166 protein-coding genes, 1 pseudogene and 1 riboswitch are annotated in these 180,243 nt (G+C 68.7%); of the genes and pseudogenes, 91 read left to right on the top strand and 76 right to left on the bottom strand.

Annotated elements, in window-relative coordinates; genetic code table 11:
- Nucleotides 1-30: 30 nt before the first annotated feature.
- From KW843_RS18175 to KW843_RS18200, 6 genes are all read left to right on the top strand, one after another.
- Complete coding sequence (locus KW843_RS18175) at nucleotides 31-375, top strand: zinc ribbon domain-containing protein (RefSeq protein ID WP_057228095.1); 345 nt, start codon at nucleotides 31-33, stop codon at nucleotides 373-375.
- 15 nt (nucleotides 376-390) lie between these two features.
- Nucleotides 391-1,431: an aliphatic amidase gene (locus KW843_RS18180; protein ID WP_218296557.1), complete on the top strand. Its 1,041-nt coding sequence runs from the start codon at nucleotides 391-393 to the stop codon at nucleotides 1,429-1,431.
- Between the two features lie 116 nt (nucleotides 1,432-1,547).
- A complete protein-coding gene (locus tag KW843_RS18185; protein ID WP_218296558.1) occupies nucleotides 1,548-2,291 on the top strand; it encodes a hypothetical protein in 744 nt (247 codons plus the stop codon).
- Nucleotides 2,292-2,414: 123 nt separating this feature from the next.
- Entirely contained in the window at nucleotides 2,415-4,118 is a 1,704-nt protein-coding gene (locus KW843_RS18190) for an IPTL-CTERM sorting domain-containing protein (protein ID WP_218296559.1), read from the top strand.
- A 29-nt stretch (nucleotides 4,119-4,147) separates the two neighbouring features.
- Nucleotides 4,148-4,254, top strand: a riboswitch (S-adenosyl-L-homocysteine riboswitch).
- 51 nt (nucleotides 4,255-4,305) lie between these two features.
- Nucleotides 4,306-7,020: a methionine synthase gene (gene metH / locus KW843_RS18195; RefSeq protein ID WP_218296560.1), complete on the top strand. Its 2,715-nt coding sequence runs from the start codon at nucleotides 4,306-4,308 to the stop codon at nucleotides 7,018-7,020.
- Between the two features lie 357 nt (nucleotides 7,021-7,377).
- Entirely contained in the window at nucleotides 7,378-10,896 is a 3,519-nt protein-coding gene (locus KW843_RS18200; RefSeq protein ID WP_218296561.1) for a putative Ig domain-containing protein, read from the top strand.
- Nucleotides 10,897-10,995: 99 nt separating this feature from the next.
- Here KW843_RS18200 and KW843_RS18205 read toward each other — a convergent pair whose 3' ends face one another.
- Complete coding sequence (locus tag KW843_RS18205; RefSeq protein ID WP_218296562.1) at nucleotides 10,996-11,400, bottom strand: RidA family protein; 405 nt, start codon at nucleotides 11,398-11,400, stop codon at nucleotides 10,996-10,998.
- A gap of 213 nt (nucleotides 11,401-11,613) precedes the next feature.
- Between KW843_RS18205 and KW843_RS18210 the strand changes: the two genes are divergently transcribed.
- The gene (locus tag KW843_RS18210) at nucleotides 11,614-12,549 is read left to right on the top strand and encodes a LysR family transcriptional regulator (RefSeq protein ID WP_218296563.1); all 936 of its coding nucleotides are present in this window, start codon (nucleotides 11,614-11,616) and stop codon (nucleotides 12,547-12,549) included.
- Between the two features lie 112 nt (nucleotides 12,550-12,661).
- On the opposite strand, the gene KW843_RS18215 is transcribed toward KW843_RS18210, so the two are convergent.
- Nucleotides 12,662-13,192, bottom strand: coding sequence for a shikimate kinase (locus KW843_RS18215; RefSeq protein ID WP_218296564.1), 531 nt, complete (start codon nucleotides 13,190-13,192; stop codon nucleotides 12,662-12,664).
- Between the two features lie 56 nt (nucleotides 13,193-13,248).
- On the bottom strand, nucleotides 13,249-14,391 hold the full coding sequence (locus KW843_RS18220) for a serine hydrolase (protein ID WP_218296565.1): 1,143 nt from the start codon (nucleotides 14,389-14,391) through the stop codon (nucleotides 13,249-13,251).
- A 424-nt stretch (nucleotides 14,392-14,815) separates the two neighbouring features.
- Here KW843_RS18220 and KW843_RS18225 point away from each other — a divergent pair, with 424 nt between their 5' ends.
- From KW843_RS18225 to KW843_RS18245, 5 genes are all read left to right on the top strand, one after another.
- Nucleotides 14,816-15,679, top strand: coding sequence for a branched-chain amino acid ABC transporter permease (locus tag KW843_RS18225; protein WP_218296566.1), 864 nt, complete (start codon nucleotides 14,816-14,818; stop codon nucleotides 15,677-15,679).
- Nucleotide 15,680: 1 nt separating this feature from the next.
- Entirely contained in the window at nucleotides 15,681-16,664 is a 984-nt protein-coding gene (locus KW843_RS18230) for a branched-chain amino acid ABC transporter permease (RefSeq protein ID WP_218296567.1), read from the top strand.
- Nucleotides 16,657-17,421 carry an ABC transporter ATP-binding protein gene (locus KW843_RS18235; RefSeq protein ID WP_218296568.1) on the top strand — a complete coding sequence of 255 codons (765 nt, stop codon included), beginning with the start codon at nucleotides 16,657-16,659 and terminating at the stop codon, nucleotides 17,419-17,421. The genes KW843_RS18230 and KW843_RS18235 overlap by 8 nt, the downstream gene beginning before the upstream one ends.
- Complete coding sequence (locus KW843_RS18240; RefSeq protein ID WP_218296569.1) at nucleotides 17,408-18,115, top strand: ABC transporter ATP-binding protein; 708 nt, start codon at nucleotides 17,408-17,410, stop codon at nucleotides 18,113-18,115. Before KW843_RS18235 ends, KW843_RS18240 begins: the two co-directional genes overlap by 14 nt.
- Before the next feature lie 112 nt (nucleotides 18,116-18,227).
- Nucleotides 18,228-19,406: an ABC transporter substrate-binding protein gene (locus KW843_RS18245; RefSeq protein WP_218296570.1), complete on the top strand. Its 1,179-nt coding sequence runs from the start codon at nucleotides 18,228-18,230 to the stop codon at nucleotides 19,404-19,406.
- 190 nt (nucleotides 19,407-19,596) lie between these two features.
- On the opposite strand, the gene KW843_RS18250 is transcribed toward KW843_RS18245, so the two are convergent.
- The 4 genes from KW843_RS18250 to KW843_RS18265 all read right to left on the bottom strand — a co-directional run bounded on the left by KW843_RS18250 (nucleotide 19,597) and on the right by KW843_RS18265 (nucleotide 24,411).
- A complete protein-coding gene (locus KW843_RS18250) occupies nucleotides 19,597-21,294 on the bottom strand; it encodes a long-chain fatty acid--CoA ligase (RefSeq protein ID WP_218296571.1) in 1,698 nt (565 codons plus the stop codon).
- A gap of 41 nt (nucleotides 21,295-21,335) precedes the next feature.
- The gene (locus KW843_RS18255) at nucleotides 21,336-22,562 is read right to left on the bottom strand and encodes an acyl-CoA dehydrogenase family protein (RefSeq protein ID WP_218296572.1); all 1,227 of its coding nucleotides are present in this window, start codon (nucleotides 22,560-22,562) and stop codon (nucleotides 21,336-21,338) included.
- Between the two features lie 40 nt (nucleotides 22,563-22,602).
- Complete coding sequence (locus KW843_RS18260; protein ID WP_218296573.1) at nucleotides 22,603-23,376, bottom strand: SDR family oxidoreductase; 774 nt, start codon at nucleotides 23,374-23,376, stop codon at nucleotides 22,603-22,605.
- Between the two features lie 222 nt (nucleotides 23,377-23,598).
- Complete coding sequence (locus tag KW843_RS18265) at nucleotides 23,599-24,411, bottom strand: IclR family transcriptional regulator (RefSeq protein ID WP_218296574.1); 813 nt, start codon at nucleotides 24,409-24,411, stop codon at nucleotides 23,599-23,601.
- Between the two features lie 127 nt (nucleotides 24,412-24,538).
- On the opposite strand from KW843_RS18265, the gene KW843_RS18270 reads away from it, so the two are divergent.
- Entirely contained in the window at nucleotides 24,539-25,465 is a 927-nt protein-coding gene (locus KW843_RS18270; RefSeq protein WP_218296575.1) for a YihY/virulence factor BrkB family protein, read from the top strand.
- A 40-nt stretch (nucleotides 25,466-25,505) separates the two neighbouring features.
- On the opposite strand, the gene KW843_RS18275 is transcribed toward KW843_RS18270, so the two are convergent.
- Nucleotides 25,506-26,417: a DUF72 domain-containing protein gene (locus KW843_RS18275; protein WP_370628519.1), complete on the bottom strand. Its 912-nt coding sequence runs from the start codon at nucleotides 26,415-26,417 to the stop codon at nucleotides 25,506-25,508.
- A 267-nt stretch (nucleotides 26,418-26,684) separates the two neighbouring features.
- Between KW843_RS18275 and KW843_RS18280 the strand changes: the two genes are divergently transcribed.
- Entirely contained in the window at nucleotides 26,685-27,494 is an 810-nt protein-coding gene (locus tag KW843_RS18280; RefSeq protein ID WP_218296576.1) for a glycine zipper 2TM domain-containing protein, read from the top strand.
- A gap of 65 nt (nucleotides 27,495-27,559) precedes the next feature.
- On the opposite strand, the gene KW843_RS18285 is transcribed toward KW843_RS18280, so the two are convergent.
- From KW843_RS18285 to fdxA, 4 genes are all read right to left on the bottom strand, one after another.
- Nucleotides 27,560-28,747 carry an amidohydrolase family protein gene (locus tag KW843_RS18285; protein WP_218296577.1) on the bottom strand — a complete coding sequence of 396 codons (1,188 nt, stop codon included), beginning with the start codon at nucleotides 28,745-28,747 and terminating at the stop codon, nucleotides 27,560-27,562.
- 64 nt (nucleotides 28,748-28,811) lie between these two features.
- Entirely contained in the window at nucleotides 28,812-29,534 is a 723-nt protein-coding gene (locus KW843_RS18290) for a TetR/AcrR family transcriptional regulator (protein ID WP_218296578.1), read from the bottom strand.
- Between the two features lie 46 nt (nucleotides 29,535-29,580).
- On the bottom strand, nucleotides 29,581-30,357 hold the full coding sequence (locus KW843_RS18295) for a ferredoxin--NADP reductase (protein ID WP_218296579.1): 777 nt from the start codon (nucleotides 30,355-30,357) through the stop codon (nucleotides 29,581-29,583).
- Between the two features lie 66 nt (nucleotides 30,358-30,423).
- Nucleotides 30,424-30,753: a ferredoxin FdxA gene (gene fdxA, locus KW843_RS18300; RefSeq protein WP_218296580.1), complete on the bottom strand. Its 330-nt coding sequence runs from the start codon at nucleotides 30,751-30,753 to the stop codon at nucleotides 30,424-30,426.
- Nucleotides 30,754-30,927: 174 nt separating this feature from the next.
- Here fdxA and KW843_RS18305 point away from each other — a divergent pair, with 174 nt between their 5' ends.
- The 12 genes from KW843_RS18305 to KW843_RS18360 all read left to right on the top strand — a co-directional run bounded on the left by KW843_RS18305 (nucleotide 30,928) and on the right by KW843_RS18360 (nucleotide 46,146).
- The gene (locus KW843_RS18305) at nucleotides 30,928-32,577 is read left to right on the top strand and encodes a 6-hydroxynicotinate reductase (RefSeq protein ID WP_218296581.1); all 1,650 of its coding nucleotides are present in this window, start codon (nucleotides 30,928-30,930) and stop codon (nucleotides 32,575-32,577) included.
- 11 nt (nucleotides 32,578-32,588) lie between these two features.
- Nucleotides 32,589-33,515: a UPF0280 family protein gene (locus KW843_RS18310; RefSeq protein WP_218296582.1), complete on the top strand. Its 927-nt coding sequence runs from the start codon at nucleotides 32,589-32,591 to the stop codon at nucleotides 33,513-33,515.
- Nucleotides 33,516-33,536: 21 nt separating this feature from the next.
- Nucleotides 33,537-34,178 (top strand): amino acid synthesis family protein, encoded by a 642-nt coding sequence (locus KW843_RS18315; RefSeq protein ID WP_218296583.1) that lies wholly within the window; start codon nucleotides 33,537-33,539, stop codon nucleotides 34,176-34,178.
- 48 nt (nucleotides 34,179-34,226) lie between these two features.
- Complete coding sequence (locus KW843_RS18320; RefSeq protein WP_218296584.1) at nucleotides 34,227-34,811, top strand: amino acid synthesis family protein; 585 nt, start codon at nucleotides 34,227-34,229, stop codon at nucleotides 34,809-34,811.
- Between the two features lie 74 nt (nucleotides 34,812-34,885).
- Complete coding sequence (locus KW843_RS18325) at nucleotides 34,886-36,091, top strand: ABC transporter substrate-binding protein (protein ID WP_218296585.1); 1,206 nt, start codon at nucleotides 34,886-34,888, stop codon at nucleotides 36,089-36,091.
- A 169-nt stretch (nucleotides 36,092-36,260) separates the two neighbouring features.
- On the top strand, nucleotides 36,261-38,171 hold the full coding sequence (locus KW843_RS18330) for an ABC transporter permease (protein WP_218296586.1): 1,911 nt from the start codon (nucleotides 36,261-36,263) through the stop codon (nucleotides 38,169-38,171).
- Entirely contained in the window at nucleotides 38,168-38,953 is a 786-nt protein-coding gene (locus tag KW843_RS18335) for an ABC transporter ATP-binding protein (protein WP_218296587.1), read from the top strand. Before KW843_RS18330 ends, KW843_RS18335 begins: the two co-directional genes overlap by 4 nt.
- Complete coding sequence (locus KW843_RS18340) at nucleotides 38,950-39,699, top strand: ABC transporter ATP-binding protein (protein WP_218296588.1); 750 nt, start codon at nucleotides 38,950-38,952, stop codon at nucleotides 39,697-39,699. The genes KW843_RS18335 and KW843_RS18340 overlap by 4 nt, the downstream gene beginning before the upstream one ends.
- A gap of 142 nt (nucleotides 39,700-39,841) precedes the next feature.
- Nucleotides 39,842-41,014 (top strand): ABC transporter substrate-binding protein, encoded by a 1,173-nt coding sequence (locus KW843_RS18345; protein ID WP_218296589.1) that lies wholly within the window; start codon nucleotides 39,842-39,844, stop codon nucleotides 41,012-41,014.
- Nucleotides 41,015-41,036: 22 nt separating this feature from the next.
- Nucleotides 41,037-41,540 (top strand): (2Fe-2S)-binding protein, encoded by a 504-nt coding sequence (locus tag KW843_RS18350; RefSeq protein WP_218296590.1) that lies wholly within the window; start codon nucleotides 41,037-41,039, stop codon nucleotides 41,538-41,540.
- A complete protein-coding gene (locus tag KW843_RS18355) occupies nucleotides 41,537-45,274 on the top strand; it encodes a molybdopterin cofactor-binding domain-containing protein (protein WP_218296591.1) in 3,738 nt (1,245 codons plus the stop codon). Before KW843_RS18350 ends, KW843_RS18355 begins: the two co-directional genes overlap by 4 nt.
- A 161-nt stretch (nucleotides 45,275-45,435) precedes the next feature.
- On the top strand, nucleotides 45,436-46,146 hold the full coding sequence (locus KW843_RS18360) for a hypothetical protein (RefSeq protein ID WP_255594806.1): 711 nt from the start codon (nucleotides 45,436-45,438) through the stop codon (nucleotides 46,144-46,146).
- Between the two features lie 397 nt (nucleotides 46,147-46,543).
- Here KW843_RS18360 and KW843_RS18365 read toward each other — a convergent pair whose 3' ends face one another.
- Nucleotides 46,544-47,083, bottom strand: a complete 540-nt coding sequence (locus KW843_RS18365; protein WP_218296593.1) for an EVE domain-containing protein — start codon at nucleotides 47,081-47,083, stop codon at nucleotides 46,544-46,546.
- 103 nt (nucleotides 47,084-47,186) lie between these two features.
- On the bottom strand, nucleotides 47,187-47,807 hold the full coding sequence (locus KW843_RS18370) for a LysE family translocator (protein ID WP_218296594.1): 621 nt from the start codon (nucleotides 47,805-47,807) through the stop codon (nucleotides 47,187-47,189).
- Between the two features lie 102 nt (nucleotides 47,808-47,909).
- Between KW843_RS18370 and KW843_RS18375 the strand changes: the two genes are divergently transcribed.
- Complete coding sequence (locus KW843_RS18375; RefSeq protein WP_218296595.1) at nucleotides 47,910-48,362, top strand: Lrp/AsnC family transcriptional regulator; 453 nt, start codon at nucleotides 47,910-47,912, stop codon at nucleotides 48,360-48,362.
- 30 nt (nucleotides 48,363-48,392) lie between these two features.
- On the opposite strand, the gene KW843_RS18380 is transcribed toward KW843_RS18375, so the two are convergent.
- From KW843_RS18380 to KW843_RS18390, 3 genes are all read right to left on the bottom strand, one after another.
- Entirely contained in the window at nucleotides 48,393-48,821 is a 429-nt protein-coding gene (locus KW843_RS18380) for a VOC family protein (protein ID WP_218296596.1), read from the bottom strand.
- Between the two features lie 15 nt (nucleotides 48,822-48,836).
- Entirely contained in the window at nucleotides 48,837-49,214 is a 378-nt protein-coding gene (locus KW843_RS18385; RefSeq protein WP_218296597.1) for a VOC family protein, read from the bottom strand.
- An 86-nt stretch (nucleotides 49,215-49,300) separates the two neighbouring features.
- Nucleotides 49,301-50,182, bottom strand: a complete 882-nt coding sequence (locus KW843_RS18390) for a helix-turn-helix domain-containing protein (RefSeq protein WP_218296598.1) — start codon at nucleotides 50,180-50,182, stop codon at nucleotides 49,301-49,303.
- Between the two features lie 103 nt (nucleotides 50,183-50,285).
- Between KW843_RS18390 and pobA the strand changes: the two genes are divergently transcribed.
- Nucleotides 50,286-51,458 (top strand): 4-hydroxybenzoate 3-monooxygenase, encoded by a 1,173-nt coding sequence (gene pobA / locus KW843_RS18395; RefSeq protein ID WP_218296599.1) that lies wholly within the window; start codon nucleotides 50,286-50,288, stop codon nucleotides 51,456-51,458.
- Between the two features lie 891 nt (nucleotides 51,459-52,349).
- On the opposite strand, the gene KW843_RS18400 is transcribed toward pobA, so the two are convergent.
- The 8 genes from KW843_RS18400 to KW843_RS18435 all read right to left on the bottom strand — a co-directional run bounded on the left by KW843_RS18400 (nucleotide 52,350) and on the right by KW843_RS18435 (nucleotide 62,346).
- Entirely contained in the window at nucleotides 52,350-52,769 is a 420-nt protein-coding gene (locus KW843_RS18400) for a hypothetical protein (RefSeq protein WP_218296600.1), read from the bottom strand.
- A gap of 160 nt (nucleotides 52,770-52,929) precedes the next feature.
- Nucleotides 52,930-53,244: a hypothetical protein gene (locus tag KW843_RS18405; protein ID WP_218296601.1), complete on the bottom strand. Its 315-nt coding sequence runs from the start codon at nucleotides 53,242-53,244 to the stop codon at nucleotides 52,930-52,932.
- A 470-nt stretch (nucleotides 53,245-53,714) separates the two neighbouring features.
- Nucleotides 53,715-55,427, bottom strand: coding sequence for a tannase/feruloyl esterase family alpha/beta hydrolase (locus tag KW843_RS18410; RefSeq protein WP_218296602.1), 1,713 nt, complete (start codon nucleotides 55,425-55,427; stop codon nucleotides 53,715-53,717).
- 124 nt (nucleotides 55,428-55,551) lie between these two features.
- On the bottom strand, nucleotides 55,552-57,306 hold the full coding sequence (locus tag KW843_RS18415) for an acyl-CoA dehydrogenase family protein (protein ID WP_218296603.1): 1,755 nt from the start codon (nucleotides 57,304-57,306) through the stop codon (nucleotides 55,552-55,554).
- Between the two features lie 310 nt (nucleotides 57,307-57,616).
- Nucleotides 57,617-58,606 carry a Bug family tripartite tricarboxylate transporter substrate binding protein gene (locus KW843_RS18420; protein ID WP_218296604.1) on the bottom strand — a complete coding sequence of 330 codons (990 nt, stop codon included), beginning with the start codon at nucleotides 58,604-58,606 and terminating at the stop codon, nucleotides 57,617-57,619.
- A gap of 212 nt (nucleotides 58,607-58,818) precedes the next feature.
- Nucleotides 58,819-59,583: an SDR family NAD(P)-dependent oxidoreductase gene (locus KW843_RS18425; protein WP_218296605.1), complete on the bottom strand. Its 765-nt coding sequence runs from the start codon at nucleotides 59,581-59,583 to the stop codon at nucleotides 58,819-58,821.
- Nucleotides 59,584-59,625: 42 nt separating this feature from the next.
- Nucleotides 59,626-61,491 (bottom strand): feruloyl-CoA synthase, encoded by a 1,866-nt coding sequence (locus KW843_RS18430; RefSeq protein WP_218296606.1) that lies wholly within the window; start codon nucleotides 61,489-61,491, stop codon nucleotides 59,626-59,628.
- A gap of 69 nt (nucleotides 61,492-61,560) precedes the next feature.
- The gene (locus KW843_RS18435) at nucleotides 61,561-62,346 is read right to left on the bottom strand and encodes a crotonase/enoyl-CoA hydratase family protein (RefSeq protein ID WP_218296607.1); all 786 of its coding nucleotides are present in this window, start codon (nucleotides 62,344-62,346) and stop codon (nucleotides 61,561-61,563) included.
- Nucleotides 62,347-62,503: 157 nt separating this feature from the next.
- On the opposite strand from KW843_RS18435, the gene KW843_RS18440 reads away from it, so the two are divergent.
- From KW843_RS18440 to KW843_RS18450, 3 genes are read left to right on the top strand one after another with little or no spacing between them, the layout of a single operon-like run.
- Nucleotides 62,504-63,724 carry a thiolase family protein gene (locus KW843_RS18440; protein ID WP_218296608.1) on the top strand — a complete coding sequence of 407 codons (1,221 nt, stop codon included), beginning with the start codon at nucleotides 62,504-62,506 and terminating at the stop codon, nucleotides 63,722-63,724.
- Between the two features lie 2 nt (nucleotides 63,725-63,726).
- Nucleotides 63,727-64,995, top strand: coding sequence for a thiolase family protein (locus KW843_RS18445; RefSeq protein WP_218296609.1), 1,269 nt, complete (start codon nucleotides 63,727-63,729; stop codon nucleotides 64,993-64,995).
- A 36-nt stretch (nucleotides 64,996-65,031) separates the two neighbouring features.
- Nucleotides 65,032-66,606 carry an acyl CoA:acetate/3-ketoacid CoA transferase gene (locus KW843_RS18450; RefSeq protein ID WP_218296610.1) on the top strand — a complete coding sequence of 525 codons (1,575 nt, stop codon included), beginning with the start codon at nucleotides 65,032-65,034 and terminating at the stop codon, nucleotides 66,604-66,606.
- A 24-nt stretch (nucleotides 66,607-66,630) separates the two neighbouring features.
- Here KW843_RS18450 and KW843_RS18455 read toward each other — a convergent pair whose 3' ends face one another.
- Both KW843_RS18455 and KW843_RS18460 read right to left on the bottom strand, forming a co-directional pair.
- Nucleotides 66,631-67,131, bottom strand: coding sequence for a MarR family winged helix-turn-helix transcriptional regulator (locus KW843_RS18455; protein WP_218296611.1), 501 nt, complete (start codon nucleotides 67,129-67,131; stop codon nucleotides 66,631-66,633).
- Between the two features lie 155 nt (nucleotides 67,132-67,286).
- Nucleotides 67,287-68,831: a YifB family Mg chelatase-like AAA ATPase gene (locus KW843_RS18460; RefSeq protein ID WP_218296612.1), complete on the bottom strand. Its 1,545-nt coding sequence runs from the start codon at nucleotides 68,829-68,831 to the stop codon at nucleotides 67,287-67,289.
- A gap of 218 nt (nucleotides 68,832-69,049) precedes the next feature.
- Between KW843_RS18460 and KW843_RS18465 the strand changes: the two genes are divergently transcribed.
- The 11 genes from KW843_RS18465 (at nucleotide 69,050) to KW843_RS18515 (ending at nucleotide 78,965) form a co-directional block, all read left to right on the top strand.
- Nucleotides 69,050-69,781, top strand: a complete 732-nt coding sequence (locus tag KW843_RS18465; protein WP_218296613.1) for a TorF family putative porin — start codon at nucleotides 69,050-69,052, stop codon at nucleotides 69,779-69,781.
- 47 nt (nucleotides 69,782-69,828) lie between these two features.
- Nucleotides 69,829-70,167, top strand: a complete 339-nt coding sequence (gene glnK, locus KW843_RS18470) for a P-II family nitrogen regulator (RefSeq protein ID WP_010466918.1) — start codon at nucleotides 69,829-69,831, stop codon at nucleotides 70,165-70,167.
- Nucleotides 70,168-70,203: 36 nt separating this feature from the next.
- Nucleotides 70,204-71,751 (top strand): ammonium transporter, encoded by a 1,548-nt coding sequence (amt, locus tag KW843_RS18475; protein ID WP_218296614.1) that lies wholly within the window; start codon nucleotides 70,204-70,206, stop codon nucleotides 71,749-71,751.
- A gap of 276 nt (nucleotides 71,752-72,027) precedes the next feature.
- Nucleotides 72,028-73,164, top strand: a complete 1,137-nt coding sequence (glcE, locus tag KW843_RS18480; protein WP_218296615.1) for a glycolate oxidase subunit GlcE — start codon at nucleotides 72,028-72,030, stop codon at nucleotides 73,162-73,164.
- 24 nt (nucleotides 73,165-73,188) lie between these two features.
- Nucleotides 73,189-73,986 (top strand): YoaK family protein, encoded by a 798-nt coding sequence (locus KW843_RS18485; protein WP_218296616.1) that lies wholly within the window; start codon nucleotides 73,189-73,191, stop codon nucleotides 73,984-73,986.
- A gap of 43 nt (nucleotides 73,987-74,029) precedes the next feature.
- Nucleotides 74,030-75,280, top strand: a complete 1,251-nt coding sequence (gene glcF, locus KW843_RS18490) for a glycolate oxidase subunit GlcF (protein ID WP_218296617.1) — start codon at nucleotides 74,030-74,032, stop codon at nucleotides 75,278-75,280.
- 88 nt (nucleotides 75,281-75,368) lie between these two features.
- Nucleotides 75,369-76,280, top strand: a complete 912-nt coding sequence (locus KW843_RS18495; RefSeq protein WP_218296618.1) for a ProQ/FINO family protein — start codon at nucleotides 75,369-75,371, stop codon at nucleotides 76,278-76,280.
- A gap of 16 nt (nucleotides 76,281-76,296) precedes the next feature.
- Nucleotides 76,297-76,962 (top strand): alpha/beta fold hydrolase, encoded by a 666-nt coding sequence (locus KW843_RS18500; RefSeq protein WP_369641107.1) that lies wholly within the window; start codon nucleotides 76,297-76,299, stop codon nucleotides 76,960-76,962.
- A gap of 171 nt (nucleotides 76,963-77,133) precedes the next feature.
- On the top strand, nucleotides 77,134-77,421 hold the full coding sequence (locus KW843_RS18505; protein ID WP_218296619.1) for a DUF2798 domain-containing protein: 288 nt from the start codon (nucleotides 77,134-77,136) through the stop codon (nucleotides 77,419-77,421).
- Between the two features lie 177 nt (nucleotides 77,422-77,598).
- Nucleotides 77,599-78,078 carry a GyrI-like domain-containing protein gene (locus tag KW843_RS18510; RefSeq protein WP_218296620.1) on the top strand — a complete coding sequence of 160 codons (480 nt, stop codon included), beginning with the start codon at nucleotides 77,599-77,601 and terminating at the stop codon, nucleotides 78,076-78,078.
- A 152-nt stretch (nucleotides 78,079-78,230) separates the two neighbouring features.
- Nucleotides 78,231-78,965 carry a YafY family protein gene (locus KW843_RS18515; RefSeq protein ID WP_218296621.1) on the top strand — a complete coding sequence of 245 codons (735 nt, stop codon included), beginning with the start codon at nucleotides 78,231-78,233 and terminating at the stop codon, nucleotides 78,963-78,965.
- 38 nt (nucleotides 78,966-79,003) lie between these two features.
- Here KW843_RS18515 and KW843_RS18520 read toward each other — a convergent pair whose 3' ends face one another.
- Nucleotides 79,004-79,483: a VOC family protein gene (locus tag KW843_RS18520; protein ID WP_218296622.1), complete on the bottom strand. Its 480-nt coding sequence runs from the start codon at nucleotides 79,481-79,483 to the stop codon at nucleotides 79,004-79,006.
- Nucleotides 79,484-79,887: 404 nt separating this feature from the next.
- On the opposite strand from KW843_RS18520, the gene KW843_RS18525 reads away from it, so the two are divergent.
- Nucleotides 79,888-80,589, top strand: a complete 702-nt coding sequence (locus KW843_RS18525; protein WP_370628520.1) for a GNAT family N-acetyltransferase — start codon at nucleotides 79,888-79,890, stop codon at nucleotides 80,587-80,589.
- Nucleotides 80,590-80,597: 8 nt separating this feature from the next.
- Here the strand turns inward: KW843_RS18525 and KW843_RS18530 are convergent, their stop codons facing one another.
- The 3 genes from KW843_RS18530 to lplT form a co-directional block, all read right to left on the bottom strand.
- Nucleotides 80,598-81,086 (bottom strand): glutathione peroxidase, encoded by a 489-nt coding sequence (locus KW843_RS18530; RefSeq protein WP_218296623.1) that lies wholly within the window; start codon nucleotides 81,084-81,086, stop codon nucleotides 80,598-80,600.
- Nucleotides 81,087-81,160: 74 nt separating this feature from the next.
- Entirely contained in the window at nucleotides 81,161-82,057 is an 897-nt protein-coding gene (locus KW843_RS18535) for a DMT family transporter (RefSeq protein WP_218296624.1), read from the bottom strand.
- Between the two features lie 192 nt (nucleotides 82,058-82,249).
- Nucleotides 82,250-83,554 carry a lysophospholipid transporter LplT gene (lplT, locus tag KW843_RS18540; protein WP_218296625.1) on the bottom strand — a complete coding sequence of 435 codons (1,305 nt, stop codon included), beginning with the start codon at nucleotides 83,552-83,554 and terminating at the stop codon, nucleotides 82,250-82,252.
- Between the two features lie 155 nt (nucleotides 83,555-83,709).
- On the opposite strand from lplT, the gene alr reads away from it, so the two are divergent.
- Both alr and KW843_RS18550 read left to right on the top strand, forming a co-directional pair.
- Complete coding sequence (gene alr / locus KW843_RS18545) at nucleotides 83,710-84,825, top strand: alanine racemase (RefSeq protein WP_218296626.1); 1,116 nt, start codon at nucleotides 83,710-83,712, stop codon at nucleotides 84,823-84,825.
- A 133-nt stretch (nucleotides 84,826-84,958) separates the two neighbouring features.
- Complete coding sequence (locus KW843_RS18550) at nucleotides 84,959-85,834, top strand: hypothetical protein (RefSeq protein WP_218296627.1); 876 nt, start codon at nucleotides 84,959-84,961, stop codon at nucleotides 85,832-85,834.
- A 130-nt stretch (nucleotides 85,835-85,964) separates the two neighbouring features.
- Here the strand turns inward: KW843_RS18550 and KW843_RS18555 are convergent, their stop codons facing one another.
- Nucleotides 85,965-86,438 (bottom strand): MarR family winged helix-turn-helix transcriptional regulator, encoded by a 474-nt coding sequence (locus tag KW843_RS18555; RefSeq protein WP_218296628.1) that lies wholly within the window; start codon nucleotides 86,436-86,438, stop codon nucleotides 85,965-85,967.
- Nucleotides 86,439-86,506: 68 nt separating this feature from the next.
- Here KW843_RS18555 and KW843_RS18560 point away from each other — a divergent pair, with 68 nt between their 5' ends.
- A complete protein-coding gene (locus KW843_RS18560) occupies nucleotides 86,507-87,328 on the top strand; it encodes a siderophore-interacting protein (protein ID WP_218296629.1) in 822 nt (273 codons plus the stop codon).
- Here KW843_RS18560 and KW843_RS18565 read toward each other — a convergent pair.
- Nucleotides 87,312-88,199, bottom strand: a complete 888-nt coding sequence (locus tag KW843_RS18565; RefSeq protein ID WP_218296630.1) for a LysR family transcriptional regulator ArgP — start codon at nucleotides 88,197-88,199, stop codon at nucleotides 87,312-87,314. The two genes, KW843_RS18560 and KW843_RS18565, sit on opposite strands and share 17 nt — an antisense overlap.
- Before the next feature lie 77 nt (nucleotides 88,200-88,276).
- Between KW843_RS18565 and KW843_RS18570 the strand changes: the two genes are divergently transcribed.
- Both KW843_RS18570 and KW843_RS18575 read left to right on the top strand, forming a co-directional pair.
- A complete protein-coding gene (locus KW843_RS18570) occupies nucleotides 88,277-88,885 on the top strand; it encodes a LysE/ArgO family amino acid transporter (protein WP_218296631.1) in 609 nt (202 codons plus the stop codon).
- A 75-nt stretch (nucleotides 88,886-88,960) separates the two neighbouring features.
- Nucleotides 88,961-90,541, top strand: a complete 1,581-nt coding sequence (locus KW843_RS18575; RefSeq protein ID WP_218296632.1) for an ABC transporter substrate-binding protein — start codon at nucleotides 88,961-88,963, stop codon at nucleotides 90,539-90,541.
- Nucleotides 90,542-90,619: 78 nt separating this feature from the next.
- Here KW843_RS18575 and KW843_RS18580 read toward each other — a convergent pair whose 3' ends face one another.
- The 3 genes from KW843_RS18580 to hpaI all read right to left on the bottom strand — a co-directional run bounded on the left by KW843_RS18580 (nucleotide 90,620) and on the right by hpaI (nucleotide 93,203).
- Entirely contained in the window at nucleotides 90,620-91,243 is a 624-nt protein-coding gene (locus KW843_RS18580; protein ID WP_218296633.1) for a glutathione S-transferase family protein, read from the bottom strand.
- A 75-nt stretch (nucleotides 91,244-91,318) separates the two neighbouring features.
- Nucleotides 91,319-92,296 carry a 2-dehydropantoate 2-reductase gene (locus KW843_RS18585; RefSeq protein WP_218296634.1) on the bottom strand — a complete coding sequence of 326 codons (978 nt, stop codon included), beginning with the start codon at nucleotides 92,294-92,296 and terminating at the stop codon, nucleotides 91,319-91,321.
- A gap of 76 nt (nucleotides 92,297-92,372) precedes the next feature.
- A complete protein-coding gene (hpaI, locus tag KW843_RS18590; protein WP_218296635.1) occupies nucleotides 92,373-93,203 on the bottom strand; it encodes a 4-hydroxy-2-oxoheptanedioate aldolase in 831 nt (276 codons plus the stop codon).
- A 117-nt stretch (nucleotides 93,204-93,320) separates the two neighbouring features.
- Between hpaI and radA the strand changes: the two genes are divergently transcribed.
- Complete coding sequence (radA, locus tag KW843_RS18595) at nucleotides 93,321-94,700, top strand: DNA repair protein RadA (protein WP_218296636.1); 1,380 nt, start codon at nucleotides 93,321-93,323, stop codon at nucleotides 94,698-94,700.
- On the opposite strand, the gene KW843_RS18600 is transcribed toward radA, so the two are convergent.
- Both KW843_RS18600 and KW843_RS18605 read right to left on the bottom strand, forming a co-directional pair.
- Nucleotides 94,697-95,383 (bottom strand): hypothetical protein, encoded by a 687-nt coding sequence (locus KW843_RS18600; RefSeq protein WP_218296637.1) that lies wholly within the window; start codon nucleotides 95,381-95,383, stop codon nucleotides 94,697-94,699. The two genes, radA and KW843_RS18600, sit on opposite strands and share 4 nt — an antisense overlap.
- A 76-nt stretch (nucleotides 95,384-95,459) precedes the next feature.
- Nucleotides 95,460-97,217: a methyl-accepting chemotaxis protein gene (locus KW843_RS18605; RefSeq protein WP_218296638.1), complete on the bottom strand. Its 1,758-nt coding sequence runs from the start codon at nucleotides 97,215-97,217 to the stop codon at nucleotides 95,460-95,462.
- A gap of 227 nt (nucleotides 97,218-97,444) precedes the next feature.
- Here KW843_RS18605 and KW843_RS18610 point away from each other — a divergent pair, with 227 nt between their 5' ends.
- The 6 genes from KW843_RS18610 (at nucleotide 97,445) to KW843_RS18635 (ending at nucleotide 102,303) form a co-directional block, all read left to right on the top strand.
- Nucleotides 97,445-97,879, top strand: coding sequence for a glycerate kinase (locus tag KW843_RS18610; RefSeq protein WP_218296639.1), 435 nt, complete (start codon nucleotides 97,445-97,447; stop codon nucleotides 97,877-97,879).
- A 39-nt stretch (nucleotides 97,880-97,918) separates the two neighbouring features.
- Complete coding sequence (locus tag KW843_RS18615; RefSeq protein WP_218296640.1) at nucleotides 97,919-98,857, top strand: branched-chain amino acid transaminase; 939 nt, start codon at nucleotides 97,919-97,921, stop codon at nucleotides 98,855-98,857.
- A gap of 5 nt (nucleotides 98,858-98,862) precedes the next feature.
- On the top strand, nucleotides 98,863-99,069 hold the full coding sequence (locus KW843_RS18620) for a zinc-finger domain-containing protein (protein ID WP_218296641.1): 207 nt from the start codon (nucleotides 98,863-98,865) through the stop codon (nucleotides 99,067-99,069).
- Between the two features lie 3 nt (nucleotides 99,070-99,072).
- A complete protein-coding gene (locus KW843_RS18625; protein ID WP_218296642.1) occupies nucleotides 99,073-99,891 on the top strand; it encodes a glycosyltransferase family 2 protein in 819 nt (272 codons plus the stop codon).
- Nucleotides 99,888-101,141, top strand: a complete 1,254-nt coding sequence (locus KW843_RS18630) for an O-antigen ligase (RefSeq protein WP_218296643.1) — start codon at nucleotides 99,888-99,890, stop codon at nucleotides 101,139-101,141. The genes KW843_RS18625 and KW843_RS18630 overlap by 4 nt, the downstream gene beginning before the upstream one ends.
- Before the next feature lie 187 nt (nucleotides 101,142-101,328).
- Entirely contained in the window at nucleotides 101,329-102,303 is a 975-nt protein-coding gene (locus KW843_RS18635; protein ID WP_218296644.1) for a glycosyltransferase, read from the top strand.
- Between the two features lie 274 nt (nucleotides 102,304-102,577).
- Here KW843_RS18635 and KW843_RS18640 read toward each other — a convergent pair whose 3' ends face one another.
- Together KW843_RS18640 and KW843_RS18645 are read right to left on the bottom strand one after the other, a co-directional pair.
- On the bottom strand, nucleotides 102,578-103,738 hold the full coding sequence (locus tag KW843_RS18640; protein ID WP_218296645.1) for a nitronate monooxygenase family protein: 1,161 nt from the start codon (nucleotides 103,736-103,738) through the stop codon (nucleotides 102,578-102,580).
- A 55-nt stretch (nucleotides 103,739-103,793) separates the two neighbouring features.
- Nucleotides 103,794-104,663, bottom strand: coding sequence for a LysR substrate-binding domain-containing protein (locus KW843_RS18645; RefSeq protein WP_218296646.1), 870 nt, complete (start codon nucleotides 104,661-104,663; stop codon nucleotides 103,794-103,796).
- Nucleotides 104,664-104,710: 47 nt separating this feature from the next.
- Here KW843_RS18645 and KW843_RS18650 point away from each other — a divergent pair, with 47 nt between their 5' ends.
- Complete coding sequence (locus KW843_RS18650) at nucleotides 104,711-106,000, top strand: YbfB/YjiJ family MFS transporter (RefSeq protein WP_218296647.1); 1,290 nt, start codon at nucleotides 104,711-104,713, stop codon at nucleotides 105,998-106,000.
- Here the strand turns inward: KW843_RS18650 and KW843_RS18655 are convergent.
- The 3 genes from KW843_RS18655 to KW843_RS18665 all read right to left on the bottom strand — a co-directional run bounded on the left by KW843_RS18655 (nucleotide 105,969) and on the right by KW843_RS18665 (nucleotide 109,528).
- Entirely contained in the window at nucleotides 105,969-107,228 is a 1,260-nt protein-coding gene (locus KW843_RS18655; protein ID WP_218296648.1) for an ATP-binding protein, read from the bottom strand. The two genes, KW843_RS18650 and KW843_RS18655, sit on opposite strands and share 32 nt — an antisense overlap.
- A gap of 45 nt (nucleotides 107,229-107,273) precedes the next feature.
- A complete protein-coding gene (locus tag KW843_RS18660) occupies nucleotides 107,274-107,996 on the bottom strand; it encodes a response regulator (protein WP_218296649.1) in 723 nt (240 codons plus the stop codon).
- A gap of 149 nt (nucleotides 107,997-108,145) precedes the next feature.
- Nucleotides 108,146-109,528 (bottom strand): AmpG family muropeptide MFS transporter, encoded by a 1,383-nt coding sequence (locus KW843_RS18665; RefSeq protein WP_218296650.1) that lies wholly within the window; start codon nucleotides 109,526-109,528, stop codon nucleotides 108,146-108,148.
- A 126-nt stretch (nucleotides 109,529-109,654) separates the two neighbouring features.
- Here KW843_RS18665 and KW843_RS18670 point away from each other — a divergent pair, with 126 nt between their 5' ends.
- Complete coding sequence (locus tag KW843_RS18670; RefSeq protein ID WP_218296651.1) at nucleotides 109,655-110,506, top strand: M48 family metallopeptidase; 852 nt, start codon at nucleotides 109,655-109,657, stop codon at nucleotides 110,504-110,506.
- 128 nt (nucleotides 110,507-110,634) lie between these two features.
- On the opposite strand, the gene KW843_RS18675 is transcribed toward KW843_RS18670, so the two are convergent.
- The 6 genes from KW843_RS18675 to KW843_RS18700 all read right to left on the bottom strand — a co-directional run bounded on the left by KW843_RS18675 (nucleotide 110,635) and on the right by KW843_RS18700 (nucleotide 116,409).
- Nucleotides 110,635-111,720 (bottom strand): GGDEF domain-containing protein, encoded by a 1,086-nt coding sequence (locus KW843_RS18675; RefSeq protein ID WP_218296652.1) that lies wholly within the window; start codon nucleotides 111,718-111,720, stop codon nucleotides 110,635-110,637.
- Nucleotides 111,721-111,843: 123 nt separating this feature from the next.
- Nucleotides 111,844-112,173 (bottom strand): DUF2218 domain-containing protein, encoded by a 330-nt coding sequence (locus tag KW843_RS18680; protein WP_218296653.1) that lies wholly within the window; start codon nucleotides 112,171-112,173, stop codon nucleotides 111,844-111,846.
- The gene (locus KW843_RS18685) at nucleotides 112,170-112,991 is read right to left on the bottom strand and encodes an ABC transporter ATP-binding protein (RefSeq protein ID WP_218296654.1); all 822 of its coding nucleotides are present in this window, start codon (nucleotides 112,989-112,991) and stop codon (nucleotides 112,170-112,172) included. The genes KW843_RS18680 and KW843_RS18685 overlap by 4 nt, the downstream gene beginning before the upstream one ends.
- A gap of 165 nt (nucleotides 112,992-113,156) precedes the next feature.
- Complete coding sequence (locus KW843_RS18690; protein WP_370628521.1) at nucleotides 113,157-114,245, bottom strand: FecCD family ABC transporter permease; 1,089 nt, start codon at nucleotides 114,243-114,245, stop codon at nucleotides 113,157-113,159.
- A gap of 65 nt (nucleotides 114,246-114,310) precedes the next feature.
- Nucleotides 114,311-115,246: an alpha/beta hydrolase gene (locus KW843_RS18695; protein ID WP_218296655.1), complete on the bottom strand. Its 936-nt coding sequence runs from the start codon at nucleotides 115,244-115,246 to the stop codon at nucleotides 114,311-114,313.
- A gap of 8 nt (nucleotides 115,247-115,254) precedes the next feature.
- On the bottom strand, nucleotides 115,255-116,409 hold the full coding sequence (locus KW843_RS18700) for an ABC transporter substrate-binding protein (RefSeq protein ID WP_218296656.1): 1,155 nt from the start codon (nucleotides 116,407-116,409) through the stop codon (nucleotides 115,255-115,257).
- A 229-nt stretch (nucleotides 116,410-116,638) separates the two neighbouring features.
- Here KW843_RS18700 and KW843_RS18705 point away from each other — a divergent pair, with 229 nt between their 5' ends.
- Together KW843_RS18705 and KW843_RS18710 are read left to right on the top strand one after the other, a co-directional pair.
- The gene (locus tag KW843_RS18705; RefSeq protein ID WP_255594807.1) at nucleotides 116,639-117,646 is read left to right on the top strand and encodes an AraC family transcriptional regulator; all 1,008 of its coding nucleotides are present in this window, start codon (nucleotides 116,639-116,641) and stop codon (nucleotides 117,644-117,646) included.
- A 353-nt stretch (nucleotides 117,647-117,999) separates the two neighbouring features.
- Nucleotides 118,000-120,129, top strand: coding sequence for a TonB-dependent siderophore receptor (locus KW843_RS18710; protein WP_255594808.1), 2,130 nt, complete (start codon nucleotides 118,000-118,002; stop codon nucleotides 120,127-120,129).
- Between the two features lie 233 nt (nucleotides 120,130-120,362).
- Here KW843_RS18710 and KW843_RS27020 read toward each other — a convergent pair.
- Nucleotides 120,363-120,461: pseudogene (locus tag KW843_RS27020) on the bottom strand (MBL fold metallo-hydrolase); the annotation flags it as partial.
- Between the two features lie 535 nt (nucleotides 120,462-120,996).
- Between KW843_RS27020 and KW843_RS18720 the strand changes: the two are divergent.
- Nucleotides 120,997-123,690, top strand: coding sequence for an IPTL-CTERM sorting domain-containing protein (locus KW843_RS18720; protein ID WP_218296658.1), 2,694 nt, complete (start codon nucleotides 120,997-120,999; stop codon nucleotides 123,688-123,690).
- 161 nt (nucleotides 123,691-123,851) lie between these two features.
- On the opposite strand, the gene KW843_RS18725 is transcribed toward KW843_RS18720, so the two are convergent.
- Nucleotides 123,852-124,490, bottom strand: coding sequence for an MBL fold metallo-hydrolase (locus KW843_RS18725; protein WP_218296659.1), 639 nt, complete (start codon nucleotides 124,488-124,490; stop codon nucleotides 123,852-123,854).
- A 65-nt stretch (nucleotides 124,491-124,555) separates the two neighbouring features.
- Nucleotides 124,556-125,473 carry a LysR family transcriptional regulator gene (locus KW843_RS18730; RefSeq protein WP_218296660.1) on the bottom strand — a complete coding sequence of 306 codons (918 nt, stop codon included), beginning with the start codon at nucleotides 125,471-125,473 and terminating at the stop codon, nucleotides 124,556-124,558.
- 111 nt (nucleotides 125,474-125,584) lie between these two features.
- On the opposite strand from KW843_RS18730, the gene gstA reads away from it, so the two are divergent.
- The 3 genes from gstA to KW843_RS18745 are packed head-to-tail and all read left to right on the top strand — an operon-like array spanning nucleotide 125,585 to nucleotide 126,831.
- Complete coding sequence (gstA, locus tag KW843_RS18735) at nucleotides 125,585-126,193, top strand: glutathione transferase GstA (protein ID WP_218296661.1); 609 nt, start codon at nucleotides 125,585-125,587, stop codon at nucleotides 126,191-126,193.
- A gap of 36 nt (nucleotides 126,194-126,229) precedes the next feature.
- On the top strand, nucleotides 126,230-126,457 hold the full coding sequence (locus KW843_RS18740) for a 4-oxalocrotonate tautomerase family protein (protein WP_010467040.1): 228 nt from the start codon (nucleotides 126,230-126,232) through the stop codon (nucleotides 126,455-126,457).
- The gene (locus KW843_RS18745) at nucleotides 126,454-126,831 is read left to right on the top strand and encodes a nuclear transport factor 2 family protein (RefSeq protein ID WP_218296662.1); all 378 of its coding nucleotides are present in this window, start codon (nucleotides 126,454-126,456) and stop codon (nucleotides 126,829-126,831) included. Before KW843_RS18740 ends, KW843_RS18745 begins: the two co-directional genes overlap by 4 nt.
- A 144-nt stretch (nucleotides 126,832-126,975) precedes the next feature.
- Here KW843_RS18745 and KW843_RS18750 read toward each other — a convergent pair whose 3' ends face one another.
- Nucleotides 126,976-128,883 carry a GspE/PulE family protein gene (locus KW843_RS18750; protein ID WP_218296663.1) on the bottom strand — a complete coding sequence of 636 codons (1,908 nt, stop codon included), beginning with the start codon at nucleotides 128,881-128,883 and terminating at the stop codon, nucleotides 126,976-126,978.
- Between the two features lie 22 nt (nucleotides 128,884-128,905).
- Complete coding sequence (locus KW843_RS18755) at nucleotides 128,906-129,709, bottom strand: exodeoxyribonuclease III (protein WP_218296731.1); 804 nt, start codon at nucleotides 129,707-129,709, stop codon at nucleotides 128,906-128,908.
- Nucleotides 129,710-129,719: 10 nt separating this feature from the next.
- On the opposite strand from KW843_RS18755, the gene pyrE reads away from it, so the two are divergent.
- Entirely contained in the window at nucleotides 129,720-130,418 is a 699-nt protein-coding gene (gene pyrE, locus KW843_RS18760; RefSeq protein WP_218296664.1) for an orotate phosphoribosyltransferase, read from the top strand.
- 5 nt (nucleotides 130,419-130,423) lie between these two features.
- A complete protein-coding gene (locus tag KW843_RS18765; RefSeq protein ID WP_218296665.1) occupies nucleotides 130,424-131,131 on the top strand; it encodes a DUF4124 domain-containing protein in 708 nt (235 codons plus the stop codon).
- Between the two features lie 91 nt (nucleotides 131,132-131,222).
- Here KW843_RS18765 and gatB read toward each other — a convergent pair whose 3' ends face one another.
- The 3 genes from gatB to gatC are packed head-to-tail and all read right to left on the bottom strand — an operon-like array spanning nucleotide 131,223 to nucleotide 134,542.
- A complete protein-coding gene (gene gatB / locus KW843_RS18770) occupies nucleotides 131,223-132,731 on the bottom strand; it encodes an Asp-tRNA(Asn)/Glu-tRNA(Gln) amidotransferase subunit GatB (protein WP_218296666.1) in 1,509 nt (502 codons plus the stop codon).
- 1 nt (nucleotide 132,732) lies between these two features.
- Entirely contained in the window at nucleotides 132,733-134,235 is a 1,503-nt protein-coding gene (gene gatA / locus KW843_RS18775; protein WP_218296667.1) for an Asp-tRNA(Asn)/Glu-tRNA(Gln) amidotransferase subunit GatA, read from the bottom strand.
- A 7-nt stretch (nucleotides 134,236-134,242) separates the two neighbouring features.
- Nucleotides 134,243-134,542, bottom strand: coding sequence for an Asp-tRNA(Asn)/Glu-tRNA(Gln) amidotransferase subunit GatC (gatC, locus tag KW843_RS18780; RefSeq protein WP_218296668.1), 300 nt, complete (start codon nucleotides 134,540-134,542; stop codon nucleotides 134,243-134,245).
- Between the two features lie 204 nt (nucleotides 134,543-134,746).
- Here gatC and KW843_RS18785 point away from each other — a divergent pair, with 204 nt between their 5' ends.
- The 4 genes from KW843_RS18785 (at nucleotide 134,747) to mrdA (ending at nucleotide 139,508) form a co-directional block, all read left to right on the top strand.
- A complete protein-coding gene (locus KW843_RS18785; RefSeq protein ID WP_008907364.1) occupies nucleotides 134,747-135,790 on the top strand; it encodes a rod shape-determining protein in 1,044 nt (347 codons plus the stop codon).
- A gap of 128 nt (nucleotides 135,791-135,918) precedes the next feature.
- Complete coding sequence (gene mreC / locus KW843_RS18790; RefSeq protein ID WP_218296669.1) at nucleotides 135,919-136,842, top strand: rod shape-determining protein MreC; 924 nt, start codon at nucleotides 135,919-135,921, stop codon at nucleotides 136,840-136,842.
- Nucleotides 136,843-136,924: 82 nt separating this feature from the next.
- The gene (gene mreD, locus KW843_RS18795) at nucleotides 136,925-137,443 is read left to right on the top strand and encodes a rod shape-determining protein MreD (protein ID WP_218296670.1); all 519 of its coding nucleotides are present in this window, start codon (nucleotides 136,925-136,927) and stop codon (nucleotides 137,441-137,443) included.
- Between the two features lie 124 nt (nucleotides 137,444-137,567).
- Entirely contained in the window at nucleotides 137,568-139,508 is a 1,941-nt protein-coding gene (mrdA, locus tag KW843_RS18800) for a penicillin-binding protein 2 (RefSeq protein WP_218296671.1), read from the top strand.
- Nucleotides 139,509-139,655: 147 nt separating this feature from the next.
- On the opposite strand, the gene KW843_RS18805 is transcribed toward mrdA, so the two are convergent.
- The 6 genes from KW843_RS18805 to KW843_RS18830 all read right to left on the bottom strand — a co-directional run bounded on the left by KW843_RS18805 (nucleotide 139,656) and on the right by KW843_RS18830 (nucleotide 145,552).
- On the bottom strand, nucleotides 139,656-140,546 hold the full coding sequence (locus tag KW843_RS18805) for a DMT family transporter (RefSeq protein WP_218296672.1): 891 nt from the start codon (nucleotides 140,544-140,546) through the stop codon (nucleotides 139,656-139,658).
- Nucleotides 140,547-140,761: 215 nt separating this feature from the next.
- The gene (locus tag KW843_RS18810) at nucleotides 140,762-142,057 is read right to left on the bottom strand and encodes a DcaP family trimeric outer membrane transporter (RefSeq protein ID WP_218296673.1); all 1,296 of its coding nucleotides are present in this window, start codon (nucleotides 142,055-142,057) and stop codon (nucleotides 140,762-140,764) included.
- 46 nt (nucleotides 142,058-142,103) lie between these two features.
- Complete coding sequence (locus tag KW843_RS18815) at nucleotides 142,104-142,850, bottom strand: amino acid ABC transporter ATP-binding protein (RefSeq protein ID WP_218296674.1); 747 nt, start codon at nucleotides 142,848-142,850, stop codon at nucleotides 142,104-142,106.
- Nucleotides 142,847-143,629, bottom strand: a complete 783-nt coding sequence (locus tag KW843_RS18820) for an amino acid ABC transporter permease (protein WP_218296675.1) — start codon at nucleotides 143,627-143,629, stop codon at nucleotides 142,847-142,849. Before KW843_RS18820 ends, KW843_RS18815 begins: the two co-directional genes overlap by 4 nt.
- A 34-nt stretch (nucleotides 143,630-143,663) precedes the next feature.
- Nucleotides 143,664-144,428, bottom strand: a complete 765-nt coding sequence (locus tag KW843_RS18825; protein WP_218296676.1) for an ABC transporter substrate-binding protein — start codon at nucleotides 144,426-144,428, stop codon at nucleotides 143,664-143,666.
- Nucleotides 144,429-144,793: 365 nt separating this feature from the next.
- Nucleotides 144,794-145,552 carry a TSUP family transporter gene (locus KW843_RS18830; protein ID WP_218296677.1) on the bottom strand — a complete coding sequence of 253 codons (759 nt, stop codon included), beginning with the start codon at nucleotides 145,550-145,552 and terminating at the stop codon, nucleotides 144,794-144,796.
- A 365-nt stretch (nucleotides 145,553-145,917) separates the two neighbouring features.
- On the opposite strand from KW843_RS18830, the gene KW843_RS18835 reads away from it, so the two are divergent.
- Nucleotides 145,918-147,273 carry an ammonium transporter gene (locus tag KW843_RS18835; RefSeq protein WP_218296678.1) on the top strand — a complete coding sequence of 452 codons (1,356 nt, stop codon included), beginning with the start codon at nucleotides 145,918-145,920 and terminating at the stop codon, nucleotides 147,271-147,273.
- A gap of 173 nt (nucleotides 147,274-147,446) precedes the next feature.
- Nucleotides 147,447-147,779 carry a hypothetical protein gene (locus KW843_RS18840; RefSeq protein ID WP_218296679.1) on the top strand — a complete coding sequence of 111 codons (333 nt, stop codon included), beginning with the start codon at nucleotides 147,447-147,449 and terminating at the stop codon, nucleotides 147,777-147,779.
- 42 nt (nucleotides 147,780-147,821) lie between these two features.
- Here the strand turns inward: KW843_RS18840 and KW843_RS18845 are convergent, their stop codons facing one another.
- On the bottom strand, nucleotides 147,822-148,172 hold the full coding sequence (locus tag KW843_RS18845; protein WP_218296680.1) for an antibiotic biosynthesis monooxygenase: 351 nt from the start codon (nucleotides 148,170-148,172) through the stop codon (nucleotides 147,822-147,824).
- Between the two features lie 20 nt (nucleotides 148,173-148,192).
- Nucleotides 148,193-149,872 carry a GMC family oxidoreductase gene (locus KW843_RS18850; RefSeq protein ID WP_218296681.1) on the bottom strand — a complete coding sequence of 560 codons (1,680 nt, stop codon included), beginning with the start codon at nucleotides 149,870-149,872 and terminating at the stop codon, nucleotides 148,193-148,195.
- Between the two features lie 275 nt (nucleotides 149,873-150,147).
- Between KW843_RS18850 and KW843_RS18855 the strand changes: the two genes are divergently transcribed.
- The 4 genes from KW843_RS18855 to KW843_RS18870 all read left to right on the top strand — a co-directional run bounded on the left by KW843_RS18855 (nucleotide 150,148) and on the right by KW843_RS18870 (nucleotide 154,037).
- Nucleotides 150,148-151,275 (top strand): ABC transporter permease, encoded by a 1,128-nt coding sequence (locus KW843_RS18855; RefSeq protein WP_218296682.1) that lies wholly within the window; start codon nucleotides 150,148-150,150, stop codon nucleotides 151,273-151,275.
- A gap of 219 nt (nucleotides 151,276-151,494) precedes the next feature.
- Nucleotides 151,495-152,355 carry an ABC transporter ATP-binding protein gene (locus KW843_RS18860; protein WP_218296683.1) on the top strand — a complete coding sequence of 287 codons (861 nt, stop codon included), beginning with the start codon at nucleotides 151,495-151,497 and terminating at the stop codon, nucleotides 152,353-152,355.
- A complete protein-coding gene (locus KW843_RS18865) occupies nucleotides 152,355-153,320 on the top strand; it encodes an MlaD family protein (protein ID WP_218296684.1) in 966 nt (321 codons plus the stop codon). Before KW843_RS18860 ends, KW843_RS18865 begins: the two co-directional genes overlap by 1 nt.
- Before the next feature lie 9 nt (nucleotides 153,321-153,329).
- Nucleotides 153,330-154,037, top strand: a complete 708-nt coding sequence (locus KW843_RS18870) for an ABC-type transport auxiliary lipoprotein family protein (protein WP_218296685.1) — start codon at nucleotides 153,330-153,332, stop codon at nucleotides 154,035-154,037.
- Between the two features lie 122 nt (nucleotides 154,038-154,159).
- Here KW843_RS18870 and KW843_RS18875 read toward each other — a convergent pair whose 3' ends face one another.
- Genes KW843_RS18875 through KW843_RS18885 form a run of 3 tightly spaced genes read right to left on the bottom strand, consistent with a single transcriptional unit; the run spans nucleotide 154,160 to nucleotide 158,918 of the window.
- On the bottom strand, nucleotides 154,160-155,536 hold the full coding sequence (locus KW843_RS18875; protein WP_218296686.1) for an NAD(P)/FAD-dependent oxidoreductase: 1,377 nt from the start codon (nucleotides 155,534-155,536) through the stop codon (nucleotides 154,160-154,162).
- A 32-nt stretch (nucleotides 155,537-155,568) separates the two neighbouring features.
- Nucleotides 155,569-157,008 (bottom strand): DUF1501 domain-containing protein, encoded by a 1,440-nt coding sequence (locus KW843_RS18880; protein WP_218296687.1) that lies wholly within the window; start codon nucleotides 157,006-157,008, stop codon nucleotides 155,569-155,571.
- A gap of 35 nt (nucleotides 157,009-157,043) precedes the next feature.
- Nucleotides 157,044-158,918, bottom strand: coding sequence for a DUF1800 family protein (locus KW843_RS18885; RefSeq protein WP_218296688.1), 1,875 nt, complete (start codon nucleotides 158,916-158,918; stop codon nucleotides 157,044-157,046).
- 360 nt (nucleotides 158,919-159,278) lie between these two features.
- On the opposite strand from KW843_RS18885, the gene KW843_RS18890 reads away from it, so the two are divergent.
- The 3 genes from KW843_RS18890 (at nucleotide 159,279) to KW843_RS18900 (ending at nucleotide 160,847) form a co-directional block, all read left to right on the top strand.
- Nucleotides 159,279-159,497, top strand: a complete 219-nt coding sequence (locus KW843_RS18890; protein WP_218296689.1) for a CsbD family protein — start codon at nucleotides 159,279-159,281, stop codon at nucleotides 159,495-159,497.
- Nucleotides 159,498-159,566: 69 nt separating this feature from the next.
- Nucleotides 159,567-160,148, top strand: coding sequence for a hypothetical protein (locus KW843_RS18895; RefSeq protein WP_218296690.1), 582 nt, complete (start codon nucleotides 159,567-159,569; stop codon nucleotides 160,146-160,148).
- 171 nt (nucleotides 160,149-160,319) lie between these two features.
- Entirely contained in the window at nucleotides 160,320-160,847 is a 528-nt protein-coding gene (locus KW843_RS18900) for a hemerythrin domain-containing protein (RefSeq protein ID WP_218296691.1), read from the top strand.
- 140 nt (nucleotides 160,848-160,987) lie between these two features.
- On the opposite strand, the gene KW843_RS18905 is transcribed toward KW843_RS18900, so the two are convergent.
- Nucleotides 160,988-161,311 carry a hypothetical protein gene (locus KW843_RS18905; RefSeq protein WP_255590917.1) on the bottom strand — a complete coding sequence of 108 codons (324 nt, stop codon included), beginning with the start codon at nucleotides 161,309-161,311 and terminating at the stop codon, nucleotides 160,988-160,990.
- Nucleotides 161,308-162,750, bottom strand: a complete 1,443-nt coding sequence (gene creD / locus KW843_RS18910; RefSeq protein WP_218296692.1) for a cell envelope integrity protein CreD — start codon at nucleotides 162,748-162,750, stop codon at nucleotides 161,308-161,310. The genes KW843_RS18905 and creD overlap by 4 nt, the downstream gene beginning before the upstream one ends.
- A gap of 172 nt (nucleotides 162,751-162,922) precedes the next feature.
- Here creD and KW843_RS18915 point away from each other — a divergent pair, with 172 nt between their 5' ends.
- Entirely contained in the window at nucleotides 162,923-163,303 is a 381-nt protein-coding gene (locus KW843_RS18915; protein WP_218296693.1) for a phosphopantetheine adenylyltransferase, read from the top strand.
- Here KW843_RS18915 and creC read toward each other — a convergent pair.
- From creC to KW843_RS18935, 4 genes are all read right to left on the bottom strand, one after another.
- Nucleotides 163,300-164,760: a two-component system sensor histidine kinase CreC gene (gene creC / locus KW843_RS18920; RefSeq protein WP_218296694.1), complete on the bottom strand. Its 1,461-nt coding sequence runs from the start codon at nucleotides 164,758-164,760 to the stop codon at nucleotides 163,300-163,302. The genes KW843_RS18915 and creC overlap by 4 nt on opposite strands.
- A gap of 73 nt (nucleotides 164,761-164,833) precedes the next feature.
- Nucleotides 164,834-165,523, bottom strand: a complete 690-nt coding sequence (gene creB / locus KW843_RS18925) for a two-component system response regulator CreB (protein WP_218296695.1) — start codon at nucleotides 165,521-165,523, stop codon at nucleotides 164,834-164,836.
- Nucleotides 165,524-165,622: 99 nt separating this feature from the next.
- The gene (locus KW843_RS18930; protein WP_218296696.1) at nucleotides 165,623-166,258 is read right to left on the bottom strand and encodes a MarC family protein; all 636 of its coding nucleotides are present in this window, start codon (nucleotides 166,256-166,258) and stop codon (nucleotides 165,623-165,625) included.
- Nucleotides 166,259-166,405: 147 nt separating this feature from the next.
- Nucleotides 166,406-167,161: an SDR family oxidoreductase gene (locus KW843_RS18935; RefSeq protein ID WP_218296697.1), complete on the bottom strand. Its 756-nt coding sequence runs from the start codon at nucleotides 167,159-167,161 to the stop codon at nucleotides 166,406-166,408.
- Between the two features lie 171 nt (nucleotides 167,162-167,332).
- On the opposite strand from KW843_RS18935, the gene KW843_RS18940 reads away from it, so the two are divergent.
- From KW843_RS18940 to KW843_RS18950, 3 genes are all read left to right on the top strand, one after another.
- On the top strand, nucleotides 167,333-168,022 hold the full coding sequence (locus KW843_RS18940) for a dienelactone hydrolase family protein (protein ID WP_218296698.1): 690 nt from the start codon (nucleotides 167,333-167,335) through the stop codon (nucleotides 168,020-168,022).
- 11 nt (nucleotides 168,023-168,033) lie between these two features.
- Nucleotides 168,034-168,963, top strand: coding sequence for an amidohydrolase family protein (locus tag KW843_RS18945; RefSeq protein WP_255594809.1), 930 nt, complete (start codon nucleotides 168,034-168,036; stop codon nucleotides 168,961-168,963).
- Nucleotides 168,964-169,029: 66 nt separating this feature from the next.
- Nucleotides 169,030-169,683 carry a glutathione S-transferase family protein gene (locus tag KW843_RS18950; protein ID WP_218296699.1) on the top strand — a complete coding sequence of 218 codons (654 nt, stop codon included), beginning with the start codon at nucleotides 169,030-169,032 and terminating at the stop codon, nucleotides 169,681-169,683.
- A gap of 23 nt (nucleotides 169,684-169,706) precedes the next feature.
- Here the strand turns inward: KW843_RS18950 and KW843_RS18955 are convergent, their stop codons facing one another.
- On the bottom strand, nucleotides 169,707-170,840 hold the full coding sequence (locus tag KW843_RS18955) for a magnesium transporter CorA family protein (RefSeq protein ID WP_218296700.1): 1,134 nt from the start codon (nucleotides 170,838-170,840) through the stop codon (nucleotides 169,707-169,709).
- A gap of 60 nt (nucleotides 170,841-170,900) precedes the next feature.
- Nucleotides 170,901-171,908 (bottom strand): porphobilinogen synthase, encoded by a 1,008-nt coding sequence (gene hemB / locus KW843_RS18960; RefSeq protein ID WP_218296701.1) that lies wholly within the window; start codon nucleotides 171,906-171,908, stop codon nucleotides 170,901-170,903.
- A gap of 332 nt (nucleotides 171,909-172,240) precedes the next feature.
- Between hemB and KW843_RS18965 the strand changes: the two genes are divergently transcribed.
- The 9 genes from KW843_RS18965 to KW843_RS19005 all read left to right on the top strand — a co-directional run.
- Nucleotides 172,241-172,669, top strand: coding sequence for a CopD family protein (locus KW843_RS18965; RefSeq protein WP_218296702.1), 429 nt, complete (start codon nucleotides 172,241-172,243; stop codon nucleotides 172,667-172,669).
- Nucleotides 172,670-172,823: 154 nt separating this feature from the next.
- Nucleotides 172,824-173,921: a VanZ family protein gene (locus KW843_RS18970; protein WP_218296703.1), complete on the top strand. Its 1,098-nt coding sequence runs from the start codon at nucleotides 172,824-172,826 to the stop codon at nucleotides 173,919-173,921.
- Nucleotides 173,922-173,930: 9 nt separating this feature from the next.
- A complete protein-coding gene (locus KW843_RS18975) occupies nucleotides 173,931-174,290 on the top strand; it encodes a ferredoxin (protein ID WP_218296704.1) in 360 nt (119 codons plus the stop codon).
- An 87-nt stretch (nucleotides 174,291-174,377) separates the two neighbouring features.
- A complete protein-coding gene (locus KW843_RS18980) occupies nucleotides 174,378-175,031 on the top strand; it encodes an alpha/beta fold hydrolase (protein WP_218296705.1) in 654 nt (217 codons plus the stop codon).
- A gap of 106 nt (nucleotides 175,032-175,137) precedes the next feature.
- Nucleotides 175,138-176,307 carry a D-alanyl-D-alanine carboxypeptidase family protein gene (locus KW843_RS18985; RefSeq protein ID WP_218296706.1) on the top strand — a complete coding sequence of 390 codons (1,170 nt, stop codon included), beginning with the start codon at nucleotides 175,138-175,140 and terminating at the stop codon, nucleotides 176,305-176,307.
- Between the two features lie 288 nt (nucleotides 176,308-176,595).
- Nucleotides 176,596-176,973: a 30S ribosomal protein S12 gene (gene rpsL, locus KW843_RS18990; RefSeq protein WP_007851137.1), complete on the top strand. Its 378-nt coding sequence runs from the start codon at nucleotides 176,596-176,598 to the stop codon at nucleotides 176,971-176,973.
- A gap of 171 nt (nucleotides 176,974-177,144) precedes the next feature.
- Entirely contained in the window at nucleotides 177,145-177,618 is a 474-nt protein-coding gene (gene rpsG / locus KW843_RS18995) for a 30S ribosomal protein S7 (RefSeq protein ID WP_005798541.1), read from the top strand.
- A 151-nt stretch (nucleotides 177,619-177,769) separates the two neighbouring features.
- Nucleotides 177,770-179,872, top strand: a complete 2,103-nt coding sequence (gene fusA / locus KW843_RS19000) for an elongation factor G (protein WP_218296707.1) — start codon at nucleotides 177,770-177,772, stop codon at nucleotides 179,870-179,872.
- A 220-nt stretch (nucleotides 179,873-180,092) separates the two neighbouring features.
- Nucleotides 180,093-180,243, top strand: a 151-nt coding sequence (locus KW843_RS19005; RefSeq protein WP_255577894.1) for a GTP-binding protein, incomplete at its 3' end; no start/stop codon positions are given.

The raw sequence follows: 180,243 nt of genomic DNA on the forward strand, positions 1-180,243 counted from the left end.
ACGGGGCGCCTTCGCCAGAAAGAACCCGCCATGCCCACCTACGACTACGCCTGTGCCCAGTGTGGCGGTTTTGATGCCTTCCGCCTGCTGGCCGACCGCAACGAACCCGCCGCCTGCCCGGACTGCGGCGCCGCATCGCCGCGCGTGTTTGCCACCGCACCGCGCCTGGCGCTCATGAGCGCGTCGGCGCGCAGCGCCATCGCCACCAACGAGCGCGCGCGGCACGAGCCGCAGCGCTCGGGCGACTACGCCCGCCTCAAGCACCCTGCAGGCTGTGGTTGCTGTTCGTCATCGCAAAGCCGCAAGGCCACGGTGACGGCGCCCAGCGGCGCCAAGGCGTTTCCCAGCAAACGGCCCTGGATGATTTCTCATTGATAGGGGTGCTTCACCATGATTCACGGCGATATCTCCAGCAGCAAGGACACCGTCGGCGTGGCGGTGGTCAACTACAAGATGCCACGCCTGCACAGCAAGGCCGAGGTGCTGGACAACGCGCGCAAGATCGCGGACATGCTGGTGGGCATGAAGACCGGCCTGCCCGGCATGGACCTGGTGATCTTTCCGGAGTACAGCACCCACGGCATCATGTACGACGCCCAGGAGATGATGGACACGGCGGCCACCATCCCCGGCGAGGAGACCGAGATCTTCGCCGCCGCCTGCCGCAAGGCCAAGGTGTGGGGCGTTTTCTCGCTCACCGGCGAGCGCCATGAGAAGCATCCGCACAAGGTGCCGTACAACACCTTGATCCTGATGAACGACCAGGGCGAGATCGTGCAGAAGTACCGCAAGATCATGCCCTGGACCCCCATCGAAGGCTGGTACCCGGGGGACACCACGTACGTGAGCGAAGGCCCCAAGGGCCTGAAGATCAGCCTCATCATCTGCGACGACGGCAACTACCCCGAGATCTGGCGCGACTGCGCCATGAAGGGCGCTGAGCTCATCGTGCGGTGCCAGGGCTACATGTACCCCGCCAAGGAGCAACAGATTCTGATGAGCAAGGCCATGGCCTTTGCCAACAACACCTACGTGGCCGTGGCCAATGCCGCCGGGTTCGACGGCGTGTACAGCTACTTTGGCCACAGCGCGCTGATTGGCTTTGATGGCCGAACGCTCGGTGAATGCGGCGAGGAGGAATACGGGGTGCAGTACGCAGCGTTGTCAAAAAGCCTGATCCGCGACTTCCGCAGGAACGGGCAGTCCGAAAACCACCTCTTCAAGCTGCTGCACCGGGGCTACACCGGCATGATCAACTCCCGCGACGGGGACCAGGGCGTGGCCGCCTGCCCGTATGACTTCTACACCCGCTGGGTGAATGACCCCGAAGGCACCCGCAAGGCCGTGGAAGCCATCACCCGGCCCATGGTGGGCACCGAGGAATGCCCGATGAAGGGCATCCCCAACCCTGACAGCGCAGGCCGCAGCTGACGCCAAAGGGGGGTGTGGCGCGGGTTCGCCCGTTCGATGCACTGCAGCGGCCTGAGATCTTCAAACAGTGTCAACCGCCTGTGCGAGGCCCGCACTGCGCCCGATAATCGGCCCCCATGCGTGGGCCGTTCTTTTCTATCCTGTGGATGTCGTCCTGTGCGCTGCTGTGCGCCGTGCTCGCGGGCTGCGCGGGCAACGCGCCCACGCAGCGCGGCGAGGTCAAGGGCGCATCCGCCGCGCCCGGTGAGCTGGCCCAGTCCGACATGAACCGCCTGGCCACGCTGGCCATGCAGGAGAACCTGGAGGGCTTGTTCCGCCTCATGGACAAGCTCTACCGCCGCAACCCCGCCGAATGGCGCAAGACCAGCACCACCAGCCGCGAGCACGCCGCCGAGCAGGTGCGCACGGCCATCCTGCAGCGCCAGCCCTGGGCGCCACTGCAGGGGCGCCGTGACATCGCCGCGATGGGCTTTGCGCTGGCGCCGGAGTTTGCGGGAGACCGCGTGGCGGCGTTCATCCATGCGACGGCCGACATGATCATCACGGCCCATGGCGGCAAGACCGAGTTCTTCTTGCTCGACGGTGTGGATGCCCAGCACCTCTACAACGCCGCGCGCAATGTGGAAAGCGCCGTGTGGCTGCTGGCCCAGCGCCGCAATGCCCAGGGCCAGCCGCTGCTGCTGGCCGACGAAATCGGGCCCCAGGGCCGCAACCTGAGCTTCGAGCGCGAGTTCGGCAAGGTCATCGCGCGGCTCGACCTGCTGGCCGCCCTGACCACCGAAAAGTACCGCCGCGCTGCCATCAGCTACGTGCAGGGTATCGTGGGCGGGACTTTCCTGCAGTTTCTGCCGGTGCGTTAAGGGCGATTCGACCGCGTCCAGCGCGGGACGCGCCGTCAGCGCGCGCCGACGCGCATGAACGTTCCAGATGGAAACGTGGCGTTACACTTTGGCCACCCTTCCACTCCAAATCGGGACTTCACCATGCGCCAACGTGCATTGCTGTGGCTCACTGCGTTCTTGTTGGCCATGGTGGCCGCGACCGCAGCGCATGCCCAAGACGCGGACCTTTCCATCACAAAGACCGATGGAGTGACCACGGCCACGCCGGGCGGATCGGTGACCTACACCATCACCGCCAGCAATGCAGGGCCGGACCCCGCCGTCGGTGCCACGGTGGCGGACACTTTTCCGGCCGTGCTCACCGGCACCTGGACCTGCGTGGGCGCGGGCGGCGGCACCTGCACGGCGGCGGGCAGCGGCAACATCAACGATGGCGTCAATCTGCCCGCGGGCGGCTCGGTGACTTACACGGTGAGCGCCGTGATCAATGCGTCTGCGACGGGCACGCTGACCAACACCGCGACGGTGACGTCTGCCGTGAACGACCCCAACCCAGCCAACAACAGCGCCACCGACTCCGACACGCTCACGCCACAGGCGGATCTGTCCATCACCAAGACCGATGGCGTGACCACGGCCGTTCCGGGCGGATCGGTGACGTACACCATCACCGCCAGCAACGCGGGGCCGTCCAATGCGTCGGGGGCCGCGGTGCTCGATACCTTCCCTGCCGCGCTCACCGGCACCTGGACCTGCGTCGGCGCGGGCGGAGGCACCTGCACGGCGGCGGGCAGCGGCAACATCAACGACATCGTCAACCTGCCCGCGGGGGGATCGGTCACCTACACGGTGAGCGCCACGATCAGCGGTTCGGCGACCGGAACGCTGGTCAACACGGCGACGGTGACAGCGCCGGGCGGGGTGACCGATCCCAACCCCGCCAACAACAGCGCCACCGACACCGACACCCTCGCGTCGCAAGCCGACCTGGCCATCACCAAGACGGATGGTGTGACCACGGCCGTTCCGGGCGGCTCGGTCACCTACACCATCACCGCCAGCAACGCCGGCCCATCGAACGCCGCAGGCGCGGGCGTGGTGGACACCTTCCCCGCCGCCCTCACGGGCACCTGGACCTGCGTCGGCGCGGGCGGAGGCACCTGCACGGCGGCGGGCAGCGGCAATATCAGCGACACCGTCAACCTGCCCGCGGGCGGCTCGGTGACCTACACCGTCAGCGCGACGGTGAGTGCGGCGGCCACGGGAACGCTGGTCAACACGGCGACGGTGACGGCGCCGGGCGGGGTGACCGACCCCAACCCGGCCAACAACAGCGCCACCGACACCGACACCGTCACGCCGCAGGCGGATCTGGCCATCACCAAGACGGACGGCGTGACCACGGCCACCCCGGGCGGCTCGGTGACCTACACCATCACCGCGAGCAATGCCGGGCCCTCCGGCGTCGCTGGGGCAACGGTGGCGGACACCCTGCCCGCGGTGCTGACCGGCACCTGGACCTGCGTGGGCGCGGGCGGCGGCACCTGCACCGCCTCGGGCAGTGGCAGCATCAACGACACCGTCAACCTGCCCGCGGGCGGATCGGTGACCTACACCGTCAGCGCCACGGTGGGCGCGTCGGCGACGGGGACACTGGTCAACACCGCGACCGTCGCGGCCCCAGGTGGCGTGACCGACCCCAACCCCGGCAACAACAGCGCCACCGACACCGACACCATCGCGGCGGCCCCGAGCGCGATTCCGTCCCTGTCGGAATGGGCGCTGTGGCTGCTCGCCGGCCTGGTGCTGCTGGCCGCGCTGGGCCAGCGCCGCCAGATGCGCTGACCGCGGGCGGGCCAACTACAATCGGCCCCTGGTCCAAGGAGCGTTGCAGCGGCTTGCCGTGCCCTGGTGGGGCATGGCGGCTCGTCAGGCTTGGGCCGCGCATCCCTCAGTACATTGACAACGACGCTCACCTGAACCCCCTTGTGCCGCGCAGGTGAGCCTTATGTCAGATTTGTCCGTCCCCCCCATGAAGTTGTCCGGCCTGGAGCCTGTCTCCATTGGCGAGGGCACGCTGTTCGTCAACATCGGCGAGCGCACCAACGTCACCGGCTCCAAGGCGTTCGCGCGCATGATTTTGAACGGCCAGTACGAAGAGGCCCTGGCCGTGGCGCGCCAGCAGGTGGAGAACGGCGCCCAGGTCATCGACATCAACATGGACGAGGCCATGCTCGACAGCAAGGCCGCCATGGTGCGCTTTCTGCAGCTCATCGCGTCCGAGCCCGACATCGCGCGCGTGCCCATCATGGTGGACAGCTCCAAGTGGGAGGTGATCGAAGCCGGCCTGCGTTGCGTGCAGGGCAAGGGCATCGTCAACTCCATCTCCATGAAGGAGGGCGTGGACAAGTTCAAGCACGAGGCGCGCCTGGTGCGCCGCTACGGCGCCGCTGCGGTGGTCATGGCGTTTGACGAAAAAGGCCAGGCCGACACCTACGAACGCAAGATCGAAATCTGCGAACGCGCCTACCGCATCCTGGTCGATGAAGTGGGCTTCCCGCCCGAAGACATCATCTTCGACCCCAACATCTTCGCCGTGGCCACCGGCATCGAAGAGCACAACAACTACGCCGTCGATTTCATCGAGGCCGTGCGCTGGATCAAGCAGAACCTGCCGGGCGCCAAGGTCTCGGGCGGCGTGTCGAACGTGTCGTTCAGCTTCCGGGGCAACGACCCCGTGCGCGAGGCCATCCACACCGTGTTCCTGTACCACGCCATCAAGGCGGGCATGGACATGGGCATCGTCAATGCCGGCATGGTGGGTGTGTACGACGACCTGGAGCCCGTGCTGCGCGAGCGCGTGGAAGACGTGGTGCTCAACCGCCGCCCCGACGCCGGCGAGCGCCTGGTCGAGATCGCCGAAACCGCCAAGAGCGGCGCCAAGGACGAGAGCAAGAAACTCGAATGGCGCGGCACGCCCGAGCACCCCAAGACCGTGGGCGAGCGCCTGTCGCACGCGCTGGTGCACGGCATCACCGACTTCATCACCGAGGACACCGAAGAGGCCTACCGCGAGATCCTGGCCAGGGGCGGCCGTCCGCTGCACGTGATCGAGGGCCCGCTCATGGACGGCATGAACGTGGTGGGCGATTTGTTCGGCGCCGGCAAGATGTTCCTGCCCCAGGTGGTGAAAAGCGCGCGCGTGATGAAGTCCGCCGTGGCCCACCTGATCCCCTACATCGAGGAAGAAAAGCGCCAGGACGAACTGGCCGGGCGCGACGTGCGCAGCAAGGGCAAGATCGTCATCGCCACCGTCAAGGGCGACGTGCACGACATCGGCAAGAACATCGTCACCGTCGTGCTCCAGTGCAACAACTTCGAGGTGGTGAACATGGGCGTGATGGTGCCCTGCCACGAGATCCTGGCGCGCGCCAAGGTCGAGGGCGCCGACATCGTGGGCCTGTCGGGCCTGATCACCCCCAGCCTGGAAGAAATGCAGTACGTCGCGGGCGAGATGCAGAAGGACGAGCACTTCCGCATCAAGAAGATCCCGCTGCTCATCGGCGGCGCCACCACCAGCCGCGTGCACACCGCCGTGAAGATCGCGCCGCACTACGAAGGCCCCGTGGTCTACGTTCCCGATGCCTCGCGCAGCGTCAGCGTGGCGCAGAGCCTGCTGGGCGACGGCGTGCAGAACTACGTGGACGAGCTGAATGCCGACTACGACAAGGTGCGCATCCAGCACGCCAACAAGAAGGCCACGCCCCTGTGGCCCCTGGCCAAGATCCGCGCGAACAAGACACCCGTGGACTGGTCCGCCTACCAGTCCGCCGTGCCACGTGCGCTGGGCCGCCGCGTGTTCAAGAACTTCGACCTGGCCGAGCTGGCCAGGTACATCGACTGGGGCCCGTTCTTCCAGACCTGGGACCTGGCCGGCCCGTACCCCGCCATCCTCACCGATGAGGTGGTGGGCGTGGAGGCCACGCGCGTGTTTGCCGATGGCCAGGCCATGCTGAAAAAGATCATCGAAGGCCGGTGGCTCACGGCCAGCGGCGTGATGGCGCTGCTGCCCGCCAACAGCGTGAACGACGACGACATCGAGTTCTACACCGACGACACCCGCACCGAGGTCGCCATGACCTGGTACGGCCTGCGCCAGCAAGCGGAAAAGCACACCATCGACGGCGTGACCCGCCCCAGCCGCTGCCTGGCCGACTTCGTGGCGCCCAAGGAAAGCGGCATTGCCGACTACGCCGGCATGTTCGCCGTGACGGCGGGCCTGGGGATCGAGAAGAAGGAAAAGGCCTTCATCGATGCGCTGGACGACTACTCCGCCATCCTGTTCAAGAGCCTGGCCGACCGCCTGGCCGAAGCCTTTGCCGAAGCCCTGCACCACCGCGTGCGCACCGACCTGTGGGGCTATGCCGCCGGCGAGGCGCTGAGCAACGACGACATGATCGCCGAGAAGTACCGCGGCATCCGCCCCGCGCCCGGCTACCCCGCCTGCCCCGACCACAGCGCCAAGAGCGAGCTGTTCCGTGTGCTGCAGTGCGAAGACATCGGCATGACCCTCACCGAAAGCCTGGCCATGATGCCGGCGGCCAGCGTGAGCGGCTTCTACATCGGTCATCCGGATGCCGTGTACTTCAACGTCGGCAAGATCGGTGAAGACCAGTTGCACGACATGGCGCAGCGCCGCAGGATGGATGAGAAGGTGCTGGAGCGGTTGCTGGCGCCGAATCTGTGATGCTATTGATTTTATAGCTTCTGGCGCTTGATGGATAAGCGCCAGGGGCTGATTTGATTGAATGGACAGAAAGGCGCCGCACGCGGGGCCTTTCTGTTGGTGGCTTTGCCGGAAAGCGCTTCGCAAGCCATGGGCCTGCCTCCAGACCGGCGCGCCTGCGCCATGCCTGGCGCGTGTTTTCGGCAGTGGGAACCCTACTTCAGGAGGGATGCTATTTGCCAGGGCGCAGCATGTAATCAGCCACGATTGGGACAAGCTCGGTGCGGCGCTGCCGCTGCACTTTTCACAGGACAGTGGCTCCCGCCGTGGGCCGCGCAGGGCCCGCCCAAGCACAAGACAAAGAACTGTGTAGGGGCGATGCCAATGCTGCGTTTCCATGGATTTCCGGAGGGGCTCCATCATGCGGCCCTGCGCCTGCTGGCTTGCGCGGCGCTGCTGGCGGGTTTGCTGCAGCCTGGCATGGCCAGCGCCGCGCACACCTCGCTCATCTGCCCGGCCAAGGGTGGTGGGGTCACGCAAGGCGGCACGGTCACCATCGACGTGACCGACTGCACGCCAGGTATTGGCTGGGCGGGCACCGGTCCGGTGGACGGGCCGGCGTTGCCGGTGCATGGCAGTGCCAACCTGCGCATCACCGGACCGAACTGGGTCCTGGACTACAGCCACAATGGCAACAGCGCCACCAGCGACTACTTCGAGTTCACCGACGCATCGGGCAACGCCACTGCGCAAAGCGTCGTGGGCGTGACGGTCACCATCCATCCCTCGTCGTCTCCCATTGCGGTCGCACCCGCAACATTGCCCGCCCTGACGGCGGGCACGCCGTTTTCGCAGGCCCTCAGCGCCAGCGGCGGCACGGCGCCATACACCTACACGCTGCAAGGCGGCGCGCTGCCCCCGGGCCTCGGCCTGGCCGGTTCGGGCGCCATCACCGGCACGCCCACCCGGCGCGGGGGCTACACCTTCAGCGTGCGCTCCACCGACCATGGCGGCCTGTTCGTGGACAAGGGCTACACCGGCACGGTGGGCAACCCGAGCCTGGCGCTGGCCACCCCCACGGGCACGGCGGTGCAGGGCCAGCCCTTCTCGCAAGCACTGGCCACCACGGGCGGTGTGCCGCCCTACAGCTATCTGCTGGAGACGGGCAGCTTCCCGGCGGGCATCAGCATCTCCGGCGCGGGCGTGGTCAGCGGCACCACGGCGGCGTCCCTGGGCAGCTACCCGGTGACCTTGCGGGTCACGGACGCCAGCACGGGGCCTGGGAGCTATTTCGAGCTGGAGAACTACACGCTGGTGGTCAGCCAGCAGCCCGTGCTGTCCATCAACGACGTGGCGGCCAGCGAAGGCAATGCGGGCATGGCCCATTTCAGTTTCACGGTCAGCCTCAGCGCGCCCGCCGGGCCGGGCGGCGTCACCTTCGACATCGCCACGGCCAATGGCACGGCCACCGCGGGGGCCGACTACGTGGCGCACAGCCTCGCGGGCCAGGCCATACCCGCAGGCAGCAGCACCTACCCCTTCGTGGTGCAGGTGCCGGGCAATGCGCTCTTCCAGCCGGACAGGACGTTTGGGGTGAATGTGACCAATCTGGTGAATGCCGTGGCGGGCGACGCGCAGGGCCAGGGCACCATCGTCAACGACGACGCGGCCCCCAGCCTGTCGATCAACGATGTGACCGTGGTGGAGGGCCACGGCGGTACCACCGGCGCCGTCTTCACCGTGTCCCTGAGCGCGCCGAGTGGCTTCACCACCAGCGTCAACTACGCCACGGCCAACGGCACGGCCACGCAGCCCGGCGACTACACCGCCACCAGCGGCACGCTGACTTTCACGCCAGGGCAAACCTTGCTCACCGTCACGGTGCCCGTGGTCGGCGACACCACGCCCGAGGCCCACGAGACCTTCTTCGTCCACCTGAGCGGCGCCGTCAACGCCACCATCGCCGACAACCAGGGCCTGGGCACCATCACCAACGACGATGTGCCTGTGGCCGTCGGCCCCGGCACCCTGCCGGTCGGCACGGTGGCGGCGGCCTACAGCCAGACCCTGGCGGGGAGCGGTGGCGCAGGCCCTTATGCATTCGCGGTGACGGCGGGCGCGCTGCCCACGGGGCTGGCCTTGTCCACCGGCGGGCTGCTCGGCGGCATGCCCACGGCGGGCGGTGCGTTCAATTTCACGGTCACCGCCACCGACAGCAGCGCCTTTCCGGGGCCGTATGCGGGCTCGCAGGCCTATACCCTGGCCATTGCCAGCCCCACGGTGTCGCTGGCCCCCGCCACCGTGCCGGGCGGCACGCGCACCGTGGCCTACAGCACCCCGCTCGCGGCATCGGGCGGCACGGCGCCGTACACCCATGCCGTCACGGCCGGGGCGTTGCCGGGCGGGCTGCTGCTCAGCGCGGGTGGCGTGCTGTCGGGCACGCCCACGGCCACGGGGTCCTTCAACTTCAGCGTGACCGCCACCGACAGCAGCACCGGCACCGGCCCCTACACCGCCACGCGCGCCTACACGCTGGTGGTGGCCGATGCGGCGCCGGTGGCCAGCCACTCGGCGCACACGGTGGCCTATGGCTCCAGCGGCAACGCCGTGCCGCTGAGCCTCTCCGGCGGGGCGGCCACGTCGCTGGCCCTCACCACGCCGGCCGCGCACGGCACGGCGATGGTCAGTGGCACCACCCTCCAGTACACGCCCACGCCGGGCTATGCGGGCAGTGACAGTCTTGCCTATACCGCCACCAACACCTCCGGCACATCGTCGCCCGCCACCGTCACGCTGACCGTGAGCCCGCCCACCCTGGTGGTCAGCCCCAACAGTGCGCAGACCGCCACGGTGGGCAGCGCCTACACCCGCACCTTCACCTGGAGCGGCGGCGCCGCCCCCTACACGGGCCTGCAGGTGCAGAACCTGCCCGCAGGCCTGTCGGTCACGGCCACCACGGCCGACAGCGCCACGGTGTCGGGCACGCCCTCGGTGGCCGGTGCGTTCAACCTCCACCTCACCGCCACCGACAGCAGCACCGGCGCCGGCCCGTTCAACGGCGCGCAGGCTGTGGCGCTCACGGTGGGAGCCCCCACCGTCACCCTGGCGCCCGCCACGCTGCCCGCTGCCGGCGCGTACAGCGCCTACAGCCAGGCCCTCGCGGCGGCCGGTGGGCTGGCCCCGCACAGCTATGCCGTGAGCACCGGCGCCTTGCCCCCGGGCCTGGCGCTGAGCACGGCCGGCGTGCTGGCCGGTACCGTGGGCGCACCGGGCACCTACCATTTCACCGTCACGGCCACCGACGCCAGCGGGGCGGCCTATGCAGGCAGCCAGGCCTACACGCTGCAGGTGGCGCTGGCGCAGACCTACAGCGGCCCGTCCCCCACGGGCTCGGGCACCATCACGGCCAGCTTTGGCGGCGGCGGTGCGGGGTGCGTGTTCGCCAGCGCGCAGTTCATCCCGCCGTCGGGCCACGCGTCCAGCCCGCCCGCCCACAGCGCCCCGGCGGGGGTGCAGTTTCCGCACGGGCTGTTTGACTTCGCCACCACGGGCTGCACGCCGGGCAGCACGCTGCAGTTCACCATGACCTACCCCGGCGCGCTGCCGGCCCACACCCAGTACTGGAAGTACGGCCCCACGCCGGCCAGCCCGCCCAACGCGGCGCCACGCTGGTACACCCTGCCCGCCGGGGTGGCGGGCGCGGTGGCGACCTTCTCCATCACCGACGGCGCCCTGGGGGATGATGACCTGGCCGCCAACGGCGCCATCGTGGACGCGGGTGGCGCGGGCTTCGGGCTGGCCGCCACGGCCGTGCCGCTGGGCGACGGGCTGATCTGGTGGCTGGCCCTGGGTCTGCTGGCCGTGGCCGCAGGCCAGCGCCGCCGGGGCGCGGGGTGATGTGCGGTTGATATGAAAATCATAGCTGCCAGCGCTTTTGGGATAAGCGCTGGGGCCCCATTTCATTCAAAGATTGCAGCCATCCGCTCCCTGCAAGATTCAGCCGCCCTGGCCTTGCGGCAGCCGGGCAATCACCTTGATCTCGAACTGAAACCCATACAGCCAGGTCACACCAATGCCCGTCAGCGTGGGGTGGGGCGCCTCGCCCCAGAACTCGGGCACGATGCTCCACACCGCTTCAAAGTTCGCCTCGGGGTTGACGACAAACATCGTTACGTCCACCACGTCGTCAAAGGTGCAGCCCGCCGCCTGCAGCACCGCGTCCAGGTTGGTGAACGCCCGCCGCACCTGCGCCTTCAGGTCGGGCTCGGGCGAGCCATCCTCGCGGCTGCCCACCTGGCCCGACACGAACAGAAAACCGTTGGACCGCACCGCCGGCGAATAGCGGTTGCGCTCGTACAGCGCCTGGCGACCGGCCGGAAACACCACATCACGTTGGGCCATGAAAAACTCCTTCGGTGGGGCCGGCAAGTCGCCCCGTGTTGACGATGAAGGCACTGTAGAAGCGCGGGGCCGGCCGATAAACAGGCAAGCCTGTCCATCACTGTTCTTAGAATCCAAACAATCGCGGGCCGCACCAGGCCCATTGCAGCGCGGCACGGGCTCGGCCCGCGCACCCCACGGGCCCCCCTGAGGCGGCCGCACCGGAGCATCCCCATGGACCGTTTTGACGCAATGCAGGCCTTCGCGCGGGTGGTGGAAACCGGCAGCTTCACCAAGGCGGCGGCAACCCTGCACATGAGCAAGACCACGGTGACCCAGCTGGTGCAGCAACTGGAGGCACGCCTGCGGGTCCGGCTGTTCAACCGCACCACGCGCAAGGTCCATGTCACCGCCGATGGCGCCGCCTACTACGAGCGCGTGGTGCGCCTGCTGGCCGACCTGGACGACGCCGAGACCAGCCTCTCCACCGCCGCCGCCGCGCCCCGGGGCCGCCTGCGGGTGGATGTGCCCAGCCCCCTGGCCCGGCTCGTCCTCGTCCCCGCGCTGCCCGCGTTCCACGCACGGTATCCCGACATCCAGCTCGACATGGGCGTGAGCGACCGCCGCGTGGACATGCTGGGCGAGAACGTGGACTGCGTGGTGCGCGGCGGCACCCTCACCGACCAGTCCCTCATCGCCCGCCAGGTGGGAGAGCTCGCACTGCGCGTGTTTGCCGCTCCCAGCTACCTGCGGCACGCGGGCGTGCCCGCGCACCCGGGGGAGCTGGAGGACTCGCACCACCGCATCGTGGGTTTCCTGTGGGCGCGCACCGGCAAGCCGGTTCCCTATGCCATGCGCCGCGGCGGCGAGAGCATCCACGTGCAGGGCCGCTACGTGTGCGCGATGGACGACGGCAATGCCTACCTGGCCGCAGGGCTGGCCGGCATGGGGGTGCTGTGGCTGCCCAGCTACATGGCGCGGCCGCACGCGGCCAGCGGCGAACTGGTGCCATTGTTTGAAGGCTGGACGATGGACCCCATGCCCCTGTACGTGGCCTACCCGCCCAACCGCCATGTGAGCGCCAAGGTCCGGGTGTTCATTGACTGGGTGGTGGAGCTGATGGTGCTGCATGCACCGGTGGCGGTGCGGCGTGCCGATGAAAGCTATTGAAAATATAGCATTCAGGGTTCATGGATAAGTGCCCGGGGCCCATTCAGCTTCAGGATGGCCGGTCAACCCAAACCGCTGAAGCCCGCCGCGCAGCCATCAACCGCCAGGAAACCTACCCCTGCGCGCCCGCCGCCATCTCCAGCTGCATCATGATCATGTTGACCAGCGTGTGCACCGTGGGGCGGCCGGTCTCGATCACGAAGTGGGCCGTTTCGCGGTACAGGCCGTCGCGGTGCGCGTACAGCTCGCGCAGCTTGTCCATGGGGTTGCCCACCTGCAGCAGTGGCCGGGTCTTGTCGTGCTTGACGCGGCGGTAGATCTCTTCGGGCGAGGCGCGCAGATACAGCACGTTGCCGAAGCGGCGCAGCACCTCCCGGTTGGCCGGGCGCAGCACGGCGCCGCCACCGGTGGAGAGCACCATGCCGCCAGGCTCCTGCGCCACCTCGGCCAGGACCTGGGACTCGACATCGCGAAAGCGCGCTTCGCCTTCCGCTTCGAAAAAGCTGCGGATGGTGGTGCCGAGGGTCTGCTCCAGCCGGTGGTCCAGGTCGACGAATGGAACACCCGCCCGGTGGGCGAGTTGCCGGCCGATGGTGGATTTGCCCGAGCCGGGCATACCGACCAGTGCACAGCGAATCTGCATAAATTTCCTGTTGTTATGGCTGCCCAACTGGACGCAGAGTGTAAGGCGGCGGGCGCTCAGAGCGCGGCGTACACCAGGGCCGGATACAGCTCGCTCAGGTAGCGCAGTTGTCCCGGGGCCTGTGTGAGCAGGATGGCGAACAGGTCCTGCGCCGGGTCCACGAGGAAGAAGGTGCCGCCCAGCCCGCTCCAGCTGTAGTGCCCCGCCGAGCCGGGGCGCGTCGCCAGCCCGGTGGCCGTGCGCACCGCCACGCCCAGCCCGAATCCGTAGCCGGGGGGCAGCACGTCGCCGGCCGTGGGGATGCCGCCCAGGTGGTCCGCCGTCATGAAATCCACCGTGGCGCGGCTGGCCAGCCGCACGGGGCCGTTCGTGCCTTCCAGGGTGCCCCGGCCCAGCAGGAGCTGCAGGAAACGCGCGTAGTCCGCGGCGGTGGACACCAGCCCGCCCCCGGCGGATTCAAACGCGGGCGGGGCGGCCACGTCGATCAGCGCGACCTCGGTACCCGTCTGGGGGTCGCGCGCGAAGGGCTCGGCCAGCCGGTGCAGGTTCCGGGGAGGGACGCTAAAGCCCGTGTCGTGCATGCCCAGGGGCCCGAACACGCGGCGCTGCAGGATGGTGCCCAGGGGCGCGCCTTCCACCACCTCGAGCACGGCGCCCAGCACATCCGTGGCGCGGCTGTACTCCCAGCGGCTGCCGGGCGCATGCACCAGCGGCAGGGGGCCCAGCGCGGCCGCGAGACCGGCATTGGTGTGGCGGCGCGAACCAATGCGGGCAGCGCGGTACAGGTCGGGCACCGGGCCCGCCTCCCACGCGTAGCTGAGGCCGGCGGTGTGGCGCAGCAGGTCGTGCACGGTGGCCGCGCGCGGCGCGGGTGCCCGCTGGCCGGTGGCAGGGTCGTACACCTGCTGCCCGGTAAACGCGGGCAGGTAGTGCGACACGGGGTGTGCCAGCAGCAGGCGGCCTTCCTCCATGAGCATCAGTGCCACCAGCGAGGCAATCGGCTTGGTCATGGAGTAGATGCGAAAAAGCGTGTCGTGCGCCATGGCGGGGGCGCCCGCCCCGGGGCGCTGTGCGCCCACCGCCTGGTGCAGCACGGTGCGGCCCTGGTGGTGCACCAGCGCCACCGCGCCGGGCAGCACGCCCTGGTCCACATGGGCTTGAAGTACGTGGCACAGGCGTGCCAGGGGGGCTGGGTGCATGGGTTCCTCGAGACGGTGGTGGCAATGGGGCCCGCGCACGTTCCGCGTGTCGGAACGTCGCCGGTGGTGGACGGATTGTTTCAGTCTGTTGCGGCATCCCGCGGCGGCAAGTCGCGCAGATGACTGGCGCACCCGCCAATCGCTGGGTGATTACCCTGAAATGTTCTGCACAGCGGAATACGAGGTTGGGCATCCGGGGCTTCGTTATTAAGCTGGCCCGGCCTCGACCGCAAGGGGATCGCGCCGCTTCGGCGCATCGCGTGCGGCATGCGGGGCGGCTGGGCCGATGGCCGCAGCCTGTCTGCAAACCTACCAGGAGCACGACGATGGAGACACGCCCCCGCGGGGACGCCCCGAGCCCACGCCCCGAGACCATGCCGCCCGCGCAGCACGGCCGCGCACCGCTCGCAGGGAGGGGCGGTTGATGGACCTGTTCCTGCAGCAAGTGCTCAACGGCCTCACGCTGGGCGGCATCTACAGCCTGGTGGCCCTGGGCCTCACGCTGGTGTACGGCATCCTGCACGTGCCCAATTTCGCCCATGGCGCGTTCTACATGGCCGGGGCGTTCGTGTCGTGGCACCTCATGGCGGCCTGGGGCTTCAACTACTGGGTGGCGATGGCGGGCTCGGCCCTTGCCGTGGCGCTGATCGGCGTGGTGTCGGAGCGGCTGGTGTTCCACCCGCTGCGCAATGCCTCGGGCCTGCATCCGATGATCGCGGCCATCGGGGTGCTGCTGTTCCTGGAGGCCGGCGCGCAGGCCCTGTGGGGCGCGGACTTCCACCGCATGCAGACGCCGTACACCGGCATCATCGACCTGGGCGGAGTCACGGCGCCGGTGCAGCGCCTGCTGATCATCGCGGCGGCCTTCGTGCTCATGGTGGTGCTGCACCTGTTCCTCAAGAAGACGGTGACGGGCTCGACCATCATCGCCATGGCGCAGAACCGCGATGGCGCGTCGCTGGTGGGCATCGACGCGAACCGCGTGGCCATGCTCACCTTCGCCATCTCGGGCGCGCTGGCCGCGGTGGCCGCCACGCTGTATGCGCCCATCAACCTTGTGTACCCGGCCATGGGGCACCTCGTGATCACCAAGGCCTTCGTGATCATCATCCTGGGGGGCATGGGCAGCGTGCCCGGCGCCATCATCGGGGGGCTCATCATCGGTTTTGCCGAGAGCTTCGGGGCGTTCTACATCTCCACCGACTACAAGGACATCATCGCCTTCGTGCTGCTCGTGGCCATCCTGTCGGTGCGTCCGCAGGGCCTGTTCACCAAGGGGGTGCGCTGACATGGCATTCCTGGAAGGCAAATGGGGCTGGGCCCTGCTGCTGGCCGCCGGGCTGGCGTTTCCCCTGTTCGTGGGCAATGACTACCACCTCACGGTGATGGGCACCGCCTACATCTTTGCGATCGCCACCATCGGCCTGAACCTCATCACGGGCTACACGGGGCAGTTCAACTTGGCGCACAGCGGCTTCATGGCGGTGGGCGCCTACACGGTGGGCATCCTCACGGTGGACCACCAGGTGCCGTTCTGGGTGGCGTTCGCGCTCTCGGGCGTGGTCACCACCGTGCTGGGCTTCTTCATCGGCGTCCTGTCGCTGCGGCTCAAGGGGCACTACTTCTCGATCTTCACGCTGTGCGTGGGCTACATCATGTTCCTCGTGATCGAGAAATGGGAAGGGCTCACCCATGGCACGGTGGGCATCATCGGCATCCCCGCCCCGTCGCCCATCGGGGGGCTGCGGTTCGACACGCCGCTGGCGCTGTACTACCTGGCCTTCTTCTGGCTGGTGGTGGGCATGTGGGCCATGCGCCGTATCGTCAATTCGCTGCTCGGGCGCACCTTCATGGCCATCCGCAACAGCGACGAGCTGGCCGAGTCGCTGGGCATCAGCCTCATGCGCAACAAGGTGCTGGCGTTCATGCTGTCGGTGTTCTACGCGGGTATCGCGGGGGGGCTGTATGCGGGCTATGTGCGCTTCATCGGGCCCGGCGTGGCGGGGGTGGAGCACACCTTCGACATGACCATGTACATGCTCATCGGGGGGCTGGGGACGCTGCTGGGCCCGTTGCTGGGCGCGCTCGCCATGCCCTGGCTCACGCAGTACCTGCAGTTCCTGCAGGAGTACCGCTTCCTTGTCTTCGGTCCCATCCTCGTGCTGCTGGTGATCTTCGTGCCGCACGGCATCGTGGGCACCTACCTGGGCTGGAAGGCACGCCGCGCCACCCGGCCGTCCGCCACACCGCCCGCAGGAGGCGACCGTGCTTAAGATCGAACACCTCACCAAGCGCTTCGGCGGCCTGGCCGCCGTCAACAACGTCAGCACCACCATCGAGGCCGGCAGGATCAACGCGATCATCGGCCCCAACGGTGCCGGCAAGACGACGTTCTTCAACCTCATCAGCGGAATGCACCGGCCCAGCTCGGGCACCATCACGCTGGAGGGGCGCGACGTGACCTCGCTGCGCACCGACGAGGTGGCGCGCCTGGGCGTGGCGCGCACCTTCCAGACCACGGCGCTCTTTGACATGGCCTCGGTGCTGGACAACCTCATCGTGGGCCACCGCCTGCGCACGCGCTCGGGCCTGCTCGACGTGCTGTGCAATTCCAGCCGCCTGCGCGAGGAAGAGCGCATCTGCCGCGAGAAGGCGCGCGAGGCGCTCGATTTCGTGGGCCTCGCGCACCTGGAAAACCGCATGGCGGGCGACATCTCGCAGGAGGAGCGCAAGCGCGTGGCCTTCGCGCTGGCGCTGTCCACCGGGCCGCGCCTGGTGCTGCTGGACGAGCCCGCCGGCGGCGTGAACCCCGACGAGACCGAAGGCCTGGCCCAGCTCATCCGCAAGATGGTGGCCCATGGCCTCACCGTGTGCCTGATCGAACACAAGATGAACATGATCATGAGCCTGGCCGACAAGATCATGGTGCTGAACTACGGCGAGAAGATCGCCGAGGGCACCCCCGCCGAGATCCGCGCCAACCCGGCCGTCATCGACGCCTACCTGGGGAGCGAGCATGCTGCAGCTTGACAACCTCTCGCTCAAATACGGCAGCTTCCAGGCGCTCAATGGCGTGAGCCTGCATGCCCGGCAGGGCGAGCTGGTGGTGCTGCTGGGCGCCAACGGCGCGGGCAAGAGCTCGATCTTCCTGACCATCAGCGGCATCCACAAGGCCGCCGGGGGCAGCATCCGCTATGGCGACAGGGAGCTGGCGGGCATGAAGCCCTCTCAGATCGTGCAGCACGGCGTGGTGCAGTGCCCCGAGGGGCGCAAGCTGTTCCCCGGCATGTCGGTGCTCAAGAACCTGATGCTGGGCGCCTACGTGCACCGGGGCGACACGGCGGGCAGCAGGAAGGTGCTGGACGAGGTGTTCGCGCTGTTTCCCATCCTGGCCGAGAAGAAGGACGACCCCGCGGGCTCGCTCAGCGGCGGCCAGCAGCAGATGGTGGCCATCGGCCGCGCCATGATGGGCCGGCCCAAGGTGCTGCTGCTCGACGAGCCCTCGCTGGGCCTGGCGCCGCTGGTCATCAAGCAGACCTTCGAGGTCATCCAGCGCATCAACCAGGCCGGCACCACGGTGCTGCTGGCCGAGCAGAACGCGTTCGCGGCGCTCAAGATCGCGCACCGCGCCTACGTCATCGAGAGCGGCCGCATCGTGATGGAGGGCGACCGCGACAGCCTCATGAACAACGAGGCCGTGCGCCGGGCCTACATCGGCGCATAGGAGATGAGGAGCAGCCCCCCGCGGCGCCGCGCGCGTGCGACGGTAGTGCCACCTGTTTGACGACCCTGACTCGCAAGAGCCGCTTTTTCAGAAACCCCAAGGAGACATCAGCATGATCACGAAACGCAAGACCATCCTTCGACTCGGTGCCAGCGCCTTCGCGGTGGCCGCACTGCTGGGTGCCACCGGCACCGCCTTCGCCCAGCAGGTCGTGAAGATCGGCTACTCGGGCCCCTTGAGCGGCGGCGCCGCGCTGTACGGCAAGAACGTGCTCAGCGGCATGGAGATGGCGGTGCAGGAGATCAACGCTAAGGGCCTGGAGGTGGCCGGCCAGAAGGTCAGGCTCGAGATCGTCGCGCTGGACGACAAGTACAACCCCAGTGAAACCGCCATCAATACCCAGCGCCTGGTGCAGGAGCACAAGGCTCCCGCGGTGCTGGTGCCGCATTCGGGCGGCAGCTTCGCGGTGATGGCCACCAACGAGGCGCAGAAGGTCCTGCTGCTCTCGTACACCAGCGTGCCGCAGATCACCGAGCGCAATAACAAGCTCACGCTGCGCATCCCGCCCGAGTTCACGTCCTACGTGAAGCCCTTCGTGAACCACGCCATGGGCAAGTACGGCAAGAACGTGGCCATCGCCAATGCCGACCACGACTACGCCAAGGCCTGGACAGCCGCCTTCAAGCCCGCGTGGGAAGCCGCGGGCGGCAAGGTGGTGGCCGAGAACCCCATGTCCTACAACCGCGCGACGGACTTCTACAGCGGCGTGAGCCGGGTGCTCGCCTCCAAGCCCGACGTGCTCTTCATCGGCGGCGCGTCCGAGCCCACGGGCCTGGTGATCAAGCAGGCGCGCGAGCTGGGCTTCAAGGGGGGCTTCGTGATCATCGACCAGGCCAAGATGGACGAGATCGGCAAGATCACCGGCGGCTACGGCCCCCTGGAGGGATCGATCGGCGTGCTGCCCGTGGTGGAGGACAGCTCGCCGGTGACCAAGGCCTTCGTGGAACGCTTTCGCAAGACCCACCCCGGCCGCGACCCGAGTTCCGAGGTCTCGCTCAACTACACCACCGTGCACGCCACCGCGCTGGCGATGAAGCTCGCGGGCAGCACCACCGACGCCGCCGCGATCCGCGCGCAGCTGGACAAGGCCTTCAAGTCATTGCCCACCGAAAACAACCCGCACGAGATGGACGGCGTGAACGAGCGCGGCGGCTCCACGGCCAACACCCGCGTGGCCATCGTGGAAGGCGGCAAGGTCAAGGAGATCCGGCTGGACGCTCTGGCCAAGTAGGTCGGCGCGGGCCCTGGCCCGCCACACCACGCCACGCAGGGCCTGCCACGGAGAAGGGGCAGGCCTTTTTTTGCAAGGGATCCTGCCGTGCACCGCGCGCTGCCCCGGCGCGGGTTGACTCCTGGATTTGCAGTGCTTTTGGCTGCTAGCGCTTGACTGGCAAGCGCAAGGTGCTATAAAAAGTGAAGCATCAGGCGCGCGGACCCGCCCCGGGAGGTGCGCTGCGCTCCTGTTCCTGCAGCTCGCGCCACTGGACCTTGCCCGTGCCCGACTTGGGCAGGCTGTCCACGAACTGCACGCGGCGCGGGCTCTTGTAGGCGGCCATGTGGTCGTGGCTCCAGTCGATGATGTCCTGCGCGCTCACCTGGCCCTTGAAGGCGTCGCGCAGCACGACCACCGCCTTCACGGTCTCGCCCCGGCGTTCGTCGTGCGCGGCGATCACGCACACCTCCTGGATGGCGGGGTGGGCGTACATCATGGCCTCGACCTCGGCGGGCCAGACCTTGAAGCCCGATGCGTTGATCATGCGCTTCAAGCGGTCCACCATGAAGAAGTAGCCGTCCTCGTCCACCTGCGCCAGGTCGCCGGTGCGCAGGAAGCGCTTGCCCTCCAGGGTGATGAAGCTGTCGGCCGTGGCCTGCGGGTTGTTCCAGTAGCCCACCATGACCTGCGGTCCGTGCACCACGATCTCGCCGGTCTCGCCCGGCGGCAGTTCGGCGAACGTCGCGGGGTCGACCACGCGCGCATCCACGTCGAACACCGGGATGCCCAGGCATTGCGGCTTGGGCCGGTGCGGCGGGTTGATGTGCGTGGCCGCCATGGTTTCGGACATGCCGTAGCCCTCCACGTAGTCCAGCCCCGTCAGCTCCTTGAGGCGCTGCGCCACCGCCTTGGGCATGGCCGCGCCACCGCCCCGGATGGCCTGCAGGCTGGAGATGTCGTAGTCGCCGATGCGCGGGTTGGCCAGGAAGTCCACCACCATGGTGGAGATGGCCTGCCAGATGCTGATGCGGTAGCGCTGCATGAGCCGGGCCGTGGCGTCGCGGTCCCAGCGCGGCAGCACCACCACGGTGGCGCCCACGAACAGCGGCCCGTTCATGCTGCCCGACATTCCCGTGACGTGAAAGAGCGGCAGCACGGCCAGATAGGTCGCATCCTGCGTGCGCGAGAACCACTGCGCGCCGCCCACCAGCGTGCTCATGGCGCTGCGGTGCGTGTGCATGCAACCCTTGGGGTGGCCGGTGGTGCCCGAGGTGTAGGGCATCACGCAAAGGTCATCGGGTCCGGCGGTCAGCGGGCCGGGCGCGAGCCGCTGCGCCAGCATGTCGCTCCAGAGCGTCACGCCCGGGGCGGCGATGGCCTCGCGCGCCGCGCTGACGAACGCGGGCACGGGCAGGTCGGTGGGCATCTGCAGGTAGTCGCTGTAGGCCGCGACGATCAGGTGCTTCAGGCCGGCGCCACCCTGCGCCCCGCCCACCAGCGGCTGCGCCTGCGCATGCAGGTCCTGCGGCAGGAAGGCCACGGTGGCCCCGCTGTCGTGCACATAGTGGCGCAGCTCGTCGGTGAGGTTCATGGGGTTCACCGGCACCACCACGGCATTGGCGCGCAGGATGCCGTAGAACGCCAGGATCCACTGCGGGCTGTTCTGCATGTACAGCAGCACCCGGTCGCCGGCCTTCACGCCGCACCGCTGCTGCAGGAAACCCGCGATGTGCTCGGCCTCCTGCTGGAACTGCCGGAACGTCACCAGCGTGTCGTAGAACACCAGGAAGGGCTTGTCCGGGTAGCGCGCCGCCGAAACCTCGGCGTTGTGGAACAGGTTGGTCTGCGGCAGCGTGAGGTGGCGGGACAGCCCCGGGGGCCAGTGGGCAAGGTGGCGGTCGGACATGCGGGGCGGGCTCCTGAAGGCGTGGTTCGGCGGCGGGGCGGTCAGCCGCGTTTCAGATGGCGTGCCAGCTCGTCCTTGGCGATGGCATTGCGGTGCACTTCGTCGGGGCCGTCGGCAAACCGCAAGGTACGTGCCTGGGCATAGGCGGCCGCGAGCGGGAAATCATCGCTCACCCCGCCGCCGCCATGCACCTGCATGGCCCAGTCGATCACCTGGCAGGCCATGCTGGGCGCGGCCACCTTGATCATCGCGATCTCCTTGCGGGCGACCTTGTTGCCCACGGTGTCCATCATCTGCGCGGCATTGAGCACCAGGAAGCGCGCCTGGTCGATCAGGATGCGCGCGTTGGCGATGCGCTCGCGCGTGACGCCCTGGTCGGCCACCTTGCGGCCAAACGCCGTGCGGCCCAGGGCGCGCTGGCACATCAGCTCCAGCGCGCGCTCGGCCACGCCGATGAGGCGCATGCAGTGGTGGATGCGCCCGGGGCCCAGGCGGCCCTGGGCGATCTCGAAGCCACGGCCCTCGCCCAGCAGGATGTTGGCCACGGGCACGCGCACGTTCACGAAGCTCACCTCGCCATGGCCGTGCGGCGCATGGTCGTAGCCGAACACGGGCAGCGCGCGTTCCATGGTCACGCCGGGCGTGTCCATGGGCACGAGGATCATCGACTGCTGCTGGTGCCGGCTGGCATGATCGGGGTCGGTCTTGCCCATGAAGATCAGGATCTCGCAGCGCGGATCGGGCGCGCCCGAGGTCCACCACTTGCGGCCGTTGATGACGTAGTGGTCGCCGTCGCGCACGATGCGGGCTTCGATGTTGGTGGCGTCCGAGGAGGCCACGTCGGGCTCGGTCATGGCGAAGGCCGAGCGGATCCGGCCGTCGAGCAGCGGCAGCAGCCAGCGCTGCTGCTGCTCGGGCGTGGCATAGCGCGCCAGCGTTTCCATGTTGCCGGTGTCGGGCGCCGAGCAGTTGAAGGCCTCGGGCGCGATGTGCGAGCGGCCCATGATTTCGCACAGGGGCGCGTATTCCAGGTTGGTCAGGCCCGCGCCCAGGTTGGATTCGGGCAGGAACAGGTTCCAGAGGTTGGCGGCCCGGGCCTTGGCCTTGAGGTCCTCCATCACCTGGGTGGGCTGCCAGGCGTTGCCGGCCTTGCGGTTTGCGGCCACCTCGTGGTGGTACACCGGTTCGGCGGGGTAGATGTGTTCTTCCATGAACGCCGTCAGGCGCTGCTGCAGGTCGACGACCTTGGGGGAGTAGGTGAAATCCATGAAGGGGTGCTTTCCGCAAAGGGCAGGGAATGGCGCGGTGTCAGATCAGGCTGGCGCCGCCGTCCACCACGATCGCGTGGCCTGTGATGTGGCGCGAGGCCTCGGAGGCGAGGAACACCACGGCGCCCTTGAGGTCCTCTTCGCCGCCGATGCGGCGCAGCGGGGTGCGCTCGATCATGGCCGGGCCCAGCTTGTCGATGAGGCCGCTGGCCATCTTGCTCGGGAAGAATCCGGGGCAGATGGCGTTGACGCGGATGCCGTAGTGCCCCCATTCGGAGGCCAGCGTGCGCGCGAAGTGGATCGCCGCGGCCTTGGAGGTGTTGTAGGCAATGGTGTTCATGCCCGGCGGCGTGCCCTTGATGCCGGCCACCGAGGCCGTCACGATGATGTTGCCCTTGCCGCGCGGAATCATGCAGCGCTTGCCCACCTCGCGCGAGAGGAAGAAGGGCGCGTTCACATTGAGGTCCATCACCTTGTGCCAGGCGGCGTCGGGGTGGTCCTCGGCCTTGGCGCCCCAGGTGGCACCCGCGTTGTTGACGAGGATGTCGATGGTGCCAAAGCGCTCCACCACCTGGTCCACCAGGCCGGGGATGTCCCCGGTCTTCTGCAGGTCGTTGACCACGGTCAACACCTCGCAGCCCAGGCCTTCCAGGTGCTTTTTCGCTTCGGCCAGCTCATCGGCCTTGCGGGCTGTGATGGCGAGCCTGGCGCCCATCTCGCCCAGGGCCTCGGCCATCTGCAGGCCCAGGCCGCGCGAGCCGCCGGTGACCAGGGCGACCTGGCCGGTGAGATCGAAGAGTTGCTTGACGCTCATGAGAAGGGCTTTCGTTGGAAGTGCGTGGAGCGCGCGGGCTCGAAGGCGACAGGGCGCCCGGGCATCGCGCTGCCGTGGGATGGGGAAAGGTGCGGGGCACCGCGCTCGCGGCGCGGAACCCGCAACTGCACTTCATGCTAGTCGGGGCCGCACCCGATGTAAAACGCGAGCTGTCACCTGCGAAACTCGGTGCGTGCCCGCGAAGGCCCGCCAGCGCGGTCTTCAGCGGTAGACCGCGGTCTCGATGCGGGCCACGATCTCTATCAGCCGCGGCCTCACCGCATCGAGCAGAAAATCCTGCGGGACATTGAACGCGGGCCCGCCGCAGTTGATCACCATGGGCGGCAGCCCGCCCCCCGGCTGAAACCCGCGGGCGATCGCATTGACGTTCTTCTGCCAGTCACCGAACGACGTTGCCACGGACAGGCCGCGGTAGTCCTGCAGCGCCTGGTCGATGCCCAGCTGCACCTGCGGCCACGCGGTTTCGTCGCGGCCCTGGATCTGGGCCAGCACCGCGCTGCGCTCCTTGGCCGGCACGGCGGCGAGCCAGGCGCGCCCCATGGCGGACGTGGCCAGCGAGATGCGCGAGCCCACGTCCAGGCTGAGCGTGTGCAGGGCCGCGCTGCGGCAGTTCTCGACATAGATCATCGACAGGCGGTCCCGGGTGCCCATCGACACCTCGGCGCCCGCGAAGTCGGCCAGTTCCTGCATCAGCGGGCGCGCGACCTGGCGCACGTCCAGGCGCACCAGCATCGAACTGCCCAACGACAGCGTGGCGGTGCCCAGGCGGTACTTGCCGCAGGCCTCCACGTGGATGAGGTAGCCCAGCCGGGTGAGGGTGGCGGTCAGGCGCGACACGGTGGATTTGGGCAGGCGGCAGCGTTGCGCGATCTCCTGGTTGCCCAGGAGCTTGTCGCCTGCGCGAAAGCAGGCCAGCACCTCCAGGCCCCGGGCCAGCGCCGTCACGAAGTGCCGGTCCTGGGGAGGCCGCGCCAGGGGCGCGCGGGGAGTGTGGGCAGGGCGGGGCGGCGGCATGGGCGCATTATGGCGATGCGGTTCCAGGGGACTGCCTGGCGCCGGGCGGCCGCTGTGGGAGCGCACCTACCTGCACAGCGGTGATCCGCGCATGGACGCAACGGCCTTGCGGCCTTAGGCTGTGGCGATGAACGTGCGCCCGACAGTCCAACGCCTCCTCCTGCCTTTTCAAGCCCTTTGGCGGCTGCTGCAGCCCTTCTGGCGCGCGGCCCAGATGTGGCTGGATGCCGACGGGCTGCGCATGAGCGCGGCCATGTCGTTCTACGGCATGCTCAGCCTCGCGCCCCTGCTGCTGCTGCTGGTGGGCGTGCTGGGCTGGTGGATGGACCGCAGCTATCTGGAGAGCAATCTGATCGCGCAGGTGCAGGCGGTGATGGGCCAGCAGGTGGCCGACGTGGTGCGGCAGGCGCTGGCCAGCGCGCAGGCTCCCAGCGAAGGGCGGCTGGCCTCCCTGGTGGGTTTTGTGGTGCTGGTGTCGGGGGCCACCGGGGTGTTCGTGGAACTGCAGTCGGCGCTGGAGCATCTCTGGCGCGGCGGCGGGCCGGTGCCGCAGCGGGCGGCCTGGTGGCGCATGGCCTCGCTGCGCCTGAGGGGGCTGGCCTATGTGCTGGCGCTGGGGTTCCTGCTGCTGGTGTCGCTGGCCCTGTCCACGCTGATCCACCTGCTGGCGGGCTGGGCCGGGGCGCACCTGTCGTTCGCGCCGCTCGCGCCCGTCATGCAGGTCGTCAACGAAGCCGTCGCCTTCGGCTTTGCCGTGGCGTTGTTCGTGGGCCTGATGCGCATCGGCGCGGGGGCCAAGCCGCCCGCACGCTGCATCATGGCCGGGGCCGTGGTGGGCGCCACGCTGTTCACGGTGGGCAAGCAGCTGCTGGCCTGGTACCTGTCCACCGCAGCCGTGGTGTCGGCCTATGGCGCGGCCGGGTCGCTGGTGGTGCTGCTGATGTGGATCTACTTCTCGTCCGCCGTCCTCTTGTTTTCCGCGAGCTGCGCCCGGGCGTTCCAGGAGCTGGGCGCCTTGCCCGCGCAGCGGGGGCGCCTGCACGTGCCGCAGTAAGGCCTGAGGCCGGCGGTGCCGAGGGTGCCTTCCCGCGCGCTCAGGCGGAAATGTGCAGCTGGGCGTCCAGGCCCAGCGTGCGGGCGAGCGTCAGCGCGTTCCCGGGCGCATGGGTCTTCATGGTGTTGTCGAAGAAGCAGAACACATTGCGCGCGGCCATGGCGGCGGGGCCGGCGTCTTCTGCGCAGAGCAGCCGCACGTCGGGCGGCACGCCGCCGGCGGCCCACGCGCGGATGCGCCCGGCCCAGGCCGCCAGCTGCGCATCGCTGTAGCCGCTCGCGTACAGCTCCTGGGCGCCGTGCAGGCGCAGGTACATGAAGTCCGCCGTCACATCGCCCACCTCGGGCCAGCGGCCCGCCGTGTCCGCCACCACGAGCGCCACGCCGTGGCGGCGCAGCAGCGCCACCGTCGCCGGCTGGCAGAAGCTCGCGTGGCGTACCTCGAGGGCGTGGCGCATCCGCATCGGGGCCACGGGGCCCAGCCATTCCCTGCCCCGCATGCGGTCCTCGCGTTCATGGGCAAGGCGGGCTGCGGCCTCGGTGTCGTGCGGCAGGTGGCCCAGGAAGGCATCGAGCAGTGCTTCTTCGAAGGCTAGGCTTGGCGGCAGCTGCCACAGGATGGGCCCGAGCTTGCAGCCCAGGGCCAGCGGCCCCGACGCCATGAAGTTCGCGATGGCCGCGCGGGCGTCGCGCAGCCGCAGGACGTGGGTGATGTACCGCGGGGCCTTCACCGTGAAGACGAAGCCCTCGGGGGTGTCGGCGGCCCAGCGCCCATAGCTGGACGGGCGCTGCAGCGCATAGAAGGAGCCGTTGAGCTCGATGCTGGGGAACTGCCGCGACGCGAATTCCAGCTCTCGCGCCTGGGTGAGGCCCGGGGGGTAGAAGCTGCCGCGCCAGGGCGGATAGCGCCAGCCGGATATCCCGATGCGGATCTGTGCCGCAGCCATCGCCATCGTGAGCCTCCTTTCTTTCCGCATCCGCGCGGCGCACGGGCCGACGGCCAGCATAGGCGGCCGTTTGCGCGGGCACAACCCGGGTGCTTGCCACCCTTTGGCGCCGGGAGTTCGCAGGGGCCACGTGCCGCCCTGCCGCTGCAGCGCAGAGAAGAATGTGTAAACAGGTTCTTACGTCCTTTACAGAGGCTACGCCCGGATTCCCGGTACTGCCGGGTACGCTGGCGGCCACCGTCCAGAACCTTCTGGACCTTTCGGAGAACAGCCATGAGCCTCATCGTTTCACCTTCCAATACCACCCGCTCCCTGGCCGCCGCGCCCGTGGGGGCCTTCGGCGCGGCGCCCTCCCTCAAGTGGCTGTGGGCGGCCATCGGGGTGCTCGGCGTGAGCGTGGTCGCGCTGGGTACGACCCTGGTGGTGCAGAACGCGGGGCCGTCCGCGGCCGACGCGCCGCCGCTGGCCGCTGCCGCGCAGCCCGCCAACGGTGCGCCAGGGGCTGCCACGCCCCCGCAGTCCTACCAGGCACCACCGCCCGTGGGCAACAGGAACGTTGCCATCCACAGCGCGGCCAACCAGCCGCCGGCCTTGGCGCAGGGGTATGCCGAGCCGTCCCGGCAGCCGCAACAGCAGCTGCAACAACAACAACCGCTGCGCACCGCCGCGCAGGCACCTGTGTGCGCCACCTGTGGCCGTGTCGAGTCCGTCCAGGCCGTGCAGCAGGCGGCACCCGCCACCGGCGTGGGGGCGGTCGCGGGCGGGGTGCTGGGGGCGGTGGTGGGCAACCAGGTGGGCAAGGGCTCGGGCCGCACGGCGGCCACCGTGCTGGGTGCCGTGGGCGGTGGCTATGTCGGCCACAAGGTCGAAGAGCGCACACGCACGCAGACGGTCTACCAGATCGCCGTGCGCATGGAAGATGGCTCCGTGCGGCGTTTCACGCGCGCGCAGCCCCCAGCCGTGGGCACGCCCGTGGTGCTGCAGGGCAAGGGCTTCCGCGTGGACGACGGTGCCGCCACGCGGGCGGCAGAGCCCTATCCACGCCCGCAGCCCGGCGCCGTGCGCGTGGCGGACACATATTGATCCACCTCGTTCCCAATGAAAAAAAAGCCCGCTGCCAGCGGGCTTTTTCATGGGCCGGGGGTGGGCTACAGCACCAAGGGGATCTCGGTGGCCGGCGGCGTGTTGCGGCTGCGGCCGCAGCGCACCAGGCCGTCGATCATCACCATGCCGATGCCGGGGATGTCGCCGAGCTGCACGCTTTCGAGCAGCGTGGCGCCCGCCGTGTGCTGGGCGCGGTCCATGAACACGAAGTCCGCCGCGCGGCCCGGCTCGATCAGCCCGCAGTTCAGGTTGCGGATGCGCGCCGTGTTGCCCGTGGCAAAGCAGAACACCAGCTCGGCGGGAATGTCGGCGAAGCTGGAGATCAGGGCGATCATGCGCAGCATGCCCAGTGGCTGCACGCCCGAGCCCGCGGGCCCGTCGGTGCCCAGGATCACACGGTGCGGGCACTTGAGCTCGATGGCCGCGCGCGCGGCCTGGATGGCGATCTTCTCGTTGCCGTTGTGCACCAGCTCGATGGCGCGCGAGGACTTCTCGCACAGCTCGCACACGTGCTTCCAGGGCAGCGAGGTGTGGCCGCCGTTGATGTGGCCGATCACATCCGCATCGGCCTCCAGCACCACGTCCTTGTCGATCAGGCCCGAGCCCGGAATGGAGGGTCCTCCCGTGTGGATGGTGCTCTGGATGCCGTGCTTGCGTGCCCAGGCCACCATCTGCTGGGCTTCGTAGCCGGCCTTGACGGAGCCCAGGCCCACCTCGCCCAGCAGCGTCACGCCCGCGTCGGCCAAGTCCTTGAAGTCCTGCTCGGTCATGCCCTTCTCGATGACGGGGGCGCCCGCGATCACCTTCACGCCGCCGGGGCGGAAATTGTCGAACGAGCGCTGCGCGGTGATGGCCAGTGCCTTGAGCCCCACGATGTCCTTGGGGCGGCCCGGCAGGTGCACTTCGCCGGCCGAGACCATGGTCGTCACGCCGCCGTTCATGGTGGAGTCGATCCAGCCGATCTGGTTCTGGCGCGGCGTCCAGTCGCCAAAGACGGGGTGCACGTGGCTGTCGATCAGGCCGGGGGCGACGCAGGTCTTGCGCGCGTCGATCACGGTCTGCGCGTGTTCGGTGTCGCAATCCTTTTCGCGGCCCACGGCCACGATGAGTCCGTCGTTGACGACGATGGTGTCGGCATCGAGGATGGGGCGGTCCAGGTCGCCCGACAACAAAAGACCGATGTTCTTGATGACGACCTTGCCCGACTTGCCGCCGGCTGCTGCTTCTGCCATGGGATGCTCCTCGTGGGGATGTTGGGCGCGGCCCGGGCGGGCCGCGCGGGAAATGGCTGCCTGCCTAGGCGCGCCGGGCCGCCTGGCCCTGGGGCAGGCTGGGGCCGGGTGCGACGGTGCGCAGCACGCTGTCGATGACAAAGGACTCCCAGTGCGCAAGGGCCTCGGGCGCCTCGAGGTTCTCGCCCAGGAAGGCCGACAGCGTGTGCCGGTTGGACATGTAGAAATAGCCGGTGGCCGCGATCAGCAGGTAGACGTCGCGCGCCGAGACATCCTGGCGGAAGGCCCCCTGGGCCTGGCCGCTTTCCAGCACGCGGCGGATCACCTCGATGGCCGGCGACGAATATTCGCGGGCGCGCATCGACTTGGAGATGTGCTTGCCCTTGTGCAGGTTCTCTGTGTTGAGCAGGGTGACGAACTCGGGGTGCTTGCGGTAGTAGCCCACCACGAAACGGATCACCGCCTGCAAGGCCTCGCCGGGGTTGTCCACGTCGAGGTTCAGCTTGGATTCCGCGTCGTTCATGCGCCGGTAGATCTCTTCGAGCACCTCGATGAACAGGCCTTCCTTGCTGCCGAAGTAGTAGTAGATCATCCGGTCGAACGACTTGGCGGCCTTGGAGATCTTCTCCACGCTGCCACCTTCGTAGCCATAGCGCGCAAACACCTTGGTCGCTGCTTTCAGGATGTTGTCGCGCGTGGTCTGCGCCGCCAGTTCGCGCACCCCCGTCTTTCGGGCGGAAGGGGAGCGGGTGGACGCCGTCCGGGTCTTGGTGGGTGTGGCAGACATGGATGATCCAGGTGAGAAGGGCCGGCCCCGCGGGGCCGGCCGGGGGTCACTGCTCCGCGAAGGCGCGTTCGATCACGAAGTCGCCGGGCTTCGTGGTGTTGCCTTCCTTGAAGCCGCGCTCTTCCATCATGTGCTTGAGGTCGCGCAGCATTTCGGGGCTGCCGCAGATCATCACGCGGTCTTCCGCAGGGTTCAGCGCCGGCAGGCCCAGGTCGCGCGCCAGCTGGCCGTTCTCGATCACGGTGGTCACGCGGCCCTGGTGCTTGAATGGCTCGCGGGTGACGGTGGGGTAGTACTTGAGCTGCTTGCTCACGATCTCGCCCAGGAACTCGTGCTGCGGCAGTTCCTGCGTGATGTAGTCGTGATAGGCCAGCTCCTTCACCTCGCGCACGCCGTGCACCAGGATGACTTCCTCGAACTTCTCGTACGTTTCGGGGTCCCGGATCAGGCTCAGGAATGGCGCCACGCCCGTGCCCGTGGAGAACATGTACAGCCGCTTGGCGGGCAGCAGGTAGTCGATCAGCAGGGTGCCGGTGGGCTTCTTGCCCACCACGATGTGGTCGCCCACCTTGATGTGCTGCAGGCGCGAGGTCAGCGGGCCGTCGGGCACCTTGATGGACAGGAACTCCAGGTGTTCCTCGTAGTTGGGGCTCACGATGCTGTAGGCGCGCAGCAGGGGTTTGCCGTTTTCCCCGCGCAGGCCGATCATCGTGAAATGGCCGTTGGAAAAGCGCAGGGCGGTGTCGCGCGTGGTGGTGAAGGAGAAAAGTCGGTCTGTCCAGTGGTGGACCGTCAGGACGCGTTCTTCGAGAAAGGCGCTCATGGTGCTTGGGTCGGGAAAGTTGAAAAAAACAGGGGAAAACTGGCTGAAGTCCGCTCCCGGAGCGCGTCAGAACGCGATATCCAGGCCGGAAAGCTTGTGGCTCACAACCCTCCATTGTTCCGCATCTGGAAGTGGAGGCTTTCTTTTGGTGATTGTGGGCAGGCCCGGGGCCAGGTTTTTGTTGAATTCCAGGAAGGCAGCGAACTCCGCCGGCAGGTCCGTGTCCGCGTAGATGGCATTGGCCGGGCATTCGGGAATGCACACCGCGCAATCGATGCACTCGTCGGGATCGATCACCAGGAATTGCGGCCCTTCCTTGAAGCAGTCGACCGGGCATACGTCGACGCAATCGGTGTACTTGCACCGAATGCATGCGTCAGTGACAACGTGCGTCATATTGGGGCTCCTCATGCACCTTTTCGGGGGGTGCGAAAACACCATTGCGGACCATGGATGATTACGCTACATTCGCGATAAATGTAGTGATCACAACATTTAAGTTAAGTGAATGCTACACAAAATGCACTGAGCGTACAAGCATTTGAAAAGATGCAATGAATGGGCCGCACGATGACTGAACACACCAAGACCGATGGGCTTCCGGGCATGGATGCGCCGGATCTGCCGCAAGTGCTCGAGCGCGCCCGGCCCCGCAATGAGCGCATGAACGCGGCCAAGGTCGAGTGCAATGCGTGCCCGGTGCTGTGCCAGATTTCCGAGGGCCGCGCGGGGGCGTGCGACCGCTACGCCAACCACGCCGGGGTGCTGGTGCGGCTGGACCCGGTGGTGGTGCTGCGCAAGACCCTGGAGGCCGGCGAGGCCACGCTGGTGCCGTTCGCGGCGCGGGCCCAGGCCGCGCAGCAGAGCGGTGCGGATGCCGCCGCAAGCGATGCGGGGAGCGGGCCTTCCACACCGCCCGCGCCCTGGTCGGGCGACCTGCTGCTGAGCGAAGAGGTCTTCGTGACGGGCGTGGGTTCGTCCACCACCTATCCTGACTACAAGCCCGCGCCGTTCATCGTGGGCTCCCAGGTGCAGGGTGTAGACATGGTGACAGTGGTCACCGAAGGCATCTTCAGCTACTGCAGCTTCAAGGTGAAGATCGACACCGACCGCTTCCTCGGCTCCGAGCAGGCCAATGTGCGCTGCAAGGGCGAGGTGGTGGGCCACGTGACCACGGCGGAATACGGCTCGCAGATGCTGTCGCTCGGCGGCGTGCACCACCTGACCGGCGGCACCAAGAAGGAAGGCCGCGTCACCGCCGAGATGATGCAGCTGCTGGGCAACAAGCAGGCCGTGGAGTTCACCATCGACGGCGGCTCGCAGCTCGTGATCCAGGCCGGGCGCGCGCCCATCGTCAACGGCGTGGCCGAGCAGCGCATGCGCGTGGGCTGCGGCTCGGCCGCCATCGGCATCTTCGCGCGCCAGTTTTTCGGCCATGCGGATGAGGTGGTGGTGGTGGACGACCACATCACCGGCGTGTTGACCGAGCACCAGGCTGGGCGCTGCCTGGACATGAAGTCCTCTGGCATCCAGATGCGCGGGCGAAAGTCCACGCCGGGGCGCTATTTCCAGGTGGCGAATCCGGGAACGGGCTGGGGCGGCACCGACATCGCCGACCCGCTGGCCATCATCGAAGGCTGGGACCCCGAGGTGGCATGGCCCGGCCTGCGCCTGCTCATGACATCCACCACGGGCGAGCATGCCTGCTGGTATGTGCTGGACGGGCAGCTGAACCCGGTGGAGGCGCAGATGCCTTCCGAAGTGCGCCGCATCGTGGACCGCATCGGCGAGAACTGCGAGCCCTCGCTGGCTTCGGTGCTTTTCCTCGGCGGCGCGGGCGGCAGCCTGCGTGCCGGCGTCACCGAGAACCCCGTGCTGCTCACCCGCTCCATCAAGAATGCGCTGGTCAATGTGACCTGCGGCGGCGCGCCGGCCTATGTGTGGCCCGGTGGCGGCATCACGGTGATGGCCGACGTGCTGCGCATGCCCGACAACAGCTTTGGCACCGTGCCCACGCCCGCCATCGTGGCGCCCATCGAATTCAGCATGCGCCGCACCGACTACGAAGCACTGGGCGGCCATGCGGGGCAGATCCGCAGCCTGCGCGAGGTGCTGGAGCACGGCGCGTGGCACAACGACGGCGCGCCCCAGGCGCTGGCATGGCAGACGCTGCCGTCCGCCAACCCCTGGCCGCTGGGGCGCCCGCCCCTGCTGGGCTGAGCGGCACCGCCATGCAAGCCTGCCGCAATCCCCTGTCCGACGGCCGCTGGCATTTCCAGCACGGGCCCATGGATCTCGTCATCCAGGCGGAGGGCGCAGCCGATGCCGTGGCCCGGGCCCATGAGCGTGCCTGGGCGCGTTTCGAGGGTCTGCTGCAGGAACTGGTGGACGAGCTGCCAGCCCTGCGCGCGCCGGTGGAGGGGGGCGCCTGTCCTCTGCGCGGCGTGGTCGCGCGCCGCATGTGGACGGCCTGCAGGCCGTACCGCGCAGGCTTCATCACCGCGATGGCTGCGGTCGCGGGGTCGGTGGCGCAGGAGATCCTCGGGTGCTATGCCCAGGACGGCATTGGGCGGGCCTGGGTCAACAATGGCGGAGACATCGCGCTGCACCTGGCCCCCGGGCAGTCGGCCACCGTGGGGGTGTATTCCGACATCGCCGCGCTGGACGCCGCGCAATGGCGCCACGGGCTGGTCCTGGACGGAAAGATTCGCATCGACAGCGCCATGCCCGTGCGCGGTGTGGCCACCAGCGGCTGGCGCGGGCGCAGCCACTCGCTGGGCATTGCCGACAGCGTCACGGTGCTGGCCCGCACCGCGGCCGAGGCCGACGCCGCGGCCACGATCGTGGCCAATGCCGTCAATGTGGATGACGAACGCATCCTGCGCATGCCGGCATGGCGGGTCCGCGATGACAGCGATCTGGGTGCCATTCCTGTCACAGTGGATGTTCCGCCATTGCCTGCCGGGCTCGTGCATCGCGCGCTGGGGCAGGGGCTGCAAAAGGCGCAAGAATTGCAGGCACAGGGCCTGCTGTGGTTCGCCCTGCTCGCCTGCCAGGGCCAGTTCGTGGCCACCGCGGCGGCGCAGCCAGCGGCGGATGGCATGGCGCTGCCGGTGGAAATGGCGCCGCAGGCAGAAGTTGGTTCGGTATTTGCTTAACGAATTGCACAGGTTTCCAAAATGATCCAGATACGACGTGTTTTCACCCATCTCGAGGAAGTCCGGCATGAATTCGGGCCCGTGGCCGATGTGCCGCTGCTGCGCGGCGCCATCGGCGCGGTGCTGACAAACCCCTATTCCGGCCGGTATGAGCCGGACATCCTCCCGATGATGGACGCCCTGCAGGATGTGGGGCTGGACATGGCCCAGCGGCTGCTCAAGGCCATGGCCGTGCCCGCCGAGCGCATCGCGACCTACGGCAAGGGCGCCATCGTCGGGGCCGCCGGCGAGCTGGAGCATGGCGCGCTGTGGCACGTGCCCGGCGGCTATGCCATGCGCGAGCTGCTGGGCTGGAAGGGCGACCGCAACGCCTATGCCAAGGGCCAGGCGGAAAAGAAGACCGGGCAGCCCGCCAATGCCCTGTCCATCGTGCCTTCCACCAAGAAGGTCGGCGGCCCCGGCGCGGCGCTGGATGTTCCGCTCACCCACATCAACGCCAGCTACGTGCGCAGCCACTTCGATGCCATCGAGGTGCGCGTTCCCGGAGCGCCCGCGTCCGATGAAATCGTCTTCATCCTCGCCATGACCACGGGCGCGCGCATCCATGCCCGCGTCGGCGGGCTCAAGGCCGCCGACATCAGCCAATGGGACGGCCTGCGCTGAAGGCGTCAGGCCCGCTGCCGCGCCCACAAGAAAACCAAGGAGCAACACATGCCAGCCAAGATCCGGAAAATCATTGTCCAGACGGATGAAGTCCGCGTGGAGATGGGGCGCGACGTGCAGCCCCCCGTGCGCAAGGCCCTCGCCATGGCCGTGATCGACAACCCCTTTGCGGGCCGCTATGTCGAGAACCTCGACGAGCTGGTGGCCATCGGCGAGGAGCTGGGGGCCCTGCTGGGCGCCCGCTGCGTCGCCGCGCTGGGCATCGAGCCGGGCCAGGCGCAGAGCTATGGCAAGGCCGCCATCGTGGGCGAGGCGGGAGAACTGGAGCATGCCGCCGCCATCCTGCACCCCAAGCTGGGCGCCCCGCTGCGCGTGGCGGTGGAAAAAGGCGCCGCGCTGGTGCCGTCGAGCAAGAAGATCGGTGGCCTGGGCACGGCCATCGACGTGCCCCTGGGCCACAAGGACGCGGCCTACGTGCGCAGCCATTTCGACGCCATGGAGGCCCGCGTGGCCGACGCGCCGCGGGCCAACGAAATCGTCGTCGCCGTCGTCGTGACGGACGGCGGCCGGCCGCTGCCCCGCGTGGGCGGCCTCAAGGCGTCCGAAATCCAGGGTACGGACGGGCTGCGCTGAGCGCGGTCCCCGGCACTACCATCACCCACCACCATCCCCCCTGTCTCCCCAACCCACCTTTCAGGAGTTTCCCCATGACGATGCGACGAAACCTCATGCGTGCCACGGCTGCGGCCGCGCTGGCCATCACGCTGGCCCCTGTGCACGCCCAGGATGTCATCAAGATTGGCGAGATCAACAGCTACAAGGCGCAGCCCGCCTTCCTGGAGCCCTACAAGAAAGGCATGGAGCTGGCCGTTGACGAGATCAATGCCGCGGGCGGCGTGCTGGGCAAGAAGGTCCAGCTGGTCATCCGCGATGACAACGGCAACCCCGGCGACGCGGTCCGGGCCGCCGAGGAGCTGGTGTCCCGCGAGAAGGTCGATGTGCTCACGGGGTCCTTCCTGTCGCACGTGGGGCTGGCGCTGACGGACTTCGCCAAGCAAAAGAAATTCTTCTTTCTGGCCGGCGAGCCGCTGACCGACAAGATCGTGTGGCAGAACGGCAACCGCTACACCTACCGCCTGCGCCCCTCCACGTACATGCAGGTGTCGATGATGGTGCCCGAGGCCGTCGCCCTGAAGAAGAAGCGCTGGGCGCTGGTCTACCCCAACTATGAATACGGCCAGTCGGCCGTGGCCACCTTCAAGCAGCTGCTCAAGGCGGCCCAGCCGGACGTGGAATTCGTCGTCGAGCAGGCGCCGCCGCTGGGCAAGGTCGACTCGGGCAGCGTGGTGCAGGCCCTGGCCGATGCCAAGCCCGATGCGATCTTCAACGTGCTTTTCGGTGCCGACCTCTCCAAGTTCGTGCGCGAAGGCAACACGCGGGGCCTGTTCAAGGACCGTGAGGTGGTCAGCCTGCTGACGGGCGAACCGGAGTACATGGACCCGCTCAAGGACGAGGCGCCCAACGGCTGGATCGTCACGGGATATCCCTGGTACGGCATCCAGACGCCCGAGCACAAGGCCTTCCAGACGGCCTACCAGGGCAAGTTCAACGACTACCCGCGCCTGGGCTCCATCGTGGGCTACAGCGCCATCAAGTCGCTGGCCGAGGGCATGAAGAAAGCCGGCTCCACCGACACCGAAAAGCTCGTGGTCGCGTTCAAGGGCCTGCAGGTGCCCACACCCTTCGGCCCCATCGTCTACCGGGCCGAAGACAACCAGTCCACCATGGGCGGCTACGTGGGCCGCACCAAGAACGAGGGCGGCAAGGGCGTGATGGTGAACTACCGCTACGTGGACGGCAGCAAGGTGCAGCCCAGCAACGACGAAGTCAAGAAGATGCGCCCCGCGGATTGAGTCGCAACCCTCCCTGAGACGCTTCGCGTCTTCCCCCTTCTGCCGTGCTGTGCGCGGGAAGGGGGCGCCGTCCCCGCTGCGGGGCGGCCCTTGCTCGGCTGCCCTGGCCTGGGGTGCGCCAGTTTCATAGGCTGTGGGCGGCGCGTAGGTAGCGCCGTGGAGACCTGAGATGGGTTTTTCGAGTTTTATCGTTCAACTGCTCAACGGATTGGCGGGGGCTTCCTCGCTGTTCCTGGTGGGCGCCGGGCTCTCGCTGATCTTCGGCGTCACGCGCATCGTGAATTTCGCGCATGGCTCGTTCTTCATGGTGGGCATCTACGTCGCCTACTCGCTGGTGGCCAAGCTGGGCACGGGCCTGGGTTTCTGGCCCGCGCTGCTGCTGTCGGCCGTGGTGGTCGGCGCGCTCGGCGCACTGGTCGAGGTGGTGCTGCTGCGCCGCATCTACAAGGCGCCCGAACTGTTCCAGCTGCTGGCCACCTTCGCGCTCGTGCTGGTGATCAAGGATGCCGCGCTCTGGATCTGGGGCCCCGAGGAGCTGCTCGGCCCGCGCGCGCCGGGCCTGTCGGGCTCGGTGGACATCCTGGGGCGGCAATTCCCCTCGTACGACCTGTTCCTGATCGTGGTGGGGCCGGTGGTGCTGGGCCTTTTGTGGCTGCTGCTCACCCGCACCCGCTGGGGCACGCTGGTGCGCGCCGCCACGCAGGACCGCGAGATGGTCAGCGCGCTGGGCGTGAACCAGGCCTGGCTGTTCACGGCGGTGTTCGCGCTCGGCGCCCTGCTGGCGGGCCTGGGTGGCGCGCTGCAGCTGCCGCGCGAACCCGCCACGCTGGAGATGGACCTGAACACCATCGGCGCCGCGTTCGTGGTGGTGGTGGTGGGCGGCATGGGGTCCATCCCGGGCGCCTATGTGGCGGCCCTGCTGATCGCGGAGATCAAGGCCGTGTGCATCTGGCTGGGCGTGGTGGAGATCCTCGGCTACAGCGTCTCCTTCTCCAAGCTCACCCTGGTGGTGGAGTTCCTCGTGATGGCGGTGGTGCTGGTGGTGCGCCCCTGGGGACTGATGGGCCGTCCGCAGGGCGTGAGCCGCAACACGGGCCTGCCGGAGACACCGCTGCGCGCGCCCGACCGCTGGTTCAAGCTCGGCGGCGTGGCCCTGGTGGCCGTGCTGGTGCTGCTGCCGCTGCTCACGGCCGGCTCGCCGTACCTCACCGTGCTGTTCATCGACCTCTTGATCGCCGCGCTGTTCGCGGCCAGCCTGCACTTCATCATGGGCCCGGCGGGCATGCACTCGTTCGGCCATGCGGCCTACTTTGGCCTGGGTGCCTACGCGGCGGCGCTGCTGGTGCGCTCTGCGGGCATTCCCATGGAGCTGGCCCTGGTGCTGGCACCGCTCGCGGCCGCGGCGGGCGCGCTCATCTACGGCTGGTTCTGCGTGCGGCTGTCGGGTGTGTACCTGGCCATGCTCACGCTGGCCTTCGCGCAGATCACCTGGGCCATCTGCTACCAGTGGGACGGCTTCACCGGCGGCAGCAACGGCCTCACCGGCGTGTGGCCGGCGGCCTGGCTGTCGGACAAGCGCAACTACTACTACCTCACACTGGCACTGGTCGTGGGGGGCGTGCTGCTGCTGCGCCGCATCCTGTTCTCGCCGTTCGGCTATGCGCTGCGCGCAGGCCGTGATTCGGTGCTGCGCGCCGATGCCATCGGCATCGACGTCAAGCGCATGCAGTGGACGGCCTTCGTGATCGCCGGGCTGTTCGCGGGCCTGGGCGGCGCGCTGTTCGCGTTTTCCAAGGGCAGCATCTCGCCCGAGACGCTGCACGTGGGCCGGTCGGTCGATGGCCTGGTGATGGTGCTGCTGGGCGGCATCCAGACACTGGCGGGCCCCGTGGTGGGCGCCGTCACGTTCACCTGGCTGCACGACACTGTGGCGCGCAACACCGATTACTGGCGCGCCATGCTGGGCGCCATCATCCTGATCCTGGTGCTGCTGTTCCCCCAGGGCATTGCGGGGGCCATCAAGCAGCTCTTCGACAACCGGCGCGAAGCCGATATCAACAAGCAGGAGGGCAAGGCATGAGCTTGCTCAAAGTCACGGGCCTGGGCAAGTCCTTTGGCGGCGTCAAGGCCGTCGATGGCATCCATTTCGAGCTGGCCGCCGGCGAACTGCTGGCACTCATCGGCCCCAACGGCGCCGGCAAGTCCACCACCTTCAACATGGTCAACGGCCAGCTGGCGGCGGACGCGGGCTCGATCCAGCTCCACGGCCAGGAGCTCGTGGGCCGCAAGCCGCGCGACATCTGGCGCATGGGCGTGGGCCGCACCTTCCAGATCGCAGAAACCTTCGCCTCCCTCACCGTGGTGGAGAACGTGCAGATGGCGCTGATCTCCCACGACAGCCGCCTTTTCGCGATGTGGCGCAAGGCGGCCGACCACAAGCGAGAAGAAGCCCTGGCGCTGCTGGACCAGGTGGGCATGAAGTCCCAGGCCGACCGCCCCTGCAGCGTGCTGGCCTATGGCGATGTGAAGCGCGTAGAGCTGGCCATCGCCATGGCCAACGCGCCCAAGCTGCTGCTCATGGACGAGCCCACGGCCGGCATGGCGCCCAAGGAGCGCAACGAACTCATGGCGCTCACCAAGCAGCTCGTGATCGACCGCGGCATGGCCGTGCTGTTCACCGAGCACAGCATGGACGTGGTGTTCGCGTACGCCGACCGCATGATCGTGCTGGCGCGCGGGCGGCTCATCGCCGAGGGCAAGCCCCTGGAGCTGCGCGACCACCCCAAGGTGCAGGAGGTGTACTTCGGCACCGGCAAGACCTTCGAGAAGAAAACGGCAGCCGCTGCTGCGGAGGCCGCATGAGCATGACGACCAACGAAACCAAAGAAGTGCTGCTGCAGGCCCAGGGGCTGCAGGCCTGGTACGGCGCCGCGCAGATCCTGTACGACGTGGATCTGGACGTCCGCCGGGGCGAGGTCGTGGCCCTGATGGGCCGCAACGGCGCGGGCAAGTCCACCACGCTCAAGACGCTGATGGGCATGCTCGCCAAGCGCAAGGGCCAGATCCGGTTCATGGGCCAGGACATCTCCAGGAGCGACCCGCACGATGCGGCGCGCCTGGGCCTGGGCTTCGTGCCCGAGGACCGCCGCGTGTTCACCGACCTCACGGTGATGGAAAACCTGGAGGTGGGGCGCCAGCCCGCCCGCAGCTGGCCCGATGGCACGGCAGCCCCGGTGTGGACACCCGAGCGTCTCTTCAAACTGTTCCCCAACCTGGGCGAAATGCCCCAGCGCCCGGGCGGGCGCATGAGCGGCGGCGAACAGCAGATGCTGACCGTGGCCCGCACGCTCATGGGCAACCCCTACCTGGTGCTGCTGGACGAACCCTCCGAAGGCGTGGCGCCCGTGATCGTGGAGCAGATGGCGCACATGATCCTGGAGCTCAAGGAACAGGGCGTGAGCATCCTGCTGTCCGAGCAGAACATGCACTTTGCCGAACTGGTGTCCGACCGCGCCTATGTGCTGGAGAAGGGGCAGATCCGCTACCAGGCCACGATGGCGGAGCTGGCGGCGAACGAAGAGGTTCGCCGCGCCTACCTCAGCGTATAGCGCCATGGCCGCTGCCCGCCCGCCCATGGCGCGGCCAGGGCCGGGGGTGGCGGCTATGACGGATTCACAACACCTCGCGGAAATGGTTGCACAGCCGCTTCGCTTGCAGGGAAACTTGCGCCTTTGATGTAAGGAGCGTTTCATGAAGTTTCGTGGGATGGAGGATGGGAGCATCGACCGCCGGGTGGTGCTGACGGCCCTGGCCGCCGCCGCTCTGGGAGCCGCTGGCCCGGCAGCGGCCGAGACCGGGGTGACGGACACCCGCATCAAGGTGGGGCAGTCGGCCGTTTTCACGGGGCCGGCCAAGGATTTCGGGGTGGACTACAAGGCCGGCATCGTGCTGGCGTTCGACAAGGCCAACAAGACCGGCGGGGTGCACGGGCGTGCGCTGGAACTCGTCTCGCACGACGACGCCTATGAGCCCAAGAAGACCGCCGAGAACACCACGCGCCTCATCGAGGAGGACAAGGTGTTCGCGCTGATCGGCTACGTGGCCACGGGCAACCTGATCGCGGCCATGCCCATCGCCGAGAAGGCGGGCGTGCCCATGTTCGCGCCGCTGGTGGGCACGACCTCGTTCCGCACCAACCACAACCGCCACCTGTTCCACGTGCGCGCCAGCTACGAGACCGAGCTGCGCAAGATCGTGGGCCACCTGGCCACCCTGGGCATCAACAACATTGCCGTCATCTACCAGAACAGCGCGTTCGGCAAGTCCAACCTCGAGACCTGCCTGCAGATCGCGCAGGGCCTGAAGGTGAAGGTGGTGGAATCCGTGCCCATGGAGATCGCCGCCACCGACGCCAAGCCCCAGGTTGCCACGCTCACCAAGGCCCAGCCCGGTGCCGTGGTGATGATCATGGCCGGCAAGATGGTGGAAGTGTTCCTGCGCGACTACCGTGCCAGCGGCAGCGCGGCGCCGCTGTACACCATTTCCGTCGGCATCACCGACGCGCCGGGATCTGCGCAGCGCCTGAACGGCGGCATCGAAGGGCTGGTGACCGCCAGCATCGTGCCGTCGCCCCAGTCCAGCCGCATGCCCATCGTGGCGGACTACCGCAAGGACCGCGCCGACGCCGGCGAGAAGATCGACAGCTACACCATGCTGGAAGGCTACATCGCCGCGCGCGTGTTCGTCGAAGGCCTCAGGCGCGCGGGCCGCAACCTCACGCGCGATGGCTTCATCAAGGCCATGGAGGACATGGGGACGACCAAGCTCGGCGACTTCCCGCTGCAATACGGCCCGGGTAACCACAATGGCTCCAACTTCGTGGACCTGGAGATGTACACGCGCTCGGGCACCTTGAAGCGCTGAAGGCCAGGAGTCCGTTCGCCCCATGCACGCCACCCCCAGCGCCACGGCCACCGTCAACGGCCAGCCCTGCGCACTGCCCGCCACCGGCGCGGACGGCGCCACGCTGCTGCACGTGCTGCGCAACGACCTGCAGCTCAACGGCCCCAAGTACGGCTGTGGCCTGGGGCAGTGCGGCGCGTGCACGGTGCTGGTGGACGGCGTGGCCGCGCGGGCCTGTGTGATCCCCGCGCGGGGCGCGGCGGGGCGCGACGTGACCACGCTGGAGGGGCTGCCGGCGCGCTGCGGCCAGGCCGCGGGGCTGCACCCGGTGCAGCAGGCCTTCATCGACGAGCAGGCCGCGCAATGCGGCTATTGCCTGAGCGGCATGGTGATGATGGCCGTGGCCCTGCTGGAGCGCAACGCCGACCCCGACGAGGCCGCCATCCGCCGCGAACTGGCCAGCAACCTGTGCCGCTGCGGCACCCATGTGGAGATCATCCGCGCCGTGTTGCGCGCGGCCGTGCTGATGCGGGAGGCCAGGGCATGAGCACCACGCCCGCCGGCGCCTTGCCATTGCGCGCCCACGCACCCCTGACCCGCGCTGACTTCCATGCCGCGCAGGGTGTGCTGCTGGTGGTGCGCAACCCGCCGCCCGGGCCGCCGCCCGTCAAAGGCCAGCCCGCGCTGGTGGCGGGCAATCCGGCCGAGGGGGTCGAAATCCTGATTGCCGTGTGGGACGACGGCAGCGTGACCGCGCTCAACGGTCACGTCGACCTGGGCACGGGCATCCGCACGGCGCTGGCGCAGATCGTGGCCGAGGAACTCGATGTGCCGCTGGCCCGGGTGCACATGGTGCTGGGCGACACCGCGCGCGCGCCCAACCAGGGTGCGACCATCGCCAGCGCTTCGATCCAGATCCACGCCAGGCCGCTGCGCATCGCTGCGGCGCAGGCGCGCCACTGGCTGGTGGCGCGCGCCGCCGCGCGCCTGGGCGTGGCGGCCGACACCCTGCGGGTGCAGGCCGGGGTGGTGCAGGCGGCCGCCGAACCGGCGCGCCAGGTGGCCTATGGCGAACTGCTCGCTGGCGCGCACACCACCCTGGAGCTCGCCGAGGCCACGCCCACCAAGCCCGCGGCCGACTACACCGTGGTCGGGCAGCCGGTGCCGCGCGTGGACATCCCCGCCAAGGTCAGCGGCGAGCTGGTCTTCGTGCACGACATGCGCGTGCCCGGCATGCTGCATGGGCGCGTGGTGCGCCCGCCGTATGCGGGCGCCGACCATGGCGACTTCATCGGCAACACGCTGGAATCGGTGGACCAGTCGTCCATCGCCCACATCCCGGGCATCCGCGCGGTGGTGGTGATCCGCGACTTCGTGGGCATCGTCGCCGAGCGCGAGGAGCAGGCCGAGCAAGCCCTGCGCGAGCTGAAGGTGCAGTGGAAGCACTGGCCCGGTTTCCCGCGCCAGGACAGCGCTGAAGCGGTGGAGCAGGCCATTCGCGCCAACCCCGCCACCCAGCGCCGCCTGGTGGACGAGGGCGATGTGGATGCCGCGCTGGCCGCTGCCGACCAGCCCATGCCGCGCACCTATGTGTGGCCCTACCAGCTGCACGGCTCCATCGGCCCCTCGTGCGCGGTGGCCGAGTGGCGCCAGGACGAAACCTCGGGCCGTGCCCGCATGGCCGTCTGGGCCGGCACGCAGAACCCCCATGTGCTGCGCGCCGACCTGGCCCGGCTGATGGGCCTGGCCGACGTGGACATCGACCTGGTGCGCATGGAGGCTGCGGGTTGCTACGGCCGCAACGGGGCCGACGACGTGGCGGCCGATGCTGCGCTGCTCTCGCGCGCCGTGGGGGCGCCCGTGCGCGTGCAGCTCACGCGCGAGCAGGAGCACCTGTGGGAGCCCAAGGGCACGGCCCAGCTCATGCAGGTGCGTGGCGGGCTCAACGCCGATGGCTCGGTGGCGGCCTACGACTTCGAGACCTCCTACCCCTCCAACGGCGCGCCCACGCTGGCCCTGCTGCTCACGCGCACCATCGAGCCCGTGGCCCAGGCCTACGAGATGGGCGACCGCACCGCGCGCCCGCCCTACGGTTACGAGAACCTGCGCGTGGCCGTGAACGACATGGCGCCCATCGTGCGGGCCTCGTGGCTGCGCGGCGTCTCGGCGCTGCCCAACTCGTTCGCGCACGAGTCGTATGTGGACGAGCTGGCCACGGCGGCGGGCGTGGACCCGGTCGAATTCCGCCTGCAGCTGCTGAACGATCCGCGCGCGGCCGAGCTCGTGCAGGCCACGGCGGAAAAGGCGGGCTGGGTGCGCCGCACCGGCCCCTTGCAGCGCGGGCTGGACGGCGACTGGGTGCAGGGCCAGGGCTTTGCCTACGCGCGCTACATCCACAGCAAGTGGCCGGGCTTTGGCGCCGCCTGGGCGGCCTGGGTGGCCGACGTGGACGTGAACCGGAAGACCGGCGAGGTGCATGTGCGCCGCGTGGTCGTGGGGCACGATGCGGGCCTCATGGTCAACCCGGCCGGCGTGGAGCACCAGGTGCACGGCAACGTGGTGCAGACCACCAGCCGCGCGCTCAAGGAGCAGGTGCGCTTCGACCCCGTCACGCAGGCGGTGGACACGCGCGAATGGGGCAGCTACCCGATCCTGAGCTTCCGCGAGGTGCCGGTCATCGAGGTCATGCACATGCCCCGGCAGGACGAGGCGCCGCTGGGTGCGGGCGAGTCGTCCTCCGTACCCGGCACGGCGGCCATCGCCAACGCGATCTTCGACGCCACGGGTGTGCGCTTTCGCGCGCCGCCCTTCACGCCCGAGGTGGTGCGCGCCGGGCTCAATCCGCTGCCGGGCAACGCCGGTGCGGGAGATGCGGGCACGGCAGGCACCGCCACCACGCAGCCTGCCGACGTGCTGCCCACCCTGGAACTGCCAGCGCCTACCGTGCCCGCCACCGCCACGTGGCCGCGCCAGCGCAGCCCCTGGGCGCGTGCACTGGCCCTGGCCGCGGGTGGCCTGGCCATGGGCGCCGCGCTGCTGGGCTGGCGCCCGTCCATCGCGCCCGTGGTGCAGACGGCGGGCGGTGCGGCGGTGTACAACGCCGCCACCATCGAGCGCGGCCGCCTGCTGGCCGCCGCGGGCGACTGCGTGGTCTGCCATACCGCGCCCGGCGGCACGCCCAACACGGGCGGGCGCGGCATGGAAACGCCGTTCGGCACCGTCTACACCACCAACCTCACGCCCGACGCCGAGACCGGCATCGGCCGGTGGTCGTTCAGCGCCTTCCAGCGCGCCATGCGCGAGGGCATCTCGCGCGACGGCCGCCACCTGTACCCGGCGTTCCCGTACACCTCGTTCGCGAAGATGAGCGACGACGACCTCACGGCGGTCTACGCCTACCTCATGGCGCAGCCCGCCGTGCGCGCCGAGGTGCCCGCCACCCGACTTGCATTCCCCTTCAGCGTGCGCCCGCTCATGGCTGGATGGAACGCGCTGTTCCACGACGCCACGCCCTGGAAGCCCGACCCCGCGCGCCCGCCCGAGTGGAACCGGGGCGCCTACCTGGTACAGGGCGTGGGCCACTGCGGCGCCTGCCACACGCCGCGCAATGCGCTGGGCGCGGAGCAGGGCGGGGCGGCCTTCCTGTCGGGCGCGCTCATTGACGGGTGGGAGGCCCCCGCGCTCACCGGCTTGTCCAAGGCACCCGTGCCCTGGAGCGCCGAGTCGCTCTACGGCTACCTGCGCCACGGCCACAGCGCGCAGCACGGCAGCGCCTCCGGCCCCATGGCGCCCGTGGTGCGCGAGCTGGCGCACCTGCCCGACGGCGACATCCGCGCCATGGCCACCTACCTCGCCTCGTTCACGGCCGCCACCGAGCCTGCCGCCGACGCGGCGCGGGCCCGCGCCACGGCGGCCGTGGCCCAGGCCGCCGCGCTCGCGCCCCAGCCCGGCTCCGCGCAGCGCCTGTTCAACGGCGCTTGCGCCGCCTGCCACCACGACGGCGACGGGCCGAAGCTGCTGGGCGTGAACATTCCGCTGGCCCTCAACAGCAACCTGCACAGCGACCGGCCCGACAACCTGCTGCAGGTCATCGTGCACGGCATCCGCGAACCCGCCGCGCGCGACATCGGCTTCATGCCCGGCTTTGGCCACGCGCTCAGCGACGCGCAGATCACCGAGCTGGCAGGCTACATGCGCCAGCGCTACGCCCCCGGGCGCCCGGCGTGGCGTGATGTGCCCGAGGCGCTGGCCCGTGTGCGGGCGGGGCCTGCGCATCCTTAGACTGACGATCTCGCAGAACCGCTCTGGGCGAGCGTCAACACGTTTTGAAGCTTTTTGGTGCTGAGGCGCTAGTGGAATATGCGCAAGCAGCTATCAAAAATAGAGCGACCGCAGGTGCAATGTTCGGCCCGACAATCGGGCTGCACCACCGCCCAGACACCATGACACCTGTCGCTCCCCTGCCATCGCACAGCGTCATACTCACCCCGCACCGGCGCGCGCAGCGCATAGGCGGGGCCGCAACGCTGGCCCTGTGTTGTCTGGCCCTCACGGCCTGCGGGCCGGATGTGCAGGGGTCGCCCAAGCCGCCCCCGGCGTTTGGCCCCGTGCAGAGCAGCTGGTTCGGCTGCCCGTCGCTGCAAGGGGTGTACGCCTGGCCGCCGGTGGAGCCCGGTGGTGTGCGGGGCAGCCTGCCGTTTTTCACCGGTTCGCCGGAGATGCAGGTCTGGGTACAGCAGCAGCGCGGCGAAACCACGCTGCGCACGCGCACCGTCAACCGCGCGCGCAATGTGCGTACCTCGCTCACCCGGCAGTGGAGTCTGGTCACCTACGGCGGCGCGCAGGCCCGCTGCAGCTCCGGCATGCTCGACCTTGTCCCGCAGACCGTGCCGCCGGACAAGGAGCCTGGGGCCTCGGGCGTGCTGCAGGGTTTCAGGCTGGCGCTGCTCAAGGATGGCGGGCTGGCCGTGGGCAAGCGCACCGTCAGCACGGGCAACAAGGGCTCGTACTTCTCGTGGGGCGGGCAGTCCTACGGCAGCTACGACGCGCCCGATGTGGAGACCTGGACCTGGCTCAAGCTGGCCCGCACCGCTGCGGGGGACAGCGAGCCGCCGGTCATAGACGCCTACGTGCCCGGGGCCACCTCCCCTTAGGCTTTTTGATTGCAGAGCGGCGCGCGAAAAAGGCCGCGAACTTCCCCGTTTATCGCGCCACCGCCTGCGCTGCCGCCTCGGCACAGTGACATCGGGGCTTGGTCCATGGTGGGGCAGGCCCGGGCGCCCGCATTGTTGTGGCAGGCGCCCACGTCATCGGCCTGCCCAAGCAGCGGCCGTCCACTGTCGTTCAAGGAGAAGACCATGCCCGCTAGTGAACTGGAAATCCACGAGATCGTGCTGCGATTGCTGCGTGAAGGCTATGCCGCCCTGACCGTCGCCCAACGCAGGGTGGTAGACACGCTGATGGCGGTGTGCTGACGCGCCACGCGGCCATTCAAAGTCAATTTTGAATCTTTTAGGGCCCTAGCGCTGGCCCCGATTGCACTGGTGGCTACTAAAAATGTAGCAATTGCAATTCGGCTCGCATGGCCCGCGCAATGAGGCGCATGTCATGGTCGCTGACGGAGAGCAGCCCAAAGCGGAACTTGCTGCCCCAGCGCTGGCGGTCGTCCACAAATTCAAAATCGTCCAGCAGCGGCGCAATCGCCGCCTCACGTGCAGGCACATAGGCCACGTCCCGCCGCGACGGCACAAACCCGCCGCCCATGTCAAACGCATACGGCGCGCCCGGCAGCACGAGGCCGATGGAGACAAACGCCTGCAGCCGGTCCTTGCCCCCCATGGTGACCGTGGGCGCGTAGTAGGCCACGCGGTCTCCCGGCTGGATGCGCCTGAGCGGCGCGGCCTTGCCATGGCACACCTGCATGTAGCCGGCGCCCGGCTCGGCGCAGCCCCGGCGGGCGTGCTGGGCACTGGCCACGGCGATCCAGTTGCGGCGCGCTGGGGCGCCAGAGGTTGCCGCCGACACGGACGTTTCCATGCGCACGGGCTCGGCATCCGGCCAAAGGGTGTGTTGCAGCACGGCGTCGGTCATGAGAAAAGCTCCTGGTCAAAGAAGCCACCGATGGTGCGGGCGGGCTGCTGACACCGCAGTGTCAGTACCCTTGCAGCATCTCCTGCGTTGGGTACACGAGCCGTCAGACCAGCTGCACCCACTGCCACAGCGCGAACCCGCCCAGCAGCAGCGCCGATGCCTGGTTGATGCGCTGGCGCCAGGCCGGCGTGAAGCGCCGCCGCTGGTACGCGATCGCGCCGGTCAGCAGCAGCCACCACGCCGCGGAGCCCGCCAGCACGCCCGCCACCATCCACAGCGGTGACGGCATGGCCTGCCGGCCACCGCCCAGCGACCCAAACACCGCGATGAACGACACGATGGTGGCCGGGTTGGCCAGCGTGAGCGCAAAGGTGCCCGCCGCCAGGCCCAGCAGGCCGCGCGCATCGCGCGCCGGGGCGGCGGTGTGGGCTACCGGCGCATGCCAGGTGCGCCAGGCCAGCACCAGCAGCAGCGCGCCGCCGCCCAGCGCGAGCGGTGTCTTGGCGCTGGCCAGCAGGTCGATCAGCCAGCGCACGCTGAAGGCGCCGATGGCGCCGTACACCGCGTCCGCGGCAGCGGCGCCCAGGCCGGTGGCCAGCCCGGCCGCCAGGCCCCGCTCCAGGGTGCGCTGCATCGTCAGCAGGCCGATGGGCCCCACGGGGGCCGCGATGAGGACGCCAATGAGGGCGGCTTGAAGAAAGAGGGTGAGTGGTGCGAAGTCCATGCACCGATGCTAGGGGGGCGCCTTGCGAAGGAGAATGCTGAAAATTTGGTATTTTTCAATTCTGGTTTCCTATTTTTCTGCATTTACTCAAAAAGGCGCTCCATGGAAGTCGATGACAAGGCCTGGCGGCTCATCACCGCGCTGCAGGCCGACGGGCGTGCATCCCTCAAGGACCTGGCGCACACGGTCGGGCTGTCGGTGCCCGCCACGCTGGAGCGCCTGCGGCGCCTGCAGGAGGCCGGGGTGGTGCGTGGCGTGCATGCCGACATTGACCCCGCCCAGGTCGGCTACGGCGTGCGGGCGGTGGTGGGCATCAACGTGCCGCAGCCCGGCAAGAAGGCGCTGATCGACAAGCTGCGCCAATCCGCGCGGGTGCTGGAATGCCACCATGTCAGCGGCAACGATTCGTATGTGCTGCAGGTGGTGGCGCGCGACCTGCCGGATCTGGAGCGTTTCCTGGGCGACATCAATGGCTATGGAGAAACACGCACTTCCATCGTGTTCTCCACGCCGATACCGCTGCGCGGCCTGGCCCGCCCCGAGGTGGGTTGTTGATCCAGTGGCGGGGCCCGGGGCGTCAGGCCATCAGAACGTCACCTTGACCGACGGCGCGCTGCGCTGCGCCTCGCCGTGGAACACCGCCTCGATGTTGTTGCCGTCCGGGTCCAGCACAAAGGCGGCGTAGTAGCCGGGGTGGTACGGCCGCTCGCCCGGGGCGCCATTGTCCGTGCCGCCATGGGCAAGGGCGGCCTGGTGGAATGCCTCCACCATGGCGCGGTCCCGGGCCTGGAAGGCCAGGTGGTGCCGGCCCGTGAGATGGCCCTGGGCGGCGGCGCTGTCGGCGGTGGAGACAAACAGCTCATCCGCCCAGAAGTACCCTTCGCCCGTGCCGCCCATCGGCACCTGGAGCGCCTTGAACACGGCGGTGTAGAAGGCCTGGCTGGCCGGCAGGTCGCGCACGACCAGCTGGATGTGGTCGATGAGGCGGCCCCTGTGCAGTTCCTGTGTTTCCATGCGGTTGTCCTTTCTTCAAGACAGTGCGTGAAGACCCACGCGGTTGCCATCCAGGTCATGGATGTGCGCGAAGAACCCCATGCCCGGCGGCAGTGCCTGGCGCGGCAGGGCCACGCGGCCGCCCTGGGCCACCGCGCGCTCCAGCGCGGCGTCGAGCGAGGGTGATGCATCGAGGTACACCAGTGTGCCACCGCCAGAAACCTGCGGTGCCGTGGGGCCCATCATCAGCGCGCCCCCCGCGCCATCGGCCGCGGGGTCGTAGGCAAACACGGCGCCTTCGCTCGGGCCCATGTTCTCGCGGCGCATGGGCTGGCCCAGCACGGCTTCATAAAAGGCCTGGGCGCGGTCCAGCTGGGTGGTGGGGATCTCGAACCAGGCGACGGCGTTTTTCATGGGGGCTCCTTGTGTGTGAAAGAAAGAAGCCCTGATGGTGATCGGGGGCTGCTGACAGCGGCGTGTCAGCAGCCTGTCACGCGGCATCACATCGCCGGGGTGGGCGCCGACGCAGCCACCTGCGCACGAAACGCGCGGGGTGACAGGCCCGCATCGCGCGTGAAGGCACGCGTGAAGTACGCCGGGTCCGCATAGCCCAACGTGTAGGCGATGGTGGCCACGCCCAGATGGGTGTAGGCCAGGTTGCGCCGCGCCTCGCGCATCAGGCGCGCCTCAATGAGGCGCTGGGCCGATACCCCGGTGGTGGCGCGGGCCACCCGGCTCAGGTGCGTGGGCGATACGGCCAGCGCGCGCGCATAGTCCGCCACCTGCCAGTGCTCCAGAAAATGCGCCTCGATCAGCGCCTCCAGCCGCTGCACCAGGCTGGACTCTGGCGCCGCGGTGTCGCCCGGGCTGTGCTCTTCCATGGCGCGGGCCACCCAGCCCAGCAGCGTGGCGCTCAGGCCCCGCAGCACCAGCGCACGCGCCTTGGCGCGGCCCGAGAACTCCTGCCAGATCTGGCCCATGGCCTGGTGCAGTTCAGGCGGCGCAGGCGCCACGGCGGGCCGCGCCAGGTCGCGCCGCACATCGCCCACGCGCACAAAAATCTCGTCCATCAGTTCATCGGCCAGCGTGGCCACCCAGCCCTGCGTGTGCTGCGTGAAGCGAAACGCATGCACGTGCCCCTGCGGCACGTTGATGAGCGCACCCGCAAACAGCGCAATCCGCTCGCCATCCAGGTGCGCCACGCCCCCGCCCGAGGTGATCAGCAGCACCTGGTGCAGCCGCGTGTGCCGGTGCGGCGCCAGCTCCCAGTCGTGCAGCACCGAGCGCTCGGCAATTGTCTCGCAGTGCAATACATCGGGCAGGTGTTGCGACTCGCCGAACAGGCTGTACGAGTGGATGGTTCCGATGTTCGAAAAGTGCATGTTCTGGCTCCATCCGTCCATTCAACGCGGCGACTGTGCCACGTATCTTTGGGTGGTCCGTTTGACCCATGTCATGAACGCACCAACCACTACAGGAGACACCATGAAAACCCAGGTCTGCATCATCGGCGGAGGCCCCTCGGGCCTCATGCTCTCCCAGCTCTTGCACCTCAAGGGCATAGCCACCATCGTGCTGGAGCGCCAAAGCCGCGAATACGTGCTGGGCCGCATCCGCGCCGGCGTGCTGGAGCACGGCTTCGCCGCACTCATGCGCGAGGCCCAGTGCGGCGAGCGCATGGACAAGGAGGGCGAGATCCACGACGGCTTCATCATCGCCCACGACGGCAAGATGGAACGGGTCGATTTGCACAAGTACAGCGGTGGTAGCTCGGTGGTGGTGTACGGCCAGACCGAGCTGACGCGCGACCTGTATGAAGCGCGCGACCGCATGAAGGGCGTCGTCATCCACAACGCTGAAGACGTGCAGCCCCACGACCTCAAAAGCGCCAACCCGTATGTGACTTACCGCCAAGGCGACGAGGTGGTGCGCATCGACTGCGACTTCGTCATCGGCGCCGACGGCTTCCACGGCGTGAGCCGCAAGTCCATCCCGCGCGACGTGCTCAAGGAGTATGAAAAGGTCTACCCCTTCGGCTGGCTGGGCGTGCTCTCGCGCACCAAGCCCGTCTCGCCCGAGCTGATCTACGCCAAGCACGAACGCGGCTTTGCGCTGTGCTCGCTGCGCTCGCAAGTGCTGAGCCGCTACTACATCCAGGTGCCGCTAACCGACAACGTGGAAGACTGGTCCGACGAAGCCTTCTGGGCCGAGCTGAAGCGCCGCCTGCCCGCCGAGGTGGCCGCCAAGCTCATCACCGGCCCCTCCATCGAAAAGTCCATCGCCCCCCTGCGCTCCTTTGTGGCCGAGCCCATGCGCTACGGCAACCTGTTCCTGGCGGGCGACGCCGCCCACATCGTGCCCCCCACCGGCGCACGGGGCCTGAACAGCGCGGCATCCGACATCTACTACCTGTACCACGCCATGGTCGCCCACTACCAAAACGGCGACAGCACCGGCCTCGACAAATACTCCGAAAAGGCCCTGGCCCGCGTGTGGAAGGCCCAGCGCTTCTCGTGGTGGATGACGACCATGCTGCACACCTTCCCCGAGTCGCTGGCCTACGACCAGAAGCTGCAGGACACGGACCTGGCGTATCTGTTCTCGTCCGAGAAGGCGCTGGGGTCGCTGGCGGAGAACTATGTGGGGTTGCCGTTCTGAGCATCCGGCATTCGCACTGTCACCCAATCAAAGGCTTGCATGGGGTTCCCTCATGCAGGCCTTTTTGTGTGTGCCCGCATCGGCGTTGATTGCAACCGGCGATCCGTCGGCTCACTCTCCGCGCGCACCACGGCCCGCGCATCGCGGCCACACACAGCCCCAATGACAAAGCCGCTTTCCAGGCAGTTGCCCTGCACGGCGATCTTCATCTGCTACGCAAAATTTAGGCAGAACTGATGCTTACGCCCGCACAGCAGGCTCGATAGCATCGCACCAAGTTTTCAGATCATTTGCCCAGTGCTGTCGATGTGAGATTCGACGATGGCTTGAACACGATGAAGCTGCTGACGCAGCGTTTTAAGTCAGTGCACTTCACGGTAGTGACTGCCAATCAATAGCCAGGAAAATCTCAAAGATGGATTGGGTCCCGATAGTCTTCATTGTGTTCAAGGTGGCCGTGTTCGGCACCGGCATGTTCTTCGCCATCAAGTGGCATTACGACCAAGGGAAGAAGGCGAGGAACGAAGCCAGCAAATCGCCAATTCCGACTGAACGCAGGCCGGGCGCGTCGGAGCAATAGCTAATTGCTGTCGATGGTCATAGCTGCGTCAACCCAACTCCGTGCGCCTACTCCACCCTGGATCCAGCCCTGCCAATGTCGTTGCTTGGCGTGACTTCGGCACGGTCAACCGGCTGGCAATCGAGGTTGCGAATTGAGCCAGTGCGAAAGTACGGTAACAGACGGGCGACCGCTTCAGGCCGGTTGCGGACGTACGCTCCACTTTCGTGAATGAGTACTATCGGCCAGTAGCTGCCGTTGGCGGTTTGAGAAAGCGGTCGCTCAATGTTCGCGCTCACCGGCGGCAGCAGGCCCGGAGTTCGCATAACGGGTCAAGCGTCTTCGCTCCAAAATGATCTGTCACGAGCAAGGGCTGCAAACAACCAAACAACGCTCCCGGTGTCGGCAAAAAGTATCAGCAAGCTGGTGGCAGCTACCGACAGCTTTCCCCAGGCGACTAAAACTGCAATCGCTGCAAGGATTGAACCAACCAGGGGAATCCCAGAAGCATGCTTGTAGCCTTTCATTGATTTGCCATGGAGCTTGGCGTACAGCGCAGGTCGTAAAAACGAAAGGTGAAGATTGATTGCCATTGCCATCGATGCCAGGGCAATGAGCACCCAAGCTGTTGCAGGCTCTCGAGTGTCATTGGGGGCAATCAAAGCAGAGCACGCCGATCCAATAGAAAGCGCCAACGGTGAGGCCATCAATGCAGCGACGGCTAAATTTTTGACGACAAGCGTGACACGCATAGAGTTAGTTTTTCGACCAATCACAGTTGAACGACCAATATAGCCTGCGCAATGTGCAGGCCCGTAGATGAAGGGCCGGACTCATCGACTGGCGGCTTGCCGCTGCTATGCGATGGACTGTTCAGGGCCCGAAGGTGACGCCTGCGCAAACCCCAAACGATCATCTTTCTTCCACCTGCTGCGCTTCGTAGTACGAGCCACCTTCAACCGCTCCAGTTGCAAGAGAAACGGTAAAGGGGTGCCACGTGTCGTCGAACATCCATGCTTCGCCTCTCAACTCACCGTCATGAAGGGATAGATCGCGGAAGCCATCCCAAGAGATGCGGCGCGAGCGCCAAACGACGCCTCCGCCCCTTTGTCGAAGTTCGAAGTCTGTGGGACTGCAAAGCAGCAGATATCCAGTGCTAGGTACTTCAAGGACAGACTCAATGTCACCCCCAAACTCTTCAAGCAGCTCCCCGGTCACCGTGTTCACCCTGTAGCCTTGGCCGCCAGCTAGCACGTTTACTTCAAGTCCCCTTCCATCCGCGAAAACGGCTGAAAACTTCGTGAGACCTGGCTGAAAATTTCCAACCCAGCAGCGGCTTTCGTCCGCGCAAAACTCTACGACCAGACCCTCGCGATGCTTACCTTGTCCGGTCGCACTGAATTGGCGCGGGAAATTGCCCACTCCAGGTAGTCCGGGGAGAATTCTGGGAGCGCTCAAAAATTCCATATGACGCCTATGTCCGGTTCTGGCCGATAGTACCCATTCGTGACCGAGATGCGAACGGCAGCAACCGCTGCAAAGCTGCCAATGAATCTGCGCAAATCGCTTCTCACTAGTGTGTAGCCCGGGCCCAAAAGTCTGGAACTTCCGGGGCTGCACGCAGCAGCGCTTCTAGTCACCCCTTCGCCCGATGAAAAAGCCCGGCACAAGCCGGGCATCGCACTTTCAATCCCCCATCACCTGCAGCTGAAACTGCCCGCACTCTCCACATCCCCCGTGCCGTTGTAGCGCGCCACCTTGGGGTACACGCACAGCGGCCGGGTGCGGTTGGCGGACCAGCTGGCAGGCAGCTCGGCATTCACCACATTGGCCCCCGCGCCGCGTGCCTTGGCGGTCACGCTGTCGGGGGCCTTGCCCTGTTCCACCCAGGCGACCAGCGGGGCCAGCATGTCGAACTGGTCGGTGGCGGGGCCGCCGGAGCAGTGGTTCATGCCGGGCACCAGGAACAGGCGGGCAAACGCATCGGCCTTGCCGCTGTGGTTGGCCTGCAGGCGGTCCATCCAGTTGGCGGTGTCCATGGGCGAGAACACGCCGTCGGCCACGCCGTGGAAAACGATCATCTTGGCGCCCCGGTTCTTCAGGGTGCTCAGGTCGGCTTCGTTGGGCGGGGTCATGTAGGACCAGGGGGACTCGGTGTACGTGGTGTTGGTGGCGAACATCTTGGGGTAGTCCGTCTCCATGCTGAAGTTCAGCGCGTACTGCATGCCGGGGATGGCGGTGAACGCGGCCACGGTGGACGGGGGCGAGGTGAAGATGAAGGCCATGGCCCCTGCGTCGCGCGTGGCGGGCGAGCCGAAGTGCCAGGACGCGAAGTTGGCGCCCGCGATGCCGGGGTCGAACCAGGTGCCCGTGTACAGCGCCTCGCCCTTGCTGTTCCTGGGGCCCGCAAAGATGCTGGCCAGCACGCTCTTTTGTTCGCTAGTGATGCACGAACCGTCGCGCGCGCCGGTGCAGGTGGGCACGTCGGTCTGCAGGTTGAAGGCGGCCTGGCAGGCTGCCACGTCGTTGACCTGGCCGTCAGCCACGCCGTCCAGCGCGTCGCACTTGGCGACGATCTTGCTGCCGATGAGCTTGAACTCGGCGGGGCTCACGGCCGTGTTCAGGTCGGGCAGGCCGGTGGTGGCGTCCTTGGTGGATACCTTGGCGTACTGCTGGGCCTTCCACAGCTGGGTGGTGGCGGCCTTGGGAAGGTGAAAGCCGGGGTTGCCCGCCAGGATGCCGTCGTACTGGTCGGCATAGCGCGATGCGCCCACCATGGCGTGGCGGCCGCCGTTGGAGCAGCCGGCCAGGTACGAGCGGTCGGGCGCCTTGCCGTAGGCAATCTTGATGAGGTTCTTGGCCATGGGGGTGAGGGTGCCCACGGCCTGGTAGCCGTAGTCCAGCCGGGCCTGCGGGTCCACGCCGAAGAAGGGGGTGGGCGCGCCATGGCCTGCGTCGGAGCTGAGCACCGCAAAGCCCTGCACCAGGCCGGGGGCCACCGGCGCGGCGCCGCTCACCGAGCCCAGCGCGGTGACCACGCTGCCGTCCAGTCCGCCGTTGGCCTGGTGCAGAAAGCGGCCGTTCCACGCCACGGGCAGGCGCATCTCGAAACCGATGGCGTAGCTGGCGCCATCCACGGGGCCGGTGCGCTCCTTCATCTTGCCCTTGACGAGGCAGTGCGCGGGCGCCTGGGTGGTCACGCCCTGCAGGGCCAGGGGCCCCTCGGGCACCTGCTCGGCGGAGGTGATGCGCGTGTCGGGCAGGGCCAGACTGGTGGCGAGCGTGGCGCACGACTGCAGGGGGGCCGGTGTGGCGGCGGAGAGCTGGGGCAGGGCGGCATCGGACGAGCCGCCGCAGCCCATGAGCAGGGCCGTGGTCAGGGCCGACAAAGCGATGGGATGGGCGCGCATTCTGGTCCTTCTTTTTTTCAAGCTCATGGTGTTGTCTCCTGTTTTTCTGAGGCGCAAGGAAACCCGCAGCGTGGCCTCAACACGCTGTGGGCGGGAGATCGGCGGAAGGCGGATTGCTACTGAATCAGGAGCTGCTGGCGCATATGGGTTGAGCGCCTGTGGCCTCCTGGGGCCTGGATTCCAAGGCGTGCGCGATGCGCTGGCGCAGGATGCCGGTGCGCAGGTCGAATTCGGGCAGCACCCACAGGGCGAAGGCCTGGGCGGGGGCGGTCCAGCGGTCCGTGGCGCTGGTGGGTTCGCTCCCGCGTTCGCGGGGGCTGGCGGCGCCGATCTGGCCCCAGGCCCATTCCAGCAGCACCAGCGCCACGGCGCGCAGGTAGTCGTCGGCCACCCAGTAGGGCAGCTCGGGGTCGGACTGGGCGGCCGCCGCCAGGGCCTGCGTGATCTCGACCAGCGCATGGCGGCGCACGCTGGCGGCAGTGCTGGGGGCCGCGCCGGGCAGGCTGCCCAGCAGGGCGCCCAGGCCCTGGCCGCCATCGGCCAGCACCTTGCGCACCAGCAGGTCGATGGCCTGGATCTCGTTGGTGCCCTCGTAGATCATGGCCACGCGCGCGTCGCGCACGATCTGCTCGATGCCCCATTCACGCACATAGCCGTGGCCGCCAAACACCTGCAGGCAGGCGCTGGCGCCGTGAAAGCCCTGGTCGGTGAGCGCGGCCTTGAGCACGGGCGTGACCAGCGCGCACCAGCGCTGGGCGGCGGCGCGCGCGGCAGCGTCGGTGCTGTGCTTGGCCACGTTGAGCTGCAGGGCCGTGTGGTAGGCCAGCACGCGGCCGCCGTCGATCCAGGCGCGCTGCGTGTGCAGGATGCGGCGGATGGCGGGGTGGTCCTGGATGAGGCTGGTGTCCTTGGCGCCGGGGCCGCGCATCTGGCGGCGCTCGGCCGCGTAGGCACTCGCCTTTTGCCATGCGGCCTCTAGCAGGCCGATGCCCTGCAGGCCCACGTGCAGGCGCGCCGCGTTCATCATCACGAACATGGCGTTGAGGCCCTTGTTCGGCTCGCCCACCAGCCAGCCGGTGGCGTCGTCAAAGCGCATCACGCAGGTGGGGCTGCCGTGCAGGCCCATCTTTTCTTCGATGCGCTCGCACACCACGGCGTTGCGGCTTCCATCTTGAAGAATCTTGGGCACCAGGAACAGCGACAGGCCCTTGGGCCCCGCAGGCGCATCGGGCAGGCGCGCCAGCACCAGGTGCACGATGTTGTCGGTCAGGTCGTGCTCGCCGCCGGAGATAAAGATCTTGCTGCCGTTCACCCGCGCGCTGCCATCGGGCTGCGGCACCCCACGTGTGCGCACCAGGCCCAGGTCGCTGCCCGCGTGGGCTTCGGTCAGGCACATGGTGGCCAGCCATTCGCCGGTGGCGACTTTCTCCAGGTATTGCGCCTTGAGTTCGTCGCTGGCGTGGTGTTTGATGCATTCGTACGCGCCGTGCAGCAGGCCGGGGGCCATGGTCCAGCCGTGGTTGGCGCCGGCCAGCCATTCGAACAGCACACATTCGAGCACCGCAGGCAGGCCCTGGCCGCCGTCCTCGGGCGCGCATGACAGCGACGGCCAGCCCGCCTGCCAGAAGGCCTGGTAGGCGTCGCGGAAGCCTGCGGGCGTGCGCACCTGGCCTGCGTCGAAGCGGCAGCCTTCTTCGTCGCCGCCGCGCTGCAGCGGGGCGATGGCGCTGTCCACAAACTTGGCGGCTTCGTCGAGCACCTGCGCGGCCAGCTCGCCATCGGTGTCCGCAAACGGGGGCAGCGCCTGCCAGCGGCTGGGCGCCTGCAGCACATGGGTCAGCAGATGCTGGATGTCGGCAAGGGCCTGGCGTGCTTGCATGGTTTGCTCTTGTTCTGATAGCTATTGGCGCTTGATGGACGCGCGGTAGCGGCTGTTTTTGCTTGAAATCCTGGTCAACCAGCGGCTGACCGTTCACCCTGATCCGGTCGAACGGACTGCGCGGGTGGCATGCCCAGGCTTCGACAGGCTCAGCCTGAACGGGTGGGGAATGGCTGCGCGCCCTCCCGCCGCGTTGCGCACTGCCCGTGATACCGGCGTGGCCCCGGCCAGCGCCACCGTGGAACTGGCTTCGCCAGGCCACGGGTGGCGTCCTCCTCAGGGGGAAGCGGCGAAGCCGCTCAGGGGGAGCTCAGGAATCCGCGGTGAAGCCGATCTTCTTGATCAGCGGACCCCAGGTGTCGTACTCGGCCTTCTGCCAGCGCGCCTGCTCCTCGGGCGTGGAGCCGTGGGGCATCAGGCCCACGATGGCCAGGCTGTCGATGACCGACTTTTCCTTCAGCGCCGCGTTGATGGCGGCGTTGGCGGCGGCAATCACGGGCTTGGGCGTGGCGGCGGGGGCGTAGAAGCCAAACCATTCCTCGGTCGTCAGCTCGGGGAAGCCCTGCTCGGCAAACGTGGGCACATCAGGAACGTACTGCGAGCGCTTGGGGCCCGAGGTGGCCAGGATGCGCAGCTTGCCCGCCTTGTAGTTGGCGATGAAGTCGCCGTGCGGCGTGACCATGGCCGCCACCTGGCCGCCCACCACGTCCGTCACGCCGGGGATGGAGCCACGGTAGGGCACGTGGCGCAGGTCCACGCCGCTGTTGATGCCCAGCAGCGCGCCCAGGAAGTGGGGCGTGGAGCCCGCGCCAGGCGAGCCGTAGCTCGCGTCCTTGGGGTTGGCCTTGGCCCAGGCCAGGAAGTCCTTCACCGTCTTGACGCTGGCGGGCACCATGGGGCCCACGGCCAGGCCGTGGTGCATGATGGCCGCGATCGACACGGGCGCGAAATCCTTGTCGGTGTAGTTCATCTTGCTGTAGATGTGGGGGTAGTTGGCCAGGGCCGACACCTGCGCCACCGCCAGCACCGAGCCATCGGCCGGGGCCGACTTCAGGGTCTCCAGCGCAATGCGCCCGCCCGCGCCAGGCTTGTTTTCCACCACGCCGGCGTTCTTGCTGAACGCCGAGCCACCCCATTTTTCGGCCACGCGCCGCGCCACGGTGTCGCCCGAGCTGCCGGCCGGAAAGCCAAAATACACCTTGACCTGGTCCACCTGCGCATGGGCGGCGAAGGGGTGCAGGGCGCCCAAGGCGGCGCTGGCGCCAAGGGCCTGAACGAATTGACGGCGTGTGGTGGTCATGGTTTGTCTCCTGGTGTGTATCTGACGGACATCTCAAAAATCAACCGGGGTGTTCGCACACCCTCTCGTTATCAGCTGTGCGGCGCCTCCCGGGGCGCAAGAAACTGGCGCTGCCCAAGCCAGCGCCACCGTGGAACTGGCTTTGCCAGGCCACCGGTGGCGTCCCCCTCCCGCAGGAGAGGGGGAGGGCGCGAAGCGACTCGAGGGGTGCATTACCGTGGCGCCATGCGCAGGGCACCATCGAGGCGGATCACCTCGCCGTTCAGGTGCCCGTTGGTCACGATGTGGCACGCCAGCTCGGCAAATTCCTCGGGCTTGCCCAGGCGTGGGGGGAAGGGGATGCTCGCGGCCAGCGATTGCTGCACGGCCTCGGGCAACTCCTTCATCAGCGGCGTGGCGAACAGGCCGGGCGCCACGGTGCACACGCGGATGCCGTGCTGCGCCAGGTCACGCGCCATGGGCAGCGTCATGCCCACCAGGCCGCCCTTGGAGGCGCTGTAGGCCTGCTGGCCCACCTGGCCGTCGAAGGCAGCGGCCGAGGCGGTGAACATCATCACGCCGCGCTCGCCATTGGGCAGGGCGTCGAGCTTGGCGCAGGCGGCAGCGAACAGGCGGCTTACGTTGTAGCTGCCGATCAGGTTGATGGTGACCACCCGCGTGAAGTCCTCCAGCGGCGCGGCGCTGCCATCGCGCTGCACGATGCGCTTGGCGCTGCCGATGCCGGCCACGTTCATCAGGATGCGCGCGGGGCCGTGGGCCGCGGCGGCCTTCTCCAGCGCGGCGGTGACGCTGGCGGGGTCGGTGATGTCGCAGGCGCAGGCCACCCCACCGATATCGGCAGCCACTTGTTCGGCCAGCTCGGCATTGCGGTCGAGCACGGCGACCTTGGCGCCCAGGCGGGCGAGTTCGCGGGCGGTGGCTTCACCGAGGCCCGATGCGCCGCCGGTCACGATGGCGGCTTGTCCTTGGATGTCCATGCTGTGTGTCCTTGAGAAAAATGTGGGGTGTGTCTTTGGCGTTCAGCGGCGCGGCACCAGCGTGCCGGGCAGCGTGCCGCCGTGCAGTGCGTCCACCACGTCCGCGCGGTGTTGCAGCACGGCGCGCTGGTTGATGGAGCCCTTGTCGGTGACCTCGCCCTTGTCGAGCGAGGGCGGCTCGGCCATCAGGTGCGCACGGGCCACGCGGGTGGCGCTGCCGGTGGACTCGGCCGCAAGCCTGTCCAGCACCTGCTGGAAGTGCTGCTGCACCGGGGCGCTGTGCAGCACCTCGTGCAGGCTGGCGCTCTCTGGCAGGTCGCTGAGCGTGCGGATGGTGGGGGTGGGCACGAGCAGCGCGCCGATCTCTTTCAGGTTGATGCCGGTGATGACCGCGTCCTGCACGTAGGGAGCGCAGGCCGCGATGATCTTCGCGCGCATGGGGCCCACGCTCACGAAGGTGCCGGTGGAAAGCTTGAAGTCCTCGGCAATGCGGCCGTCGAACTTCAGGCCCTTGTTCGGGTCGGTCTCGTCGATCCATTTCACGGCATCGCCCGAGCAGTAGAAGCCTTCTTCGTCGAAGGCATCGCGCGTGGCCTCGGCATTGCGCCAGTAGCCGGGCGTGATGTTGGGGCCGCGGTAGCGCACCTCGACCTTGCCGTCCACCGGCACGAGCTTGAGTTCGAGCCCCGGCGTGGGCACGCCGATGTCGCCGGCCTGCACGTCGGGGCTGTTCACCGCCACGCAGAAGGGGCAGCCCTCGGTCATGCCCAGGCCCGTGTTCATCACGATGCGCTCGCCCACCTCGCGCTCGGCGCTGTCGAACAGCGAGTCCCAGATGGGCTGTGACAGCGCGGCGGCGGCAAAGAAGAACATCTTCACGCGGCTGAGCAGGTTCTTGCGCAGCAGGTCGTCCGTCTTCATGGTCTGCGCGATCACCTCGAAACCCGTGGGCACGTTGAAGTACACCGTGGGCGCGATCTCGCGCAGGTTGCGGATGGTCTCGGCCATGCCCTTGGGCGTGGGCTTGCCTTCGTCCAGGTACAGCGTGCCGCCGTTGTAGATGACGATGCCGAAGTTGTGGTTGCCGCCGAAGGTGTGGTTCCACGGCAGCCAGTCCACCAGCACCAGGGGCTCCTCGGCCAGCACCGGCATCGACTGGTTCATCTGCTGCAGGTTGGCGGCCCACATGCCGTGCGTCACGATCACGGCCTTGGGCAGCTTGGTGGAGCCCGAGGTGAACATGAACTTGGCGATGCTGTCGGCGGTGATGGCGCCGTGCGCCGCATCCACGGCGGGCGTGGCAGGGGTGGCCAGCAGGTCGCGGAAGGCCACGGTGCTGCGGCCCGGCATGCTGCCGGTGCCCAGCACTACCTTCACGTCGTCGGCCACGGTGGCCTCGATGGCGCGCGCAAAGCGCGCGGCGTCGCTGGCGAACACCAGGCCGGGGGTCAGCGTGTCCAGCACATGGCGCAGCTTGTCGAAGTCCTGGCTGATGGTGGAGTACGCGGTGGAGACGGTGCACTGCGGCACGCCGGCCACCAGGCAGCCCAGCGACAGCAGCGCGTGGTCCAGGTCGTTTTCGCTCAGGATGGCCACGGGGCGCTCGGCGCCCAGGTGCATGTCGAGCAAGGCCTGGGCAATGCTGCGCGCGGCCTGCCAGGCCTGGCCGTAGGTGACGTGGCGCCACTCGCCCAGGCTGCCGTCGGCGTTCTTCACGCGCTGGGCCATCCAGGTGCGGTCGGGCACGGTCTGGGCCCAGTGCGCGAGCCGGTCGGTCAGGCGCAGCGGGTAGGCCTGCAGGTCTTGAGTGGCCCGCACGTAGACCACGCCGTTGTCTGCCTGGCGCGTGCTGACCTCGGTCACGCCAAAGCGCAGCGGACGGTAGCGGGGGGATGGGTTGCTCGTCATGGGTGCGTGTCGGTGGGCTTGCGCGGGCGCGTGCTGTCTGTGCTATCTGTCCTGTCCGGGGCGCTGCGGTCAGCCCTTCTGGACCTTGGCGGCCTTGCCGTCGAGGAAGGCGCGCACACGCGCCTTGGCCTCGGGGGCGCTCTGCGCGATGGCGGCCATCATGGCTTCGGTCATCAGGCCCTGGTCCGACGGCTGCTCGGCGATGCGCGGCAGCGCGTGCATCAGCGCGTAGTTGGTCAGCGGCGCGTTCTGCCCGATGCGCTGGGCCAGCTCGAAGGCCTTGTCGAACGCCGTGCCGGTGGGCACGAGGTACTGCGCAAAGCCCACGCGCTCGCCGTCCACCGCGTTGTAGACGCGGCCGGTCATCATCATGTCGGTCATGCGCGCCGTGCCGATCAGGCGCGGAATGCGCACCGCGCCGCCGCCGCCCACGAAGATGCCGCGCGAGCCCTCGGGCAGCGCGTAGAAGGTGGACTCGTCGGCCACGCGGATGTGGCAGGCGCTGGCCAGCTCCAGGCCCCCGCCCACCACCGCGCCGTGCAGCGCGGCCACCACGGGCACGGGGCCGAACTGCACGCGGTCCAGCGCCGCATGCCACATGCGCGAGTGGTGCAGGCCCTGGCCCGCATCGCGCTCCTTGAGTTCGGACAGGTCCAGGCCCGAGCAGAAGTGCTCGCCTTCGCCATCGATCACAGCCGCGCCCACGGTGGCGGGCAGGTTGTCCATCACGTCCCGCAGCGCCAGGATCAGGCCGTCGTTCAGGGCATTGCGCTTGGCGGGGCGGGCGAGGCGGATGACCGCGATGTCCTCGCGTTCGCCGCGGATTTCGAGGGAGATGTCGGAGTGCTTGGTCATGGTCATCGAGGTGAGTTGGAGAAATTATGGTTATCAAAAATAACTAAAACAAGGCCATGGAGGCGGTCTTTGCTAGGTGCTTTCCCTAGCTTTTCTGGGTGTTCATATGATTATGATAAATAACTAAAATGGCACCGATTCACAGCAAGGAACCGTCATGAACGCCTTCATCCCCTACGGCATTTACTGGTCGTCCCCGTTCGCCAAGTGGCAGGGCTCGCTGGCCAACCTCAACGCGCTGCCGCTGGCGGCCACGGTGGGCAAGCAGGCGCTGGCCGCGCGCGGGTACGACCTGGCGGCGGTGGACCTGGCGATCCTCGGCATCACCAACCCGCAGAAGGGCAGCTTCTACGGCCTGCCCTGGGTCACCGGCCTCATGGGCATCGACCGCGTGGCGGGCCCCACGGTGCAGCAGGCCTGCGCCACCAGTGTGCGCGCGCTGCAGATGGCCGCGCAAGAGGTGGCCTGCGGCACGGCCACCAGTGCGCTGCTGGTGATGGCTGACCGCCAGTCCAACGGGCCGGTGGTGTACTACCCCGATTCGAGCGGCACCGGCGGCTATGGCATCACCGAGCACTGGGTGCCCGACAACATGGGCCACGACCCCTACGCCAAGAACCCCATGCTGCAGACGGGCGAAAACGTGGCGGCGCGCTACGGCATCACCACCGAAGAGCAGCACGCGCTCAAGCTGCACCGCTACACGCAGTACCAGGCGGCGCTGGCCGACGACCGCGCCTTCCAGAAGCGCTACATGGCCGATGTGCCGGTCACCGACTCGAAATTCCGCAAGCAGACCGGCACGCTCAGCGCCGACGAAGGCATCTTCCCGACCACGGCCGAGGGCCTGGCCAAACTGAAGCCGGTGAAGGAAGGCGGCACCGTGACCTTTGGCGGCCAGACGCACCCGGCTGACGGCAATGCGGGTGCCATCGTCACCACGCGCGAACGTGCGCGCGCTGTGGCCACCGACCCTGGCATCGAGGTCGAGATCCTGGGCTTCGGCATGGCGCGCGTGGAGGCCGGCTTCATGCCCATGGCGCCGTCGCCGGCGGCGTTCAACGCCTTGAAGCAAGCGGGCCTGTCGATTGCCGACGTGCACGCGATCAAGACGCACAACCCGTTTGCGGTGAACGACATCGCGCTGGCGCGCGACACCGGCTTTGCGTGGGAGCGCATGAACAACTACGGCAGCTCCATCATCTGGGGCCACCCACAGGCGCCCACCGGCCTGCGCGCCATCATCGAACTCATCGAAGAGCTGGTGCTGCGCGGCGGCGGCGCGGGCCTGTTCACCGGCTGCGCCGCGGGCGACACCGGCTACGCCACCGTGCTGCGCGTGACCGACAGCAGAACCAGCACCACCCCCAAGGCCTGACCATGACGACCACTGCGACGACAACCAGCAACGAACATTCCTTTTCCGCCCCGCTGAACGCCTGGCTGGTCGACGGCGTGCGCACGCCCATGGTCGACTACTGCGGCCCGCTCGGCCATGTGTCGCCCACCGACATGGGCATCAAGGTCGCCCGCGCCGTGCTCGACAAAAGCGGCGTGCCCGCTGCCGACGTGAACTCGGTCATCACCGGCTCGATGGCGCAGGCCGACTTCGACGCCTTCGTGCTGCCGCGCCACATCGGCCTGTATGCGGGCGTTCCGCAGAGCGTGCCGGCCATCCTGGTGCAGCGCATCTGCGGCACGGGCTTCGAGCTGTTCCGCCAGGCCGCGGACCAGATCGCGCTGGGCTATGCCGACGTGGCGCTGGTGGTGGGCACCGAGTCCATGACGCGGAACCCGATCGCCGCGTACACGCACCGCACGGGCTTCAAGCTCGGTGCGCCGGTGGAGTTCAAGGACTTCCTGATGGAGGCGCTGATCGACACCGCTGGCCCGGTGACGATGATCGAGACCGCCGAGAACCTGGCCAAGAAGTACGGCATCACCCGCGAAGACGTGGACGCATACGCGGCACGCTCGTTCGAGCGGGCGCTGCAAGCCCAGGCCGACGGCTTTCTGGCCGGCGAGATCGTGCCGGTGACGAGCGAAAAGTTCGAGCTGGCAGGCTACGCCACGCGCGGCATCACGCTGCCGCGCAAGGTGGCGCAGCTCGACCGCGACACGCACCCGCGCCCCTCGCCCATCGAGGCCCTGGCGGGGCTGCGCACGGTGTACCCCGGCGGCGTGCAGACAGCGGGCAACAGCTCCGCCCTGGTGGATGCGGCCGTGGGCGCCGTGGTGGCCAGCGATGCCTATGTGCAGCGGCGCGGCCTCAAGCCCCTGGCGCGCCTGCGCGGCGCGGCTGCCGTGGGTGTGGCGCCCGAATTCATGGGCATCGGGCCGGCACCCGCCATCCGCGCGCTGCTGGCGCGCACGGGGCTCACGCTGGAGGACATCGGCCTGTTTGAAATCAACGAAGCACAGGGCGCGCAGACCATCGCCGTGGAGCGCGAACTGGGCCTGGACCGCGACAAGCTCAACGTGAACGGCGGCGCAATTGCGCTGGGCCACCCCTTGGCCGCCACGGGCGTGCGCCTGACGGTGACGCTGGCGCGCGAGCTGCGCCGGCGCGGCCTGCGCTACGGCATCTCGAGTGCCTGCGTGGGCGGCGGGCAGGGCATGGCGCTGCTGATCGAGAACCCTGACGCCTGAACCAGTCATCCCTTTTTTCGCAAGAGCACACAGACCATGAAAATCATCACCGCCGCTGAAGCCGGGGCCCTGATCCCCGACAACGCCACCATCTTCCTGGGCGGCCTGGCCGTCTCCAGCCTGCCCGAGGAAGTGCTCAAGGGCGTGGAAAAGAATTTCCTCGACACCGGCCACCCGAAGAACGTGACCACCTGGGCCTGCGGCGCCATCGGCAACAGCAAGGATGCGGGCATGGTCCACTTTGCCCACCCCGGCATGATCAAGCGCACCGTGGCGGGCCACTTCGGCCAGACGGGTGCCGAGATGATGAAGATGGTGTTTGACGGCGAAGTGGAGGCCTACAACTTCCCGCAGGGCAGCCTGTCGCACCTCACGCGCCACATTGCCAGCCGCAGCCCCGGGCTGCTGACCAAGGTGGGCCTGGGCACGTTCGTGGACCCCCGCATCGAAGGCGGCAAGCTCAACAGCAAGTCCACCGAAGACCTGGTCAAGCTCGTCGAATTCAACGGCGAGGAATGGCTGTTCTACCCCGCGCCCAAGGTCGATGTGGCCATCATCCGCGGCACCTTGGCCGATGAGAACGGCAACATCACCCTGGACAAGGAAGGCGTGCTGCTCGAGCAGATCAACATCGCCCACGCGGCCAAGGCCAGCGGCGGCATCGTGATCGCGCAGGTGGAGCGCATCGTGAAGGCCGGCAGCCTGCACCCCAAGTCGGTCAAGGTGCCCGGCGTGTCGGTGGACTACGTGGTGGTCAGCCAGCCCGAGAACCACATGCAGACCATCACCACGCAGTTCAACCCCGCGCTGTGTGGCGATGTGCGCGTGCCGCTCAACTCGCTGGCGCCGATGCCGCTGGACGAGCGCAAGGTGATCGCGCGCCGCACGGCGCTGGAGCTCACGCCGGGCGCCATCACCAACCTGGGTATCGGCATCCCGGCCGGCGTGCCGTCGGTGGCGGCGGAAGAGGGCGTGTCCGACCAGTTCACGCTGAGCGTGGAAAGCGGCATCACCGGCGGCATCCCGGCGCAGCTGGGCGACTTCGGCACGGCCTACAACGCCGACGCGATCATCGAGCAGTCGCTGCAGTTCGACTTCTATGACGGCGGCGGGCTGGACGCGAGCTTCCTGGGCTTGGCGCAGGCCGACAACCACGGCAACGTGAACGTGAGCAAGTTCAACGGCCGGCCCGTGGGCTGCGGCGGCTTCGTGAACATCACGCGGTCCACCAAGCACCTGGTGTTCTGCGGCACCTTCACCGCGGGCGGGCTGGAGGTGCAGGTGGCCGACGGCCAGCTCACCATCGTCAAGGAAGGCCGCTCGCGCAAGTTCATCGAGAAGGTCGAGCAGATCACCTTCAACGGGCTGGACGCCGCGCAGCGCGAGCAGAACGTGCTGTTCGTCACGGAGCGCGCCGTGTTCCGCCTGACCACCGAGGGCCTGGAGCTGACCGAGATCGCGCCAGGCATCGACCTGGAACGCGACGTGCTGGCGCACATGGGGTTCAAGCCCCTGATGCGCGATGTGAAGATGATGGACCCGGGCCTGTTCCGTGCCCAGTGGGGCGGGCTGGCGCAGGCAATGGCCGCCAAGGCCGGGTCTGCCGACTGATACGCAGCAACCCTGCGCGGGCTCTCAGGAGGCGGGGTCCGGCGAATAGACCTTCTGCAGCAACCGGATCAGCGTCTTGCGCTCGGCGGCGGTCAGGCCCGCCGTGGCGTCCACTTCCAGCTGGGCGGCGGTCTCCTCGGCCTGCGCGGTCAGCTCCACCCCTGCGGGCGTGAGGTGCACGCCCATGGCGCGCCCGTCGCTGGGGTGCGGGCGGCGCTCGATCAGCCCGCGCCGCTCCAGCGCGGCGATCAGCCCCACCAGGTTGGGCGGCAGCACATTGAGCGTGGCGCACAGCTGGCGCGAGGTGATGCCCGGGTTGTGGGCCACCAGCGACAGCACGGAAAACTCCACCACCTTCAGGCGGTACACCGCCATGCGCTCCATGAACACCTCGATGACCGCCAGCGACGCACGGCGCGCGTTGTAGCCCACCAGCGTGCGCAGGAAGCTGGTGTCCACGGCCTCCGGCGTGGAGAGCGCGGTGGCGGGGGGCGGTGGGTTTTTGAAGGGGCGGGCGCTGGACATGGGGCGATGGGTGCCGGAGCAAGGTCGGGTTTGGCGACGCATCGGGCAAGACCACTTTCTGACTCCCTTTCGCCGCTGCCGCTTATTTTATATACATCTTTTGCTATTAAAAATATAGCTATATCGCGAAATCGAAAAACGCGGCTCCACCCGCCTCAAGCGGGGCTGCGCAGCACGCGGCGGTATTGCACGGCCTCGGCCACATGGATGACCTCGGTGGTGGGCGAGCCCGCCAGGTCGGCGATGGTGCGCGCCACCTTCAGCGCACGGTGCGTGCTGCGGGCCGACCATCCCAGCCGCGCGGCGGCGGTGTTCAGGAACCTGGCGGCCGCATCGTCCAGCCGCAGGTGCGTGTCGATCTCCTGGCCCTGCAACGCCTGGTTGGCCTTGCCCTGCCGCGCCAGCGCCAGGGCGCGGGCATGTTCCACCCGCCCGCGGATGGCGGCGGTGGGCTCGCCCGCGGGGGCCTGCACCAGTTGCTCGGCGGGGAGGGCGGGCACCTCCACATGCAGGTCGATGCGGTCCAGCAGCGGGCCGCTGAGCTTGCCCTGGTAGCGGTTGATCTGGTCGGGCGTGCAGCGGCACGCGCGTTGCGTGGACCCGAGAAAGCCGCACGGGCAGGGGTTCATCGCAGCGATCATCTGAAAGCGCGCGGGGAAGTCCGCGCGCTGCGCGGCCCGCGAGATGGTGATGTGGCCCGTCTCCAGCGGCTCGCGCAGCGCCTCGAGGGCGGCACGGGGAAATTCCGGCAGCTCGTCGAGGAAGAGGACGCCGTGGTGGGCCAGCGAGATTTCGCCCGGCCGGGGCGGCGATCCACCTCCGACAAGGGCCACCGCGCTGGCCGTATGGTGGGGCGTGCCCGTGGGCCGTTGCCCCCACAGTTCGGGGCGGAACCGCCCGGCCAGGCTGGCGATCGCTGCGCTCTCCAGCGCCTCGTCCACCGTCATGGCCGGCAGCAGCCCGGCAAAGCGCAGGGCCAGCATGGACTTGCCCGAGCCCGGCGGGCCGGCCATCAGGACACTGTGGGCTCCGGCGGCCGCGATCTCCAGCGCGCGCTTGGCCGTGGCCTGGCCTTTCACGTCGGCCATGTCCAGGGAGGCGGCTGCGGCCGCCATCGGCGTGGCTTGCAGGCGGGTCCAGCCATCGTTGTCCACGGAGGCATCGCCCGCCGCGGCGCTGCCCGGTGGCAGGAAGGCGCGCACCACGTCCAGCAGGTGCCGGGCGCGCACCACCTGCGCGGCGGGCACGAGGGCGGCCTCTTCGGCGCTGCCGGGCGGCAGCACCAGCACGGCGCTGATCTGCTGCGTCTGCAGCGCGAGGCTCGTGGCCAGCGCGCCGCGCACCGGCCGCAGTTCGCCCGACAGCGACAGCTCGCCCGCGAATTCGTGCCCCGGCAGGCGGGCGCCGTCCAGCTGCCCGCTGGCCGCCAGGATGCCCAGCGCGATCGGCAGGTCGAACCGGCCGGAATCCTTGGGCAGGTCGGCGGGGGCGAGGTTGACGGTGATCCGCTTGTTGTGGGGGAACTCCAGCCCCGCGTTCTGCAGTGCCGACCGCACGCGCTCGCGCGCTTCCTTCACTTCCACTTCGGCAAGGCCCACCAGGGTGAAGCTGGGCAGGCCGTTGGCCAGGTGCACTTCGACAGTGACGGACGGCGCCTGCAGCCCCAGAAGGGCGCGGCTTTGCACCAAAGCAAGACTCATGAAGCGATTCCTCCCCAGATGGGTGCGTTTTATGGCGTTCCCGCGCGGGCCCTTGGCGCCATGCACCAATAGCGTGCGTATGGCCGTGGCACGGTGCTGATGCCCACTGTACCGGGGATCGTTGTAACGCGAAGCAACGGCGCGCGCGGATGTATTGCGCCGCGTGGCACGGTCCGTGCTTAAAGCGCTCGTCCCTACTTTGTCCAACCGGAGGAAACATGACCCGCGCCATCATCAAGACCCTGGGCGTTGCCCTTGCAGCATCCCTTCCCCTGCTGGCCAGCGCCCAGCTCACCGGCAACGTCAGCCTGACCACCAACTACAAGTTCCGTGGCCAGGACCAGGACGCCTCCAAGGCCAAGGCCCTCAAGCCCGCGCTGCAAGGCGGTTTTGACTATGCCTTCGGCGAGTCTGGCTGGTACGTGGGCAACTGGAATTCCAGCGTGGACTGGCTGGCCAACAACTCGCTCGAAGCCGACCTGTACGGCGGCTACAAGTTCAAGGCCGGCGGCGCCGATCTGGACCTGGGCGCGCTGACCTACATCTACCCCGGCAATGCCAACGGCAACACCACCGAGCTGTATGGCGCGGCCACCATGGGCCCCTTCACCGCCAAGTATTCGCACACCATCTCCAAGGACTACTTCGGCTGGGCCGGCGCCAAGTCCGGCTCCGGCCTGAAGGGCCGCAACACCGGCTACCTGAACCTGGCGTTCGCCCAGGAAGTGGCTCCCAGCGTCACCCTGAAGGCCTCGGTGGGCTTCACCCGCTTCGCCAGCGACATCAAGGACCTGGGCGTGCCCAACTACATGGACTACAGCGTGGGCGGCGCGTATGACTTCGGCAGCGGCCTGTCGCTGGGCGCCGCCGTGGTGGGCGCCAACAAGAAGGCCTTCTTCGGCCACGTCAACAAGTCGCGCGTGATCGTCACGCTCACCAAAACCCTGTAAGCAAGTCTCGATGGGCGCCGGGTGCGCCCATCGTCGGAGGAACCAAAATGAAAATGGTGACAGCCATCATCAAGCCCTTCAAGCTCGACGAGGTGCGTGAAGCACTCTCGGACATCGGCGTGCAAGGCATCACGGTGACCGAGGTCAAGGGCTTCGGCCGCCAGAAGGGCCACACCGAGCTGTACCGCGGCGCGGAGTACGTGGTCGACTTCCTGCCCAAGGTCAAGATCGAGGCCGCCGTGGCGGATGACCTCGTGGACCGCGTGATCGAGTCCATCGAAAGCGCCGCGCGCACCGGCAAGATCGGCGACGGCAAGATCTTCGTGACCCACCTGGAGCAGGTGGTGCGCATCCGCACTGGCGAAACCGGCAAGGAAGCCCTGTAAGGGCCCGGCCGCATCACACCCAAGAAGAGAAACGCCATGAAAAAACTGCTTGCTTCCTTCATTCTGGGGCTGGGCCTGCTGACCATGGGCAACCTGTCCCTGGCCCAGGCGCCCGCCGCCTCCGAGCCGGCCGCCGCCGCGCCCGCTGCGGCGGCCGCTCCCGCCGCTGAAGCCCCTGCGGCTGCCCCTGCTCCCGCGGCCGCCGCTGCAGCCGCTGCACCGGCCGCCGCCGCCGAAGCCCCCGCTCTGGTCCCCAACAAGGGCGACACCGCCTGGATGATGACCTCCACCATCCTCGTGATCCTGATGGTCCTGCCCGGCCTGGCGCTGTTCTACGGCGGCCTGGTGCGCAGCAAGAACATGCTGTCCGTGCTGATGCAGGTGATGGTCACGTTCTCGTTGATCGTGGTGCTGTGGTTCATCTACGGCTACAGCCTGGCCTTCACCGAGGGCGGCGCCTTCATCGGCGGCTTCGACCGGCTGTTCATGAAGGGCATCTGGGACAACGCCGCCGGCACGTTCGCCAACGCCGCCACCTTCAGCAAGGGTGTCGTGATTCCGGAAGTGGTGTTCGCCGCCTTCCAGGCCACGTTCGCCGGCATCACCTGCGCCCTGATCGTCGGTGCGTTCGCAGAGCGCATCAAGTTCAGCGCCGTCATGATGTTCATGGTGCTGTGGTTCACCTTCAGCTACCTGCCGATCGCCCACATGGTGTGGTTCTGGATGGGCCCTGACGCATACGCCTCCAAGGAAGTGGCCGACGCCATGACCGGCAAGGCCGGCCAGATCTGGCAGTGGGGCGCGCTGGACTTCGCCGGCGGTACCGTGGTGCACATCAACGCCGCCGTGGCGGGCCTGGTGGGCGCGTTCATGGTGGGCAAGCGCATCGGTTACGGCAAGGAAGCCATGGCGCCCCACAGCCTGACGCTGACCATGGTCGGTGCCTCGCTGCTGTGGGTGGGCTGGTTCGGCTTCAACGCCGGCTCCGCCCTGGAAGCCAACGGCTTTGCCGCCCTGGCCTTCATCAACACGCTGGTGGCCACCGCCGCCGCCGTGCTGGCATGGTCCATCGGTGAAGCGCTGATGCGCGGCAAGGCGTCGATGCTGGGTGCCGCGTCGGGTGCCGTGGCCGGCCTCGTGGCCATCACGCCCGCTGCCGGCAACGTCGGCATCGGCGGTGCGCTGGTGATCGGCCTCGTGGGCGGCTTCGCCTGCCTGTGGGGTGTGAACGGCCTCAAGAAGCTGCTGGGCGCGGACGACTCGCTCGACGTGTTCGGCGTGCACGGCATCGGCGGCATCGTGGGTGCCCTGCTGACCGGCGTGTTCAATGCGCCTGGCCTGGGTGGCCCCGGCTACGTGGCCGACTGGGTGACCGCCACCATGGTGACCTCCGCCGACTACTCCATCGCCGCCCAGGTGTGGACCCAGACCAAGGCCGTGCTGCTGACCATCGTGTGGTCGGGCGTGGTCTCCTTCGTGGCCTACAAGATCGTCGACCTGACGGTGGGCCTGCGTGTCTCGGAAGAAGACGAACGCGAAGGCCTGGACATCACCTCGCACGGCGAAACAGCGTACAACCGCTGAAGCAGGCCGGTGCGCCCGACGCGCCGCGGTGTCTGGTGGCACCGTGGCGTCGCAACAAGAACAAGCGAGTCGCTCCTTTGGTTGTTGAACCCGCCGGCAACGGCGGGTTTTTTTCGTACCGGGCGGGGGACTCGCTTGTCTGCATTCTGTTCTGGCATGCACGCCCAGAGCACACGTCCGCAGACATCCCTCCCGGCGGTCCCGAGCCATTTGCACGCGCGCTGTTCAAAAAATTCACGCGCTCTCCGCGTGGCGCCGGACATCGCTGGAGCTACGATGCAAGGCATGGACCTCGCCCTTGCCCAGATCGCCGACCGTGTGCGCACCGCCGCCGCCGACCAGACCCCCTTGCGCATCCGGGGCGGGGGCACCAAGGACTTCCATGGCCTGGCGCTGCATGGCGAGGTGCTCGACACCCGCGTGCTGCGCGGCATCGTGAGCTACGAGCCCAGCGAACTGGTCGTCACCGTGCGCGCGGGCACCCCGCTGGCCGAGCTGGAGGCCACGCTGGCCGAACAGGGCCAGTGCCTGCCCTTCGAGCCCCCGCACTTCGCCAAGACCCCCCCGGATGCCGCCACCGTGGGCGGCATGGTGGCGGCCGGCCTGTCGGGGCCGGCCCGCGCCAGCGTGGGCGCGGTGCGCGACTATGTGCTGGGGGTCACGCTGCTCAACGGCCGGGCCGAGCTGCTGAGCTTTGGTGGGCAGGTGATGAAGAATGTGGCGGGCTATGACGTGTCGCGCCTCATGGCCGGCGCCTGGGGCACGCTGGGCCTGCTCACCGAGCTCAGCCTCAAGGTGCTGCCGGTGGCCCCGGCCGAGGCCACGCTGCGCTTCGAATGCAACCAGGCCGATGCCTTGCGCAAGCTGCACGCCTGGGGCGGCCAGCCCCTGCCGCTCAACGCGAGCTGCTGGGTGCAGGACACGGGCACGGGCACCCTCTACGTGCGCCTGCGCGGGGCCGTGGCCGCCGTCGAGGCCGCGTGCAAGACCATGGGTGGCGTGCGCATGGACGACAGCGCCGCCGTGGCTGCCGATTGGGCCGCCTGCCGCGAACAGACCCTGCCCTGGTTCAGCGACCGCGCCCAGCGCCCCGGCCACGCGCTGTGGCGCCTGTCCCTGCCGCCCACGGCCCCCGTGCTCCAACTGCCTGCGGCGGCCCAGCCGCTCATCGAATGGCACGGCGCCCTGCGCTGGGTGCAGGCGCCGGAAGCGGCGGGCGATGCCCTGCGCGAGGCCGCACGCGCGGTGGGCGGAAGTGCTTCTGTTTTCATAGCTTCCAGCGCAGGTGCATCAAGCGGTAGCGGCCAGTTTGGCTTGAAATCCAGTGCGCTGGAGCAGATACACGCGCGCCTCAAGCACAGCTTCGACCCCGCGGGCATCTTCAACCCCGGGCGCATGGCCCGCGCCTGGTAAGCCACGCGCCAGCCTGCGGCACCCATGCGACGCCTGCGCCATCTCACCGGACACCACCGCACGGTGGCGAGCAACCGCGTGCTGGGCCTGCTGCTGGCCTTCAATGCGGGCGCGGTCAATGCCGGGGGGTTCCTGGTGGTGCACCTGTACACCTCGCACATGACCGGCTTTGTCTCGATGCTGGCCGACAACCTCGTGCTGGGCAACATGGCCCTGGTGCTGGGCGCGGTGGGGGCGTTGCTGGCCTTCGTCAGCGGCGCGGCCACCACGGCCGTCATGGTCAACTGGGCGCGCCAGCGCAAGCTGCACAGCAGCTATGCGCTGCCGCTGCTGGTGGTGGCGGTGCTCATGCTGGTGTTCGGCCTGGTGGGCGCCATCACGCTCAACTGGCGCACGCCGTTCGCCGTGCCCACCACGGTGCTGCTGCTGTCGTTCATCATGGGCCTGCAGAACGCCACGGTGACCAAGATGTCCTCGTCCCAGATCCGCACCACGCACATGACCGGCGTGGTGACCGACCTGGGCATCGAGCTGGGCAAGATGCTCTACTGGAACCGCACCGGCACCGCGCCGGAATCCCAGGTGCGCGCCAACCAGGCCCGGCTGCGGCTGTTCGCGGGGCTCGTGGCGATGTTCCTCGTGGGAGGCGTTGCCGGGGCCGCGGGCTTCAAGCACGTGGGCTTCGTGTTCGTGGTGCCGCTGGCGCTGGTGCTGCTGGGGCTGTCGCTGCCCCCCTTGTGGGCCGACCGCGCGCGCCTGCGCCACCCCTTGCGCAAGGCGCTGCCCCTGGAGCCGCCGCTCACTCCGCCGCCCGCGCTCTGAGCGTTCCGGCCCTGTTTTACCTTCCCCTGTCCAGGCATGCTCCATGCAAACCCAACTCGCCCCTGAATACCGCGCCCGCGCCGATGGCCTGGAGGCCGAGGCCATCCTGCGCAAATGCGTGCACTGCGGCTTCTGCACCGCCACCTGCCCCACCTATCAGCTGCTGGGCGACGAGCTCGACGGCCCGCGCGGCCGCATCTACCTCATCAAGCAGGTGCTCGAGGGCGCCGAGCCCACGCGCAAGACCCAGATGCACCTGGACCGGTGCCTGACCTGCCGCAACTGCGAAAGCACCTGCCCGAGCGGCGTGCAATATGGTCATCTGGTCGATATCGGCCGCAAGATCGTCGATGAGAAAGTCGCCCGCCCGGTGGGCGAGAAGGCCTTGCGCTGGGCGCTGAAGGAGGGCCTGCCTTCGCCCCTGTTCGCCCCCGCCATGAAGGCAGGGCAACTGGTGCGCGGCCTGCTGCCCGCATCCCTCAAGGCCAAGGTGCCTGCGCCCCAAAATGCCGGCGCATGGCCCGTGCGCGAACACGCGCGCAAGGTGCTTTTGCTGGCGGGCTGCGTGCAGCCGGCCATGATGCCCAACATCAACACCGCCACCGCCCGCGTGCTCGACGCCGTGGGCATCCAGACCGTGGTCGCGCCCAAGGCGGGCTGCTGCGGTGCCGTCAAGTTCCACCTCAACGACCAGGACGGCGGCAAGGCAGAGATGCGCGCCAACATCGACGCCTGGTGGCCGCTGGTGGAGCAGGGCGGGGTGGAAGCCATCGTCATGAACGCCTCGGGCTGCGGCGTCACCGTCAAGGAATACGGCCACATCCTCAAGGACGACGCGCAATACGCCGCCAGGGCCGAACGCATCAGCGCGCTCACGCGCGACCTGTCGGAGCTGCTGCCGGCCCTGCTGCCCGAGCTGGCCGACAAGCTGGCGGGCCGCGCCCAGCCCGCCGCCGACGTGCTGTACGCCTACCATCCGCCGTGCACGCTGCAGCACGGCCAGAAGCTGCGCGGCGGGGTGGAAACGCAGCTTGCGCGCCTGGGGTTCCGGCTGCGCGCGGCGCGCAACGAGGCCCACCTGTGCTGCGGCTCGGCGGGCACGTATTCGGTGCTCAACCCGGACCTGGCGTACCAGCTGCGCGACCGCAAGCTCGGCGTGCTCGGCGAGGCGTTCGGCGACCAGCCCCCGGACGTGATCCTGTCGGCCAACATCGGCTGCATCACCCATTTGCAAAGCGGCACCGGCACGCCGGTGCGCCACTGGATCGAGGTGCTGGACGAAGCCCTGGCCTGACAAGGGGATGCCGCCGCTGGCGGGCTTTTCTCCAACGCTGGCATGATTGAGGGTTTTGTTGCCCTCTCCCTCACCCATTCGCACCGCCATGACCGACTCCGTGCCCGCACAAGAACAACCGAACGCAGCCCCTGCCACACCGCTGGCGGCGCCTGTTTCGGCCGCACCGGCCGAGGTGGCTGCCGCCGCTCCCGGGGCGTCCGCCGCCGCCGACGCTGCCGGGGCACCCCAGCAGCGCGCGGGCGGATCACGCCGTGGCGGCCGCAACCGCCGCAAGCCCGAAGGGCGCCCGGCGCCAGAGGGCGGCGCCGAGGCCTCTGCCCCCGCACCTGCGGGCGCGCGCGCGCCGCAGCGTGTGCACCCCGCGCTGGAGCAACTGGCGGGGCTCTACCCGCACCTGTTCGGCGCGGTGTTCCGCCCGCTCAAGCGCGGCATCTTCCAGGACCTGCTGGCCGCGCACCCCGAGGTGTTCGAGCGCGAGGCGCTCAAGGTGGCGCTGGGCATCCACACCCGCTCCACGCGCTACCTGCAAAGCGTGGCGGCGGGCGACCGGCGCCATGACCTCTCGGGCCAGCCCGTGGAGGACATGGCCCCCGAGCATGTGCACCATGCGCTGCTGGAGGTCTACCGCCGCAAGAAGGCCCGTGCCACCGAGGACCTGCTGCCCAAGCTGCGCAACCGCATGATGGCCGCGTTCGAGGCCTCGGGGCTCACGCGCGAGGCCTACACCGAGCTGGTGCAGGGCCGCGACGAAGCCGCCAACGCCATCCTCGAAGAGGCCTTTGCCGAATGGTTGGCGCGCAACGCCAAGGACGAGGCTTTGCTGCGCGCGTTCGAGGCCAGCGGCCAGACACTGGAGGCCTTTGCCGACATGTACGGCCTGGTGCCCCGCACCGTGGGCCAGCAGCTCGAGCGCGCTCGCCGCCTCGCCGCCGCGCGGGTGCAGGCCGCGGCGGCCGCGGCCGTGGCCGCCATCGCACCGGCCCCGCAAGACGCCTGACGCGAGAGGCTCGCCCGTGCCGGCGGCACCTTCCAGGCTGATCTTCCTGCCCGGCGTGGGGGGCGACCCCGCGTTCTGGCAACCGGTCTCGTCGGCCATGCCGCTGCCCGCCGCGCGCGTGCTGCTGGGCTGGCCCTGGCGCGATGCAGGAGCCGGCGCGGGGCTGGCGCCGGACGCGGCCGGTGGCATGCAGGATCTGGTCGATGCGGTCACGCCGCACATGGACCGGCCCTGCGCGCTGGTCGCGCAGTCCCTGGGCGGCGTGGTGGCCCTGCTCGCCGCCCTCGAGCGGCCCGACCACCTGACCCACCTGGTGCTCGTGGCCACGTCGGGCGGCGTGCCCATGGACGACCTGCATCCCCACGACTGGCGGCCCGATTTCCTGCGCGCCAACCCCGCGTTTCCGCCGTGGATGGCCCAGGCGCGGTGGGACCTGTCGGCCCGGCTGGCGTCGGTGCGCGCGCCCGCCCTTTTGCTGTGGGGCGACAAGGACCCCATCAGCCCCGTGGCCGTGGGGCGGCGCCTGTGCGGCCTGCTGCCCGGCGCGCGCATGCACGTGCTGCCAGGCGGTGCCCACGACCTGGCCCGCACGCACGCCGGGGCCGTGGCCGGGCACATCCACCGCCATCTGCGGGGCGGCGCCTCAGGGGATGCCGGACAGGGCGCTTCGCAGAACGCCTAGAATCCCGCTGCGGCCCGGTTCACGGGTTGCCGTAAGCGTTTACGTCAATCAACGTGCCAACCAACGCCGGCCTTGCCGGGGTGGTGGCCCCTTTCCTGTCCCGGCGCGGCCCGCGCCGCGTGGGCGGGCGGGGGCGGCACCTTGTCTGACCGGCTGCTTTCTGGAACTGCAATGAACGACTCTTCGTCGCCCACCCCGCCTTCCCCCAGGACCTCCTGGGGCCTGCGCAAGCTGCCCGCGCGGTCCGCGGCCTGGGTCATGCCCCTGCTGCTGTCGCTGCTCATGACCTTCATCGTGTCGCTGATCAGCACCGTGCGCGTGGTGGGCTTCTCGCTGGATCTTCCCCGCCTGTGGATGAGCTCCTGGGCACTGTCCTGGCTCGTCGCCTTCCCCACGCTGCTGCTGGTGCTGCCCGTGGTGCGCCGGGTGACGGCCGCCATCGTGGAGCCGCAGGGCTGAGGCCCCCCGGGGCAGGCTGCTGACACGGTGTGTCAGCAGCCTGCCGCCCGGCCCCCAGCGCGTTGCGCACGCTACTGACATCAGGCTGTCAGCAGCGGGTCCGCACCATCGGTCCTCGCAGCTGCACACCACCGATCGATCCATCGATCCCCTTCACAGACAAGAGAGGACCTGCCCATGACCACACCCACCACCGTCCAGATTCCCGCCTTCAGCGTGGCCGGCATTGCCGTCCGCACGCGCAACAGCGACGAGATGAACCCCGCCATCGCGCGCCTCGGGGGCCTGTGGGACCGCTTCTTCAGCCAGAGCTGGGAGCGCAAGTTGCCTGGCCGCGACAGCGATGGCCGCATCTTCGGCGTCTACAGCGGCTACGAATCCAACGAACACGGCGCCTTCGACGTGACCGCCGGCGTGGCCACGGCCGACCCGGAACTGGCCCAGGCGGTGCCCGGAGCCGCCCGCGTGGACATCCAGGCGGGCGACTACCTCGTCTTCACCGGCCACGGCGACATGCCCCAGATGGTGATCGACACCTGGGTCCGCATCTGGCGCTACTTCGCCGAGAACCCGCAGGTGCAGCGCCGTTTCGGCACCGATTTCGAGGCCTACGAGGGCCCGGACAGCGTGGCCATCCACGTCGGCGTGAAGCCGTAGCGCCACCGGCCTGCCGATGGCGGCGCACCCCGCCCAACCGCCACGCGCAGCGCCTTGGCGTTGGTGCATGATGCTATATGTTCAATAGCTTCCCGCGCTGATGGCATGAGCGGTGCAAGCCAGGAATACCCACAAGATGTCCCCTTTCATCCATGCGCCGCGCTGACCGCCTTTTCCAGATCGTCCAGCTCATCCGGGGGCGGCGCCTGTCCACGGCGGCGTTCCTGGCCGAGCGGCTCGAGGTGTCTCCGCGCACCATCTACCGCGACGTGGCGGACCTGCAGCACCAGGGCGTGCCCATTGAGGGCGAGGCCGGCGTGGGCTACCGGCTGGGCGCTGGCTTCGAGCTGCCGCCGCTGATGTTCAGCCAGGGCGAGGCCAACGCGCTGGTGGCGGCCGCGCGGCTGGCGCAGGCCTGGCTGGACGCGGGGCTCGCGCGCGAGGTGGAGGGGGCCCTGGGCAAGATCCTGTCGGTGCTGCCGCCGGCCGCGCGCGCGGCGGCCGAGGCGCAGGCGCTGTATGCGCCGTCCGTGGGGCTGGACCCCCGGGCGCAGGCCACCCTGCAGGCCCTGCGCGAGGCGGTGCACAGCCGCCACGTGGTGCAGATCGACTACGCCGACGTGCACGGCCGCCCCAGCCTGCGCCGCCTGCGGCCGCTGGGGTGCTTCTACTGGGGCAAGGTCTGGACGCTGTCGGCCTGGTGCGAGCTGCGCAACGATTTCCGGGGCTTTCGCATCGACCGCATCGTGGACCTCGTGGTGCTGGAGGAGCAGTTTCGCCAGGAGCCCGGCAAGACGCTGGCCGACATGCTGCGCAAGGTGGAGGCGGAGATGGCCTCGCGGCCGCCCGAATGGCCGCCCGCGCCGACGCCCGGGCTGACGGCCTGAAGGCCTTTGGGCCCTGGGCCGCGCCGGCCCGCCAGGCATCAGCCGCGCCGGGCCGCCTCGATCGTGGCGATGTCGATTTTTTTCATCCCCATCATGGCTTCGAACGCGCGCGCGGCCGCCGCCTTGTCGGGACCGGTGACCGCGGCCGTCAGGGCCCGGGGCGTGATCTGCCACGACAGGCCCCAGCGGTCCTTGCACCAGCCGCAGGCGCTTTCCTGGCCGCCATTTCCGACAATCGCATTCCACAGACGATCGGTTTCGGCCTGGTCGTCGGTCGCCACCTGGAACGAGAAAGCCTCGCTGTGCCGGAAGGCGGGGCCTCCGTTCAGGCCCAGGCAGGGGATGCCCATCACCGTGAACTCGACCGTCAGGACGTCGCCCTGCCGGCCCGAGGGAAAGTCCCCGGGCGCCCGGTGGACCGCGCCCACGGCGCTGTCCGGAAACGTCTCGGCATAGAACTTCGCGGCATCCAGCGCGGTGCCGTCGTACCACAGACATACCGTGTTCTTGCTGACCATCTTGGTGCTCCTTGGGGGCGGGACAGCGCAGTAGCCTCTCACATCTGGCGGCAGGCTGCAATGCGCGCGAGGGGCCTTGGGTGGCGGGGCATTGGTGGTGCGGCGGCTTCTTGATGCTATTAAAAAATAGCTATTTGCGCAGATTCGATAAGCGCTGATGGGACTTTGAGCTACAGATGCCCGGCCTGGAAGACGGCCCTCGCATGGGGCGCCAGGGCCGCGGGCCTGGGGTGCGGCGGTCCTGGCACCATAGTGCAACGAATTGCTACGCACCGGGATTTGCATGCGGTTTCGGGACGCTCGATCAAGGATTCCGGCATCCCCAGGGCAATCCGGGCCGGCGCCGTCGCCGTCGCGCAAGATCCGCTGCCGCGCCTGGGGCGCATGGCGGCCGCGAACCCGTCGTGCCCACCGGCGCCACGGCCTCCCTGGCGGCCGACCAGGCCGGCAATGCGCGGTACCTGGGCGCCGCCCGCGTGGCACCCGGGCACGCCGTGGTGCATGAAGGAGGCTGCGGGGCGCTGGCGCCCGCGCGACTGGGGCCGGTGGGGGAGCCGCGGGTCCTGGTGGCCGGGCGGGCGCGGGCGCGTTCCGATGACAATGCCCGCATGCAGCCCCGCTCCCATGCCCCCGGCGTCCAGCCCGTGATCCGGCCGGCGACCGATGCCGACAGCCACGCCGGCCTGGCCCGCGTGTGGCGCAGGGCCTGGCGTTCCGCCAACCCCTCGGTGAGGCCCGTGGCTCCGCCCGGCCACTGGGAGGCGCGGGTGCGCGCGGAATTCGGTCCGCCATGTGCGGTGCTGGTGCGTGCGGTGGGGCCGGAGGTCACGGCGTTCCTGGTGCTGGACGTGGGCGGCGCGCATCTGCACCAGCTGTTCGTGGACCCCGCATGCCAGGGCCGGGGCGTGGGGGCCGAAATGCTGCAGCAGGTGATCCGCCTGTGCCCGGGCGGCTGGACCCTGCACGTGGCCACGGGCAACCACGGCGCGCGCCGCTTCTATGCGCGCCATGGCCTGGTGGAGGGGCCGGTCGATACCCATCCGGCCACGGGCCGCGAGCGGGTGCTGTGCCGCTGGGCGCCTGCGGCGGCAGCGGCAGCAGGCTGAGCGCGGCCTCAGGCCGCGAGGGCCGCCTCGATGTCGCCCGCCAGCTTCTTGGGCGCGTCCTGCGGCGCATAGCGGCGGATCACGCGGCCGTCCTTGCCAACCAGGAACTTGGTGAAATTCCATTTGATCGCCTTGCTGCCCAGCAGGCCGGGCGCTTCGGCGGCGAGCCACTGGTACAGGGGCGACGCATTGGCACCGTTCACATCGATCTTGGCCATCATCGGAAAGCTCACGCCGTAGTTGAGCTGGCAGAAGCTCGCGATCTCGTCGTTGCTGCCCGGGTCCTGGCTGCCGAACTGGTTGCAGGGAAAGCCCAGCACCACCAGGCCCTGGCCGCCGTACTGCTTGTGCAGCTCTTCCAGGCCCCCGAACTGGGGCGTGAAGCCGCAGGCGCTGGCGGTGTTCACGATGAGCAGCACTTTGTCCTTGTATTGCGACAAGGGCACGGTCTGGCCGTTCATCTGCTGGGCTTCAAAGTCGTAGATGCTGTCGGGCATGGCGCATGCTCCTGAAGGTGGAAGACTGTGCATGGTAGGGGTTGCGCCCCTTTTCTGCTTTTCGCCCTGGCGGTTCAGGGGGTGCTGGGGCCTGCCCTGCGGAACTGCAGCGCGGCGAGCAGGGACGCCAGCAGGATCATCGCCCCGCCCAGCACGGTGCGCGTGTTCAAGGCCGAGGCGCCCAGCAGCGCGGAAGACACGCTGGCGAACATCACCTCCGACAGCATCACCAGCGCCGTGGTGCCGGCCGCCAGGCGCGCGGCGCCGAACTGCAGCGCCCAGTTGCCCAGCATCAGCACGCCGGCCAGCAGCAGGCCGGTGACGACCCAGGTGCTGTTGGGGGCGGGGAAGGGATCGACCACGCCCACCTGCAGCCCGAGGCCAGCCACGGCCAGCGCCATGAGCATGCAGCCGCCGAACATGGTGGCCATGCGCGCCGGCCCCGGCACGGCGTGCAGGCGGCGCAGCGTGACATTGGTGAGCGCGAACATGAAGCCGCCCAACAGGGCCAGACCGTCGGCCAGGCTCAGGTTCTGCAGCAGGCGCGCCGCGGGCGCGCCCTCGGGCAGCAGCACCAGCACCACGCCGGCGAAGGCCAGGGCCAGGCGCAGCAGCGCGGCGGGCGTGGGGCGTTCGCCCAGGACCCGCCAGGCCAGCAGCACGGCCCAGGCAGGCATGAGATAGAACAGCAGGATCACGCGCACCACGTCGCCGATGGTCACGGCCCAGTTGAAGGCCACGTTGTTCAGCCCCGAGGCCAGCGCCAGCAGCCACAACTGCGGATGTTCGCGCACCTGCCGCAGGATGCCCGGGCGCCAGGCCATGAGCGCGAGCAGCACCACGGCGTACATGCAGGCCGTGGCCCACAGCGGATGCAGCCCCGCCTGGTGCATGTGCTGGAACGGCCACCACGCCAGGCCCCAGACGAAAGCGTTGAACAGCAGGGCGGCAAAGGGCAGGGGAGATTGCATCGAGAATAAAAATAGGCTCTAGCGCTTGATGGATAAGCGTCAATAGCTATCGATTATGTAGCAATTTGCGCAAGTGAGGCGGCGCCAAAAACTGGCACGCTTCCCCGCCAGTGCACCCGTGGAACTGGCTCTGCCAGGCCACTGGGTGCGTCCCCCTCCGGGGGAAGCGGCGCAGCCGCTCAGGGGGGCAACTCAATGATGCGTATCGTGCCGCGCAATGTGCAGCAGGTGGTTCACTTCGTCGCGGTGGTTGATGCAGTTGCGCTGGTGCCAGCGGCGGATGATCCACATGATGGCCGCCACCACGAGGCCGAAGGTGATGATCGCACCAAACACCGACAGGCCCAGCTTGAGCGACAGGCTGTAGAACGCGCCCAGGCCCAGGATGCAGGCCTGCTCGTTGAAGTTCTGCACGGCGATCGAGCGGCCCGCGCCCATGAGGTTGTGGCCCCGGTGCTGCAGCAGCGCGTTCATGGGCACCACCAGGTAGCCGCCCAGCCCGCCCAGCAGGATGAGGAAGGGGATCGCGAGCCAGATGTTGCTGATGAACACCATCAGGATCAGCAGCAGCCCCATGGCGATGCCCAGCGGGATCACCCGGGTGGCCATGTCCAGGCGCATGCGCATCGAGGCCACCACCGCGCCCACGGCGGTGCCGATGGCCACCACCCCGGTGAGTGCCGAGGCCTGCGTGGTGTTGTAGCCCAGCGCCACGGCGGCCCAGGCCAGCACGATGAACTTGAGGTTGCCGCCCGCGCCCCAGAACAGGGTGGTGGTGGCCAGCGAGATCTGGCCGAGCTTGTCGCGCCACAGGCGGCCGTTGCAGGCCCAGAAGTCCGGCAGCAGGGCCAGCGCGTTGGAGAACACGCTGCGCGCGGGGTCGGCGCGCAGGGGGCGCATTTCCACGCCGGTGTGCGGGATGCGGGTGTTGAACCAGGCCGCCAGCGCATACACCGCGATCAGCGCGGCGATGGCGGACTCGGCGGGGGTGTCCACACCCGTGTCGATCATCGGCAGGTCGAAGCCCAGCAGCATGCCCGACAGGTGCTGCCCCACGAGCTGCCCGCCGAACAGCACGCCCAGGATGATGGACGCGATGGTGAGTCCCTCGATCCAGCCGTTGGCCTTCACCAGCTGCGAGGCGGGAAGGAGTTCCGTGAGGATGCCGTATTTGGCGGGCGAGTAGGCCGCGGCGCCCAGACCCACCACCGCATAGGCGATGAGCGGGTGCGAACCGAACAGCATCATCAGGCAGCCCACCACCTTGATGGCGTTGCTGACGAACATGACCTTGCCCTTGGGCAGGGCGTCGGCAAAGGCGCCGACGAAGGGCGCCAGCACCACATAGAACAGCGCGAACATGGGCACCAAGGCGGCGCGCTGCCACTCGGGAGCGCCTTCTGTGCGCAAAAGCTCCACGGCGGCCACGAAAAGTGCATTGTCGGCCAGCGAGCTGAAAAACTGCGCCGACATGATGGTGTAGAAACCGCGCTTCATCGAATGGCTGGTGGCTGCATCAGTTCGGCTGATGCCCTGTTAAATGTGGGGACCCTGGCAAGTGACGGACGGTTATATCACGCGGATAAACGGCCACGGTGCCAGAATCCTGCGCGTATTCCCCGGTAAATCCCTTGCCCCACCTGGTCCTTTCCATGCCCCGTCCCATCGCCGCCACCATCCACACCGCAGCCCTGCACCACAACCTGGAGCGTGTCCGACAGGCAGCGCCCGATGCCAAGGTCTGGGCCGTGGTCAAGGCCAATGCCTACGGGCACGGCATCGAACGCGCGTACGAAGGCCTGCGCGGCGCCGACGGCTTCGCGCTGCTGGACCTGGCCGAGGCCGAACGCGTGCGGCATCTGGGCTGGCGCGGGCCCATCCTGCTGCTCGAAGGCGTGTTCGAGCCGCGCGACCTGGAGCTGTGCTCGCGCCTGGGCCTGTGGCACGCAGTGCATTGCGACGAGCAGATCGACATGCTGGCGGCCCACAAGACGCAGGTGCCGCACCGCGTGTTCCTCAAGATGAACTCGGGCATGAACCGGCTGGGCTTCGCGCCGCAGCGCTTTCGCGCGGCCTGGGCGCGGCTCAACGCGCTGCCGCAGGTGGACGAGATCTCGTTCATGACCCACTTCAGCGATGCGGACGGCCCCCGGGGGGTGGCGCACCAGCTGGCCGTGTTCAACACCGCCGCCCAGGACCTGCCGGGCGAGCGCACGCTGAGCAACAGTGCCGCCACCCTGCGCCACGCGGCGGACGCGCGCGTGCGCGCCGACTGGGTGCGCGCCGGCATCGCGCTGTATGGCAGCGCGCCCGACTACCCCGAGCATGACGCCAGCCACTGGGGCATGCGCCCCACGATGACCCTCGCCACCCGCCTCATCGCCACGCAGCAGCTGCAGGCGGGCGACACCGTGGGCTATGGCTCGCGCTTCACGGCCGAGGGGCCGCTCTTGATCGGCGTGGCGGCCTGCGGCTATGCCGACGGCTACCCGCGCCACTGCGATACCGGCACCCCCGTGCTGGTCAACGGCGTGCGCACGCGGCTGGTGGGGCGGGTGAGCATGGACATGGTGACGGTGGACCTCACGCCGCTGCAGCAGGCGGGCGTGGCCGCGGGGTTCGGCTCCGAGGTCACGCTGTGGGGCCAGGCTGGCAACGGCACGGTGCTGCGCGTGGACGAGGTGGCCGCCGCCGCGGGCACCGTCAGCTGGGAGCTGCTGACGGCACTGGCCCAGCGCGTGCCCGTGTCGGTGGATGGCATCGGCTGATCCGAACCGTCGACAAGTTCACGCACGGCGGGGCGCGGGGCCGCACGGCCGGGCCAAAGTGGTGTGAAATGGCGCGGCGCCGGCACGCAACGCCGCCGGCCGCGCCCCTCTTTCCACCGCAGGTGTTTCCTCCATGGCCACTTCCCGCAGCGACCGCCACAGCAACAGCAAGAAGAAAACCTCCACCTGGCGCGCCGTGCGCATGCCGCACCACAGCCGGGTGGCACGCACCCTGCAGCAGCGCTACAGCCTGCGCTGGCATGGCCTGCTGATCGGCAGCTTCACGCTGCTGCTGATGTGGTGCACCTCCCACGTGCAGATGCTGGTGGGCGTGGAGTCGCTGGCGCTGCGGTATTTCGTCACCCTCTCGGTCGGCTACCTGGGGTACCTGCTGGTGCTGCGGGCCTGGGCGGCGCGGCTGGTGCGGCAGGACCGCGACACGGGTGGCGATGGCAGCGGCCTGGATGTGCCCGACGTGTCCTGGCCCGGCAACGGGCCGTCGGGCGGTGGCGGTGGCCAGGTGCCGCTGCCGCGCACGGGCGGCGGTGATTTTGGCGGTGGCGGCGCGTCGGGCGATTTTGGTGGCGCATGGACGCAGGGCCTGTCCAGCGGGGGCTCCAGCAGCGATTCCAGCGCGCTGGGCGACCTGGCCAGTGGCGCCGCCGACGCCCTGGGCAGCGCCGACGAAGGCGCCGTGGTGGTCGTGCCCGTGGTGGCGATCTTCCTCATCGGCGCGGCGATCATTTTTGGCGCGGGCTCGCTGGCCATGCTGTTCTTTGGCTGGGATGTGCTGCTGACCGTGGCGGTGGAGATCGCCTTCTCGGTGGCCACTGCGCGGGCCGCCGTGGGCGTGGAGCGCGAGGGCTGGCTCACGGCCGCCGTGCGCCTGACCTGGAAGCCCTTGCTGGGCGCGTTGGTCTGCGCCGTGGTGCTGGGTGCCACCATCGACCATTTCCTGCCCGGCGTGCAGTCGTTGCCCCAGGCCGTGCGCGTGATCCAGGGGCAGTGATGCAAAAGGCAGAATGCTACTAAATTGGTAGCTTGAAATATAGACTTATCAAGCGGTAGGGGCCGGTTCTTTTCATGTCCTGGCGCCTCCCGGCCTGGGTCAGGCTGGCCCCGCGTTCCCTCTCCCGGCCTCAGCGGCGGCAGTCCCGGCCGCCCTGGCAGCCGGTCTCGATGGCGTCCAGGTTGCTGCGCACCTGCGCCAGCAGGGCGAGCAGCTGGGCCTGCGTGGCGTCGTCGCACCCTTTGAGCAGGGACGCCGCCAGCCCCCGGCGGGCGTCGCGCAGCGCCTGGTGCAGGGCCGCACCCTGGGCGCTCAGGCGCAGGCAGCGGCTGCGTTTGTCCTCGGCATTCGGTGCGCTCTCCAGCCAGCCCTTGTCCTGCAGCATCCCCACCATGCGGGCCACCTGTGCCTTGTCGGCGCCGCTGTGGGCCACCAGTTCGCGCTGCGTGGTGCCGGGGTGGCGGCCCACGAACATCAGCGCCCGCACTTCGTTGTGCGTCAGGTCGGGGTGGATGGCGGCCATGGCGCGCACCATGTGGGCCCGGTAGGCATGCAGCAGGTCGTGCATGGCTTCAAAGACATCGGCGGGCGCGTGGGTGGTCATGGGGGTTTGTGGTTGACAAAATCAACCAATGCGCAGATCATTGGTTGATCAAATCAACATTTTAAGTCATGAACGCACCCCTGCCTACCGCCACACCCCGCGCCGACGCTGCGCACCTTGCCATCGAACGCGTCCGCCACCCCTTGCAAGCCCGCCACCTCCAGGTGGTGCGGCGCACCGCCGTCAGCCCCGGTTTCGTGCGGCTCACCCTGGCCGGGCCCGAGCTGGCCGGGTTTGTGAGCGCGGGGTTTGACGACCACCTCAAGCTCATCCTGCCCCAGCCAGGCCAGGAGCGCCCGTCGCTGCCGTCGATGCAGGACGGCCGCCCCGTCTTCCCCGACCCACGCCCCGTGCTGCGCGACTACACCCCCGCGCGCCATGACGCCGCTGCGGGCGAGCTGGACATCGAGGTGGCCCTGCACGACGCAGGCCCCGCCACCGACTGGGCCGCGAGCGCCGCCGTGGGCCAGTGGGTGGGCATTGCCGGGCCGCGCGGCAGCATGGTGGTGCCGACCGGTTTTGACTGGCATTGGCTGCTGGGCGACGAAACCGCCTTGCCCGCCATCGCCCGCCGCCTGGCCGAGCTGCCCGCGCACACCCAGGCCACCGTGCGCATCCAGGTGAGCAATCCTGCCGACCAGCGGGTCCTGGCCAGCGCGGCGCGGCTCGATCTGCAATGGGTAGACGCGCTGCCTGCGGCGGTGGAAGACCTGGCGCTGCCCACCGGCGCGGGGTTTGTGTGGGCCGCCGGCGAACACGGCGACATGGCCGCCGTGCGCCGTGCCGTGCTGGCCAAGCCGGGCGTGGACGCCAGGCGCATGCGCATCTCCGCCTACTGGAAGCGCGGCGCTGCAGACCACCACGAAGACCTGGTCAGCGCAGCAGCGTAAGCGCCGCCGCCTGCTGCACCGCTTCGGTCATGCGGTGCAGCGCCTGCACGTTCAGGCGCCAGTACTGCCAGTACAACGGAACATCGACGGGCTTGCCCGGAATCAGCTCGACCAGCGTGCCGGCCTTCAGGTCGTGCTGCACCATCGGGTCCGGCGTCATGCCCCAGCCCAGGCCGGCCCGCGTGGCCATGACAAACGCGTTCGCCTCGGGCAGCCAGTGCACGGGCGGCGCGAGTTTGCGGCGCGTGATGCGCCCCACGAAGCGCGCCTGCAGCGCATCCTTGCGGTTGAACACCAGCATGGGCGTCTGTGCCAGGGTGGCTGCGTTCACCCCCTGGGCAAAGTGGCGCTGCAGGAAGGCGGGGCTGGCCAGCGCGCGGTAGCGCAGGGTGCCCAGCGGCAGCACCTTGCAGCCCTGCACGGGTTGGGGGTCGGCCGTCACGGCGGCCATCACGCGGCCTTCGCGCAGCAGGTTGGCCGAATGGTCCTGGTCTTCGACATGGATGTCGAAGGTGATGCTTTGGCCCTCCGCGGCCTGCGCCATGGCATGGGGAAACCAGGTGGCGAGCGAGTCGGCATTGACGCCGAGGGCCAGGCGCGTGGACGCGTGCTGCCCGCCGCCGAGCGTGGCGAGCGCGTCGGCCTCGCTCAGGGCCACTTCGCGGGCGTGCCGGTACAGGGCCTGGCCGGCCTCGGTGGGCGCGCAGGGCGTGGCGCGGCGCACCAGCACCTGGCCCACGCGTTCTTCCAGCAGCTTCACGCGCTGCGACACCGCCGAGCGGGTGACGTGCAGCACAGCGGCGGCGCGCTCGAAGCTGCCCTCGTCGATCACGGTGGCAAAGGCGTTGAGCTGGGCGGAGTCAAGGCGCATGGATGGTTAGCCATTCTGACGGATCGTTAAAAAGTATAGCTGGCGTGACCATGGCACGCGGCCCACAATCCGCGCCCATGAGCACCACTGCCTTTCTTCACGGATTCACGTCGACGGCCATCCTGATCATGGCCATCGGCGCGCAAAATGCCTTCGTGCTGCGCCAGGGCCTGCGGCGCGAGCATGTGCTGCCGGTGGTGCTGGTGTGCGCCCTGTCCGACGCGGCGCTGCTGCAGGCGGGGGTGTGGGGCATGGGCGGCGTGCTCCTGGCCCGGCCGGAGTGGGCGCAGTTCATGCGCTGGGCGGGGGCGATTTTTCTGGCCGCGTACGCGGTGCAGGCCGCCAGCCGGGCCTTCAAGCCGGCCCATCTGCTGGTGTCGGCCAACGGGCCGGGTGCGAGCCTGCGCGCCACGCTGCTCACCGTGGTGGCGCTGACCTGGCTGAACCCGCATGTGTACCTGGACACCGTGGTGCTGCTGGGCACCATGGCCAGCCCCTACCCGGTGTGGGGCCGCGCCACGTTTGCGGCCGGGGGCTCGCTGGCCAGCGCCCTGTGGTTCCTGAGCCTGGGCTTCGGTTCGCGCTGGCTGGCGCCCGTGTTCGCGTCGCCCGGGGCCTGGCGGGTGCTGGACGGGGTGACGGCGGCCACCATGATGGTTCTGGCGGTGGCGATGGGTCTAAGCTAAGAAAGATAAGTTCGTTGGGTAAAACGCGGGCTTGCTCCATAGTCGGTCTATTGACTGATCTGGAGTGTTTTCCCCATGCGTTTCAAGACCCTTTTGCTCGCGGCCGCCCTGGCCACCGCCCTGCCGATGGCGGCACAGGCCAAGACCTTCCGCTGGTCCCGGTCGGTGGACATTTCCACCTGGGACATCCACGCCCAGAACGTGGGCGTGAACAACACCATGCACGGCGCGGTGTACGACACGCTGGTCGAATACAACAGCAAGACCTTCAAGCCCGAGCCTTCGCTGGCCACCGAGTGGAAGCTCATCAAGCCCACCCAGTTGCGCCTGACCTTGCGCAAGGGCGTGAAGTTCAGCGACGGCAGCGAGTTCACGGCCGACGACGCCAAGTTCTCGCTGGAGCGCGCCAAGGCCAAGAGCTCCAACTTCGCGGTGTACACCCAGGGCATCGACCGCGTGGAAAAGGTCGATGCGTACACCATCGACATCCACTCCGACCTGCCCAACCCGGTGCTGGTGAACCAGCTCACCGAGCTGCGCATTCTGAGCAAGGCCTGGGCCGAAAAGAACAAGTCGGTCGAGCCCAAGGACATCAAGACCAAGGACGAGACGTACGCCCACCGCAATGCGCTGGGCACCGGCCCCTACCAGCTCAAGCAGTGGACGCCCGACCAGCGCGTGGTGCTGGAGCCCAACCCGCACTGGTGGGGCAAGGGCAAGTACCCCACCAACCTGACCGAGATCGTCTACACCCCCATCAAGGCCGACGCCACGCGCACGGCCGCGCTGCTGTCGGGCGAGATTGATTTCGTGATCGACCCCAGCCTGCAGGACCTGGCGCGCATCAAGCAGACGCCCACCCTGCAGGTGCTCGAAGGGCCGGAGTACCGCACCATCTTCCTGGGGCTGGACCAGTTCCGCGACGAGCTGCCCGGCTCGGACGTGAAGGGCAAGAACCCGCTCAAGGACCTGCGCGTGCGCAAGGCGCTGTACCAGGCGATCGACATCCAGTCCATCCAGCGCGTGGTGCTGCGTGGCCTGGCCCAGCCCACGGGCACGCTGATCGCCAACCAGGTGAACGGCTGGACCAAGAAGGCCGACGTGCGCTGGCCCTACGACCCCAAGGCCGCGCAGAAGCTGCTGGCCGACGCGGGCTACCCCAACGGCTTCGAGGTGGACTTTGCCTGCAGCGCGGGCCGCTACATCAACGACGAGCAGTTGTGCCAGGCCATCACGTCACATTGGGCCAAGGTGGGGGTGAAAGCCAAGCTGCGTTCGCTGCCGTTTGCCACGTATTTCCCGATGATCCAGCGCAACGAGGCCAGCATCTATCTGCTGGGCTGGGGCGTACCCACGTTCGATGCGTTCTACAGCCTGCAGTCGCTGGTGCGCTCGCCTGGCGCGGGGGGCGATGGCAACTTCAACCTGGGCCGCTTCTCCGACCCGCAGCTCGATGCCCTGGTGGAGCGCGTGAAGAAGGAGACCGATGCCACCACGCGCAACAACCTGATCGAGCAGGCGCTGATCAAGGAGCATGAACTGGTCTCGCACATCCCGCTGTACAACCAGGTGATCCCGTGGGCGGCGACGAAGAAGGTGGACATCATCCACCGTGCCGACAACCGGATCGACTGGCGCTACCTCAAGGTGAATTGATCACCTGCGCCCCGCAAAAAAAGCCCCGGTGCTGCCAGAGCCCGGGGCTTTTTTTCCTGCCGCTGCTCGCCGCGGGCTTCAGGCCAGGGCGCGTTGCACGGCGGGGCGTTGGAGCATGCGCTGGGTGTGGGCGTGCACCTTGGGAAAGAGCGCAATGTCCACGCCATCGCTGGCCAGCCAGCTGGCGATGGTGAAGAGATAACCATCGGCCACGGTGTACTGCGCGCCCATCACCCAGGGGCCGTGTTCCGCAGAGGGCAGGTAGTGGGTTTCAATCAGGTTGAAGCAGTCGGTCATGTTCTGCGGCACCTTGCGCTGCATGGCGGCAATCGCTTCGGGCTCGTCGGCCCAGCGGCTGGCGCGGGGGCGGTGCGCATGGGCGATGTGCACCGTGGACGCGAGGTAGCTGTGGAATTCCTGCAGGCGCGCAAAGCCGTGGGCATCGGTGGGGGCCAGGCGCGCCTCGGGGAAACTCTGCGCCACATACGCCAGCAGGGCGGGTGTTTCGGTCAGGGTACCGTGTGGCGTGGCCAGCGCGGGCACGCGGCCCTTGGGGTTCACGGCAAGGTATTCGGGCGTGCGCTGCTGGCCCGCGGCGAAGTCCACGCGCACCAGCTGGTGCTGGGCGCCAGCCTCTTCCAGAGCGATGCGCACGGCCTGCGCGCAGGTGCCGGGGGTGTAGTAGAGCGTGAGGGTGGTCATGGTTGATGTGCTATAAAATAAATAGCTATTGGCGCTTGATAGGTAAGCGCTGACGGCCAATTTTCTTGAAATATTTCAGTACAGGCCTCGTGTGCGTGCCATCAGGCGGGTCAGGCCCAGCAGCGCATCGGTGTGGGGCGTGGGTGTGTGGGTGATCTGCCCCAGTTCGCGCACCGCGCCCACCAGGGCGTCGATCTCCATGGGCTTGCCGGCCTCCACGTCCTGCAGCATCGAGGTCTTGAACGCGCCCAGCTTGCGCGTGACGGCATGGCGGTCCTCGGGCTGCTGGTCGATGGGCAGGCCCAGTTTCTCGCCAATGGCCTTGGCCTCCAGCATCACGGCGCTGACAAAACCGCGCACCAGGTCGTCGTCCAGGATGCGGTCGGTGGTGGCGCCGGTCAGCGCGCTGATCGGGTTCATGGTGAGGTTGCCCCAGAGCTTGAACCAGATGTCCTTCTGGATGCAGCCGGTCACCTCCACATCGATGCCACCGCGCTGCAGCGTGTCGGCCAGCGCCTGCAGCCGCTCGCTGCGGCGGCCGTCGGGCTCGCCCACGATGAGGCGGTTGCCAAAGTGCTGGCGCACAAAACCGGGCGATTCCAGCGAGCAGCTGGTGTGCACCACGCTGCCCACCACGCTGCGCGCCGGGATGGCTTTGGCAATCACGCCGCCCGCATCCACCGACTGCAGGGCATGGCCCTGCGCCGCGCCGCCAAAACCGTCGAGGAACCACCACGGCACGCCGTTCATGGCCGTGAGCACGGTGGTTTCGGGCCCGATCAGCGGGGCCATGGCGCGCGCCACCTCGGGCAGGCCCGGCGCCTTGACTGCGACCACCACCAGGTCCTGCACGCCCAGTGCCGCCGGGTCGTCGTGCGCGGTGACGGCCACCTGCGCCAGCGTGCCGTCGGCGCGCCGCATGCGCAGCCCCTCGGCCTGCAGGGCGCGCAGCGTGTCGCCGCGCGCCACCATGCTGACCGGGTGGCCCGCCTGCGCGAGGGCCACGCCCAGCCAGCCGCCGATGGCGCCCGCGCCGTAGATACATGCTTTCATGGTTGTAGAGCCTTTGTCTTCCAGGGTTGTTGTTTGTGGTGATGAGGGATTCGGGGCGCGCGACTGCTGCGGGGCCTCAGTAGCCCGCCGGGCGCTGGGGGGTGCCCACTGCATCGGTGCGAAAGCGGGCCAGCAGATCCTGCGCGGCGCTGGCCAGCAGCATGGTGTCCACGCCCACGGCCACGAACAGGGCGCCCGCCGCCAGCCACTGGCGCGCCTGCGACTCGGTGGTGGCCAGAATGCCCGGCGCCTTGCCCGCGCGCAGGATGCGGGTGATGCCATCGTGGATGGCGGCCTGTACGTCAGGATGTGCCGGGTTGCCGGGGTGCCCCATGGAAGCCGACAGGTCGGCCGGGCCGATGAACACGCCGTCCACGCCGGGCGTGGCGGCGATCGCATCCAGGTTGGCCATGGCTTCCACCGTCTCGGCCTGCACCAGCAGGCACACCTGCTGGTTGGCCTCGTGCACATACCGGGGGTAGGCCTGCCAGCGCGACGAACGGGCCAGCGCGCTGCCCATGCCGCGCACCCCCTCGGGCGCATAGCGCGTGGCGCGCACCAGCTGCCGTGCCTGCTCGGCGGTGTCCACCATGGGCACCAGCAGGGTTTGCGCGCCGATGTCCAAGTACTGCTTGATGAGCGCGGTGTCGCCCACGGGAACCCGCGCAATGGGGTGGGGCGCCCGCGCGCCGGGGGCGAGGGCGCTGCCGGCGCTGGCGATGGCCTGCAGCTGGTGCAGGATGGAGCGCACGTCGTTGGGCGCATGTTCGCCATCGACCAGCAGCCAGTCGTAGCCAGTGCCGGCGATGATTTCCGCGCTGTAGGCGTCGGCCAGCGCAAGCCACAGGCCGATCTGCGACTGGCCCTGGGCCATGGCCTGTTTGAAGGGGTTGACGGGTGTCTGCAATGTGAGCTTCCTGCGGCGGGGTGCCAAGCCCTCCATCGTACGGGCTGTTGCCAGCACGTGGGGGCATGGCCGCTATAGTCGGCTGCCCCACCCCGGGGGCTTTCCCTCTACATCGCCATGGCCAAAGAAAAAACCACGTTCACCTGCACCGAATGCGGCGGCACCAGCCCGCGCTGGCTGGGCAAATGCCCGGCCTGCGGTGCCTGGAACACGCTGATCGAGCAGGTGGCGGACGCGGGGCCGGGCAAGAACCGCTACAGCGGGTCGCAGTTTGCAGGCCTGGCCCAGGCGCAGGCGGTGATGCCCTTGTCGGCCATCGAGGCCAGCGATGTGGAGCGCACACCGAGCGGCATCGACGAGCTGGACCGGGTGCTGGGCGGCGGCATTGTCGAAGGCGGCGTGGTGCTCATCGGCGGCGACCCGGGCATCGGCAAGTCCACCCTGCTGCTGCAGGCGCTTGATGCCCTGCAGCGCGCCGGGCTGCCCACGCTGTATGTGACGGGCGAGGAAAGCGGCGCCCAGGTGGCGCTGCGCTCGCGCCGCCTGGGGCTGGACCACAGCCAGGTGAACGTGCTGGCCGAGATCCAGCTCGAGAAGATTCTGGCGACCATCGAGTCCATGCAGCCCGCGGTGGCCGTGATCGATTCCATCCAGACGGTGTATTCCGACCAGCTCACGTCCGCGCCCGGCTCCGTGGCCCAGGTGCGCGAATGTGCGGCGCACCTCACACGTTGCGCCAAGTCTTCGGGCGTGGCCATCGTGCTGGTGGGGCATGTGACGAAGGAAGGCGCCCTGGCCGGGCCGCGCGTGCTGGAGCACATGGTGGACACGGTGCTGTACTTCGAGGGTGACACGCACAGCCAGTTTCGCCTGGTGCGCGCCATCAAGAACCGCTTTGGCGCGGTCAACGAGATCGGCGTGTTCGCCATGACGGAAAAAGGCCTCAAGGGCGTGAGCAACCCGAGCGCCATCTTTTTGAGCCAGCACAGCGAACCCGTGCCGGGCAGCTGCGTGATGGTCACGCTCGAAGGCACGCGCCCGCTGCTGGTGGAGATCCAAGCGCTGGTGGACAGCGGTGGTCCCAGCCCCCGGCGCCTGTCCGTGGGCCTGGACAAGGACCGCCTGGCCATGCTGCTGGCCGTGCTGCACCGCCACGCGGGCGTGGCCTGCATGGACCAGGACGTGTTCGTGAACGCGGTGGGCGGCGTGCGCATCAGCGAGCCGGCGGCCGACCTGGCGGTGATGCTGGCCATCACCTCCAGCCTGCGCGGCAAGGCGCTGCCGCGCGGCTTCCTGGCCTTTGGCGAAGTGGGCCTGGCGGGCGAGGTGCGGCCCGCGCCGCGCGGCCAGGAGCGCCTCAAGGAGGCTGCCAAGCTGGGCTTCAGCGTGGCCGTGGTGCCCAAGGCCAACGCGCCCAAGAAGCCCATCGAGGGCCTGACCATCCACGCCGTGGAGCGCGTGGAGGAGGCGATGAACGTGGTGCGGGAGATGGGCTAGGAGGGCCTGCAGACGGCGGTGACGCGCTGGTACAGCACGCTGCCGCTGTACAGGCCCAGCACCTCCTCGCGCGTGCATTGCATGGTCAGCACATGCTGGCCCTGGGCGGAAATGGCCGCCGCCGATTCAGACCGCGCCGTGGCCTGGGTGCCATCGGCATTGACGCGGATGTCCAGCTTGCCCAGCCGGCTTGCGGAGCGCAGACCGCTGGCCTGCATGGCCTGCGCGGACTGCTGCTGCAGCGCACAGATCTCCGCGCGCCCGCCGGAGTACACGCTCGCGGGGCTGCTGCTGTGGTCGGTGAGCTTGAAGCTCAGGTCGGGCGCGGCCAGCGCGCACTGAGCACGGTAGTCCGACCGGTCGCCGAGCTCCACGGCTCGCCGCAGCACACCCTCCACCACGGCCGGGGTCAGCCTGGTGATGTTCTCGGCCTTGGGGCTGCTGGCGGCGGGCGCGGCCGGTGGCGCGGAGGGCGCGCTGGCCTTGACCTTGGCCACGGGTGCCGTGGCGGGGGACGGCCGTGGGCTGGGCGGCGCGGCCGGGCGTGGCGCCTGGGCGCAGGCCCGGTCGGAGAAAGTGGTGTGCCCCTTGTCGTCCGTGCACTTGAACAGGTTCTGGCCGCTGGCCGTGGAGGCGGCCAGCATGGCGGCGAGGGCCGCCAGCAAAAGGGGAGGGTTGCGCATGGAAAGCGGTGGGGGCTGGATGCAGAAGTGCGCAATTAGAGCAGCCGATGGTGGCGGCCCGTGCCGCACCAGCACGTCAGAAAGACTCCCAGTCGTCATCCGACGCCTTCTGGCCCGCCGGGGCCGCGGGTGCGGGAGGCGGTGCTGGGCGCGCCGCGGGGGCCTGCAGCGGCCTGGCAAGGGGCGGGGCGGCCTTGGCGGGGGCGGCTTTGAGCGCGCTGCCCGCCGCCCGCGGCCTGGGCGCCGGGGCCGGCGCGCGGGCAGGGCTGGGCGTGGTGCTGGCGGGCTGGTGGCCCACGTTGAAGACGGACACGACCTCGGCCAGGCGCTGCGCCTGGTCGCGCAGCGAGGCCGCGGCGGCCGCCGATTCCTCCACCAGGGCGGCGTTCTGCTGCGTCATCTGGTCCAGGTTGCTCACGGCCTGGTTGACCTGGCCGATGCCGTCGCGCTGTTCGCTGGAGGATGCGGTGATCTCGCCGATGAGGTCGGACACCCGGCGCACGCTGGCCACGATCTCGTCCATCGACTGGCCCGCCTGCGCGACCTGGCCCGAGCCGGTCTCCACGGTGTCGACCGAGGCGCTGATCAGCTCCTTGATCTCCTTGGCCGCGGAGGCGGAGCGCTGGGCCAGGCCCCGCACCTCGCTGGCCACCACGGCGAAGCCCCGGCCCTGTTCGCCCGCGCGGGCGGCTTCCACGGCGGCGTTGAGGGCGAGGATGTTGGTCTGGAAGGCGATGCCGTCGATCACGCCGATGATGTCGGCGATCTTGCGCGAGCTGCTGGTGATGTGCTGCATGCTCTCGACCACCTGCGCCACGACCTCGCCGCCCCGCGTGGCCGCCTGCGCGGCCGTGGTGGCCAGCTGGTTGGCCTGGCGCGCGGTGTCCGCCGACTGGGTGACGGTGGCGGTCAGCTCTTCCATGCTGGCGGCGGTCTCTTCCAGGTTGGCGGCCGTCTGCTCGGTGCGCGACGACAGGTCCTGGTTGCCCGTGGCGATCTCCACCGAGGCATTGGACATGGAGTCCACGCCGCTGCGCACCTCGGAAACCAGGCCGCGCAGGCGGGCCGCCATCTGCGATACCGAGCGCAGCAGGTGGCCGAACTCATCCTGGCGATCGTCCTGCGCGGACACGGTGAGGTTGCCGCTGGCGATGGCATCGGACAGATCCACCGCCCGGTTCAGCGGGCGCGTGATGGAGCGCACCAGCAGGAACGACAGCACCAGGCCCAGCGCGAACACGGCCCCCTGGGTGATCCAGGCCAGCAGGTTGGCGCGGCTGCGGGCGGCCTGGGCCTCCTGCCGGGCCGCGTCGCGCTGGCTCTGCTGCAGCTGCACGAAGGTCTCGAGGCTGTCCACATAGCGGCCTATGGACGGCAGGTACTTGGATTCGATGAACGACTTGAAGGCGGCCCCGTCGCCACCCTGCTTGATTTCGCGCGCCTGCTTGTTGAGGGCCAGCACATGGGTGCGCTCGGCGGCCACGCGCTCGAGGGCGGCCTTGTCCGCCGGGCTGGTCGCCAGTTCCACCACCTTGGCCTGGATGGCCGAGATGCCGGCCACGCCGGCCTTCACGCGGCCGTCGAACAGGGCCGTCAGGTCCGCATCGGGCGTGGAATTGCTGGCCAGCACCCGCTCGCCGGTGGTTTCGGTGGCGCCCTTCCATTGCGCGGCGAGCGTGATGCGATTCTCGAACGATGCCATCGACTCCATGGACCGGTCCATCACCTGGGCCACCTGGTGCTGCGCCCAGACCGACACCAGCAGCATGGCACCCAGCAGCCCCACGATAGAACCCCACAGCTTGGGCGACAGGCGCACGTTATCCAATTTCATTGACCATCTCCAGAAAGGACGAGTCCGCATTTTTCGTGCTTCCGCCACGGCCGTAAACACTTGCGGGGGCCCGGCCCGCCTTCGCGTGCGATGTTCTTTCATTAATGTAGTGCTTACACAACGAAACAATTTCTCGGCCAGCGTCTGGAGGTGCCTTGCCGGCCGCTTGGCGCCCCGGCCTCGGGATCTTTGCCGGCGGCCCGGGCGCTCATATGACAATACCGCCCATGAATTTGCGCAAAATCCTGGTGCCCCTGGGCGTGGTGGGGCTGGTTGTTTTTGGTTTCATGGCCTACGGATGGCCCGGTGTGGCCGCCGTCATGGGCGGGCTGGTCATGTGGGCGCTGCTGCATTTCACGCGGCTCATGAATGTGATGAAGAAGGCCGCCAACCGCCCCATCGGGTATGTGGGCAGCGCGGTCATGCTCAACGCCCGCCTCGGCGAGGGGGTCAACCTGATGCATGTGGTGGCCATGACGCAGTCCCTGGGCGAGCAGCTGTCGCCGGCGCAGGCCGAGCCGGAGGTGTACCGCTGGACGGATGGCACCCAGTCGCACGTGACGTGCGAGTTCCGCCACGGCAAATTGGCGAAGTGGACGCTGTGGCGGCCCGAAGGCGACGGTTCCGCCGCCCCGGCGGGCCAGCCCCCGGCCGCCCCGTAAAATCCCCGGTTTGCGACCCACAGCAACAAAAGGACACCCATGAGCCCCGTAGTTCCCTCGATGGCCGACCGTGACGGCAAGATCTGGATGGACGGCCAGATGGTCGATTGGCGCGACGCCAAGATCCATGTGCTGACCCACACCCTGCACTACGGCTGCGGCGCCTTTGAAGGCGTGCGCGCCTACAACACCGCCAACGGCACGGCCATCTTCCGCCTGGAAGAGCACACCGACCGCCTGTTCAACAGCGCCAAGATCCTGCGCATGAAGATTCCCTTCAGCAAGGAAGAAGTGAACGAGGCCCAGAAGGCCGTGGTGCGCGAGAACAAGCTTGAATCCTGCTACCTGCGCCCGCTGACCTGGATCGGCTCGCAGAAGCTGGGCGTCTCCCCCAAGGGCAACCAGATCCACCTGATGGTGGCCGCCTGGGCCTGGGGCGCCTACCTGGGCGAAGAGGGCATGAAGCGCGGCATTCGCGTGAAGACCAGCAGCTACACGCGCCACCACGTCAACATCACCATGACGCAGGCCAAGGCGGTGAGCAACTACACCAACTCCATCCTGGCCAACATGGAAGCGCTGGACGATGGCTACGACGAGGCGCTGCTGCTCGACAGCTCCGGCTTCGTGTCCGAGGGCGCGGGCGAGAACATCTTCGTGATCAAGAACGGCGTGATCTACACGCCCGACCTGTCGGCCGGCGCCCTGAACGGCATCACCCGCAACACCGTGTTCCACATCGCCAAGGACCTGGGCCTGGAGATCGTGCAAAAACGCATCACGCGCGACGAGGTCTACATCGCCGACGAAGCCTTCTTCACCGGTACGGCCGCCGAGGTGACGCCCATCCGCGAACTCGACCGCATCGAGATCGGCGCGGGGTCGCGGGGCCCGATCACCGAAAAAATCCAGAGTGCCTTCTTCGACATCGTCAACGGCCGCAATTCCAACTACGCCCACTGGCTCACCAAGGTCTGATGAACATGTCGCAAGCAACCGTTGAACTCCTGGCCAAGGACCTGAACGCACAGGGCGGGGTTTTCTGCCCCAACCCCAAGGCCGACATGAAAATCTGGAACAGCCACCCCAAGGTGTACCTGGACGTGGCCCGCACGGGCGAGGCCAAGTGCCCCTACTGCGGAACGGTGTACCGCCTCAGGGCGGGCGAGCGCGTGCACGCCGGTCATTGATTGATGCCAGTTGCAGCCGGCGGCGCATCGCCGCCGCCCACGTTGACCGTGGCGGTGCTGACCCACAACGAGGCGCACCGCATTGAAGCCTGCCTGAAGAGCGCCGCCTTTGCAGACCAGCTGCTGGTGGTGGACAGTGGAAGCACGGACGACACCGTGGCTATCGCGCGGGGCCTGGGCGCCGAAGTCCATGTCCACCCGGACTGGCAGGGCTTTGCCGTGCAGCGCAACCGCCTGCTCGCCCATGCGCGCGGCGACTACATCTTCTTCCTCGATGCTGACGAAGTGATGACACCGGCCTTCGCGCGGGAGCTGCAGGCCATCGTGCGCTCGGGCGAGCAGGCCGTGTGGAAGATCCGCTGGCGCATGGTGGCGTTCGGGCAGGAGCTCACGCACTTTCGCTCGCAGTCCCAGATCGAGCGGCTGTTCGTGCGCGGCATGGTCCGGGAGTACACGGGCGTGGTGCACGAGCAGGCGCAGCTGCATGCGCTGCCCGGTGGCGGCGAGGTGCCGCGCCGCCTGATCAAGGCGCGCCTGCTGCACTACTCGCGCACCACGGTGCGCGGCAGCCTGGAGAAGCTCACGCAGTACGTGATGCTCGGCGCCGCGAAGCGCGCCGAGAACGGGCAGCGGGGGGGGGTGCTGCGGGGGCTGGCCTCGGGCACTTCCATGTTCGTGCGCCTGTACGTGTTCCGCCTGGGCTTCCTGTGCGGGGGCGCGGGCTTCCTGTACTGCTTCTTCGTGGCGCTGGAGGGGTTCTTCCGCTATGCGGCGCTGCGGTACGACCGTGACCGCCTCACGGGCCGGGTGATCCGCGGATGAAGGCCTACCGCTGGTTCGGGCGCTGCGCCAGCCTCGGCGCGTTCATGGTTCCGGGCCTGGCCCTGTGGCTGCCCTCGGGCTATTCCTATGGGGCGGTCGTGCTGCTGCTGGCCGCGCTCGCCAGCGCGCCGGTGTGGTGGAACCGGCCCGCGCCGCGCGCGGCCTGGTGGCTGACGGCGGCGTTTTCCTGCATGGCGGCGCTGTGGCTGCTGGACGTGGGGGCCACCTGGGGCTGGGGCAGCATGGACCGCCCCGTCAAGTACCTGCTGGCGCTGCCCTGCATCTTCTACCTGATGACCTTCGAGCCGCGTGCATCGTGGCTGTGGATGGGGGTGGCGGTGGGCGCGGTGGGCAGCGGCCTGGTGGCCATCTACCAGATCTGCGTGCAGGCGCTGCCCCGCGCCAATGGCTTCACCAATGCCATCCAGTACGGCAACCTGAGCATGCTGCTGGCCGTGATGAGCGGCCTGTTGCTGGTGGTGCAGTGGAAGCGCTGGGTGCTGTGGCAGCGGGTGCTGCTGGCGGCGGCCATCGTGCTGGGCGCGGCGGGGTCGGTGCTGTCGCAGTCGCGGGGCGGTTGGCTGGCGCTGGTGCTGCTGCTGCCGGTCAGTGCGTGGCTGCTGGTGCGCACCACGGGGCAGCGCCGGATGTACTGGGGCCTGTGCGCGCTGGCGCTGGCGGCGGCCGCGTTGTCGCAGGTGCCCGCGGTGGAGCAGCGGGTGGACGAGGCGCGCCAGGAAGTGCAGACCTACAAGGACCACGGCGATGGCCGCAGCTCGGTCGGGCAGCGGCTGGCGCACTGGGGCCTGGCGTGGGAGATGGGCTGGGACCGGCCTTTGACCGGCTGGGGCCGCGCGGGCTATGCCGAGGAGAAGGCGCGGCGCGTGGCGGCTGGGCTGGCACACCCGGTGGTGCTCGAATTCGGCCACGCGCACAACGAAATCCTGGATCTTTTCGCCAAGCGGGGGCTGCCCGGCGTGCTGCTGTTGCTGGCGTTCTATGGCATTCCGCTGGCGATGTTCTGGCCCACGGCCCGGCGCATCCGCGATGGGGCGGGAAAGATGGACAAGGAATCGCTTTCCCTGTGCCTGGTGGGAGTGATGGTGCCCCTGTCGTACATCGGCTTCGGCCTCACCCAGGTCTTCCTGGCCCACAACAGCGGCAACATGTTCTATCTTTTCATGTGCCCGCTGCTGCTGGCCGCCCTGCACGAGCGGCGTGCCCGCATCGGCTGCGGCCGGCCGTTCTAGATGCGACACCCCCCTGAGCGGCTTCGCCGCATCCCCCCGCTCTCGCATTGCTGTGCAATGCGGGCAGGGGGACGCAGCCCTCGCTGCGGGGCGGCCCTTGCTCGGCTGCCCGGGACTGGGCCGTGCCGGTTTCAACCGTTGCGGGCCTCGCACAGAGCCATAGACAACTGAGACAGAGGCATTCTTCATGCACATCCTGCTGGTCAACAACTCCCCCATCCCCGTCTACGGCTACGGGGGAACCGAGCGCGTGATCTGGGACCTGGGCAAGACACTCGTCCAGCAGGGCCACCGCGTGAGCTACCTGGTGCCCGAGGGTTCGACCTGCGACTTCGGCGACGTGCTGCCCATCCGCCCGGACGAGCCGTGGGAGGGGCAGATCCCGAAGGGCGTGGACATCACGCACTTCCAGTTCAACCCCCGTACCGAGCTGGCCAAGCCGTACCTGGTGACCGAGCACGGCAACGCGCGCAAGCCCAAGCCGCTGCCGCTCAACACGGTGTTCCTGTCGCGCGACCACGCCGCGCGGTATGGCTCCACCGAGTTCGTCTACAACGGCCTGGACTGGAGCGGCTACGGCCCGGTGGACTTCCAATCGCCGCGCCCGCGCTACCACTTCCTGGGCAAGGCGGCGTGGGGCGTGAAGAACGTGCGCGGCGCCATCAAGGTGGCACTGCGCGCGGGTGTGGAGCTGGATGTGCTGGGCGGCACGCGCATCAATTTCAAGCGCGGCTTTCGCTGGACACTGTCGCGCAAGATCCATTTCCACGGCATGGTGGGCGGCACGCAGAAGACGGGCTTGCTCAACGCATCGCGCGGGCTGATCTTTCCGGTGCGCTGGCACGAACCCTTCGGGCTGGCGGTGATCGAGAGCCTGTACTTCGGCTGCCCGGTGTTTTCCACGCCCTATGGCGCGCTGCCCGAGCTGGTGCCGCTGCACTGCGGCGTGCTGTCGGCCGAGGCGAACGTGCTGGCCGAGGCGGTGCGTGGCAACCGTTTCGATGCGCGCGCCTGCCACCAGCACGTGGTCGACCATTTCAGCGCCGAGCGCATGGCGCGCAATTACCTGCGGATGTACGAACGTGTGCTCGCAGGCGAGAAGATCAATGCCCAGCCGCCGGTGATCCAGGGGCCTGCGCGCGAACTGCCCTGGAGGCAGTGAAGCCCCCATGAGGCGCTGCGCGCCATCCCCCGAGGGGGACGCACCCGGTGGCTCGGCAAAGCCGGTTCCACGGGTGCACTGGCGGGGCCGCGCGCTTTGCAGAGACCGGGATTGGCCGTCCGCACTGCCTCCATCACTCCCACCCGTTCGGGCTGAGCCTGTCGAAGCCAGGGCGTACACGGTGTTGCAACGCCCGGTCACTCTCCAGGGAATCCTGGTTGAATTGCCGCTAGCGCTTGTCCAGTAAGCGCTAGCAGCTATCGAATAAATAGCGTCACTGCGCTTGCAGCAACGCTGCCTGCGCGGCCAGCGCCGTCCGCCATTCCGCTTCCAGCGCGGCCACCAGCGCGGCGGCGGGCATGGGGCGCACCGCGGCGACGCCCTGGCCGGCCCAGAGGGACAGGTGGTCTGCGCGGCCGGCTTCGGCGCTGGCCCGGCGCAGGGCGCCGGTGAGGGCGTTCTGCACCGGGTAGGCCGGCACCTCCGTCTCGTGCGCATGCAGGCGCTGCAGCATGGGGTTGACGATGCCGCGCGCGGGGCGGCCCGAGAACACGCGGGTGGTGCGCGTGTCGGTGGCGATGGCCTGGGCCATGGCGTCGCGGTAGGCGCGGCCGATGCCCGATTCGTCGCAGGCGAGGAAGGCCGTGCCCATCTGTACCGCCTCGGCCCCCAGCGCCTGCGCGGCGGCGATGCCGCGTCCATCCATGATGCCGCCCGCCGCGATCACGGCCACGCCGCGTGGGCGCAGCGCATCCACGCACTGTGGCACCAGCGCGAGCGCGCCCACCATCGCGGCGGCAAAGTCGGCCTGCGATGGCACGCCCGCGCGCACGGTGGCGTCCGCAGGGGCAAGCCCTTCGGCCTGCGGCCGGCCCGTGGGCAAAAAGGTGCCGCGGTGGCCCCCGGCCTCCATGCCCGACGCGCAGACCGCATCGGCCCCCACGTCGGCCCAGGCCAGGGCCTCGGCCACCGTGGTGGCGGTGCCGATCACGTAGCAGCCCGCGTGGTGCAGGCGCTCGACCTGCGCGGCAGTGAGGATGCCGAAGGTGAAGCTCGCCACGGCGGGCCGGGCCTCGACCAGGGCCTCGAACTGCGCAGGGAAGTCCTCGCACCAGCGCGCGGGCACGGCGGCCTGCAGGCCGAACTCGGCGTACAGCGGGGCCACGCGGGCCAGCGCCTGCTCGACGGTGGCGGCATCGGGCGCGGGTGTGTCCTGCACGAACAGGTTGAGCCCGAAGGGCCGGTCGGTGCGGCGGCGCACCTCGGCGGCGGCCTCGGCCATGGCCGCCGGTGAGCGCATGCCGCAGCCCAGCGTGCCCAGCCCGCCCGCGGCGGACACTGCGGCCGCCAGGGCCGGCGTGTCGGCACCGGTCATGGGCCCCTGCACGATGGGCAGGCGAAGGGAGAGGGCGGTGCGCAGGCTGCGGTCGGGCATGGTGACGTTCCGTGAAAGAAAGAAGGAAATAAAGGGGGAAACGAGCTGAAGGCGGTCAGTCGACCAGCACCTGCTGCAGCGCATCGAGCGCGGCCGAGCGGTAGCCCTGGCGCCAGGTCAGCAAGGTGGTGATGGTGGTGATCGGCTGCTGGCTCAGCAGGGCCGCGTTCGGCGAGATGCTGAGCACCGAGCGCGGCACGATGCCCGCGCAGCCGCCGCCCGCCACACTGGCCAGGATGGCGTGGTACGAGCCCAGTTCCAGCAGCTGCATGGGCTCGCGCCGTGGCGCGAACCAGTCCTGCGCGATGCGGCGGTAGGTGCAGCCGGGTTCGAACACCGCCAGCGTGCCGGGCTGCACCTGATCGGGCCCGGCGGCATGCGGGTGGCCGGCGGGCAGGACCAGCAGCAGCTCTTCGGTGAACACCGGCCGGGTTTCCAGGGCCGGGTCGGCGGGCTGGCCCGGCGGCCAGGCCACCAGCACCGCATCGAGCGCATGCGCGCGCAGCCGCTCCACGAGCACGCGGGTCGCGGCGGTCGTGAGCTCCAGCGCCACGCCGGGCCACTGGCGGTGCAGGCGCGCGAGTGGCGCGGGCAGGCGGCTCGCCGCGGTGCTTTCCATCGACCCCAGGCGCAGGCGGCCGGCGGGCGGCCCCGGGTGCAGCGCCTGGCGGGCTTCCTCGGCCAGCGCGAGCAGCCGGTCGGCATAGCCCAGCAGTACCTCGCCCTCGGGCGTGAGCGCCATGCGCTTGCCCTCGCGCAGGAACAGCGGGGTGCCCAGGTCGGACTCCAGCTGGCGCACCCGCGTGGTCACGTTGGACTGCACGCGCTGCAAACGCTCGGCCGCGCGCGTGACGCTGCCCTCCGCCGCCACGGTGCGGAAGATGTCGAGAGCGGCGAGGTCGAGCGGGGGTGGCCCTTTGTCCATCATGAAAAAGTATGAATTACAAAAATTCAATCTCTTGCTAAGATGATATGCAACAGCATTCCCCGTGGCAACCCCATGTCCCCACCGTGAACCCGGCGTCTCTTTCCCCTTCCACCTCCCGGCACGCTGACGGCGCCACGGCCCTGCAGGTCGCCCTGGCCGGCATGGCCGCGCTGGCGGCGGCCATGGGCATCGGCCGTTTTGCCTTCACCCCGCTCTTGCCCATGATGCTGCACGACGGCGTGGTGGACATCGCCACGGGCAGCTGGCTGGCCACGGCCAACTACGCCGGCTACCTCGCGGGGGCGCTGCTCTACATGGCCTTGCCCTGGCTGGGCCGGCGCCTGGGCGGCGTGCCCGGCAACGCGGCGCTCGTGCGCGGCGGGCTCGTGGCCACGGTGCTGCTCACGGGGCTGCTGGCCGTGCCGTGGCCGGCCTTTTGGCCCCTGCTGCGCCTGCTCGCGGGCGTGGCCAGCGCGCTGGTGTTCCTGGGCACGGCCAACTGGTGCATGGGGCGGCTGGCGCACCTGGGGCGCCCGGCCCTGGGGGGGCTGATTTTCTGCGGGCCGGGGTTGGGCATCGTCATCACCGGCCTGCCCACCAGCGCCATGGTGGCTGCGGGCTGGAGCGCCGCGGCGGGCTGGGCGGCCTTCAGCGCACTGGCGGCCGTGCTGTGCGCGGGGGCGTGGGCGGTGTTCCAGGGGGTGGACGCACCGGCCGCGGGGGCGGCGGGGGCCGCAGGCGGCGCCTCTGCGCCCGCGCGCCCCGTGGCCGAGCGGACCCTCCTGGCCGTGGCCTACGGCCTCGCGGGCCTGGGGTACATCGTCACGGCCACCTTCCTGCCCGTCATCGCACGCGCGGCGCTGCCCGCCGGATCGGTCTGGCCCGACCTGTTCTGGCCGCTCTTCGGCGCGGGCGTGGCGCTGGGCGCGCTGCTCTCCACGCGGATCGCACCCACCCGCGACCGGCGCATGCTGCTGGCCTGGGCCTACCTGCTGCAGGCGGCGGCCATCGGGCTGGGCCTGCTCTGGCCGGGGCGCGCGGGGTTCGCGCTGGGCAGCCTGTTGCTGGGGCTGCCGTTCACCGCCATCACGTTTTTTGCCTTGCAGGAGGCGCGCCACCAGTGGCCCCAGGCGGGCGCGGGCTTCACCGGCCTGATGACCGCGCTCTATGGCATCGGCCAGATCGTGGGGCCGCCCATGGCGGCGGCGCTGCTGGCACGCGCGGGTTCGCAGGCGCAGGGTTTTGACTGGGCGCTGGGCGTGGCGGGGTCGGTGCTGGTGCTGGGGGCCGTGCTCTACGGCGTCATGGCATGGCGCTGGCGCCAGCCGTGCTGACCGGCAGGCGCAGCACGAAGCAGGCGCCACCGCCCTCGCGGTCCTCGCAGTGCACGGTGCCGTTGTGGCGCCCTGCGATGGAGCGCACCAAGGCCAGCCCCAGGCCCACGCCCCCCGCGCGCTCGCTGGCGCCCGGCAGGCGGTAGAAGGGCTCGAAGATGCGTTCGCGCTGGCTGGCTGGCACGCCTGGTCCCCGGTCGCACACGCGCACCTCGGCGTGGCCCTGGCGGCGGTGCACCACCACCGTGATCTCGCCCGTGCTGTAGCGCCGGGCGTTTTCCAGCAGGTTGCGGATGGCGCGGCGCAGCAGCTTGGAGACGCCGCGCACGTCCACGGAGTCGGCGCTGGAGCTCACATCCAGGTCGGCATCCACGCGCGCGCATTCCTCGGCGGCCAGGCCGATGAGGTCCACCAGCTCCACGGTGCCCACGTCGGCCTCGCGCGCATCGAGGCGGCTGGCCAGCAGGATCTCGTCCACCAGCTGGTCCAGCTCGGCGATGTTGCGCAGGATTTCCTCGCGGAACGCGGGCGAGGGCTGCTGCCCGCCCATCAGCTCCATGCCCATGCGGATGCGGGTGAGCGGCGAGCGCAGTTCGTGCGAGGCGTTGGCCAGCAGGGACTTGTGCGACTTGACCAGCGTTTCCACGCGCGCGGCGGCGGCGTTGAACTGGCGCGCGAGGTCGGCCACCTCGTCCTGTCCCTGCTCGGGCACGCGCACCGACAGGTCGCCCTCGCCGAACTTCTGCACGCTGCGCTGCAGCGCCTCCAGCCGCAGGGTCAGGCGCCGGATGATGGGGTACACGCCCACGGCCACCGCCAGGCTCACGATGCCCAGCAGCCACAGGAAGCCGAACGGCGGCCGGGTCCAGAAAGCCGCGTCGCCCTGGTTGGGGCCGCCGGGCCGGCCGCCGCGTTCGCCGCGCGGCTGGCGGGGCGCCATCTGCAGCACGAACGGCTGGCCGGTGCCCGACTCGATATGGAACTCGGCCCCTTCGCCGGGTTCGCTGGGCTGGCGCGTGGCCAGGCCGCGCAGCACCAGGTTGCCGGCGGGGTCGCGCAGCACCATCTCGCGCGACGGCGGCACAAAAGGCTGCGCGTTCTGCGCCTTCTGCTCTTCGGCCATGCGCCAGGCCCAGCCCACGGTCAGCGTCAGCACCGCGATGCCGCCGACCACGGCCAGCCAGATGCGCAGATACAGGCGGCGGGAGAAGGGGGTGGAGAGGGACATTCAGCAAAGCGGGGTGCGCGCCGTGGCAGGGCCGCGCTCCACCGGTCAGTCTTGTTGTTTCGCGAATACATAGCCCACGCCGCGCACCGTGAGGATGCGGCGCGGGTTCTTGGCGTCGGCCTCGATGGCGGCACGGATGCGGCCCATGTGCACGTCGATGGAGCGGTCGAACGCCTCCAGCTCGCGGCCGCGCACGGCCTCCATGATCTGGTCGCGCGTGAGCACGCGGCCCGCGCGCTCGGCCAGGGCCACCAGCAAATCGAACTGGTAGGAGGTGAGGTCGGCCAGCTCGCCGGACACGGTCACGGTGCGCGCGTCGCGGTCGATCTCCAGCGTGCCGAACCGCAGCACCTGCGTGGCCGCCGAGGCACCGCCGCCATCGGTGCGGCGCCGCAGGATGGCGCGGATGCGCGCCAGCAGCTCGCGCGGCTCGAAAGGCTTGGGCAGGTAGTCGTCGGCGCCCAGCTCCAGGCCGATGATCCGGTCCATGGGGTCGCCCTTGGCGGTGAGCATGAGCACCGGCACCTGCGCCGCGCTGCCCTGCAGCGAGCGGATGCGGCGGCACACCTCCAGCCCGTCCATGTCGGGCAGCATGAGGTCCAGGATCACGAGGTCGGGCAACGGCCCGGCGTCCGGCCCCTGCAGCTGCGCCAGGCCGCTCTTGCCGTCCGCGCGGTGCGTGACCTGCAGGCCCGACTGGCCCAGGTACTCGCCCACCATCTGCGCGAGGCGGGCGTCGTCTTCGATCATCAGCAGTTGGGAGCTCATGGGGGCAGTGTAGTGGGAGGCCTGGACAGAGCCCCCATGCTCGCGCGCGGGCGTCTCCCCGTGTTGAAGCCTCCGTAAAGTTGCGGTAAACCGCCGGGGGTGAAAAGCAGGCGGCTGCTATAAATTAGATAGCTATTCGCGAATTGCCATCAAGCGCCAGAGGCTGTTTTCACCCGGGATGCCAGCCACACCAGCACCAGCACCGGCAACCCCAGCATCGCGGTGGCCGTGAAGAAGTGCGCGTAGCCGAAGGCATTCACGTAGTCGCCCGAGAACCCCGCCACGAACTTCGGGGCAAGCAGCATCATGGAGCTGAACAGCGCGTACTGCGTGGCCGAGTAGCTCACGTTGGTCAGGCTCGACAGGTAGGCGATGAACGCCGCCGACGCGATGCCGCTGGCCAGGTTGTCGGCCGACACCACGGCGATGAGCGCCGTCACGTCGTGCCCGTGGCCCGCCAGCCAGGCGAACAGCAGGTTGCTCGCGGCGCTCAGGATGGCGCCCAGCATCAGGATGCGCATCACGCCAAACCGCATCGACAGCACGCCGCCCACGAAGGCGCCCGCCAGCGTCATGATCACGCCGTACACCTTGGTCACGGCGGCCACCTCGTCCTTGGTGAAGCCCATGTCCACATAGAACGGGTTGGCCATGATGCCCATCACCACGTCGCTGATGCGATAGACGGCGATGAGCGCCAGGATCAGCGCCGCGTGCCAGCCGTAGCGGCGCAGGAAGTCGGCGAAGGGCTCCACCATGGCGCCCTGGATCCACTCGGCCGCGTTTCTGGCCGGGGGCAGTTGCACGGGCGCGGGCTCGCGCGAGAACAGCACGGTGACCACGCCCACCGCCATCGACGCCGCCATGGCCAGGTAGGCCGCCTGCCAGGCGCCGTTCTGGTACGCGGCCGCGCCTTGCGCCACCACCTGCCCCACCGCAGGGGCCACTTCGGAGCGCGCCGCAATCCACAACACGCCCGCACCGGCCCAGATCATGGCCAGGCGGTAGCCCGTCTGGTACGAGGCCGCCAGCGCCGCCTGGTGATTGGCGTCGGCCGATTCGATGCGGAACGCATCGAGCGCGATGTCCTGCGTGGCCGAGCCGAACGCCACCGCCAGCGCGCACCACACGATGGGTCCGAGCGTCTGGCGCGGGTCGGCCAGCGCCATGCCGATGAGTCCGCCCACGATGAGCGCCTGCGACAGCAGCAGCCAGCTGCGCCGCCGTCCCAAGGCCCGGGTGAGCAGCGGGATCGGCATGCGGTCCACCAGCGGCGCCCACACCCACTTGAAACCGTAGGCCAGGCCCACCCAGCTCAGGTACCCGATGGTGCTGCGGTCGATGCCCGCCTCGCGCAGGCGGAACGAGAGCGTGCCCAGCACCAGCAGCAGCGGCAGCCCGGCGGAGAACCCGAGCGTGAGCATGCGCAGGCTGGCGGGCTCCAGGTACACGCGCAGGGTCTGCAGCCAGGGCGTGCGCGCGGACTTTTCGGGGCTGTGGCCGGGGGGGGAGGAAGTGGATGTGTCTGACATGGGGGGCGGAGGTTTTGTCTATCATCGCCGACACCCTTGCAGCCCGGCCTGCCAGCCTCCATCTGGCGACAAGCCCTGGTGTGTGGTGCGCCAGCGCTGCTTATTATTCCTTCAGGGATTGCCTGTATGTGCCTTTTCTGCCCCGCTCCCTCCGTTGCACCGTCGTCCCCGTGGTCGGCGCGCCGTGCGTTCCTGCTGGCGGCCGGCGCCACTGCCGCCGCGCCGGTGCTCGCGCAGGTGGACGTGGGCACGGCGTCCAGCCTGCGCAAGCTGGTGCCCGCCGAGACGCTGGAAAACTCGGCCGCGCAGCAGTACCAGCAGATGCTGCAGCAGGCCAAGGCCAAGCGCGCGCTGGCGCCCGAGGGGCACCCGCAGCTGCAGCGCCTGCACGCCATCGCCAAGCGGCTGATCCCGTACGCCGCGCCGTGGAACGACCGCGCCAGGCAGTGGCGCTGGGAGGTCAATCTCATCGGCAGCCAGCAGATCAACGCGTTCTGCATGCCCGGCGGCAAGATCGCGTTCTACACCGGCATCCTGGACCAGCTCAAGCTCACCGACGACGAGGCCGCGATGATCATGGGCCACGAAATGGCCCATGCGCTGCGCGAACATGCGCGCGAGCGCATCGCCAAGACGCAGGGCACCAACCTCGCGCTGCGGCTGGGCTCGCAGCTGCTGGGCCTGGGCGACCTGGGCCAGGCGGCCGCCGGCCTGGGCGGGCAGCTGCTCACGCTGCAGTTCAGCCGCTCGGACGAGAGCGAGGCCGACCTGGTGGGCCTGGAGCTGGCCGCCCGCGCGGGCTACCAGCCCTCGGCCGCCGTGAGCCTGTGGAAGAAGATGGGCAATGCCAGCGGCAGCAAGCAGGGCGGGCTGGCGTTCCTGTCCACCCACCCCTCGGGTCCCGCGCGCATCCATGAGCTGGAGCTGAACGTGCCCAAGGTGCAGGGCCTGTACGAGGCGGCGCGACGCAACGGCTGAGGCGCCGGGCGGCCCCCGGGGCCGGGTGCTGGCGCCGCGTTGCTATTAAAATGGTAGCTGTCTGCGCTTGCCCATCAAGCGCCAGCTGCCTTTTTTGTGCCCTGCCCCGCTCGGCATGGACGTTGGCCTCAGGCCACGCTCACGCGGTTGCGGCCCGCGTGCTTGGCTTCGTAGAGCGCCTTGTCGGCGCGCACGATGGCGGCCTGCAGGTCGTCCGCGCCATGCACCTGCGCCACGCCAAACGACATGGTGAGCGACAGGGGCGCGGGGCCGACCTCCATCGGCGTTGCTTGCACCGCGGCGCGGATGCGTTCGGCCGTGGCGCAGGCGGCATCGAGCGGGCTGGCGGGCATCAGCGCCAGGAACTCCTCGCCGCCCCAGCGGGCGAGCACGTCGCCTTCGCGCAGGCTCTGGCTGAGCGTGCGGGCCATGGCCACCAGCACCTCGTCGCCCACGGCATGGCCGTACTGGTCGTTCACGCGCTTGAAGTGGTCCACGTCGCACAGCAGCAGGGCGATGGGCGTGCCGTCGCGCTGGCCGCGGGCCAGCGTGTGGGCGGCCAGCGCCTCGAAGTGGCTGCGGTTGTTCAGGCCGGTCAGCGGGTCCAGCGTGGCCTGCTTGCGCAGCCGGCCCTCGGCGATGAGGATGGTGCGGCGGTAGAACGCCGCCAGCGCCGCCGACATCGCGAACACCAGGCAGATGTGGATCCAGTTGACGATCTTCACGCTCAGGGGCGGCAGGGGGGCCAGCGGCCCCAGGTGGTCGCACAGCACCTGCAGGCCCAGGTAGTACGCCAGCAGCGCGATCACCATGGGCGCCGCGAAGCCGCGCGTGTTGGCGATCACGATGGCCGGAATGAACAGCAGCAGGTAGTAGTGAAAGCCGCTGTTCCAGCCGATGAGCAGCGAGCCCAGTGCCGCGTGGCCCACCACCTCCAGCCAGATCAGCGCCAGCGCGGCCGCGTTGTAGCGCGACTGGATGAGCCGGTAGGCTCCCAGGTACATCGCGATGCTCACCAGGTTGACGGCCGCCAGCGGCAGCGACCCCAGCCACAGGAACAGCACGATGTAGCCGCCGTCGATGGCCGCCGCCGTGAGCGCCACGCGCTGCACCATGGCCCAGTAGGCCTTGCCCGCCAGGCTGGAGCCGCGCTGCGGGATGGCGAACGGGCGGGGCGGGCGGGGCTCGGGGCGGGCGGATGCGGAATGTGCCATGGCGGGCAGGGGCCTCGCCGGTGTTCGGGCACCGGTGCGGCGCGATAACAAAATGTCACATTCTAGGAAGCGCCTGCGCTGCCCATCGTCCGATGTGGGCGGCAGGCGGGCCGCAATTGGGGCTTAAGGGGCGGGGGGCGCCGTGCCAGCCGCCGGCGCACTGACGGTTTGCACGGGCTGCCAGTCCACGGCCATGGGGCTCTTGCGCGAGAACAGCTCCACGTGCGAGTCGATCGCGAACTGCACCCGGTCCAGGCTGGCCTGGTCGTCGGCGCTGCAGTCGAAGTGCAGCGCCGCGCCATCGGCCCGCAGCAGGCACAGGCCCCAGGGAAAGTGGGCCTGGCCCTGGTGCTCGTCATACGTCACGGTGATCTTGCGCGTGAAGTGGTAGCACAGGCGCTGCAGGTAGCGGCTGGCGTCGGGCGTGGGCACATGGCCCTGGCGTCGCATCATGGGAAGGGGCTGGTTGTGGTCATGGAAGAAGCGGCATCCAGCGGCAGCGCGGCGTCGGCCAGCACCAGCAGGTTGCCTTGCGAGCAGCGCTCCACGCGGGCCTGGACGCCATAGGCGCGCCGCAGCAGCGCGGGGGTCAGCAGCGGGGCCGGCGCGCCGGCGGCCAGCACGCCGCCGCCGCCCAGCACCAGCACCTGCTGGCAAAAGCGCAGCGCCAGGTTCAGGTCGTGCACGGCCACCAGGCCCACGGTGCCCTGCTGCTGCACCAGGTCGCGCACGGCCTGCAGCACCTGCAGCTGCCAGCGCAGGTCGAGCGCGCTGGTGGGCTCGTCCAGCAGCAGCAGGCGCGGCGCGCGCACGATGGCCTGCGCCAGCCCCACCATCTGGCGCTGCCCGCCCGAGAGTTCATCGAGCCGGCGCAGCGCCAGCGCCTGCAGCCCCAGCGATGCCACGACGGATTCGATGGCCGCCTCGCGCCGGGCGGCGCTCCAGTCGCTGCGCCCGGCGCGCAGGGCGCTGTGCCAGGTCTCGTAGGCCACGAGCGAGGTGCTCTGGGGCAGCGCCTGCGGCAGGTAGCCCACGCGGCGCAGGCGCTCGCGGGGCGGCAGGGTGGCCAGGTCCGTGCCCTCGAGCCACACGCGGCCCTGCGCCGGCCGCAGCCCGGCCACGGCCTTGAGCAGCGTGGACTTGCCCACCGCGTTGGGCCCCACCACGGCCACCAGCGTGCCGGCGGGCACGGCAGGCAGGTCCACGCCCTGCAGCACGGGCCGGCCGGGGTAGCCGGCGGTGAGTTGTTCGAGGGTCAGGCCGGTTGTCATATCAAGCCTCCATGGCGCTACGCACCCTCAGCAGCCAATGAAACTGACGCGGCCCGGGCCAGCGCCCCCGCGCAAGGGCCGTTCCGCCGCGCTGGGGGCGTCCTCCTCCCGCGTCGCGCAGCAATGTGGGAGAGGGGGAAGACGCGCAGCGGCTCAGGGGGTGCTTCATGTGGCCCTTCTCTGGCGCAGCACCAGCACCATGAACAGCGGCACGCCCACCAGCGCGGTGATGATGCCGATGGGCAGCACCACGCCGGGCACCAGCGCCTTGCTGAGGATGGACGCGAGCGACAGCATCAGCGCCCCGGCCAGCGCGCTGCCGGGCAGGTAGTAGCGGTGGTCCTCGCCCAGCAGCATGCGCGCGATGTGCGGCCCCACCAGGCCCACGAAGCCGATGGTGCCCACGAACGACAGGGCGGTGGCCGCCAGCAGGCTCACGCGCAGCAGCGTGACCAGGCGCAGCCGCTCCACCCCGATGCCGAAGCTGCGCGCCTGGTCCTCGCCCGCGCGCAGCGCCGTGAGGGCCCAGGCCTGGCGCGCCGACCAGAGCATGCACAGCGCGAGCACGTTGCCCACGATGCCGATCTTGGTCCAGGTGGCGCGGCCCAGGCTGCCCATGGTCCAGAACACGATCTGCTGCAGCGCGTTGCTGTCGGCGATGAACTGCAGCAGCCACAGCAGGGCCTCGAAGCTGAACAGCAGCGCGATGCCGAACAGCACCACGGTGTCCACCGTGGCGCCCTGGCGCCAGGCCAGCAACTGGATCAGCGCCGTGGCGCTGGCCGCGCCCGCGAAGGCGCACAGCGGCACGGCCAGGTTCTCGCCCCAGGCCACGAGCGTGAAGCCCGTGACCACGGCGGCCGAAGCGCCCACGGCCGCCGCCGCCGACACCCCGAGCGTGAACGGGCTGGCCAGCGGGTTGTTGAGCGCGGTCTGCATCTCGGCCCCCGCCAGGCCCAGGCTGGCGCCCACCAGCACGGCCATCACCGCGTAGGGCAGGCGCACTTCCCACAGGATGACCTGCTGCGCCTGCGGCAGGCTGGCGGGGGCGAACAGGCCCCGCAGCACGTCGGCGAACGCGAAGGTGGAGGGGCCGAGCGCGATGTCGGCCACCACGCTGGCGCACAGCACGGCGAGCAGGGCGGCCAGCAGCAGCAGGCGCAGGCGCACGAAGTGCTGGTAGCGCCGCGCCAGCGAACCAGCGCGGGCCGCGTCCAGGGGCTGCGGCAAGGGAGACGGGGCGGCGGGGTTCAACGAAGGCAGTTCCGGGGCTGGGCGTGTGGGGTGCGAGAGGGTTCCATGGCGCGGGGCGGCGGTTTTCAGCGGGGCTGCTGGGCCCATGCCAGGGCGTCGATGAGCCCCGGCGCCATGGCGCCGCCATGGTCCACGCTGGGCAATATGCCCATGTGGACGCGCAGTTCGGGCCAGTGCAAGGCCTCCAGCTGGTCCGCCAGCGCCTGCGTGCGTTCGATCATGCGGCGTTCGTGCTGCACGGCGGCGCGCGCCGCGGTGGGAGCGGCCCGGGGCTGCTCCAGGCTGCCCACGCGCAGCTGCAGCCGGGCCCGGAAGGGGCGCGGCGCCGTCGCGTGCGCCTGCATGAACTGCGATGCCGTCTGCAGCACCTGCGCGCCGTTCCACCACACCGACGGGCTGGTGGCCGCATACCGGGTGAACAGCGCGGGGCGCGTGAACAGCGCGTGCAGCACCAGCAGGCCGCCGAACGAGTGCCCGCTCAGCGCCTGGCGCTGCGGGTCGATGGCAAACGCCCGCGCCACGCGCGGCTGCAGCTCGCGCGCGATGAAGTCGAGCAGGATGTCCGCGCCGCCGGCCTCGGGCGTGGCCGAGCGGCCGGGCGCGGGCGGCGTGTAGTCGCGCTGGCGTTGCGCGGGGTGGACCACGGCATCGCCGGGGTGGCCGATGCCCACGACGATGGCGCTGTCCGCGCGCATCTGCGCGGGGCGCGCGGCCTCATTGCGGGCCAGCTGGGCCGCGAGCGCAAAGGCGGCATTGCCGTCGAGCACATACAGCACGGGGTGTCCGGTGGCGGGCGCGGGGCCGGCGGGCTTCTGCACCCAGATGCGCCAGACGCGGCCGCTCGCCGGGTCGCGCAGGTCCAGCTGGTGCGTGTCCGGCAGCCGCGCGGGGCCCGCCTGCAGCAGGGACGCCTCTGGCGCGCCGCTGGCGCAGCCCGCCAGCCACAGGCTGGCACCAGAGGCCAGCAGCGCGCGGCGGCGGGTGTCGCGGGGCATGGGCATGGAGCGCATCAGAGGCTGGTCCAGTACACGCCCGTCAGCGGGATGGGCTGGAAGCGGGTGAACATCGTCTGCAGGGTGTCGCGCGGGTCCAGGTCGGCAAACAGCTCGGGGTGCAGCCATTTGGCGAACACCTGCACCGCCACGACGTTGAAGGGCGAGTTGTAGTAGTGGTGCCAGATGGCATGCGCGCGGCCGGGCTGCTGCACGGCCTGCAGCTGGGCGATGCCCCGGCGCTGCGTGGCGCGCGCCAGCGAGGCGCGGGCGGCCTCGGGCGTGGCGTCGGCGCCCAGCACGATGCGCAGGGGGGATTTCTCGGCCGTGGCCATGCTGCCGATGCCGGTGCCGATGTACAGCTGGGGCTGCGTGGCGATCAGGAATTCGGGGTTGAGCGTGCCGTGCTCGCCCGGAATGCGACCGCGCGCCACATTCTGGGCCCCGGCGGCATCCAGCAGCACGCCCACCAGGCCGACCATGGTGGCGCAGCACTCATCGGCCAGGCCCACGCGGTTCTCCAGGAACACGCCGGGGTGCCGCGTGCCGGCCGGCAGGGTGCGCAGGCGGGCTTCCACGCGGTCGAGCTGGGCCCGCCAATAGGTGTTGAACGCCTGGGCCTCCTGGCGCTTGCCCAGCACGGCGCCCAGCAGCTCCATGCTGCGCGCCGTGTTGCGGAGCGGGTCGTGGCGGAAGTCGACGAACACCACGGCCACGCCGGCCGCCTCCAGGCGGGCCAGCGTTTCGCGGTCGTTCTTGCTCGGGCCGTGGCCACCCGCCAGCCCCAGGATGGCGACCTGCGGACGCAGCGCGATGGCCTGTTCGTCGCTGAAGCTGCCGCTGCTGTTGCGGCCCACGCGCGGCACCTTGTCGATCTGCGGGAAACGGCCGCGCCACTGCGCATAGCCGGCGGCATCCAGCGTCTCGTAGTCGCCCATCATGCCCACCAGGCGGCGGGCCACGTCGTCGCGCTCGAACACGCCCAGCGCGGGCAGCAGCCGGCCTTCGCCCAGCAGGATGCGCTCCACCTTGGCCGGCAGGGTGACGGCGCGGCCCGCCAGGTCGGTCACGGTCTGCGTGCCCCCCTGCGCGCGCGTGGGCGAGGCACCCAGGACCAGGGCGCAGAGCAGGGCCGCCAGTGGCGCCCAGGGGCAAAAACGGATCAGGGGCATGGGAGGGACGGTGTGCGGGCGACCATCGGCGGCGGACGGTTCAATGGCCAATATTGAGAATCATTTGCATTTATTATGCCGACTTGCTAGCATCCCATGCCCCGGTGCCCGCCGTGTTTGCCAAGCGGAGAAAAACCTTTGCGCAAACGCCAGGCCCCGGGTTCCACGCGCCGTGGTGCATTGCCGTCCGCTGCCCCTGCCGCTTTTTCGCCGTCACACCTGCCTGCCCATGTCTGTCGTCAGCCCCTTGAGTGTGCTGTCCGCCGCGCCCGCGTCGGACGGCATGCAGGCGTCGCTGCAGCGCCATCTGCAGCGCCTGCGCGTGCTGCGTCCGGGCCTGCACCTGCACGCGGACGATGCGGCCGATGCGCAGGATTTCACGGCCAGCGGCGAGATGGAGACGGGCCTGCGCATCGTGGTGCTGCTGGAGGGCTCGGTGGACGTGAGCTATGGGCCGCGCCGCGTGGCGCTGTCGAGCGCGGCGGACCACGCCCGCCAGTCCCACGATGCAGGCCTGGCCAGCCTGCCGCGCGCCCTGCTGGTGTCGGTGGCGGAGCCGGAGCGCTTCGAGCGCCGCGCCCGCAAGGGCGCGTATGCGCGCCGGGTGAGCGTGGGCCTGGGCGGCGAATGGCTGGAGCAGGTGGCCGGCCCGTCGGCCTCCGGCGCCATCGAGGCCTTCCGCCGCCAGCACTTGGCCATGCACCACTGGCAGCCCTCGGCGCGCATCGCCGCCCTGGCCGAGCAGATCACCCATGCGCCGGACCTGAGCCCCCTGCTGCTGCACCTGTACCTGGAGAGCCGCGCGCTGGAGCTGGTGGGCGAGGCGCTGGGCAGCCTGGCGCAGCACGCCACCGGGCCCGCGCCCGCGCCCGCGCCGGCACCTGCTCCCGCGCCCACCGGGCTGCGGCTGCTGCCCCACGAGCACCGGCGCATGCGGGCGCTGCATGCCTTCCTGCAGACCGACGGGGCCATGGACCTGTCGCTCGATGCCCTGGCGCGCCAGGCCGGCACCAACGCGAACACGCTGCAGCGGCACTTTCGGGCGGTGTACGGCACGACGGTGTTTGACTTCGTGCGCGAAAGCCGCCTGCAGCGCGCCCGCAAGGCCCTGGAGCAGGAGGGCCTGACCGTGGGCCAGGCGGCGCTGGTGGCGGGCTACAACAGCGCCGCCAACTTCGCCACGGCCTACCGCAAGCGCTTTGGCATGCCTCCCAAGCTGGCGCGAGTGAGGGTCTGAAACCCGCCGGGCCGCCTCGCGGCTCCCCCGGTCCTGGCAAGGCCCGTTCCACGGCGGCCCTGGCGGGGCCGCGGCAAACGTCTTTGTTGGGCGTGCAAACACAGGGCGGCGGGCTGCGTGAAATCATCGCTCCCATGCCGGGTGGAACCAGCCGGCACGCCTTGCAACACGTTCCGGGCACCGCGCCTGGATGGCTTCCTCGCGGAGCCACTGCGCGCCCTGAGTGAAATCGCATTCATTCCTGTTTGCAATCCGTTGGCGAGGCGGACTCCCTTCTCCTTCGTTTTTGATTCAGGACTTCTATGCAGACTCGCCGCCCATCCCCGGGTGTCCCCCGGGCACATCCTTTTGCCTTGCGCCAGGTCGCCCAGGCCTGCGCGTGGACCTTGCTGGCGGGTGCCGGCGCGGCCCTGGCGCAGCAGAACGCGCCCGCCCCGTCCGCCACGCTGCTGCGGGAAGTCACGGTGAATGCGGCCGCCGAGACTCCCGACAGCCTGCCAGCCGCGGCCCCGGGCGGCCAGGTCGCCAGGGGCACGCGGCTGGGCGTGCTCGGCAACGTGGGGGTCATGGACACGCCGTTCAACATGACGGGCTACACCGCCGAAGGCATCGCCGACCAGCAGGCGCAGACCGTGGGCGCGGTGCTCAAGAACGACCCTTCGGTGCGCACCACCACCAACGAAGGCCACATCGTCGAGAACTTCATCATCCGGGGCTTCGGCGTGGGCGCCGGCTCGCTGGCCATCAACGGTGCCTATGGCCTGGCGCCCGAGCAGAACACGCCCACCGAGATGTTCGAGCGCGTGGAGGTGCTCAAGGGCCCCGGCGCCATGATGATGGGCCTGCCCCCCGCGGGCGACGTGGGCGGCGCGATCAACCTCGTGCCCAAGCGCGCGGGCAAGGAGCCGCTCACGCGCGTGACCACCACCTATTCGTCCCAATCCAACGTGGGCGCGCACGCCGACGTGTCGCGCCGCTTCGGCGGGGAACAGCGCCTGGGCGTGCGCGTCAATGGCGTGCTGTCGGGCGGCGAGACCTGGCTCGACCACCAGACCAAGGCGCGCGAGATCGGCCACCTGGCGCTGGACTACCAGGGCGAGGGCTGGAACGTGGAGGCCGATGCCTATTCGCTCAGGAACAAGGTGCGCAAGGGCTCGCCCATGCAGCCTATCATCGCGGGCTGGACCACGGTGCCCAAGGCGCCCGACGGCGCCACCAACTTCTTCTACGGCGAGGGCGTGTACAGCAACACGCAGACCCAGGGCCTCATCGTGCGCGGCCAGGCGAAGATCAACGCGGGCTGGACGGCGTTTGCCTCGGCGGGCAAGGCCGAGCATTCCTACGACGGCTTCATCTTCGGCACCCGCCCGGTGTGGACGGCGGCGAACGCGGCCTCGGGCAACGCCACGGGCACGGCCTACAACTCCTGGGGCGAGTACGGCACCACCACGGCCGAGCTGGGCCTGCGCGGCCAGTTCGGCACCGGCGCCGTGGCGCACAGGCTGACCCTGGCCGCCAACGTGATGAATTACGAAGGCGGCAGCCGCGGCAACGGCACGGCGCCCATCAACAGCAACATCTACCACCCCACGCCCATCACCATGCCGGCCGGGGCGGCGGCATCGACCTACAGCAAGATGAACGATGACGCGATGACGGCGCTGAGCGCGGTCGACACGCTGTCGTTCGCCGACGACCAGGTGCAGCTCACCCTGGGCCTGCGCGCGCAGCGGGTGCACCAAAAGCTCAACAAGTACAAGGAGAGCGCCGTGACGCCGCTGGTGGGCGTGGTGGCCAAGCCCTGGGGCGAGACCGTTGCGCTGTACGGCAACTACGTGGAAGGCCTGAGCGCGGGCACGACCGTGAAGGCGCCCTATGCCAACGAAGGCCAGACCTTCGCGCCGTACAAGAGCAAGCAGGTGGAGGTCGGCGTGAAGTGGGTGAGCGGCAGCCTGACGCAGACCGTGAGCCTGTTCCAGATCAGCAAGCCCGCCCTGATCGAGCAAGACAACCGCCAGGTGCTCGACGGCGAGCAGCGCAACCGGGGCGTGGAGTGGAACGTGTTCGGACAGTTGGCCCCGGCGCTTTCCCTGCTGGGCGGCGTGGCCTACACCGAGGCCGACCAGACCCGGACGAACAAGGGCGTGAACCAGGGCCGCGCGCAGTTCGGCGTGCCCCGGCTCACCCTGAACCTGGGTGCCGACTGGGCGGTTCCCGGCGTGCAGGGCCTGTCGGTGAACGGCCGCGTGAACCACACCGGTTCGCAATGGCTCACGGGCGACAACAGCGTGAAGCTGCCGTCCTGGACCACCCTGGACGTGGGCGCCCGCTATGCCACGCGTCTTGGCGCGCAACCGGTGGTGCTGCGCGCCACGGTGACCAACCTCGCCAACCGCGCGTATTTCGAGAGCATCTGGGGCGCGGGCCGGGTGAACGTGGGCGCGCCGCGCGCCGTGCGCCTGTCGGCCTCGTTCGACTTCTGATCCCGGCGAAGCACGGCGCGAGCGAAGCAACCCCGCCACGGGGTCTGGCGTGTGTCCTGGTGGGCACGCCAGGCGCCTGTGGTGGGGCTGGTTATGCTATTAATATAGTAGCTATTAGCGCTTGATGGATAGGCGCTGGCGGCCAAAAACATCCAAAACACCAAGACTTCCGTCGGCACGGCATGCAAGCCGGGCCACGGGCCGCGCGCCGCCGCGGGGCTGTCCAGCGGGGCTCAGGTACCGCCCACGTAGGGATTGCTCTGGCGCTCCCGCCCGAACGTGCTCCCGGGCCCGTGGCCGGGAATGAACACCGTCTGATCTCCCATCGGCCACTGTTGTGACAACGTGAGGCCCAGGCTCCGAACCTCCGTGAACAGCAGGTCCAGGTTGCTCACGGGGTCCATCATGACGACCTGGTGGGGTGTTGCTGACAGAGATAGGCAGTTGCAAACAGGGATTGACGATCTCGCGGGGCCGCGCTGGAGCACCATCAGGATGCCGTGGATGCTTGGGGGCGTCGCATGGGCCCGTGCCCAGGCAAGCCGCCGGAGGATGTTGTGCCACGTCGGGCATGCCCGCACGCAGATTTTGATACGCACAGTCAATTTGTCTGAAACTCCCAGTCAATCTGGATGTGGTTGACCCTCCTAGGATGCGATAGCTGGTCAGCGATGTTCGTCTCGCGCTCACTCCAGCCAGGAGGTACTGGCTTTCATTCGGCGCCTTCTCCCCCCAAAGACTCATTCAGGGAAGACGGTTCCAGTGAAGCCATTGCAAGCCCAGTGCACAGCGGTCTTATTTCGCATTCATCAGATCCGGCGTTCGCTGTCCCGGATTTACCAGACGCCTGGCTCCCGTTGCGGGGCCATGGCGATGATCCGCCGCTCCGTCCCGGGGGCGCTTTTGCGCTGCACCGTCGCGTTGGCCATGGTGCTGCTGTCAGGTGTTGTGCAGGCGCAGACCAACACCTGGGCTGGCAGCGGCAGCCTGGCTACCGCACGCAAAGCCCATACCGCAACAGTCCTGCCCGATGGCACCGTGCTGATTGCGGGGGGCTGGGCCTACAGCAGCAGCAACCTTGCCAGCGCCGAGTTGTATGACCCGGTCGCAGGCACCTGGAGCGCCAAAGGAAATCTAAATGCTGGACGCGCGTACCACACCGCCACCCTGCTGCCCAATGGCAAGGTGCTGGTTTCCGGTGGAGCAGGGAGCCGCGGCGCGCTTGCCGGCGCCGAACTCTACGACCTTGGCACAGGCAGTTGGAGCGCCACGGGCAGCATGTCCGGCGCACGTTTGTTCCACACCGCCACCCTGCTGGCCAATGGCAAAGTGCTTGTCGCGGGGAATGGCGCAGAGGTCTACGACCCGGCCACCGGCCAGTGGAGCACCACGGGCACCATGGTCACCACGCGCGACGCCCACACTGCCACGTTGTTGCCCAACGGCAAGGTACTCGTCGCGGGGGGGAACAACGCGGACGTTGGCTACCTTGCCACCGCTGAACTTTACGACCCGGTCACTGGCACATGGAGCGCCACAGGCACTATGACCACACCGCGTATCAGCCACACCGCCACCCTGCTGCCCAGTGGCAAAGTGCTGGTGGCTGGTGGGGGAGGCAACGGCGCGCGCTCCAGTGCCGAGCTGTACGACCCGGCCACAGGCATGTGGAGCACCACTGGCAACCTGGCCAACAAGCGCAGTTCTCAAACCGCCACGTTGCTGCACAGCGGCAAAGTGCTTGTTGCCGGAGGAGATGGCAGCACTTACCTCGCTAGCGCTGAGCTCTACGACCCCGCTACCGGCACCTGGGACACTACCAGCAGCCTGGCCACGGGCCGGGTCAGCCACACGGCCTCCCTGCTGTCCAACGGTAGAGTGCTCGTTGTAGGCGGGTGGAATACTGGCGGCTACCTCGCAAGTGCCGAGCGATACGAAGTAGGCCCTGGCGCCTGGAGGGCTACCGGCAGCATGATTGGCGGGCGCAGTGTCCACACCTCCACTTTGCTGCGCAGTGGTGAAGTGCTCGTCACCGGCGGGTTCGGCGGTGGCGGGGGTTTTCTTGCAAGCGCTGAACGGTACAACCCCGCCACAGATAGCTGGAGCCCCACGGGCAGCATGATCACCGGGCGCACTTTTCACACCGCCACCGTGCTGCCCAGCGGCAAGGTACTGGTCACTTCAGGGGTCGCGAACGGCGGTGCGCTTGCCAGCGCAGAACTTTACGATCCCGTCGCTGGCACATGGAGTGCTGCCGGCACCCTCGCCGTCGCTCGCTACAACCGCACGGCCACTCTGCTGGCCAATGGCAAGGTGCTTGTCGTGGGAGGTGAGGGCGCTGGCAGTGTCTTCACCAAAGGCGAGCTCTACGATCCCGAGACGAACCAGTGGAGTGTCACAGGCAACATGGCCGATGAGCACATTTATCACACGGCCTCCCTTCTGCCCAATGGCAAAGTGCTTGTCGCAGGTGGATACACCAGCGTCGGCATGCTCTCCAGCACTGAACTCTACGACCCCGCATCCAACGCCTGGAGCCCCGCGGGCGGCATGGCCACCTGGCGCTATTCCCACACGGCCACCCTGCTGCCCGACGGCAAGGTCATCGTCGCGGGGGGGCGGGGCGTCAGTGGCATGCCGGCCGATGCAGAACTCTACGACCCTGGCGCAAATACCTGGCGCGCCGCGGGCAGTCTGGTACGCACCCGCACAGGTCACACGGCCGCCCTGCTGCCCAGTGGCAAGGTCCTCCTCGCGGGCGGAAGCAGCGGCGATTTCGCCAGCTCTGAGCTCTACGACCCGGCCACCGCCACTTGGAGCGCCACGGGCAGCCTGAACACCGGGCGCGTCAACCACCGAGCCACCCTGCTCGCTGACGGCAGGGTTCTGGCTACAGGGGGCAGCGGCAGCTCTGACACCAGCGTCGAGCTTTATGCAACTTCTGCCCCTGCAGTGCAGACATACAGCGCCATGGTGTCCGTTCTGGTGGGTGGCGGGCCGGGCGGAGGGGGGAGCGTGGGCACGGGTGTGGGGTCGGTAGCGATCAGCGGCGGCGCGCCAGGCTGCGCGCTCGATACCACCGCCACGGGGTTCAGCAGCGCGGTGCCTTCAGGCCTGCCAGCCAACGCCAGCACGCCCGCCGGGATGTTTCGCTTCCGCTCCACAGGCTGCGCGGGCAACACGCTGACGGTGCGAATCACCTACCCCCACGCACTTCCTGCCGGGGTGCAGCTGATGAAGTATGGGCCTGCCAGCGCGGGGGCCGCCAGCAGCTGGTATCCAATGACCGGTGCAACGCTGAGTGCAGACCGGTTGACTGTGGCGTACGCGATCACCGACAACGGCATGGGCGATGGCAATACAGCCGATGCGGGGGTGATTGAAGACCCGTTCGCACCGGTGTTGCTGGCTGCGATCCCCGGCACGTCAGGCCCAGCTTCCATTCCCGCACTGAGCGAGTGGGGGCTGATCCTGTTGTCGCTGATGGCGGCTGGCCTGGGCATGCACCAGATGCGCCGTAGCAGCGCCTTCCGGTCCCGTGCCTGTGGGCGGGGGGCATAGGGCGAAATCGTAGACCTGCGTGACGGGGCATGTCCCGAGAACTTCACGTCCTTGTCGACATGCTCGCTGCGCGCCGGCGCCGCCATGGCAGGCGTCACCAGGTAGTAGCCGTTGCGCCACTGCATCCTGGGCGAAGTCCGCTGGCAGCGAAACGGCCCAGGTCAGGTATTGCCCACGTAGGGATTGCTCTGGCGCTCCCGCCCGAACGTGCTCTCGGGGCCGTGGCCGGGAATGAACACCGTCTGATCTCCCATCGGCCACAGGCGCTGCGTGATGCTGTCGATGAGCTGCTGGTGGTTGCCCTGCGGGAAGTCCGTGCGGCCGATGCTGCCTGCGAACAGCACGTCGCCCACAAACGCGCGGTCGATCTGCGGCGCGTGGAACACCACATGCCCCGGCGTGTGCCCCGGGCAGTGGCGCACGTTCAGCGTCTCGTTGCCGATCTGCACCTGGTCGCCATCGTGCAGCCAGCGCGTGGGCGTGAAGTGCTGCGCGGGCGGAAAACCAAACATCGCGCTCTGCTGCGGCAGGCCGTCGATCCAGAACTGGTCGCCCGGGTGGGGGCCCACGATGGGCAGCGAAAGCCGCTGGGCCAGCTCGCCCGTGCCGCCCGCGTGGTCGATGTGGGCGTGGGTGAGCCAGATCTGTTCGAGCGTGAGGTCAAGGCGCCGGATTTCTGCCAGCAGCACCTCCAGGTCGCCGCCAGGGTCGATCACGGCGGCGTTTTGGGTGGCGTCACACCAGACGAGGGAGCAGTTTTGCTGGAACGCAGTAACAGGGATGGTGAGGTAGCGGAGCATGGTGGGGGAGGGTGGTTGTGTGTATTTTGCGGTCCGGCGCATGGCGCAGGGTGGACGGGCCAGGCTCAAGCCCGCGCCAGCCGATCGACGAGGAAATCCACCAGCACGCGCACGCGCAGCGGCATGTGCCGGTTGGCGGGGTACAGCAGCGAAAACGGGCGGGAGGCGCCCGCGTGCGCGGGCAGTAGCTCTTGGAGCGCGCCGCTGCGCAGGTCGGCCTCCACAATGAACCGGTAGGTCTGCAGCAGCCCCGCGCCGGCACGCGCCAGGGTCACGGGGCCCAGGATGTCGTCGGCGCAGCGCAGGCGGCCTTGGGTGGGCACCTCCACATCGCGCCCGGCCGCGTCGCGCAGTATCCATGGCACCGCCTGGCCGCTGCTGGGCAGCACGAACTGGATGCACTCGTGCGCCGCCAGGTCGGCCGTTTCGTGCGGCGTGCCGCGACGCGACAGGTACGCCGGGGCGGCGACCACCACCAGGGCGGCGTCCTCCAGCTTGCGCGCCACCAGCCCCGAGTCGATGGGCGCGCGACCGCGCACGGCCAGGTCAAAGCCTTCTTCGGTGAAGTCCACGTTGCGGTTGCTCAACTGCAGCTCCAGCTCCACGTCGGGGTAGGCCTGCGCAAATGCGGGCAGCAGGGGCAGGATGCGGCAGTGCCCGTAGGAGGTGGGCAGGCTGAAGCGCACGAGGCCTGCCGGGCTTTGCTGTTGGCCCGACAGCTCGCGTTCTGCCTCGGCCAGCTGCCCCAGCGCCTGGCGGCATTGCTCGTAGTAGCGCTTGCCGGCGTCGGTCAGCCGCACCTGGCGCGTGGTGCGCTGGAACAGGCGCACGCCCAGGCGCGCCTCCATGCGCGCCACCGATCGGCTCACGGCCGCCGCCGTCAGCCCGGCCGCCTGGGCGGCGGCCGTGAAGCTTTGCCACTGCGCGGTCAGGCAGAACAGCTCGATGCTGCCCAGCTTCAGGTCGTCGAATTGGCGCGCCATGTCTTGTTTATTACTTCATGTAATCAGTGAAATTCCCAGAACCTAGTTTATTGCTGTTTACATCGCCAATACCATCGCTTCACCTTTCCACCACACCCCCAAGGTCTCCCCATGAAGCTGTACTTTTCCCCCGCCGCCTGCTCCTTGTCGCCCCACATCCTGCTGCTGGAATGTGGCTTGCCGTTTGTGCTGGAGAAGGTCGATACCGCGCGCCACCAGACGGCCGACGGGCAGGATTTCCATGCGATCAACCCCAAAGGCCAGGTGCCCGTGCTGGAGCTGGACGACGGCTCCCGCCTCACCGAAGGCCCGGTCATTGCGCAATACATCGCCGACCAGGCCCAGGCCACGCAACTGATGCCGGCCGCCGGCACGCGGGCGCGCTACCGGGTCATGGAGTGGCAGAACTACGTCAGCACCGAGCTGCACAAGTCCTTCACGCCCCTGTTCCAGGCCGGGCTGGACGACAAGGCCAAGGCCGCGCTGGCCGCCCTGCTGCGCAAGAAGATGGAGTGGCTGGACGCGCAACTGCAGGACGGCAACTACCTGACGGGCGAGCACTTCACGGCGGCCGACGCCTATCTTTTTGTAGTGCTGGGCTGGGCCAAGTTCGTGAAGCTGGACATCAGCGACCTGGCCCATTTGCAGGCGTTCATGCGCCGTGTGGCCGCGCGCCCCGCGGTACAGGCCGCGATGCGGGCCGAAGGGTTGCTGGGCTGAGACGCCGTTCATTCATCCATCCACAAGGAACACGCCATGCCTTACATCAACATCAAAGTGACGCGCGAAGGTGTCAGCAGTGCGCAAAAGGCCGCACTGATCCAGGGTGCGACCGATTTGCTGGTGCGCGTTCTGAACAAGGAGCCCGCCACCACCTTTGTCGTGATCGACGAGGTCGAGACCGACAACTGGGGTGTGGCCGGTGAGACGGTGACCGTGCGCCGCCAGCGCGCTCGCGCCGCCACCGACGGGAGCGCGCCATGAGTGACCCGCGCTTCGACGCAGTCGCCGCCGTGCTGCAGGACTATTTCGACGGCCTGTGCCACAGCGACACGCAGCGCCTGCGCCGCGTGTTCCACCCGCAGGCGGTCTATGCCTGCGCCACGGCCGAGCCTGCGGTGATCCTGCGCATGGAGGCGTATTTCCCCATCGTGGACCAGCGCCCCTCGCCTGCCAGCCGGGGCGAGACGGTGCAGGAGCGCATCCTGTCGATTGAATTCGCCGGACCGGTGACGGCCCTGGCCAAGGTCGAATGCGCCATCCTGCCCAAGCACTTCACCGACCTGCTGACCCTGATCCACGTGGACGGGCGCTGGCAGATCATTGCCAAGGTGTTTCACTACGAACTGGATCGCTGAGGCGGCGGTGCGTGCAAGCCGGTGGGCGAGTTCCTCCTTTCGGAAGGACTCATTTATTGATAGCTGTTAGCGCTTGCCAGATAAGCGCTAGAGCCCATTTTGGCTAAAAAACCGGCGACAGGCACCACCGGCGGTGTGCCCGCCTCACAGGTTGGTCGCCGCGACCACTTCCGACATGTCGGTCAGCCCCTGCAGCACCTTCTCGATGCCGTCCTGGCGCAGGGTCAGCATGCCGGCGGCCAGTGCCGAGTGGCGGATGTCCGAGGCGGGGGCGCGGTGGCGGATGTGCTGGCGAATGGTCTCGTCGCTCAGCATCAGTTCATGGATGCCCAGCCGGCCGTGGTAGCCATGGCCGTCGCATTGCGTGCAGCCCACATGGCGCCACAGGCGCAGCTCGCCCTGCGCTCCGCCGTGCTGCTGGCGCCAGCGCGCCACCTGTGCCGCGCGGGCCTCGGGGGTGTTGTGGGTGCCGCTGTCCAGGTACTGCGACGCCAGGCCCAGCAGCGTGTCGTGGTCGGCCACACGCGGCGCGCGGCAGGCCGTGCACAGGCGGCGCACCAGGCGCTGGGCCAGGATGGCGAGCAGCGAATCGGAGAAGTTGAACGGGTCCAGGCCCATCTCCAGCAGCCGCGCAATGCTCTCGGGCGCCGAGTTGGTGTGCAGGGTGGACAGCACCAGGTGCCCCGTCAGCGAAGCCTCGATGGCGATGCGCGCGGTTTCCTCGTCGCGCATCTCGCCGATCATGATCACGTCCGGGTCGGCGCGCAAAAAGGTGCGCATGGCGGCGGCAAAGGTCCAGCCGATGCGCGGGTTCACCTGCACCTGGCGCAGCCCTTCCTGGGTGATCTCGATGGGGTCTTCGGCCGTCCAGATCTTGCGGCCTGCCGTGTTGATGTCGCGCACCACCGAGTGCAGCGTGGTCGTCTTGCCGCAGCCCGTGGGGCCGCACACCAGCACCAGGCCATAGCTTTTCTGCACCACCGCCCGCAGGGCCTGCAGGTTGGGCGGGCTCAGGCCGATGTTCTCCAGTGGCAGCGGCTTGGCACCGGCCAGCAGGCGCAGCACCACGTCCTCCAGCCCGCGCGAGGTGGGCACGGTGACCACGCGCAGCTCCACCGGCGGGCCGCCGAAGCGGGCGAAGTCGATCTTGCCGTCCTGGGGCTTGCGGTGCTCCGAGATGTCCATGCCCGCCATGATCTTGATGCGCGCCACCATCGCGAAGCGGTAGCGCGCGGGCAGCTCCAGGTAGGGCGTGAGGTCGCCGTCGATGCGCAGGCGGATGCGCACGTTCTGCGGAGCGGGCTCGGTCTCGATGTGGATGTCGGACGCGCGGTGGTGGATGGCTTCGTCGATCACCGAGTTGATGAGCCGCACCAGGGTGTTGTCCGACTCGCTGATCACGTCGGCCTGCTCGGAGTCCGTGTCCGGGACGGTGCTGCCCAGGTTGGCGGCCAGCTCGCGCGAGGTGGCGCGGGCGGCGGCGGTGGCGTCAGAGGCGCCGCCAGGCTGGGTGCGGTAGGCGCTGTGGATGGCGGGCATCAGCGTGCCTGGCGCGGCCTGCAGCGGAATGAGCCGGCGCTGCGTGAGAAACCGCAGTTCGTCCAGCAGCACGCGATCGAGCGGGTCGGCCATCAGCAGTACCAGCGCATCCTCGCGGGCGATCAGCGGCAGCACGGATTCACGTTCGGCCATCGCCCGGGGCACCAGGGCTAGGGCCGCCGCCTCGGGCGTGATGTCGCCGGGGTGCACGGTGTACTCGCCCAGCCACGCGGCAATGACCTGGCGCAACTGCTCCTGGGTCAGGACGCCATCCTCCACCAGAATCTGTCCGATCAGCCGGTGCTGCCCGCCGCTGCGCTCCTGCTGCTGGGTCTGCAAGCCGTCTTGCAGGGCCGAGGGTGACACCATGCCGGCATGGATCAGCGCCTCGCCCAGGTGCCGCGCTTTGCCGACGGTGGGGTGGGGAGTGGAGAGCTGCTTCCACAAGGATTCCGCGTTGACGGGGCGAAAACCATGGGGCGGGGGGGCGGTGGAGGCAGCGGTGTCGGGCATCAATGGTCAGGGGCGGGCATCGTCAAAGGCTGAAGTCATAGTCCACCGTGATGGGCGCGTGGTCCGAGAATTTCTCACCTTTGTAGATGGATTCAGCACGTGCCAGCGCCGCGATCGCGGGGGTGGCCAGGTGGTAATCCAGCCGCCAGCCCACGTTGTTGGCATACGCCTGCCCCCGGTTGCTCCACCACGTGTAGGCGGTGTCGGTGGCGGTAGGTTGTAACTGGCGGTAAACGTCTATGATGCCGCCGCCTTCATCAGTTGTGTGCAACAACTTTGTCATCCAGGCCCGCTCTTCGGGCAAAAAACCACTGTTTTTCTGGTTGCTGCGCCAGTTTTTGAGGTCGATTTGCTGGTGCGCAATGTTGATGTCGCCGCACAGGATGAAGTCGCGTTCGCCCTTGACTTTCATCAGATGGGGATGGAACTCGGCGAGGAAGCGGAACTTGGCCAGCTGGCGTTCCTCGCCGGACGAGCCGCTGGGGAAATAGGCGCTGATGATGGACAGCTTGCGGGCCGGCGTGTCAAAGCGCAGTTCCACGTAGCGGCCTTCTGTATCGAACTCTGGCGACCCATAGCCAATGACTACATCAGAGGGTTCATGCCGGGTATAGATGCCCACGCCGGAATAGCCCTTTTTCTGGGCAAAGTGGAAGTGACCCTGCAGGCCGGCCAGGCGCTCGAAGCGGTTGGCCATGTCGGCCGCCTGGGCCTTCACTTCCTGCACGCAAATACAATCCGGCCGCGTGGCTGCCATCCAGCTTTCCACGCCTTTGCTGGTGGCCGAGCGGATGCCATTGAGATTGAGGCTGGTTAACTTGAACAAGGATTTCCCCATGGTGGATGTTGGCGCGCAAACCTCAGAGCAGGGCCAGCTCGCGCAGGATTTTGTACGGTTTGCCGTCGAATCAGGCGTGCTGCGGTTCGGTGAATTCAAGACCAAGGCGGGCCGCCTGAGTCCGTATTTCTTCAATGCGGGCCTGTTCGATGATGGCCGCAAGATCGGCCGGCTCGCGGAATTCTATGCAAAAGCCCTGCTGGCCAGCGGCATCGAATTCGACATGGTTTTTGGCCCGGCCTACAAGGGCATTCCCCTGGCGGCCACGGTCGCGGTGGAGCTGGCCCGACTGGGGCGCAACGTGCCTTTTGCCTACAACCGCAAGGAGGCCAAGGACCATGGCGAGGGCGGCACGCTCGTGGGCGCCCCGCTCAAGGGGCGGGTGCTGATCGTGGACGACGTCATGTCGGCCGGCACCGCCGCCCGCGAATCGATCGCCATCATCCGCGCCGCGGGCGCCACGCCCCACGCGGTGGCCATAGCGCTGGACCGGCAGGAAAAAGCCACGGAGAATGGCCAGGATGTGGACCACAGCGCGGTGCAGTACGTTCGCGGGCAACTGGGCATGCAGGTGTGCGCCATTGCCCGACTGGCAGACTTATTGCTGTACCTCTCGCACAACGGGGAAGAGGGGATGCGCTCCCATCATGAGAAAGTGCTGGCCTACCGCCAGCGGTATGGCGTCAACGAAGGGTAGATGATTTGAGCAAGTCGGCGTGGATCATGGGCGGTGTTCTGCTGGTCACCCTGGGCGCCGAGCTGGCCTTGGCACAGCCCCAGGGTGCGCCCGGCAGCATCTATACCTGTGTGGACCGCAATGGGCGCCGGCTGACGGCCGACCGGCCCATTCCCGAATGCCTGGACCGGGAGCAGCGCGAGCTGAGCCCCTCGGGCATCACGCGCCGGCAGATCGGGCCGTCGCTCACCGAGCTGGAGCGTGCGGCCCAGGACGCCCAGAACCGCAAGGATGCCGAGGAGCGGGCCCGCGTGGTGGAGGAGCGCCGGCGCGAACGCGTGCTGGTGACGCGCTACCCCGACAAGGCGGCCCACGATGTGGAGCGCGCGGCCGCGATCCAGCTGGTGGACGATGTGACCGCCACCGCCGAAAAGCGCATTGCCGAGCTGAAAGCGGAGCGCAAGAAGCTGGATGTGGAAATGGAGTTCTACAAGAAGGACCCCAACAAGGCACCCATGACGCTGCGCCGCAAGATCGGTGAAGTCGATGACAGCGTTGCCGAGCAGCAGCGGTTCATTGCCGGCCAGGACCAGGAAAAGCGGCGCGTGCACGCGCGGTTCGATGCGGAACTGGCCCATCTGCGCAAGCTGTGGGACGCGCAGCGTGTGCCTCCCGCCATGGGCTCGGCCAGTGCCGTTCCCCCCGTTGGCGCACCGGCGGCGCGCGTGCCCTAGGGCCGGGCTGGGGAAGTAAAAACAAAGGGGCCCTGCGGCCCCTTTTGTTTTTTTACCGTGCCTTTGCCCCGCAGGGCAGGCTGGTCAGGCGTCAGCTGCCCAGCTTTGCGCGCAGCAGATCATTGACCTGCTGCGGGTTGGCCTTGCCCTTGCTGGCTTTCATGATCTGGCCGACCAGCGCATTGAACGCCTTGTCCTTGCCCGCGCGGAACTGGGCCACGTTCTCGGGGTTGGCGGCGATGACTTCGTCGATGATTTTCTCCAGCGCGCCGGAGTCGTTCATCTGCTTGAGGCCCTTGGATTCGATGATCTCGTCGATTTTTTTGAGATCTTCTATCGCGCGGTCAACATATCCATCAGAGATAGGTTGCCCAGCAATCACACCTGCATCCCAGAGTGTTTCAAACACCTGCTTCGCAGCGTTGTTGCTAATCGTGCGATCGCCAATGCGCTGGATCAGAGCGCCCAGTTGAGTGCTACTCACCTTGGCATCGTCGATACCAATCTCTTCCATGTTCAAGCGACGCGATAGCTCGCCCATTACCCAATTGGATGCCAGCTTGGCTTGGCCGCAAACCTTGGCAGCCGCCTCGAAGTACGCCGCCATGGCCTTGCTCTGCGTGAGCGTCGTGGCGTCGTACTCGGGCAGGCCGTAGTCGGCCACGAAGCGCGCGGCCATGGTGCGGGGCAATTCGGCCATCAGCGCCCGCTGTTCCTGCACCCATTGCTCCGAAATGTGCAGCGGCGGCAGGTCCGGGTCGGGGAAGTAGCGGTAGTCCGCCGCGTCCTCCTTGGTCCGCATTGCACGCGTTTCGCCCGTGTCCGGGTCGAACAGCACGGTGGCCTGCTGGATGGCGTGGCCGTCCTCGATCTGGTCGATCTGCCAGCGGATCTCGTAGTCGATCGCCTGCTGCATGAACTTGAACGAGTTCAGGTTCTTGATCTCGCGGCGCGTGCCCAGCGGCCCGCCGGGCTTGCGCACGGACACGTTGGCGTCGCAGCGGAAGCTGCCCTCCTGCATGTTGCCGTCGCAGATGCCGATCCAGGTCACGATCTTGTGCAGCTCTTTCGCATAGGCCACGGCTTCATCGGACGAGCGCATGTCGGGCTCGGTCACGATCTCCAGCAGGGGCGTGCCGGCGCGGTTCAGGTCAATGCCGCTTTGGCCGACGAAGTCTTCGTGCAGGGACTTGCCCGCATCCTCTTCCAGATGGGCGCGGACCAGGCGCACGGTTTTCTTTTCGTCGCCGAGGAAAAATTCCACCTCGCCGCCCTGCACCACCGGGATCTCGAACTGGCTGATCTGGTAGCCCTTGGGTAGGTCGGGGTAGAAGTAGTTTTTACGGGCAAAAATACTCACTGGCGCAATGTGGGAACCGAGGGCCAGTCCTAATTTGATAGCGCAGGCCACCGCCTCGCGGTTCATCACGGGGAGCGTGCCGGGCAGGGCCAGGTCCACCGCGCAGGCCTGGGTGTTGGGCTCGGCGCCGAAGGCGGTGGGCGCGCGGCTGAAGATCTTGCTCTGCGTGGCGAGCTGGGTGTGGGTTTCGAAGCCGATGACGACTTCATAACCGTGGATCAATTTGCTGGTCGTCGTCATGTCACAGGCCTCCGGGTTGGCGGAGGTGGAAGTCGGTGGCTTGCTGCAGGCGGTGCGCAGCGTTCAGAAGGCGGGCTTCCTGGAAGTAGTTACCGATGAGCTGCAGGCCCACTGGCATGCCGCCTTCGCCAAAGCCGGCGGGCACGCTCATGCCCGGCAGGCCGGCCAGGGAGCCGGGCAGGGTGAAGATGTCGGCCAGGTAGTCGGCCAGCGGGTCGTTGCCGTGTTCGCCCAGCTTCCAGGCCACGGTGGGGGCCACGGGGCCGGCGATCACATCGCATTCCTTGAACGCGTTCTGGAAGTCGTCGGCGATCATGCGGCGGATCTTCTGCGCCTGCAGGTAGTAGGCGTCGTAGTAGCCGTGACTCAGCACGTAGGCGCCGATCATGATGCGGCGCTTGACCTCGTCGCCAAAACCTTCGGCGCGGGTCTTCTTGTACATGTCCACCAGGTCGGTGTAGTCCTTGGCGCGGTGGCCGAACTTCACGCCGTCAAAGCGGCTGAGGTTGGACGACGCCTCGGCGGGCGCGATGATGTAGTACACCGGGATGGACAGTTCGGTGCGCGGCAGGCTGATGGGCACGAGCCTGGCGCCGAGCTTTTCGTATTCCTTCAGGGCGCCGTCGACCGCGGCGCGCACGTCGGGCGCGAGGCCCTCGCCAAAGAACTCGGCGGGAATGCCGATGCGCAGGCCGTCGATGCTGCCGTTCAGGTGGGCGCTGAAGTTTTCGGCTGGCACATCGAGGCTGGTCGAATCGCGGTCCGGGTCGGGGCCGCACATGGCGGACAACAGCAGCGCGCAGTCTTCGGCGCTGCGGGCCATGGGGCCGGCCTGGTCCAGGCTGGAGGCGAATGCGATCATGCCGTAGCGGCTGGCGCGGCCATAGGTGGGCTTGATGCCGGTGATGCCACAGAACGATGCGGGCTGGCGGATGGAGCCGCCTGTGTCGGTGCCGGTGACGGCAGGGGCCAGGCGCGCGGCCACGGCCACGGCGCTGCCGCCCGACGAGCCGCCGGGGATGCGGTGGGTGTCCCAGGGGTTGCGCACGGGCGCGGGGGCGTCGAAGCCCACGGGCGCCACGGCCGAGTTTTCATTGGACGAACCCATCGCGAACTCGTCGCAGTTGAGCTTGCCCAGGGTGACGGCGCCCGCGTCGGCCAGGCGGGTGACCACGGTGGCGTCGAACGGAGACTGGTAGCCCGCCAGCATCCTGGAGCCTGCGGTGCTGGGGAAGTCGCGCGTGACGAAGATGTCCTTGTGGGCGATCGGCACGCCTTCCAGCGCGCCCGCCGTGCCGGCGGCAAGGCGGGCGTCAGCGGCCTGCGCCTGCGCCAGGGTGGCGTCTTCGTTCAGGGCCACGTAGGCGCCCAGGTTCTGGTGCGCCTTGGCGCGGGCCAGGAAATGCCGGGCGGCTTCGACGGCGGAGAATTGCTTGTTGCGCAGGCCGGCGGCCAGCTCGGAAACGCCCAGGTCGTGCAGGGCTTTGGTCGTTGTCGTGCTCATGCGCGCCTCACTCGATCACTTTGGGGACGAGGAACAGGCCACGCTCCACGGCGGGGGCGCTCTTCTGGTTGGCTTCGCGCTGGTTGGGCTCGCTGGCCACGTCCTCGCGCAGCCGCAGGGCCACGTCCTGGACGGCCGCGACGGGGTGCGCCAGGGGCGTGATGCCCGAGGTATCCACAGCCCGCATCTGTTCCACGATGTCAAAGAAGCCATTGAGCTGGGTCAGCATGCGCTCACTTTCAGAGGGGGTCAGCTCAAGCCGTGCCAAATTGGCGATGCGGCCGATGTCCTGGGGGGTCAGTGCCATAGGGAGGAGAATTGAGGGAAACCAGAAGTAAAGCTGTGATCCGGGCCGCGCCGGAGGGAGTTATTCACAGGGGATGGGGTATTATCCCGGCTTTGCCGCAATACCCTCCTACCTGCCGGTCATTGTGCGAAAAAAGCGATATTTGACCCCGTAAACCCGGCGATGGCAGGCCGACGTGCATGCCGTGCCTGAGAGGATTTTTGAATGTTCGGAGCTTTCCGTCGGTATTTCTCCACCGACCTTGCCATTGACCTTGGCACAGCCAACACCCTCATCTTCGCCCGCGACAAAGGCATTGTGCTCGACGAGCCCTCTGTCGTCGCCATCCGCCACGAAGGCGGGCCCCATGGCAAGAAAGTCATCCAGGCCGTAGGCCACGAGGCCAAGGCCATGCTGGGCAAGGTGCCCGGCAACATCGAAGCCATCCGCCCCATGAAGGACGGCGTGATCGCCGACTTCGTGATCACCGAGCAGATGATCAAGCAGTTCATCAAGATGGTGCACCCGCGCACGCTGTTCACCCCCAGCCCGCGCATCATCATCTGCGTGCCCTGCGGCTCCACCCAGGTCGAGCGGCGCGCCATCAAGGACGCGGCCGAAGCGGCCGGCGCCACGGCGGTGTACCTGATCGAGGAACCCATGGCCGCCGGCATCGGCGCGGGCCTGCCCGTCTCCGAAGCCTCGGGCTCCATGGTCGTGGACATCGGCGGCGGCACCACCGAGGTCGGGGTGATCTCGCTGGGCGGCATGGTCTACAAGGGCAGTGTGCGCGTGGGCGGCGACAAGTTCGACGAAGCCATCATCAGCTACATCCGCCGCAACTACGGCATGCTGATCGGCGAGCCCACCGCGGAAGCCATCAAGAAGAACATCGGCTCGGCCTTCCCCGGCTCCGAAGTGCGCGAGATGGAAGTCAAGGGCCGCAACCTGTCCGAAGGCGTGCCACGCAGCTTCACCATCTCCAGCAATGAAGTGCTCGAAGCCCTGACCGACCCGCTCAACCAGATCGTCTCCGCCGTGAAGAACGCGCTGGAACAAACCCCCCCTGAGCTGGGCGCCGACATCGCCGACCGCGGCATGATGCTGACGGGTGGCGGCGCGCTGCTGCGCGACCTGGACCGCCTGCTGGCCGAGGAAACCGGCCTGCCCGTGCTGGTGGCCGAAGATCCGCTGACCTGCGTGGTGCGCGGCTGCGGCATCGCGCTGGAGCGCATGGACCGCCTGGGCAGCATTTTCACGAGCGAGTAAGCCCCCGGGCCTGTATGCTGCAGGCACTTTTTTGCGCTCTGAACTGCATGACTGCACCCGCTCCAATGCTTTTTGAGCATGCGTCCGTGGCCCCGGCTTCACGCGACAGATCCTGACCGCTGCGCACGATGCCACTGGGTACCCTCGAGCGCAGCGCTCCGCCTTTCTTCAAACAGGGCCCTTCGGCCCTTTCGCGCCTGGCCGTCTATAGCGCGCTGGCGCTGTTCCTCATGGTGGCCGATGCACGTTTCCAGCTCACGGGGCCGTTCCGCCAGGCGGTTGCCACCGTGCTTTACCCGGTGCAGTGGCTGATGCTCAAGCCGGTGGAGTTCGCAAGCCATGGTTCCGGGTACTTCCAGTCGCTGCAGACCGCGCAGCAGGAACTGGACGCCGCGCGCAAGAAAATGACCGTGATGGGCCAGCGCGCCAACCAGGCGGAGCAGCTGGCCCTGGAGAACGAGCGGCTGCGGCAGCTGCTCGCGCTGCGCGGCCGCCTGGAGACGCCCGCGCAGGCCGCCGAGGTGATCTATGACACCGCCGACCCCTACACGCGCCGCGTGGTCATCGACCGGGGGCAGATGGGCGGCGTGGAGATGGGCGCGCCCGTGATGGATGAGGCGGGCGTGCTCGGCCAGGTGACGCGTGTCTTTCCGCTCGTGAGCGAGGTCACGCTGCTGGTGGACCGCGACCAGGCCATTCCGGTCCTCAACATTCGCACGGGTGCGCGGGGTGTCGCCTATGGGGATCCGGTGGCCGGGCATGGCGGCGGCATGGAGCTGCGCTTCATGCCCGCCAACGCCGATGTGCGGGAGGACGATCTGCTGACCACCAGCGGCGTGGATGGCCTGTACCCGTCGGGGCTCCCCGTGGCGCGGGTGGTGCGCGTGGAGCGCAGGGCCGATTCCGCCTTCGCGCGCATCTACTGCGTGCCCCTGGCCCAGGTGCAGGGCGCCCGCCATGTGGTGGTGCTCAAGCCGCTGGCCGACAACGAGCTGCCGCGGCCGGAGCCCGCGCACCCGGCGCCGGCGAAACGCGGGGGGCGCAAGGGATGAGGGCATCGCCTGTGCCTGCCATGGCCCTTGTGGGGCCGCGCGTCCTGCGCGATGGCCCGTGGCTGCCGCGGGGAGGTGCGCGATGATCATGCCGCGCGGCGAGCCGCTGCTGCTTCCGGTCAATCCGGTCTTCATCGTCGCCAGCCTCGCTGCGGGGCTGGCCATCAACATGCTGCCGCTGGGCCGCATTGTCTGGACGCCGGATGTCCTGATGGTGCTGCTGGTCTTCTGGGGCGTGCACCAGCCCCTGCGCATCGGCATGGGCGTGGCTTTCGTGCTGGGCCTGTGCATGGATGTGAGCCAGTCGGCGCTGCTGGGCCAGCACGCGCTGTCCTACACCGTGCTGTCGTTTGGCGCCATCGCCATCCACCGCCGCCTGCTGTGGTTCAGCGTGCCGTCGCAGGCCCTGCAGGTGCTTCCCCTGTTCGCGCTGGCCCATGCCATCGAGCTCTTGCTGCGGATGGCGTCCGGGGGCATATTCCCGGGCCTGTGGAGCTTTCTGGCGCCGGTGCTCGAAGCCCTGCTCTGGCCGCTGGCCAGCTGGGTGCTGCTGGCGCCGCAGCGCCGGCCTCCCGACCGCGACCAGAACCGGCCTCTGTAGCCATGAAGCAACCTCCTGAGCGCCCGCGCCGCATCCCCCTTGTCCCGCAGCGCTGCGGGCCGGGGGACGGGCGCGCGCCGGTTTCAGCGCACGCCTTCGGGGCGTGGCGCGATGGAGCTGCCGCATGACCGAGGTGCGCAGCAGCGAGGCCGATGCCTCGCGCTTTCGCGTGCGGGCGCTGATCGTCGGCGCCCTGGTGTTCTGTGCGTTCTGCCTCATCGCGGCCCGGCTGGTGTTCCTGCAGGTGGTCCGGCACGAAGACCTGGCGGCGCAGGCCGAGAGCAACCGCACGGCGGTGGTGCCCATCGTGCCCAACCGGGGGCTCATCCTGGACCGCAACGGCGTGGTGCTGGCCACCAACTATTCGGCCTATACGCTGGAGATCACGCCCTCGCGGGCTGGAACGCTCGACGACACCATCGACGAGCTGTCCAAGGTGGTGGAGATCCAGAGCCGCGACCGCCGCCGCTTCAAGCGGCTCATGGAAGAGTCGCGCAACTTCGAATCGCTGCCCATCCGCACGCGCCTGACCGACCAGGAAGTGGCCCGCTTCACGGCCCAGCGCTACCGCTTCCCGGGGGTGGACATCAAGGCGCGCCTGTTCCGCAACTACCCGCTGGGCGACGTGGCCAGCCACGCCATCGGCTACATCGGCCGCATCAACCAGAGCGAGAAGGCGCGCATCCAGGATTCCGAGGACGAGGCCAACTACCGGGGCACGGAATACATCGGCAAGCTGGGGATCGAGCAGAGCTTCGAGTCCGCGCTGCACGGCGCCACCGGGGTCGAGCAGATGGAGACCTCGGCGGGCGGGCGGGCGGTGCGCAAGCTCTCCAGCCACGCGGCCACGCCCGGCGACAGCGTGATGCTGTCCATCGACATCAAGCTGCAGAAACTCGTCGAGGAGCTGTACGGCACCCGCCGTGGCGCGCTGGTGGCCATCGACCCGCGCAACGGCGAGATCCTGGCCCTGGTCAGCAAGCCCACGTTCGACCCCAATCTTTTCGTCGAAGGCATCGATGTGGAGAACTGGACCGCGCTCAACGAATCCATCGACAAGCCGCTGCTGAACCGGGCCCTGCGGGGTACGTACCCGCCAGGCTCCACCTACAAGCCCTTCATGGCGCTGGCCGCGCTGCAGCTGGGCAAGCGCTCGCCCAGCCTGGTGGTGAACGATCCGGGGTATTACACCTTCGGCGGCCACACCTTCCGCAGCCACGAGGGCGGGCTGGGCGGTGTGGACATGCACCGCGCCATCCAGCAGTCGAGCAACACCTACTTCTACTCGCTGGCGGTGGACATGGGCGTCGATGCCATCCATGACTTCATGAAGCCGCTGGGCTTTGGGCAGTCCACCGGCATCGACCTCAATGGCGAAGTGCGGGGCACGCTGCCCAGCACCGAGTGGAAACGCAATGCCTACAAGCGCCCGGACATGAAGCGCTGGTTTCCCGGCGAGACCGTGTCCCTGGGCATCGGCCAGGGCTACAACAACTTCACCATGCTGCAGCTCGCGCTGGCGCAGGGCACGCTGGCCAACGGCGGCATCCGCTACCGGCCGCACATGGCCAAGGCCGTGAAGAACGCGGTCACGGGCGTCGTCACCGAGATCGTGCAGCCGCCCGGCGAAGACCTGGGGTATCTGCCCCGGAACGTGGACATCGTGCGCAATGCCATGGTCGCCGTGAACAAGGGCGGCACCGGCACGCGCGTGTTTGCCGGGGCGCCGTACACCTCCGGCGGCAAGACCGGCACGGCGCAGGCGGTGACCATGGGCCAGAACGTGAAGTACAACGCGAAGGCGCTGGAAGAGCACCAGCGCGACCACTCGCTGTATGCGGCGTTCGCCCCGGCAGAGCAGCCCACGATAGCGCTGGCGCTGATTGTCGAGAACGCCGGGTTTGGCGCGGCCCATGCGGCGCCCATCGCGCGCCGCGTATTCGACTACTGGCTGATGGGGGACTACCCGAGCGAGGAAGACATCGCGGCGGTGCAAAAGGGCCAGGCCGGCGCTCCCATTGGCAAGCCGCGCAAGGCGGCGGATGTGCCCGTGGCGGCGCCTTGATATAAAAACAATAGCTGTTAGCGCAATACAGATAAGCGCAGGAGCCCAATCCGGCATCGAATCGCGGTGCCGGCCATTCTTGAAATGAACCCGCTGCCTGCGCCTGCGCCTGGGCGCTGCCCGATGCCGCGCCGGGCCGTGCCGCCCTCAGGCCGCCGCCGCCCGCGCTGGCGGTGGCTGAAGCTGGCTGAACACCAGCGCCGCCACGATCAGCGCCGCGCCGCCCAGGCCCGCCCATCCCAGCCGCTCGCCGAGCAGGGCCCAGGCGGTGAGCGCGGCGAATACCGGCTCCAGCCCGAACACGATGGCGCTGCGCATGGCGTCCACCCGCTGCTGGCCCCAGGCCTGCAGCGTGACCACCACCACGCTGGCCAGCAGGCCCAGGTACAGCAGCGCCACCCAGGCATCGGCGGGCAACTGCGCGGCGGTGTGCAGCCAGCCCATGCCGCCGCCCTGGCCCAGCAGCATGAACGTGGAAGCCAGCGCCATGACGGTCGCCTGCGCGGCCGCCATGCGCGTGGCCCGCGGCGGGCTTGCCGCCGTGCGGCGCGCGCACTCCTCCAGCGCCAGGATGTAGATGGCGTAGAACACCGTGCTCGCCAGCGTCAGCGTATCGCCCAGGTTCCAGGGCTCGTTCTCGTGGAACATCAGCGCCATGCCCGTGCAGGCCAGGGCGCACGCCGCCCACAGCGGCCAGCCGTAGCGGCGCCCCAGCGCCGCCATCGCAATCAATGGCACCACCAGCACATTGAGCCCGGTCACGAAGGCATTGCGGTTGCTGCTGGTGCGCGCCAGCCCCTCGATCTGCAGCCAGAACGCCAGGAACAGCAGGACCCCCAGCGCGCAGCCCCACCGCCGCTCGTGGCGCCGCATGCCCCACCACAGCGGGGCCAGCACCACCAGGGCGATCACGAACCGCAGCCAGATGATCTGCAGCGCATCGAGGTGCGCGGACAACAGCTTCATGGCGGGGAAGGTGGTGCCCCACACCACGGTCACCACCAGCAGGGCAATCAGGCCCAGACGTTCGGGTTTCATAGGCTCCAAAACAAGAAAGGGCTGGTCGGTTCCCCGGCCAGCCACTTGCAGAAGATTTCCTCGCAGCGCCTGCGCACGACCTGCTGCCGTCGCACTGGCGCGGCCTCAGCGAGGTAGCCGCGGAACTGGCTCTGCCAGGCCACCGGTGGCGTCCCCCTCCCTTGGCGCGCAGCGCGTAGAGAGAGGGGTGAAGGCGCGCAGCGCCTCAGGGGGTGTCAATTAAAAAGATAGCGTGCCTGCAGGTTCAGGCGCAGCATCTCGCCCTGCTGGCCGTCGAACGTCGTGCGGCGGCCGCCGATCAGCTCGCCGCCCAGCTCCACGTTCTTGATGGGCAGGTAGTACATGCCGGCATGCCATTGGTACAGCTTGTGGTTGCCTTCGGCGCCGTAGGCGTCCACGTAGGCGTCGCCCAGCTTGTGGCGCGAGCGGACCATGCCCAGCGACACGGTGCCGCGCAGCTTCTCGCTGAACACGTTGGACAGGCCCAGCACCACGCCGTGCGACTTGTCCAGGCGCACGGTGCCGCCGTCCAGCACGGGGTAGTTGGTGCCCACCAGGTAGGCGCCGTCGCCGTCGCCGTCCAGGCGCGTGTACTGCGCCATCAGCGTGGTGGTGCCGGTGATCTTGTAGCCCGCGCCCAGGCCGAAGCCGGTGCCGCGCTTGCCGATGCCGTCCACGCGCTGCTCGTGCGAGAGCAGGCGGGCGTTGATGTTGCCCCAGTCGAAGGCCTTGTCCACGCGGGCCACGAAGTTCAGGCTCTTGGCGCCGTCGGTGGGCTCTTCCACCGCGAACTGGAACTTGGCCAGGTCCGGGTTGTTGTAGGTGTAGCGCACCTGGGCAGGGCGGCGGAAGGTGGCGCCGGGTGGGCCGTTGAAGTCCACGGTCTCGGGCAGGTTGTCCACGTCCATGAAGGTCGACCAGGTCTGGCCGATCAGCCAGCCGGCGTACTCGCCGTAGGCGTGGCGCAGGCGCAGGCGGTTGCGGTTGCACTCGGCACCGCAGTAGGCGTAGAAGTCGGCCTCGATCTTGGTGTTGAAGGTGCCGATGGAGGTGGGCGTGGAGGTCTCGAAGCCGAAGCGCGAGGTCTGCGCCGTCAGGCTGCTCTTGCCGTGGCGGCTGTCGCCCAGGGGCTGCTCCATCAGGTTGGTGAAGGTGTCGCCGGGCGCCGTGCCCTTGAAGTCCTTGACCATGTTGGCCTCGGCAAAGCCGTACACGCGGATCGAGGTCTCGCTGCCCGGCAGGCGGAAGCTGCCCGGAATGTCGCCCAGCACCACGGCGTCCTTCTGCTTGAGTTCCACGGCCTCGATGCGGTCGTTCCAGGCCGATGCCGACGCGGCGGGCGCGGCAGGCGCCTGGGCCTGCTGGGCCTTGAGCTGGTTGAGCTCGGCGCGCAGGGCCTTGAGCTCGTTGCGCATCTCTTCGAAGTCCTTGGCGGACTGCGCGAACGCGGCGGGGGGCAGGCTGCACAGGCCGGCGGCCAGCAGGGCGAGGAACGTGGGGTTCAGTTTCATGGTCACTCCGGTAGGGGCTGGTAATGGCATTGCATGGGCCTGGATCTCAGGCGCTCATGCGGCCGATGAAGGCGCGGATTCGGTCGTTGGCGGGGTTGTTGAAGAATTCGGCGGGCGTGGCGTCGTGGGCGATGCGCCCCTGGTCGAAGAACATCACGCGGTCGGCCACCTCGCGGGCGAAGCCCATCTCGTGGGTCACCACGATCATGGTCATGCCGCCACGGGCCAGCTCGCGCATCACGTCGAGCACCTCCTGCACCATCTCCGGGTCCAGGGCCGAGGTGGGCTCGTCGAACAGCATCACCTGCGGCTGCATCGCCAGCGCGCGGGCGATGGCCACGCGCTGCTGCTGGCCGCCCGACAGCTGCCAGGGGTACTTGTGCGCGTGGTCCTGCATGCCCACGCGGCGCAGCAGGGCCATCGCCTGCTCGTTCGCCTGGGCGCGCGGCGTGCGGCGGATGCGGCGGGGCGCCAGGGTCACGTTGTCCAGCACGCTCATGTGGCCGAACAGGTTGAACTGCTGGAACACCATGCCGACCTCGCTGCGCTGCTTTTGCAGCGTGGCCAGGTCGTCGGTGACTTCCTCGCCGCCGATGGTGATGCGGCCGGAGTCATGGGGTTCGAGCCGGTTGATGGCGCGCAGCAGCGTGCTCTTGCCGGAGCCCGAGGCGCCGATGATCACGGTGACCTCGCCGGTGTTGAACACGGTGGACACATCGCGCAGCACCTGGTGGGCGCCGAACGACTTGCAGACCCGGTCCACCACGATGAAGGGTGTGGCCTGGCGTGTCATTGGTTGCGGCCTTCCACGTCGAAGCGGTATTCCACCGCGTTCGAGATCTGCGTGACCAGGGTGGTCAGCAGCAGGTAGGTGATGGCCACGGTGGACAGCGTGGCAATGGGCTGGAACGTGGCGGACTGGATGCGGTTGCCCACGTTGGTCAGCTCCACCACGCCGATGGCGTAGGCCAGCGACGAGTCCTTGAGCAGCGCCACGAAGTTGCTCACCAGCGGCGGCAGCGATATCTTGAAGGCCTGTGGAAACACCACGTCCAGGAACACATGCATGCGGCCCAGGCCCAGGGCCTTGGCGGCCTCGGTCTGGCCGCGCGGCACGGCCAGCAGCCCGGCGCGGATGGCCTCGGCGTTGTAGGCGCCCACGTTCAGGCCCAGCGCCAGCACGGCGGCCGCGAAGTCGGGCAGGTTCAGGCCCGGCACCAGCACCGGCAGCGCGAAGTACACGAACAGGATCTGCACCAGCAGCGGCGTGCCGCGGATGACCCAGATGTAGAAGCTGGCCACCCAGCGCACGGCGGCAAAGCGCGCGGTGCGGGCGAGCGCGGCGGCGGTTCCCAGCACCAGCCCGACGCTGCCGCTGATCAGCGTGAGCCACAGGGTGGTGCGCGCGCCGTCGGAGAACGCCTGGGCGTTGGGGCCGATGGGCTCGGGCAGGAAGGACAGCAGCTTGCCGAGCAGTGCCAGCACCAGCACCATCAGGATGACGGCCGAGACGAGCGTGGCGTTGCTGCGCTGCTGGCGGCTCCAGCGCTGCGGCCAAAAGGCGGTGAGCATGAAAAAGACCCCTGTGACTACATGCGGGTCGTGCTTACTGGCAGCGGACGTCTTCGTTGAAATACTTCTTGGACAGCGCGGCATAGCTGCCGTCGGCCATGACTTCGGCCAGCGCCTTGTTCCAGCCGGCGGCCAGCGAGCTGTTGCCCTTGGCCACGGCGGCGGCGATGCGCTCGATGAACAGCATGTCGCCGAGCTTGAAGCCGGCGCCGGGGTTCTTCTCTGCCACGGCCTTGGCCACGAAGCGGTCGGTCACCCAGGCGTCCACGCGGCGCGAGTTCAGCGCGCTGCGGGCATCCACGTCGGTGGGGAAGTTCTTCATTTCCTTGATGGACGAGACCTTCTGCACGTTTTCGAGGTAGCTCGTGCCGGTCTGCACGGCCACCACCTTGCCCGCCAGGTCCTTGGCGCTCTTGATGGCGGGGTCCATGGCGATGATCATGCCGCCCGAGCAGTAGTGCGGGTCGGTGAAGGTGACGGCCTTGGCGCGCTCTTCGGTGATGCCGTGCGAGGCGATCACCAGGTCCCAGCGGTCCTGGCGCAGGCCGGTGAGCAGCGCATCGAAGCCCAGGGTCTTCCACTGGATCGCGAGGCCCATCTTCTTGGCCACCAGTTCGGCCGTCTCCACCTCGAAGCCGGTCAGCGTGGTGCCGTTGAAGAAATTGAACGGAGCGAACTGCCCCTCGGTCGCGATGAGGATCTTGCCGTCCTTCTTGACCTCGTCCAGCGTGCGGGCCTGGGCAGAAGCGAAAGCGGCGCAGAGCGCGAGGGCGGTGGCAACAGCCTTGAACAATTTCATGGGATGGGTCCTGTCGGGGGTATTTCAGGTACAAAAAATCCGGCATGCGGGTAGCAGGCCGGAGGCTGGTGGATCGGATGCACAGGCATCGCGAAACGCGAAGTCTGCCGTCATCAAGTAGTAACGATTATAAATATGCGAATTTTTTCCTTGGGCCTGCGGACAACCCTCAAAGCCCCGTTGTGTGCCAATTCACAACAGGTTTAGAGCGGCGTCCCCAACCGGACGCAGGCGCTACGGCTCCGTCTACAGGGCGAGGTCGGCGCTACTGGCGCGCCCCAGACCAGTGCCCCCGCGCAAGGGCCGCCCCGCCGCGCTGGGGGCGTCCCCCTTCAGGGGGAAGGCGCCGAAGGCGACTCAGGGGGTTACCGAAGAAATGCGTCGTACCCCGTCTTGAGGATCAGCGTGCTCACCACCACGATGAAGATGCCGCGCACGAAACCCGTGCCGTGCTTGAGCGCCAGGTGCGTGCCCAGCAGGCTGCCCACGACGTTGGCCACGGCCAGCGTCACCGCGAAGTGCCACCAGACGTGGCCCTTGGCGGCAAACAGCACGATGGCTGCGACATTGGTGGCGCAGTTGAGCAGCTTGGCCGAGGCCGAGGCATTGAGAAAGTCGTAGCCGAGCAGCCGCACGAACAGGAAGACGAAGAAGCTGCCGGTGCCCGGGCCGAAGAACCCGTCGTAGAAACCGATCAGCACGCCGATCAGGCAGGCCGCCAGCACTTCGGCGCGGCCCGCGAAGCGCGGCGTATGGTGCCGCCCCAGTTCCTTCTTGGCCAGCGTGTAGGCCAGCACGCCCAGCAGCACCAGGGGCAGCAGCTTGCGCAGGAAGTCGGCCGACATCACCGTCACCGCCCAGGCGCCGGCGAACGAGCCGGCGAAACCGGCCGCCGCGGCCGGCAGCATCGCCGGCCAGCGGATCTGCACGCGGCGGCTGTACTGCCAGGTGGCCATGGCCGTGCCCCACACCGAGGCGGCCTTGTTGGTGCCCAGCAGCGTGGCCGGTGGCGCCCCCGGAAAAGCCGCGAACAGCGCCGGCACCATCACCAGCCCGCCGCCACCCACGATGGCGTCCACGAAGCCCGCGAGCAGCGAGGCCAGGGTAATAAAAATCCATTCCATCGCAGTATTTTCGCACCCAGCCTGCTATGGATTTAGGAACAGATACAGAGACCAGCGCACCGGGCCCGGCGACGAACGGGCAAGAAAAAGGCGCTGGGATCGCCAGCGCCTGAAAAAAAACGCACCTCGTTGGGTGCTTGAAATTTGGTTATTGGTAGAAAGGATGTCTCCTCGGGCCCCTCGCTTGGCACACCGAAGCGCGCTTTCGAGTGCCGCAACTGTAACGGCTGCACCCCACTGGTGCATTGGGGGTTTCCCGCCCCCGTTGTGGGGCGGGAAAACCGCGCGCGGGGCCACGAATCGGGGTTCGCGGGTTGGCACGGCTCATGCAATGCGCTTGTAACAATTTGCGAAAGGGAGCCTTCATGCGGGCAGTCAACCACCGGTTCATCGCGGTCGTGTCGTTGGGTCTGGGGCTGTGCGCCAGCGCGCTGGCGCAGGCCGTGCCCGAGGTGGCGGCGGCCCCCGCCGCGCCCCTGGCGCGCCCTGGCCTGGTGGCGCACGGCGCCGTCAGCGCGGCGGACACCGCCTGGATGATGACCTCCACGGCGCTCGTGCTGCTGATGACGCTGCCCGGCATTGCGCTGTTCTACGCGGGCATGGTGCGCAAGAAGAATGTGCTCAATACCATGGCCAGCGTGGTCGCCATCGCGGCGCTGGTCAGCCTGCTGTGGTTCGGGGCGGGCTATTCGCTGGCGTTCACGCCCGGCAACGCCTGGGTGGGCGGCTGGGAGCGCGCGGGGTTCACGGGGCTGGACTTCGACCTGGCGGGCGGCAAGCTCGCCGTGAGCCATGTCGCGCCGCACATTCCCGAATCGGTGTACGCCATGTTCCAGCTCACCTTCGCCATCATCACGGCCGCGCTCCTGGTGGGCGCGTTCGTCGAGCGCATGCGGTTTTCCGCCATGCTGATCCTCATCGGCCTGTGGACCTTGCTGGTCTATGCCCCGGTGGCGCACTGGGTGTGGGAGCCGGGGGGCTGGCTGGCGCGGATGGGCGCGCTGGATTTCGCCGGGGGCTCCGTGGTGCACGTGAACGCTGGGGTGGCGGGGCTGGTGTGCGCGTGGTTCCTGGGCCGCCGCACGGGCTATGGCCGCGAGCCCTTCGAGCCCTACAACCTGGGGCTCACCATGGCGGGCGCGGGCCTGCTGTGGGTGGGCTGGTTCGGCTTCAACGCGGGCTCGGCCGTGGCGGCCGATGGCCGGGCGGGCCTGGCCATGGCGGTCACGCACCTGGCCGCCGCCGCTGGTGCGCTGTCCTGGATGCTGGGCGAGTGGGTGGTGCGCGGGCGCCCTTCGCTGCTGGGGCTGTGCTCGGGCCTGGTCGCGGGACTCGTGGCGATCACGCCCGCCGCAGGCTTCGTCACGCTGCGCTCGGCGGTGGTGATTGGCCTGGTGGCCGGGCTGGCGTGCTACTGGGGGGCCACGGGGCTCAAGCGCCTGCTGCGTGCCGACGATTCGCTGGATGTGTTTGGCGTGCATGGCATTGGCGGCATCGTGGGCTCGCTGCTCACGGGGGTGCTGGCCAGCAAGACCGTGGGGGGCGTGCAGGGCAGCCTGCTCACCCAGGCCATCGGGGTGGGCGCCGTGATGGCCTACAGCCTGGTGGTGACGGCCGCGCTGCTGTGGATCATCAATTTTGCGATGGGTGTGCGCGTGGATGCGCAGAGCGAGCAGACCGGACTCGACATCGCCCAGCACCGCGAACACCTGGGCGGCTGAATGAAGCCCGCTCTCCCGAGGGCCTGCGGGCCTTCCCCCGCTCTCGCACCGCCGCGCAATGCGGGCCGGGGGGCGCAGCCAGCGCGGCGGCCCGCGCCTGGGCCGCACCGGTTTCATTCGCCGCGGGTTGTGCGCAGCGCAATGGATGACTGAAATGCAGTAAGGAGCCGACCATGCCCGATTCCGACAAGCTCGCCATTGCCGCCCACCTGCATGTGCTGCTGCGCCGCAAGACGGGGCGCGTGACCGACACCGAGTGGATGGCGGCCAACGCCGAGTACGCGCTGGAGATCGTGCGGTTCGCGCGCCAGCGCGCGCAGGAGGACAACGCGCCCGAACTCACCGAATGGGCGGACCGCCTGGACCAGGCCATCCATGCCGCGCCACCCGCCGCCCCGCGCCGCCCCTTGCTGGATGTGGCCACCCAGGCGGTGCGCCAGCGCATGGCGCCGCCCCCGCCGGAGCCCGCGCCCGAGGTGCCCCGGTATGTCGGGGGAATCCGCTGACCGCGCCGCGGCCGTGGGGCCCGCGCGTGGGCGGGATCCATATCAGTGCGCTGCCGCGCCCTGCACGAACAGGCCCGCCGTGGGCAGCAGCCCGGCCAGCTTGTCGTCGCCATAGGTGCGCAGCACCTGCCCAATCACGACCTGGTAGCCGTTGAGCCACTGCGCTTGCGCCGCCTTGGCCTTCAGGTGGGCGGGGTGCTGCATCAATGCCTGCAGGGCCTCGAGCGACTGCCAGTAGTACACGTTGGACACCAGGCCCTTGCCCGTGTCCTCCCACGATTCCTCGCCCAGGTAGCCGTCGATGGAGCGGGCGGCGGTGGCAATCGCCTCGTCCAGGCGGTGGAAGGCGTCGTCGAACTGTTTGGTGGCGAAGATGAAGGTGGAGGAGTACATGGGCGCGATGGTACCCACGCTTATGCCGCGCGCCGCGCCTGGATGATCCACTCCGCCGCCTTCTCGGCCAGCATCAGGGTGGGCGAGTTGGTGTTGCCGCTGGTGATGGTGGGCATGGCCCCCGCATCCACCACCCGCAGGCCCGCAATGCCGCGCACGCGCAGTTGCGAGTCCAGCACGGCCATCGGGTCATCATCCCGCCCCATCTTCGTCGTGCCTACGGGGTGGAAGATGGTGGTGGCGATGTCGCCGGCCAGGCGCGCCAGGTCCTCGTCGCTCTCGAACTGCACGCCGGGCTTCCATTCCTCGGGCCGGTACTTGGCCAGCGCGGGCTGGGCCACGATGCGGCGCGTGACGCGCAGGCTGTCGGCCGCCACCTGGCGGTCTTCGGCGGTGCTCAGGTAGTTGGGCGCGATGGCCGGTGCGGCCTTGAAGTCGGCGTTCTTGATGTTCACCGTGCCCCGGCTCGTGGGGTTGAGGTTGCACACGCTGGCCGTGAAGGCCGGAAAGCTGTGCAGCGGCTCGCCAAACGCGTCGAGCGACAGCGGCTGCACGTGGTACTCGATGTTCGGCCAGGGCTGGTCGGCGCTGCTGCGCGTGAAGGCGCCCAGCTGCGAGGGCGCCATGCTCATGGGACCGCTGCGCTTGGTCGCGTATTCGAGCCCGATCTTGGCCTTGCCCCAGAGCGAGCTGGCCATGGTGTTGAGCGTGGGCACGCCGCCCACCTTGAACACCGCGCGGATCTGCAGATGGTCCTGCAGGTTGGCGCCCACGCCGGGCAGGTCGTGCACCACGTCGATGCCGTGCTGGCGCAGCAGCGCGGAGGGGCCGATGCCCGAGAGCTGCAGCAGCTGCGGCGAGTTGACGGCACCGGCGCTCAGGATGACCTCGCCCGTGGCGCGGGCCGTGACCATCTCATGCCCGTCCCACACCAACACGCCCGTGCAGCGCTTGCTGCCGTCGGGTTGCGTCTCGATGAGGAGCTTGGCGGCCTGCGCGCTGGTCCACATCTCGAAGTTGGGGCGGCCGTAGCAGGTGGGCCGCAGGAAGGCCTTGGCGGTGTTCCAGCGCCAGCCGCTTTTCTGGTTGACCTCGAAGTAGCCCACGCCTTCGTTGCTGCCGCCGTTGAAATCGTCGGTGGCGGGGATGCCGGCCTGCTGCGCGGCCTGGGCGAAGGCGTCCAGCACGTCCCAGCGCAGGCGCTGCTTTTCCACGCGCCACTCGCCGGAGCTGCCCGTGGCCTTGTTGCCGTGCAGGCGCTTGAAATTTTCATTCACGCCATCGGGCTGGTCCAGGCGCCAGTGGTCCTCGTGGCGGCGGAAGTAGGGCAGGGCGTTCTCCCAGCGCCAGCTGGCGTCGCCCGTCAGCTCGGCCCACTGGTCGTAGTCGCGCGCCTGGCCGCGCATGTAGATCATGCCGTTGATGCTGCTGCAGCCGCCCAGCGTCTTGCCGCGCGGGTAGCGCAGGGTGCGGCCGTTCAGGCCCGCGTCGGGCTCGGTGTTGTAGAGCCAGTCGGTGCGCGGGTTGCCGATGCAGTAGAGATAGCCGACGGGGATATGGATCCAGTGGTAGTCGTCCTTGCGGCCTGCTTCGATCAGCAGCACGCGGTGGCGGCCGTCGGCGCTCAGGCGGTTGCACAGCAGGGCGCCGGCGGTGCCTCCGCCGATGATGATGGTGTCAAACGTGGTGTGGTCGCTCATGGGCAGGCGGTGCGGTGCAAGGGTTGGGACGGAGGGCCATTGTGCGGATGGCACCACGCGTGTCGAGAGGGTCAGTGCCTATTGCTACTAAATATGTAGCTTGAAGCGCTTGATGCCAAAGCGCTGGAGGCCTGTTTGATATTAATTTCACGCGGCCCCGGCCGGCCTGTGCTTGGCGGCCCGTGCGGGCGGGCGTAAATCCTACGCGCCGCCTGTGCGTGGCTCCGCTACCATGCACCCTCTCTTTCCCTCTTGGCGGCCGCGCCGCCCAGTCCATGACCGACCACGCACCTCGCATTGTTCGCGCCGACACGCCCCAGGGGGCGAGTGCGCAACTGCATGGGCGCTGGGGCGCGGCCGAACTGGGCACACGGCCGCAGTGGGAGGCGGTCTGCGAGCAGCTGCGCGCCAGCCCCCCCGCGCCCGGGCTGGGCTGGGACCTGACGCAGCTGCAGTGGCTGGACCATGTGGGCGCGCAGCTGGTGTGGAACCACTGGCAGCGGGCCTGGCCGGCGCAGCTGGCCTGTACCGACGGCCAGCGCGACATGCTGGAGCGCGTGGCGGAGTTCACCACGGCCACCCCGCCGGCCCGGGAGCCCTGGCGCCTGGCCGAGCAGGCGGACCACCTGGGCGTGCTGGTGCTGCACGGCCTCAGCCATGCGCGGCACATGCTCGAAATGGTGGGGCAGTTGCTGCTCGACCTGGGCCGCCTGGCGCGCGCGCCGCGCCGGGGGCCGTGGCGCGACGTGTCGGGCCACCTGTACCGCATGGGCGCCACGGCGCTGCCCATCACGGCGCTGGTGGGATTTCTGATCGGCGTGGTGCTGGCCTACCTGATGAGCCTGCAGCTGCGCCAGTTCGGGGCCGAGTCGTTCATCGTCAACATCCTGGGCATCTCGCTCATCCGCGAGCTGGGCCCCATGCTGGCGGCCATCCTGGTGGCGGGGCGCTCGGGCTCGGCCATCACCGCGCAGATCGGCGTGATGCGCGTGACCGAGGAACTCGATGCCATGCGCGTCATGGGCATCCCGCACGGCTTTCGGCTGGTGATGCCGCGCACGCTGGCGCTGGCGCTGGCCATGCCGCTCATCAGCGTGTGGACCACGCTGGCCGCGCTGGCCGGGGGCATGCTGGCGGCCGACATCTCCATGGACATCTCGCCCGCGTATTTCGTGCAGGCGCTGCCCGCGGCGGTGAAGGTGGGCAACCTGGGGCTCGCCATGGCCAAGTCGGTGGTGTTCGGCGCCTTCATCGCGCTCATCGGCTGCCACTGGGGGCTGCGCGTGAAACCCAACACCCAGAGCCTGGGCGAGGGCACCACGGCCTCGGTGGTCACGTCGATCACCATGGTCATCATCGTGGACGCCTTGTTCGCGGTGGCCTTCAAGAACATCGGAATATGAAGATGAAGTGGCTTCCCCCTGAGCGGCTTCGCCGCTTCCCCCTTCTCCCGAACTGCTGCGCAGTCCGGGAAGGGGGACGCCGCCAGCGCCCGCATGTGAAGCCCCCCCTGAGCCGCTTCGCGTCTTCCCCCCAAGGGGGGACGCCACCCGTGGCCTGGCAAAGCCAGTTCCACGGTGGCACGGGTATTGCGCCGCGCCAGTTTCTACCGGAGCGTGGCCATGGCTGAACGCATCGCCAAGCCCGAGCACATCGCAGTCGCGCCGGGCGAGCCGCCCATCGTGGACGTGCAGGGCCTGTGGACGGTGTTCGGCAAGGGCGACGAAGCCTTCACCGTGCACCAGGACCTGAACTTCACCGTGCAGCGCGGCGAGATGCTGTCGCTGGTGGGGGGCTCGGGCACGGGCAAGACGGTACTGCTGCGCCAGATCCTGGGGCTGGCCAGGCCGGCGCGCGGCACGGTCACGGTGCTGGGGCGGCCGGCGTCCGAGATGGGGCGCGAGGGCGCGGCCAGCCGCGTGGGCATGCTGTTCCAGCACGGCGCGCTGTTCTCGGCCTTCAACGTGCTCGACAACGTGGCCTTCGCGCTGCGCGAGCAGGGCACCCTGCCCGACGACCTGGTGCGCGATGCCGCGCTGGTCAAGCTGCAGATGGTGGGCCTCAAGCCCGAGCACGCCAGCCGCATGCCGGCCGACCTGTCGGGCGGCATGGTCAAGCGCGTGGCGCTGGCGCGCGCGCTCATCATGGACCCGCCGCTGCTGCTGCTCGACGAACCCACCGCCGGGCTGGACCCGAGCAGCTCCGACGATTTCTGCTCGCTGCTGCGCGAGCTGCGCGCCGCGCTCGGGCTCACGGTGGTCATGGTCACGCACGATCTGGACACGCTGTTCGCGCTCAGCACCCGCGTGGCCGTGCTGGCCGACAAGAAGGTCATCGTCACCGGCCCGCCGCACGAGGTCGCGCATTTCAGGCACCCCTTCATCGAGCACTTCTTCATGGGCGAACGCGGCCAGCGCGCCATGGCCCCGGTACCGGCGGCGGCGCGGCCGGCCGCCTCCCCGCCAGACAAGGAACATCCCTGATGGAAAACAAATCACACGCCCTCGCCGCAGGCATCTTCGTGCTGGTGGTGGCCGCCATGCTGGCGGGCCTGGCCATCTGGCTCACGCGCGACAACGCCAACTACGAGCAGTACGAGCTGTCCACCAAGGACGGCGTGAGCGGCCTGCAGCCCCAGGCCACCGTCCGCTACAAGGGCGTGGCCGTGGGCAAGGTCACGCGCATCGGATTCGACCCCCAGGTCACCGGCAACGTGCTGATCCGCATCGCCGTCAACGAACAGGCGCCCATCAGCCCCACCACCTTCGCCGTGCTGGGCTACCAGGGCGTCACGGGCCTGGCCCATGTGCAGCTGGACGACGCCGACAAGCCCTATCCCGAACTGCCGCCCGGCCCCAGCGGGCTGCCCCGCCTGCCGCTCAAGCCCTCGCCGTTTGGCAAGCTCGCCGAGCAGGCGCCGGCCATCCTGGCGCAGGTGGAGGAGGCCACGCGCCGCATCAACCAGCTGCTGGGCGACACCAACCAGCAAAAGCTCACCGAAGCCCTCGCCAACATCGGCCAGGCCGCGGGCAGCGTCAACACCCTGACCCAGCGGCTCGATGCCACCGTCGCGCAGCGGCTGGACCCGGCCCTGGCCGCGCTGCCGCCGCTGGCCAGCGACGCGCGCAAGACGCTGCAGTCGCTGCAGCAGGCCGGCGCCAGCGTGACGTCCCTGGCCGCCGACGTCAGCAAGACCACCCAGCGCCTGGGCGCGGAGGGCGGCCCCATCGACCAGATCACCATCGGCACGCAGTCCCTCGCCCGCGCGGCCGACCAGTTCGGCGCCTCCACGCTGCCGCGCCTGAACCGCGCCGCCGACGACACGTCGCGCGCAGCCCGCCAGCTCGGCCGCACGGCGGGCGGCGTCACCGACAACCCGCAGCTGTTCATCTATGGGTCCGGCCGCATACCGCCCGGCCCCGGCGAGCCCGGCTTTGCGGCACCGTGAGGAGTGTTCATGAAAAATGCTATTAAAAACGTAGCTGCCGGCGCCTTCCAGAAAAGCGCTGGCGGCCTGCTGGGCGGCATGGTTCTGGTGGTGGTGATCGGCCTGGCCGGCTGCTCGGCCCTGCCCAGTCCGCCCTCGCGCCCCGTGCTGTACGACTTTGGCCCCGGCCCGGTGGCCCCGGCGCTGGCCGACCGCCGGGCACCGCTGCAGCCCCTGGCCCTGGCCGACGTGGAGGCGCCCGGCCTGCCCGAGGGCAGCAATGCCGTGCTCTACCGCCTGGGCTATGCCGACGCCCAGCAGCTGCGCCCCTACAGCCAGGCCCGCTGGAGCCAGCCCCCCGCCCAGCTGCTGCAGCAGCGGCTGCGCGAGCAGCTGGGCCAGCGGCGCGCCATCCTCAAGGCCGACGACGGTGCGGCCCAGGCGCGCGACGCCAGCCAGGGCGGCCGGCTGCCCCCGGTGCTGCGCGTGGAGCTGGAGGAATTCAGCCACCTCTTCGCCAGCCCCACCGAAAGCGCTGGCGTGGTGCGCCTGCGTGCCACGGTGGTGGAGCTGACGCTGGCGGGCGAGTCGCTGCGCGGCCAGCGTGTGTTCATCGTGCGCACCCCGGCGCCCAGCGCCGACGCGGCCGGCGGCGTGAAGGCCCTGGCGGAGGCCTCCACACAGGTCGCCCAGGAGCTGGCGGACTGGCTGGAACAGGTGACGCGGCGCACGAACTGAGCTGCCGGGGGCACCACCGGTCCCCGCCCGTGCGCCCTCTCGCGGCGCGCGCGCTCCCGGGCCCCCCGCGCCATCCGCTCGCGGCAGCGGCGTTCGCCGCGCGGTGTGGTGCCTGGCCCGCGTCAGGACCGCGGGGGCGGCGGGGCCGTGCCCGGCTCGATCCCCGTCACCACACGCGCATACCGTGCAAAGCTCCAGTACGCCCAGGCCCAGTCGAGCAGCACCACCAGCCGGTTGCGGAAGCCGATCAGGAAATACACGTGCGCAAACAGCCAGAACAGCCAGGCAAAGTAGCCCGAGAACCGCACCGGCCCCGCGGGTGAGGTGAGGTCCACCACGGCGGAGTTGCGGCCGATGGTGGCGAGGTTGCCGTAGTCGCGGTAGCGAAACGCTTGCGTGGCCTGGCCGCGCAGGCGGCGCATGATGTTGGCGGCCGCCGCGCGGCCCATCTGCTTGGCGCCGGGCGAGACGCCGGGCACCGGCCGGGGAGGCTGGCCGGGCGCGTGGCTCTGGGCGGCGGCAAGGTCGCCGATCACGCTGATCTCCGGGTGGCCGGGCAGCGTGAGGTCGGGCGCCACGACCACGCGGCCCGCGCGGTCGGTGGTGCAGCCGGTGGCCTCGGCCAGATGGCGGCCCAGCGGGGAGGCCGCCACCCCGGCCGCCCAGATGATGCATTTGCTCTTGATTTGATAGCTGACTGCGCTTGATGAGTCAGCGTCAGGGGGTGATTCAACCCTCAGGCCGTCACCGTCGATGGTGGTGACGCGGGCTTGCAGGCGCACTTCCACGCCCAGTTTTTCCAGCTGCTCCCTGGCGCGCTGGCTCAGTGCTTCCGGCATGGCCTGCAGCACCCGCGTGCCGCCTTCGAGCAGGATGATCCTGGCGCTGGCCGGGTCGATGTGGCGGAATTCGCCCGGCAGCGTGTGGCGCGCGATCTCGGCCAGGGTGCCCGCCATCTCCACGCCGGTGGGCCCGGCGCCCACGACCACGAAGTTGAGCCAGTCGGCGCGGCGGACGGGGTCGGGCTCCTTCTCGGCGGCCTCGAAGGCCAGCAGGATGCGGCGGCGGATCTCGAAGGCATCGTCCAGCGTCTTGAGCCCGGGCGCGTGCGTGGCCCACGCATCCTGGCCGAAGTAGCTGTGCGTGGCGCCGGCCGCGACGATGAGGTGGTCGTACGGCAGGGGGGCGGAGGGATGGGGGCCGTCCTTCAGATACACGGTGCGCGCCGCCACGTCGATGTGCGTGACCTCCCCGAGCAAGGTGGTGGCGTTGGGCTGCTGGCGGAACAGGTGGCGGATGGGGGCCGCGATGGCGGGGGCCGACAGACCGGCGGTGGCCACCTGGTACAGCAGCGGCTGGAAGAGGTGGTGGTTGGTCTTGTCGACCAGGGTGATGTCCACGGCCGCGCCGCGCAGCGCCCGGGCGGCTTCCAGGCCGCCGAAGCCGCAGCCGATGATGACGACGCGGGGGCGGGACGAAGGGGTGGAGGCTGGGGTCATGCCCCCATTATTGGGGCACCGCCCGCGCCGCTTCAGGGAGGGCCCATGAACCCCATGTCCACCGGATAGTCGGGCCGGCCGGCGGCGGCGCCGAAGTGCGTGATGTTGGGCAGCACGCCGGCCATTTGGCTGTCGGCCACGCCAAACCACCTGGCCAGGGTGGCCGCGTACTGGTCCACCGAGGTGGTGGGCAGCAGGCGGCCCTGGCCCACGTGCCACTGGTCCTCGGGGGCCGCGGTGTTGGTGATGCTCACGGGCGGTGCGCTGCCGTAGAACGCCTTGCCCTTGACGGCGCCGCCCACCACCAGGTGGTGGCTGCCCCAGCCGTGGTCCGAGCCGTCGCCGTTGGAGCTCAGCGTGCGGCCGAAGTCCGACGCGGTGAACGCGGTCACCTTGTCGGCCACGCCCAGTTCCACCGTGGCGCTGTGGAAGGCCGTCAGGGCGTCGCTCACGCGCTGCATCAGCAAGGGCTGCTGCGAGATCAGGTTGTCGTGCAGGTCGAACCCGCCCAGCGACACCATGAACACCTGGCGCTTGCTGCCCAGCGCGTTGCGCGAGCCGATGAGGCGGGCCACCATCTTGAGCTGGTCGGCCAGCGAATTGTTGGCGGGGAACGGCGTGCCCAGCGTGGTGCCGGCCAGCGCGCCGGTGATCTGGCTTTCGGACGTGACCGCGCGGGTGGTCACGCGGGTGTACTCGTTCTCCAGCGTGTGCGCGCTGGGCTGCTGGATGAGCGCCGACAGCGCGCCGCGCACCGCGCTGGACCCGTAGACATTGTTCTTCACGCCGTTGATGGCCACGGCGCCGTTCGTGCTGACCTGGTATTGCAGGGCCGAGTCGCCCGAGAGGAACACCGCGTTGCCGGTGACGGCGATGCAGGTGAACAGCGAGTTGCCGTTGGACGAGAGTGCCAGGTCGCCGATGTTGCCGCCCCAGCCCACGGTGGAGCCCTCGGGCGAGGACGACTGCCACACCGACTGCTGGTCGTTGTGCGAGAACAGCTTGGGCGGGACGGGGTAGGCCTTGCGGTCGGGGCTGTTGTACTGTGCGCGCGTCAGGGGCACGACCAGCGGGCCGACGTTCAGCTGCACGGCGGCCTTGCCGCTGTTGAACAGGCCCGCCAGCCCGGTCATGGCGGGGTGCAGCGCGTATTGGCGCCCGTCGGGCAGCGGCGTGGAGGGGTTGAGCAGCGTGGGCGTGAGCGAGGCCTTGGGCAGCGCGATGCTGCCGCGGATGGCGCTGTAGCGGCCGTGGCTGGCGTCGTCGTAGGTGACCACGGTGTTGGCGTAGTCGTTGCCGCCATAGAGGAACACGCAGACCAGGGCCTTGTAGTCGTTGGCCGCGAAGGCGGCTGCCTCGCCCATCGCGGCGAGGTTCATCGCGAAGGGCAGGGCCGTGCCCGCCAGGCCCAGCTGGGTGGAGCGGCGCAGGAACGCGCGGCGGGTGTGGAGTTCGGGTTGAAGCAGGTGCATGGCGTGGCTTCTCGGGTGCGGTCCGGGCTTGTTGCTTATTTCTGGATGAGGTACTCGGCCGAGGCCATGACCAGGAAGACGGCGGCCGCCACGCGGTCGCGCCGGACGTTGTCCGCGCTGGCCGCGGTGACGTTGGTGGCCTTGAGCGCATCGGTGATGAGCTTGACGGTGCCGGCCGAGAGCTGGCCCGCGCACATGAGCAGGTTGATGCGCGCGACGAGCGCGTCCGCGTCGGCGACCAGCGCCAGTTCCTGCGCGTAGCTGGCCTTCAGGTCGAAGCCGTTGTTGGCGGTGCTGGCGTTGTGGGGCAGCTCCGGCGCGTTCACGAAGATGCCGTTGCGGATCACGCCCTGCATGAAGTTGAGGTAGCCGCCCACGCTGCTTTCGTTGACCAGCTGGAACTCGGGCGCCACCGCGCCATTGGCCGCCAGCGCGGTGGACGGCGGGATGTAGCCGGGCCGAAAGAAGTTGAACACCGAGGGCGAGCGCAGCGGGCTTTGCCCCAGCCGCGAGCCCGGGTCGCTGAAGTTGCCGATCTTCCAGCTGCCCTGGGCCGACTCCAGCCCGAAGGTGCGGCCCCACTGGACAAACCGCAGCATGGGCTCGCGCAGCTTGCCAAACCCGGGCTGGGCGAGGCCGGCGGGCGCGCGCGCCTCGTCGTCGAGCAGGATGGCGCGGACCACCGCGCGCATGTCGCCGCGCACGCCGGCACCGTTGTTGTTGAAGGCGGCGGTCACGCGCGCCACGTAGGCGGGCGAGGGGTTGCTGGTGACCAGCCGCTGGATGAGCTGCTTGCCGATGAACGGGCCCACGTTGGGGTGGTTGAACAGGGTGTCCAGCGCCGTCTTGAGGGCCGCCGCGCCCGGCGTGCCGGCCGGGATGGTGGTGCCCAGGAAGGAGGCCGCCAGCGTGGAATGGCGCGACTCGGTGAGCGCCATCGGCAGGCGCGCGAAGGTGGTGCCGGGCACGACGCGCGTGGTTCCCGGCACGGTGGTCGGCGTGTTCTGCGACTGGTCGTAGTCGTAGCCGGTGAACACGCGCGCCAGGTTGGTCACGTCGCTTTGCGTGTAGCTGTCGATGGGCTTGCCCGCGCTGTCGCGCTGGGGCGTGCCATCGGGGTTGAGCAGTACCAGGCCGATCGACATGAGCTGCATCACCTCGCGCGCGTAGTTCTCGTCGGGCTGGCGGCCGGTGGCGGCGTTTTCCTTCTGGTTGCCGCGCGTATTGAGGTAGTAGCCCATGGCCGCGTTGAGCGTCACGTCCTGCAGCAGGTTGCGGTAGTTGCCGAACGCGTTGGCCACCAGCTGGTCCCAGTACCACGCGAGGGCATGGCTGCGCCAGCTCAGGTCCAGGCCCGAGAGCGACACCACGCAGATCTCCGACAGCGCGAGCGCCACCCGCTTGCGCACCCCGTCGCTGGACTGCAGGAGCTGGTGCCAGATCATGTAGTCGCCCGGGTAGGTGTTGTCGTAGTAGGCCGTGTCCTTGTTGACGTCGGCGTAGCCGCGCTGGTTCAGCCAGTCCCAGCCGCTCAGCGACGGGGGGGCGCTGAACTGGCTCTCCAGCCAGCTGGCGTAGGTGGTGGAACGCAGGGCGGCGATGTCCGCGGTGGAGGCGGAGAACTGGGCCTGCAGCAGGAAGCGCGCGGCCTCCGCGTCCGTCAGCGGCGCCGTGTGGGTTGCGCCGGGCAGCGCGGAACCGGCGCCCGGGCTGGCTGTCGTGCCTTCTTCCCCGCCACCTCCGCCACCGCCGCAGGCCGCCAGCGCCGCGGATGCGGCCAGCCCGGCCAGCAGGGGAAGGGGGTTCTTCGTGTTTTGGGAAGAAACGGCGGCCGGCGCGGGGTGGCGCGGGCTGTCTTGTGCCTCGCCCGCAGTCTGCGTTGCGGAAGGCGCCTCGGAGGTGGTGTGCATGGATCGTGGGGGGTGAAGGTGCGCGTTCAAAACCAGCGCATTTCAGGACTTCACCACATGCCGTTGCGGCGTGGAAACACAAGCGTTACCAAACGAAACAGCTTGCTGGGAAGGGGCCGCGCGTAACAGTGGAGCAGTGATGGCAAATTGCAACACTTTGTTGGCCGCTGGCGAGGGGAGCCGCCCTCGCCGCCGCGCCCTGTCCTTCAGCCGCCGTAGTCCTGTGCTGACGCGTGCTGCGTGGCATGGCCTACGGTCCCCGCCGCGAATCATTTCTAGAGTCAATCCCATCGCATCACGCACCTGTTCCACGCATTCCGGGTGGATGGCTGACGCGAAATCTTTTCGAGGATGCACGCCATGAATGAAGACACCGTCAAGGGCAACTGGAAGCAGTTCAAGGGAAAAATTATCGAGCAGTGGGGCAAGCTCACGAATGACGATTTCGACGTCATCGACGGCAAGCGCGAACAGTTCCTGGGCAAGCTGCAGGAACGCCAGGGCATCGCCCGCGACGTGGCCGAGAAGCAGCTCAGCGACTGGCAGGCCCGCCACCCCGATTTCCGCTTCAACGACTGAGGCCACGGCCCCTTCGTTTCCCGGCCCCTCCCTTCCTATTTCTATCCATTACCGATCGAGGAGAAACCCATGAAATTCACCCGCACCCTGATGGCTTCTGTCGCAGCCGGCCTGCTGGCCACTTCCGCCTTCGCGCTGACGGACGCCGAATACAAGGCTGGCAAGGAACGCATTTCCGCCGACTACAAGGCCAGCAAGCAAAAGTGCGATGGCCTGCAAGGCAACGCCAAGGACATCTGTGTGAAGGAGGCCAAGGGCGCCGAGGACGTGGCCAAGGCCGAGCTCGACGCGCAGCACAAGCCCAGCCCCAAGGCCACGCGCAAGGTCGCCGACGCGCGGGCGGATGCGGCCTACGGCGTCGCCAAGGAAAAGTGCGACGACCTCAAGGGCAATGACAAGGACGTGTGCGAGAAGGATGCGAAGGCAGCCCGCGTGAAGGCCAAGGAAGATGCCAAGGTGGCCGAGACCCAGGCCAAGCCCGCGGACAACGCCGCCGAGAAGAACGCGGCGGTGGCCGAGGCCCGCAAGGATGCCAACGCCGAAAAGAACGATGCCGCCTACAAGGCCGCCAAGGAGCGCTGCGACGCGATGTCCGGCGACCTGAAGTCCAAGTGCGTGGATGACATGAAGCGCATGTACGGCAAGAGCTGAGCGCGCAGGGCCCCGGCCCGCGCCCACCCAGGAGCCCCGCCCCGTGCGGGGCTTTTTTCATGGGGATGGCCGCGGCCCTGGGGCGGAACCCTGACCTGCATCAATATGCGGGCCGCCGCGAAAAACTAACCTCGCTCCCCTGTCTTTGACTTGGTGCACAAGGGGATTTGCATGGCTCAACTCGAATGGTCCGACGCCCTGGCCCTGGACCTGGCCCTGATGGACGACACCCACCGTGAGTTCGTCGACCTGCTGGCCGCCGTCGATGGCGCGGACGACGCGCGCCTGCTGGCTGCCTGGCAGGCGCTGGTGGAGCACACCGACCACCATTTCGCGCAGGAGGACGCCTGGATGGCCTCCACGCGCTTCGCATCGGGCAACTGCCACAGCATGCAGCACCGGGTGGTGCTGCAGGTGATGCGTGAAGGCACCGCGCGTGCGCAGCAGGGCGACCTCGCGGTGCTGCGCGTGATGGCCAGCGAACTGGCCCTGTGGTTTCCGCAGCATGCGCAGAGCATGGATGCCGCGCTGGCCCTGCACTTGCGCCGCGTGGGATTCGACCCCGTCTCGGGCGTGGTGCACGCCCCCGGGGCGCTGCCGGGCGAGCTGATCCACGGATGCGGCGGTGCGACCTGCTCGGAGGACGCGGGGGCTCCATCGCCCGCCGCCGCCTGCGCACCGCAGGAAGCGGTGGCCTGACCTTTCTCCCGCCTGCCGGTGCGCCAGGCCCGGCCAGCCGCAATGGCCGGGATGGGCAATGCGCTTCTGTTTTGATAGCTGCCAGCGCTTGCCAATCAAGCGATGGCGGCTATTTTCATCAAGAACCCGGCGCCGGGCACTCAGTGCCGCGGGCTGCGCGGCAGCAGCAGGCCCGCCATGCGCCACGACAGGTCGCGCAGCGCCCTGCGCAAGGCGGGGGAGTCGGTGGGGCCGCAGGCCGCATCGGGGGCGCCGCACGGGTGGTAGGCCGCTTCCAGCACGTGCTGCTTGGCACTGAGCAGCGCCGCCCGGTCCTGCGCCCGCAGGGCCGCCGTCAGCTGATCGCGGTGGCGCTGCACGCGCTCGGCTTCCGCCGGGGTCAGCGTGGGTACGGGTGCGCCGGTGCATGCCGCCGGGTCCGCCAGGTGCTGCGCCCAGGCTGTCGGCGCGGTGTGCGTTCTCATGCGGCCTCCGCGCGGGGTGCGGTGGGGCGGGCGGCGGGCGGGGTGGGGCGGCTTGGCGCGCCACCTTGCGACAGCCCGTACCAGTTCACCTTGCGCGTGAGCACCATCACGGCCGCCAGCACCAGGAAGAGCGCGATGGCACCGACGACCAGCGCCGTCTGCTCCAGCTGCAGCAGCAGGTACAGCAGGCCATACAGCAGCGCGATGCCGGCCCCCAGGGGAATGCCGCGCGCCAGGCTGCCCAGCATGTGGCTGGCGTAGTAGGCCAGTAGCAGCACGCAGGCGGTCGCCGCCACGGCGTAGGAGGCGCCGAACGGCAGGTGCTCCGACAGGCTCACGAGCAGCAGAAAGAAGCTGCACAGCGCGCTGCCCACCAGCAGGTACTGCACGGGGTGCACGCGCAGCTTTTTCATCAGCTCGAACAGGCCCACGGCCACGAAGGTGAGTGCGATGAACAGCACGCCGTACTTGGTGGCGCGGTCGGAGAGGGAGTAGGGGTTCACCGGGTCGACGAAGGCCACGCTGAAGCTGTCCGCGCAGTCGCCCGGCGTGGCGCCGGAGGGCGCGTCGTCGCCGCGGGCGCCGTCGTCCGCGCCCCCCAGGCAGATGCGCTTGCCGTGGGCGACATCGGCCTGCGCCGTGGTGGCCAGCGACGACAGCCGCCATTGCGCCGAGAAGCCGGTCTTCTTGACTTCCCGCTCCGATGGCAGGAAGCGCCCCGCGAACGAGGGGTGCGGCCAGCTGCTGGTCATCACCACCTCGGTGCTGCCCCCCAGGGGCACGATGGCCAGGCGCTCGGTGCCCACCAGTTCCAGGTCCAGCGTGGCGGTCAGGCCATCGGCCTTGCCGCGCACCGATTCGGGCAGCACGGCGTGCAGGCCCCGGCTGTAGGTGGGGTGGAAGGTGCCGGGCTTGAGGGCCAGGGCCTGGTCCGCCAGCGTGAGCTGCGCCGTGCGGATGCCGCGCGCGTCGCCCACGGCCATCATCGCGATGGGCGCGCCGCAGTGCATGCGCGAGTTCTTCATGGTGCTTTGCGGCTCGAGGCTGGCCAGCGACCCCCACTGCGCCGTGACGTGGGCCTTGAGGTTGTAGGTGTTCACCTTGTGCAGGCCGCGCGCGCGCTCCTCCATCGCCGCGCCCGTGCTCAGCTTGAGCTGCTCGGGCATGGCCGTGAGCAGGAACTCGCGGCGCTGCTCCACCATGCGGCGCTCGTCGCCCTTGCCGGTTTCCACGTCCCAGGTCTCCACGCAGGCGCTGTGGATCATGGGGCCCATCAGCGTCTGCGGCCCGGCCAGGCTGTCGGCCACGCTCTGCGCGGTGAGGCTGCGGTAGCGCTGGCGGTCGCGCACCACGTTGTCGATCATGCCCAGGCCAAGGAGCAGCAGCAGGGTGACGGCCGCGAGCGCGGCCAGTTTGGTGAACAGGGGGTGCTTGAACAAGAGGTCCTCCACAAGTGAATGTTGTGGAGGCAGTGTTGTGGGCCGGTGTGAGGGCGCTATGAAGTTTGTGAGGCCAGTGTGAAGTCTGGTGCCGCGCCGCCATGACCTGCCAGGTCATCGACGGCCGCGCCCCTTGCGCCTACAACCACCGCTTCACAACAAAGGGGCTGGCATGCGCCATGTGGTCGCGGTGATTCTGGGGGTGGTGGCGGTGGTCCACGCCCTGCCCGTGGTGGGGGTGCTGGGGGCGGGCAGGCTGGCGCAGCTGTACGGCACCCCGGTGCCGGATGCGGGGCTGGAGCTGCTGCTGCGGCACCGGGCCGTCCTGTTCGGGCTGCTGGCCGCTTTCATGGGGTATGCCGCCATGCGCCCCGGACTCCATCGGCTGGCCCTGGTGGCGGGGCTGGTGAGCGTGGTGTCCTTTCTGCTCCTGGCGTGGCTGCAGCGGGGCAGCGGCCTGGGCGCCCCGCTGGCCGTGGTCGTGCGGGTGGACGCGGTGGCGCTGGCCCTGCTGGTGGCGGGGGTGGCTGTGCACCTGCGCCAGCGGAGCTAGGCCGCGGCAAAGTCCAGCGTGGCGCGCAGCCCCGGTGCGGTGTTGCGCACCACCAGCTGCCCCCCGTGCAGCGCCATGACGCGCCGCACGATGGCCAGGCCCAGGCCCGAGCCGCTGCGCTCGCCCCCCGGGCGCGCCGTGGTGAAGAAGCGCTCGCCCAGGCGCGGCAGCGCGTAGTCGGGCACGCCCGGGCCGCTGTCCTGCACGGCCACGCAGCTGCCTTCCAGCTCCACCTGCACGGTGCTGCCCTGCGGGGCAAAGTCGATGGCGTTGTCCAGCAGGTTGGTGAGCGCCAGCGTCACCAGTTCGGCTTCCCAGGGGCCGCTGTTTCCCGTGCCGGCCAGCGCGAGCGTGATGCCGCGCTGAGCCGCGCGCGCGCGGGTCTGGCCGATGGCGGCGCGGGCGCAATCGTGCAGGGCCACGGGCGCACGGCCCTCGGCGTGGTGGCGCTGCTCCAGCTTGGACAGTTCCAGCAGCCGGTCGATGATGCGCTGCAGGCGCTCGCTCTGCTGCACCACCTGGGTGGCGAATTCGGCGTGGTCGGCGGCGGGCAGGTCGTCCTGCAGGAGTTCGCCCGCGCCCCGGATGGCGGCCACGGGGCTCTTGAGCTCGTGCGTGAGGGCGCGCACGTAGCCCTCGATGTAGTCGCGCCCTTCCAGCCGAGCGCGCATGCGGTCCATGGCGCGGGCCAGGTCGCCCAGCTCGCCGGGCACCTGGGGCACGGCCAGGGCCGCCATGGGCGGGGTGTCGGGGTCGCGGTGTTCGCCGTCGGCCGGCCCCTGCACGCTCAGGGCGTAGTCGCGCAGGCGGCGCACGTTCCACACCATCCACAGCGTCACGGCCACGCCCACGGCGGCCGAGAGCGCCAGCAGCAGCAGCCCGCCCATGAACACCTTGCGCTCGGCGCGGTCGATGAAGCGCTGCACGGTGCGCGTGGGCTTGGCCACGGTCAGCACGCCAGCGATCTCATTGTTCACGTAGATGGGGGCCGCCACGTGCATCACGCCGCTGGTGTCGTCGCCCTCCACGTCGCGCGTGGAGCGCGCGCCGTACTCGCCGCGCAGCGTGCGGGCCACGTCGCGCCACTGCGAATAGTCAGCGCCGATGGCGCGGTTTTCGGAGTCGAACAGCACGCGCCCCGTGGTGTCGGTCACGTAGATGCGGTAGTCCAGCGACTGCTTGGAGAAACCCCAGATCGCGGCGTCGATGGGCCGGCTCGCATAGCGGCGCACGTGCTGCGCGAACGGGCTGTGCTGGCCCGTGCCGTCGGACAGCCGGCCGGCCGCCAGGTCCTCGCTGGCCAGCTCGGCCAGGATGTTGGCCGTGTCCACCATCATGTCCTCCATCACCTCGCGCACGCTGGGCTTGATCTCGGCCATGAACACGCGCAGCACGAAGAACGCGGCGATGCCGTTGATGAGGAAAAACGCAAAGAGCAGGCGGATGCCGAGGCGCATGGATCTGTGGGGTCTGCTTCAAGAACAATATCTGTCAGCGCTTGATGGGCAAGCGCCAGTGGCCCATTTGGTTTCAGACGTCAAGGCAGTAGCCCATGCCGCGGTGCGTGCTGATGTACTCGCGCGCCGGGTCCACTTCGCGCAGCTTGGCGCGCAGGGTCTTGATGTGCGTGTCCACCGTGCGGTCGGTGCTGTCGCTGTCGTCGCCCCAGGCGGCGGCCAGCAGCGCGTCGCGCGAGTGGATGCGGCCCGCGCCGCGCAGCAGGCACGACAGGAGTCGGTATTCGCGCCGCGTCAGCGGCAGGGCCTGGCCGTGCAGGCTGATGCGCTGCCCGGCCTCGTCGTCATGGAACAGGCTGGCCGTGGCGGTGGGCGCCGCGGCAAGGCGGGTGCCCGCGCGCCGCAGCAGGGCCTTCACGCGGGCCGCCAGCTCGCGCGGGCTGAAGGGCTTGGCCAGGTAGTCGTCGGCGCCCAGCTCCAGGCCCAGCACGCGGTCGATCTCCTCGCCATGGGCGCTGAGCATGAGCACGGGAACGGCCGCGGTCTGCGGGGCGCCGCGCACATCGCGCAGCAGGTCGAGTCCGCTGCCGTCGGGCAGGCCCACGTCCAGCACCAGGAGGTCAAAGCGGTGCGAGAGCATCTGCTGGCGCGCGTCGTGCACCAGCAGGCTGTGCGTCACGGACAGCCCGTCGCGTTCCAGCGCGTACGCCACGGTGCGGGCGATGGCGGGGTCGTCCTCCAGCAGCAGAAGCCTTGCAGACATGCCTAGTCGCCCCTCGTGCTGCGAGACACCCGCGGCATACGAAACTGGCACGGTCGCGGCCGGGAAGGCCGCCGAAGGCGATTCAGGGGGTGCTCCATCTCAGCGGGAGATGAGGATGGGAAAGAGCTTGCCCAGCCCGTCGGCCATCACTTCCACGGCCAGCGCGGCCAGGATCAGGCCCATCAGCCGGGTCATCACGTTGATGCCGGTCTTGCCCAGCACGCGCGCGATCGGGTCGGCCAGCGCGAAGCACACGGCCGTGGCCAGGGCGATCACCACGCCGTAGCCCACCAGGGCGGCATGCTGCCAGAAGGTCTGCGCGCGGTCGGCGTAGATCACCACGGTGGACATGCTGGCCGGCCCGGTGAGCAGCGGGATGGTCAGGGGCACCACGGCGATGCTGCTGCCCGCGGCGGCCTTCTCGGCGCCTTCCTCGTATTCGTTGGTGCTGGGCTTGGCCTCGGCGGGCTGGGCGTTGAGCATGTTCATCGCGCTGATGAGCAGCAGCATGCCCCCGCCCACCTGGAAGCTCTGCAGCGAGATGTTGAAGAAGTCCAGGATCTGCAGGCCCAGCAGGGCGCAGGCGGCGATCACGCAGAACACGCTGAAGCTCGCCACCTGGATGGTGCGCCGCCGCTGGGGGTACGAGAAACCCTGCGTGTAGTGGATGAAAAAGGGAACGATGGCCAGCGGGTTGACGATGGCCAGCAGGGTGATCAGGGGTTTGAGGTCCATCAGGGCGCTCCGGGAGGCAGGGGGCAGGGCGGTGGATCGGGCTGGGCCCGGCAAGGCAGCGCAAGGGCGCCGCCGCCGGGCTGCTGTGCGCGAGTATGCGGTGTTTTTGGCGCGGTTTGGCGCCCGCGCATGCTGCACCGCAGCGCTCTAGCGCCCGCCCGAGACGTCCATCAGCGTGGCGGTGGTGTAGCTGGCGGCGGGCGACATCAGCCACACGATGGCCTCGGCCACCTCCTCGGCCGTGCCGCCGCGCAGCATGGGCACCTGGTGCGAGAGGTCGCGCACGCGGTCGGGCAGGCCGCCGCTGGCGTGGATGTCGGTCTCGATCAGGCCGGGGCGCACGGCGTTCACGCGGATGCCGTCGGCGGCCACCTCGCGCGCCAGCCCCAGGGTCATGGTGTCGATCGCGCCCTTGGCGGCAGCGTAGTCCACGTACTGGCCCGCCGCCCCCAGCCGCGCGGCGGCGCTGGACACGTTGACGATGCTGCCGCCGGCCCCGCCGTGGCGCGTGCCCATGCGCAGCACGGCCTCGCGCGCGCAGACGAAGCTGCCGATCACGTTGATGTCGAACATGCGCTTGAGGCGCGCCACGCCCATCGCCTCCACCCGCGCGGGCACGTCCACCACGCCGGCGTTGTTCACCAGGGCCGAGAGGCGGCCCAGCTGCGCGTCCACCGTGCGGAACATGGCCATCACCTGCGCCTCGTCGGCCACGTCGGCCTGCACCGCCAGGGCGCGGCCGCCCTGGGCGGCGATGGCGGCGACCACGGCCTCGGCGGCGCGCGCGTCGCGGGCGTAGTTGACGGCCACGGCCCAGCCCTGGCGCGCCGCCAGCCGGGCGGTGGCCGCGCCGATGCCGCGCGACCCTCCGGTGATCAGTGCTACTTTGTGGGTGTGGGTCATTGCAAGGACTCCTCTGAAAATGGCCCGCATTTGAACAGAGGTCCGCTCAGCGGCCAGAATGGCGCGTTCAGCGGGCGCCGGGACCGGAGCGTGGGGGAGCCCCGGCACCCGCGCTGGCCGCATGCCCCCGAGTCACACATCAGTCCATCAACGCAGCAAGGAGTCAATGCCATGGGTCAATTCGTCAATCTGACATCAAGCGATGGTCTCGCCGTGCCCGCCTGGGTGGCGCAGCCCGATGCGGCGCCGCGCGGTGCGATTGTGGTGCTGCAGGAAATTTTTGGCGTGAACTCGCACATCCGCGCGGTGGCCGACCGGTTTGCCGCGCGCGGCTACCTGGCCGTCGCACCGTCGACGTTTCACCGCGTGCAGCAGGATGTGGACATGGGCTACACCGGCGACGACATGAAGGCCGGCATGGGTCTGAAGGCCGCAGTCGAGGCCTTGCCCGCGCCAGGCGTGATGCCCGACATCCAGGCCGCCATCGACTACGCCGCGCAGCAAAGCGGCCGCAAGGTCGGCATCGTGGGCTTTTGCTGGGGCGGCCTGTTGACCTGGCGCGCGGCCTGCACGCTGAGCGGGCTGTCGGCGGCCGTGCCTTATTACGGCGGCGGCATGACCTCAGCCGACGAAGCAGCGCGCCACCCGCAGGTGCCGGTGCTGGCGCACTTCGGCCAGCGCGACCACTACATCCCGCTCGACACCGTGCAGGCATTTGCCCGCGCCCATCCCGAGGTCGAGGTCCACATCTACGACGCCGACCACGGCTTCAACTGCGACCAGCGCGGCAGCTACGACGAGCCTTCGGCCATGGCCGCGCGCGACCGCACGCTGGCGTTCTTCGACAAACATCTCGCCTGAGGGCCGGCACCATGGCCGCCCCGCTTCAGAGCGTGAAGCCTTTTTGGCATCTGGCGCTTGCTGGTAAGGCGCTGGTAGCTATCGGTTTGATAGCGTTCGGGGTCCAGCCTCATGCGGCCGACTATCCCGGGCCGCTGTTCGACGCCCACCTGCACTACAACGAAGAGGCGTGGGACGGCAAGAACGGCCCGCACCCGCCGGCCGACGTGCTGGGCCGCATGCAGAAAAGCGGCGTGCGGGCCATCGTGGCCAACTCCCGGCCCAACACCGGCTCGCTCACGCTGGCCGGCCTGCGCGAGACGCGCGAGGCCGGCGTCGCCGTGGTGCCCTTCGTGCGGCTGTACCGCAGCCGCGCCGACTACACAGGCTGGTTCGCCGACGAGAGCATCTACGCCATGGTGCAGGCCGAGCTGGCGCGCGGCACGGCGGCCGGGCCGTACCGGGGCATCGGCGAGTTCCACCTGTACGACAGCGCCAATGCCGACGGCCCGGTGGCCAGGAAGCTCATGGCGCTGGCCGAGGAGCGCGACCTGGTGGTGCTGGCCCATGTGGACGACGTGGCCATCGACAAGCTCATGGCGCACACCCCCACGCAAGGGCGCAAGCTGCGCCTGATCTGGGCGCACACGGGCATCGGCGGCGCGCCGGCCGAGCGGGTGGACGCGCTGCTCGCGCGCTACCCCGGCCTCGTGGGCGAACTCTCGTACCGGCCGGGCCTGGTGTGCGACGACGACCAGCTGTGCCCCGCGTGGCGCGCGCTGCTGCTCAAGTACCCCACGCGTTTTGTCGTGGGCTCCGACACCTGGGTGAACCAGCGCTGGCAGCACTATGAAAGCCTCATGCAGGGCTACCGCACCTGGCTGGGCGGCCTGCCCGCCGACGTGGCGCGCAAGGTCGCGTGGGACAACGGCGCCGGCCTGTTCGGCGTGGCGCGGCCCTGATCGATCCCCGCGCGGTCCGCGCATCCTCCTCTTTTTCAGGCCACCGGTCCCCTCCCGCACAACACCATGCTCGAGCTTCACCACGCCCCCAGCAGCGCCGCCATGGTGCCGCACATCCTGCTTGAAGAGCTGGGCACGCCCTACGCGCGCGTGCCCGTGGACATCGGCCAGCGTGCCCACCAGGCGCCCGCCTATCTGCGGCTCAACCCCAACGGGCTGGTGCCCGTGCTCACCGACGGGGACCTGGTGCTCTACGAGACGGCCGCCATCACCCTGCACCTGTGCGACACCCACCCCGCCGCGGCCCTGGCGCCCGCGCTGGGCACGGCGCAGCGCGCGCAGTTCTACAAGTGGCTGATGTGGCTCACCAACACGCTGCAGGCGACGCTCATCGTGTACTTCTATCCCCACCGCTGGGTGGACGAGGGCCATGAGGCCGGCATGCTGGAGCTGCAGCGCCACGCGGAACTGCGCATCGACGGCCTGCTGGCGCAGCTGGACGCCGAGCTGGCCCGCCACGGCGGCCCGTGGTTCCTGGGCGCGGGCTACAGCGCGCTCGACGCCTACGTGTTCACGCTGTGCCGCTGGACCCGCAACTTCCAGCGCACCGCGCCGGCCCGCAGCCGTCCCCACCTGGGGCCGTACCTGCGGCGCATGCTGGAGCGCCCCGCCGTGCAGCGGGTGCTGTTCAACGAGGCGCTGGCCGAACCCTTCGTCTGACGGCGGCGGGCAGGCGCGCTCCCCTACCTGCTCGTGCGCGCCAGATAGCGCTTGCGCCAGAACACCAGCACCAGCGCCACGGCGATGAACGCCATCGAGCCCATCGCCCACCAGAAGCCGTTGGCCTTGTGGATCAGCGGAATGAACTCGAAATTCATGCCGAAGATGCCGGCGATGAGGTTCAGCGGCAGGAACACGGCGGTGAGCGCCGTGAGGGTGCGCATGATGTCGTTGGTGCGGTTGCTCTGCACGGAAAAGTGCATCTGCACGGCGGTCTCCGTGCTCTGCTCCAGCCGCCGCACGTGGTGCACCACGCGCTCGATGTGCTCCAGCACGTCGCGGCTGCGCACCTTGAGCAGGTCCAGCTCGCGCAGGCCGGCGGGGGTGTCGGGCAGGGCCCAGGTTTCGAGGGCGTCGATCCAGTCCTGCACGGCGGTGCGCTGGTCCTCGCAGATTTCATCGAGCTTGTGCAGCGCCAGCCGCGCCTCGAGCAGCGAGCTCCAGTTCACGTAGCGGGCGCGGGGCTTGAGCAGTTCGGTCTGCCAGTGGTCCAGCTGGCGCGTGAGTTCGCGGCGCAGGTCCAGGTAGCCGTCCACCATGAGGTTGACCACGCGCAGCATCAGGTCGGCCGGGCTGGTGGGCCGGCGCGCCCCGGGCACGGGGCTGCTGCGGCCCTCGCTCGCGGGGGCGGGCGTGGCGGCCAGCAGGCGCGCGGCATACGCATCGCGCACGGCGCAGTCCGTGGGGTGCACCGTCAGCAGCAGCTGGTCGAACACCGCGAAGCCCACGGGGCTGGTGTCGATGCGGCGCAGCACCGGCGGGCCGGCCCGCTTGAGCGGGGAGGCGGCGTCGCCGGGCTGCCCCGCTTCGGCCTCCGGGCCGCCGCCCTGCGCGGTGGCCAGCCGGCGGAACACGAGCAGGTCGTACTGGGAGGTGTAGTCGTAGTGCGAGGGAAGCTGCGCGTTCAGCAGGTCGGAGACATGCAGGTCCACCAGCTGCAGCCCCACCAGGGCCTGCAGGCTCGCCTGGATCTCGGCCAGCCGCGCCTGGAAGGCCGGGCGCGCGCAGGCGATCCAGACAAAGCCCTGGGCAGGCATCTGCGTGGGCAGCTCGGCCAGCTCCTGCACGCTGCCGCTGTGGATGTGAAAAATGCGCATGCGACCCCGGGTGGCAATAAAAAGTGCTTCTGGCGCCTGTCCATCAAGCGCTGGCAGCTCTTATTTTCGGAGCAAGCGCGCAGCATCGCGCGCAAAGTAGGTCAGCACGCCGTCGGCGCCCGCGCGCTTGAAGGCCAGCAGCGATTCCATCATCACCGCGTCGTGGTCCAGCCAGCCATTGGCGGCGGCGGCCTTGATCATGGCGTACTCGCCGCTCACCTGGTAGGCGAACGTGGGCACCTTGAATTCGTCCTTCACGCGGCGCACGATGTCCAGGTAGGGCATGCCGGGCTTGACCATCACCATGTCGGCGCCCTCGGCGATGTCGATGGCCACCTCGCGCAGGGCCTCGTCGCTGTTGCCGGGGTCCATCTGGTAGACGTTCTTGTCGGCCTTGCCCAAGGCGCCGCGCGTGCCCACCGCGTCGCGGAAGGGGCCGTAGAAGGCGCTGGCGTACTTGGCGCTGTAGGCCATGATGCGGGTGTGGATGTGGCCCTGCACCTCCAGCGCCTCGCGGATGGCGCCGATGCGCCCGTCCATCATGTCGCTGGGCGCGACGATGTCCACGCCCGCCTCGGCGTGCGTGAGCGCCTGGCCGGTGAGGATCTCCACCGTGTCGTCGTTGATGATGTAGCCGGTGTCGTCGAGCACGCCGTCCTGGCCGTGGCTGGTGTACGGGTCCAGCGCCACGTCGGTCATCACGCCCAGGCCGGGGAATTCCTTCTTCAGCGCGCGCACCACGCGCGGGATCAGGCCGTCGGGGTTGAGCGCCTCCTTGCCGTCGGGTGTCTTGAGCGCAGGGTCGATGGCCGGGAACAGCGCCAGCACCGGAATGCCCAGCTGCACGCAGTCCTCGGCCACGGGCAGCAGCAGGTCCAGGCTCAGGCGATCCACGCCGGGCATGGAGGTCACGGCCTCGCTGCGGCCCTGGCCCTCGTGCACGAACACGGGGTAGATCAGGTCGTGCGGCGTGACGGCGTTCTCACGCACCAGATTGCGGGTGAAGGCATCGCGGCGCAGGCGGCGCGGGCGGTTCTGGGGGAAGGGGGCGGGGCTTTGGAGATGCATGTGAAGATTATCCCCCTGAGCCGCTGCGCGGCTTCCCCCAGAGGGGGACGCACCCGGTGGACCGGCAAAGCCGGATCCACGGGTGCACTGGCATGGCGGAGCGCCCGTTGCCAAACGCTGGCGCCGCAGCGCCGCGCCCTGGAAATGCCGCTTGTAACACCTCTTGCCCGGTGCTAAATTGGCGCCGGGCGGCTTGCTGCCCCCCGCTTTCCCTCCCTGAGCGGGGCCTTGGATTGCAGCGATGCAAAACAGGCTTTCCCGGCCCGGCGGATTTGCCGGGCTTTTTTTTGGCGTGGCCCCGGCGGCATGGTGCGGGCCCTTAAACTGCCCCCATGCTCTGGGTCAAAGCCTTTCACATCGTCTTCGTGGCCAGCTGGTTTGCCGGCCTTTTCTACCTGCCGCGCATCTTCGTCAATCTGGCGATGGTGGCGCCGGGCTCGGCCGCGGAGCGTGACCGCCTGCTGCTCATGGCCAGGAAGCTGCTGCGCTTCACCACGCTGCTGGCCGTGCCCGCGCTGGCGCTGGGCGCGTGGCTGTGGATGGGCTATGGCATCGGGCGCGGCCCGGGCAACGGCTGGATGCACGCCAAGCTGGCGGTGGTGCTGCTGGTGATCGGCTACCACCACGCCTGCGGTGTGCTGCTGCGCAAGCTGGCCAACGGCACCAGCCGCAGGAGCCATGCGTGGTTCCGCTGGTTCAATGAAGTGCCGGTGGTCCTGCTGCTGGCCGCCGTGGTGCTGGTGGTGGTCAAGCCGTTCTGAAGTGGGCAGCTCCCTGCGGCGCCGCGCGCCTTCTCCCTGGTCCCTTCTACCGGCCCGCTGCGGTGGCCGGGCCCCGCGCGGCGCCCCTGCCCTGTACCGCGCCCGTGCTTGCGGGGCACGGGTGACGCATGGCGCCATGGATGGCTGAGACGGCATGCACAAGACCTCCGCCTGGCCTCTGGCGCTGATCTACACGGCGCTGATCGTCTTCGCCAGCCTGTTCCCGTTCGACGGGTGGCGCGCGCAGGGCATCGATCCCCTGGTGTTCCTGCTGGCGCCGTTGCCGCCGCCGTACTGGACGGGCTTCGACATCGCCACCAATGTCGTGGGCTATGCGCCGCTGGGTTTTCTGCTGGTGCTGGCCATGCTGCGCTCGGGCTGGCGGCGCGGCGCGGTGCTGCTGTCCACGCTGGTGGGCGTGCTGCTGTCGCTGGCCATGGAGTTTCTGCAGATCTACCTGCCCCGGCGCGTGCCCTCCAACCTGGACCTGCTGCTCAACGCGGCGGGGGCGCTGGTGGGGGCGCTGAGTGCCGCGCTGCTGGAGCGCGCGGGCGCCATCGACCGCTGGAGCGACTTCAGGGGGCGCTGGTTCGTCGCCGATGCCAGCGGCGCCATCGTGCTGCTGGCGCTGTGGCCCCTGGCGCTGCTGTTCCCGGCGGCCGTGCCGTTCGGGCTGGGCCAGGTGCTCGAGCGGCTGGAGGCCGCGCTCATCGAGCTGCTGGCCGATACCCCGTTCCTGGAATGGCTTCCGCTGCGCGACGCCGCGTTCGACCCGCTCTCGCCCAGCGGCGAGCTCCTGTGCGTGACGCTGGGCCTGCTGACCCCCTGCCTGCTGGGCTACTGCGTGATCCGCTCCGTGGGCCGGCGCGCGCTGTTTGCCCTGGGGGTCGTGGCCGTGGGCGTCACGCTCACCGCGCTGTCGGCCGCCCTGAGCTGGGGGCCCGTGCATGCCTGGGAGTGGATGGGCCTGCCCACGCGCGTGGGCGTGTGGGGTGCGCTGGCGCTGGCGCTGCTGCTGCTGGCGCTGCCCCGGCGTGCCTGCGCGGCCGTGCTGCTGGTCGCGCTGGTCTGGCACCTTGCGCTGCTCAACCAGGCGCCCACCAGCGCCTACTTCGCGCAGACGCTGCAGATCTGGGAGCAGGGCCGGTTCATCCGTTTTTACGGCCTGGGCCAGTGGCTGGGCTGGCTGTGGCCCTATGCCACGCTGCTGTATGTGCTGTTGCGCGTGTCCCGGCGCGAGTCGCAAACCTAAAATGGGTGGATGAGCGACACCAACCCCTCGCCGGCCGCAGCGCCCGGCTACTACCAGCGCCACATCTTCTTCTGCCTGAACGACCGGACCAACGGCGAAGACAGCTGCGCCCACCACAACGCCCAGGCGGGCTTTGACCGCTGCAAGGCGCAGGTCAAGGCGGCCGGCCTGGCGGGCGCCGGCAAGGTGCGCGTGAACAAGGCGGGCTGCCTGGACCGCTGCGCGGCCGGCCCCGTCGCGGTGGTCTACCCCGAAGGCACCTGGTACACCTATGTCGACGATGCCGACATCGACGAGATCGTCGAGTCGCACCTCAAGAATGGCCAGATCGTGGAACGCCTGGTGCCACCGGCGGAACTCGGGCGCTGAAAGCGCCTCCATCCTGGACTTTGGAATGATTTCAGCCGCTGGCGCACGACTGCCGTGCGCTAACAGCTATTGATTGAGTAGCAATTCGTGAATGCCCAAACCGAACGCCTGAGCTTGTCCGGCGCCGCTGGCGCCATCGAGGCCGTGCGCGATGCCGCCGCGCCCGACGGCGGTGCGCCTCCCCGGGGCGTGGCCATCATCGCGCACCCCCATCCCCTCTTTGGCGGCACCATGGACAACAAGGTGGTGCAGACGCTGGCGCGCGCCTTCGTGCAGTGCGGCTGGACGGCGGTGCGCTTCAACTTCCGGGGCGTGGGCGGCAGCGAAGGCGTGCACGACGAAGGCCGGGGCGAACTGCAGGACCTGCTGGCCGTGGTGGAGCAGGTGGCGCCCGCGGGCGACGCGGGGCCGCGCATCGCGCTGGCGGGTTTTTCGTTCGGCGCATTCGTCACCAGCCACGCGCTGGCCGCCCTCTGGCCGCAGGGCCGCGTGGACCACGCGGTGCTGGTGGGCACCGCGGCCAGCCGCTTCACCGTCGCCCCGGTGCCCTCCGACGCCCATCTGCAGACCCTGGTCGTGCATGGCGAGCAGGACGACACCGTGCCGCTTTCCGCAGTGATGGACTGGGCGCGGCCCCAGATACTGCCTGTCACAGTCATTCCCGCGGGCGGCCATTTCTTTCACGGACAATTGCCGCTTCTGAAGAATCTGGTGGTGCGCCACCTTCGGTCGGGGGGCTGAAACGCCCCGGCCGCGGCAGGCCACGCCGCCGCGCCTTCCTCTTCCTGTCCCGTCTTTCTTCTTCATTCCCTTTTTTCCTTGAGCCTTTCCAGCCCCCTATTGCCCCATGAAACGAATCCTGTCCGCGCTGCGATCCCTGGCCGTCCTTACAGCGGTGGCCCCTGCCGCCTTCGGGGCCTTTGCCCAGGCGCCACAACCTCCCGAAATCGCCGCGCGCACATACCTGCTGGTGGATGTCACCGCCAACCAGGTGCTCGCGGCCAAGGACATCGATGCTCCCGTCGAGCAGGCCTCGCTCACCAAGCTCATGACCGGCTACCTGGTGTTTGATGCGTTGCGCGCCAAGAAGATATCCCTGGAGCAGAAGCTGCCCGTGAGCGTGCGCGCCTGGAAGATGCCCGGCTCGCGCATGTTCATCGACCCCAAGATGCAGGTGCCGGTGGAAGACCTCATCAAGGGCATGATCGTGCAGTCGGGCAACGACGCCACCATGGCGCTGGCCGAAGGCGTGGGCGGCACGGCCGAGAACTTCGTCAAGCTCATGAACGACCAAGCCCAGGCACTGGGCATGAAGGGCACGAGCTACAAGAACCCCGAAGGCCTCACCGAACCCGGCCACACCACCACCGCGCGCGACCTTTCCGTGCTGGCCATGCGCCTTATGAAGGACTTCCCGGAGTACATGCACTACTACTCCACCAAGCAGTACAGCTACCCCGGCACTCCCGCGTCGAACGGGAGCAACCGCAATTCGCTGCTGTTCCGCGACCCGACGGTGGACGGGCTCAAGACCGGCCATACCGCTGCCGCGGGCTACTGCCTGGTGGCCACGTCCAAGCGTGAATTCCCCGGCGTGGGCCAGCGCCGCCTGCTGTCCATCGTGCTCGGGGCCGCCAGCGAAAATGCGCGTGCGAATGAAAGCCAGAAGCTGTTGAACTGGGGCTATACCGCGTTCGAGGCCGTCAAGCTGTTCGAGGCCGGCAAGCCCGTGGCCACGCCCGCCGTCTGGAAGGGCACGGAAAACACCCTCAAGATCGGCCGCGAGGAAGCCATCGTCGTGGCGGTGCCCTCGGGCAGCGCAGGCAAGATCACCACGCAGATCGCACGGCCCGACCCGCTGGTGGCACCGTTCACCAAGGGCCAGTCCGTCGGCCACCTCAAGGTGATGCTGGGCGAGCAGGCCCTGGCCGAGGTGCCCCTCATCGCGCTCGAAGGCGTGGATCAGGCGGGGATCCTGGGCCGGGCCTGGGATGCGATCCGGCTGTGGATCAAGTAGCAGGACCATCCCCCTGAGGCGCTGCCGCGCCTTCACCCCGTCTCCCGAATGGCTGCGCCATTCGGGAAGGGGCGCGCAGCCAGTGCAGCGGGGCGGCCCTTGCACGGCTGCTCTGGCATGGGTCGCACGCTTTCAAGAGCGGCGGGCAATGTTGGCGTACCGGGATGGGTTTTAAGGGGAACGCCCCACGGCACTTGCCCGTTGGGGTCCATGCTGCTACATTAGAAGGCTTTTCGGAATTTCCGAAGGGTTTCACGTTTTCGTTTTTTACGTTTAGGGACGTATTTCATGCCAACCATCAATCAACTAGTCCGTCAGGGGCGCGAGGTCGAAAAGATCAAGTCCAAGAGCCCTGCGATGGAGAACTCCCCCCAGCGCCGCGGCGTGTGCACCCGTGTGTACACCACGACGCCAAAGAAGCCTAACTCCGCTCTGCGGAAGGTCGCCAAGGTTCGCCTGACCAACGGTTTCGAAGTGATTTCCTACATCGGCGGTGAAGGCCACAACCTGCAGGAACACAGCGTGGTGCTGGTTCGCGGCGGTCGTGTCAAGGACTTGCCCGGTGTGCGTTACCACATCGTGCGCGGTTCGCTCGACTTGCAAGGCGTGAAAGACCGCAAGCAATCGCGCTCCAAGTACGGTGCCAAGAAGCCCAAGGCCAAGTAAGCCCTGCGCTTTTGCACAACAGAATTTTCGGTGCTGTCTCCCGCGTGGCGCGGTGATGCAGCGTAGTGACCCCAAACGCAGGTGTTCTGCGCGGGTCGAGTAAGTGGGAGTCCTGATTGGCTCTCGCGGTGTCTGAAAAGATGCCAACTGAAGCAAAGATAGAGGTGAAAAATGCCACGTCGTCGCGAAGTCCCCAAACGTGAAATCCTGCCGGATCCCAAGTTCGGCAATGTAGAGCTGTCCAAATTCATGAACGTGATCATGGAAGGCGGCAAGAAGGCAGTTGCAGAGCGCATCATTTACGGCGCCCTGGAACTGATCGAGAAGAAGCACCCTGACAAGGACCCTCTGGAAGCGTTCACCGTTGCCATCAACAACGTGAAGCCCATGGTCGAAGTGAAGTCCCGCCGCGTGGGCGGTGCCAACTATCAGGTGCCCGTCGAAGTGCGCCCTGTCCGTCGCCTGGCCCTGTCCATGCGCTGGATCAAGGAAGCCGCCCGCAAGCGCGGCGAGAAGTCGATGGCCCAGCGTCTGGCCAACGAGCTGCTCGAAGCCACCGAAGGCCGTGGCGGCGCCATGAAGAAGCGTGACGAAGTGCACCGCATGGCCGAAGCCAACAAGGCATTCAGCCACTTCCGCTTCTAAATCGACGAACTGCCCTCGTCGCCAAGCGCAAGGCTGCCGGCATTCTTGCCTGCAGCCTTGTGGCGATTGAGGCGGTCACAAAATTGACGGGTCGCAGCGCCACAATGCTGGGCCCTTCCCCTGAATAACACGACCCATCCAAGGATCCACCATGGCTCGCAAGACTCCCATCGAGCGCTACCGCAATATCGGTATCTCGGCCCACATTGACGCTGGCAAGACCACGACCACCGAACGTATCCTGTTCTACACGGGCGTGAGCCACAAGATTGGTGAAGTGCACGACGGCGCTGCCACCATGGACTGGATGGAGCAGGAACAAGAGCGCGGCATCACGATCACCTCGGCTGCCACGACCTGCTTCTGGAAGGGCATGGACAACTCCTACGAAGAGCACCGCTTCAACATCATCGACACCCCCGGTCACGTGGACTTCACGATCGAAGTGGAACGTTCGATGCGCGTGCTCGACGGCGCCTGCATGGTGTACTGCGCCGTGGGTGGCGTGCAGCCCCAGTCGGAAACCGTCTGGCGCCAGGCCAACAAGTACAAGGTGCCCCGTCTGGCCTTCGTGAACAAGATGGACCGTACCGGTGCCAACTTCTTCAAGGTCTACGAGCAGATGAAGCTGCGCCTGAAGGCCAACCCCGTGCCCGTGGTGATCCCGATCGGCGCCGAAGACAAGTTCACCGGCGTGGTCGACCTGCTCAAGATGAAGGCCATCCTGTGGGATGAAGCCTCGCAGGGCATGAAGTTCACCTACGAAGAAATTCCAGCCGACCTGGTCGCATCCGCCAAGGAATGGCGCGAGAAGATGGTGGAAGCCGCTGCTGAAGCCTCCGAAGAGCTGATGAACAAGTACCTGGAAGAGGGCGACCTCTCCGAAGCCGAGATCAAGTTCGGCCTGCGTACGCGCACCATCGCCACGGAAATCCACCCGATGCTGTGCGGTACCGCTTTCAAGAACAAGGGTGTGCAGCGCATGCTGGACGCCGTGATCGACTACCTGCCAGCACCGACGGACATTCCTGACGTGACCGGCACGGACGAAGACGAAAAGCCTGTCACCCGCAAGGCGGATGACAACGAGAAGTTCTCGGCCCTGGCATTCAAGCTGATGACCGACCCGTTCGTGGGCCAGCTGACCTTCGTGCGCGTGTACTCCGGCGTTCTGAGCAAGGGCGACACCGTCTACAACCCCATCAAGGGCAAGAAGGAACGTATCGGCCGTATCGTGCAGATGCACGCTAACGAGCGTCAGGAAGTCGAAGAAATCCGCGCCGGTGACATCGCTGCCTGCGTGGGCCTGAAGGACGTGACGACCGGTGAAACGCTGAGCGACATCGACTCCCAGATCATTCTGGAGCGCATGGTGTTCCCTGAGCCCGTGATCACGCAGGCCGTGGAACCCAAGACCAAGGCCGACCAGGAAAAGATGGGCATCGCGCTGCAGCGCCTGGCTGCAGAAGATCCATCCTTCCGCGTGAAGACCGACGAAGAATCGGGCCAGACGCTGATCGCCGGCATGGGCGAGCTGCACCTGGAAATCATCGTGGACCGCATGAAGCGTGAATTCGGCGTGGAAGCCAACGTGGGCAAGCCCCAGGTGGCCTACCGCGAAACCATCCGCAAGACGGTGGAAGAAGCCGAAGGCAAGTTCGTGCGCCAGTCCGGCGGCAAGGGCCAGTACGGCCACGTCGTGCTCAAGATCGAACCCAACGAAGCCGGCAAGGGCATCGAGTTCGTCGACGCGATCAAGGGCGGTGTGGTTCCTCGCGAATTCATCCCGGCCGTGGAAAAGGGTATCAACGAAGCCGTCACGCAAGGCGTGCTGGCCGGCTACCCCGTGGTGGACGTCAAGGTCACGCTGCACTTCGGTTCGTACCACGATGTGGACTCGAACGAACTGGCGTTCAAGATGGCTGCCATCTTCGGCTTCAAGGAAGGCTGCCGCAAGGCCAACCCCGTCATCCTGGAACCCATGATGGCCGTGGAAGTGGAAACGCCTGAAGACTACGCCGGCACGGTGATGGGCGATCTGTCCTCCCGCCGTGGCATGGTCCAGGGCATGGACGACATCCCGGGCGGTGGCAAGGCCATCCGCGCCGAAGTGCCGCTGTCGGAAATGTTCGGCTACTCGACCTCGCTGCGTTCCGCGACGCAAGGCCGCGCCACGTACTCGATGGAATTCAAGCACTACAGCGAAGCGCCTCGCAACGTGTCCGAAGCCATCATGGCTGCACGCGCCAAGTAAGCGCGTCGAGTGAAAGGTCTGCCCTGGGCAGCCTTTCCTCTTTTTTTTGAGTCAAATTGGCTGCTGGCGCTTGTCTATAAAGCGCTAGCAGCTATTAAAACAGTAGCAAAATTCTTGCAATCTGCGACCCGGTGCCGTCCTGTTGCCCTGTGCGGGACGAACCAGCAATCGGGTGCAGACGTTAAACCCCAACACAGGCATTGCTCTTTGGAGATTCAAAATGGCAAAAGGTAAATTCGAACGGACCAAGCCTCACGTCAACGTGGGCACGATCGGCCACGTGGACCATGGCAAGACGACGCTGACGGCGGCCATCGCCACCGTGCTGTCCGCCAAGTTCGGCGGCGAAGCCAAGGCATACGACCAGATCG

The sequence above is a fragment of the Acidovorax sp. sif1233 genome (assembly GCF_019218755.1).
Classification (GTDB): domain Bacteria; phylum Pseudomonadota; class Gammaproteobacteria; order Burkholderiales; family Burkholderiaceae_C; genus Acidovorax.

Excerpts from the sequence above, each read along its gene's own strand:
- KW843_RS18435 (WP_218296607.1), bottom strand. The coding sequence starts at position 62,346 with ATGACCAAGCACTCCGACATCTCCCTCGAAATCCGCGGCGAACGCGAG.
- KW843_RS18650 (WP_218296647.1), top strand. The coding sequence starts at position 104,711 with ATGCAACAGCATTCCCCGTGGCAACCCCATGTCCCCACCGTGAACCCG.
- KW843_RS18940 (WP_218296698.1), top strand. The coding sequence starts at position 167,333 with ATGGGTCAATTCGTCAATCTGACATCAAGCGATGGTCTCGCCGTGCCC.
- KW843_RS18665 (WP_218296650.1), bottom strand. The coding sequence starts at position 109,528 with ATGTCAGACACATCCACTTCCTCCCCCCCCGGCCACAGCCCCGAAAAG.
- KW843_RS18275 (WP_370628519.1), bottom strand. The coding sequence starts at position 26,417 with ATGGCGATGGCTGCGGCACAGATCCGCATCGGGATATCCGGCTGGCGC.
- KW843_RS18330 (WP_218296586.1), top strand. The coding sequence starts at position 36,261 with ATGGGTTTTTCGAGTTTTATCGTTCAACTGCTCAACGGATTGGCGGGG.
- KW843_RS18935 (WP_218296697.1), bottom strand. The coding sequence starts at position 167,161 with ATGACCCACACCCACAAAGTAGCACTGATCACCGGAGGGTCGCGCGGC.
- KW843_RS18520 (WP_218296622.1), bottom strand. The coding sequence starts at position 79,483 with ATGGTCAGCAAGAACACGGTATGTCTGTGGTACGACGGCACCGCGCTG.
- KW843_RS18830 (WP_218296677.1), bottom strand. The coding sequence starts at position 145,552 with ATGGAATGGATTTTTATTACCCTGGCCTCGCTGCTCGCGGGCTTCGTG.
- KW843_RS18290 (WP_218296578.1), bottom strand. The coding sequence starts at position 29,534 with ATGTCTGCCACACCCACCAAGACCCGGACGGCGTCCACCCGCTCCCCT.
- KW843_RS18535 (WP_218296624.1), bottom strand. The coding sequence starts at position 82,057 with ATGCAATCTCCCCTGCCCTTTGCCGCCCTGCTGTTCAACGCTTTCGTC.
- KW843_RS18720 (WP_218296658.1), top strand. The coding sequence starts at position 120,997 with ATGGCGATGATCCGCCGCTCCGTCCCGGGGGCGCTTTTGCGCTGCACC.
- KW843_RS18220 (WP_218296565.1), bottom strand. The coding sequence starts at position 14,391 with ATGCACCCAGCCCCCCTGGCACGCCTGTGCCACGTACTTCAAGCCCAT.
- KW843_RS18375 (WP_218296595.1), top strand. The coding sequence starts at position 47,910 with ATGGAAGTCGATGACAAGGCCTGGCGGCTCATCACCGCGCTGCAGGCC.
- KW843_RS18215 (WP_218296564.1), bottom strand. The coding sequence starts at position 13,192 with ATGCAGATTCGCTGTGCACTGGTCGGTATGCCCGGCTCGGGCAAATCC.
- KW843_RS18865 (WP_218296684.1), top strand. The coding sequence starts at position 152,355 with ATGGAAAACAAATCACACGCCCTCGCCGCAGGCATCTTCGTGCTGGTG.
- mrdA (WP_218296671.1), top strand. The coding sequence starts at position 137,568 with ATGACCGAGGTGCGCAGCAGCGAGGCCGATGCCTCGCGCTTTCGCGTG.
- mreD (WP_218296670.1), top strand. The coding sequence starts at position 136,925 with ATGATCATGCCGCGCGGCGAGCCGCTGCTGCTTCCGGTCAATCCGGTC.
- pobA (WP_218296599.1), top strand. The coding sequence starts at position 50,286 with ATGAAAACCCAGGTCTGCATCATCGGCGGAGGCCCCTCGGGCCTCATG.
- KW843_RS18380 (WP_218296596.1), bottom strand. The coding sequence starts at position 48,821 with ATGGAAACACAGGAACTGCACAGGGGCCGCCTCATCGACCACATCCAG.
- KW843_RS18670 (WP_218296651.1), top strand. The coding sequence starts at position 109,655 with ATGTGCCTTTTCTGCCCCGCTCCCTCCGTTGCACCGTCGTCCCCGTGG.
- KW843_RS18270 (WP_218296575.1), top strand. The coding sequence starts at position 24,539 with ATGAACGTGCGCCCGACAGTCCAACGCCTCCTCCTGCCTTTTCAAGCC.
- KW843_RS18280 (WP_218296576.1), top strand. The coding sequence starts at position 26,685 with ATGAGCCTCATCGTTTCACCTTCCAATACCACCCGCTCCCTGGCCGCC.
- rpsL (WP_007851137.1), top strand. The coding sequence starts at position 176,596 with ATGCCAACCATCAATCAACTAGTCCGTCAGGGGCGCGAGGTCGAAAAG.
- KW843_RS18495 (WP_218296618.1), top strand. The coding sequence starts at position 75,369 with ATGACCGACTCCGTGCCCGCACAAGAACAACCGAACGCAGCCCCTGCC.
- KW843_RS18645 (WP_218296646.1), bottom strand. The coding sequence starts at position 104,663 with ATGGACAAAGGGCCACCCCCGCTCGACCTCGCCGCTCTCGACATCTTC.
- KW843_RS18890 (WP_218296689.1), top strand. The coding sequence starts at position 159,279 with ATGAATGAAGACACCGTCAAGGGCAACTGGAAGCAGTTCAAGGGAAAA.
- KW843_RS18600 (WP_218296637.1), bottom strand. The coding sequence starts at position 95,383 with ATGCGCAACCCTCCCCTTTTGCTGGCGGCCCTCGCCGCCATGCTGGCC.
- KW843_RS18465 (WP_218296613.1), top strand. The coding sequence starts at position 69,050 with ATGACCCGCGCCATCATCAAGACCCTGGGCGTTGCCCTTGCAGCATCC.
- fdxA (WP_218296580.1), bottom strand. The coding sequence starts at position 30,753 with ATGACGCACGTTGTCACTGACGCATGCATTCGGTGCAAGTACACCGAT.
- glcE (WP_218296615.1), top strand. The coding sequence starts at position 72,028 with ATGCAAGGCATGGACCTCGCCCTTGCCCAGATCGCCGACCGTGTGCGC.
- KW843_RS18315 (WP_218296583.1), top strand. The coding sequence starts at position 33,537 with ATGATCCAGATACGACGTGTTTTCACCCATCTCGAGGAAGTCCGGCAT.
- alr (WP_218296626.1), top strand. The coding sequence starts at position 83,710 with ATGCCCCGTCCCATCGCCGCCACCATCCACACCGCAGCCCTGCACCAC.
- KW843_RS18410 (WP_218296602.1), bottom strand. The coding sequence starts at position 55,427 with ATGCGCGCCCATCCCATCGCTTTGTCGGCCCTGACCACGGCCCTGCTC.
- KW843_RS18185 (WP_218296558.1), top strand. The coding sequence starts at position 1,548 with ATGCGTGGGCCGTTCTTTTCTATCCTGTGGATGTCGTCCTGTGCGCTG.
- KW843_RS18635 (WP_218296644.1), top strand. The coding sequence starts at position 101,329 with ATGCACATCCTGCTGGTCAACAACTCCCCCATCCCCGTCTACGGCTAC.
- KW843_RS18985 (WP_218296706.1), top strand. The coding sequence starts at position 175,138 with ATGAAACGAATCCTGTCCGCGCTGCGATCCCTGGCCGTCCTTACAGCG.
- KW843_RS18360 (WP_255594806.1), top strand. The coding sequence starts at position 45,436 with ATGACACCTGTCGCTCCCCTGCCATCGCACAGCGTCATACTCACCCCG.
- KW843_RS18895 (WP_218296690.1), top strand. The coding sequence starts at position 159,567 with ATGAAATTCACCCGCACCCTGATGGCTTCTGTCGCAGCCGGCCTGCTG.
- KW843_RS18900 (WP_218296691.1), top strand. The coding sequence starts at position 160,320 with ATGGCTCAACTCGAATGGTCCGACGCCCTGGCCCTGGACCTGGCCCTG.
- KW843_RS18615 (WP_218296640.1), top strand. The coding sequence starts at position 97,919 with ATGAGCCCCGTAGTTCCCTCGATGGCCGACCGTGACGGCAAGATCTGG.
- KW843_RS18560 (WP_218296629.1), top strand. The coding sequence starts at position 86,507 with ATGAACGCACCCCTGCCTACCGCCACACCCCGCGCCGACGCTGCGCAC.
- rpsG (WP_005798541.1), top strand. The coding sequence starts at position 177,145 with ATGCCACGTCGTCGCGAAGTCCCCAAACGTGAAATCCTGCCGGATCCC.
- KW843_RS18685 (WP_218296654.1), bottom strand. The coding sequence starts at position 112,991 with ATGACAACCGGCCTGACCCTCGAACAACTCACCGCCGGCTACCCCGGC.
- KW843_RS18640 (WP_218296645.1), bottom strand. The coding sequence starts at position 103,738 with ATGCCCGACCGCAGCCTGCGCACCGCCCTCTCCCTTCGCCTGCCCATC.
- KW843_RS18345 (WP_218296589.1), top strand. The coding sequence starts at position 39,842 with ATGAAGTTTCGTGGGATGGAGGATGGGAGCATCGACCGCCGGGTGGTG.
- KW843_RS18445 (WP_218296609.1), top strand. The coding sequence starts at position 63,727 with ATGACGACCACTGCGACGACAACCAGCAACGAACATTCCTTTTCCGCC.
- KW843_RS18610 (WP_218296639.1), top strand. The coding sequence starts at position 97,445 with ATGAATTTGCGCAAAATCCTGGTGCCCCTGGGCGTGGTGGGGCTGGTT.
- KW843_RS18420 (WP_218296604.1), bottom strand. The coding sequence starts at position 58,606 with ATGACCACCACACGCCGTCAATTCGTTCAGGCCCTTGGCGCCAGCGCC.
- pyrE (WP_218296664.1), top strand. The coding sequence starts at position 129,720 with ATGGTGGATGTTGGCGCGCAAACCTCAGAGCAGGGCCAGCTCGCGCAG.
- KW843_RS18370 (WP_218296594.1), bottom strand. The coding sequence starts at position 47,807 with ATGGACTTCGCACCACTCACCCTCTTTCTTCAAGCCGCCCTCATTGGC.
- KW843_RS18745 (WP_218296662.1), top strand. The coding sequence starts at position 126,454 with ATGAGTGACCCGCGCTTCGACGCAGTCGCCGCCGTGCTGCAGGACTAT.
- radA (WP_218296636.1), top strand. The coding sequence starts at position 93,321 with ATGGCCAAAGAAAAAACCACGTTCACCTGCACCGAATGCGGCGGCACC.
- KW843_RS18510 (WP_218296620.1), top strand. The coding sequence starts at position 77,599 with ATGACCACACCCACCACCGTCCAGATTCCCGCCTTCAGCGTGGCCGGC.
- KW843_RS18680 (WP_218296653.1), bottom strand. The coding sequence starts at position 112,173 with ATGATGCGACGCCAGGGCCATGTGCCCACGCCCGACGCCAGCCGCTAC.
- KW843_RS18310 (WP_218296582.1), top strand. The coding sequence starts at position 32,589 with ATGCAAGCCTGCCGCAATCCCCTGTCCGACGGCCGCTGGCATTTCCAG.
- KW843_RS18390 (WP_218296598.1), bottom strand. The coding sequence starts at position 50,182 with ATGCACTTTTCGAACATCGGAACCATCCACTCGTACAGCCTGTTCGGC.
- KW843_RS18365 (WP_218296593.1), bottom strand. The coding sequence starts at position 47,083 with ATGACCGACGCCGTGCTGCAACACACCCTTTGGCCGGATGCCGAGCCC.
- KW843_RS18905 (WP_255590917.1), bottom strand. The coding sequence starts at position 161,311 with ATGAGAACGCACACCGCGCCGACAGCCTGGGCGCAGCACCTGGCGGAC.
- KW843_RS18530 (WP_218296623.1), bottom strand. The coding sequence starts at position 81,086 with ATGCCCGACAGCATCTACGACTTTGAAGCCCAGCAGATGAACGGCCAG.
- KW843_RS18335 (WP_218296587.1), top strand. The coding sequence starts at position 38,168 with ATGAGCTTGCTCAAAGTCACGGGCCTGGGCAAGTCCTTTGGCGGCGTC.
- lplT (WP_218296625.1), bottom strand. The coding sequence starts at position 83,554 with ATGAAGCGCGGTTTCTACACCATCATGTCGGCGCAGTTTTTCAGCTCG.
- KW843_RS18460 (WP_218296612.1), bottom strand. The coding sequence starts at position 68,831 with ATGAGTCTTGCTTTGGTGCAAAGCCGCGCCCTTCTGGGGCTGCAGGCG.
- KW843_RS18620 (WP_218296641.1), top strand. The coding sequence starts at position 98,863 with ATGTCGCAAGCAACCGTTGAACTCCTGGCCAAGGACCTGAACGCACAG.
- KW843_RS18355 (WP_218296591.1), top strand. The coding sequence starts at position 41,537 with ATGAGCACCACGCCCGCCGGCGCCTTGCCATTGCGCGCCCACGCACCC.
- KW843_RS18175 (WP_057228095.1), top strand. The coding sequence starts at position 31 with ATGCCCACCTACGACTACGCCTGTGCCCAGTGTGGCGGTTTTGATGCC.
- KW843_RS18585 (WP_218296634.1), bottom strand. The coding sequence starts at position 92,296 with ATGAAAGCATGTATCTACGGCGCGGGCGCCATCGGCGGCTGGCTGGGC.
- KW843_RS18570 (WP_218296631.1), top strand. The coding sequence starts at position 88,277 with ATGAGCACCACTGCCTTTCTTCACGGATTCACGTCGACGGCCATCCTG.
- KW843_RS18965 (WP_218296702.1), top strand. The coding sequence starts at position 172,241 with ATGCTCTGGGTCAAAGCCTTTCACATCGTCTTCGTGGCCAGCTGGTTT.
- KW843_RS18660 (WP_218296649.1), bottom strand. The coding sequence starts at position 107,996 with ATGAGCTCCCAACTGCTGATGATCGAAGACGACGCCCGCCTCGCGCAG.
- KW843_RS18930 (WP_218296696.1), bottom strand. The coding sequence starts at position 166,258 with ATGGACCTCAAACCCCTGATCACCCTGCTGGCCATCGTCAACCCGCTG.
- KW843_RS18485 (WP_218296616.1), top strand. The coding sequence starts at position 73,189 with ATGCGACGCCTGCGCCATCTCACCGGACACCACCGCACGGTGGCGAGC.
- KW843_RS18850 (WP_218296681.1), bottom strand. The coding sequence starts at position 149,872 with ATGAGCGACCACACCACGTTTGACACCATCATCATCGGCGGAGGCACC.
- metH (WP_218296560.1), top strand. The coding sequence starts at position 4,306 with ATGAAGTTGTCCGGCCTGGAGCCTGTCTCCATTGGCGAGGGCACGCTG.
- KW843_RS18190 (WP_218296559.1), top strand. The coding sequence starts at position 2,415 with ATGCGCCAACGTGCATTGCTGTGGCTCACTGCGTTCTTGTTGGCCATG.
- KW843_RS18730 (WP_218296660.1), bottom strand. The coding sequence starts at position 125,473 with ATGGCGCGCCAATTCGACGACCTGAAGCTGGGCAGCATCGAGCTGTTC.
- KW843_RS18695 (WP_218296655.1), bottom strand. The coding sequence starts at position 115,246 with ATGCCCATGCCCCGCGACACCCGCCGCCGCGCGCTGCTGGCCTCTGGT.
- KW843_RS18515 (WP_218296621.1), top strand. The coding sequence starts at position 78,231 with ATGCGCCGCGCTGACCGCCTTTTCCAGATCGTCCAGCTCATCCGGGGG.
- KW843_RS18210 (WP_218296563.1), top strand. The coding sequence starts at position 11,614 with ATGGACCGTTTTGACGCAATGCAGGCCTTCGCGCGGGTGGTGGAAACC.
- KW843_RS18820 (WP_218296675.1), bottom strand. The coding sequence starts at position 143,629 with ATGCTCACCGCCTTTTGGCCGCAGCGCTGGAGCCGCCAGCAGCGCAGC.
- KW843_RS18555 (WP_218296628.1), bottom strand. The coding sequence starts at position 86,438 with ATGACCACCCACGCGCCCGCCGATGTCTTTGAAGCCATGCACGACCTG.
- KW843_RS18825 (WP_218296676.1), bottom strand. The coding sequence starts at position 144,428 with ATGAAATTGTTCAAGGCTGTTGCCACCGCCCTCGCGCTCTGCGCCGCT.
- KW843_RS18840 (WP_218296679.1), top strand. The coding sequence starts at position 147,447 with ATGCCCGATTCCGACAAGCTCGCCATTGCCGCCCACCTGCATGTGCTG.
- KW843_RS18505 (WP_218296619.1), top strand. The coding sequence starts at position 77,134 with ATGAACGACTCTTCGTCGCCCACCCCGCCTTCCCCCAGGACCTCCTGG.
- glcF (WP_218296617.1), top strand. The coding sequence starts at position 74,030 with ATGCAAACCCAACTCGCCCCTGAATACCGCGCCCGCGCCGATGGCCTG.
- KW843_RS18975 (WP_218296704.1), top strand. The coding sequence starts at position 173,931 with ATGAGCGACACCAACCCCTCGCCGGCCGCAGCGCCCGGCTACTACCAG.
- KW843_RS18415 (WP_218296603.1), bottom strand. The coding sequence starts at position 57,306 with ATGCAAGCACGCCAGGCCCTTGCCGACATCCAGCATCTGCTGACCCAT.
- KW843_RS18320 (WP_218296584.1), top strand. The coding sequence starts at position 34,227 with ATGCCAGCCAAGATCCGGAAAATCATTGTCCAGACGGATGAAGTCCGC.
- KW843_RS18200 (WP_218296561.1), top strand. The coding sequence starts at position 7,378 with ATGCCAATGCTGCGTTTCCATGGATTTCCGGAGGGGCTCCATCATGCG.
- KW843_RS18245 (WP_218296570.1), top strand. The coding sequence starts at position 18,228 with ATGATCACGAAACGCAAGACCATCCTTCGACTCGGTGCCAGCGCCTTC.
- KW843_RS18625 (WP_218296642.1), top strand. The coding sequence starts at position 99,073 with ATGCCAGTTGCAGCCGGCGGCGCATCGCCGCCGCCCACGTTGACCGTG.
- KW843_RS18440 (WP_218296608.1), top strand. The coding sequence starts at position 62,504 with ATGAACGCCTTCATCCCCTACGGCATTTACTGGTCGTCCCCGTTCGCC.
- KW843_RS18240 (WP_218296569.1), top strand. The coding sequence starts at position 17,408 with ATGCTGCAGCTTGACAACCTCTCGCTCAAATACGGCAGCTTCCAGGCG.
- KW843_RS18425 (WP_218296605.1), bottom strand. The coding sequence starts at position 59,583 with ATGGACATCCAAGGACAAGCCGCCATCGTGACCGGCGGCGCATCGGGC.
- KW843_RS18815 (WP_218296674.1), bottom strand. The coding sequence starts at position 142,850 with ATGACACGCCAGGCCACACCCTTCATCGTGGTGGACCGGGTCTGCAAG.
- KW843_RS18810 (WP_218296673.1), bottom strand. The coding sequence starts at position 142,057 with ATGAAACTGAACCCCACGTTCCTCGCCCTGCTGGCCGCCGGCCTGTGC.
- KW843_RS18205 (WP_218296562.1), bottom strand. The coding sequence starts at position 11,400 with ATGGCCCAACGTGATGTGGTGTTTCCGGCCGGTCGCCAGGCGCTGTAC.
- creC (WP_218296694.1), bottom strand. The coding sequence starts at position 164,760 with ATGCGCCTCGGCATCCGCCTGCTCTTTGCGTTTTTCCTCATCAACGGC.
- KW843_RS18860 (WP_218296683.1), top strand. The coding sequence starts at position 151,495 with ATGGCTGAACGCATCGCCAAGCCCGAGCACATCGCAGTCGCGCCGGGC.
- KW843_RS18340 (WP_218296588.1), top strand. The coding sequence starts at position 38,950 with ATGAGCATGACGACCAACGAAACCAAAGAAGTGCTGCTGCAGGCCCAG.
- KW843_RS18870 (WP_218296685.1), top strand. The coding sequence starts at position 153,330 with ATGAAAAATGCTATTAAAAACGTAGCTGCCGGCGCCTTCCAGAAAAGC.
- KW843_RS18880 (WP_218296687.1), bottom strand. The coding sequence starts at position 157,008 with ATGCACCTGCTTCAACCCGAACTCCACACCCGCCGCGCGTTCCTGCGC.
- KW843_RS18580 (WP_218296633.1), bottom strand. The coding sequence starts at position 91,243 with ATGACCACCCTCACGCTCTACTACACCCCCGGCACCTGCGCGCAGGCC.
- KW843_RS18575 (WP_218296632.1), top strand. The coding sequence starts at position 88,961 with ATGCGTTTCAAGACCCTTTTGCTCGCGGCCGCCCTGGCCACCGCCCTG.
- KW843_RS18955 (WP_218296700.1), bottom strand. The coding sequence starts at position 170,840 with ATGCGCATTTTTCACATCCACAGCGGCAGCGTGCAGGAGCTGGCCGAG.
- KW843_RS18655 (WP_218296648.1), bottom strand. The coding sequence starts at position 107,228 with ATGTCCCTCTCCACCCCCTTCTCCCGCCGCCTGTATCTGCGCATCTGG.
- KW843_RS18455 (WP_218296611.1), bottom strand. The coding sequence starts at position 67,131 with ATGTCCAGCGCCCGCCCCTTCAAAAACCCACCGCCCCCCGCCACCGCG.
- KW843_RS18945 (WP_255594809.1), top strand. The coding sequence starts at position 168,034 with ATGGCCGCCCCGCTTCAGAGCGTGAAGCCTTTTTGGCATCTGGCGCTT.
- KW843_RS18550 (WP_218296627.1), top strand. The coding sequence starts at position 84,959 with ATGGCCACTTCCCGCAGCGACCGCCACAGCAACAGCAAGAAGAAAACC.
- KW843_RS18915 (WP_218296693.1), top strand. The coding sequence starts at position 162,923 with ATGCGCCATGTGGTCGCGGTGATTCTGGGGGTGGTGGCGGTGGTCCAC.
- KW843_RS18225 (WP_218296566.1), top strand. The coding sequence starts at position 14,816 with ATGGACCTGTTCCTGCAGCAAGTGCTCAACGGCCTCACGCTGGGCGGC.
- KW843_RS18835 (WP_218296678.1), top strand. The coding sequence starts at position 145,918 with ATGCGGGCAGTCAACCACCGGTTCATCGCGGTCGTGTCGTTGGGTCTG.
- KW843_RS18385 (WP_218296597.1), bottom strand. The coding sequence starts at position 49,214 with ATGAAAAACGCCGTCGCCTGGTTCGAGATCCCCACCACCCAGCTGGAC.
- KW843_RS18705 (WP_255594807.1), top strand. The coding sequence starts at position 116,639 with ATGTCTGTCGTCAGCCCCTTGAGTGTGCTGTCCGCCGCGCCCGCGTCG.
- KW843_RS18970 (WP_218296703.1), top strand. The coding sequence starts at position 172,824 with ATGCACAAGACCTCCGCCTGGCCTCTGGCGCTGATCTACACGGCGCTG.
- fusA (WP_218296707.1), top strand. The coding sequence starts at position 177,770 with ATGGCTCGCAAGACTCCCATCGAGCGCTACCGCAATATCGGTATCTCG.
- KW843_RS18295 (WP_218296579.1), bottom strand. The coding sequence starts at position 30,357 with ATGAGCGCCTTTCTCGAAGAACGCGTCCTGACGGTCCACCACTGGACA.
- KW843_RS18855 (WP_218296682.1), top strand. The coding sequence starts at position 150,148 with ATGACCGACCACGCACCTCGCATTGTTCGCGCCGACACGCCCCAGGGG.
- KW843_RS18675 (WP_218296652.1), bottom strand. The coding sequence starts at position 111,720 with ATGGCACATTCCGCATCCGCCCGCCCCGAGCCCCGCCCGCCCCGCCCG.
- gatA (WP_218296667.1), bottom strand. The coding sequence starts at position 134,235 with ATGAGCACGACAACGACCAAAGCCCTGCACGACCTGGGCGTTTCCGAG.
- KW843_RS18605 (WP_218296638.1), bottom strand. The coding sequence starts at position 97,217 with ATGAAATTGGATAACGTGCGCCTGTCGCCCAAGCTGTGGGGTTCTATC.
- KW843_RS18785 (WP_008907364.1), top strand. The coding sequence starts at position 134,747 with ATGTTCGGAGCTTTCCGTCGGTATTTCTCCACCGACCTTGCCATTGAC.
- KW843_RS18230 (WP_218296567.1), top strand. The coding sequence starts at position 15,681 with ATGGCATTCCTGGAAGGCAAATGGGGCTGGGCCCTGCTGCTGGCCGCC.
- glnK (WP_010466918.1), top strand. The coding sequence starts at position 69,829 with ATGAAAATGGTGACAGCCATCATCAAGCCCTTCAAGCTCGACGAGGTG.
- KW843_RS18180 (WP_218296557.1), top strand. The coding sequence starts at position 391 with ATGATTCACGGCGATATCTCCAGCAGCAAGGACACCGTCGGCGTGGCG.
- KW843_RS18400 (WP_218296600.1), bottom strand. The coding sequence starts at position 52,769 with ATGCGTGTCACGCTTGTCGTCAAAAATTTAGCCGTCGCTGCATTGATG.
- creB (WP_218296695.1), bottom strand. The coding sequence starts at position 165,523 with ATGTCTGCAAGGCTTCTGCTGCTGGAGGACGACCCCGCCATCGCCCGC.
- gstA (WP_218296661.1), top strand. The coding sequence starts at position 125,585 with ATGAAGCTGTACTTTTCCCCCGCCGCCTGCTCCTTGTCGCCCCACATC.
- KW843_RS18845 (WP_218296680.1), bottom strand. The coding sequence starts at position 148,172 with ATGTACTCCTCCACCTTCATCTTCGCCACCAAACAGTTCGACGACGCC.
- KW843_RS18630 (WP_218296643.1), top strand. The coding sequence starts at position 99,888 with ATGAAGGCCTACCGCTGGTTCGGGCGCTGCGCCAGCCTCGGCGCGTTC.
- KW843_RS18265 (WP_218296574.1), bottom strand. The coding sequence starts at position 24,411 with ATGCCGCCGCCCCGCCCTGCCCACACTCCCCGCGCGCCCCTGGCGCGG.
- KW843_RS18350 (WP_218296590.1), top strand. The coding sequence starts at position 41,037 with ATGCACGCCACCCCCAGCGCCACGGCCACCGTCAACGGCCAGCCCTGC.
- KW843_RS18305 (WP_218296581.1), top strand. The coding sequence starts at position 30,928 with ATGACTGAACACACCAAGACCGATGGGCTTCCGGGCATGGATGCGCCG.
- amt (WP_218296614.1), top strand. The coding sequence starts at position 70,204 with ATGAAAAAACTGCTTGCTTCCTTCATTCTGGGGCTGGGCCTGCTGACC.
- KW843_RS18725 (WP_218296659.1), bottom strand. The coding sequence starts at position 124,490 with ATGCTCCGCTACCTCACCATCCCTGTTACTGCGTTCCAGCAAAACTGC.
- KW843_RS18805 (WP_218296672.1), bottom strand. The coding sequence starts at position 140,546 with ATGAAACCCGAACGTCTGGGCCTGATTGCCCTGCTGGTGGTGACCGTG.
- KW843_RS18255 (WP_218296572.1), bottom strand. The coding sequence starts at position 22,562 with ATGGATTTCACCTACTCCCCCAAGGTCGTCGACCTGCAGCAGCGCCTG.
- KW843_RS18450 (WP_218296610.1), top strand. The coding sequence starts at position 65,032 with ATGAAAATCATCACCGCCGCTGAAGCCGGGGCCCTGATCCCCGACAAC.
- KW843_RS18260 (WP_218296573.1), bottom strand. The coding sequence starts at position 23,376 with ATGAGCGTCAAGCAACTCTTCGATCTCACCGGCCAGGTCGCCCTGGTC.
- KW843_RS18565 (WP_218296630.1), bottom strand. The coding sequence starts at position 88,199 with ATGCGCCTTGACTCCGCCCAGCTCAACGCCTTTGCCACCGTGATCGAC.
- KW843_RS18700 (WP_218296656.1), bottom strand. The coding sequence starts at position 116,409 with ATGCCCCTGATCCGTTTTTGCCCCTGGGCGCCACTGGCGGCCCTGCTC.
- hemB (WP_218296701.1), bottom strand. The coding sequence starts at position 171,908 with ATGCATCTCCAAAGCCCCGCCCCCTTCCCCCAGAACCGCCCGCGCCGC.
- KW843_RS18250 (WP_218296571.1), bottom strand. The coding sequence starts at position 21,294 with ATGTCCGACCGCCACCTTGCCCACTGGCCCCCGGGGCTGTCCCGCCAC.
- mreC (WP_218296669.1), top strand. The coding sequence starts at position 135,919 with ATGCCACTGGGTACCCTCGAGCGCAGCGCTCCGCCTTTCTTCAAACAG.
- KW843_RS18950 (WP_218296699.1), top strand. The coding sequence starts at position 169,030 with ATGCTCGAGCTTCACCACGCCCCCAGCAGCGCCGCCATGGTGCCGCAC.
- KW843_RS18750 (WP_218296663.1), bottom strand. The coding sequence starts at position 128,883 with ATGCCCGACACCGCTGCCTCCACCGCCCCCCCGCCCCATGGTTTTCGC.
- KW843_RS18885 (WP_218296688.1), bottom strand. The coding sequence starts at position 158,918 with ATGCACACCACCTCCGAGGCGCCTTCCGCAACGCAGACTGCGGGCGAG.
- KW843_RS18430 (WP_218296606.1), bottom strand. The coding sequence starts at position 61,491 with ATGACGAGCAACCCATCCCCCCGCTACCGTCCGCTGCGCTTTGGCGTG.
- KW843_RS18875 (WP_218296686.1), bottom strand. The coding sequence starts at position 155,536 with ATGACCCCAGCCTCCACCCCTTCGTCCCGCCCCCGCGTCGTCATCATC.
- gatB (WP_218296666.1), bottom strand. The coding sequence starts at position 132,731 with ATGACGACGACCAGCAAATTGATCCACGGTTATGAAGTCGTCATCGGC.
- gatC (WP_218296668.1), bottom strand. The coding sequence starts at position 134,542 with ATGGCACTGACCCCCCAGGACATCGGCCGCATCGCCAATTTGGCACGG.
- KW843_RS18285 (WP_218296577.1), bottom strand. The coding sequence starts at position 28,747 with ATGGCAGAAGCAGCAGCCGGCGGCAAGTCGGGCAAGGTCGTCATCAAG.
- KW843_RS18325 (WP_218296585.1), top strand. The coding sequence starts at position 34,886 with ATGACGATGCGACGAAACCTCATGCGTGCCACGGCTGCGGCCGCGCTG.
- KW843_RS18740 (WP_010467040.1), top strand. The coding sequence starts at position 126,230 with ATGCCTTACATCAACATCAAAGTGACGCGCGAAGGTGTCAGCAGTGCG.